This window comes from Cellvibrio sp. pealriver (assembly GCF_001183545.1).
Lineage (GTDB): Bacteria > Pseudomonadota > Gammaproteobacteria > Pseudomonadales > Cellvibrionaceae > Cellvibrio.
The window spans coordinates 2,303,905-2,534,590 of the sequence record NZ_KQ236688.1; the positions used below are offsets into that span (position 1 = coordinate 2,303,905).

Below are 230,686 nucleotides of genomic sequence, written 5' to 3' on the forward strand. Positions count from 1 at the left end.
CCAGCCAAAGCCAAACCGCTAATCGATAAACTCCAACGTCTACTGCGTTTGGCATGATGGTGGTATCGATAGCTTGGTTAGACATCAGGCATCGATAAGCAATCAGATAATGGCTCAAAACGTGAAGCGAATACCGAGGCTTGCCAGCGCATAATCGTAATCGCGATATAACAACGGCGATTCACGATCAACCCACTGGCTATCCATACGGATTGCAAGGCTGTCCGAGAATTGATAAGTCAGCCGCAATGGGCTGATGGTGGTCAGCTGTTCGTCGCGTGCGGGGGTATCCAACCGCGCCACATACGTCAGGTCACTGTAGCTGGCATCCATGCTGAACAGCCATTTTGCGGAGGGCTCCCAATTCAGCCCCAGTTTGCTGGTACGAATATCTGCCGGGGAATCAAAGGTTTCACCTATCGCCGGCTCATTCTGGCTATAGCTGAGTGCAAGTTTGAGTTTGTCGCTGATTGCCCAAGCCACATCAACTAACGCCAGAGTTCCTGTTCCTTCGTTGATATCACCTTCACGTTTGTAGCGCCCGGCCGTAAACCCCAATTGTGTTTTGCGCGTGAGAGCCCAAACCCCTTCCAGCTCTGCCTGGCGATATTCAAAATCCAGCACACCTGTACTGCCGTCAGGATTGGTATACAGCGGCTGCAGATAAAGCCGTTCACCATCGCGCAGGCGCAGGCTCAGGGACGATTTATTCGCCGTGGTGTACGTGCTCTCGGCAAATAGCTCATCTTCATCAAAATTCAGAAATTCACGCAGGTCATTGGAATGGGTTTGTTCAGCTTGCCGTGCGCCCAGCGCAAAACTGATATGGTTATTGGCAATTAATGTGATTTGGCCTTGCAGGTTTTCGAGTGCGGTTATGTCCTTATCAGCAAATTCCAACCGGTCAACAAGATAAGCATCGCGCTTCCAGACGACGGAGGTTTTTATCCGCTGGCTCCAATCACTGCGCCAACTCGCCTGCCCTTCATAAAAATTCGCGTCCAAATCTTCGCGCTCGGCGTAATCATAACGGCTGCCGCTGGCAACTAAAGAGAAATCCTGTTTGCTTACACGCTGTTTAACATCAAGCGCAACATAACTATGGGTGTAGTGTTCAGAATCGGTATCCGCAGTGCGCGCAAAATTACTATCCCAATATTCTTGCGCGCCTGCGGTTAGTGTTACGCGATCCGGTTTTAATCTTGCCTGATCCGGTGCAGCCAAACTGGCGCTGGCTGCACCCAACAGCATCGATGCGACAATCATGTTTACCCTGTGTTGTTTAACACAGGTTTTCCCAATCCACATGGGTTTAACCAGCATTTGTTTAACAAACACTTGCTCAATAGGCATTGGTATTTACGAATCCTTTAAAAATGGTTTTCCATAAAATTTTAATATCCAAAATAACCGACCAATTGCGGATGTATTCCAAATCATAAGCAATACGGCCAGACATTTTATCGAGCGTTTCAGTTTCACCGCGAAAGCCATTCACTTGCGCCAAACCGGTAATGCCAGGTTTTACTTTATGACGCAACATGTAACCTTTAATTTGCCCGCGATAATATTCGTTGTGCGCAACGGCGTGAGGGCGAGGCCCTACCAATGACATGCTACCGGAAATAACATTAAACAATTGTGGCAGTTCATCGAGCGAGGTGCGGCGTAAAAAATTTCCGTAGGGAGTAATACGCGGGTCAGAGCGTTTTGCTTGCGCAACATTTGCACCATCCTCGCACACTGTCATGGAGCGAAATTTCCAGACTTTGATTTTTTCGCCACCCATACCGTAACGGGTTTGTTTGAAAAATATCGGCCCGGGCGATGTCAGTTTTACACCTGCAGCAATTATCAGCATGGGAATCGCCAACACCGATAAAATACCCAAGCCCAAGACCAAATCCTCCAGACGTTTAGCCCAGCTATTATCCACCAGAGGTGAATCATAAATGCTCAGCGCCGGAATACCTTGTAAGCAAGTCATGCGCGAATGCAACAAATCAAAATTGAACACATCGGGAATTACGTAAGGCGATACTGTGGTATCAGCAAGGCGATCAATTACGGTGCGCATGCGCAATTCGGCGCGCATCGGTAACGCAATAAAAACAAGATCCAACTTGCCATCGTGAGCATCCTGATACAGTTGGTCCAATCCACCTTTAACATCGATATTGTTGCCCACAAGGCGGCGGCCAATGTCATTGTTTGATACGCGATCATCATAAAATCCCATGACCCGGTAACCTAACCACGGCATGTCGGACATCGAATTAATTAAACGCAAGCCCAAATCATTTGCACCCACAATTGCAACACGGCGCGGTTCTGTCGGCTTTGCACGCAAACGAGCCAACACCAAGCGTCGGCCAATATGCATCCCCACCATTACCGCGGGAGTTGTTACCAACCAGGCAGCCATGGAAAGTAAACCGTAATTAACAAAGGGATAAGCAGCGACCAGTGCCAGCACCAGAAATAATGCAGTAGCAAACCATGCCAAAAACAAACGCACCGCAAGATCGCGCATGGAATGGCCGCGCCACAAATAATAAACTTCATTACTCTCGGCAAAAAAACTGAACACAATGACAGCCGCTATGGCAAATGTGGTGTAAACATTATTCCAGTGCAACCCGGTCAATGAGAGACAGGCCCATAACATCAACACAATAATCGCACTGTCTATCGCGCGAAAAAGAGCCAGTATTTTGGAGTGATGGAAACGAACCACAGGAGGTTCATTTGACAAGTTGCTGACCGGACTCACGGGATTGACCGCAACACTTTCTACCGATAAATCGCTCATTACTACCTCCATGCGAATGACTCATGAGTAAGTCACGAATATGCAAACGATGTGTTGTGTATAAAACATTATTAGGCGGCAACAATTTTCAGCGACATATAGCTAATCCTTGTCTGCCTCGCTTTTGAGAAAAGCATTTTTCAGGCCAACAATCATAAATATTTTTTGGCAAAACGGATTTACTGAGCAACGCACATCAAAAGCGTGATAAAAATCCGCTAGAAAAAAGTCGAACCTCACAAATCAGCTGTTCGAACCTATAGAAATGAAAAGTTTGCGCGCTTACCCAACCCACCGCCCCAGGATAAAGCAATCCAAAAACACAAATGCACCAAGGCGAGCTCTGTAATTTTTACCCAGCCCGGTTAATTTTTACTTAACGCTGCTCTAGTCTTTATAATGGCTGTCGCTTATAACCACAGTCTGATCAATTTTGCGCACTACTATGGCTCATCTGAAATATCTCACCGGCTACCCGGCCGAAACTCTCACACAAGTTCAGCAGATCATTGACGGGAATCGGTTGCAGGAAATCCTGCTGAAACGCTACCCACAGGTACACGATATCCGCACCGACAACGCGCTCTACCAGTACACCCAAACCATCAAAAGCGAGTATATGGGCAAAACCCAGCCACTCAGCCGGGTAAGCTATGACAGCAAGATCAAAGTCATCCAACACGCACTTGGCCAACATCACTACATCAGCCGGGTACAGGGCGCAAAGTTAAAAACCATCAATGAAATTAAAATTGCCAGCGTCTTCCGCAAAGCGCCGGAAGCTTTCTTGAAAATGATAGTGGTGCACGAACTTGTACTCACAAGTAATGAACACATTGACGCTACTTTCAAGTATCAATAGCATGGACATCTAGGTCAAAGCATACGCGCCCCCTCACCAAGCTCGCGACCTCAAACTAAAGGATCATTGAGATGAAGCGACAAGCAAAACGAATTTTATTGCCATGCTTGGAGGTCACTGAAATTGCATTCCCTACAGATGAAAATGCCATTCCAATTTACCTCAGAGAAGGCAACCCCAATCCGGATTATTACGTTCGAAATAAACATGAAAACCCAACTGGAGAGCGCATTGATTTTAAACCCAGATGGATGGGATCTAGATTTAATCTATTTCCTATAGTCCTCGACGCGCATGGGGTTCCGTGGGCGGAGGCAAATATCTATCTGCTGTCCCGGGCTGAATCAACTCCCAATCCCGTCATGTCCACGCTAGCCAGCATCGCCGACTCTCTCGCTTCATTCCGAAGGTTTCTCGATGAAACTGGAATTGACTGGACGGAATTCCCATCCCAAAAACTCAAAAGACCAACATATCGCTACAGCTCCTATTTGAAACTTGAAATTGCGAGCGATCACCTAAAGGATTCAACTGCAAAACGTCACATGAGTACGGTGATATCTTTTTACTCTTGGTTAATTCAAGAAAATACATTAAAACCCGCTCACTCACCATGGAAAAAAGATGACCGTTTTATTCAGCTAACGGATAGGCGAGGCCTAAAGTTTTCAAAGCAGATAAGCACTACAGATTTATCAATAAAAACGGCAAAGCCAAATGATCCATATAGCGATCAAATCGAAGACGGAGGAAAACTACGCCCACTAAATACAGCAGACCAAGAACATCTTATTGAAGCCCTGATTGAGCTAGGCAATACCGAAATGCTCTTAATCCACTTGGTTGGGCTTTTAACAGGAGCTCGAATTCAAACAGTATTAACAATGAGACTGAAGCATGTTTCAGCAAAATTGAAAAATGCTACTTCAGATGAAATAAGAGTCCCCGCTGGACCTGGAACAGGAATTGACACAAAGTATGGAAAAAAACTTGTTCTTCACTTCCCCAAATGGCTCTATGAAAAGCTACACATTTACGCAAACAGTAATCGCTCGAAGCTACGAAGATTACGCGCAGGAAACGGAGATAACGCAGATCAATATTTGTTTCTAAGTATTAGAGGGGTTCCGCTATACACAAGCAAACAAGACAGTTTGATGTTTGATAGTTCAAATAACAAACGTCACATAAAAAATGGACAAGCAGTAAGGCAATTTATTAAAGATTATGTGATCCCATTAATTCGCTTAAAGAAAAAGGATGATAATTTTCAATATCAATTTCATGACACAAGAGCATCATATGGAATGAATTTAACAGATCATCAACTAAAAAGAGTTAGTCTTGGTGAAATTACGCTACATCAGGCAAGAGAATTCGTAAAAGCTCGCATGGGGCATGAATCATCGGCCACAACAGATAAATACCTGCAATACCGATCAAACCTCCACATGGCATCTGCTATAAATGCCACATATCAAAACCACATCCAAAACCTTATTGCTAAATACACGATTGGAAAAAATGAAAATTGAGAGAAGCACCTACGTATACAACCTTCCACTTCCTAAAGATCATGAAATACATTCCATTCAAAGCACAATTCTCAGATTTCCCTCTGGGAGCACCGTTGATATCGGATCACTTTGCTACCTAGATAGAGATGAATCAGCAATTTTTAGCAACTCTAGTAAAAGACGAAGAAAACATAGTGGAAGAAGGGTAAACGTAGAATCAATTGACAATCAAAGAACAGAAGCCGTAGGCAATTTAATTAAATATATATCCAATGCAATGGCCTTTGGTGGCTCACGCCCTGAAACCATTAGGGACCGGCTATCTAGGCTGATCCCATTTATGGACTGGGCAGACAAGAACAATTATCAGAAAATTCTTGTAGATTTAAACGCCTCGAAAGAAAGCTTTCGTGAATACGTAAAATTTCTCAGAGAGAAAGTAAATTCAAATACCATATCTGTTAATGGCGCCGCCAGGCAACAATTTACAGTCCTACGAGTGCTGGAAGATTTCTTCGATGACGACAGCTTTTCAAACGGAATAAATCTTATTAGAAGTAACGTATCATCAAAAGTAACCACATCACCACCAGAAGAGGAAGCACAAGCAAAAGTACTTTCTTTATGTGAAAATCTGTTCGATAGCATATACACTTTTATCACTGAATTTAAACCTTATCCCTTTCCACTAACCGCTCCAGCCTTCGCAAAATATCAGGATAATAAAATATGGATCTTTCCAACTACCACTTGGTTTAAACATCCAGACTTAGCCAACGAAAGATCCGTAGGATATAATTACACAGAGGGCCGACTTTCCACCATGTCGGAAATTAGTGCAGCCTTAGAAAATTCACAAATACATCCATCTAGAATAAAAATAAAAATAGAAAAATCAAAAAAGCAAATAGAAGCATCAAATAAAAATATTTATGACGTTCACAGACTTCATCAAGCGATGAATTCTTTACACTTTTTTATTATACTATTTCTCTCTGAAACAGGAATCAACTGGTCTCAGCTCATAAACTTAACTTGGTCTGATGACTATGAAGTAGAAGCATCAAGGCAACTCTTCAGAGTCATAAAGTGGCGAGCCAATAATAAACCCGTGTGTTTCGAAGTATCGAATTCATTCATACCAAAATTTAATAAGTTTCTTTCTATCAGAAAATACCTACTACAAGGTCATGAATGTAAATGGCTATTTTTTAGCAAGGGCTTCAAGAGAACATCTGAACCAACACAGATGAAAGAGACGCTTAACAATACATATGACATCCTGAGAAAGATATGCCCTGATGTAGTACCGATAAAATCTCGACAATGGCGCTCCGCGAAAAGCGACTGGCTAATTAGAAATACCGATCCAGCAACTACCGCATTAATTTTGCAAAACTCTGAAAAAACCGTATTAGCTTCTTATGCGACAGGATCAGAAACATCTCAAACTCAAGAAATTTCAAAGTACCTTAATGAAATATCAAATACCGTTATCAAAAACAGAGAAAAAGCAGAAGGAGGAAAATCTCACTCTCTAGGAATTTGCACCGACTACGGATTCCCATCTCAAGAAAAATTAAATACGCCCATAAAATCTGACTGCAAAAATTCAGAGGGCTGTCTATTTTGTGAAAAATTTAAAATACATGCAGATGATATTGATACACGGAAGTTAATAAGCTGCAGATATTGCATAAACCAAACTATGCATCTCATACAAGGGACTACATTCCACGAAGAATCGATACATCCAATCCTAACTAGAATTTCTGAATTATTAGTCGAGATCTCCAAAAAAAATCCTAACGTCGTAGATAAAATAACAGAAGAAGTGGAGGTTTTTGGAGAGCTTGACCCATACTGGGGAAGAAAACTTGAAATGCTTATTGAACTAGGAATAACAACATGAATCAGAAGTATGAAATCAATATTGACATCCCAGCTCACTCTGCACCACCGGACATATTTCATGAGTCTGGAAATGAAAAGCCATCAAAGGACTTTGTTGTGAGCCGCAATCAAGATGGCACCATTGCTTCAGTGTACGGCGACTACATTTGGGACCTATCGGCATATCATCCAGAAAAAGTTCCTAGCAAATTAAATTTCAAGCTCTGGAACAATGAAAGCGAAACAAATGTTCACGAGAACTTAATCGAGGAGTCTCGTCAAATTTTATTTTCCCTAATGTGGATACGTAATGGTCCGTCATTGAGCATAGGAACGCTACGCAACTATCTCACCGTAGTTAAAGACGCATGTAACTATTGCGACAAAAACAATCTTACGATACATGAGTTATTTGAATCTGAAAAAATTTTATGGAACTTCGTAAATTCACAAGAATCAGGATGGCACATACAAACATTAGGCTCAATGTTACAGCAATTAAAAAATAATAAATTTGGCTTTATCATTGTAGGACAAAGTATGCTTCAAGCTATAAAAGCAAGAGGATTACAATACAGGGCAACCCTGAATCAACACTCTCCAATTCCTACAAGAATTTACTCAGAAATAATTAGTCAGCTTTTTTCTTTCATAAACGAATGGGAACCAGTTTCCGATGAAATTCTCCATATTACAAAGTTATGCAAAGACAACCCCTTAGAGGGAAGAAACCCAACCAATCAGTTCAGCATCGCAAGAAAATTAAATATACCCTATAAAAAATGTAAGACATTCCCTGAGCTTTTGCCTAGTAAATGTCTGGATTATTTCAATCAGCGAAACCTTAGCCTTAATGTTAAAACCCTGTCTAATCTTATTGCCGAAGTTCAACTAGCACTGAAACTAACAATTCAAACCTTTTCTGGAATGAGGGATGACGAAGTCTTCTCACTTCCCTATAACTGCATTAAAATATTTTCACTTGATGGAATTGAGCACTACAGCATAGTAGGGCGAACAACCAAGTTTAATAACGGAAGAAAAAAGAGTGCCAAATGGATTACTAACGTCGATGGTTACAGGGCACTAAAAGCAGCAAAAAAAATTGCAGAAGCAATTTACTCGACTTTTAATATCCATAAAGAAAGTCTAAATTCTGAAAGCGAATACTACCCACTATTTGTACCAGTTGGTTATCTAGGTCTCGCAGGCCCAACCAGACATCCTGAAAACAATTGCTTCGTACCAAGCAATATCGACTTGAGCCGAATGCACAAACTTAGAAAAATTGTAGAGCCAATCATTCTAGAGACCGATATTCTGGAGCTGGAGCAAATAGACCCACACAGAGCATGGCGATCAGAGGCAAAGTTTCAGCCTGGAAACACTTGGTCATTTACCTCACACCAATTACGTCGATCTCTAGCTCTTTATGCCCAACGATCGGGTCTTGTTTCGCTTCCATCCCTACGAAGACAACTACAACATATTACTAACGAAATGTCTCTCTACTACGCTAAAGGCTCTGTCTACGCTAAAGATTTTATTGGAAAAGACAAAGACCATTTTGGTACCCTTTGGCAAAAATCCAAACTTGAGTCAGAGGGTCTAAGCTATATTCTGAACGTTGTATTTTCTGATGACATCCTATTTGGTGGCCACGCATTATGGATGAAAAACAAAATAATAGATGGCGATGGAAATATATCCTTCGATAGGGAAAAGACACTCCAACAGTTCAAGCGAGGCGAAATAGCATATCAAGAAACACTGATTGGAGGCTGCACCAATACAGCACCGTGTACCCAATCAGCGCTAAAGTGGATTAATACTGAATGTCTTGAGAATGGTTGCAAGTATCTGGTTTGTCATGTTTCTAAGCTAGATAAAGTTATCGCAGCTCAGACAAAGCTTGTTGCAAATATTGATGAAAGCCTTCTCGAATATCGAACTGAGAGTTCAGATTTAGCAATATTGGTTAATGCACGAGAAAGGGCCTTAAAAATTAATTCAAAAGGTTAAAATTAAATGGAAAACTCTACCCTGTCTGAGTACTTCGCAGCTCTAGAACGAATCAAAAATGGGAATCCTATTCGGGTGAATAAAGGCTCAAAAATTTCGAAGGACTCTGTTGCAATTGAAGCAGGTAGAAAAAAAGGAAGTATTAAAAAGTCTAGAGATAGTTTTTCTGATCTTATCGAGGCAATAAATATTGCTGCAGAAAGTCAAAATAATAGCTTGGATAACAACGTAGACAAGCTCAAGCTTGCTAGGCAAAAGTCAGACCAATACCGTAACGATCTTGAGGCGGCTCTCGCAAGAGAAATCTGTCTTTTGCATGAATTATATGAATTAAGAAAACAGCTCGCAAAGCTCACGGGCACGAATGTCATTCCGATTAGAAAAAATTGATAATCCTTAAAAATTCAAATTGGTACGATACAATTCTAATAAACCAGCCATTACAGAAGGCCTTATTTGATTTGGAAATTTGTACCCCTCTATCTGGATATTTGATTTTTTATAGCGAACATATGTTTCAAACGTTAAATCCACAATTTCTTCGAAAGCTACAGTCTCCCTCTTGCCCCGATCTTTGGATATTTGCTTTATGGCTCTCCAAAGCAATGCATTTACAATTTCTGTTGTGTTTTCCATAACTAGCAGTTTTAGTTTTGCATTTGATGGAGATTGACATGTCACCTTCATACTGGCTTTACCTGCGTAGTACATTGCGTATTCAATGCACTCACATGCAGATATTTCTTGAATCAGTGCCTGCAGGTATGAACCATTTATACATGACCTGGATAATAGACCTTTTATTTTTTCAGACTTCCTATAAATGAAGTCATCCAACTGGTCCGAACTCACCGGTCTTTTAATGTATAGAATATTATCTACTCCATTGAGCTGAAAATCCGGCTCAGCCATTTTGAATTCTACAGCTCCCGTGTCGATCAGCTTCGCAATACAAATCCTCGTATAGCTGTCCACAGGTGAAAAGCCACGGGTTATTACCTGATCTTCGCTTAAGTACTCCTCTTGCGGCTTAAAGCACATTGCCAAAGCAACCAACATCACCATCAAATGAAAATCTTTCTCGTTTACATGATCACACATTAAGCACCCACTTTCAGACTCGATCCCCGTTCGAAGCCTACCTCCAATAGGTTAGACCATCAAAATGGGAGCTTTAGACCGTGGAATAATAAGCCGCCGGGAATGATAGTTCTAGCTTTTCAGCTGGACACTTATGAAAGATGCACACTTAATGGCCTTTGGGCGCGCGATAAGGGAGCTTCGGAAGGAGAAAGGGCTTTCACAAGAGGCTTTCGCTGATCTCGCTGGCATTGACCGAAGCTATATGGGGCACATTGAACGCGGCGAAAAGAACGTGACGCTTACAAAGATCTACCAGATAGCCGACGCTCTAGGAATGTCCCTACCTGTTATATTCGAACGAACTGAATCCCACCAGACATAAAACGTTGCTCTTCACATGAACCCATCAAATACACTCAAATACCTCGCTGGCTATCCAGCGGAGACCCTGGGTCAGGTTCAGCAAATAATTAATGAAGGCAGACTGGGAGAAGTGCTCTTAAAAAAATACCCCACACGCCACGGCGTTCGGACAGATAAGCAATTGTATGATTACACCATGGATCTCAAAAGCAGATACTTGGGTAAGTCCCAGCATCTCAATCGCGTAGCTTATGACTCAAAGATTAAAGTCATTCAGCACGCATTAGGACAGCACCATTACATAACTAAAATTCAGGGAAACAAGACCAAGACGGTTAATGAGATAAAGATCGCAAGTGTATTTAAAAATGCACCTGAGGAGTTTTTGAAGATGATCACCGTCCACGAGCTGTCACATTTTCGGGTGAAGGGGCATGATAAAAGTTTTTATCAGCTCTGCAGGCATATGGAACCGCAATATCACCAGTATGAGTTTGATTTACGCTTGTACTTAACATACCTAGATATGCATGAGTCACTCTACTGATAGAATTAGGGCAGCATTTCAGTAACATCAGGGGGTCGGCATTAGGCAGGGTCAACTTTCCGACCACTTACCCCACAAAACGAAAAAGCCCAGCGTTTGAGCTGGGCTTTAAGTCCTCGAAGGAGGGAATATCACAAGGCCTCTAGGGCAACGAGCACATAATAAGTTTCACTGCCAACTCTGTCAATGATGAAATCGGCTCTAAAAAGAGGACGAAAAAACCATTCCCGTCACGAGCGGCAATCAAATAAGCTAAAAAATCCGGCGTACTCTTTATCAGATTTCTCCGAATATCCCGCTCACTGGCTGGGAGGCTTTACAGCCCGACATTGGCACACCCCTTCGGGTCCGGTCAGCGCCAACCCCTTTATTCTACCTACCCATCAAATTTGAGCAAGCATTTTCTAATGAACCAGGCAGCGAATGGATTGGCCGGAACCGCATGCGGGACTACGCTCCAAACCATGCGGGCGACCAATTTTTGGTAAGGGTAAGGTATACCCAAAAGACGCTTTTATAAATGGTATCAAAGCTCTAAATTTAATCCAATTTAATTATGAGCTGCTAAATACAGGCGCATCATTAAACCGCTAAGATACGGCGGTTATGCTGATGCATTATTAATAAACCTCATAAATAGTTAAGTTATGCTACTGCTTTTTCAGTAAGATATTCTGAAAGATTTTATAGAGATTTAATCAACCAGAATCGGAAGGTCATCCTCTTGTTTTCCTTCCTCTTTCAAAGCCCGCCTCAGCGCTCCAGTTCGTATCACACTATCAAGATCACATTTCGAAGGAATATATACTTGCTCGAAAATTTCCAGTATTAAATACTGAACAGGAAAACCATTAGCATTTAAATATTTGGCAAATTCTTGATCGGTAGGTCGACTGAAGTCGTCACACCAATATGGGAGGTTCTTTGTCAGATATTTTTTTGCAATTTCGAGATGTCGTTGAAATTCTTTTGTCATCACTTAGCCCCCTCTAAACATGTATCATTTTTTGATAGAAAGTGGATATCAGTTATTTAGAGTGGGACGTTGCCTATCCTTCGTTCAGACTTGGATAACAATTAGCTATTCCATGCACCAAACGCAAGCCACAGAATAATTAATGCAAATCTTTCGTACTTAACATCAGCATTATTGACTATTTAGAGACAGAAAATTTTTGATGCTTATCACCAAATATGCGCTTCAGCGTGATAAGTCTTTGGTACTTCGGCGTTAGCTTGAACTTCAATATGCCATGCTTACTTACATAGCTGCACTCATACAAAACATAATCACCAGATTGCCTGTAATTATAAATGTGACCATGCACTAGACAAAACTGCCTTAGAGAGCGGCACTTAATATTTGGCTTAATTGGCTTGTGACGGGCAGCGAGCATAAAGGCACTCTCAGTTGTTTATTTTACCTCAACAGGCTCAAACACAAGACCTTTAAAACCATTGACTTCATAGAGTTTTTTAAACCGTTCAGTGCAATAGCTAAAAACAAGCCTATCTGTAGGGGTTTTAAATACAGCTATCTCTTCTACTTCTAAGAATGATTCATCAAATGAAACATTACCTTGACCAAGGTGAACACCTGAATCAATAATTTCGACAGCTTTTTCTTTGTTGGTAGCCAACTCTGGAATTATATAAAGTACATTAAAAAGATAGTAAGTTTCGCTTTCTATAGTAATTGGCAAAAACTCCCCTGCTTTTTCTAAGCACGCATGAAAAACTTTATAAGCTCCCGGACTAAGAACTATGACTCCTAACGACCATATGGATACATCGGGGAGCGTTTCTCGCATACCCTCGAAATTTTCACAATAATAAAAGGATGCTTCCGGCGCAACCCATTCGTGAAGCCTAGGCTTTCCTAAAAACCTTGGCCTGTATGTTGGCATTTTTGTGCCTAATTCAACGCCGTCAATATAGGGTGAGTAAGTATTTTTATAATCGTCAATCAGTTTATAAATCATAATTTTCGATTCTTTTTTAGCCAGCTATCATATTCAGCTTCATCAATTTCTTGCTGAAGTTTCATTTCTGGTTTTATGTTTCCTTGTAGTAACTGCATCCTCACCGTATTTAAAAATGCTCTTACTTGGCCATCCGTATTCATTACAGAAATAGTTCCTTGTATCCAATGGTAATAAAGCCTCCTATGGATTCTATTGTGGCCAATGGCGTTTGGGTAAATGGTTGGCCTTGCATCAGCTTTCGTCTTTGGCATCCAACATCCGTTATCTGGGTCATCAATTCTTACCTCAAGGTCTGCAAGAATCTCGCGCTCTCCAGCACCGCTTTGATGAGAGCCGGATATAATGTGGTGGGCATCCCATCTTGCTGCTGGCCTAGGGTGTCCGTCAGCACGAAGAAATTTACCAAGTCTTTGTGATGAGTGTTTCTCTTGCAAAAGTTGCACGAAAGTCATGCCGCTGGCATCAGCGCGAAACTGAGCCATAAAAGCACTCATTTTTGCTTTGCCGATTGCCGCAGCTCGTTTTTCAACACGTTTAAATTTTTCAAAGTCCTTATCAGACATGCTCTCTGTTTTGGCTTTATCCAACACATTAAAAGGCTTTTTTAAAGAATTATTCATCTGTCAGACCTCCACTATCTGATTAACTCAGCAAATTTACAGAAACAGCATACCGGTTAAGTGACCGCTGTTCTGTTAAATCATACCAAAGTTAAGATTTTCTAAACCCTGTCCTTCACCTCAAACCGCAAAAAATCCGTCAGAGCTTTTGATTCATTAATATCAGTATGAGGCACTAACAGATATTTCCAGGGCTTTGAACCTACACTCTTTGCGTAATCTGAAGCATGCTGGCACCAGCGAGAAGCAGCCGCAGCTTTTGCTTGAACTTCTGGTGAGCCAACATCACCTAATGCTTTGGTTTCAACCATTAAAATAAATGCATCTGCTTCCGCGACAAAATCCGGGACGTACTCAGGTTGCTCGGTGCCCAATTTGTAATAGATTTGGAATTGACCTTTAGCTGGCTTAAACCATTTGCTTGCGTTGCGTTCGAGAATAACAGCGAAACGTCTTTCGGTGTCTGAGTCAAATTTTTGGAACGGATAGAGGCAGCGAGAGAAACCGCCAAACAGCATTTGTTTGATGCGCCCGAGTTCGGTTACTGTCTCGCGGAAGTGTGCAGTGGCTTGCCCTGCGCTCACAGTGTAATTGCAAGGTTTTAGCTCTGTGAACCCACGGCTAACTTGCACCTCATAACCTGTAGCCTTTTCCCAGAAATGCGACATCATTTGTGCATGAATTTCACGCGCAATTAGCCGGCGCTCTTTATCCAACACACTGTGTGCTTCACTTTCTGAGAGATAGCTCAATAGGTGGTGCACCATTTGGCCAGCAAGGTCATAAAGCAAATCTGCATGGGTAAAGTAGTCAATATCATCGTAGTCTACCAACGCATGAACAATGTAATTTTCTAAGCGCTGCTCTTTTTCATTGACCTCGGCCGCTAGAGTATCCTGCTCATTGGTATGCAGGTTATGAATAAGAATTTCATGGTTGCCTGGCTGCAAATGAAGCCCAGCAACATCTAGCTTAAATGGATGAAAACCCGTTGTTACCTCACCAGTGGGAACCACGGCAATACGCGGAATATCAATAGTTTGCTGAACGACTATTTCTGCGGTTTTAGCCACAACAGATTGAAGGTCAAGCGCAGGAGCTGACTGATCTGCGCCATCCAAAAGGTTGGCTTGAACTGGCTTTAAGCGCTCAGCTACTTCTGCCAAAATTTCTTTTTGCACTTCCGGATTTAGCAAAGCATTGCTGGTAGGCACTAGATCACGCTTAACCTCATACTTACCGATAACCTCCATAACCACTCGCGCCGCTTGCTTTTCGGCTTCAGACGTAAATACGGGCTTCTCAAAAGTAGAAGTTTCCGATGCGCCAGAGCCAGTTGAATTAAAGCCAGTGTTAGCATTATCGGATACCCCAAGTCTTGCTTTTGTGCCCGACTCAATATGTACGCTGACTTGCTGCCCTTTAGACAATAGATCGTCGATATCGATAATGTTTTCTTTTTTCAAAATCGAATCAGCGCGATTTGATTCATCAATAATTTCTTGGAACTTGTCATGAGCAACTATATTTAATCTATCCACCGCTGCAACGCCCGTGCGCTTTCCGTAAGGCAAGCGCAGGCCGCGACCAATAGATTGTTCAATCAAGGTTCTTGCATTAGCGGCACGTAACGGAACAATAGTGTAAAGGTTGGTAACGTCCCAACCTTCTTTCAACATGTTAACGTGAATCACTATCTCTGTCGGTTCATCAACACTTTCCACCGCCAACAAGCGAGTAATCATTTCCTCTTCTTCTGCACCGGAACGGCTAGAGTCAACCTGGATCACTTTGCCCTGATAGCGCCCTTCGTAAAACCCTTGCGATTCAATCAGGTCTTTTAATTGGGCGGCATGAGTAGTATCCCGAGCGATTACTAATATAAAAGGCTTCACTACTTTTACATTGTTTTCGCGGGCATAGGTGAGCAATTCTACTTTTGTGGTCTCGTGCAGGCGAACACCATCTTCCAACTTAATTTTTTCAATTTCTTCCGGTGTATGCGAAGCGGCAGAGAAATTTCGCTGCGTAACAACTGCTGGCTCTTTAACAAAGCCATCATCCATTGCGCGCGCTAGTGGATAATCCATGACAACGTTTTTAAACTGGACAGGGCCACGGTTTGACTCTACAAAGGGAGTCGCGGTTACTTCTAAACCAAACAATGGATTTAATTCGTTAATGGAGCGAACACCCGCGCTGGCTCTGTAGCGGTGCGATTCATCCATCAATAATACTAAGTCAGGCAAGTTAGCCAAGTGATTGAAATAGCTATCACCTAAAACCTCTTTCATTCGCTTAATACGCGGTTCTTTACCGCCACGTACTTCAGAATTTATTTTAGAGATGTTGAAAATGTTAATGCGCACATCATGATCAAAGCCCTCTGGCTGTGTATCAATCACCGCACCAGTTTGATCGTAGTTATCACCGGTAATAATTAATGGTGGCTGCTGCGCAAACTCTGCAATACCTTTAAAAACATACTTAGGGGTATTGCGGGTAAAGTCAGCAATCAGTTTGTTATAGATTGTCAGGTTAGGTGCAAGCACAAAGAAGTTGTTAATGCCATGCGCGATATGAAGGTATGCGATAAATGCGCCCATTAGACGTGTCTTACCAACACCTGTAGCCAAAGAAAAACACAATGAAGGAAATTCCCGCTCAAAATCCTCCAAGGTATTAAATTGCGCCTTCAATGTTGCAAGGATGGACGCCAAACTTTCAGCATCGTTCCCACGATCATGATTGAGCATTTCTGGCGCAGCTTCCAAAGCGGTCACCAACTTTGACAATGATTCCGCTTGTGGTGGGCGCAATGACAGGCGACCACACACATGATGAAAAGCGCGAGCACGTTCAAAATTCGACATTATTGTTCATCCCCAAACAAGCCGCCTTGAGCTGGCGCAGCCTTTTTCTTTTTTGTTGCTTTCGCAGGTGCTGCCTTAGCAGCGGGTTCATCCATTTCTGCAATAGGCAAGTTAGCGACGTTCAAGCTGTAGTCGTCATGCCCCCATTCGCAACGAGAGAGAACCATTTTGGGGATTTTCTTCAGTGTGAGATTAGGCCAGCGGGTAGATGCTGCGGCAGCAGTTACACCATGAAAAGCAGCGCAACAGACCAACAAGCTTTGATCGCTACCCACTTCATCTGCTAATGCTTGTAATTGCTGAGCAGAGAGGTTTTGTGTAGTGACATAAATAAAATCACGTTCGCTGGAATTACCATGCTGCCACCAAAGTGTTTCGGAGGGCGCGTAAGCAAATCCTTCTAGTTTGCACAGTGCTTCCGCCAATTGTGTGGAGTTATATTCGGGGTTGATCACGGAATTTCCCCAACGATCTTCCACTATTAAGCTTGGGGCAAGTTTGTAATACCGGAAACCGCCACCTCCCTTCCAATTTGCGGTTTCAGTAACGCCTCCTTTATCTTCACCATCTATTACTTTCCTTAGACGAGGGACAATGTGGGTGTTGCAATGCTCGCCAAGCTCTACCATGATCCAGCGACGTCCCATTTTATGCGCAACAGCGCCGGTTGTTCCTGAGCCAGAAAAAGAATCAAGAACAAGATCATTTTCATTTGAAGCTATATGAAGTATTCGAGCTAATAACTCTTCTGGCTTCGGATTGTCGAAGCCGTTTCCATCAAACATTACATTTGAATGGCGCTTGGATGAATCGTTAGTTCCAACATCATCGGCATACCAAATCGTTTCGGGAGTTAATCCAGCATCCTCACTTTCCTTCAGGAACTTTTTTTGTCTAGGTACATTTCCGCCAGAGGGGCCGAAATAAATCCTATCATCCGAAACCAGCTCTTTGAACCGCTGCTCCGTAAATCGCCAACAATTTCCAGCAGGAGGATCAATCGTTCGACCATTTGGAGTCACAATTTGATAAAACTGCGACGCAGTTGCGTGTCCCGATTGCGCAGTAATTGCTACGGACTGCCAAGCACCACGGGGGTCATTGTCTGGATTTTTATACCGGGATAAAACCTCTTGACTCATCGGAACGGGATTCCGATCTTTTTCAAAAGAAAACTTATCTCTGGCATAAACTACTATGTAATCATGCTTAAATGAAAATGCGCGCCTATTTTCTCTGCTTTTCCTTTTTTCCCAAATTACAGTGCATACAAAATTAGCCCTGCCAAATATTTCATCACAAAGAACACGTAGGTAGGGATATTCATTGTCATCTATGCTTATCCAAATCGAACCATTTAGAGTTAATAGCCTGTAAAGCAGCTCTAATCTATCACGCATCAATCCGAGCCAAATGGAGTGCTCAACTCCATCATCGTAATATTCAAATGCAGAACCGGTATTATAAGGCGGATCAATGTATATACACTTGACCATTCCAGTAAACTCTTGCTCCAACGCTTTAAGCGCAAGCAAGTTATCGCCAAAAATTAAGCGATTATCAAAAATATCACTTTCTGAATAACGCTGCTTTGCGTGATAGGATTTTTCTGGATCTTCTAGCAATATGCGCGGTTCAAGCTTTGGCCGCTTTTCTTTGCCAATCCAAGTGAGTTCTAGTTTTTGTTTGTTGCTCATTTATTTTCCGTCGCTAGCAATGGGATTGTCGAACTGATAAGACTTATGAGTGATTGACTTATTTGCAATCCAAGTTTTTAGCTGTGTTTCGTAGTTTGTACCATCTTCTGGCGCTATTCCCACATCATCAGATTTTATTGTCAGGGCTTGAAGTACCTTGAGTACGCTATTGCGGATAACATCAATATCCCGAACTGCCTTCCAGCTTTCAAAGGGTTTGTCCTTCTTAGGAAGGTCCATTCCATGATGCAGCTCAAAGTTGGGGCATGAGCACCGATAAATGACTGCGATACCATCGGAACGCGCAGCCGATATTGCATCAGTGATTTTTTTATTAATCGAATATGCTGGACTCGTCTTATCGCCATCTTTCGTCTTTGGTGAATCTATGTCATGTAGAACAGAGAATTCAATCTTGAAGTGCGCTAGCATTTTCACAAGAATGGCTATAGTAGCCTTGCCTCTTGCCCTTATAATCAATGGTCGTTGGTCAATTGGATAATCCGCTTCATTCAGTCGCATTGCCTCATGAAATGCAGCAAACTCCGTATCGCCCTCGACGATAATAACTTGGCCTCCGAAAAAAACTTCGGATACATTTGAGTCAAAAAGCATCAACGCTTTAAGATTTTCAATCTCATCACCATCAAATTTTATTTTCTCAGAACGGTATATATTTGGCGGTAAGTGGGCTTCAATTCGATGGAGGCGAACTATAGATGTGTGATCTTTAAGTGGATCAATAAACGCTGGATGATGAGTACTTAGCATGACTTGCCAACCTGATTCAGCTGCCAAAGCATAGAGATGCTCCTTCGCCGCACGCACAGCAGAAGGGTGTAGTGCGGTTTCTGGTTCGTCAATCAGCAACATATAGCCCGGAAGAAAACTATCCTCTGCTTTGCCTTCGCTTATACCAACCTCATCTATTTTTTTAAGTTTGTCTTCGAGATTTTGAATCTTTGTTTCGTCAGCTTTAGTCTGCTTGGTCTTTGCTTTGAGCTTCGCTAAATCTGTTCTATCTCTCTCAATTCCTTTCTGAATATCTGAAAGGCGATTCAACTCCGACCTCACCTGAAGCATTGACCAAAAAAGAGCGCGTTGAGATCCTGTTCCTTGTTGATCCCAACGGGCTTGACCATCTTTCTCGGCAATGTCAACTCTTGAAGCATTGCTAAGGCTTTTTTGCGGATCAAATCCTATGTCGCCTAGGGAGACTGTGAGGCGAATTTCTGCTGAATTAAAAACCTGCTGATAAGACGAATTTACTTGTGACTGGATTTTTTCGAGCTGCTCTTTAAAATCGGCCACTGGTTTTTCGGCTTCAGCCTGAAGCTCAGAAATTTTTATACTCAAGGCAGATGCTTTATCTTCCATCAAGGCCTTGTATTTTCGTGTTACAGGTTCCAATACAAGAGTCAATAATTTTTTGTGCTCTTCCTGCGGATTATCTAGCGAACCAATGCGAAATGGCTGAGGTAATCGACTATTGAAAACAGTGTCAAGACCAGAAGCCTTACCATCTTCTGCATACTCATTGGAATCTGGATTCCACGTTGTTCGAGTCGGTTTCCCACCACTAACAGACCATTCCCATTTAGATCTAACAAGTAGAAGACCGTCAACATCCTCTTTCCACTTCTCATCAACATTTGCTGCTGCCTTAGGAATATGAACCCAAAGCTCTACGGAAGCCGGATTGCCATTTGAATTGCGATTGAAATCTTCAGGCTTCAACTCGACCTGCTTGACTGCTGATTCGTAGGCACGAAGAACAGTGGTCTTGCCGGCATTATTAGCACCGACAAGGCAGACAATATCGTCAAGCTCAATTGTTAATCCATCATTTCCTATACAGCCGATATTTTTTACATGCATACGCACAAGATGTGATCGCTCCGCCATTTTTCTTCCCAATTTCAAATGCTATTTAATTTATTTTCCAAGAATATCAACTTCAGCCAATTTATTTTCAATAGCGCCCCACTGTATTTTATCCATTCATAATCAGTGGTATTTTCCTGAGCGATTGTCGAACGCGGGCTTTGTCCCCTCTAAGACAGTTACAACAACACCATTTAATGTAGTATTTTCAATAGCGCCTGACTCATAACTAATTTTTGAGTTAGCTGCACGATCAAATTTTGCATAAATAATTTGCTCCGCATCACATACAACAGCAAGGTTAGGGTTGTGTGTAACCATGATAATTTGTCGCTTCTTTTTTGCCTCCGTTAGAACTGGCACTAAGAGACGAAAAACAGTTTCGTTATCTAGATTTTCCTCGGGCTGATCCAGAATAATTGGCATCTTCCCTTGATCTATCAGCAAATAAAAAATAAGCAATAATGAACCGCGCTGCCCTGGGGACAACTGTTCAATTTGAGTATCCTGGAATAAAAGTGAATATCTTGGCTCAAGGAAATTAAAACCAAATACGAGATCATAAACCGCTGTTGCATGGATACCTTTTTTTAATAAATTAAAAATGCCAATAGAGGATCCAGAATCTTTTGCGGCTTGTATGATTTTTTCCTGCAATGCGATAACAAATGCCTGCGCACCTTCTTGGGAGTTCAGGTCATGACTGTCGAATAACCGTCTAATTGTTGATAGCGCTCCGTCTTGCCCACGAAACTCACCCCAAGTTTGTTTTATCAAGTTAAATAGTTGATCGGCGATAGTATCAGCCGAAGCTGCCAAGGTAGCCTGAAATTGTAATCTGTAGTCCTCTCTGATTAGAGTGTTCTTTTGAATTAAGTCCTGAACTGGTTTGAAGAGTTCTGCACGAGCCTTGCGTTGAGAATCAAGAGTTTCGAATATCTCTCTCGATAGCTTCAGCCGAGTATTGCCCAGCTCTTCGAGCTGAGCTGGCAGCTCTTTAATCTGTGTAATTCGCGCTTCAATTCCGCTTTTAGTTTCAGGCTCTGTCGGAGTACCAATCAATTCAGAGAGTTTTTTATTCCACTCCACGAGCTGGCGCTGATAGGATTCAAACTGCTGCTGTGGTGCATCCAGCTTCGCTGTAAGCTCATTTTTTTTCACAATAAGAGCTTCAATTTCGATGACAAGCTTTTCTTGGCTTTCTTTAAGATTTTTCTGCTTCAATGAGATTTGATCGGATTTCTCATCCAGCACAGCGGTGTTTATCTCAATAGCGATTACATTTTCCCATGCAAGATCCAGCAAAGTCAGATCTTCAGCCGCGTCCTGTTTTGCTTGCTCAAATGCACGTTGAAGTAAACGCAATCTCTCCCTACTATTTGCAATAGCTTTTTGTTGCTTTGCAAAAACCGTACCTTCTGCCGTCATGTCCTGTAGTTGTTTCTTGGCTATCTCAACCTGCTGATTCACATCAGCCAAATTGGCTGCCGCTTGCTGTTGCTCTGAATTCATTGTTTGAGCAGGCTGGGTTACTTCTAATGGCTTTAGCTTTTCATGCTCGTCAATTTGTTTCTGTTTCAATAATAAAAGCTCAGTAAGCTTTTCCTGCTCGATTGGCTGAAGCTGCTCTTCTATACGCACGATTGATGCATTTGTTGTAGACAGCTCTTTACGATATTCGCTAAGCCGGTTTCTTAATGCTTGTTCCTGCTGATCAGTAAGTTGATCAAAATCGAGAGCACCCAGCCTCATTTCATCGCTAGTATGAGAAAATATTACAGATCGAAGTTCCTTCTCGAAGGCATCTGATTTTCCGGATGCATGTTCATTGCACAAATCTTCAAAATAGTGCTGCGGGATATAACGAACAAGTTCAGCTTTTTCTTCAGATGGAAGCTCGTTAAGTGGTCGCGTCTCAACACTCTCATCCCGCCACGTTAGTGTTCCAGTAAAATTTCGTGCAGGCTCCCCGGTTTTTCCCAGAAATCGATCACGCTTGAGGAAACCAAAATGCTTTGATTGCTTGGAGTTTCCAAGCGTAGCAATTACATCTGCTAGAGCACTCTTCCCACTTCCTTTATTACCGATGATAGCAACAAGGTCTGGATTTAGCGGAATGTCGCAACCATCCAACCACTGCCCAACATCAGTCTTAACTCCTGTTTTATTTACCTCGATAGATTCAATATAGTACGTTTTGTTTGACTCAATCTCTTGAAGCTTAGGTGGCTTATCGCCAATGAAGGAACGTTTAGCTGGCTCAAGAATAACTTGTTTTAAACCTCGAAATGAAGGGTCAGCTTTGATCCAAGTTTTTTTATTAGATGGAAAATCCCCATATCCACGATTATCGTTATCCCCCGGTGTACCGACAAAGCAATGAGCATCACTACCAGAAACGGCCAACCGAGGAATATTTTTCAAAGCGGCTTGGAAATTCTTGAAATATTTTTCATTACCTGTCGTGCACTCACCAACAAATGCCGCCCATAAATCAGCGTTCCGTGTCTCAAAAATTGGCGAACTCTGAAACAAATTCATAGCGTAGGCATAGTGCTCATGCCATTTCACATCAGCTAAACCATCGTTTGTATCAAAGGGCATAAAACCTATAGCGCATCCATCTGGAACTTTTCTGATTGCTTCTCGATAAGAGTCAGGATTAATTTCGGCGATAACAGAGCCCGCAAGCAATGCAGTTTCATCTGCGCCATCAACCTCAGTCTTGGTAAAACCGTGAGTTTTTAACTTATCCTCTCCCGCCCCCCTCGCTAATGCAATGAGCGCTGAATTAGACAAAGGTCTGTTGATTATTTCAATGCACAACGCTGATTTGAAATCCAGCAACATCTGATCTTCAATTTCGTTTGAAAAAAGAACATGAGCATTTAACCGTCCTTTCATTGGAGCAGCTAATCGAAGTTCAATTCCGGGAAAAACTGTTTTCTTTAAAACGGGCGCTCCTTGCTCCTTTAGCCGTCGTTGCAAAGCAAACCAACCATCAAAAGTCCAATAATCCATAAGAGCAAAAACTTCTGGCGCAGCATTATTCATTGCTGCGATCATTTCATCAACGAGCTTTCGATTTACATCAGAGAGAGGGTCAGGCTCAAATTTTTTACCTTGCCAATGAAAAGATGCTGGAGTGTGTACATGCAAGTCCCACTGATTCCAAAGGGCTCCCCGTGCAAGCTCTCTTTTTTTCATTATTTTAACTCCCATTCAACCGTGAATAATCCTCGCCCTTCAACCTTCTGTTGAAGTTGATCCTCTAGCTGACTAATTAAACCGTTACGCTCTTCCTCAATTTCGTCTTGGCGTAAAAAAAGATCTTTACGTAATTTACTGCGCCTTCCTTCCAATTCTCGCTGCTGTTTCTGACAGGCCAGTTTCTCCTCCAACGTAGGTGCCGCCGATGCAATACGGCGGACATCCTTTATCTGAACATCAATCGCTTTGATGTCTTGTTCTAAACCTAACTTTAAGTCATCTGCCCATGCATCCAGCTTTTGCACTTCCTGTTCAAAGTAGCCTAGATTGCGCTGGTTAATCTCACTTAATAAATTATTCTTTCTACTCTCTACATCTTCACTAAGCGCTGAGGACTCAACAACTGCACTCTCTGTATTATTAGATTCAACAAGGCTTGCAGGGAAGCGCAGTAACTTCTCCGGGTCATTCTCTTGCAGTGCCTCGCCGGAATGACTGCAAGCCGATACCAGTAAATGCTGCTCCTGATTTCCAAGCGCTTCCACTGTTATGAGCGTTGCTTTAAGTAGCCCGCCCTGCCCACGCCACTTTTCCAAGGTACTGACCTTGTTACCGTAGGCATCGTAATCAAACAAAAGACGCACCGGGTTTTGTAAATTTCTATTTTTGGCTTGGTTAATTACCCATTCTGCTAATGAATCACTAATACGATACAAGTGCGCATCACCAGTGCGCCGGGGCAATTCATATCGACCAAGCTTGATAGCAGGTGCGCCAATATTGAAAGCGTCAAGTTCAGACGGAAGGCTATGCAATACAAAACCATTACCATCATCCTGCTCATCAAACTCTGCGTAAGGTTGTAATTCTGTTCGGCTCAATTCCATGAGTAGGCGCTCGTGTTTATCAAGCACCTCCTTGCTATCCTGATTACGCATACGCAGCTTTTCTTGCACTTCCTCGTCAAAGTTTTCTAATAAAATTTTCCGAGTTTTAACCATCGCCTCATCAATTTCATTCGCCAACTCTTGCTGGAGTGCTTCAAAGCTTGTTTTGATTTCTTCCGGGTTGCGGCAATTCTGGTAAATAGCAGCGATACGGCGCTCGAAATCCACACCAGAACCAATAGCCCCCAGTACCTCATCGCTTGCGCCAAACACACCTTCAAATAGCTTGAACTTTTGCGCCAGAAGTTGATAAACACGCGCATCGGCTTCGTTACTTCTATCGACAAAGTTAACCACAACTACATCATGCTTTTGCCCATAACGGTGGCAGCGACCAATACGCTGCTCAATCCGCTGGGGGTTCCAAGGTAAGTCGTAATTAATCACCAATGAGCAGAACTGCAAGTTAATACCCTCTGCTCCGGCTTCGGTGGCAATCATGATGGTGCCGCGCTCTTTGAAATACTCCACTAGCGCGGCGCGGGTGTCTGCGGTTTTTGAACCGGTAATGCGGTCACTGTCTTTATGGCGTTCGAGCCAATCTTTATAAATTGCCTGCGCTCTTGAATCGGTATTGGTGCCATTAAATAAAACGATCCCATCTCGATATGCAGTGTTGGATAACAGAGAAAGCAAATATTCCTGAGTACGTCTTGATTCTGTGAAAATAATGGCTTTTTTCGCTGCACCTAAACGATCAAGCTCTGTGAAGGCTTTAGTTAATGCTGTGAGTAGCGCCTGACCTTTCGAGTTTTGGCGAATGCTTGTCGCAAGTTCTTTGAAGCGATTTAATTCCACTACCTCTTCAGCTATAGCTGCACGTTCGTTAGCGGTAGTTGTGCTGTTAGTTTCCCCAGCGGACTCATCGAATTCATCAACCAATTCATCCAGTGCTTCGAAATCTTCATCCAAGATTTCGGCAAGCTCTTCGGCTTCAGGCAGTTCATCCAGCTTGCGTTGCAAGCGATCAGCCATAGTTCCTAATGCCCCTGCAATAGCGTGGGAAGAAGAGGCCAAGAGCTTCCAGAGCACTAATGAAATCAGTTGACGCTGGCCTTCCGGCAACGCCTTTAAGTTCGGCCTGCGCAAATAACTACCCACCAATGATGAGAGCATTTGCTCCTCACTACTGGGGGTAAATTCTTCAACAATGGCGATACGCGCGGTATAAGGCACGTATTGTTGCACTTGGCGGCGTAACGTTCGCTTACACAGTGGAGCCAGACGTTCACGCAAGCTGTTGTTGGATTGTTCGGTACGAACGCCTGAGAACTGGCTACGGAAGCTTTCCAGATCACCAAACACACGCTCATCAATCATGCTGACCAAGCCGTAAAGCTCCAAGAGCGAGTTTTGTAGCGGGGTCGCAGTGAGAAGCACCTTGGCATCAACATGCTCAAGTGAATCCCGAATGGTTGTAGCGATCACATTTCCCTTCTTGTAAACATTTCGGAGGCGGTGAGCTTCATCCATCACCACCAGATCCCAATGAATGCGGCGCAAATCATCGGCCTTAGCCTTGGCAAACTGATAAGAGCAGATCACTGGGCCGTCCGGATAAACGAAAGGCTGCGCTTTACCGTCCTTTTTGAGGGCGTTGTAATTCTTGGCCTCGATTATGAGACCTTGGAGATTAAATTTATCTTGCAGCTCTTGGTGCCATTGCTTGCGCAGGTTGGCGGGCGCAATGATCAATATCTTGCGCTTGCGCTCAGCCCAGTGCTGGGAGATGACTAGCCCAGCCTCAATGGTCTTACCCAAGCCTACCTCATCAGCCAGTATCACCCCTTTCGACAGGGGGTTACGGCAAGCAAACAAGGCCGCCTCTACCTGGTGAGGGTTCAAATCAACCTGGGAATCCACCAGAGTAGATGCCAGAGACTCAACTGAATCACTGGCTGCGCGGCGGGTAAGCTGCCAAGCGATATATTGGCTTTGATGAGGGGTTAACAAGTGTGCAGACAAATCCATCCTCCATTGGTTAAAAAACGGGCACCCCTGCCAAATACCATAGATACTGACCACTGAGGGAGACCAAACAGGCTAATAGCTGAATATATCAGACTCTACTACTGCCAAAAACATGAAATCCATCATGGAAATTTTGGTTACGATCAAAACGAGAGAGGGCTAGCATTGCTGCCTCACGAATAGCGGCGAAACATACAATTGAATTATCGCGCCACAATGGCAGAACCAATAAGTAAAAGGGCACTCATGTCAAAAGTAAGTTCTAAAAGGCAAATCACATTGCCTATTGATTTATGTATCTTGGCCGGTATTGAGCCGGGAGATGAGGTGTCGGTTTTTGTTGATCGGCAAGGCATTCTTTCTGTTGTGAAAAAAACTTCTGGTTCAGCCAAAGGATTTTTAAGGGGTAAACGGGAAGTGAAGGCTATGAGCGATGAAAGCTCTCTGAAAAGTATTATCCAGTCATGAGCACACTAGGTGTCCATAAGGTGCCTTTTTGTTAAGTATCAGAGACCGCAGGTCCTGTGGCTCTTTCACCAGATCCACTAAATTGTCCATGTTTATAAAAAATAGATGGACAAGATATAAAATATTTTTTCCTTTAATTTCAATCAGTTACGATGTCCATTTTTTCTTGACTTGCAAGTAAAATGGCACACTTCAAAGAGAAGGAACACAACAAAGCGTTTTATCAACTTTGCCGGCATATGGAGCCCAATTATCATCAATACGAATTTGATTTGCGTTTGTACTTAACGCAGATTGAACTTTTTGGGGATATTTACCCCTGATAACATCCAGCCAACGTTAATTTCAACCGCACAGCACAATACGCATAACGACCATTTGACAAGAGAGGTAACCGTGGCGATAGAAATTCATTTGCGGGATTTGCTAACTCATTTCGGGTTGGGAAATAGTGAGCAAGCTTATGTCGCCAGTATTATTGTGGTGATCATACTGACATCGCTGGTGATCCATTGGGTTTTGCACCGTGTGGTGTTGAATATAGTGCACGCCAGCACAATAGATTCGCAGCAACTCTGGTTGCGCGCATTGTATCAACGCAAATTATTTACGCGTCTCGCATTAACACTGCAAGGCATTATCATCTACACACAGGCGCGTTTGTGGTTGGATACCGATGCGGGTGAATTACCGGCAATTGAAGTTATTACCCATTTATGGATATTGCTGTTTGGCCTGCTCTCATTTTTTTCACTGTTAGATACGCTGGAGGATGTGAGCGCAGCCAGTGAGTCAGCGCGCCGTTTGCCACTGCGCGGTTTATTTCAGGGAGTAAAATTAATCGGTGCCATCATTGCACTGATTTTTTCTATTGCGTTATTGATTGGTAAATCGCCGCTGATTTTATTCAGCGGTTTGGGAGCCATGACCGCAATTTTGTTATTGGTATTTAAAGACCCTATTCTAGGGTTGGTTGCAGGCATCCAATTATCGGCCAACAGAATGCTCAGCCTGGGCGATTGGTTGGAAATGCCCAAATACGGCGCGGATGGTGAAGTGACCGATATTAATCTAACGACGGTAAAAATCCGCAACTGGGACAAAACCATCACCACAGTGCCCACCTATGCGCTGATCTCCGATTCATTTAAAAATTGGCGCGGCATGTCAGAATCCGGTGGGCGACGCATTAAGCGCGCAATCCATATTGATGCAACCAGCGTTAAATTTCTGACTGAAGACGATATAAAAAAATTACGCAAAGCACATTTGCTCAGCGAGTACATTGAAAATAAATTAACTGAAATTACCGAATACAACAGCGCCAATAACATCGATACCAGCAACCCCGCCAATGGCCGTCGCCTCACCAATTTGGGCACCTTCCGCGCATACCTGACTGCGTATTTAAAAACAAATGCACATATTAATCTGGATATGACCCACATGGTGCGTCAACTCAGCCCTGGAGCCGAAGGTATACCATTGGAAATTTATGCGTTTTCCAATAACACACAATGGCTTGCATACGAAAATATACAATCTGATATTTTCGACCATATTTTTGCAGTGTTACCGGAATTTGATTTGCGGGTTTACCAATCACCTACGGGTTATGACATGCAGCAGATAGGAAAAACGTTCACCCAAACAACAACCACTATCGCTAATAACGAATAAAAAGTGAAAATAAAAAAGCCGGTCAACTGACCGGCTTTTTTCTCACAAGGGTTACAAACTTTTTACATATTCTACCAACGCCCAGCGTTCATCTTCAGACAGCTGTGTACCATATTCATGCCCCGCATTAGAATTACCCGGCAATTGGGTGTTGAAAAAGCTGGTGTTAGGTGCTTCATGGGATTGATGCCCGACCTTAATTAAATCCAGCTCTGTATTTCCCACATAAAAAGACACTGGCCGCTGCGCAGCAGGCAGCAGCAAATCATAAATCGTGGGCACAGAACCGTTGTGTAAATAAGGCGCAGATGCCCAAACACCGTTAATAGGCCGCGCTTTATAACTGTTATAAACGGTTTGTTGTGGTGGATCATCATTGGAGCGATATTCTTTGAATAACGCTTTTGTTGTCTGCCAAGGCTGATTCAACAAGGCACCAGTCGCTGCATGCGTCACTAAATCCAATGGCGATGTTTCGGCAGGCAGTTTATCGCCAAACAATACCATCGCTTTTTCACCTTCCAGAATGCCGCTTTTGACTTTGTGCTGGGTAAAATTTTCTACCATTAGTGGATCAGTCCCTACTTCTTTGTAAGGCGTGAGCACTGCGCGCAATTTACGTTTTTTATGGGTGGGATCAACATAGGTATGGCACTCAAGACAATGCTGATCGTAGAGTTTTTTTCCTGCAGCGATTTTTGTCTGATCAAATCCACCGGCCAATTCTGTTGGCCACTTGGGTGCAACCAATTGATAAAAATCGCGCTGTATGTCACCGAGGTTGCTGATGCGGATCGACGATGGATACGTCGTTTTATCCTTATGGATACTGACAGTACCGTAAACCGCTAATGCAGTAATCGCATTTTGAAAAAGTGGCCCAGGCTCTTTGTTCGGAGCCGAGGCATTCCATTGCACAATATTCAGATGGGATGCATCCCATAACACCGGATAGCTTGTCGGTGCATTAGGCATACGAGTGTTTTCTGGCATCGCCAATGCTTCTACCGCAATCGCATTAAAAATTTGCCCGAATGCGTCGAGGCGACCATGGCCGTAAGGAACATCTGTTGCGTTAACCGCAAAACGTTCTTCAAGTTCGGCAATACGTTTTTTTATTTGTGCTGTAAGAGTAAGGCTATCAATGTTTTTATCGGCATTGTGTCGCTCATTAATGGCGACTGAAAAACGTGAAAATTTTTCATTGTCATTTACAGTGCTTTTAAGCGAAGCCAGAATTTGTTGTTCAAATCCGGTGTAATCAATTAATGCCTGTCCACCATCAATGCGAATGCGCTTGCCATTAATACTCACTTGCCCGGTATGGCAAGCTGCGCAGGTCAAGCCAACATAATCGCCATTTTTGCGGTCGCGATCACGCACCACACCCACCGGCAATCCATCGGGGTTGTAGTCATCTGCAACAGTAGTAATAAAACCCAATGCGCGCATATTGTTATTATCGCGCAATAACCTGGTGCTCCCGGGTTGCTCCAGAGTCATAAACCAATCGTACGGAATTATCCTGGAACCAAAAGACGTGAATGAAAGTTGCTGGCGGGTTTTATGGTCCCACCCTTGGTCAAGATACACAGTGTCATCCGCCTGTAGCGGCATTGCGAATAATAATAACCAAGGAATTATTTTTTTCATGCTGCATCCTCCAACATTTTTAATGATTAGCTCCATGTCCTATTGGAGCTAACCATTAAATTCCGCTGATGAATGCAAATCCTTGCCTGACAACTTTATGTGTAACTGCAATCAGTAAAGACTATAGACGATGAATCTTCATCCGCATATTACCGCGCCTAACATGTCATCTTGATTAACGCCGCCCGCCCAACAATGAACCCAGAATACCGCGCACAATTTGCCGCCCCAGGTTACTGCCAATAGCACGTGCCGCACTTTTGGCAAACGCATCTACCGCTGAATCACGCTTGGCACTGGTGCGCTCTGCTTGTTGCTGTACCCTCTGTTGTTCTTTTTGCTGCTGCGCATATTCTTTTTGTTGCTGTTTGAATATGTGCTCCTGCTCTGCGCGCAATTGCTCCTGAATTTTTTGTTGCTGCTTCGATTGGGCTTGCTGGGCAACGCGACTTTTTAACACCTCATAGGCTGATTCACGATCAATCACCTGATTGTAGATCGCTTTGTAAGGTGAGCGGGCCATCACCTCGTTTCGCTCGTCATCTGTCAACGGGCCAATACGTGAAGCGGGTGGCGCAACCATCACGCGTTCAACCGGCGTGGGCGATCCTTTTTCATCAAGTACTGATACCAAAGCTTCACCTATCCCCAACTCGGTGATAACTGCCTCAGTGGAAAATGCCGGATTAGGCCGGAAGGTTTGTGCTGCAATTTTTACCGCTTGTTGGTCTTTGGGTGTGTACGCACGCAATGCGTGTTGGATACGATTGCCCAATTGGCCAAGCACTGAATCCGGAATATCGGCGGGGCTTTGCGAAATAAAATAAATGCCTACACCTTTGGAGCGGATTAATCGCACCACTTGCTCAATTTTATCGACTAACAATTTCGGCGCTCCGTTAAAAAGCAGATGCGCCTCATCAAAAAAGAATACCAGTTTGGGTTTATCGGCATCGCCCTGCTCAGGCAAATTTTCAAATAATTCAGAAATCAGCCAGAGCAAAAAAATGGCGTAAAGTTTAGGTTGGTTGACGAGTGTGGTTGCATCCAAAATATTAACAACACCGGTTCCCTCCAACGTCACTTGCATCAAGTGATTTAAATCCAGTGCAGGCTCACCAAAAAATTGATCAGCGCCTTCTTGTTCCAACATCATTAACCGGCGCTGGATTGCAGCAATACTGGCTTCACTGATTCCACCGTATTCATCTTCCAGATTTTTGCGCTCATCTTTCATCCAGTTGAGCATGGCTTGCAAATCTTTCAGATCCAACATCAACATGCCTTGGTCGTCGGCAATTTTAAACGCAGCGTACAGCACACCGGTTTGGGTTTCGTTGAGGTCAAAAAAATTAGCGAGTAATAAAGGCCCAAAATCTGAAATCGTTGCGCGTACAGGATGGCCTTTTTTTGCGTACAGATCCCAAAAAACACACGGAAATAACCGCTGCTGATAATCCGTAATATTCATTAACTGCACGCGCTCATCGACTTTAGCGTGCGGCTTGCCCGCTTTGGCAAGGCCGGATAAATCGCCTTTGATATCCGCCATAAATACCGGCACACCCGCTTTGGCAAAACCCTCCGCGAGCACTTGTAAACTAACTGTTTTACCGGTACCGGTTGCCCCCGCAATCAACCCATGGCGATTCGCCATACGCAAATTCAACTGCGCATGTTGCTGCCCATTTCCACCAATAAGAAAGTAGTTACTCATAATACATCCTGAAAATAATGTTTGTTTATACGAACAACAACTCAAAAAACCCACACGCCTACATCAACCTGAAATCACCGCTGCTGGAATTCTGCAAACACTTCAATATCAACTGCATCACCCACAGCAGGAATTAAATAATCGATACCAAAGACTGAACGGTTAAAGCGGCTAACAGCAGAAAAGCCCAAAGTGTAAAAGCCTGTCAGGATATTATCAGCGCCGCCGTTAAAGGTAACAACAAGCTCAATAGGGGCTGTCTTGCCATGCAAAGTTAACTCGCCGGTGAATATCGCTGAGTTTTGGTCAATTAATTTCACACTTACGGTTTTAAAAAATGCTTGCGGATATTTTTCTGCATCAAACCAACGGGAGCTACGCAAGGTAGCTTCAAGATCGGGATTATTTACATCAATGCTGGCAACATCAATTATTGCCGACAATTTCGCTGCCGCAATATTAGCGGGATCAAATTCCAAAGTTGCATCCACTTTATTGAATCGTCCGACAAAAGTAGACAACCCCATGTGATTAATTTTAAACAGCACTGCAACATGAGTTTGGTCAAGCGTATAGGAACCCTTTTCCAGCTGAAATATGCCGGTTTTTACCTGCGGCTTAATCAATATTCCGCAACTCGTTAACAACGCGCTGACACAAAAAATCATAATGATCGGGATCAAACCACTTCGCATGGCATTTAACTCCATTATGTCAAATTACGATCAGGCTATTGCAGATTTCACTTGTTGTTGCGCATAAAGTTGTTTGAGCTGATGCTTGGGCGTTTTTGTCAACGTATGCATAAACCCAAACGAAAGTGTTTCGATATTGTGATGCTCACGTAATTCATCGAGCATGCTTAACCATAAATGCGCCGTGACTTCCGCATCGGCCAATGCACGGTGATAGATGCCGTCATTGGGTAAATTTTTATACTGTGCCAAGGTTGCCAGTTGGTGATTGGGGGCCAGTTGAAAAATACGGCGAGCAGCCAACAAACTACAAGCTATTCCGCCAGAAAAGTATTTTTTAATGCGCCGGAATTCTGCACGCAAAAATCGCTCATCAAAACTGGCATTGTGTGCTACCAAATTATGCCCAGCGATAAATTCATAAAAATCTGCCATTACCACGGCATTATTGCGCGCGTCTTTCACCATGGCATTAGTGATTCCGGTGAGATTTTCAATAAATAATGGAATGCGTATTCCGGGGTTCATCACTTGCTGAAAACGGTCAGTAATTTTGCCGTTCTCAATTAACACAGCGCCAATTTCTATCGCCCTGTCACCCATATCGGGCGAGAGGCCTGTGGTTTCAAAGTCAAACACAACCAAGTGATCGGCTGATTTCTGTTGCACATCCATCACCATAAGTGGGGTTCACTATGCCTGTTTATTTAGGTCTACGAAAATACACCAGAAAAAAAGGGATGCACTGACAAGCCAGTGCATCCCTTTATATTCTCTTCTCGCTGCAACATAACCGCAGCACCGCGATTAATCCGGAAGAGTAATATTCAATTCCAACACCGAACAGTTGTCGGAATTATCGAGATTGACCGTTACCTGATCTGACTCGATGTGAATATATTTACGGATCACCGCAATAATTTCCTGCTGCATTTGCGGCAAAAAATCCGGTTGGTTCAAATTGCGCTTGGTTCGCTCATGCGCAACGATAATTTGCAAACGCTCTTTGGCCACAGAGGCCGACGAGGGCGCGCGTTTTTTCATTAAAAAATCCAGAATGCTCACGGCTTACACCCCCAGCAATCGTTTCAGGAAACTTTTCTTCTCCGCCTCAAGGAAGCGATGAGGAATATCTTTACCGAGCAAACGATCAACCGCATCGTTATACGCTTGGCCTGCCTGTGTTGCCTCATCAAGAATTACTGGTGCACCTTGGTTAGAGGCTTTTAATACCGCTTCTGATTCAGGAATGACACCCAACAACGGAATTGCCAGAATTTCTTCTACATCATTTACGCTAAGCATTTCACCCGCCTCAACACGGGTTGGATTGTAGCGGGTCAACAACAAGTGTTCTTTGATTGGCTCCAGACCTTGTTCAGCACGACGGGATTTGCTTTGCAAAATACCGAGGATGCGATCCGAGTCGCGTACCGATGATACCTCAGGGTTGGTCACTACAATCGCAATGTCCGCAAAGTACAATGCCATCAATGCGCCTTGCTCAATACCAGCAGGTGAATCACACACAATGTATTCAAAATCTTTAGCAAGTTCATTAATAACCGCTTCAACACCTTCGCGCGTCAATGCATCTTTATCACGGGTTTGCGATGCAGGCAGTATGTACAAACCTTCGGTACGCTTGTCTTTAATCAGGGATTGGTTAAGCGTGGATTCCCCTTTGATCACATTTACAAAATCGTACACCACACGGCGCTCACACCCCATGATCAGGTCCAGATTACGCAGACCCACATCAAAATCAATCACGACTGTTTTATGTCCGCGCATAGCTAATCCAGTACTGATTGCTGCGCTGGATGTGGTTTTGCCCACACCGCCTTTACCTGATGTAACAACGATAATCTTGGCCAAGGGAAGGCTCCTGTTTGTATTCAATGTCTAATTAAGAAAATGGTTTTAAACGAAAATAAAAATCGAACGGATTAAATGCGTTAACAAAAAAGCATTTAACTATTTACCAGCGCTTCAACAATCACTTTTTCTCCGTTAAGAGAAACTTGCACCGGTTTTTTTAATAATTCTTTTGGCAGTGAATCCTGCAATACAAAATTGCCTGCAACAGAAACCAACTCTGCTTCCATTTGCTGGCAAAAAATACGGGCGCTTTCATCGCCTTTTACACCTGCCAGTGCACGCCCACGCAAGGTGCCGTAAATATGGATATGGCCATCGGCCAATACTTCTGCACCTTCACTAACTTGCGCAAGTACAATCAGGTCGGCACCTTCGGCGTAAATTTGTTGACCGGAACGCACAGGGCGAGTGACTACCTTGCTTTGACGCTGTACCAAACGCTCTTCGATTACTGTCTCAACTACGGTTTCAACAACCGTTTCTACCACCCGTTCCACAACCGGTTCAGTTGGCTTTGCCACCTCGGCTTTTGGCAGCTTGAGCGCTCGTTCGCTGGGGGTTGGCAGTACTGCCAACCCGGTCTTGTTAACCGCCGCTAACAATACCTCAGGTACGCCGCTAAAACCTAGTGGTTGTAAATCCAGCTCGCGACAAATGGCAAGTAAATCCGCAGGCTTTTTCAAGCTTTCGGGGTTTTCAAGGCGATCCAGATTGATCAGCACAGGTGAATTGTTAAAAAACTGCGGTGCCTGAACAATCTTCTCTTTCAACTCGGCCAACAGGCTCTTGGGCTCATAACGCACAATCGCCAGTACCACCACGGTAACGGCACTGCCTTTTAACTGAAAATTCACATCGATCATGCGTGGCTCGCTTATTGGGCTCGGCTGTGGGATAAATCCCGGAGGGCATTTTTCACGAAAGTGCGCATTATCGGGGTGCCACCTGATTAGTCAAGCAAGGTATGCACTTTGATATTTATGTGGCTCGCATACAGTTCAGCTCGCGTTAAGCGCAACACTCCTATAAAGAATCCATACCTGTACCTGCGCCCTCATTGAGGGTAATTATTGGCTAACCCAGCGAGCGCTATCATGAACAGCCGCATACTCCACAAGCCCGGTAAACTTGCATTGACCATCAGCCTTTTATTGCCGTTGTTGGTTGGCTGCACGACCAGCCAGGCGGTAGACCAACCGGGCTACAGTGCGAGTGCAGCGCAAACGAATTTCAGTGAAGCCCAAGTGGATGCACTGCTCGCCCCTATCGCCCTCTACCCGGATACCGTTTTATCCCATGTGCTTATCGCCTCTACTTACCCTCTGGAAGTAGTGGAAGCCGACCGCTGGGCGCGCAACAACAGCCGCTTGAAAGGGGATGATGCTGTCTCGGCCGTCGATGGGAAAGACTGGGACCCCAGCGTCAAGGCGCTGGTCGCCTTCCCTGACATTCTGAAACGTATGAGTGATGATCTGGATTGGACCCAGCAGTTGGGCGATGCTTTCCTCGCCGATGAAGAAGGCGTTATGGATAGCATCCAAAAACTGCGCAACCGCGCTTATGCCTCGGGTAACCTCGACAAAGTCGAGCATGTACGGGTGATACGCGAAGAAAAAACCATTGTGATTGAGCCATCGGTTGAGCGTGTTGTGTATGTGCCCGCCTACGATACCCGCGTGGTCTATGGCAACTGGTGGTGGCCGGATTACCCGCCCGTGTACTGGCATTACCCGAGCAGTTATGTGTTTGTGTCAGGGTTTTATTGGGGGCCTCGGGTATATATCGGCCCAAGCTTTTACTTCAGCGGCTGCCATTGGCGCGACCGCCGTGTTGTGGTGATTGATCGCCATCACCATCACGGCCACCGTTTTTACGATAGCCGCAGCGTTGTGCGCTACAGCCACGCCAAACACTGGCATCACAATCCGGTTCACAGACGCGGTGTTGCCTACTACGACAACCACACCCGTGAACGCTTCCATAGCCCGCGCGAAAGCTATCGCGACTCGCGTGATTATCGCGCCAACCTGCGCAACGATTTTCAGGGCGGTGAGCGCGGACGTGCAATCGAACCCAACCGTGCACGCGACCAACGTCAGGGGCGCGACGAACAATTCCAGCAACGCCTGCAGCGCAATCAAGCGGGGCAAATACAAACGACAACCAACCGCGACCGTGCTGGGCAACATCAACAGTGGCGCGAGCAATCCCGGACAGAGCAACCCCGTGCAGAGCAGCTGCGTGAGCGGATGAACAGCCGTGAAGGTCGCCAGATTGACCGGACGGTATCACCTCGTACCCAGATGCAATCGCCGGAGCGCGCTGAGCGGATTGAAAGTCCAAGAGCCCAAAGAATGGAGCGCACCACCAACACTGAGCGAGATCGCACTATCAATCAACCTCGCTACGAGCGCCCGCAAGCAGAGCAAAGAATTGAGCGGCGCGAGACATTGCGCATGGAACGCCCTGAACGGCTGGAAAGACAGGAACGAACAGAGAGAGCGGAACGACTAGAAAGACCGGAACGAGTAGAAAGGCCAGAGCGTATCGAGCGTTTTCAACGGGAAGAGCGCCCCAGCCCACGCAGCAATGAGCGCAGCGAAGTACGCGGTGGCCGCGAACGCTAATCGCATAATCGCTTGATTTGAGAAGACACTTATAGCCCCGCGCCGGAATCCAACGCGGGGCTATAACTTATCGATAGCAATGCAATCGCCCAAATCCCTGTGCACGGCCACAGCAAACTTTTATACTACTGCAATATTCATTCACTAGACTGCAAGTCCTGACCGTATTACGAGCCCATAGTTGTTTATGCAGAAAATCGCATCCCTCTCGCGTATTGCCACCTTAATAATCCTGATGTCCGGCTTATTAGCTTGTAGCACTACAAGCAATAAAATTGCCCGTGAGGCCGATAGTTGGCCGCAAGGCATGCCGTCACGTGCGTACTTTGTAAAAGTATACGAGGCTGACAAAGCCAACAAAGACATCCAGACCCAGGAGGAATACCTCACCTGGATCGTGCGTTTTTACAATGGCTGGGAACTGTATCGCCGCGGCTGGATTAAGATGACCGACGAGCTGGTTGCGCAAGTCGATGACCCACGTCAGGTCAAAGAAATCAAATTCAAGATCGACCGTATAGGCAGACTTGTCTCTGGTGAGTGGGCAAAAAAATCCGATACCCGCACCATTTATCTGCGCCACGTATCTATTTGGGGTAACGCATTATTGGAATCGCTCGACCGCAATCAAGCGCTTCCACTTATCAACCGTGTCAATCAGGATGTCGATGATTTACTCGCACACAAAATTAACGCCGATGTTATTACCGCCGAGCGTTATTTTCCACCAGATGAAAACGATCCATTTTTGTAACAATCTATTTTTTTAACAATTTCGTTCCTACAATATCAACGCTTAAAAAAATCCCCGGTCGATTTACATCGCCGGGGATTTTTCATTAATACCTGCAAAAATTTTATGATGCTAACACTTTGATCGCAATTTCAGAGCCAGGCAAACCATCTTGGGCGATCAGGATAATCATCCCTAAAAACACCGCTACCACTGCCAGATACCATAACACCGAGAACCAGATACCGTAGGATTTTAACGGTGTAATATCTTCTGCCAAGCCCACCTTCCAACCTGTAACAATATCAATCACACCCAGCACAATAAAAAAGGTGATGAAATAAAAACCCAATTTCCACGCTAATACAAAACACACTGCAGAAATCGCAAGCAGCGCAACCAATGCCAGGTAGTTACGCCCGGAAAACACCAATGCTTTCACTACTCGCCCACCATCGAGTGGATACACAGGAATCAAATTAAATAAATTTAACAACGCACTGGTCGATGCAACCAAACCGGCAAAATGGCTGTCGGTAACGAGATACACAATGTAAAACACCACGGTCATGATTAAACCGAACACCGGCCCCATCATGGAAATATAGACATCCTGCCAGCGGGTTTTGGGCATATCACCGACGGCAATGCCGCCCACAAATGGAATCAAGTACATGCCTTTCGTTGGTAGTCCGCATTTTTTCATCGCGCGCAAATGGCCATACTCATGAAACACCAATACCCCAATCAACGCGAGCGCAAACTCAAGGGTGAACATCACGCTGTACACAGCAACCGATGCCGCAAGCAAAGCGACCTTAAACACCTGCACCGCTTTTAATAATTTGAAGGCAATCAAACCAATAGATAACCACGAGGTTGCAGGTTTTGTGTGTGCAGGTTCTTGTGTTGCGATGGAGTCTGCAGGTGCCACTTGCTCATCAACTACTGGCAAAACCAACGGCGCGGTCGCGTGCAATACCTGCAACTCATCCACCCAAAACTCATAGGTCACTAGCGCTGCCGCCACATCCATACGATACGCCAAACGCGCTTCACCCACGCCATCCAGATTAAAACGGTATTCGTTTTGTGGGCCAAAATTGCGCGTGTTAACCACCGGAGTAGCATCAACCAACACCACTTCTTCACCTGTACCCGGTGTTAATTCAACACGTATTTGCCTATCGGCATAATCAAACGACAACAACTGCATGCTCTTTTGCATAACGACAACTCAACTACAGCTTAAACATCAAAGATCGGGATTTGCTGGCCTCAGCCTGCGCTTGGGCATAAACTATGCGCTTTATTTGCAGCACACTCTATTTGCAGCACACTATTCCAGATTTTTCACTCCTGCAGACATCTCGCTACAGTAGACTTCTATAGAACAGGCACCAAAACAGGCACAGGCTTCCCATGTTACAAATCGGTAGAATCAACCGCTTAACCATCATCAAACATACTGACTTCGGCATTTTTCTTGATGGTGGCAAGTTTGGCAACATTTTATTACCCAAACGCCATGTCACCGACGACATGAAAATCGGTTTACCGCTGGATGTTTTTATTTATCTGGATTCCGATGATTGCATTATCGCCACCACACTCACGCCCAAAGCCATGGTCGGTGAATGTGCATTTTTAGAAGTCAAAGAGGTCAATAACGTCGGTGCATTTCTCGATTGGGGCTTACCCAAAGATTTGCTCGTACCCTATGGCGAACAACACAAACCTATGGAAGCTGGCCGCTCTTACGTGGTGTGTATTTATCTGGATGAATACACCGGCCGCATTACTGCATCATCACGCCTGAGCCGCCACCTTGAAGAACGCGCAAGCGGCCTGCGTGCGCAACAAGCTGTTGATTTATTAATTTGTGGCCGCAGCGATATGGGCTACAAAGCCGTTATTAACCACACACACCTGGGTTTGGTTTTCCGCGATGAAGCATTCCGCACACTGCTCTACGGTGAAAAAGTAAAAGGTTATATCAAAAGCATCCGTCCCGACCGCAAAATTGATTTGAGCTTGCAAGCGCAGGCACGCGACAGTAAAGATGATTTAGCAGAAAAAATTCTCGCCGATTTACAACGCCGCGGCGGCACATCTTACCTGACAGACAAAAGCGAGCCAGAAGAGATCTATAAAGCGTTTAATGTTAGTAAAGGCAATTACAAAAATGCACTGAGCTTACTTTACAAGCAACGTAAAATTTTAATCACCAAAGAAAAAATTACGTTGGTGCAATAAGAGTAAAGGTGGAGCAATAACAACAATGACTGATGTAAATAAAACCATCCGCTGGGGCATTATCGGTGTCGGTGATGTGTGTGAAGTAAAAAGTGGCCCCGGATTTTACAAAACGCCCCATTCAGAACTGGTTGCGGTGATGCGCCGCAACGGCGAAAAAGCTAAAGACTTCGCGCAGCGTCATCAGGTAGCACACTGGTACGATAACGCCGAGGCACTGCTCGCCAATCCGGATATAAACGCTATTTATATCGCCACACCACCGGCGCAACATAAAGACTATGCCATCGCCGCATTACAAGCGGGGAAAAACGTCTATATCGAAAAACCGGTTACGCTTAACGCAGCAGAATGCGATGCAATTATCGCAGCGGAAAAAACCAGCGGCAAAAAAGTCAGCGTTGCGCATTACCGCCGTTATGTACCTTGCTTTATGAAAGTCGCCGAATTGATTCGCACCGGTGCCATTGGTGATGTACTCATGGTGCAGGTGGATATGTTGCGGCCAGTAAAAGATAAAATTATTGCCGAAACCGAGGAAAATTGGCGAGTAAACCCTGCACTATCGGGCGGCGGTTTATTTCACGATTTATCCCCTCACCAGCTTGATCTTATGTTGTATTGGTTTGGATCAGTCGTACAAGCAAGCGGTTTTGGTTACAACCAACGGCAATTCAATGCAGCAGATGATTGCGTACATGGCTGGGCAAAATTTGATAGCGGCGTAGTGTTGCAAGGGCGCTGGCATTACGCAGTCGCACCGGAACAAACACGCGACCTGTGCGAAGTTATCGGAACCGCAGGGAAATTGTCGATCAATTTTTTTGGCCAACAAGTTATTCGCTTGAGCAATGCAGAAGGCGAACAGGAAATGGTTATTCCCAATCCGCAACACATCCAACAGCCGATGATTGAACAAGTAAATCGCTATTTCCGCGGAGAACAGGATAATCCGTGCAGCGTGAGCGAAGCCAAAAAAGTGATGGAGTTGATTGATTGTTTTAGTCAGCCGATGAATTAATACAACAACGTAGCCCGTATGGAGCCTAGCGAAATACGGGATTCAACCCAACGCCACACACCCCGCAATCCGTTTCACTCCTTGCGGGCTACTTGTCAAAAAGATACGGAAACAATTTTTGTTTTTCTTCTGCTGTTAAACTTTCTACTCGCGCCTTATTAATCTCTGGAATTTCATCTACATCAGCGAAATATTCCAGTGCTTTTTCCAGACTCGCCTCGCGGATGATATGCAAAACAGGATAAGGCGCGCGGTTGGTTAGATTTTCTGCATCGTCCGGTTCAGCATCGGCAAAGCAATAATCCGGATGAAACGTGGCGATCTGATATACACCTATCCAACGATTGCGTTTGAGCAGTTGGTCAGCCCAATTTAAAAACTGGTTGTAATCAAAAAAATCCTGTAAATGATTAGGGATGATGACTAACGTGGTTTCTATTTCGCTGGCTGGTTTTTCGTCGAGCAATTCCATTTCACGCTGCAGGTCTTGCAATAAGTCTTCATCTTCCTGCGCATTGCTAACAACAAAACGCACGCGATTTTCACGCGTAGGCTTGGCGGAAAACGGGCAAAGATTTAAGCCAATCACGACCTCATTTAACCAACGGGTCACATTGGCAATCACCAGCGCGTTTGTGTCCATCCTTAAACCCCGGCAGCACGCTGCTGCAATAACAATCCGAGCCCCTCAATAAAATCGAGCACCAAGCTATCATCGCAAACTTTGTAATGCTCGTGACCGGGTTTGCGGAACAGTGCAGACAAATCGGATTTGGTTAATTCAATGGTTGCCAACTTAAGCGCATCGCGCACATCCTGCTCATGCAAGTTGAAAGCGATACGCAATTTTTTCAGAACATCATTGTTGGAAATTTTGTGGTGTTTTTCGATGACTTCCGGTTGGGCATCTGCCTTTTTGCCGCGCTTTTGGTCGATTAAATTATTCAGAAAAATAAGCAGAATATATTCCGGCATTGATTCAAAGCCGGGTTGATAATCGGTTTTAAGCAGGTTAGCGACTTCTTTTTCGCTCAACTCAATATCCGATTGCGCAAACAATGCCTGAACTTGCTCTACCGTTAACGGCAGGGATTGCGTCAGTTTACGGAAAATATCATTGGTTCTCATACTATGGCTCTTTGAATGAATCAGTTAATTCGGGCATTCTACCGTAATAGATCCCATTCCCGTGAGCCAGCCGATGAATCCTTTTACCGAAGTAAACCCGCATGACCCGCAGCTCAGGGCTGAACGCAAACGCGCAAAGCAACTTTGCCAGCAACTCAACGCCCTGCCCGCCGATCAAATCAAAGCGCGCAAACCGATTTATCAACAACTCTTCGGGCAAGTATCCAGCGCCTATATCGAACCGAATTTCTACTGCGATTACGGCAGCAATATTTTTTTGGGCGAAAAATTTTATGCCAATCACAACTGCGTGATTCTGGATTGCGCCGAAGTCCGTATTGGCGACCGCGTCATGTTCGGCCCAAGCGTACAGATTTATGCAACAACCCATCCACTCGACCCGCTTGAACGTGCAACCGGCAAGGAATTTTGTGCAGCCGTCACCATTGGTGATGATTGCTGGATTGGCGGCGGCGCAATTATTTTGGCAGGCGTAACCATCGGCAAAGGTTCGGTCGTTGGTGCAGGCAGTGTAGTGACAAAAGATATTCCCGAAGGCGTTGTTGCGGTGGGAAATCCTTGCTCAGTAATTAGATCAACAAGTAACAATTAAGTACTACCGAATCAACATCCCACCGCATTATCAAGATCGCAACATGTCGAAATTTCTTACAAAAAGACCTTGCCAAAAAATATAAATTTCTATAAGCGATTGAAATTTATAATTATTTTCAATATGGCACCTGATGTGCTATTTGGGCGCCGAGGTGATGGCACCTCAATTAACTCTTTTCAAAGGAAACGAACCACTATGAAAATGTTTTTTACTGCCCTTATGCTGTTGGCCACCTGCTCTGCAAACGCAGCTTTAATTGATTTCACTTCTGAATCTATTGGCTACAAAGCGAATGGATACACAGTAAGCGGCGTACAGCTGTTTGACACCATGGGCAGCGAATTAGATGTGTATGATTACGGTCATCAATCACACGGAAATGCTCTGGCGGTGAATAGCGACGACCAAAGCCAGTTGAAAATGATTTTCTCAAATGTTTACAGCTTTCTGTCACTTGACTTTGGAAACGATGATGCCGGTTACTCCAACGCAGGCGACCTTGCAATGCTGTCATTGTTTCTGGATGGCGTAAATGTAGGTAGCACCACCGTCGTACTTAACCGCGATGACTACATGAACCAGTCAATCAGCCTGTCTGGTATCAATTTCAACTCAGCAATTTTCGCTTATGTTGATGCTACGTTTAATCCAATTAACCTGATTGAAGTTGTCGATAATATTTCTTTCGACGGCATTCAAAGTAACGTTCCAGAATCAAGCAGCTTCATCCTGATGATGATGGGTTTGATGGGTGTATTTCTGGCGCGTCGTCGCGCACAACGCAACGCTTAATTTTCAATAGCGTTTTGCGATAAAAAGGGCGGCTGAACTATCAGCCGCCCTTTTTATTTTCCGAGAGAATTATCGTCTCCACAAACATGCACCATCGGCACAACTGACATTTGTGCAAGTAAAATCAAAAGTAATACCGCATTTCCCTAATCAGCCTCGGACTGACCAGTCCATTCATTTAATCCAAAATAATATGCGGCAAAAATCGCGACGAATCTTTGGTGATGAGCGTTGCATCTTCGCGGATACAAATACCCGCAGCGCTATCGCCTACTACCCAGCTGCCGAGCATTGCGTAAGTATCGGCATTGCGGTATTCATCGCGATACTTTGGCAGTGCGTGAAAAGCCTGACGAATATAACGGCCGTCGCTATACGGGCCTGCAGCAGACATTTTTTCACCGTTGGCGGTAATGAGATCGACGTTCGCACCTTCGCGTGAAAATAGCGGTTTGCGCACCCATCCTGCGCCAAAAGGTTCGCTGGATGCCGTTTCAAAAAACGCGGGTAACAAATTGGGATGATTGGGGTAGCGCGCCCACAGCAGCGGCAAAATACCTTTGTTGGATAACAGCATTTTCCATGCGGGCTCGATCATTTGGGTATTCGCGGCAGTGATAGCGCGGGCGAAATCTTCCTGCACCATAAATTCCCAGGGGTACAACTTGAACAAACCTTTAATTGGCTGATCATCAAGATCGACAAACTGTTCGTTATCGCCATTTTTATCCGCAATGACACCAATATCTTCCAGTGGAATATAACGAACATCCACGCCTGCTTGCGCGGCCATATCCATTAAATAATTCACGGTACCGCGATCTTCAATATTGTCGCGCACGCTGGTGAAATAAAACGGTTGAGGCAAACTCAAATGTGCAAAGGCTTGTTCAATTTTGTCGTGCAGGGAATTGAATTGATCAGCACCTTCAGGCAGTACACCATTTTTAATTTGATCTTCCAACCAGACCCATTGGAAAAATCCGGTTTCAAATAATGATGTTGGTGTGTCGTAATTTAATTCCAACAATTTGGCGGGGCCAAAACCGTTGTACACCAAATCCATACGGCCGTACAAATGCGGCTCGCCCTTGTTCCAGGAATTCCACACGTAGCTCCAATAATCGCGCGGAATATTCAGCAGCGTGAGCATTTCTTCGCTGCGGGTAATATCGCCCACCATGTCCATCACCATCTGGTGCAGTTCTTCGGTAGGCGCTTCCAGATCATTTTCAATTTGTTGCAAAGTGAATTGGTAGTAAGCGGTTTCATCCCAGTAGGGTTCGCCGTCGAAGGTGTGAAAATTAAATCCTACTTCTTCGGCGTAAGCGCGCCAATTAGCGCGCTCGGCAACACTGATGCGTTTCATGCATTAACCACCAAAACTATTGCGCGATGCCGCTTGCGCACCAAAACCACCACGGCGCACCACTTGGCCTACTTGCGGTTTCACTTGTGATGGCTTCAGTGAGATAGGACCAATGCCGCCTGCAACCGGCGTGTTGGTTGCCGTGCGGAAAGTAGCGCGATCATCACGCGATTTGTACAGCGGTTGTGTAGGCACATTGGTTCCAGCGCCAGCACCTGCTGCTGCGGGTTGCTGTAAATTGGCACCGCCGCGATTCATCATTTGACCGGCGAGATAACCCATCATCATCGGCATAAATACGCTGCCGCCCGATGTGGTTTGTTGCGGTGCGGTTTCGCAATTGCCCGCACCAAAATCCACTTCGCATTCTTGTTTGTTTAAATATTTTGGCGCAACTTGCGGGTGCAATGCTTGCGCAGCGGCGTAATCGGCCTCGCACTGCGCAGCGCTATTTAATGCAGCAGCACTACATTCACTGGGGTCGGTAAATACCATCGCCTGTTCACGCTCTTCGCCACAACCGGCGAGCAACAAAGTAGCAACAGGAACCATTAATACCAAAGCGGCTTTTTTACTGCGTTTCATCATTTGTTTCCTGTAAAAAATTAATAACTCATACACGCGGCGTTGATCAGACCAACTGCAACAGCAGTGGCGGCAACAAAAATACCGGTAGCAATTTCACCTTGATTAATACGCTCAGGCAATTGCTTGACCGCTACACGCAACACCACAAAAGTCAGCACCTGAACAATTAACGCAACTGCGCCCCATACCGCACAATCCAACAATGACAATGAATTGGTAATTGCACTGGACAACGGCAATGCAAAACCAATCAAGGCACCGCCAAAGGCAAGCGCTGCAGCGGGATTGTTCGCTTTTATCAGCGCCAGCTCGTCCTGCGGCGTTATCCAGGTGTAAATACGTACAAAAATCAGGACTAATACAATCGCCACAGCAAAATAGGCGAGAAAAGGTGGAATACCGTTGAGAGATGACAATGTGGTGGCAAGCATGGCGGTGTCCTTGACTGAAAAAATAAAAGGATGGAAATAAAACTGGGCGGATTCTGACATAAATCAAGGTTCAGCTCTATCTTGCCGAACCTGTGGATACTGCCTATAACTTTTACAATTATTTGCCTGTATTTCTGGCAGACTCGCCCGACAGCTTAATGTTCAGGGAATTGTATGAAAACATTTCTGGTTCAAACGCTTTTTTTCACCATCGCCATCCTGCTCACCGCTTGCAGTGACCGCAATACCAACCTCGCACTGGGTACGCTGGAACGCGACCGGGTCGTACTCAAAGCGACCGCAGCAGAAATCATCACCCAACTCCCCATTGCCGAAGGCAGCGATGTAAAAGCGGGCGATCTATTGCTGCAACTGGATGATCGCCGCCAGCAGGCGCTAGTTGCCAAGGCCGAGGCCAACCTCGCCAGCGCGCAGGCCAACCTCACCAAACTGCAAAACGGCGCGCGCCCGGAAGATATTGCGGCGGCTCGCTCACAAGTCAAAGGCGCAGAGGCACAACTGATCGAAGCGCAAAAAACCTTTGCCCGCGCTGAAACACTGGTTAGTAAAAAGCTCGCTGGTGCCGCTGAGCTGGATAGCGCCCGCGCCAAACGCGATTCAGCGCAAGCCAATCTGGATAAATCTCACGAAAACTTATCGCTGCTCACTAACGGCACCCGCGAAGAGGACTTGCAGCAAGCCGAAGCACAAGTTGCGCTCGCCAAGGCCGCACTGGAGTTGGAGCAATACAATTTGAGCGAACTGAGCATTCGCGCCACTGGCGATGCGCGGCTGGATCACCTGCCCAAGCACCTGGGCGAGCGCACCAGCGTCGGTGAAGCGGTGGCGACCCTACTCGATAAACATGCGCCCTACGCGCGAATTTATGTCCCTGAAACCCATCGCCTGAAACTGAGCGCGGGGCAGGAATTGGTGATCCATGTGGATGGACTGGATCAACCGCAAACCGGCAAGCTGCGCTGGATCTCGCAAGACCCGGCGTTTACGCCCTACTTCGCGCTCAACTCCACAGATCGCGCTCGCCTTGTCTATTTAGCGGAAGTGCAATTGCCCGACTCAGCGGCCAATTTACCCAGCGGCTTGCCCGTGCAGGTTGAGTTGCCTCATGACTGATACAGCGATGACTGATGCCACGAATCAGTGGGCGATAGAAACACGCGGCATGACCCGCCGCTTTGGCGATTTTGTCGCGGTGGATTCGCTCGATTTGCGCATCCCCCATAAAACGATTTACGGCTTCCTCGGCCCCAACGGCTGCGGTAAATCCACCAGTATGCGTTTAATCACCGGCCTGCTCACCCCCAGTGCGGGCAGGATTCGTGTATTGGGTATGGATATTCCCGCGCAAGCGGAATTGCTGCGCCGTCGCCTCGGTTATATGACGCAAAAGTTTTCGCTCTACGACGATTTAACCGTGCAGGAAAACCTGCGCTTTATGGCGCAGATTTACAATTTGGAAAGCCGCAGCGTGAAACAGCTGATCGACAGCCAGCTCAGCCGCTATCAATTGGATGAGCGCAAAACACGTCTGGCCGGTTCGCTTAGCGGTGGACAACGCCAGCGGTTGGCACTCGCCGCAGCCACTCTGCATCAGCCGGAATTATTGATTCTGGATGAGCCCACCTCCGCCGTAGACCCGGAAAACCGGCGCGACTTTTGGGAGAAGTTATTTGACCTCTGCGATAGCGGCACCACCATTCTGGTTTCCACCCATTACATGGACGAAGCCGAGCGCTGCCATGGTTTGGCGATTATGGAGGGCGGGGTAAAACGCGCCGATGGTTCACCCGCACAACTGATGCGCGAACTGGGTGCCAGGGTGGTGGAGATAGACGGCGAAAATTTGCGCCAGCTCAAACAGCAATTGGGCGAGCTGCCGGAAGTCGTCTCCACTGCGCAACAGGGCACGCATTTGCGCGTACTTATCAAAGAATCTATTGATGAACCGGAAAACTGGTTGCGCAGCGTGCATCCGACATTGGTCGCCAATCGCCAGATACATGCGGTGCGGCCAAGCCTTGAAGATGTGTTTGTCCACTGCACCGGCAGCAACGCTGATGGACAAGGGGCTCGTCAATGAATGCCTTCAGCCAAAGTCTGCAACGCATAGGCGCAATCGTCTTTAAGGAGCTGCGCCAGCTCACGCGCGACCGCCCCACTTTTGGCATGGTGGTGATGGTGCCGCTGATCCAACTCTTGTTATTTGGTTTTGCGATCAACACTAACGTGCGCGACTTACCGGTGGGCGTGGTGGATTTAAGCCACACCCAAACGGCGCGGGCGCTGATTAGCGACCTTACCGCCACTCAGGTGGTGAGCGTTACCGAAACCTATCAAACGCCCGCGCTGGCGGAGGATGCAATTCGCCGTGGCCATGTACACGCGGTGCTGGTGATTCCCGAGGATTTTGGCCAGCGCTTGCAAGACCAACGCCCCATCGCCCAGTGGCTGATTGACGGCTCGGATACCATGGTCAGCAACGCCCTGCTCGCCCTGCAACAAATGCCTTTTGCCAGCGGCTTTGAGGCGCAGCCCATCGCACGTAAAAATACGTTTGAAATCGCACTCTTTTTTAACCCGGAGCGGCGCTCGGCAGTGAACATTGTGCCGGGGCTGGTGGCGATTGTGCTCACTATGACCATGGTGATGTTCACCTCGGCAGCGCTGGTGCGCGAACGCGAGCGCGGCAACCTGGAATTGCTGATCACCACACCGGTGCGCTCCAGCGAAATTATGATTGGCAAAATCGTGCCCTATATTTTTGTCGGCTTGATCCAGGTCGCGATTATTCTCGGCCTCGGCCATTTGATTTTTGATGTACCGATTAATGGCCGGTTAGATCAGCTGGTGCTCGGCGTATTTGCGTTTATCAGCGCCAGCCTCACGCTCGGTTTGCTGGTTTCTACCATCGCCAAAACCCAATTGCAGGCGATGCAGCTCACGGTGTTTTTGCTGATTCCATCGATACTACTTTCCGGCTTTATGTTCCCCTACGAAGGCATGCCCGAAGCGGCACAGTGGATTGCCGAGGCACTGCCTGCAACTCACTTTATTCGCATGGTGCGCGCAATTGTCTTGCGCGGCGCAACACTGGAAGATTTACAGCCAGATTTGTGGTGGCTTATTGGCTTTACGGTTCTGGGCGTCATTGCCGCCGCCAGCCGATTCAAGAAACGGTTGGATTAACTTCAACTCACACTTTTTTACGTTTGGGGCGTGTCGATAAAAGCCTAGCGCGCAATTCAATAGGCTTTTATCACCAGCTTGGCGTTATCATAGCCACTCATTTAATGACGCTAATGCTGCCGCGAATCGCTCATTTTGCACGCGACTGTTGCTTGGGCAGTAATTGATCACCCGGAGTTTTTATGAATTCTATGCGTAACCTGTTATCGGCTATTTGCTGTATGAGCCTGCTCTCTTGCGCGCAAACACCCGCAACACAGCATCAAACCGAACAACAACCTGCTGCCAAAACGGCAGAAAAAAATACACCCACTGCATCCATCAATACGGCAGCAGCTTCACCACTCAAGACTGCCGCGCCCATGATTTCCAACGCGGATTTTTCCGCTTGCTTGAAAACATTTTCAGCCAAAGCAAAAAGCGAAGGCATTTCCGACAACATCATCCGCACCGGTTTGGGCAACGCCAAACTCAATAAACGCGTGTTGGAATTGGATCGCCAACAACCGGAATTTACTGCGACCTTTGCTGATTATTTTAATCGCCGCGTCACTGCACAACGGGTCGCGCAAGGCCGTGAGCTGTGGAAAAAACACAGCGCATTACTGAACCACGTTGAACAGGAATACGGCGTGCCCGCGCCTTACTTGCTGGCATTTTGGGGATTGGAAACCAACTTTGGCAGCTACTACGGCAACATCCCTGTTGTCGATTCACTCGCTACACTCGCGTGTGATCCAAGACGCAGCGAATTTTTTACCATCGAATTAATTAATGCACTGCGCATTTTGGATAAAGGCGATATAGCGCCAAACAAAATGGTAGGTTCCTGGGCAGGTGCAATGGGCAACTTCCAATTTATGCCATCCGCCTATTTAAAAAATGCGGTGGATTTTGATGGGGACAACAAACGCGATTTGTGGAACAGCAAATCCGATGCATTCGCCTCTGCTGCGTATTTCTTAAAAAGTCTGGGATGGAATAACGATACCCGCTGGGGACGCGAAGTAAAATTGCCGCGCAATTTTCCGTTTATGGAAGCCGGTTTGAAAAATCACAAATCCATTGCCGAGTGGAGCAAATTGGGCGTAATGCGCGCCGACAATACACCACTCCCGGCAGCGGAAATAACTGCATCATTACTGGTGCCTGCAGGCCACCAAGGTCCGGCATTTTTAGTGTACGACAACTTCAATGTCATCATGCGCTGGAACCGTTCGGAATTTTATGCGATTGCAGTTGGGCAGCTGGCCGATCAAATTGCCGGGGGCGGAAAATTAATGCAACCACCGCCCACCGATGCACCGCGCTTACATCGCCAACAAGTCATTCAACTGCAAGAAACACTTAACCAAAAAGGTATTGATGCCGGAAAACCCGACGGTATTTTTGGCCCCGGCACTCGCCGTGCGCTCAGTGAATTCCAACATCAGCAAGGCATGATCGCCGATGGTTTTCCCAATCGCAAAACACTCGATCTATTAGGCATTCATTAATTCTGTAACCAGACCGTTTATTCACAACATCGCTTGCCGATTGCATCGGCAAGTATCACAAGAAGGATATTCACATGAAAGTCGATAATATTTTGCAAACCATTGGTAATACCCCGCACGTCCGCATCAATCATTTATTCCGCAATGACATTGAAGTGTGGATGAAGGTGGAACGTTTTAATCCCGGCTCCAGCATTAAAGACCGTATCGCGCTCGCGATGATTGAAGATGCCGAAGCAAAAGGCTTGATCAACAAAGACACCGTCATTATCGAGCCGACATCGGGTAACACCGGTATTGGCCTTGCGCTGGTGTGCGCGGTAAAAGGGTATCGCCTTATTCTCACCATGCCGGAATCCATGTCAGTTGAACGACGCAAAAATATGAAAGCGTTAGGCGCTGAACTGGTGCTGACACCAAAAGAATTGGGCATGGGTGGCTGTATCGCCAAAGCCAATGAATTACTCGCCGAAAATCCCAACAGCTGGATGCCACAACAATTCAACAACCCCGCCAACGTGGAAGTTCACCGCAACACTACCGCACAAGAAATTCTTGCGGATTTCCCCGAAGGTATTGATTACATGATCACCGGTGTCGGCACCGGCGGCCACATCACCGGCTGTAGTGAAGCATTGAAAGAAAAATTCCCGCACTTAAAAACCTTTGCGGTAGAACCGGAAAAATCCCCGGTGATCAGTGGCGGCCAAAAAGGCTTGCACCGTTTGCAAGGTATTGGGGCCGGATTTATTCCGCAAGTGTTAAACAAAGAAACGCTGGACGGCACAGTACTGGTCAGCGAAGAAGCCTCGTTTGAAATGGCTCGCCAATGCGCCTTAAAAGAAGGGATTTTTGTGGGTATTTCCTCCGGGGCGACGCTTGCCGCTGTCGCACAAAAACAAGCAGAGATGAAACCCGGCAGCCGCGTGATTATTTTCAGTTACGATACCGGCGAGCGCTATTTATCGATTGAAGATTTGTTTTGATAACACGTGTAAACGCAAAACAAAAAGGGCGCAATTACTTGCGCCCTTTTTGTTTCTACCAGTTTTTATTTAAAGCACTATTTACTCTGCATTACTCTACCGCAACCACCACAACCGATTTAGCAGGCAGTGATAATGCGAGCTTGCCATTTTCTGCTTTTGCAGAATAAGCGGCAGGTTTAATCGCATCTGGTTTTGCAAATGTATTGTGTGTATCCATCGCTGCGGCGGTCAGTATTTCTCCGTTAACACTTTTCATGTTTACGCCCGCAAGGCTTACATTCACGGTTTCCGCTTTGTTCGGATTGGCGTTAACCAGCGCGATATAAATTTTGCCATCTTTAGCGCGCGCAGCTGTTGCACTCACCGCAGGAATAGATGCATCACCCAAGGTGTATTTGGGTACATCTTTTAATTCCAGAGGCAAGCTGGTTGCATCCTGGAAGGGCTTGTACATTTTGAACACGTGATAGGTCGGAGTCAGGATCATTTTTTCCTTATCGGTCAAAATCATCGCCTGCAATACGTTAACCATTTGCGCAATGATACTCATGTGCACACGGTCGGCGTGTTTGTGGAAAATATTGAAGTTGAGCGCCGCTACGATTGCATCGCGCATGGTGTTTTGTTGGTAAAGGAAACCAGGATCGTCATCACCGGTTACGTCGTACCATGTACCCCATTCATCCACATAAAAACCAACTTTTTTCTCGGGATCATTTTTATCCATCACTTTTTTGTTGTTGACAATGAACTGATCCATTTTCAACGTGTTAACCATGGTGGACATCCACTCTTTTTCCGGGAAGCCGGTGGCTGCGCCTTTTACTGTCCAATCGCCGGTTGGCAAGGTGTAGTAGTGGAAGCTCACCGCATCCATACGCAATGCCCAATTCGGTTTTACGTTGGCAGTGAGGTGATCTGCCCAGCTGGTGTCCTCGGTGTGACCACCGCTCGCAATTAAAATAGGCGTGTTGTCTTTTGGTGTTTTGAGGAAGCTGGCGTACTGCTTGTACAGATGCGTGTAGAACTCGGGCGTCATGTTGCCGCCACAACCCCAGGCTTCGTTACCAATCGCAAAATAGTGTACGCGGAAGGGTTTATCGCGGCCGTTTTTGCGGCGCAGCTCGGCCAGCGTGGATTTACTGTCTGACGTCATATACTCCAGCCACTCTGCCATCTCTTGCGGAGTACCGGTGCCCAAATTGCCGTTCACATAGGCTTCTGCACCCAGCATTTCAACCAGGTCAAAGAACTCATGCGTACCTACAGCGTTATCTTCTATCACGCCACCCCAGTTGGTATTCACACGTGCCGGGCGCTTATCGCGCGGGCCAATGCCTTCGCGCCAGTGATATTCATCGGCGAAACAACCGCCAGGCCAACGCACTAGCGGCACCTGCAATTCTTTCAGCGCACCCACAACATCATTACGCCAGCCTTTGGTATTGGGGATTTTGGATTTGGGGCCGACCCAAATGCCTTCGTATATACCGCGCCCAAGGTGCTCAGCAAATTGGCCATAGATATTTTTATTAATGACAGGACCGGGCTTGGTGGTGTCTACACTCACTTGGGTATTGGCAAACACCAGCGACGAGGCACACAGGCCTATAGCGGCGGCAAGCGGCTTGATGAAACGCATAGAAGGTTCTCCATTGTTTGTATTTATCGTTAACTTCAGGCGATAAAGGATAATCATGACATCATCATATTGTCATACAAGTTAACCTAATTTTACCCACTCATCGAATTGCTGCCAGCATCTGTCAGGATTTTCATCTTCCTGAGTCCAACCCTAGCTGTCATTTTGCAAGCACTGTGTTTAAATACAGTATCGATTCAATATTGACCTGCCCCATGCGTAAAATTATCCATCTGGATGCCGACTGTTTTTTTGCAGCGATTGAAATGCGCGATGACCCTTCGCTGCTCAATCGCCCGATTGCCGTGGGCGGCCGCAGCGAAAGCCGCGGGGTTATTTCTACCTGCAATTACGAAGCGCGAAAGTTCGGTGTACGCTCCGCCATGCCAAGCAGCCACGCCAAGCGCCTCTGCCCGGATTTAATTTTATTACCCCACCGTATGGACGCGTACCGCGAAGCCTCGCTGCAGATGCGCAGTATTTTTTACGAATACACCGAATTGGTTGAACCCTTGTCGTTGGATGAAGCTTTTCTGGATGTCAGCGAGTCAGAATTTCATCACGGCAGCGCCACCTTGATCGCGCAGGAAATTCGCGCGCGCATTCATAAAGAAATCGGGATTACTGTTTCCGCGGGTATCGCACCGAATAAATTTCTCGCCAAAATCGCCAGCGACTGGAATAAACCCAATGGACAATTTGTTATTACGCCAGCGAAAGTACCTGATTTTGTGGCGCAATTACCGGTTAATAAAATTTATGGTGTAGGCAAAGCTATGGCGAGTAAATTAGCTGAACTGGCTATTTTTACCTGCAGCGATTTGCATAAATTTTCAGTATTTGAATTAACGCAGCGCTTTGGGCAAATGGGCGCGCGTTTGTATCACTTGAGCCGCGGCATTGATGAGCGCCCCGTAACCGTTGACCGCCGCCGCAAATCGTTAAGCGTCGAAAATACCTTTGCGCAGGATTTGCCCGGCATAACCCAATGCCTGAATGAAATCCCCTCGCTCAGCCAACAACTGGCAATTCGCTTACGGCGAGTCGATGAAGATTACAAAGTGGTAAAACTGTTTGTAAAAATAAAATTTTCCGATTTCAGCATCACTACTATTGAGCGCAGTGCCAGCTCGGTATCGCTCGCAGAATTGCAAAGCTTGTGTGCAGATGCTTATGAACGCAAAGCAATGCCGGTGCGTTTGCTTGGGGTGGGAGTACGATTTATTGATTTGCGGGAGAATAATCATTTTTTGCAGCTGGAGTTATTTAACCCAGAATTTCATGCGCACTATAAGCAACACACAATTCCCGTTCCTGTTTCAAAATACGATTCCGCAGCAGAAATGCCGTTATTGTTATCAGCACAGTAAACATAAAAACGGCCCTCAATGAGGGCCGTTTTCATCACACGTTACACACTTTTATTTCACTCGGGTTTCAATGGTATAAACCCCGGAAATATCGCGGTTAAATGCGGTGAACTCGTCTTTATAGAACTCACGGAAATCATCCAAGGTGCCGTTATTGATATTTTCATCGCGGTTAGCAGGCACCCAATAATGAGGGACATTTTTTCCATCTGGCCCGGGAACGCCTTCGGGCGCATTGCGCCAGGTGAGTAAGAACGAAATATTGCGCCCATCGACATCCGCTTTTAATGCAGCAATCAGTTTACGGTACCACTGATTATCAAACTTACCTGCTTCAATATCCGGTGCGCGAATGCCAATTTCGGAAATCACCGGGATTTTTTCGCGCTCATCAGCCATACGCGCAACCAATGCGGCATTGGCAACCACGTTTTTAAACCAGTTTTCGTTATTTTCAGCTTCACCGTAAGTATCGAACCCCAGCACATCAACATAAGCATCGCCGGGGTAACGTTCTAAATAATTTTCTTCCGTTACCTCCCAGAAATTATTGGGTGAATACGCGTACAAAAAATTGTGTACGCCTTTGGTATCGCGCAAATATTCCACAGTGTATTGATAAAGTTGTTTGTATTGTTCGGGTGTTGATTGCTCATTACCCCACCAAAACCAGCTACCGGTATTTTCATGCAGTATGCGGAAAATCACGGGAATTAATTTGCCATTATCATCCTTCAAATTGTTAGCCCAATCGGCAAGCTGATCAAGATAACCGTTATACACGGCATTGGCTTCTCCACCGGGTAACGCCGCAACAACCGCCGGTGTTTTATCCCAGGAGGTACCTGCTGGCCATTCGCCTGCTTGTTTGTCGCCAATTTGTTTAGAGGTTAAAGGATTATCAAAATGCGAGCTCACAGTAATTATGCCACCGCGCGCATAGGCTTTTTTAATTTGCTCAACCACATCGCCTTCTAATTTTGGTGCAACGATAGAGAGCGTATCCCAACCATATACTGCCGCAAAATCGCCCACCGTATTAAATGTATCGGATTGGGTTCCATCGGTAGCGGTGATAGTTAAGCCTTGTGTGGTTTCATGCTGGTGACCAAACATAATCGACTCTTTGCGCTGTTGTTGCATAAATGCAAACAGTGAACGTGTCTCGATGGTGGCTTTTTTATCAACCAGCGTAACCTCAATTACGGCATTTTTTTGTTCTTTCATAACCTGGCTTACTACACTGGCTTCGGCAGAACCCGATGAAGAAGCCGGTGCAGAATTTGATGAAGGGTCAGATGACTGATTACAACCTGCAATAGCCAATAGCATCGCAGCCAATAGCGAACGCGTTAATGAATGCTTCATTGTTTTCCTCTCTGGAGTCTGGATTTTTAACCTTCGTTATCCGGTATTCGCCGCTAACGAAAAGGCAGTGGTCTTTTTTATAAAAATAATGCTGCTGTGTTTTAAACGCGTACAACCGGCGCGCCGAAAGTCGGGTGCCGGTTGCCAGAAGAGAGGGATTTGTAAATCGCCAGAAGCAAAAAATATGCGTTCCGTTATGTAGATTGGTAGCGCACCCGGATTCCCAAATCAAATGACAAACGCAATTCATCTGCGGTCAGTTCACGCGGGAAAAAGCAGCCGGAAATATGTGCCTGGCAAAAACTGGCTCCCTCTAATTGGGTGGTACGGAAGTCAATGCCGCGCAAGTCTGCTCCGCGAAAATAGGCATCGCGTAAATCCAATCCGCTTGCATCCAATTCACGCAAATCCAAACCACGGAAATCGCCCCCGCGTAACATGCCCTCTTTTACTTCTCCACGCGCTTTGCGCTGGTTGAACTCAGCCACGCGCTCTGCTCGCAGCAGTCCGTAATAAGGGTTGTTGTGGATGATTGGCTTGGTCATAGCAGGCTCCATTTTTGCAAACACTTGAAAGATCAACACTTGCTTTGACTATAGCCCATTGATAAAGATTTGCTTAACCGATTCCACCACCGGCAGGATTATACTGTAAACGGTTACATCCGTGTTTAAGAAGTGTAATTCTTCTGTTAAATGCACCTGGAGGGCTGTTGGTATTTTATCTGGCAAGCGTTACACTTACTGACAAGTTGCAAAATAGCAACGCGCCCAATGTTGAAGGTCATTGTTGTTTATCAATCTAGCCTTTGGGCAGGCAATCCTCGGTCAAACTTATTTCAACAGGTCTAGCATCTGATGAGATAACAGTCATCAACCAGTCTCCTTTTCACAAGGTTCAGCGGCTCCAATAATGAGCCAAGCTGTTGACATGCGTTGAGCGTTAATTTTTTTCTTGCCATCGCACAGCCTCATGCGGATCTGCTGTGGCTTCGGCATTATTGAGGAATTGTGAGAATGAGCTTTATCCACGACGACTTTTTGCTCGATACCGAGCAGGCGAAAATTCTGTTTCATGAATACGCCAAACAAATGCCCATCATTGATTACCACTGTCACCTCCCCCCGGAACAAGTAGGTCAAAATAAACAATTCAAAAACCTCTACGAAGTGTGGCTGGCAGGTGATCACTACAAATGGCGCGCTATGCGCTCAAACGGTGTGGATGAGCGTTACTGTACTGGCGATGCCAGCGACTGGGAAAAATTTGAAAAATGGTGTGAGACAGTGCCTTACACCCTGCGCAATCCGCTTTACCACTGGACGCATCTGGAGCTGCGCAAACCCTTCGGCATTACTGACCGCCTGTTGGATAGCAGCAACGCCAAGCGCACCTGGGATGAATGCAATGAACTGCTTGCCACACCGGAGTTCAGTGCACGCGGTCTGATGACCCAGGCGAATGTGAAAATGGTGTGTACCACTGACGACCCGATTCACGATCTTGCGCATCACAAAACCGTTGCTGCGGACACCTCGTTCAAATCCGCCATGCTGCCCACCTGGCGCCCTGATCGCGCGATGATGGTGGACAATACCGAGGCCTATAACAAGTACCTTGACCGCCTTGCCATTGCGGCCGATGTGAACATCAATACATTTGCTGATTTGATAAAAGCACTGGACATACGCCACGATTATTTCCACGCAAATGGTTGCCGTTTATCGGATCACGGTTTGGAAACTGTCTATGCAGCCGATTACACGCAAGAAGAAATCAACGCAATTTTCCTGAAAATCCGCAACCATAAAGATCTGGATGCGATTGAAATTGAAAAATTCCAATCAGCGATGATGGTCGAATTTGCACTGCAAGATCACGCTAAAGGTTGGGTGCAGCAATTCCACATTGGTGCGATCCGCAATAACAACCCGCGGCTGTTCCGTACACTGGGTGCCGATACCGGATTTGATTCTATTGGCGACCACAACTACGCCAAACCGCTGGCCAAGTTTTTGGGCAGACTGGACGATCAAAACAAACTCGCCAAAACCATTATTTACAACCTGAACCCGCGCGATAATGAAGTGATCGGCACTATGATTGGCAACTTCCAGGACGGCTCATCGGCTGGCAAAATCCAGTTTGGCAGCGGCTGGTGGTTCCTCGACCAAATGGATGGCATGACTCGTCAGATTGAAGCGCTTAGCCAGCTTGGCCTGCTGAGCCGCTTTGTGGGTATGCTGACCGATAGCCGCAGCTTTTTGAGTTATTCACGCCACGAATATTTCCGCCGCATTTTGTGTGGAATTTTGGGGCGCGATATGGCCAAAGGGTTAGTGCCTGACGACACCAAAATGGTAGGCAAAATGATCCAGGACATTAGCTTCAACAACGCGAAAAATTATTTCCCGTTTGTTGTGCCGGATTAATGATTAACGCGTTTTCAAACAGCCCGGTTCGCCGGGCTTTTTATTATCTATTCAACAGTAATCACCTAAAAACCACAGCTTCCTCAAAACCAACAATCACCTCAAAACCAACAGTCACTTCAAAACCAACATCATCCGAAACGCTCTTCCAATAAACCGGTGATGTCAGTTTGAAAAATAAATAAATGGCCTGCTTGCGGCTGCTGCTGTAAAGCGGCATCGCTTAACCCAACGCACGCGCTGGTGACTGCAAGTAGATTTAATTGCGCCCCACCAAACGCAACACAGGTTGGCTGGGTTACCGGCATGGGTAAAATAAAATCGATTTCACCCACAGGTGAATACCGCACTACCCGGCTCCCACCCCATTGCGCATTCCAAACAAAACCTTGCGCATCAACACAAGCGCCGTCCGGCTCTATACCTGCGTCCGTTTGCGCAAACACGTGTTTATTGGAAAGCTTGCCGCTCACTGCATCAAAATCATAGACATTGATGGTGTGACTGGGCGAGTCGGCGTGATACATCTGGCGCGAATCCGGGCTCCAACACAGTGCGTTGGAAATATGTAACCCGGTGAGATGTTGCTGCACATTTCCATCAACACTTAACGAATAAAGCGATGCATATTCCCACGGCGTTTTTTGCTGTTCGCGAATACTCCCCATCCAGAAACGCCCCTGGCGATCACAACGCCCGTCATTGGAGCGGTTGCCAATTAAATGCGCTTCCGGTTTTGCGATCCATTCCACCTCGCCCGTGTCTGGCGTAAACCAGGCAAACCCGGATGCAAATGCGGCGAGCAAACGTGAATCATGTTTTGCAAACGCAAAGCACCCCAACTTTTCGGGCATATCCCAGTGCGATAAGGTTTTATCATCCAATTGATAGCGATAAAGTTTTTGTGCGTGGATGTCGGTCCACCAGAAACAACCGTCCTGCTGATTCCACTGCACACCTTCACCCAAGGTATTCGCGCAAGGGACAATATCAACTAGCGTAAACGCAACCATAAGAAACACATTCGTTAAAGTAAAAAAGCAGATAAAAAAATGCCCCTGAACAGGGGCATTTTCCAAACAGAGAAAATCCTGTTTACCACCAGGTAGCGTAGATCACAATCAACACCAACACCACGCCTAAGGAAGCAGTATTAAAACCCGATGTTGTAGAGAAACTGACTCCGTTCAAATCGACTGCATTTGGCTGATCTTTTGCTCCACCCAAATAAGTTACTGCAGCAGCCAATACACAACACAAAATAAAGACCAAACCAACACGATCCATAAAAGGTACTTCAGGAATGTAAAGCTTAAACAACCAGGAGAAAGTCACCGACGCAATTGCCGCAGTCAGTGCAGACGCCGCTGTCGCTTTCTTCCAGAAGAATCCAAACAGGAAAATAACCACAATGCCCGGTGTAAAGAAGCCGGTAAATTCCTGAATGAATTGGAATGCCTGTTCAGATTTACCAACCAAAGGTTTGGCCAGTAATACGGCAACTATCATCGCAATTGTTGCGGTCAAACGGCCCACAAATACCAGCTTGTGCTCCGAGGCTTCAGGATTAAATGATTTTTTATAAATATCCATTGTGAAAATAGTGGACACGCTGTTGCTCATGGAGCTGAGTGACGATGCAATAGCAGCAACCAATGCAGCAAATGCAACGCCCAGCAAACCGTGCGGCAATAACTTCATCATTTCAGGATAGGCTTGGTCGGGCTTGCTTAAATCCGGCGCAAGAACAACTGCGCAAATACCTGGCAACACAACAATAATGGGCACAAATAATTTTACGTAAGCCGCAAAAGCCATACCTTTTTGTGCTTCCTGAATACTTTTTGCAGCCAAGGCGCGCTGGATAATGTATTGGTTAAAACCCCAGTAGCTGATATTCATAATCCACAAGCCGCCAATCAAGACCGAAATACCCGGCAGGTTTGCGTAGCTCGGGTTTTCTGGCGATAAAATCATGTCGAATTTTTCCGGTGCTTTTTCCAGCAACGTAGAGAAACCGGAAACCACACCAGCACCACCGGATATTTGATTGAGCGCGAGATAGCTGACAAATAATCCCCCAAGCACCAACAGCACAACCTGAATAATATCGGTCATCGCAACTGCTTTGAGCCCGCCATAAATCGAATAGGTCATGGAGAACAGCGCAAGAAAGATCATGCCATAGAGCATATCTACACCGAGGAATTGCGAAATAGCGAGTGACCCCAGATATAACACCGAGGTTAAATTCACGAAGGTGTAAAGCGCGAGCCAGAAAATCGCCATTACGGTACGTACACGTCCGTCGTAACGATTTTCCAAAAATTGCGGCATGGTATAAATGCCTTTGGCGAGAAAAATGGGCAAAAAATACTTGGCGATAATGATCAAGGTAATGGCCGCCATAAGTTCGTAAGCGGCGATCCCCATGCCGATCACATAACCGGAACCAGACATACCGATAATTTGTTCGGCCGAGATATTTGCTGCAATTAACGATGCACCAATCGCCCACCAAGGTAAGGATTTGCTTGCCAGAAAATAGTCATTGGCATTTTTTTCGTGGCCTTTTTCATCGCGGGAAACCCACCAGGCAACACCCAATAACACCAGTGTGTAGACGACCAATACGCCAATATCCAAGCCGTTAAGAATCATGATTAACCTCTATGTAGCAGTGCTTTGGTAAAGCACGTGTTATTAAAAAATTTTGTTTTTATCAGGTCTGCGATTTTTTATGGGAGACGTTCGTGTGGTTGTGTTTATCCAATCGCTTTTGTAGAAATAGCTCTCTCTAATAGCAAGAAGCATTCATCAGTTTGCTGATGAATGCTTCTTGTAATACACGCCAATAACGCCAGCATCGATGAAACTGCGCGTTAAATTCTCCCGCCATCGACAATAAATTCTTGCGATGTGATCATGGCAGAATCATCCGCCGCGAGGAACAACGCGAGATTGGCAACATCGTGTGCGCCCAAACGTTTTTTCAGGCATACACGCTTCATCAATTCCGCTTCTTCTTCCGGGGTAAGCCATTTTTCCAATTGTTTTGGCGTTGCCACCCAACCCGGCAAAATGGAGTTCACCCGGATATTATCCACACCGTAATCCGTTGCCAGCGCTTTGGAAATTCCCAGAATTCCCGCCTTGGCAGTGATATAACTGGCCAGATTAGGCGGGCCAAATTGTACGTTGATCGAACTGATATTGATGATCGATCCACCACCCAACGCAACCATCATAGGGTGTACGGTTTGTGCCGCAAAAAAGGCGGGATGCAAATTAATCGCCAGACCGCGATACCAATTATCCGCCGTCATCGTACGGGTGTCGTAGCGCTGGTCATTGGCAGCGTTGTTCACCAACACACTGATATCACCCACCATTTTTTGCGCGTTGAGCACACTCTGTTTGAGTGCGGCTATATCGCTGACATCGCACAACTCAAACCAGGGACGAGCAAAACCTTTTTGTTCCAGCTCGTCACACAATGCCAAGGCACCCGCTTCATCGATATCAATGAAAGCGACTTTTGCCCCCTGGGCCACAAATGCTTCCACCAAGGCCGCACCTATCCCGGTAGAACCACCGGTAATAAAGACACTGCGCCCAACCAGACTGGGGTAACGGGCGTATCCTTGGTGATTTGAAAAGCTCTGCATGTTGAATTCTCTCTGCTTGAACAGGTTCGCTTACCGATAGTAGCTTAGGTAGAAAACTCTGACCTCTGCAGTTTATTTCGGTTTTACCAGAGAGACATTAATTAACTGCATCACCTCTTGCAGCAGCACTCTTACTGCCCTGCTCGCCTCCTCTTTATCACCCGCACAGATAGCATCATAAATGCGCTTGTGATCGTCATAGTCAGCGGTCAATACGCCTTTGAGCTGGTTGGTACTGGCAATACTGACGCGCAAGGCGACCTGAATGAACTCGCGCAACTGGAAGAAGAAGCGGTTGTTACTGGCAGCCAGGATCGCGCAATGGAACTCTATATCAGCGGAAAGCGGGTCATCGAGCCCCTCATCTGCGCGCTTCATCCGCGCCAACGCATCGCCAATTGCTTTGATACCGGCGGTATCCTGATTATTTTCGGCAGCCAATACAGCCGCTTCCGGCTCAATCGCCATACGCAACTGGGTAAATTCACGCAGCAGCTCAAGCGATGGTCTGGCATTCAACGTCCAGCTCAGCACATCGGCATCAAACATATTCCAATGGCTGGAAGGCATCACCCGGATTCCCTGCCGCGGGCGCGATGCAATCAGCCCTTTGGCTGTGAGCATTTTTACCGCTTCACGGGTCACGCTGCGGCTGATATTGAATTGCTGCGATAGCTCGGCTTCCGTGGGGAATGACTTATCTATCGCATATTGACCTTGGACAATTGCCGCTCCCAGTTGATGGGTCAACTGGTGTGTAAGATTGCGCCCTGTATCCAGCATAGTTAATTAGCCTATTTATATTATATATTTGCACTATATCCGGCAAGTGCTTTTATGTCTGCCCCCTTTGGGCGAAAAAACATAATTTATGTCGTTGATTGCGCCGGATGTCGCCGTTCGGGGATCTAAAAAATAAAAACCCGCACCTGTACACAGGCGCGGGTTATTTAACAAGAGGATGCCATTTTAGTCACGCAAAAAATATTTACTGCTGACCGGTATTGTGGCTTCGGGCCATTCCTGATGAGCTATTCCTTACTGTTGATGTTTTCTTCAATCTCTTCCAGATTGGAGTGACGGACATCTTCGCCGTTCACCAGATAGATCACATACTGCGCAAGGTTGCGCGCGTGATCGCCAATCCGCTCCAGTGCGCGCAGCGACCACATGATATTCAACACACGGGTAATGCTCCGTGGATCTTCGATCATGAACGTCACCAGCTCACGCATAGCAGTGCTGTATTCCATATCGACCTGTCTGTCGGTTTGCACCACATTGAGAGCCAGATCCATATCCAGACGCGCAAATGCATCGAGTGCATCCTGCAACATGCGCGACACATGGCCACCGATATGGCGCACTTCGATGTAACCGCGAGGTGCAAGGCCATCTTTATTCATGGCAATTGCCTGACGTGCAATCTTGGTCGCCTCATCACCAATGCGCTCCAAATCGGTAATCGCTTTGGTAACCGCAATAACCAAACGCAAATCGCTGGCTGCCGGTTGGCGGCGCGCAAGAATACGCACGCACTCTTCATCGATCGTGATTTCCATTGAATTCACTTTCAAATCGGCGCGCACAACCTGCTCGGCACGTTCAACATCTGCATCGATCAGCGCCTGGATTGCATCATTTACCTGACGCTGAGCCATACCGCCCATTTCCGACAAATGCGTGCGAATGGTTTCGAGCTCGATGTTGTATTGTTGCGATATATGATGAGTATGACTCGTAATATCCATAACCATGATGCGCCTCCGCATTAACCGTAACGGCCGGTGATGTAATCTTCAGTTTGTTTTTTACTTGGGTTGGTGAAGAGCGTGTCAGTCAAATCATGCTCAATCAAATCGCCCATGTACATGAATGCGGTGTAATCCGATACGCGCGCAGCTTGCTGCATGTTGTGGGTCACAATCACAATGGTGTACTGATTTTTCAATTCGTTGATCAGCTCTTCAATCTTCAATGTTGAGATAGGATCAAGAGCCGATGCAGGTTCGTCCAACAAAATCACTTCCGGTTCAATCGCAATTGCGCGGGCAATCACCAAGCGCTGCTGCTGACCACCAGACAATCCAAATGCGTTATCGTGCAAGCGATCTTTTACTTCATCCCAGAGCGCTGCACCGCGCAATGATTTCTCTACAACTTCATCGAGAATCCGTTTGGATTTCACACCTTGTAAGCGTAGACCATAAGCAACATTTTCATAAATAGATTTGGGAAATGGATTGGGTTTTTGGAACACCATTCCCACTTGGCGACGCAGTTCGGCAACGTCAACACTCTTGTCATAAATGTTGCTGCCATCCAGCAAAATTTCGCCTTCTACACGGCACGCATCAACCAAATCATTCATCCGATTGAAACAACGCAGCAGCGTTGATTTACCGCAACCGGAGGGGCCAATAAATGCAGTGACCTTTTTTTCCGGAATTTTCATATTGACAGCGTTTAGCGCACGCTTTTGGCCGTAAAACAAGTCGAGGTTTTTAACTTCAAGCTTGATCGATTCTGCTGATGCAGTTGGCAATGCTGTTGGGCTCATAATCGGGGCCTGTTTAAGACTCGGTTAAATTTTGATTAACAATATATTTCAAATAGATGACAAATTTATTACAAAGCCCGGAGATTAATCCGATGCGCTGCGATACTTCTCACGCAAATTATTGCGGATTTTGATTGCAGTAATATTCAACGAAACGATTAACAAGACCAATGTCAATGAAGTCGCGTATACCAATGGACGCGCCGCTTCTACGTTAGGGCTTTGGAAACCCACATCGTAAATATGGAAACCCAGGTGCATAATTTTTTGGTCAAGATGCAAGTACGGATAATTTCCATCAATTGGCAGCGCAGGTGCCAGCTTCACCACACCAACCAACATCAACGGCGCAACCTCGCCTGCCGCGCGGGCAATGGCTAAAATTAATCCGGTCATCATCGCTGGCGTTGCCAAAGGAACGACTACCTTCCACAGGGTTTCTGCTTTGGTTGCACCCAATGCAAGACTGCCTTGGCGAATCGTACTTGGAATGCGCGACAATCCTTCCTCAGTAGAAACAATAACGATTGGCAATGTTAATAACGCCAGTGTGAGTGATGCCCAAAACAATCCCGGCGTACCGAATGTTGGTGACGGCAGTGATTCTGCATAAAACAATTCATCGAGGCTGCCACCCAGTGTGTATACAAAAAAGCCCAAACCAAATACGCCGTACACAATAGAGGGCACACCGGCAAGGTTGTACACAGAAATACGGATGATTTTCAAAAAGGTTCCCTGCTTGGCATATTCACGCAAATAAATCGCGGCGAGAACACCAAAAGGAGTAACCATAATTGACATCACAATAACCATGGTCAGGGTGCCGAAGATCGCAGGGAAAATACCGCCTTCGGTATTAGCCTCACGCGGTTCATCGCTCATGAATTCCCAAAAGCGCTCAGCGTACTGACCAGTTTTGGCAAAAACACCCATTTCATTCGGACGAGTTACGCGGACAATATGATCAAATGCAATGACCACTTCTTTTCCATCCGCCGTGCGCGCAACTAATTGATCACGTGTTGCTTGCGCCAGAATTTCATCGCGCTCTTTTTTAATCACATCGTATTCTGCTTCCAGTGCGGCGCGGCGCTCTGCAAACTCAGCATCGGCACTCGCCATTTTTGCACCGGTTGCACCACCCAACTCCAAGCGGCGGCGCTCCAAACGCAACTCATCCATTTTGTTGTTGATGCGACCAATATCCACTTTTTCGATACGGCTGACTTTGTGGTGTAAATCGAGTGCACGCTCCAAACGTTGGTTGAGTTGATCCCAAAAATCCGCGCTCTTTAATTCACTGACAATTTTTCCCTGTTCTTTAATTAACACTGGATAGCCGTAAAAATTACCCCACTCGCGACGCTCGATTGAGATTGCATCGGCGGGGTATTGCCATTCATCCATCCCGGTTTCAAGAAACCAGGAAAAATCGCGGCCATTAACATCACGGTTACCCATTTTGAACAAATAGCGAGTGATTAACTCTACATCCTGCGCAACGGTGTAACCGCCATCGCGTGCTACCGATGCAGGAATGATTTCATCGCGCACTACTTCACCCATTATGATCTGGCGATTGCCATCGCGATCAACAACAGATGTTTGCAAAATGTCAGCCGGCCAGAAGTGACCAAAACCACGCACGGCAATCAAGCCCAGCAAGCCCAGCACCATCAACATACAAATGGCTACCGCGCCACCGTTTAACCAGATCCAGGGCGAACCGCTGCTGAACCAGGATGTTTTTCGTTTCAATAAATTTTTCATCACATTTTTCCGAAAAAGTTATCCAACATTACAGATTGCTGTAGCGTTGACGTAAGCGCTGACGAATAACTTCAGCCAAGGTGTTCACAACAAAGGTCAGTGCAAGTAACACTAATGCAGCAAGGAACAACACACGGAAATGTGTACTGCCAACTGCGGTTTCCGGCAACTCCACTGCGATGTTCGCAGACAAGGTACGCATGCCTTCGAAGATATTGAAATTAACTACAGGACTGTTACCCGTCGCCATCAACACGATCATGGTTTCACCTACAGCACGACCAAAACCCATCATGACGGCCGAGAAAATACCCGGGCTTGCGGTGGGCAGTACTACACCCACCATGGTTTGCCAAGGCGTTGCGCCCAAGGCTAATGAACCTTGTGTGAGATGGCGCGGCACACTGAATACCGCATCTTCTGCGATAGAAAAAATACTGGGGATTACCGCAAAGCCCATGATGATGCCAACAACCAATGCATTGCGTTGATCGTAGTTAACGCCATTGTCGGTAAACCATTGACGCATGCTGCCATCAAAAAACCAGATTTCGGTTAACGGGCTCATTGCAACACAAGCCCATACAGTCGCAACAATCGGCAACACAACAATCACCGCCTCCCAGCCTTCCGGAATGCGATTGCGGATACTTTCCGGAAATTTGCTCCAGATAAATCCGGTAACCAACATAATGACGGGCAACAAAATTAAAATACTGAAAATGGCTGGCAAATGGTTTTCGATAAAAGGCGCGAGCCATAACCCCGCAAGGAAACCAAGAATTACCGTTGGTAAAGCGGCCATAATTTCGATGGTAGGTTTTACAATACCGCGCAATTTAGGCGTCATAAAATAGGCGGTATAAATCGCGCCCATGACACCCAGCGGCACAGCAAATAAAATCGCAAAAAACGCCGCTTTCAAGGTACCGAGAGATAACGGAACAAAACTCATTTTTGCTTCAAAGTTATCGCTACCGGATGATGCCTGCCAAATATAATCAGGCTCATCGCGCCCTTCGTACCACACCTTTTGCCACAGCGAACTAAATGAGACTTCCGGGTGTTTATTCCAAACATCCAGCAGCGCTAGATTTTTGCTTTCATCAATCATTAATGCGCGATTGTTGATTGGAGATATCGCAATTTTATTAATTGCTTTATCACTAATAGATTCATTGAATAACGTGCGATGGGAAGTACCGTAGTAAATTCCGATATTGCCTTTGTCATCGCCCGCCCAAAAACCACGACGAGCAAACTCGGGTGCAAAACCGGTAACGGAACCCTCTAGTGAATCGAAATCACGCACATGCGTTACATGATATTCATTGTGGGGATCGCGCACTAAAAACCATTGGCTGACATGCCCTTCACTGGTACCAACGACCAATGATCCGGTACCGACTAAAAATTGCATCGCAGTAATTTTGCCATTCGCCACTACGACGGCTTCTTTGCGCTCTGCATTGGATGGGCTAATAATTTTGTATAACACCATCTGTGATTTATCAGTCGCTATCACTAAATGTTGTGCGCGCTCATCAATTTGCATATGAGTACCAGTAACACCTTGAGGCAACGGAGGCAGGGTAAAAATTTCCTGCTCCAGCGTCACTGCACCGGTAATTAAATTGCGGCTGCTACTGAATACACCTAACAGCAAACGATTATCTTCCGTCAGTGCACCAATCAATGTGCCACTGGAAGTCTCCTGAATCGCCAATACTTTTAATGCTGCACCCTGTGCATCAAGCTGGATAGGTTGATCGCCCAATGGAAATTCAAGGCTGGGGGTAATTTGACGTTTATCATTTGGATAACTTAATGCGTATTCGGTTTTTGCAACGGCAACCTGACCATTGCTGTAACCATAAGCAACCAGTCCGTGATCGGCTGTACTGGTGGCCAATACTGAAAAACTAGCACCATCCGCTTTTGGCATTTGGGCTGATAACAAAGTTTTTCCATCATCAACCGTAAAAAAACTGACTGCACCGCTGCGCTTGAAGTTGCCGCCGATTTCTTCATAGCGTTCAAGCGTAAGAAATTCAGTTTCGTCCTCTGGTGCGTTGTGCAACGCTTCGGGCGTATAGGTTTTAACAATCTCAACCGATGCACCGCGGAATAGCGGAGCAATTTCAGAGAACAAATAGAAAAATATCAGCCCTAATGAAAACACAACTGCCATACCGGCAGTCATTACTCCATACCGTGAAAGGCCATCCTTAAATTGACGGATACGGCGCAGACGTGTGCGCTGTTCGAGTGTCGGCATCAAGCTGACAGATTCTTTTACCAATTGGGCGGGTTCGGACATGATCTGCTCACTGTTAATCTTATGGCTCGGGAATCCTAGCAACCAAAAATGACACTTTTGTTACAAAACCAGACTTCGCTGTCATTTTTCTGTAACACAGTTTTTCAGGGCAAAAAAAAGCCGCCCGGCAAGGCGGCTTTCATTCGGCGACAATTACTTCTGCAGCTCAGCAAGTGCTTTGGAAACCATTGTCTCTGGCAGCGGGATATAGCCATCGCGCACAACAGTTTCTTGGCCCTGCTTGGATAGAATCAGCTTCAAGAACTCAAGTTGCAGGGTATCCAGCTTACGATTCGGGTGCTTGTTGATATACACATAAAGAACACGCGCTAACGGATAGGTGCCATCCAATGCGTGTGCTGCATCTGGCGTAACGAAAGGCTGGCCATCCTTTTTGGACAATGGCAGCGCACGAACACCAGAGGTCACATAACCAATACCTGAGTAACCAATACCGTTGATTGACTCTGAAACACCCTGAACTACTGAAGCAGAGCCTGGCTGTTCATTGATACTGGATTTGAAATCACCTTTACAAAGTGCTTCGTCTTTGAAGTATCCGTAAGTACCTGATACTGCGTTACGGCTATAGATGGTGAAATCGCGATTCGCCCACGCACCTTCCAGACCCACTTCACCCCAACGGGTAATATCTTTTGGCTCGCCGCATTTGCGGGTAGCAGAGAAAATGGCATCTACTTGTTGCAGAGACAAACCTTTTATCGGGTTATCTTTGTTGACATATACCGCAAGAACGTCGATCGCTACGGGCACAGCCGTTGGCTTGTAACCATGCTTGGCTTCGAATGCCTGTATCTCTTCAGACTTCATCTCACGGCTCATCGGGCCAAAATTAGCGGTGCCTTCAATCAAGGCTGGTGGCGCAGTTGAAGAGCCAGCGCCTTGAATTTGGATATTTACGTTTGGATACCACTTTTTAAAATCTTCTGCCCACAGCGTCATCAGATTGTTAAGGGTATCTGAGCCTATTGAGTTCACGTTTCCTGATACACCGGTGACAGCTTTGTATTCAGGCAACTTTGGATCAACAGCGGCCTGCAGCGCAGCGGTGCAAACCATAGAGCCAGCAAGTACCAGCCCTTTGATAATGTTCTTGGCGTTCATAGAGCGCTCCGTTAGTCATTGCGTAGATTGGTTGTGTGGCAAGGCTTGCCTCACCACTGAAAGCTACTCTAACGGCCAAATATGACACTAATGTGACCGCGCGATATTTTTGTCACAAATATGTCGCACAAACGTCACAAATAAGCTCCAAAAACAAAAACACCAGCCGCAGCTGGTGTTGTTAGAAGGTGGTCGTTATTTAACGACACGTAATCCTGGTCGTTTTGCCCCATCACTAACAGGCTTGACCGGTGGTGTGGGTGAGACAGGTGGCGGAGCGGGAGGCTGGGGATTGGCTTCTGGTTCAAACATCATCCCCTGACCATTTTCCCGAGCATAAATCCCTAAAATCGCCCCGCATGGAACATAAAGATTATTAACAACACCACTAAAACGGGCATTAAAAGAAACTGCAGTGTTATCCATAAATAAATCTTTCACAGCACTGGGCGAAATATTCAGGATGATCTGCCCATCCTTGTTTACATGCTGCTGTGGTACTTGGGTTCCCTGTACATGAGCATCAACAAGAATATGGGGGGTGCAATTGTTATCCAGTATCCATTCATAGATGGCTCGCAAAAAATAAGGGCGGCTGGATGACATGGACATAAGCAGTTTTCCTTGGAATAGAACAATACCAACAAATTACAGGGATTTATCCACAGACTCAAACAAAAAGGGCGACCTTAGTCGCCCTTTTTGTTTGCTCACCGATTATCAGTGAATGTCTCTCCAGAACTCGCGATTCAGGAAGTAGACAAAGATAAAGAGAATAACCAGGAAGCCCAACACGTAAAGACCAATTGACTGGCGCTTTACAGCAATAGGCTCGGCAACATACTCCAGAAAATTAACCAGATCGTAAACAGCCTGATCAAATTCAGCCTGGGACATGGTGCCTTTGATTTTTCCTTCCTTCAATGCGCCGCAATGTTCGTCCATTTCAACCTGACCAATATCATTACGCAACGCACCGCCGTGATGATTGAGTTTTGGTCCAGCGCCACACTCCAGCAAACCCTGTGGCCCAATCAAAACATGTGGCATGCCCACATTCGGGAATACACGGTTATTAACACCCCATGGGCGAGTTTCATCCTTGTAGAAATTACGCAGATAGGTATAGATCCACTCTGGAGAGCGAGCACGAGCAACAAGTGTCAAATCCGGTGGAGCTACCCCAAACCAGACCTTGGATTGTTGTGGCTTCATAGAAATATCCATCAACTGACCAATACGCTCGTTACCAAAAATCAAATGCTGCTCCATCAAGCTGTGTGGAATATCCAAATCATCAGCTACGCGCTCATAACGTGAGTATTTAGCAGAGTGACACCCCATGCAGTAGTTAACGAAGTACTTGGCACCGCGCTGCAGAGACTCTTTATCCTTTAGGTCGGGCTCCATAGCATCACAAGGAATAGCACCACACTTAAATGCACCTTCTGCAGCAACCGCCTTAATTGGCACAATTGCCAGAATCAAGAACAGCACAAAACCGGCAGCAACCAATAACCCAGGCAAACCCTTGGCTTGAGTGCGTGTAGGCTCTACCAGATCTTTATCGCGCGCAGCCAACAACGGTAATACAGCAAAAATAGCTGCCAAGACAAAGCAAAGCACTAACAGCAACGCTGGAACATCGCCACCGATGTAATCAATCCCCATCCAGGCAAAAATCACGGCAAACACACCACACAGAACCCAAGAGACTTTTGACTTGGCTTTTTCTGGGCTGGTAGTAGTCCATACGGGCATGGTCAGGAAGTATGCAAAGTAGAAAGCGGTAGCAATTTGCGATAACAAGGTTCTACCTTCAGTTGGCGCTTTAACACCCAAGTAGCCCAGCACTACGAACATTGCAGCAAATGCAATTAACATAATGCGCGGGATATGGCCACGATAACGCATGGATTTGACCTTGCTACGATCCAACCATGGCAGTACAAACAAGATAGCAATAGCTGCACCCATGGCCACGAAACCTAATAATTTCGCAGTCAACACCATTGGCCCCACTTCAATTTGCAGGGTTACTGCACGCAGCACTGCATAGAAAGGAGTGAAGTACCAAACTGGGGCGATATGGGTTGGCGTTTTCAGATTATTAGCTTCTTCAAAGTTAGCGTACTCAAGGAAGAAGCCGCCCATCTCAGGCATAAAGAACATGATGAAGCAGAAGGCAAACAGGAACACAGTGATGCCAACCAGATCGTGCACTGTGTAGAAAGGATGAAAAGGAACGCCGTCACGCGGAATGCCGTTTTCGTCTTTGTTCTTTTTGATTTCGACGCCATCGGGGTTGTTAGAACCCACTTCATGCAAGGCCAGAATATGCATAACAACCAACGCCAGCAATACGATAGGCAAGGCCACTACATGCAAGGCAAAGAAGCGGTTCAGGGTAATGCCAGAAATCAGGTAATCACCGCGAATCCACTCAACCAAATCATTGCCTACAACCGGAATAGCGCCAAACAGAGAAACGATTACCTGTGCGCCCCAATAAGACATTTGCCCCCAAGGTAATACATAACCCATGAAGGCTTCGGCCATCAGCACGAGATAAATAGTCATACCAAAGATCCACACTAATTCACGTGGAGCTTTGTATGAACCGTACATCATGCCGCGGAACATATGCAGATAGACAACGACGAAGAATGCTGAAGCACCAGTAGAGTGCATGTAACGCAAAAGCCAGCCGTAATCTACGTCACGCATGATGTATTCAACAGATGCAAACGCACCTTCGGCGGAGGGGGTGTAGCTCATTGTTAACCAAATACCGGTTACCAGCTGATTGACCAACACCAATAAAGAAAGCACGCCGAAGAAATACCAGAAATTGAAATTTTTGGGCGCATAATATTTGCCCATATGGGTATCCCAGGCACGTTGTACCGGGAGGCGTTTATCAACCCACTGCCACAATCCCACTAACCAATTCATATCAAGCCCCCTGGTCTTCGCCAATCACAACAACAGCATCGCTCTCATATTTATGAGGAGGAACTTCCAGGTTCAGCGGTGCAGGTACGCCGGTATATACGCGGCCAGCCAGATCATATTTGGAACCATGACATGGGCAGAAGAAACCACCTTGCCATTTTTCGCCACCCAAATCGGCTGCCCCAACATCAGGACGATACATAGGAGCACAACCAAGGTGCGTACAAATCCCAAGCAGGATTGCAAACTCTTTATTGATTGCGCGCTCCGGGTTCTTGGCGTATTCAGGCTGCTGAGGCTCATTGGATTCAGCATCCAGCAACACGCCTTGCTGCTCTACTTTCTTCAAGCTATCCAGAGCAGCTTGCGTACGGCGAACAATAAACACAGGCTTGCCGCGCCACTCAACAGTAACCATGGCACCTGGCTCGATTTTGCTAAGGTTGTACTTTACTGGCGCACCAGCAGCTTTTGCCTTGGCACTCGGGTTCCACGAACCCACAAAAGGAATAGCAGCACCCACTGCACCAACCGCACCCACTGCACACGTGGCTCCGATTAATACGCGACGGCGCGTTTTATTTACTGCGTCATTACTCATGACGATTTTCTCCCCTAAACACGGCTAGCAAATTGCCTAATATATCGTCCAGCGACTTATCACAAATACAGCTCAAAGACTGGCGAAATAAGGAATATTGGGTGACTCAAGAAAAGGCGGGCAATGGTAATGAATTAACGCACTGCTTACAAGAATAACCACACACAAACAGTGGGTTATAAGCCCGCAATTTTAGACGTAAAAAAACGCCCAAGCCAGTAAAGACTTGGGCGTTTTTTGATGATCATCAACCAGCCAGCAAATAACTGACCGGTAAAAATCATTAACGCTTGGAGAATTGCGGCTTCTTACGCGCTTTGCGCAGACCAACCTTCTTACGCTCAACTTCACGAGAATCGCGAGTAACGTAACCAGCTTTACGCAATTCGCTACGCAGAGACTCATCGTACTCCATCAGAGCACGAGTCAGGCCGTGACGAATAGCGCCCGCCTGACCAAAGCTACCGCCACCAGAGACAGTAACATTTACGTCAAATTTTTCTACCAAACCGACCAACTCCAAAGGCTGGCGCACTACCATGCGCGCAACCGGGCGGCCGAAGTACTCATCCAATGGACGATCATTAACAATAATTGCACCAGTACCAGCAGTGATGAATACACGTGCGGTAGAGGTTTTGCGACGGCCGGTGCCGTAAAATTGTGCAGACATGTCAGCTCCCCTTAGATGTTCAGTTCTTTAGGTTGCTGAGCAGCATGTGGATGCTCATTACCTGCATAAACTTTCAGTTTTTTGAACATAGCACGACCCAGTGGACCTTTCGGCAACATGCCTTTAACAGCAGTTTCGATGGTGCGCTCTGGCGCTTTTTCAATCAACTTTTGGAAGCTGATAGATTTAATACCACCCACAAAACCAGTGTGAGAGTAGTAAATCTTGTCAGTCGCTTTACGGCCAGTCACGCGCACTTGAGCAGCATTGATCACAACGATGTAATCACCGGTATCAACGTGTGGGGTGAATTCTGGCTTGTGCTTGCCACGCAAGCGTGAAGCAATTTCCGCAGATAAACGGCCGAGTGTTTTTCCCGCCGCATCCACGATGAACCAGTCATTAACGACAGATTCTGCTTTGGCAATATAGGTCTTCATGTTATTCCTGCCTAATTGGATGTGGAACTAATCTAAATGAATAAAACAACCCCTAAAATAGGGAGGCGGCATACTACACAGCCAGTGCTTGCTTTTCAACCGCTATTTACAGCCTGATGGATGGTTATTCCGGGCGATGAGGGCGAGCGAGGTACTCATGGCTTTGCATCTCAAGCAAGCGACTAACGGTGCGCTGGAACTCAAAATCCAACTTTCCTGTTGCGTACAACCCAACTAAAGGTCTTGCAGCCGATATGACCAGCTTGACTTGACGATCGTAGAATTCATCAACCAAATTAACAAAACGCCGCGCCTGATCATCTTTTTCACGCCCTAAACCAGGTACATTACTCAGGATCACGGAATGGTATTCCCGCGCAAGTTCAATGTAATCATTCTGCGAACGGGGACCATCACAGAGATCAGCAAAATCAAACCAGGCAACTCCTTCAGCCAGATAACGTGCACGTATCATACGGCCTTCAACTTCCAACTCAACGCTCTCACGAATATCGCTATTGGCAGACACCAAACTCTTAAAACTGCACATCAGGCTCTTATCGGCCTCATCATCCAAAGGAGAATGATAGAGCTCAGCTTGTTCCAGCGCCCTCAACCGATAATCAACTCCACCATCCACATTGACGACAAGGGTGTGCTTATTGAGCAAATCGATCGCAGGCAGAAAGCGTGCTCGCTGCAATCCGTCTTTGTACAAACCATCCGGAACGATATTTGACGTAGCCACTAAAGTAACACCGCGAGCAAACAACTCTTCCATTAATGTCCCAAGAATCATGGCATCGGTAATGTCCGATACAAAAAACTCATCAAAGCAAATGACTCTCGCTTCTGATGCAATGATATCAGCTACTTTTTTTAACGGATTTTTCTGGCCATCCAGCTGCTTTAACTCAGCATGCACACGACGCATGAACCGATGAAAGTGTGCGCGCATCTTTTGCTCAAAGGGCAAGCTTTCAAAAAAATTGTCCATCAGATAGGTTTTGCCACGACCTACCCCACCCCAAAAATACAAACCGCGCACCAACTCCCGCTGCCTGGGCTGGATAAATCGTTTTATGAGCGCACCAAAACCTGACGATTCCTGCTCTGTGCGCCATGCAGCAACCAATTGCTCATAAAGACGCTGCAAGTGCGCAACTGCATCGGCTTGTGCTGCATCATGACGAAAATCCGAACGAGCCAGATCGCGCTCGTAGCGTTGCAAAGGAGAAAGAAGAATAAGGGAAGAAGAAATAGAGGTTGTCATATATCGGGCAGGTTCATTAACACTGGCAACCACTGTAACGATAAGTTATCAGCAGCGCTATCTTATTTCAGTTGCGTCAACGCAGATCAAAGAGCAGAAAGCTGCCTTAACAAAATCACCGTCAAGTCGGCTTTCAGCTGAGCTAAATAGCCATGAAAAAAATGCCCAGCTTCAGGATAGCGCAATAATTCAGCAGGGCTACCCAAGGTATCGATCCAAGCATAAACCCCTTCTGCAAATACGCGCTCATCCTTGTCCCCTTGAATCACCGTCAGCGCACAAGGAAACCGGCCATCGCAATCATAGGGATAGCGTTCCACGGGTGGTGCAACCAAGGTGAGATGCTGAACGCCATCAACCTGATAACAGGCCTGTGCTGCAATAGAGGAACCAAATGAAAAACCTGCAAGCAGGAGCCCAACACCCGGCATGGCTTGCTTGGCCCATTTGAGCACAGCAAGCAGATCCTGTAATTCGCCAATAGCGTTATCAAAACAGCCTGCGCTTTTGCCTACACCACGAAAATTAAAGCGCAACACGTGAATACCAAGATCACGATACGTCCGCATTAATGTGGTCACGACCTTATTGTCCATAGTGCCACCATGAACAGGATGAGGATGACAAATCACTACCAACCGGTTTTGTCCCGCAAAATGACCGGCTTCATCCCCCTGATGAACGCTAGATTCTATTTGACCTGCAGGCCCGGGAATCAAGACCTGCTCTTCTTTTGCGAATGGAAAATTCATCTACAGCCCCAGCAATAAAGTGCGCACACGCACAGCACGATAATTTTTGCCCATTTTAATGAGAAAATGGACTTATAATAGAGATATCAATGTCTTCGGCTGCATATGATTCATAAGGCAGCCATGCTCAGTAGGAGATTTCCGTGTATTCATTCAGTGCTGTCGCTATTACCGGTGTAGTGTGTTTGTTGATAGGTGCGGGGCTCGGCGCTCTCGCGCTTTATGTTTTTCGCACAAAATTACTTGGGCGCGATATAGAACAGCGCCTGCATGAAGCAGAAAGCTCACTGCAAGGTTATCAGCGCGATGTAGCCGAGCATTTTGCCCAAACATCACAGCTAGTAAACAACCTGACCAATGCCTATCGCGATGTTCATGAACATTTGGCGAATGGTGCACTGAAACTGGCTACACCTGCTATTAGCCGTCAAATTCTGGATTCGGCCAATAATAATCTTGGCTCGGAGAGCAAAGCCTACATTAACGAACAACGTATCGAGCCGCCGAGAGACTGGGCACCAAAAGCTCCCGGTGCAAAAGGCGCACTCAGTGACGATTACGATCTTCGTGACGATCACCACGAAAAGGTCAACATGCCAACCGAATCGGCAGATGACTATGATTTTGATGGCAAAGCCAATCGTTATTAAATAGTTTCCGGGCTAACTGATAGCCACGGTTGCGAACAGGACGTCGAACCATACTGCATAACCCCGCATCGCGGGGTTTTTGTTGGCTTGTGAAAGCCAACGTGAAAATATCGACGGAGACGTTTTGCATGTTCTTACAGCGCGTGCTGCACTTTATTGGCTGGCCAGTGACCGCAGGCATTATCATTGCGCTACTTGCACTTTTGCTTTTCCCTCAATTGCGTCAACCCGCGACTCTACCAGTAACCAAAACATCACCCGTGCAATACGGTATGGTTTCGTATGCTGATGCCGTTAACCGCGCAGCACCCGCGGTGGTCAATGTGTACACCGAAAAACGCGTATTGCAACGCTATCAAAACCTCTACAACCATCCGCTTTATCGTCAACTCTATAATAGATCCAATACTCCTGAGCAGCAGCGGATGCAAAATACGCTGGGCTCTGGGGTTATCGTCGATGCGCAAGGCCACATACTCACCAACAAGCACGTTGTGAATGGTGCCGATAAGATTTTAGTTCTGCTTTACGATGGGCGCGGCGCATCGGCCGAGTTAATTGGCACTGATCCGGAAAATGATTTGGCGGTGCTCAAAATCAACGCCGATAATTTAAATCCAATTACTATCGGCAATTCCAACCATATTCGCGTAGGCGATGTGGTACTTGCCATTGGCAATCCATTTGGTGTTGGCCAGAGCGTTAGCCAAGGTATTGTCAGCGCAACAGGGCGTTGGAATTTAGGTATCAATAGTGCCGAAAATTTCATTCAAACCGATGCAGCAATTAACCCTGGCAACTCCGGCGGAGCATTGATTGATGCTTATGGCAATTTGATAGGTATTAATACCGCCATGCTGGATGAAACCGGAGCATCCGTAGGCATTAGCTTTGCAGTTCCTGCGGAAAAAGCGATGAACTCCTTGCGCCAAATTATCGAGTATGGAGAGGTTCGTCGCGGCTGGCTGGGGCTCGCTGTCAACTCACTGACCCATGAACAAATTAAAGAGATGGGCTTGAACGGACTGGTTGTCACCGAGATCGAAGGCAAAAGCCCTGCAGAAAAAGCAGGATTCCAAAAAGGCGACATTATTACCCATATAGATGGAGTCGCTCTGATCGATGCACCGTCACTTGTCAATTCCTTGCGCAATATCCAACCCAATGCAGAAATCACCTTCAAAGTGATTCGCAACGGCGAATTGAAAGAGCTAAACGCGATTGCAGGTTTTCCCCCTACCAAAACCTAAGTGGATTTTTCTTATGACCTAATAAAAAAACGGGTGCAATTTTGCACCCGTTTTTTTACACAATACTGAAAAACTTTTTCAATATTGTCACTCGATAATACGATACTCCGCCGAGCGCGCATGCGCTTCAAGATATTCACTGCGTGCAAGCACCGATGCTGTTTTGGACAACTCTGATGCACCCGATGCCGAGCACATAATAATCGAGCTGCGCTTTTGGAAATCGTACACACCCAGTGGCGATGAGAAGCGCGCAGTACCTGAGGTGGGCAATACGTGGTTGGGGCCAGCGCAATAATCGCCCAGTGCTTCCGGAGTAAAACGACCCATAAAAATCGCGCCCGCGTGGCGCACTTTTGGCAACCAGGCTTCCGGGTCAGCAATCGACAATTCCAAATGCTCAGGCGCAATACGATTACTCACGGCAATCGCCTGCTCCATATCTGCAACTTTAATCAAGGCACCGCGATTTTTTAACGACACGCTGGCGATACTTTCGCGCGCAAGTGTTGGCAACAATTTTTTAATAGATGCTTCAACCTTATCCAAATATTCCGCATCCGGGCACAGCAAAATCGATTGCGCCTGTTCATCGTGCTCGGCCTGACTGAATAAATCCATGGCGATCCAATCGGGGTCGGTCAAACCATCGCACACCACTAAAATTTCAGAAGGGCCAGCGATCATATCAATCGCCACCTGGCCAAATACCGCGCGCTTGGCCGTCGCTACATAGATATTACCAGGGCCGACAATTTTATCGACTTTAGCAATGGTTTCCGTTCCGTAGGCAAGCGCCGCAACTGCTTGCGCACCACCAATCGTAATGACGCGATCCACGCCCGCAATCGCTGCAGCTGCCAACACCATTGGGCTGATTTCACCATCGGGCGCGGGCACTACCATCGTTAATTCATCAACACCTGCGACCTTGGCCGGAATCGCATTCATCAACACCGATGAAGGGTAAGACGCTTTACCACCGGGCACATACAACCCCACACGCTCCATCGCCGAAATTTGCTGGCCAAGCACAGTGCCGTCAGCTTCCGTGTAGCGCCATGAACTTTGCAATTGATGCTGGTGATAACTGCGAATACGTTCAGCAGCAACTTCCAGGGCAGCACGTTGCTCAGGGCGGATTTGCATCAGCGCATTTTGTAATTCTGCTGGCGTGACAACAAAATCATTCATGCTTTGCGCTGCACGACGGTCAAATTTATTGGTGAACTCCACCACTGCAATATCACCGCGCGTTTTCACTTGATGCAAGATGTCATCGACAACTGCTGCAACACGGGTATCACTTACCGATTCCCAGGCCAACAATTGATCCAACTGCTGATTAAAATCGCTTTGACTTGCATCCAAACGGGTGATGATAGAGTCAGACATGGAATTCTCTTTTAGACACAGAGTTAGACAAGATGAACTGATAATGCCGCTGATCAATTGCAAATGCACATTGGCATTTGCAATTGAGGACATAAAAAACTAATCGACTGCAACTGCCTTGGCGATATAGTCGATAATGTTTTGGATTTGTACGTGTTTCATTTTCATCGATGCTTTGTTCACGATCAAACGCGAGCTAATATCTGCAATAAAATCGCGCGGCTCCAAACCATTCGCACGCAGGGTATTGCCGGTATCGACAATATCCACAATTTCGTCGGCCAAATTCATAATCGGAGCCAATTCCATCGCACCGTAAAGTTTGATGATGTCAGTTTGACGACCTTGGGATGCGTAATATTGTTTGGCGATATTCACATACTTGGTAGCAACACGAATACGACCAGCCGGCAGGGATTCGCCCTTCACGCCAGCGGTCATTAATTTGCAGCGTGCGATATTTAAATCGAGCGGTTCGTACAACCCTTCAGCACCGTTTTCCATCAAGGTGTCTTTTCCGGAAATGCCCATATCGGCTGCACCAAATTGCACGTAGGTGGGAACATCTGCACCGCGCAACAATAAAAAACGCACATTGGGCTGGGTAGTTTCAAATACCAGCTTGCGGCTTTTTTCCATATCTTCAAGCGGGCGAATATCCGCTGCCGCCAGCAGTGGTAATGTCTCTTCCAGAATGCGCCCTTTGGTGAGCGCGATGGTCAGGGTTTGACTCATGGGTTTTACCTTTTTTATACCTTTGCGCTTATGAACCCTTAACACGGCGCACACTGGCACCGAGGCTTTGGAATTTCTGTTCGATAGCTTCGTAACCGCGATCGATGTGGTAAATGCGGTCGATCAGGGTCTCACCATCCGCCACCAAACCGGCAATCACCAGACTTGCGGAGGCGCGCAAGTCAGATGCCATTACGGGTGCCGCTTTTAAACGCTCAACACCCGTAACAATCGCCGTGTTGTGTTCAAGCTCGATATGCGCACCCATACGATTCAATTCGGCAACCTGCACTAAACGGTTTTCAAAAATTGTCTCGGTAATATGGCTCACACCTTCTGCAACAGCGTTCATCGCCATAAATTGCGATTGCATATCGGTTGGGAATGCCGGGTAAGGCGCAGTTTTCAAGCTGACCGCTTTCGGGCGCTTGCCGTGCATGTCCAGCGCGATCCAGTCATCACCAGTGGTGATATCCGCGCCCGCTTCCTGCAACTTCAATAACACGGCTTCAAGAATGTCGGCGCGGGTATTGGTCAATTTAATCTTGCCACGAGTCGCTGCAGCGGCAACCAGATAGGTACCGGTTTCGATACGGTCAGGCATCACGCTGTATTCACAACCGTGCAATTTATCAACGCCATAAACTGTCAGGGTCGATGTGCCTATGCCTTCGATTTTCGCGCCCATAGCAACCAGCATATTGGCAAGATCAACAATCTCGGGTTCGCGTGCCGCGTTTTCCAATACGGTTTTGCCTTCAGCTAACACTGCCGCCATCAGCAGGTTTTCAGTGCCGCCAACGGTGACCATATCCATCAGGAAATGACAGCCTTTCAAACGGCCATCGGAGCGAGCGCGGATATAACCACCATCGATTTCGATAGTCGCCCCCATGGCCTCAAGGCCGCGCAAATGAATATCCACCGGGCGCGAACCAATTGCACAGCCACCCGGGAAAGACACATTGGCTTCGCCGTAGCGCGCAAGCAATGGCCCAAGCACCAGAATCGATGCGCGCATGGTTTTTACCAGCTCGTAAGACGCGGTGTAGGAGTTGATGGTATTGGGGTCCACAATCACCACATGCTCGCCCTGAATCTCAATTGTGAGGCCGAGGGTGCGCAGCAACTGCACCATGGTAGTCATATCTTTCAAGTGCGGAACATTGCTCAAGCGCACTTCGGAATCGGCCAAAATTGTCGCCGCCAACAGCGGCAAACCTGCATTTTTGGAACCGGAAATTCGCAGCTCGCCCGTCAGTGGACCGCTACTGTTAATCAAAAACTTATCCATACAACCCTGAAAACAAAGAAGAGAAAAAAGAGACCTGAGCCAACCAATGCCGACTCCAAGCCGTAGACGTTACTGCTGTTGTTGCTGCTGTTGCCACTGCTCGGGCGTGAAGGATTTGATGTAATCCACCGCGTGGATGCTGCGGTCAGCAAATTGCGCACTCAAAGTGGACAACACCAACTGCTGCTTTTTAACAGGGGTCAAACCGGCAAATGCAGGGCTTACGACCACCAGACCTACATGATCACCCATGACATCGACCGATTTGACATCGCAATCCGGGATTTGGCTTTCAATCAGCGCTTTGATTTGTTCAGCTTGCATAGAATTACTCGATTAAGAAGGGCTGTGATCAGAAATGAGGCGCGAAGTTTACCGGAATGTCGCTAATATCGCATCCAAAAATCAGCCTCCATAAAGCAAAACCCCCGGCACAGGCCGGGGGTTTTGTCGATTTGACAGTCGCAAATGCGGTTATGCATCAACCAACCAATTGGCGATCACTTTATCAATATCGCCATTGTATTTTTTAAGGCTCGCCTTGAATTGACCACTGAACGACTGACCCAGGTTTACGCCATTGAGCACTACATTGATCAATTTCCACTCGCCTGATTTTTCCTTGCGCATGGTGTAGTTCAACTTGTGGGTCGTGCCATCGGTCGACACTTCTTGCTTGACCACTTGGCGATTAGGGTTGCTGTCATCCACCCCTGCAATCACAACCTTGCTGTCGGCATAACCCAAAACACCCTTACCAAGCGATTTGACCATGCCATCTTTGAAGACTTTTTGGAATTGTTCACGTTGTGCCGGAGTAGCTTGTTTATACGCCTTGCCCATCACAGAAGCAGCAATAAACGGAAAGTTCACTACACCATCAAGCGCCCCCTCCACTTGTTTGAAATACGCATCGTCCGCTGTATTGGACGCTTTTTTGGCTTTAACCAAGCCAAACAATTCTTGCGCGACCGATTCCACAATGACCTTTGGCGATTCAGTTGCAGGTACTTGAGCCATGACATTAGCCGCAAACAACACAGATAACCCGAGTACAACACCAGACAATTTGGTGAGCAGATATTTCATCGTAAAACCTTCCATTAATTGAAACAGAACGATTAAGCCGTATGGCGTTAAACCAACACTCAGACAACGCTAATTCCTTATGGTGCCATTCTTTATGCGATGTTTATGATCGTGGCGAGTTATTAAGCCGGAGGCGTAGCGAGCAGATTTGCGGCGCGAACTATAGCATCCAGCGCATGACAGGGATAAGTCGCCACAGGAAAAAAGACGTAAACTTCCCTCGCCTTGTTTTTCTTGAAAGTTATAATGCAAGGCCATAAATGCCTTGGGTGAACAATGATCATCACATTGGCTCACCATTTTGGAACCGGTTTTGGAACCTCGTCATGACACATGATTATGTAAGCTCGGCATTGCGTACCATCAGTTTGGAGGCAGAGGCAGTTACTGCACTCGCCGCGCGGATCGATGGTCAATTTACCGCCGCCTGTGAACTTATCTTGAACTGTGCTGGCAGAGTAATTGTCACCGGCATGGGCAAATCCGGCCATATTGGCAAAAAAATCGCCGCTACTCTGGCGAGCACTGGAACCCCATCGTTTTTTGTCCACCCAGGCGAAGCCAGCCACGGCGATCTCGGAATGATCACCAAAAACGACATAGTGCTTGCGATCTCTTACTCCGGCACTTCCAGTGAAGTCGTTACTTTGTTGCCACTACTGAAACGTGCCGGTGTCAAAATCATTAGCATGACCGCCAATCCGCAATCGACTCTGGGCGAAGTGGCTGAAGTCAATCTGGATATCAGCGTTTTACATGAGGCGTGCCCTCTGGACTTGGCACCAACATCCAGTACAACTGCCACGCTGGTCATGGGGGATGCACTGGCAATCGCATTGCTGGAAGCGCGCGGTTTTACTGCAGAAGATTTTGCCTTCTCTCATCCCGGCGGCGCACTGGGGCGCAAATTGTTGTTGCGTGTCGCGGATGTCATGCACACTGGCGACGATATTCCCCGTGTGTTTGCGCACACCCCCATGCTGGACGCATTGATGGTCATGTCGGACAAAGGTTTTGGCATGACGACAGTGATGGAAGGTAATGATTTGCTCGGTATTTTCACCGATGGTGATTTGCGCCGTAGTATCGACAAAGGTGTTGATATCCGCACTGCAACAGTGGGTGAATTGATGAACACTAACCCCAAAATGCTGCGCGACAACACGCTGGCTGCAGAAGCGCTGGCGTTAATGGAGCAAGCAAAAATTAACGTTTTACTCATTACCGACGAACAAAAAAAACTTGTCGGTGTCGTAAAAATCAATGACCTGCTGCGTGCAGGCATTATTTGATTGACCCAGCCAATCATTGCACTTGGACACGCCTGAATGAACCCCGATTTTTGTACCCAAACCGAATTACATGAACGCGCTGCGCGCATCAAACTGTTGCTGCTGGATGTGGACGGAGTACTCACCGACGGGCGTCTTTACTTCGGCAACCAAGGGGAAGAATTCAAATCGTTCAGCACACTGGATGGACAGGGCATCAAAGCACTGCAAAAAACCGGCGTTAAAGTCGGCATTATTACTGGCCGCACCAGCAATCTGGTCGCCCGCCGCGCAAGCGATCTGGGGATAACGATATTGGTGCAAGGGCGCGAGGACAAATGGGAGGCACTACAAGACATTTTGCAGGAGCATCCTGTAGCGCTTGAGCAGATCGCGTTTATGGGAGATGACTGGCCAGACTTGGCCGTTATGACCCGCGCGGGTCTCGCACTGACAGTGGCAAATGCCCACTCCAGCGTGGTTGAGCGCGCCCATTGGCAAAGCCGGGAACGCGGCGGCGAAGGTGCCGTGCGTGCAGCCTGTGACCTCATCATGAAGGCGCAAGGTACATTCGATACCGCACTTGCACCTTATCTGGCAGATGCATCCCTATGAGCCTGTTAACCCGCGCGTATCGTGTACATCAATATGTACCCGGTCCCTGGATACTGGCTTTTGTACTGGTGATCTGCTTTTTTGCATTTTCACTGCGCCAAAAAGAAGAGCTGGTTGGATATGAATATGACCCAAGCAGCTTTCCCAACATCTACATGAAAGAAGTGGAAACACGCGAATTTGATAACACCGGCAAGCTTCACTACCAGCTATCAACGCCACAGGTAACCCATTTTCAACTGCAACAAGAGGGTGCATCGGCTCAGGATTACACATTGATTGAGCAGCCCATGATGATGTTTTACGACACAGACACCAAAGCGCCATGGCAAGTTACCGCCAATACCGGGCGCAGTGAGGCAAACGGCGAATTGATCCGCCTGCTCGATAACGTGCTCATCCAACAGCAAACGCCCACCCAGGGCTTGATACAAATCACCACCAGTGAGCTGCAAGTGCGCGCCAGTGAACAATTCGCGGAAACCGACAAAGCTGTTAAGATGCGCAGCGCCAAAGGTCAGATAGATGCACTAGGTATGGATGCCGACCTGGCGCAAAGTCGGCTTCAGTTAAGATCCCAGGTTAAGGCAGTTTATGATCCCCGCTAAATTACGCTATTGGTTATCTCCTTTGACGCTCATGTTGGCGGCAATAATGTCCCCAACCACAAGCCTCGCATTACCCAGCGACAAAAACGAAACCATCCGCGGCTCTGCTGATAACCTCACGGTAGACCAGAAGAACGGAGTGGCGACCTACACTGGCTCGGTCAAAATCCAGCAAGGGTCACTTATCATTTCCGCCGATTCTATTGTGATTCACACCAATCCCGACAGCAGCGTCGAAAAGATGATTGCAACAGGCAATCCGGCACGCTTTCAGCAACAACCGGAAAAAGACCAAGGCATAGTGACTGCCGCCGCCAAGCAAATTACCTACACCCCCAGCAATGAACATCTGGTACTGATTGAAGATGCCTCTGTTGAGCAAAACGGTGCGGTAATGAGCGGCCCACACATTGATTACGATTTAGTCAAAGAAGTAATGAAAGCCGCAGGTAACAACAACAGTAGCGGCGGTGAGGGGCAGCGCATCGAAATTGTGATCCCACCCAAAGCCGGAAAAGCCGAGGATGCGCAGTAATGCCCAGTTTGCACGCACGCCATCTCGCCAAAAGCTACAAAAAACGCAAAGTGGTTATTGATGTATCCATCACGGTGGAAAGTGGCAGCATCGTCGGATTGCTTGGCCCCAACGGCGCAGGAAAAACCACCTGTTTTTATATGATCGCTGGTTTGGTGCCTGCCGATAACGGCACCGTATTGATTGACGAGCGAGATATAACCCAACTGCCCATTCATGGACGCGCCCGTGCAGGTATTGGCTATCTCCCGCAAGAGGCGTCTATTTTCCGTAAGCTGAGCGTGGCGGATAACATCATGGCAATTCTTGAGACCCGTAAGGATCTCAACCGCCAGCAGCGTGATGAAAAACTGGAATCACTGCTCAACGAATTTCATATCACCCATATCCGCGATAGCCTGGGTATGGCCCTCTCCGGCGGTGAGCGCCGCCGCGTGGAGATTGCCCGCGCACTGGCGACAGATCCGCAATTTATCCTGCTCGATGAACCTTTCGCCGGTGTTGATCCTATTTCGGTCAATGACATCAAAGAGATTGTCCGTCACTTGAAAGACCGTGGGATTGGCGTACTGATTACCGACCACAATGTGCGCGAAACACTGGATATCTGCGAAACAGCTTATATCGTCAGTGAAGGGCACATCATCGCCGAAGGTGATGCTGAAACTGTGCTGAGCAATAACAAAGTGCGCGAAGTGTATCTGGGCGAGCATTTCCGCCTCTAAACCCTACTTTCAGACGGGATTTCCGGTGTTACAAACTGCCCATTCCCTGCGCGTTTAGTCACACACAAACAACTTGACAAGTAACATTCTTTATACATTAGGCATAAAGCTTGCTTAAGCTTGTTGCTTGAGGCGCAAACCCTGACTAAACTCCACGTATACCGATGTTTTTCATCCTGCGTTTAAGGGTTTGTCGTCCGTACAATGAAGCAATCTCTCCAGCTCAAACTCGGCCAACAGCTGACCATGACCCCACAGTTGCAACAGGCAATCCGCTTGTTACAACTATCAACTCTGGATCTGCAACAGGAGATCCAGGAAGCGCTCGATTCCAACCCCATGTTGGAGGTTGAGGATAGCTTCGATTCTCCCACGCAAAACAGTGACTACGAAGGCAGCGAACAAGACAAAGCGGATTATGACCGCCAGCTGGAAATTGCAGCAGAAAGCGGTACCGATAACAGCGCAGAGTTTACTGCCAGCGACAATTTCTCCGCGAGCACCGATAACTACGCTGATAGTTACAACAACGACAATAACTACAATGAAAGCGATAGTTTTGGTGAAAGCGACACTTTCAGGGAAAGTGAATCCATAGGCGATACCGATGTTTATGGTGAAGGGGAAAGTTTTAGCGCCGATAGCGGTGACTGGAGCGACTCTATTCCCAGCGACCTTCCCGTGGATACAAGCTGGGATGATGTCTATCAAGCCTCATCCAGCAGCAGCTCCAGCAATTACGACAACGAAGATAGCGACTTTGAAAGCCGCCGTGCTGCCACTGACTCCCTCTACGATCATTTGATGTGGCAACTTAACCTGACCCCTATGTCAGACAGGGATCGCATTCTGGCTATGGCCATCATCGATGCAGTGGAGCCCAGCGGCATGCTCTCCATCAGTATCGAGGAAATCTTTGAAGGGATGGGTAGCGATCTCGATGACCTGGAACTGGACGAAGTTGTTGCCGTACAAAAACTCTTGCAACAATTTGACCCATGTGGTGTGTGCAGCCAGAACCTGTCCGAATGCCTGTTGGTACAACTGCAGCAGTTTGATCCAAAAACGCCATTGCTTGATTCGGCAAAATTAATCGTCAAACAATATTTGCCGGTGCTAGGCAGCCGCGACTACCGGCAATTGATGCGCCGCACCAAGCTAAAGGAAGCTGAGTTAAGTCAGGCGATTGCCCTGATCCAGAGTTTGAATCCGCGTCCGGGCGATATTATTGCCAGTGGCGACACCGAATATGTTGTGCCCGATGTATTTGTAGAAAAACGCGATGGCCGCTGGATTGTGGAGCTGAATCCGGATATTGCGCCGCGTTTGCGTATCAATGCTGATTACGCCTCTATGGTAAAGCGTGCCGACTCCAGCAGCGACAACACCTTCCTCAAAGACAATTTACAGGAAGCCCGTTGGTTCCTGAAAAGTTTGCAAAGCCGCAACGAGACCTTACTCAAGGTGGCAAGTTGTATTGTTGAAAAACAGCGTGGCTTTCTGGATTACGGTCCTGAGGCGATGAAACCGCTGGTGTTGCACGATATTGCTGAAATTGTAGAAATGCACGAGTCCACTATTTCACGTGTCACCACACAAAAATACATGCATACCCCGCAGGGTATTTTTGAGCTGAAATACTTTTTCTCCAGCCATGTCAGTACCGACAGCGGCGGAGAATGTTCTTCAACAGCAATCCGCGCCATCATCAAAAAACTGGTCAGCGCGGAAAATCCAAAAAAACCGTTGAGTGATAGCAAAATTACCGACTTGCTCGCCGAGCAAGGTATACAAGTCGCGCGCCGTACTATTGCCAAATATCGCGAATCGCTCAACATTCCACCATCGAATGAGCGCAAAACAATTTAACCTGATGCAGATGATCACATTGGGAACTTACTGAAAAGTTTCAGGTACATTTAATAGTTCGGACAAAAAATTCATGGATGTAATGCGAGGTTACCTAACCGTAACCGTTTTGTTTCTAGCGAGAGGAAGTATCTATGCAAATAAATATCAGCGGTCATCACGTAGAAGTTACCGATTCAATGAGAGATTACGTTTCCAGCAAACTGGAGCGCTTGAGCAACCATCATGACCGCATTACGAGTACCCATGTCATACTCTCGGTAGATAAACTGATCCAAAAAGCAGAGGCCACTATTCATGTCAGTGGTAAAGATTTATTCGCCGATGCAACTCATGAAGATTTATATGCTGCCATCGATGCCTTGGCCGACAAGCTCGATCGCCAATTAATTAAACACAAAGAGAAAATGCGCAGCCATCGCTAGGGCGATGCGTGCACTGACGTTAACCATATGATGCGCACTGGTTGCTTTGGCACCAGTCGCCATCGATCAGGGAGATGCCCAGCATCACTTTTTTATGCAAATCCAATCCCTCATCAGCCCCGGCCGCACACTCTGCGGCGTAGACGGTGGCAGTAAAAAACGCGCGCTGGAGTTACTTGCCAACACCATCGCCCAAGACATTCCCGATATCGATGCTGACGAATTGTTCCGCCGGTTAATTGGACGCGAGCGACTTGGCTCCACAGGTATTGGTCACGGGATCGCCATTCCACATTGTCGTGTTGAAAACTGTAGCGGCACAGTGGGCGCATTGATCACCCTTGCCGATCCTATCGACTTTGATGCAATCGACTCCCAACCTGTCGATATTCTATTTGCCATGCTGGTGCCGGAAGATGCGCACAGCGAACATCTGCAAACCCTCGCAGCACTGGCAGCAGCACTGAATAATGCGGATTACCGCCAGCGTTTGCGCGCCGCATCCAGCAATGAAGCGCTCTTCCAAGCAGCCTTAATGACGTAAGCGGGTTCAATATGCATCTGGTAATTGTCAGCGGCCTTTCAGGTTCAGGCAAAAGTACAGCACTCCATGTTCTTGAGGATGTGGGGTTTAACTGTATCGACAACCTTCCCGTCAGCCTGCTACCTGCGCTCGTTGCGCAAATCCAGATTCACAAAGATGACCAACATCGCTTTGCGATTGGCATAGATGTGCGCAATGCCTGGCAGGACTTGGCCATGTTCCCGCAGATGATCAGCACTCTGAAGGAAGCACACCTGCCCTTTCGCACACTTTTCCTGGATTCACAGCCATCGGTATTGATCCAACGCTTCAGTGAAACCCGGCGCAAGCATCCACTGTCTGACAAACACACCAGTTTGGCAGAGGCAATTAATGCCGAGCAGCAATTATTGGAGCCCATCCGCGATTGTGCGGATCAGGTGATCGACACCAGTCATTTAAACCTTCACGAATTGCGCGATCTGGTCAAAGAACGAGTCGTTGGTCGTAGCGAATCCACCATGGCAATTTTGTTTGAATCCTTCGGTTTCAAACACGGTGTGCCAGTAAACGCCGACCTGGTATTTGATGCACGCTGCCTGCCCAATCCGCATTGGAAACCGACTTTGCGGCCACAAACCGGGCAAGATCCTGACGTTATTGAATTTTTGGAGGAGCAGGTAACCGTTAAGGAGATGTATGAAGACATCGAACATTACCTGACGCGCTGGTTACCGCGCTATCAATCCAATAACCGCAGCTACATTACGATTGCGATTGGCTGTACCGGCGGGCAGCACCGCTCGGTTTATCTGGCAGAGCGACTGCAAAAGCATTTCGACAAAAGCTTCCACGATGTACAAGTGCGTCATCGCGATATCAACAAGCACAAGAAACACTAAAACTTTCAAGAACCAAACACAGACCCCGGCAATGTTTACTGACACTCTCGACATTATTAACAAGCGCGGCCTTCATGCCCGTGCCGCCGCCAAGCTCGCTACGCTGGCCAACCAATTTCAGGCCAAAATCATGGCGCGAGTGGGGGAAGGCAATTGGGCGGATGCCAAAAGCGTAATGTCATTGATGCTGCTTGCCGCCAGCTGTGGAACCTGCTTGCAAGTCAGCGCCGAAGGCGATGATGCAGAAGCAGCAATGAATGCGATACGCGCACTGATTGCAGATCGCTTTGAAGAAGGCGAATAAATCACCTATTGTTTAACAAATAGCCACGCAGAGGTTGTTGTTCGGCAGCAACTCCTCTAAGCTGCGCGCCCTTTTATTGATTCAACCGCGACCGCATTACCATGGTTTACAACTACGACGATATCAACCCAGATGATTACATCCTGAGCAAATCGCAGGTCAAGCGCGATATGCATGCGCTGCAAGCATTGGGTGAAAGTTTCATCAATATGAATGAAAAGCAGCTGGCACAGCTTCCCTTAAGTGAGGAGCTATTGGATGCCATCTATCTCGCACGCAAAATGCCACTTAAGGATGCGCGCCGCCGCCAGATCCAGTACATCGGCAGGCTGATGCGCGAAGGCAATCACGAAGAAATCCAGGCTGCGGTCGATAAAATGCAAAACCGCAGCGACCAGTACGTACATCGCCAACATCAAGTTGAACGCTACCGCGATCTGTTAATCGAAGGCGATAAGCAAATTTTCCAGACATTGGTGACATCCTGCCCAGGTATTGATGTGCAGCACCTGCGCCAGTTGATCCGCAGTGCGCAAAAAGAGCGCGAAGAAAACAAGCCACCAGCGAGTGCGCGCAAATTGTTTGGCTTTATCCGCGACCAACTGGAAAAACAGGATTAGTGATTTGTCTAACTGACATTCAAAAATAAAGGCACCTGAGGGTGCCTTTATTTTTGAATACTGGGATCATCGGGAGTGCGCAGATTGTTCGTCTCAGGTGGTTTTTGTTCTTCTTTTTTGACACTGTCACGCAGGCTTTGCTCACTCTCAAACAGTCGGTTAAAGCGCATCTTGGGATCATCCCAACTGCCTTTAATGGTGTAACTGACACTTGTCGCCTGATCGACCTGCTTTTTGAATAGTTTACTGACAATGTAAATCCCAGCCGCTGCAGGCAAGCCCGTCGCCAGTGCGGTGTAGAACGTCATGTTTCCTGCCACCGGTAAAGTCGCGACCAAACGGGTATTCAGGGTTTCATCGCGTAGATTAATACTCCCAGCCATTTGCATACCACTCGACGGGGTCTTCACCGCCAGAGGCTCTTCAAAAACCAAAACGCCCTGATTGAAACGTACTTTGCCGTTGACGTGATCGTAAGCAAGCCCGCTCTTGTAAAGATCAGAAAAATCAAACCTGAGCCGCCGCGCCAGAGTGTCAAAGTTGAGAATCGACATCAGGCGCAATATGCCATCGCCAGCACTGGCATCCCGTTTGAAGCTGCCCTCTTCAATCTGGATCGTCATTTCACCGCCAAGATTGACCAGTGCAAAATCCTGTGGCGAACCGGGCCAAAATAAATCAGCTTGGTAATGTGCTTTTTTACTTTCCAAGGTGTCCGGTTTATCCCAGGCACGCAGCACTTCGGCCATATTGCCAGCACTCAGGCTGCCAATAAATCGTGTTTGCACCCCCACAGGGGTGTGTTGCCAGATTAACTTGGCACCTTCCGCAGTATTGTCGATACTGCCTATTGTCACTCCACGAATACTGCCGCGGATGTTATCAATTACCGCCCCTTTGGCATCCGGACGCACCCGCAAGGACCAGTTGCCGTAATTGTTGCCATCCATAAACAAGGCTTTGAGGGTGATATCAGCAAGCGGAAGTTTACGAGGATCCAGAACCTCTTTTGGGGTTTCCGCTTTTGGCTCTACCGCGGGTGCCTCAAGATCGCCGACAGCGCTATTGGCATTGCTCGCCAAACCAAGTGCTTCGCGGCTCAGGGAGAGCCGTTCAAGATCAATTTTCAAGGGTACAAATTGGTTATTCGGCACCATCACCTGACCAGCAAGAACCGCATTGTCTAGCTGCAGCTCCCAACCTGCAGGCACAGGCGATGCGATAACATTCAGGTTTTCCAGCACAACCGCACCCAATTTGTACTGACCCAACATCAGTTCCGCACGAAAGGGCAATCCAGCCACTTGTCCAGCCGTATCATCAGCCGGCGCTACTGCGGCAGAGGAATCCTGCCCATAGGCAACCGCGGGCGCTAAACGCTTGGTGTAAGTCTGATAGCGTGCCTGCACTTTTTTCCAGACATCCAGATCAATGCCGGGCAAGAATCCAGACACCAGAAACTCAGGTTGATCACTGAGTTTGGCATCGCTAGCAAGAGCAATATTGGCATTCAGTAGGCGGTTATTTGTGCGCTCCAGCCGTAACAATGCCTGGACATCCGCGTTATAACGCACATCTATTTGCGCCTGTTTCTCTTGCAACCAAAATTTGAAATCCAGCGGGCGCTGTTCCTGCGCTGTTTTTCCGTAAGGCGCTGGAAGATCGATAGCAACGCCGGTGAGATTACTGCTGATACTGACCAGCGCAAGCGCCTGTTCGGTAAACGCATCTGCTGATACGGCAGGCTCTGATGTACTGGCTGTATCGGCTTCAGGATCAGTCGTGATTTTTGGGGGACGATGGAACAACTCTACCACCGCCTGATAAGGAAGCTGCCCGCTCATAAACAGCAATTCCGGGCGCTTACTCCACTGGGCAAGGTGATTAATGTCGGCTGCACCACGGATATTGATCAGGGTTTTGCTGTGATCTTTTGCTTTTTGGTTGCCGAGCTGCACTTCAATTGGCTCATCAAAAAAGCGCGCAGTGAGAACATCGCTACTGATTCCGGTATCGCTGTTGTAGCTGATATGGCCGTGCAAATCATCCAGGCTCAAATTGAGGTTTTGCAGCTCAAAACGAGGGACTCTCAAATCCACTTCGACTTGCTGGTGCATCCCCTCAGGCTTTTTTTCACCCGTCCCGATAGGAATATCCAGATCGAGACTGGCCTGCATATCGCCTTGCATAAACCAGGAATCCATACTGCTGCCGAGATACTGGCGCAACATTCCCTCACGCAGTACGCGCACACCGTCGCTGGCATCACCCTGAATCTGGCCAGTCACTTGTAACAATGAGCCTTTGCCTTGCGCGCGCGGAGCAACCCGCACTTCAGCGCGTGCTACCCGGCTATTGAAAAGCGCTGCATCATCAATGCTGGCAGCAACCCGTGCATCGCTCACCAGCAGGCGGCCATCCAACTGTGCCAGTGCTGGCCACCCGGGGTGATAGTTGAGCTGGGCATCTTCCAAATCCAGATACAACTGGTAGGTGCGCGCCATAGGATTTTTAGTGTTGAGCGTACCGCGATAGACAAACCCGGCCTCAGTTGCCACACCGGTATTTTGTATACCGATACTTTGCTCCAGCCAGGTTTTCAGGCTTTCGGGTATTAAAGCAGGGGTGTACTTCTGATAAAGCCCTGCATTGAGTTGCTGGCCGCCAATCTGTAAATAGAGGTCGATATCGCCGGTATTGCGCTTCCAGGGCAAGGATAACCACATATAGCCGCGCGCCAACTCATTGCCCTTCTGGAACTCCAGCTGACCGCTGTTGACGTAAATCTGGTTTTTTTCCGGCTGCAGATGCCAGGCGACCTGCCCTTTGGCACGGTCATATTCCATAGGGGCGGCGTAGGTTGGCTGGTAGTGCATAGAGAAGAAGCGGCGCGAGTCTATATCGACAAAGCCGCCCTTTTGACCCGCTTGCAAATACCCGTCAACACCTGCCAACGCGGGTACGCCCTGCCATGCATTGACCGCGACTTGATCGAGGTTGGCGCTCACCTGCCAGTCTTTGGGCTGCCCCAATGGCATCGTTAATTGCAGGTTGCGCAAGTGACCGCGCGGCGACAAAGTTTTTAAAAAATTGCTTAGCTTACCATCGCCCAGAGCACCGGAATCGATGAGCATGCTCGCAAGGCGGGATAAATCCAGCTTGTCCATGCTGACTTGCAAGGGGCGCTTAAAACCGGGGGATGCCACGGCGACATTAAGATCACTGATGTGCTGCTCTTTCATCGCGGCGTTGATGTTTTGCAGCCCCAATTGCCATTCGCCACCAGGTAGCCAAAAACCGTTCAACTCGGTAGAGAAGCCATCCAGCGACAAGCGATTTTCACCGACCGGGAGCGACAACCGCTGCAAGCCAAAACGGCCAACCAGATCATACCCTTTACCTTCTGCCCTGGTCTCAAACCAGATATTGGCATCAACCCGCCCCTCGCTGCGCACATGGGTATTAGTGCTTCCGCCAAGCAAAAACGCACTGGCCGCTGCCACTGGCTCGCTGGTAGGAAAACGGTTTAATTGCAGATAGCCACTGCTGCGGAAGTGCTTCTGGTTACGTGGATCGCCCCGGCCTTCGATGAGCAGATAAACACTGCGCGGCTGGGCATCAACATCCACTTGCAGGGCAAGGCGGTGAAAGTCACCTGCGTTTTCCAGCAGCAGTGACGGAGAGTCCAACACCACCTGCTCGCCGGATGTAAATAAAAAGGTCAAATGACTGCGCTGGAATTCAATCCGCGAGGAGAGCAGCAGCATGTCAATCAGCGAGTCGAGCTGTACCTCTTGCTTTTGTTCATCCGTCCGCTGTGGCAACCCGGGAATATGCCAATGCCCCTCAGGAGTTTGTACGAAGGACAGATCCACTTGGGTGAGAATGAGGTTGGTCCACACAAGGCGGAAATTGAGCAGGGATTCGAGGATATCCAGCCGCAGCCTTGCGAGCTTGAAGGCTGCTATGGGCTGATCTGATTGGCTATTGATCGTGAAATCTTGTATGACCAGACTGGGTTTCAAACCATTCCATTCGGCATCAATACTGCCAATTGCCACCTTGGCATTAAGCTTGGCCGAGGCATAAGCCGCGATATTCTGGTCGTAATCCCCCAGCAAATGGGAAAAGCTACGCCCGGACTGCACCAACACCGCCAATAAAATCAGGGCGATGGCAATCAGGAAGTAACACCATTTCACCAGTTTGCGTAAAGTGCGGGTCATTTAGGCGCGCGATTCCAAAGTCAGGGGTAATACATTAACCATCAAATGACGGCCATTAAACCAACACAATATCGTACTGCTCTTGTTGGAAGAGCGCCTCGACCCTGAATTCAATCGTACGGTTAATAAAAGCTTCCAAGTCAGCGACATAGGCCGCCTCTTCATCCAATAACCGGTCCACCACCAGTTGCGATGCCAGCACCAGAAACTTCTGGTTATCGTAAGTTCGCGCCATGCGCAGAATCTCACGGAAAATTTCGTAGCATACCGTCTCGGCCGATTTCACCTGGCCGCGCCCCTGACACACAGGGCAGGGTTCGCACAGCATTTGCCCGAGAGATTCACGGGTTCGCTTGCGCGCCATCTCCACCAACCCCAGTTCCGATACACCGGTAATACGTGTTTTGGCGTGGTCTTTCTCCAACGCCTTTTCTAACGTCCGCAACACTTGCCGCTGGTGCTCCGGATCTTTCATGTCGATAAAATCGAGGATGATAATGCCACCCAAATTGCGCAGCCGCAGCTGGCGGGCAATCGCTGTCGCCGCTTCCAGATTGGTTTTGAAAATCGTCTCTTCCAAATTGCGATGACCAACAAACGCTCCGGTGTTCACATCTACCGTGGTCATGGCTTCGGTCTGTTCGATAATCAAATAACCGCTGGACTTGAGCGCCACCCGGGGTTCCAGCGCACGGTGGATTTCCTCCTCAACACCGTACAACTCCAACAGGGGACGATCGCCGCTGTAAAGATCGATCAGCTCGATTAATTGCGGCACATATTTAGACGCGAACTCCAGCATTTGTTGATAGGTCAAGCGTGAGTCCACCCGCACCCGATCAATCGGCGCGCGCGCCATATCGCGCAGCGCGCGCAAATAGAGCGGCATATCGCGATGAAGTTCCGCAGGCACTCCCAAAGTCGGGATTTTTCCGCTCAAATCCTCCCACAGGCGCAGCAAAAACGGGATATCGGCATTAATAGCATCAGCATCAGCACCTTCAGCAACTGTGCGCACAATAAAGCCGCCTTTAATATCCTGTGCGGCCACCGCACTCTCAACTGCCTGACGCAAACGTTCACGTTCGGGCTCATCTTCTATTCGGGTAGACACCCCGATATGGCTGGAGTTTGGCATGTAAACCAAATAACGGGATGACAATGTCAGGTGCGTAGTCAGACGCGCACCCTTGGTACTAATGGGATCTTTAGCGACTTGCACCAGCAAGGTTTGACCTTCGCGAACAAGCGAGCGGATGTCCGGAACCTCGGTACGGCGTACTTCACCCTCGGGTGGTTCCGGCATCATGTCAGCCGCATGGATAAATCCTGTACGCTCAAGGCCAATATCCACAAACGCCGCCTGCATCCCCGGCAGTACGCGCACCACCTTGCCTTTGTAGATGTTGCCGACATAGCTCTCGCCATGGCTGCGCTCGATATAAAACTCCTGTACCACCCCGTTCTCCACCAAGGCAACACGGGTTTCAACCGGAGATACATTGATCAGGATTTCTTCACTCACAGCTCTGCTCCTACAGGGGGTAAGCTTCCCCCAGACGAATCTCGCGCAGTCCACCAAGGTATGGAAAACCCCTGCAGCAGTTCATAGGTCGCCTCAAGTGGCAAGCCCACTACATTGGAATAGCTACCGCGAATTTCTTTCACGAACACAGCACCCAAGCCTTGGATGGCATAGCTGCCCGCTTTATCTTGCGGCTCCCCGGTCTGCCAGTACGCGGTGATTTCAGCTTCATTTAACTCGCGAAAAGTCACATCAGTGATTGAAACCCGTGATACCTGACGCTCGGCTGAATGCAGGGTAATCGCTGTAATGACCTGATGGGTACAGCCAGAAAGTTGACGCAACATATGAAACGCATGAGCTTGATCGCGCGGCTTCTCCAGAATTATTCCATCCAGCAACCCCAGCGTATCAGCCCCCAAAACAGGCGCGGGAAACAACCCTTGTCGTACTACTTGTGCGTAACCGGCAGCCGCTTTTTCACGCGATAAACGTTGTACGTAATCCATCGCGGTTTCATCTGCTGCTGGCTGCTCGGGAACACTGACATTGATGACTTGATGGCGAACACCTATCTGCCTGAGTAGCTCGCGCCGGCGCGGTGACTGGGATGCCAGATATAAATCGGGATGGATGGCGCTCACCTCGGAACTCCTGGAACTGCACGGTTTTATCCGCACTGGTTAATTATTGTGAGAAGCACAAGAGCTTGTTGGCTTAATGGCGATGACGATGAGTCAATCGATCCAGCCAGCTATGGCAAATAGGCCAGATCAAAGCGCTGGTCAGTGCCGGATATAAAAACTGGATGCCGGACAATGGCCGCCCGGCCATTCCTTGCACCCAGTTATCGGTTAATTGGGCGATCCCCACTAATACAAATATCCAGGCTGACTGACGAAAAATGGAGAAGTTGCGTACCCGCTGATAAGACAGTATGCAGATATACGCCACTATCACCAGACCGAGGCTGTGCTGGCCAAAAGGCACACCTTCTAATAAATCCTGAAAAAGCCCCAGGGCACAAAGGAAGGTAAAGCTCACCGTCAGCGGCATGTAAAAAATCCAGTAGATTGCCACCACCAGCACAAACTCAGGACGCCACCAACGCATATCCATCGGTAAGGGATACACCGACAAGATCAGCGCCACCACCAGGCTCAAGGCAATAATCAGGTAGAGATTGAGTTGTTGACCAAGCATTAGCGGGTACCGCTGGTTGCGCCAGTGGATGAGGATGAAGTGTTGGTATCGCGCGATGCCCCCAGTGCCCCAGGCACACTCGCCTGATCACGATCCGCGAAAACCAGCAGCAAATGACGGCTGCGATCCAGTCGCGCCATGGGTTTTGCGATAACAGTGAGGAATGCTTTGCCCGGGTCGCGCACTACCTGCAAGACTTCTGCAACCGGATAGCCTGTAGGGAAACGCGCGCCCATGCCTGAACTGACCAATAGATCACCGGCACGGATGTCGGTATTAGCAGAGACATGGCGCAGGCTCAAACTATTCAGATCGCCCGTGCCTTCAGCAATAGCACGCACACCGTTGCGGTTAACCTGCACCGGAATCGCGTGGGTAGAATCTGAAATCAGCAAGACCGTACTGGAGTCTTCCCCCACCTCAATCACCTGCCCCATCAAGCCAAAACCATCCAGTACTGGCTGACCTTTGAAGGCACCATCTTTCACGCCGCGATTGATGATGACTTTGTGGCTAAGAGGATTCGGAGATACACCAATTAATTCCGCTATCAGCACAGTATCCTGAAGCGTTTGGCTAGCATTGAGTAACTGCCGCAAACGCACGTTTTCGGCAGCAAGGGAGGCCAACTGTTGCAGTTTGCGTTGATGGATAAGCAGTTCTGTCTTCAGCGCTTCGTTTTCGAGTTTGAGATCGGCATGGGATACAAAAGTATCCTTACGCCAATCGTTCACGCGCGAAGGCACATCGGTAATTTGATAGAAAGGAGCAACCACGGCGGACAGTTTCTCGCGCACGGGTTCAAGTCGGTCGGTATAAAGCCCTACCACCACCAGCGCCATCATAATCACAATGAACAAGAACGCGCGGCTGGTAGCGGATGAGCCTCTGGCAAAAAGCGGTTTGATGGCGAATCCTCCCCGGGTGCCGGGGCCTGCAACATGCAGGCCTCAAAACAAATCAGGACGACAGCAAATCAATATTGCGCTTGTCATTCATTTCCAACGCAATACCGCCACCACGGGCAACACAGGTCAAAGGATCTTCCGCAACAATAAACGGCAAGCCAGTTTCGTTGGACAGCAAACGGTCAATATCGCGCAACAAGGCACCACCACCGGTCAATACCACACCGCTTTCAGCGATATCAGACGCTAATTCCGGAGGTGACTGCTCAAGCGCACTTTTCACTGCCTGGACGATACCGGCCAGAGGATCTTGCAATGCCTCCAAAATTTCATCGCTGCTCAGGGTAAAGCTGCGAGGTACACCTTCTGCAAGGTTGCGGCCGCGTACATCAATTTCACGCATTTCGCTGCCGGCAAATGCACAGCCAATCTCTTGTTTAATACGCTCGGCAGTTGCATCACCAATCACGCTGCCGTAGTTGCGGCGCACATAGTTCACAATGGCTTCATCAAAACGGTCACCACCGATACGCACCGAATCTGAATACACCACGCCGTTAAGAGAGATCACAGCAATTTCAGTCGTACCGCCACCGATATCCACCACCATAGAACCATTGGCTTCAGACACTTTAAGGCCAGCACCAATGGCGGCTGCCATAGGTTCTTCAATCAAACGCACTTCGCGCGCGCCAGCACCCAATGCTGATTCACGGATCGCACGCTTTTCCACTTCGGTAGAAAGACAAGGAACACTGATCAACACACGGGGAGATGGACTAAACCAGGAATTTTCATGAACTTTGCGGATGAAGTGCTGCAGCATTTTTTCAGTGACTTGGAAGTCGGCAATAACACCGTCTTTCAGTGGGCGGATGGCCGTGATATTGCCCGGAGTACGGCCCAACATGCGCTTGGCTTCTACACCTACCGCTTCCACAATCTTGGTGCCGTTGTGATGGCGTATCGCCACCACTGATGGCTCGTTAAGCACTATGCCGCGACCACGCACATAAATCAGGGTATTGGCTGTGCCGAGGTCAATAGACAGATCGTTAGAAAATGCTCCGCGTAAAAGTTTCATCATGAGGGACGAGGCCTTAATAGAATATGTTGAAATAGAATTCGTGTCGTGATCGACGTTCGTGCCCGTTTTGCGGCGGCGCGCTCATGGCAACTGAACTCTGTCCTTGAATTGAACTTCGCACTTAGCGAAGAATCCGTGCAAATTTTTATGAAGCGCGCAGTATAAGTGAATTTTCGCTTTTTATCCGACCTAAATTAGCCATAAAGTTCAAATAAATCCTTCATTTCGCCGACGTTTATGCCTAATTTTTAAACAAACCCGCCTTCACTTAAGTCCGCCGCACTCTATCAACCACAAGGGTTCAGGGCAAGGCGCAAATGTGGTACCTTGAGCGCCCATTTTTGAGGGGATGACGCCGGATAGCAGCAACATCGCCACACTTTTGATTTTCCATTTGTTGGAGCTAATACCACCATGGCTGTAGACCGTTCCGATATCGCCAAGCTGGCCAAGCTGGCGCGTATCCAGATTACCGATGAAGCCGCCGATGAAGCGGCAAAAAGCATCTCCGATGTATTGGCCTTGGTCGACCAATTACAAGCAGTGAACACCGAAGGTGTTTCACCTATGGCGCACCCCTTGGATGCCGTCCAACGTTTACGTGCCGATGTCGTCACCGAGCCCAATCAGCGCGAAACCTTCCAGGCTATTGCACCTGCCACACAAGATGGCTTGTATTTAGTGCCTCAGGTTATCGAGTAAACACTCGCCCTTCATTCCAAAAAATTCAGGAATTTGCAATGCATCAATTCACCATTGCCGAGCTGGTAAAAGGTTTGCGTAACAAAGACTTTTCCAGTACCGAAGTGACCCAACATTATCTGGATCGTATTGCGCGTCTGGACAAAACTTATAACAGCTACATCACCGTAACTAACGATATCGCACTGCAACAAGCGGCAGCTGCAGATAAACGTTTAGCAGCAGGCAACGCACCTGCACTCTGTGGTGTGCCTATCGCACACAAAGATATTTTTTGTACCACCGGTGTGCGCACGTCTTGCGCATCAAAAATGCTCGATAAATTTATTGCGCCTTACAACGCCACCATCGTTGAAAATTATTTAAATTCCGGTGTAGTAATGTTGGGTAAAACCAACATGGATGAATTCGCGATGGGTTCATCCAATGAGACAAGCTGGTACGGCCCGGTAAAAAACCCGTGGGCAACTGATTGCGTTCCCGGTGGATCGTCTGGCGGCTCTGCTGCTGCCGTTGCTGCGCATTTGGCTCCTGCGGCAACCGCATCCGACACTGGCGGTTCGATCCGCCAACCCGCTGCACTGTGCGGATTAACCGGCATTAAACCAACCTATGGCCGCGTATCACGCTGGGGAATGATTGCGTTTGCATCGAGCTTGGATCAAGCGGGCATTTTGTCGCGCACAGCTGAAGACGCCGCCATTTTGTTAAACGATATGGCGAGCTTTGATGCAAAAGACTCCACCTGTGTTGAGCGCGATGTGCCGGATTACACTACCGATTTAAACAAATCACTTAATGGTTTGCGCATCGGTGTTCCCAAAGAATATTTTGGGGAAGGTTTAAATCCAAAAACCGCGGAATTAATTGAAGCCGCGATTAAAGTCTATGAAAGTTTGGGCGCAACCATTCATAGCGTCAGCTTGCCTCACACTCATCTTTCTGTTCCGGCTTACTACGTCATTGCTCCTGCAGAGTGTTCTGCCAACTTGTCACGTTTTGATGGTGTGCGTTACGGTCATCGCTGCGAAAATCCAAAAGATTTAAATGATCTTTATATGCGTTCACGCAGCGAAGGTTTTGGTGCGGAAGTAAAGCGCCGCATTTTAGTGGGCACCTATGCATTATCTGCTGGATATTACGATGCCTATTACAGCAAGGCGCAAAAAATCCGCCGTTTGATCAAGCAGGATTTTGTTGATGCATTTGAAAGTGTCGATGTGATTCTTGGCCCAACCTCGCCCTCACCCGCATTCCAATTTGGTTCAAAAACCAAAGATCCAGTGGCCATGTATTTGGAAGATATTTACACCATCGCGACTAACCTCGCTGGCCTGCCGGGCTTGTCAATTCCTTGCGGCCTGGTGGATAACAAACCCGTTGGCTTGCAATTAATTGGTAACTTTTTCGCGGAGTCGCAGCTATTAAATGCTGCACACCAATTCCAGCAAGCGACTAACTTCCACCAACAATCCGCACCTGGCATTGAGTAAGGAGCCATAGCATGCAATGGGAAACTGTTATCGGGTTGGAAGTTCACGTACAACTCGCCACTAAAACCAAAATTTTCTCCGGTGCCAGCACGGCATTCGGAGCAGAACCCAACACACAAGCTTGCGCAATTGATTTGGCATTACCCGGTACGCTACCAGTTGCCAACGAAGAAGCATTTCGCTTCGCCACCATGTTTGGCCTTGCGGTAAATGCAGAAATCGGCAAGCGCTCGGTATTTGAGCGTAAAAATTATTTTTATCCGGATTTGCCGAAAGGCTACCAAACGACACAACTCGCTGAACCAATCGTTGGCGCTGGTTATGTCGATTTGGAACTTGAAGGCGGCCGCACTAAACGTGTTCGTATTCACCACGCACATTTGGAAGAGGATGCAGGCAAATCATTGCACGAAGATTTTGCAGGCATGAGCGGCATCGACTTAAACCGTGCAGGCACTCCGTTGATCGAAGTAGTCACTGAGCCGGATATGCGCAGCGCCGAAGAAGCCGTTGCTTTCGCTAAAAAGTTACACTCCATCGTTACTTCTCTGGAAATTTGCGATGGTGAAATGAGCCAAGGCTCAATGCGTTTTGACGTAAACATCTCTGTGCGCCCGAAAGGCTCCGAAAAACTCGGCACTCGCACCGAAACCAAAAATTTAAACTCGTTTAAATTTATGGAAGAAGCGATTGAGCTGGAAGTAGAGCGCCAGATTGATGTACTGGAAGACGGCGGAAAAATTATCCAGGAAACACGCCTGTACAATGGCGACACCAAAAAAGCGCGCAGCATGCGCAGCAAAGAAGATAGCAACGATTATCGCTACTTCCCCTGTCCTGACTTGCTGCCCGTTATTTTGGATGATGACTACATCGAAACTGTGCGCAAACAAATGCCAGAGCTTCCAGAAGCAAAACGCGCGCGTTTTGTTGAGCAATATGGTTTGAGCAGCTATGACGCTGGCCAGATCACCATGGATAAATTCAGCGCAGCTTTCTTTGAAGCTTCTGCCAAAATTTCAGGCGAGCCAAAACTGACTGCCAACTGGATTATGGCTGACCTCGGCGCTTACCTGAACCGCACCGAGCAACGTATCGATCAGTCACCCGTTACACCAGAATTGCTTGCAGGCCTGGTAGTGCGCATTAAAGACGGCACACTTTCCAGTAAAATTGCCAAACAAGTATTTGAAGCGATTGCCAATGGTGAAGGTGATGCAGACACCATTATCGAAACCAAAGGCTTGAAACAGGTTTCCGATACCGGTGCACTGGAAAAAATTATCGATGACATACTCGCTGCAAATACTGCACAGGTAGAGGGCTACCGTGTAGCGCCGGAAGACAAACGCGCAAAAATGCTCGGATTCTTTGTCGGACAAGCAATGAAGGCATCCAAGGGACAAGCGAATCCGCAAGTATTGAATGAATTACTGGTTAAAAAATTAAACGACTAATCCCTCCCCCGCCTCCCTTTTGCAAAGGGAGGAGCTGACTCCCCAATGAAGCTGATTTAGCAGGGAGTCCACCTCCCCCTTTGCAAAAGGGGGATAGAGGAGAATTCAGAATTTAAATACAGAGATTTGAAAAATGAGCCTACGCAAAGACAAAGAAAAAGTTCTCGGCGAAACCTTCGACGATGAACGTATCAAAACGTTTTTGAATTATCCAGCACCAGCAGGTGTTAATGCCGACTATCATTTATTGGAAAAAGCATACCGCGGGATGCTGGGCGGCAACTTTGCAACGTTCGTGAAATTTTTTGTAGAAGCCGGAAAAGATCTGAACGCGATTGGCCCGGAAGGAAAAACGTTTTTACAAGTGGTTAAAGCACATCGCAATGGCGAAGAATATGCCATTGCGCTGGAAGCCGCTGGAGCCAAATAATTAGCGCCGCGATGTAAGCTTAAAAGGCAGTCAAACGACTGCCTTTTTCGTTTTTAACTTGTATAGCATCAGTCACCACCCCGAAAACACAATAAGCAACATAATGGATTAATATGCAACCTTATAAATTTCCCGCACTGTTACTGCTCATGTTCCTCGCAGGATGGCTAGGCCATCAGTGGCTTTCACCTAACTATTCATCCTCTTTATTTAGTACGAAACTGCACAACAAAGACAGCGCACCCCAAAATATTATTTACGAAGCTCCCAAAGAAAACTTGGGCGAGCCTATATTAGTACGCAGCGTGAACTTGATACAAAGCCGGCCAGAGCAAATTATGCTGGAACTGGAATACACATATAAGGGCTCGATTCCCGCAGAACAAGTAAAACTGTTTGTCTACATGGGGTCTTCTTACACTTATATAGGCAACACCGACATTGTGAGAGGCACACACAAACGCCGAATCAGTATTGAGCTTATCGCGAGTGATTTAAAAAAAGATAACCGCTATGAATTTACCACCCATGAAATCAGCATGAGCTTTGAGCATTACTTGCCAGATAAATACATGGGCGTTATCACCCGCACTATGTTTCCTTATGAGAAGCACTGGCAACTGATTGAGTAAACCGGGATGACAAAAAAAATTCTTTTATTAATCACTGCCACGCTGATGGGAGTTATTTTTTCGATAATTCAACCCATCAAATTGAAAAGCTTGGGCAGTGAAGCGACAGAAAGCAATGCCCCTAATATTGAAGTAACACGCGCGGAAATTGTAGAGGAGACTGACAACAGCCTCACTATCAGATATTCATTGCGCAATTATGCAGAGGAAGCACAAATCAGCGCATGTGGTGAAGTGAATTATGCAAGCTATGGGTATGCGTGGGGATGCAAGCCCGTCATCATTCCTCCTTTTGCAGGCAGTATTGACATCACCTATGTTATGGCCTCTACCTCACGCCCGATTGAGTGTTCCGATAGTGTAGGAATTCATTTGTATATCGGTAGTGGATATCATTTTTATAAACATCTTTTTGCTTACGATAAAATTTGGCATAAAAACCCAGGGGCAGACTCCTGGAGCACATACCATTCACGGGGCTGCGAGCCACCAAGGCCAACCGGCGAACTACAGCGTCTATGAAGAATTACAACATCTATGAAAAAACATCGCTAACGCCCACATTCATAACGTCGGTTGTGATTTCAATTACACTTATCGTTCTTGCGATATTTGAGGGCGATTTATTTGATTTACTCAGTCTCAATCCCGATAAGGTAATGTCCGGCGAGATATGGCGCCTATTGACGAGCAATTTTGTACATTTTGGATGGGCGCACACTGCCATGAATACTGCAGCTCTTTTATTGTGCACGCTGGCTTTCTTCACAGATGATTCCACAAAAAAATTCTTATCCTTATTTTGTTGGTGCGGCTTATGTGTTGGATTAGGAATTTACTTATTAAACCCTGAATACACCCCCTATGCAGGCTTATCGGGAGTCATTCATGGTTTGATAGTCGCGGGCTTATTGCAAACACATGCCTACCCTATATGGATTCGGCTGATCGGGTTGGGTTTGGTAATCGCAAAGTTAATCCAGGAAAACCTACCGGGCTACCAAGCAACTGATTTACAAACACTCATCCCCGCGGCTGTTGCTGTAGAGTCGCATCTGTACGGTGCAATTGCTGGATTACTATTTATCGCTGGCAATTGGTTATTCGTTCAATTTCAAAGAGGCAAGTAAATGCAAGGCTCACCCGGCAAGGCGATTGATTACTTTTTTACAGGTGCCCGATTGGTTTTACAGCCAGGCATGCGCAAATTTATTTTAATTCCACTTATGGTCAATATCCTGATTTTCTTTTTGGTGACGGCTTATTTGTGGAATGTATTTGGCGATGTATTTGCGCAAATTTTGGAGTGGTCACCCAACTGGCTGGATTGGTTTGCCTGGCTACTATGGCCGTTGGTCGCATTTATTTTTTTAATTGTTTACGGCTACAGTTTTAACATTATTACCAATTTTTTAGCCGCACCTTTTTTTGGTTTGCTTGCAGAAAAAATTGAAGCGCAATTAACAGGTATCGCACCACCCGACGAACCCTGGAGCCAATTAATACCGCGCACATTGCAACGTGAAGCGGTAAAGCTTTGGTATTTTGTTAGTCGCGGAGCATTAGTGTTAATTATTTTTTTGATTTTATTTTTTATTCCCGGTGCAAATTTATTAGGAGCATTTATTGCTGCCATCTGGAGCTGTTGGTGTATGGCGGTCCAATATTCAGATTACCCTGCCGACAACCATCAACTCAGTTTTCGCGAATTGCGCCGTCGTTTGAATACAAAACCACTAACCAGTTATTCCTACGGTGGAATTATCCTGTTGGGAAGCATGATTCCTGTCTTGAATATTTTTGTTACACCCATCGCTGTTGCCGGTGCCACTGTTTATTGGATAAAAGAAATAAAACATCCATCCATCTAATCAAAATCATTTATTCACTCGCCTTGAAATAGTGGGATCCTGATATATAGTCAATTCATAACTATTGGCATATTTTCATATGCATTAAAAGGAATAAGGAAATGAATTTCTGTAGTTTAGGCTCATTAAAAAGCGGCAAAAACGCGCAATAATTAACCTAATCATTTACTTGCATCCAATAGTTAAAGCTTTCTCACGTTTTGTCGATATTTTATTACGCCTTGCATTGTGCAGCTGTCTGAAGGGCGTTTTTCCTTAAGTAACTTTGATCAATTTTCTATAGGATGTTTTCATTATGAAACCAACAAACGTAAAACTATTGAAAGGTCTTAGCGCTGCAGCATTGCTTGCAGGCGCAAACCTGGCAATGGCGGAAACTGTAACCATTCCCGCTACCGTAACGGTAAATAACGCTATTAACTTCACCTCTACCGGCAGTTTGAACTTTGGAACCGTTAGATCTATCGGTGATACTACTGCCTCTGAATGTGCAGGCCTCACCATACCAGTAAGTGCTTCCGCTACGCCCCCTACTGCACCTGTTGCAGCTTCCGGCGGTACATTTGCGACCACTTGTACTGGTGCTGGTAGTGCAGTGGTCCAAGCAGTTGGCGGAACCCCCGCCCGTCCTATCCTTACTATTGCGGGTGTAGCGCCATTCACTACCCTGAACCTGACTGTACCTAACACAGCGGTTGACCTGACTGCAGCATCAGTACCACCAGGTAGCGCAAAATTCCAGGTACTGGATTTTACTGCCGTTAAAACAAGTGGTACTGCAGCATTGATTGCACTGACTGCCGGTGCGGGAACATTCCAAACTGATGCAGGCGGCGGTGCTACCCTGCAAATCGGTGGAACCCTGATCACTGACCCAGGTACGCCAACCACCGGTACTTATCAGGATTTGGCCTACTCAGGCACCTTTAACGTAACAGTTGCCTATTAATTTTATTGTCTAATAGGTCAATTGAATGTGCCCCCTCATTCCTGCCAACAGGAATAGGGGGTTGTTTTTGAGGAGGGATTTTGTGGGCAAAAAGTATTGGGTCGCCACCTTAGGCTTTTGCACCGCTCAATGCTGGGCAGAGCTTACTGTTGATAGCCCTCTCGACTTTGGCGATATCGCTATACGCGGCAACAACTCCGTCAGCAGCTTGATTATTGGCCGCAATGGTTCAACCGTAAGTACTGGGGAGATCTATATTATCCAACCGGGGTCCCCTGGCGTTTACACTCTGAGCAATCTCCCCCCCTATAGTACTGTGCAATTGACGGTAGACTTACCTGCCTACTCTGCAATGCCATACCCCAACACCGCCCAATTCGTCGTTACTGCAGTGGACATGCCAAGTAGTTTGAACTTGGGTCCATCTGGTAGTGGGCAATTTAAACTGGGAGCCACACTCAATACCTCGGGCAATCCAGCACAAAATTATTATAGTGGTGCGGATTACCTGATTTACCTGAACATCAATATCGACTATTAATTAATTCCCATGTGACGCTGTTTTGGCTCACTACATGCACAATAAAAACTACTGACTAAAAACACCCGTAAGGATTTATTCATGCAACGCACTTTACTCACACGCTTGTGCGCAGGACTTTTTGCCTGCTTACTTACTCAAACCGCTTGGGCAGACCTGTTGATCAATCCTACTCGTGTCATGCTGGGTGCGAATGATCGCTCTACTGAAGTCACGTTGATCAATATTTCCAAGCAAACCAATACCTACCGGATTGGTTGGCTGGAAAAGAAAGCATCTGAACAAGGGGGCTACATTGATCTCACTCCAGCTCAAGCAGCAAGCGCCCCCATCGCCAGCACTATGATTCGTTTTTCGCCTCGTCAGGTCACGCTCAAACCGGGCGAACGCCAGACGGTAAAGCTTGCCGTAACGCGCAAACAGGGATTGGCTAAAGGCGAATACCGTTCCCATCTCCAATTCAGAGCCATCCCTCCAGAGAAGAAAGCCGAAAATGAGGGCGGCGGCCAAAACATGGCAATCACCATGATGCTGAGCTTTGCCATCCCAGTCGTCGTTGTACAAGGCGATGTCGATTACAACCTGAGCTTCCAGAATGCCCAAATCCATTTTAATCCGGCCAGGAATTCCGGCAGCGTCAAGGTTCAGATGACTCGCTCAGGCACCAATTCCGTCATCGGCAATATCAGCGCCTTTTGGACACCTGCCGGTAGCAATAAAGAAGTGCTGATCGCTAAAGCCGGTGATTACAACTTCTGGCCCGAGCTAAACCGCATTAATGCGGAGCTTATTTGGGCTGGCACAGCCTTTGCAAAAACCGATGGAAAGCTCCGAATTGTCTATGAAGGCGTCAAAGAATTTCGCGGTAAAGTATTCTTTGATAAAACCATCAATGTCTCAGGGAGCGCCATAAAAATGTGATCTATTGGGCATGAGCAATGAGCGATAAAACCCGACACACAAGCACACTGCGCGTTAAGGGGATAGCACTAACATCCTGTTTTTTAACAGTTTTATCGCAAAACTCTGCTATCGCAGCAGAGGCATCGCTCAATGCCATCAATAATGATCTGCAAAAAATCTATGCGCGCATCCAGCAAAAGTACGCTGCGAGGGATGCGCAGCAGCGGGAAATAGCCGCCGCAGCCCCCACCCAACCCCCGCCTGACCGACAACAATTTGACGCCTCTGGGGCATCGCAAGCATCAACCAGCTCGTTCCCTCCTGCAAATGAGCTGGCAGCACTTGGTGACCCTGCGGCAACAACTAGCCGTTTTTTGCCGGGTGAAGAGTTAATCCTTACCACCGAAGCAAACGGTAATGCGTTAGGTACTCTATTTGGTGTCACCACTGAAAAAGGAATGCGCATAGGGCTAGGTGACTTTGCTCAAATCCTGGAATTCCCTATTTATGTTGATCTGGATTCAAAGACTGCCCAGGGGTGGTTTTTTAGCGAGAAGAATCCCTTCAATCTCAAAAGACTTGATGATGGACGTCTGGAGGTTAATGCGGGTGGCGAGACTTACTATGTCGCGCCGGAAGATTATGAACTCGGCACGGATTTTTTCGTCGAACAAGCTGATGTGGCCAAGTGGTTTGGCTTGGACTTCAAGGTGGACGAAGCGCGCCTGGCACTTGAGATCCGATCAGATAGACCATTTGCGATGGAGGTGCGAACTTCCCGTCGCACCAAACAAGAATTGGGAGTAAACCCTACAGCATCCGTTCTTCCACTCAAGGAATCAGGTTATAAATTATTTTCGCCCCCTATGGTGGATATCCAAACCTCGGCGGAGCGTTCCCACTTGGTCATTCCATCACCCAATCCTGCCCAGAATCCAGAAGATATTATTCAGGATGACACCAGTGCGAGCTATTCCATTCTTGCCAGCCACGATCTGGCCTACCTGAACTCCCAGCTGTATCTGAACGGAAACGATAACAACTCACTTAGCTCTGCCTGGCTGACATTTTCACGCCAGTCCGATAAAGGTGAGCTGCTCGGGCCACTCGGAGCCACTGCCTATGAGTTTGGTGATGTAATTCCCTTCAATGCAGGATTGGGTAGAACCATGGGGCTCGGCCGTGGCTTCAAACTCTCCAACACCCCACTGTCACAACTGGCTGACAACCGTAAAGTCAATATTAGCGGCCCGATCCAGGAGGGCTGGGACGTAGAGCTCTACCGCAACGGGATATTGATTGATCAACGATTGGGTATCACCGAAGGCCGTTATGACTTTAACGATGTCCTGTTGGATTACGGCACCAACGATTTCCAGTTGATTTTCTATGGCCCCCAAGGGCAAATGGAAACCAAAACCGAATCTTATATTGCGGACAGCAATACAGTTTCAAGCGGTGAAGGTATGTACCGTTTCTCGCTCACCGAAGTGGGGAAATCCGTTTTTGATCTGGACCAGTATTCAGATGACCCGACACAACAAGGGGTAATGGCATCCAGTATTCTCGATTATGGAGTTACTAGCTGGCTGGCACTGTCGGGGGGAGCCAGTGTATTCAGGCCGCGCGAAGGGGAGGATCAGGAATTTGTAACCTTTGGCGCTAATGCCAACTTGGGTAGAGTGGGTCTACTAAGCGCCAACGTTCTACAAGATGCAGAACACCTACGCTCTAGCAATCTTAGCTATCGTACCCGTCTGCTCAACACCTCCTATAACTTCCAAGGTCAACGGGTGGAGTTCCTGAATGCATTCAACAACGAGACGGAATCTACTGACACCCTGAGCGCAAGTATGACCGGGCGTCTATTCAGCAGCACAGGATTGCCACTGAGTTACCAGAATAGTTGGCACAATACCGAATATAGCGACGGCACCGAATTAGAGATTATCCAAAACAGCTTGGGGATTGGCGGCAGATTTGGCTATCTGACCAACAACCTCAGCTGGGAGGAAGGAGCATTCGATGATCTCACCACACCACCGGAATATGCGGGCCAAAAGCGCGTAATGGGCAGTGTTCAGTACCGCAAAAACCTGGGGCGACTGAATGCCCGTTTCTTCGGTGGCTACTCACTTAAACCAGTTGAAGAGTTCCACACGTACGGCGGCGCATTCAATTATGGTTGGTCAAACGACTTTAATACTGAACTCAGATACACCTACTCCACATTGAGTGATCTTTATCAGGTTAACTTGGGCCTGAACTGGCGGAAACAGCCTTTCTATCTCACCACAAATGCTGGCTACAACGAGAATGGCTCATGGTCTGCAGGCATCACCCTGCGTTTCAGTCTGGGTTATGAGCCCATTGAGCGCAGCCTGTTCACCTCTGACCGCCCTATTGCCCAGTCCGGCGCAGTCGCGGTACGGGTGTTTGAAGACACTAATATGAACGGGATTTTCGATGTCAACGAACGCCCCATTGAGAACGCCAAGGTGAATGCTGTCCAGGCCTATCGTTATGAAAATACGGACAAACAAGGCGTAGCCGTACTCAGCTCGCTGTATGACAACACCAAAACCGACATAGTCGTGGATGAATCCACTCTCGACGGCCCCTTTATGATCAGTGCCAGTCCGGGTGTAGCGATCAAAGCGCGTAAAGGGTATGTCGATACCGTTGAACTGCCTGTCGTTCGCGCCGGAGAGCTGGATGGCATCATTTATCAAAATGGCGACTCAGGTGAACCCGAGCCCGCCCCCTACATCATGCTTAATCTGCTGGATAGCAAGCAACAGATCGTCTCTACCACACGGTCTGAATATGACGGCTACTACCAATTTACCAACGTAAAGCCGGGCAATTACCAACTTAAGGTAGATGAAAACTACACCGACAGGCGCAATTTCAAACCCGGCCAAAAAGAGCTGGGCTTCTCCAGCAAAGGCGATGTGATTACCGGTGTCGATTTTGTGTTGCGCCCGCTCGATGAAGCCAAGGGTTATGTAGCTATCGCCGGCCAGTTCCACAACACCAGCATGCTCAAACTGTACTACCACATTTTGCGCCAGCGCTTGGGTGGCCGTTTTATCCAGCAGCCGTTCTATATCCGTCAACCCGATGCGGGCAACCATCTTCTTGGGCTGGCTTATTTCCCGGCACCCCAGTCAGCGAACTCGGTTGCTGAACAAAAAGCGAAGGAGGCCTGTGCGCCTTTGCTAGTCCACAAACTCAACTGCGAAGTCCAATACATGGACTTTAAGTATTAACAAGAGCGATACCATCATGAATAAAGTCTATTTTGATCGCACTTTCAGGTTGATGCTGGTTGTATCAAGCGCACTGCTGATCAGTGCCTGCGCCGGTAATCCCACCAGCTCATCAGCAGCGAACAACTCACCCGAAGTCCAACAAATGCTGCAGGAATGGAAAAGCATGAAACCGGGTATTGAACGCATGCTCACCATCGAAGAGGAAATGAACTTGCTACTCGGCCAGTTGGGCAAGCTGAATGAGGCGCTGGATGAATCAGGGGATGGCGAGCAACAGGTTGCACTGGCACCCATTGACCAGGGACTTCCGGTGCAAATTGAGTCGGGCCCGGCACTCCATTCCAGTGCCTCACCTGAACTAGAGCAAACCAGCCCTGCAGCACCGCCTACACCAGTCGCGGCATTACCGGTTGAAACAGCATCTGTACCGGAAGCACAAACGGATTGGGATGAATCACCCACTCATAATGCCCATTACGCATTACAGGTTGCTTCTATTCCCGACAAGCATCAACTACCGGTTGTCTGGCAAGAACTCTATGCCCAAAACCCCGACTTACTGGCGGATCTGCAGCCCAATTTCCAGCATGCCTTTGTCAATAACAAGGATTATTACCGCTTGAAGTTAGGCGGGTTTGAAACCCAGACACAAGCCCAAACCCGCTGCCGTCAACTCAAAGCTGCCGGCATTTCCTGCTTGGTAGCTGACTACAGCGCCTCTGATTTTGATCAACTGACCCACGCTCAGTTAACTGCCAGGAACTAGGTGAGCACGATGCCTACAGTACAAACTCAATATTCTTGCGTGCGCCGGATTCCATTGGGAATGCAGCTGACTACCTGGGCATTGTTACTGTGTCTGGGTGGTTGCAACGCTTTTTTTCGCCCAGGACAGGCTGGCGGAGGCGGTAAGGTCAACGATGCCCAACTGCAGCAAACGATGGAGGAGTGGCGTGAGGCCAAACCTAGCATCGACAAGCTTGCCAAGCTGGAGGGCGATCTGGATTTTTTGCTCAATGAAGTCAGCAAGATGTCTGCTATCGGCCAGGTGCCAGGTTTACCTGCGGGTGCGCCACCTGCCAATACGACCGCGAGCATCATTACCGAAGAGACCGTCAGGGTCGATGCGACGGGCCAGGCACAAGTTCAGCAGGCGGCTCCTGCACAAGCTACGTCGGCAGCGGATACTGCCCTGCCTTCAGGCTCCACCATAGCGACTACAAGCACTACAAGCACTGCAAACCAAGTGCCCTACACCACAATAGAAGGCAATTTCATAGGAGGCGGGCAAGCCATTCCCACCAACTTCCAGTGCGCACAGATGTACACCAACAGCTATCAAAAAAATCTGGCCTTCTTCAGCTTCCCACGCTTAAGCATTGCCTCCAGTAACCTTGGCGCACTATCCAATGTAGAACAACATCTTCCTATGTTGCTCAGCGCTAATTTGCGCAACCGCCACGGTGTACCTGCGGTACTGGAATTTGGGCAAAGCTTTTCGCCAAATGGCAACAATGAACTGGATGCCTCGGAGCAAATCCAGACGCTGGGGCGTCAATCGAATTCACAATATTTGGTCAGCGGCGAAGTCGATGATATGTCGCTCGTCAATCCAGACTCCGTCGCCAAACCCGGTTTATACACACGCTTTGTCAGTGGCGTACACGATACATTTAAATTCAGCAGCCGCTTTGATAAACGCAGCCGCCAATTTAGCTTTACGTTAAAAGTGCGCGACAGTATTACCGGGCAATTGGTCTTTGCCAAACAATATAAAACCTATGGCAAATGGAATTCATCCGCTAATACCAAAGCCGGATTTGCAGCGCCCGCATTCTGGCAAACAGATTACGGTCAACAAGTGAAATATTTGGTGGGAAAGGCGAGCGATGAACTAGCCGGTGCATTGCAATGCCAGCCCTTTATTGCGCGGGTGGACACTCAGGCAGGACGAGATAAATTAGTCATCCACAGTGGCACCAACAATGGCCTGCAAACAGGCGATGCACTGGAGCTTTATCAACTGGTCTACGAACCAGTAACCGGACAGTACCAACGCTACGCTACGCGTATGATCAAACGTCGCAGTAAGGTGTATTTGATGGAAGTTTACCCGGGACACAGTGTTGGCCACGTGGTGGATGAACCATTATTAAGCGGTCAGTACATCGTTAAAGCGCTCTGACCCTCACCCCACCCTCTCCCATAAATGGGAGAGGGTGAGGGCTACTCTTCAGCATCACCATCATCCACAATCATATTGCCGCCCGCTTCTTTTGCACGGCGCAAATAAATATTGGCTTGCGCAATTTGCTGATCCAAACTTTGCCCCATACGGCAGGTAACGCCTGCGCTGAAATAAAAACGCGTTGCTTCACCATTAATCACACAATCATCGGCAGCTAATAATTGTTTTACCTTGCTGAGCAAGGCCGCCGCTTTTTCATGATCCAATCCCGGCATCAACACATAAAAATCATCACTGTCTGCACGTGCCAGCAAAAAACGCCCCAGCATATTATTCAGACTGGTTGCGATATGTTTTAACGCCACATCCCCCCAAGCGTTCCCATGGCGCTCATTGATATCACTAAAATGATCGATATTAATAATGGCCATAGAAAGCGGTGCGGCTTTTTCTACTGCACTTTTATACATGTCGCGCGCTATATTGAAAAAATGCGAGCGATGAAATAAACCGGTGAGATGATCGCGCTGGGCGTTGTAAGTAATTTGTTCAACCAGTTCAAGCGATTCCACATTGTGAATAATGCGGCAATAAAATTCTTCCGGATGAAATGGCTTACGCAAAAAATCGTTGGCACCGTGTTTAATAAATTTCGCGGATAGCGCCTCATTACTTTCGCCGGACACACCAATCATAATCAAATCAGTTTTGTCGTATTTGTAACGAAGGTTGCGCACCAACTCAAAGCCATCCATTTTGGGCATGTTGTAGTCGGTAATCAGCAATTTAATATCGCTATTTTCCAACATTACTTTAATCGCATCGACACCATCAACTGCCTCAAGCACATGAAACAAATGGCGACGAAATAAATTCGCCATATGTTTGCGCGACATATCAGAATCATCCACAACCAATACTTTTATGTGCTGATTTTTCTCAAGGCGCTGGATCATGCCGATGGCTTTGCTGTAAGCGTAGCGCCCTTCTTTGGTTACGTAATCCACAATGCCTTTGGCAAATAATTGCTCGCGGCGTTTTTCATCGTAAGAACCCGTAAGCACAATGGTGGGAATTTTTTTACCGAGCGTAAAATCCACCACTTCGCCATTGGGGGCATCGGGCAAATTCAAATCCACCAGCGCAGCAAAAAAATCAGTTGGGGTTTGCTCATAGATCGCAGTCGCCTGCGCGAGGCTTGTTGCATAGACAGCTTCATAGGGTAGTGATGCGCTCTGCACCAGGTGGCGCAAAATTTTCATCACCATATCGCTGTCTTCAACGATGAGAATTTTTTTCATGGAACATTACTCAATGGTTTTCAACGTATCCATTGAGTGTAGTCAAGATTCGGGAAAACGCGCCAAACCACCGCAGTAGCGATTCTTTAACGCCAGATAAACCCTGAAATTGCAGTATTAAACAACAACCCGCTGAAGTTTTGCACAGCAACAGGTGAGTGTTGGCTGGCAGCTCCCCAACATACATGCAGGGGCAACAAGTGTTCCTCGCGCGGATGGCAAAAGCGGCCCTGTGGAGCAGAGGCCCATTCGCGCAAGCGCAATTCGCGCGCGGGATTATCGAGCTGCGGTGCAGTCACCGTCTCTGACAGCCATTGATCAAAAGTTTCGCTTTTGCCCCTGACACTCGGGTCGTTAGAGAAAAAGGCACGCATGTTATGGAAGGACATACCCGACCCCACAATCAACACGCCCTGCTCACGCAAAGGCGCAAGTGCTTTACCGAGCGCGATATGCGCAGCAGGATCAAGGGAAGCCAGCAGCGAGAGCTGTACTACAGGAATATCGGCGGCGGGATACATCAACATCAGCGGCACAAAAGTACCGTGGTCATAAGCACGATGGTTATCCAAGCGCGCGTCAATAGTATTCGCTGCCAACAGTTGCTGTATCTGCTTTGCCAAAGAGGGATTACCAGGGGCAGGATACGCAAACTCATAGCTCTCGGGAGGAAAGCCGTAGTAGTCAAACAACATACCCGGTGCGGGTGCGCTGGTAATGCTGACAACCTCTTCTTCCCAATGTGCAGTAACCACCAGAATCGCTTGCGGGCGAGGTAAATCTGCAGCGAGTGATTGCATGAATTGCGTTAACTCACGGTGATTGGCATCGCCCAATAAAGGCATGGGCCCGCCACCGTGAGGCACGAAGACAACCGGCATTAAATGCATACTTAACCTCCGGCTTTTTAATTGGCGATCACGCTCGCCAACCATTCTTGAGTGAGCGCAGCAATATAGATTTAGTGACGCGGTCTGCGGTTGCGGTTAGCGCCCGGGCGGTTACCCACGGAACGATTACTGTAGCGCTCATTGCGTGAGCGCGGTGGCGCAGGCGGGCTATCGGGCGGCGCGAGCATCAATCCTTCTGGCGGTTGCTCACATTTAATCGTCTTACCGAGTAAACGCTCGATAGGCTCCAGCAACAGCGCATCATCTTCACAGGCAAAACTGATCGAGGTACCAGTTTTGCCTGCACGACCGGTGCGGCCAATACGATGCACGTAATCTTCCGGCTCTTCCGGCAAGGTGAAATTCACTACATGGCTAATACCGCTGATATGAATACCGCGCCCTGCAACGTCGGTTGCGACCAATACTTTGATCTCGCCCGATTTAAATGCATCAAGCGTTGATACACGCTTGTTCTGTGCGATTTCACCCGAGAGCAAACCAGCCTTGATACCGTGGCGAACCAATCGCTCCTGCAGATCGCGGCATTCATCGCGGCGGTTGGCAAAAACGATCATGCTTTCCGCATGTTCCTGTTGGATCAGGTTATACAGCAGCGTGTATTTTTCTTCGGTCGATACCAGATATACATGCTGGTCAACGCGCGCGTTAGCAACCGATTCCGGCTCAATATCTACCGTGACGGGTTTGTAAGTCCACTGCTCTACCAGATTGCGCACATCATCGGTAAAGGTGGCCGAGAAAAATAATGTCTGGCGATCTTCACGCTTGGGTGTTTGGCGAACGATTTGACGCACTTGTGGGATGAACCCCATGTCGAGCATGCGGTCAGCTTCATCAATCACGAGAATCTCAAGCTGGTCGAGATACACATCTTTGTTACCGCAAAAATCCAGCAGACGGCCGGGTGTCGCCACCAGAATATCCACCAGATCTTCATGCAAGTGACGCTGTTGTTTGGCGTAATCCATACCGCCAACCAAGGTGTGTATTTTCAGGTCGGTGTATTTGCACAAACCTTTTGCATCTTCTGCAATTTGCATGACCAATTCGCGTGTCGGTGCAATCACCAATGCACGCGCTTCACCTGCATAACGCTTTTCCGCAATCGGGTTTTTTAACAAATCGTCAATAATCGTCGTTAAAAAAGCGGCCGTTTTTCCGGTACCGGTTTGCGCCTTACCAACGACATCTTTTCCTTGCAGGGCATAAGGCAAGGACTGCGCTTGGATAGGCGAACAATATTTAAATCCTAATTCAGCGATACCGCGCATCAACGGCAGTTCAAGATCCAAATCGTGGAAACGGGTTTTGCCCTCAAGCGGCTCCACGACGAATTCAGAAATATCCCAAGGCCCGTGGTCAATTTTAGCCGGACGCTTACGGCGCTCTTGAGCTGGCTTGTTTTGTTTGGGGGATGCAGCCGGATCGCGCAACTGATCGGGCTTGGTGGTTTTATGCTCCGCTTGATGGGCAGGACGCTGACCGCGATTATTGCGGCTATTGGCATTCTTACGTGTTGAATTGCGATCGCCGTGTTTTTTGTGGGAAGGGGATTTGTCACTTGCGGGTTTTGCTGGCGATTCTTTTGTATCCGGCTGGCCAGCACCTATCAATTTTTTAAAGAAATTTCCGATCAATCTATTCACCAAAGATTATTGCAGTACAAGACGTAGAGGCTGTCACGCAGACAGGCCTGATTGAGCGCTACCGAGGATCGCATGAGGCGAGACAACACCGCTACAGCAGCTAAAGAAGTGCGCAAATTGTCCGGTTTTTGCGCGCACGAACTCATTTGAGTATACACCAATCATCTGATATTCAGCGGCTTTGGTGCCAACACAGTGGAATTAATGGGCTCAAATGGCAGGATTTCTGCATAATCCCACCTATCCGGTACCGTTTTATAACCCGAACACGCCAAATCACTGTTTAAAAGGAGCCCCTTATGCGAATCCACAGCCTGCAACACGTCCCCTTTGAAGATATTGGCAGCATGACCAGTGACTTTCAGGCACGGGCATACTCAGTCACAACCACCCACTGGTACCGGGGTGATGCGGCTCCTGATCTCAACAGTTTTGATGCACTGATTGTGATGGGCGGGCCGATGGGGGTTAACGATGAAGCCATTTATGCCTGGCTGGCGGATGAGAAAACCCTGATCAAGCAGGCGATTGATGCCGGAAAAATCGTGCTGGGCATTTGTTTGGGAGCGCAGTTGATTGCGGATGTCTTGGGCGGAAAAGTGACCCGCAACGCCCACAAGGAAATTGGTTGGTTGCCACTGAGTATTCAACCCGATGCCAGTGACCACCCTATCGCCCGCATTTTGGCCAAATACCCGGAGGTATTTCATTGGCACGGCGATACCTTCGCAATCCCTACAGGGGCACTGCATATTGCACGCACCGAAGGTTGTCTGAATCAGGCGTACGTTTATAAAAACCAAGTGTACGGATTCCAATTCCATCTGGAGACAACACCCGCTTCTGCACAGGCTTTGATTGAAAACTGCGCCGACGACATAGATGGATCAGGCTACACGCAAAGCGCCGCTTCCATGCTGGCCAGCCCGCAAAAATTTAACCGGATCAACCAAGCGATGAGCGAAGTGATTGAACATATTTTTGGTCAATCAGGCCGTTAGGCAACGACACCAAATAAATACCCCACCGCAGTGGTCATGGCCATGGCTGCTGCGCCCCAAAAACCCACGCGCACTGCACCAATCACAACATTGGCCCCACCCACTTTTGCTGCAAGCCCACCCAGCAGAAGCAGCGCAAGCAAAGAGCAAGAGGCAATCGCAAAGCCCAGGAATTGCGCTGGATGGAGCAATACCACCAGCAGGGGTATCACCGCACCTACCGAAAAGGTCAAGGCAGAGGTAAGTGCAGCCTGTAACGGCCGCGCCGCGAACATATCGGTAATTCCCAATTCATCGCGTGCATGGGCAGCAAGTGCATCATGTGCCGTTAATTGTTTTGCAACCTCATTCGCCAATTCCCGCGTGAGGCCGCGTGCCACATAAATTTCCTGCAATTCATGCAGCTCACCCGCCTCATCGGTTGCCAGCTCGTGGGTCTCACGCGCGATGTCTGCTGCTTCGGTATCGGCCTGCGAGCATACGGAAACATACTCACCTGCCGCCATGCTCATCGCCCCCGCAACCAAACCGGCAACACCGCTGAGCAGAATCGTACTGTTTGATGCTCCCGCTGCGACCATCCCCATCATGAGACTGGCGGTAGAAATAATGCCATCGTTTGCGCCAAGCACGGCAGCACGCAGCCAACCGGAATGATGGGATCTGTGACCTTCGCGATGACGCATGGCAAAACTCCTGCGAAAAACCAAAACCGTTTATTTAGGTTTGAACAATGAAATTCGGGTCATCGTATTGTCACGTTTAACGTAGTGATGGAATAACCCGGCAAGAACGTGGAGACCTATCAAATAGTAGCCAATTTCGCCGACTTGCTTGTGCAAGTCTTCTACTTGTTCGGCCAAAGCCGGATTTTTATCAACCAGCGGCGGCAGCTCTAATCCAAAAAAAGGAACACCATGTCCTTCAGCACTCAGAATGATCCAACCTGCAATTGGCATAAAAATCATGAAGGCATAAAGCGATAGATGCATGAGCGTTGCGAGTAATTTTTCCCATGGTTTCGGAGCGGGAACAATTGCCGGCGTCTTGCCTGACAGGCGCACCGCCAAACGGATTACAACCAACAACAACACGCAAATTCCCAGCATGAAATGCAGCGCTTTCACCAACTCACGTGGGTCACTGCCACGGGGGAAAAGACTGCGCATTTCGATGGTGGCAAAGACCACCACCATCAAGACAAACATAAACCAGTGCAGACCAATCAGGATCGGGCTGTAGCGGCTGGAATTCTGGATACTACTCATCACATTTCCTCTGCAAGTTTTTTGGTATTTGTTAGATATTGTACTTATAGCTTATTGGTAAACACGCCCCCGGTGTTTGAGCCAGCCTCCGGGATGCACACCTTTAGGATCATGATGAGTCCAGTGGAGCAAACCACCCTTGTTGTTCCACTCATATTCACCATAAAACTCCACTTCATCGCCCTCGCGCAAACCCTCTATGCGCGATGCCAGATCGATGTTATGCACAATCAGTAGAGAGTGCCCTGACTCAAGGGTTAGTAAAAATTTTTGGTGGCGACTGCCTTTGCTGTCATCAGGTAAGACACGACTCACCCGCCCTGTGCCACCCAGCTGTACATTTGAGCGGCCATTGTTAAAGGCATCCACAATCAGAACGTCCGAACCCGCCACATACTCATTGGTGGTCACCAATGGCAGCTGCTCACGGGCAGATTCAGCATCTAACAGTTGTTGTTTGTTCAGACTATTCAGTAAAGCCAACGCCAGGACAAATATCGCCAGCGCCAATAATTTCCTGAGAGAGGATCGTGTCTGCATAAATTCTTCCATCCATTAACAACTCATGCAGCTTAGCCAATCAGGGAGGCCGACAACAGCAACATTAGCGATTCAAGCTTAAACCAGACTTAAGCTCGGCCACATTTTCCAGTACAAGTCTTCATTTTATGCTGCCGGCGAGAGTTGACAGACCGTACGGTCTGTTATTAAATGGCAACCGACCATTTGGTCGGTTAATCAAAAAAGATCTCCAGCAAGACTCATTTAATAACGGAGAAAAAGGAACTTCACATCAGGTATCGCCTGCCTGCAGATTTCAGTCTCCATTCAGTCAGCAGCAGCGAACCTAGCACTTGGTAAGTGGCACTGCCATCACCAGGAAATATAGGCTACTCAAGGAATCCATCCATAAATGAACAACCGTTTTAAATCACCGCTGGCGCACATGCCATTACTGCAAAGCTTCCAAACCCTTGAATTGCGCACCCCCTATCACTTGACGGATCTTCAGCCTTTTTCCATCGAGCTGATGAGCTACACCCAACGCGTACAATTCATCGCACTCGCTTTTTTTATCGCGGGATTACTCGCGATCAGCACCACCATCAGCTATGAGCTGTGGTTGTACAATCCTTTGGTTACTGCCGAAAATGCATTACTGGAATTAGCGCAAGGCGGCTTTTTATTGCTTGCTGCAGTAGTGCAGGGAGTACAAGCATCACGTACATCAACGCCTGGATTGCAGCGGGATATTCGTGTTGGCTTGGCGTTATTTGCATTTATGCTGTTCTTGCGCGAGGTTGATATTGACCGCTTGGGTGCAAGTGCATACTGGGATGTATTGGAAAAAGGGTTGCGCGCGCTCGCACTGCTATTAATGCTGGGCTTTATCGTGCACATGTCGCGCCGTTTTAAAACCGTGCTGCGCAATCTTGGCCGGATTTTGTTAGCGCCTACCGTTGCCATCAGCGCTATCGCCTGCGTACTTTATGCTGCAGGCTGGCCGTTTGATAAGGAACTATTTAGTATCGATAAGGGTCTGTCTTTGTGGTTTGAAGAGACATTGGAGCTTAATGCCTGTCTGTTATTGTTATTTGCCGGATTTGCCCGTAGCCTGAAATCTACTGTAGTGTCACTGAAAGCGCCGTCACTCTGAGGGCGCATCAGTTACGCTGGGTACACTGCAACTCAATTCGCAGCAAATAGATAAAAGACATTGAGATATTTCACCGGGATGTCATGAATATTCACAACAATAATATTGATTGATACCCACGAGAAACCTATGGCAACTGAACGCAATGCAGAACAAACACGCACCCGAATTCTTGAGGCTGCGCAGGAAGAAATCTACCAAAATGGCTATCAAGGCATGCGCATTGAAGCCATTTTGCAAAAAACCAACCTTGCCAAAGGTGCCCTCTACCATCACTTCCCAAATAAGCTTGCACTGGGTTACGCGGTCGTTGATGAAATTCTGATGGAGCATATCCAAACCAATTGGAATGAATACGCCACTAAATATCCAAACCCTCTTACGGCGATCCAACAAATGTTTTTGGATAAAGCCGAATGTTATAAAAACGAGGAATGTTTTAAGGGTTGTCCGCTCAACAATTTGAATCAGGAGATGGCCGCTATTGACCAAGGGTTTCACCAGCGGTTGGAAAAGGTGATGGAATCTATTTACCAATCTATCGTTGGCTCGCTGGAGCTTGGTCAACAACAAGGGCATGTACGCGCCGATATAAATCCCACCAAAATTGCGATGTTTATCATGGCAAGTTACCAAGGCATCATGGGTGCCGCAAAATGTATGCAAGCCCCTGAATTGCTCAGCGATTTATTCGGCACACTGAACGATTACATCGATACCTTGCGCGCGCCAGAAAAAATGCATTAGTGGCTTATCATCCACGGGCGCATTGACGGAAACATTTTATTCCCGCCTGCGGTGTACATTAAATTTGATTTGCGAATCGGCTTATCACCGCAACCACAACCCTTGCCATGTTTATGTTCACGCCGCGCTTGTTGTTCAGCGCGATATTCCGGCGTGGATAATACCGGTGCATGCACAGCCGCCTCATTGCGCGCATGGGCTGCGCGATTTTCTTTTTTCATATCCAGAAATTCTGGCGCAAGCATAATCACTCGCGCGCACAATTTGCCACAATGCGGGCATGACATTGGCTTATTCGAGTCTTCCATCGCGGCCAACTCATAAAACAAACCGTGATCTGCGCATTTGTAGTCGTAAACAGGCATACATAATCTCCAAAAAAATTAGCAGGATCTGCCACGCTGGATTCCGGTATTTGCTTTGGGACCGTATGCTGCATGGATGCAGCATTCGAGCCTACATGGATGTATTCACGGCGAGTCCCAAAGTGAATACCGGAATCCAAGCTCTATGCACAAATGCTATTTATCTTTTGAAAGTGGTACATCCATACCCGGTGTCACTTTCTTGGTTGGCCCTTCCGCACTCGGGTTAACATCAAAATCAAAAATATCCGTCGGCAACCACAGCGTTGCACAGGCGTTTGGAATATCGACCACACCGGAAATATGCCCTTGCACCGGTGCACAACCCAAAATCGAATACGCTTGAGCTTTGCTGTAACCAAATTTGGTCAAATAATTAATTGCATTCAAACACGCTTGGCGATAAGCAACGTGCACATCCAAATAATGTTGCTCGCCATATTCATCGACAGAAATACCTTCAAAAATTAAATAATCATCGTATTTCGGCGCGATAGGGCTGGGTTTAAAAATGGGATTTTTAATCCCGTATTTTGCCATACCGTCTTTAATCAAATTCACACGCAGATGAATCCAGCCGGCCATTTCGATTGCGCCGCAAAACGTAATTTCACCGTCGCCTTGGCTAAAGTGCAAATCACCCACCGAAAGACCACCGCCTTTCACGTACACAGGAAAATAAATTTTGGAACCGCGCGATAAATCTTTAATGTCGCAGTTACCACCGTGCTCGCGTGGCGGCACTGTACGCGCACCTTCGGCGGCAGCAATTTTTGCAGCATCGGGAGCCATCTTGCCCATGTGCGCAGTGTCTGCATAGGGTAGCGTGGCCAATGCGGGAACACGATCAGGTTCGGTGTCGTACAGTTCTTTTTCGCGCTTGTTCCACTCCATCAGCATTTCTTTTGATGGCAAGCAACCAATCAGCCCCGGGTGAACCAATCCTGCGAACTCCACATTGGGTACGTGGCGGGACTTGGTAAACATACCGTTAATATCCCAAATAGATTTTTGCGCTTCCGGAAAATGCTCCGTTAAAAAACCGCCGCCATTTTGTTTAGAGAAGAAACCATTGAAGCCCCACAAACTTTCCTGAAAGGCACCAATATCCAGAATATCCACCACCAATAAATCGCCCGGCTCTGCACCTTCAACACCAACAGGGCCGGAAAGAAAGTGCACTTGGGATAAATCCACATCGCGCACATCGTCAGCGCAGTCATCGTTTTTAATTTGGCCGCCGGTCCAGTCGTAACATTCGATAATAAAATCATCGCCAGGCTTTACTGTTTTCACCATCGGAATATCCGGGTGCCAACGGTTGTGGATCATTTCATTTTCGTAGGGGGATTTTGTTAGATCTATTTTGATAATGGTTTCAGCCATGGCTCTGACTCCTGATGAATAAGGGAAAAGTATCCCGGAACAGGGGCAGTATCAGGCGCAGGAGGGGGGAATCACCATACGACAAATAGCGCGCGCTACTACGCTATTTGACGTATAGACAATCAGCTTTTGCGGTTAATTTGATCGACGTAATCGGTCGGCGTCATATTCATAAACTTCTTGAACGCGCGATAAAAAGTGGACTTGCTGTTAAACCCAGCGTCGGCCATTACATCCAACATCGACATTTTATTATTGCGGTTTGCCAATATGCTGGCTGCTTTTTGGACGCGATATAAATTGATGTAATCAAAAAAGTTTTGCCCCGCATCGCGGTTGATGGCAGCCGAAATTTTGCGCACAGGAATTTCACTGATCTCTGCCAATTGCTCCAGAGTGAATTCAGGGTCGAGATAAAGCTCTTTATCTTTCATCAACTGATTGAGTCTGGTCATAATCAGCGGATCATATTTTTCAGGCTCAGGCGTGTCGGACTTTTCTTCTACTTCTGGCAACACTTGCCGATAGCCAATGTTGGCGTGAGCCATACTGTAAAGTACCAGTGCATTAACAAATACAAAGCTAAACACATTGCCCGAAATTCCAATCAGGTTACCCAGCCATTGGGATGAATTGATCAATGTCAGCAAGTAGGCAATAAACACCCACACCCAAATCATCAAAAAGCCACCAATCAACATTTGTAGCCAAAAAAGATCGATGTTTTCAATGTTGGAATAGTGTTGCTTCAAACGGTTTTTGTATTGGAAAAGTAAATAAAAACACGCGATGCCATAGCCCACATACAACAAATGTCTTGCCCATAAATGCAATTGAAATGCAGGCTCATTAAATAACAATCCAAATTGGGTAATGCCCAGCACCCGTTCTTCTGCCGTCAGGCCGGTATAGAGCGCGACAATAAATAATGGAAATGCGAGCAGCGGTAATAAATGCACTGCATCGCGCCAGCGCGGTTTGAAGTCGGGATCAATCATCGACTTCACATAAAAAAATAACATAGGCGCAGCGAGATACACGCTAAATTTCAGCCAGTAAAAAATATGGACTGCACCATCAAGGTAGGCCACTTTGATACTGGGGCTCCAGTAGATCAAAGTATCAAATGCATCAAGACCTATGGCGAGGAGAAATATCGCGAGGAAAAAATTGGCCTGGCGTTTTCCCAGATTGACCGTTAATAACAGAACTGAGAACAATAAGGACTGGAATATAACCAGAATAAGAGGAACATCATTAAAACTTAAAACTAATTTATCCACCTGAAGCACACCTGTATTTGGTTATTTTTATATCGCATCATCCTTTATGAACTCACCTGAAACCAGCATAGCCCATGGGTTGAATGCCAACAACCAAAAGAAAATTTAAGATTCTTACTTTGACTGACGTTGAATAGGCTGCACTGATAGCAGCTTAATCCATCACTAAAAAAAACCGGCGCAGTAGCGCCGGTGACAATTACACAAAAACTTATTCTTTATTGCACAACCCAGCTGTGCGGCTGGTTGTTATTGTTGGCTTCCCCACGCGATGCAGTACTGACGGTGAAGTAATAGCTGATAGTAGTACCCGGTGCCACATTGGGGATAGTCACCTCAAAGCTATTGCCTTGCACACGCGTCATGTTGTTCCAGCCGGGGGTAAACACCCATGCCCAATTCAGGTTTTCCTGGGTAGTGAAGGTAATTTTCACACCGCCATTACTGTATTGGGCTGTGGTGGTATACGCCACATTCGCACCATTGGGCATAACCGCGTCGGCCGAGTAACCATTCGCTGTCGCGGATGATGAACTGCTGGAAGATGAGCGCGACGAGCTGGACATGCTGGATGGTGCCGACGAGCTTGGCTGGCTTGACGAAGAAGACGAGCCAACCCAATAGGTCATGGTTTTCCAACTGTTCTCGCCAGGACCGGGATAGAAAGTTTGGCCAGTGCTGGGCGTAAAGGTGTAGAAGCGAGCCTCAACAGTATCCCAACCGGCATAACCACTGGCGCGAACCACCTGATAGGTATAAGTCCCATCGCCGTTATTGATTTCACCACCCGGCAGTGCCTGCACATCATTCACCACATAATCCTGAATGCCGTTACGGCGCGCGAACAAATGCACCTGCTGTTTGCGTTCATTCAAACGGATACTGAATTGCATACCGCCGTTTGCGGTTGGCACTACCCGCACCACGCCTATTTGATTGGCGACAGATGAACTGCTGGGTGCACTCGATGATGATGTGCTTGGTACGCTTGAAGACGTACTGGGCACACTGGATGACGTACTCGGTACCGATGAACTCGACGAGCTGGGCACACTGGATGATGTACCGCAGTTCGCAGTGCTGTGTGTGTATTGATATGGCCCGAGGTCATGCCCCACGGTATCGAAGTAAGTGAACCGGAAATTGACTTGGCTGCCGTTGTTCAAGCCTGTCACATCAAAGTAAGACTTGCCATCCGCTGCTTTGGGCATGCGATACCCACCGGACTGCAGTGGCGAGGTCAACAAAATATCGGCCCACACCGCATTGCGATTCAGCGTGATGCGCACCGCATTGCAGCTTGTGGTCTCAACACAGTAAGGCATAGTAGGGTCACAGGTTGGTGGTGTTTCTGCAGTCACAAAGCTCACTGTCGCTGCGGGCGACATCACACCATTACTGCGCGCTACCAGACTTACGGTGTAGTTGGTCGCTGCACTCAAGCCTGTCAAAGTACGCTCGGTGGTGCCACCGGTCGATGGAATTGTTTGTATCAACACACCTTGTGTACGCAATTCGATGGCGTAATCCGCGTTCAGGTACACCGATGGAATAGCGCTCCAACTGATCTTCGCACTTTGATGGGTGAGGTTGCTGGCCACCAGATTTTCTACGCGTGGCACCTGGCTAAGATCCAGCTCAGTGGTGAAGCTGCTGAATGCAGCGCGGCCACTCAATCCATCGAACAATGAGATCACACGCAGGGTGTAATCGGTGTTATGCATCAAACCACTGATGGCGGCAGAGGTTCCGGTGACCACCTGATCAAACACAGTGGCATTACTGCTATCGCTTACCACCACACGATAACTTGCCCCTGTCCATTCACCTGACAATGCACTCCAACTGGCGGTTGCCGATGTCGTGGTCACCTGCCCCACAGTGAGATTAGTGACCGCCGGTGCAACCACATCGTCGCCACTCATACTGAACGGGGCGACACTGATACTCACACCATCGCTGAAGGTGACGGTTTTAGGCGTTGCCGTTGGGTTGTAGGCAACATAAGTGCGCGTGCCGTTTTTATCAAACACGGCATAGTGCGCTGTATTAGCACTGATGTTTTTCACCGGGCGGCCTAACTGACGCAGGTTGAAAATCCAGTGATAGGTGTGGGTTTTGCTCGCACCCGCTTCACTGCGCACTTCATCGTTGGGGTACATAGGCGCGAGCGATGGATCAAACTCGGTCTTGTAGTTACCCGCCGCGTTGAATTTTTGTACCGCCGCCTGAGGATTTACCAGAGCTTCGGCTTGCCACATCAAGTCATCCCAGAATTTGGTTTTACGACGGAAATCGTACTGGGTGTACTCGGCAGGCAAATCACGATGCCATAACTGGGTAGCGAAGAAATTCGTGTCTTCGTCCAAGCGGTTCACAATCAGTTGCAGCGATGGAATGCTACTGCCATTGGCCAACTTGCGATCCATATGCCCCAAGTGCAGCGATGCACCGGTGATCGGCAGAAAGTTAATACCCGCAATCATGCGCGGCGCAGCAGAGAACCAGGTGCCGTAGTCCGCTTTGCTATGCCAGACCAAACCGACCGACGCGCGGTCGAAATCTTTCTGCACGAATTGGCTGCCGTTATCCCAGAACACGTTGCGCGGGAACACCTGGTTATCCACGTCGAACCAATATTGTTGGATAGCCTGGATTTCGCTGGCGTACAGGAAAATCCCCAGGTCGCGGATCGCGGTATCGCCTGTCTCTGAACCCCAGAGTGCAACAGCTTGGGCGAAGTTGATACTTTCAGAGGAGGACTCCTGATTGCCGCCGGCATCCATATTCAAATGGCCGTTGGCCAGCGAATAGCCGTTGTAGATGTCGAAATAGCGCAGGTATTGGAAGCGGGTATCGTTGCGGTCCCAGTTGGCAGAATCTTTAATCAGCAGGTCAACCATGGGCTTCCACTGCTGTGCCCAGCTGTGGTCATAGCGCGCAACGGCAGCGGCGGCCGAAATCAAATAGCCCGCGTGGAAGTGATGGTCGTTCAGTTCAGTGTCCGATCCGAAACTGGCGGGATAGCCTGTCAGTGAGTTCCACTGTTCGTTGTAGTAGAAGTATTTTTTCTCGTTGGCAAGACGCAGGTCGCGATAGCAATTGCTGCGCATCGGCTCTGCCATAGGGTTGCACTGGCTATTGGTGTACGCCAGATCCTGTTGCCAATCATCGGCGCTCAACCAGTCTTCCAAATGGGCTTTGATACGCCCCATCAATGTCGCGGCAACATCGGCGCGGTTGGTCTGTTCGGCAATGTGCAACAGCTGCAACATCCAGTTGAGTTCTTTACCGTTGTTGTAAGTATCCAACACGTCATTGCGGGTCAGACCATCGGCACCGAATTGGCCATTTTTGTCCTGATCCAACAGCGTCATCAAGCGGGTTAGCTCGGCACCTTCCAGTTTGTTCGGCAGGTTGGGCAGCAAGCCGGGGTGGTGGATGCGCGTGGTGAAACTATTGCCTTTGATGACCTTCATCTCGCCGCGCGGGGTTGAATAGGTGTAGGCAAAATCCAAACCGCTGGTATTGATGTACTGGTGGCGATACAACCCCATCATGGTCTGGTTGATGGCGTCAGGGTCGGCGTACTGTTCAGTCCCCACCTGATAAGTGCTCACTGTGTAGGTGGATTCCACTTCCGAGGTGGCTTCGTTATAGCTGTAGTCAAAGCGGGTGCCAATGGGCAGTGCGAACGCATGACGGCGATAGTCAGCGATCAGCGCGTCCAGCTCCTCCACGCCTACACCGTCACCGGGTTCATCCTCGCGAAAGAAATCACCCACCAAACGCGATACCACCAGCGGTTGGCGAGTGCCGGTAATATGGGTGGGTAGATCGCTAACGGCCGTACCGGCGGCAATCGCAAAACCCTGCTCGGTGTAGCTGATGGGTGCTTTGAAAATATCGTTAATTTCATTGGGCAGAACGGCCACACTGAAATACTGGTGGCTGGCCGGAATGGTCATGGTGATCTTGCCATTGCTGGCCAATTCTTTCAGATCCAGATTCGCCAGGTTGTAGCTGAACTGGGTGCCCGGTGGGGCAAAAATCGCATAGCCCGAACGCACATCACCCAAATACAGGGCGAGCACACCGTTGGACTCGTGGATGATGCGCATACCGTTGAAGTAGGTGAAGCTCACCGTACCCAAACCGGATTTTTGGAAATGAATATAGGGCGAGCCGTTCACCATAGTGACACGGGCGTTGTTGGTGTTCTCGCCGCTACCGGGGTTCTTCAGCAGTACGGTGGCGGCGAAGTCGCTGTAGTTATCCAGCAGGGTTTCGTCGGCATCCAAACCGTCAAAACGGATATTCAGCTCGGTGCCGCCCAGCGGGTCAAGGCGTGGGTCGATCCGCGCTGGATAGGTATAGGCAGTAAATTTCGGGTTGCTGGTGGAGGGCAATACCCGCTTGTCCGACGTTGGGTCTTCATAGCGGTAGGGCACCAACAGCGGAATTTGCGCATAGGTCAGGTTGATACCGGTATTGGTGAACTTGAGCGTGTAAGGCGAGTTGCTCATCCAATGTGAATAAGGCACGGCATCCACATTGGTTTCAATCACACCGCCGTTTTCATTGCGGATTAAATTTTTTACCGCATGCGGCCAAATCACCGATGACCAAAACTCATGCGTTGGAGTGGGCTTACCGGAATTCTGGAAACGCGCAGACACCTTGGGGCCGATTTCCTGACGCGGCACATAAATACCCCAGGGCTGACCTTCCGGTACCGTTTGGTCATAACCTTCGGCAGTTGAGGGTGCCCAGCGATGGGCGGGTTTTTCAGTGGTGTAACTACCAGCACCGGCCGCGACCTCGCCCGCTTGCACGGAGAACGACACCGTTAACAAGCCGGGTAAGACTATGCCGGGCAAAACACTACCGATCAATCGTCTATAAGATTGCATCTTGTTTACCTCGTTATTGATTATTGTGAGTGCCGCAAATGCGGTTACTTCATCTAATCAAAGTGCAAGGCAAGTGTCGTCCCAGCGGTGGAATAGAGCCTGTTGAGACCTCGGGCAAGAGTCTCATCGGAAACGGATACACTCCCTGTGACGCGTGCCATTTTTCCTAATGGCAAACCATGAAAAAAGCCAGCAATCGCCCGAGACTTAGCGAAAGCTGGCTGAAGCTGAAGTAGCAGATATTTTTTCAAAAGTGGGCGTTCTATTAGTGACTGGAAATAGCGATTAGAAACACCTACCCGTTATGAAACCTGTATTTTCTTGCGCACACAATTTTATTGAGCGATGCAAATCTATAAAAAAATTTAAACGGATAAATAAGACGCAACCTTGGCCTCATCGACAGTCGCGCGCAATTCCTCGTGCACGATTTGCCCTTTTTCAATTACCAGAATGCGGTCGGCGATATCCAGCGCAAAACTGAGCACTTGCTCGGACACCACAATCGACAAACCGCGTTGGTCACGGATGGTTTTCAGGGTGCGCCCCATTTCGCGGATGATCGAGGGTTGGATACCTTCCGTCGGCTCATCCAGAAATAACATTTTGGGATCACTTGCCAGCGCGCGGGCGATAGCGAGCTGTTGCTGTTGCCCGCCCGATAAATTCCCGCCACGACGGTTGCGCATTTCCAACAGCACCGGAAACATGTCGTAAAGTTCTTTGGGCACACTGCGCCTTTTGGTCGTGGTCAAACCGGTTTCGATATTTTCTTTCACCGTCATACTGGAAAAGATCATCCGCCCTTGCGGCACAAAACCGAAACCATTCGCGACACGCTGATGGCTTTTTAATTGGCTGACTTCTTTTCCCTCCAGTTTCACGCTGCCGCCCGAACTCGGGATAACGCCCATCAGCGATTTCATCAGCGTGGTTTTGCCCATGCCGTTACGCCCCATGACCGCGACGATTTCGCGCGGTTTCACTTCAAAGTTGAGCCCGTGCAGCACTTCACTCTGGCCGTAACTTACACGGTAGTCGGATACAGATAACATAATGAATTTCTCCGCAGGCTTATGGGTAATAGGCATCAGTCATCTATCTGGATGAATGCCCTTTTTTACTTAATGACCTCTTTTACTTAATGACCTAAATAGACTTCAATGACTTTCGGATCATTTTTGACTTTATCGACCGAACCCTCCGCGAGAATTTTTCCCTGATGCAACACCGTTACCTTGTCAGCAATCTGCGCGACAAATTGCATATCGTGTTCGATCACAATCACCGAGCGGTCTTTGATAATGCTGCGAAGCAATTCCGCCGTTTGCTGGCGCTCGCCCACTGACATACCCGCCACAGGTTCATCCAACATGAGCAAGTCCGGGTCTTGCATCAGCAACATGCCAATTTCCAACCACTGCTTTTGCCCGTGGCTAAGTAATTCTGCTTGCCGGTCAAGTTGGTCGCCCAAAAAAATCATATTGGCCACTTCATTCACTTTGCTGATCACTTCTGCATCGCGTTTAAATGCCAAGGCACCAAACACAGAGCGTCCGCGCGGGAATGAAATTTCCAAATTTTCAAATACCGTGAGGTCGCCATAAATAGACGGGTTTTGGAATTTTCGCCCTACCCCCGCTTTTACAATTTCGTGCTCACGTAATTTGGTAAGTTCTTTGTTGCGAAATTTAATTGAACCTTCGGTGGCTTTAGTGCGGCCGCAAATTAAATCCAATACCGTAGTTTTACCCGCACCGTTAGGCCCGATGATTACGCGGATTTCATTTTCATCCACATAAAAACTCAAATCATTGACGGCTTTAAAACCATCGAAGGATACCGTGAGATTTTCCACGGCCAACACAAAGTCGGTATTGCTACTCATGGATGGCTCCTTGCGGCATTGCCGTGCTCTGAATTTTTGATTCGGTTTTTGATTCAGCTTTCAATTCAGTGGTAGCCACAACCGGTTTGCTAGCAATAACGCTTGATGATGGTGGCGATGCAGAGGGAGGTATTTTCTTTGCCGTAAATTTTTCCAACAGTGCATCCACTTTCGGTGCAGCGTAGGTGTTATACAAACCCGCCAAACCATTGGGGAATGCCATCACCACCGCGATAAATAATCCGCCCATCGCAAACAACCACAACTCCGGAAAACTTTCAGAGAAAGAGGTTTTGGCAAAGTTCACAATCAATGCGCCGTAGACCGCACCGATAATCGACAAGCGGCCACCCACTGCGCAGAAAATTACCATTTCAATGGACGGCACAATGCCCACCAGTGTTGGCGACATAAAACCCACTTGCAAGGTAAACATGGCACCGCCAATCGCCGCGAATACACCGCCAATACAGAACACAAAGATTTTAAAGTTGGCAACGTCGTAACCTGAAAAGCGCACACGGTCTTCTTTATCGCGCATAGCCACTAACAAACGGCCGAGTTTACTTTTGCGGATAAATTGCGCAGCAGCAAGGCAGCAGAACAACAGGAACACACAGACAAAATAGAAAACATATTTGGCGCTGTCGGTGCGGATATCGTAACCGTGAAGGGTGCGCAAGTCAGTCATGCCGTTGACACCGCCGGTATAACCTTGTTGGCCAATAATTAAAATCGTGAGGATCGCGGCAAGTGCCTGGGTGATAATCGCAAAGTAAACACCGCCCACACGCCGCTTGAACATGGCAACACCAATGATGTAACCAAAAATACAGGGCAGCAAAATAATTGCCGCAAGTGTAAAACCAAAACTATGGAAGGGCTCCCAAAAAAGTGGCAACTCGGTGAGCTGGTTCCAATCCATAAAATCGGGAATACCGGGTGTGGATTGTATTTTGGTGCTTTCAGGATCGGAGGCTTCCAATTTTAAAAACATCGCCATGGCATAACCGCCCAATCCAAAAAATACGCCCTGCCCCAAACTTAAAATACCACCATAGCCCCAGCACAACACCAAACCCACCGCGACAAATGCGTAGGTTAAATATTTGCCAACAAGATTAAGCCGGAAAATATCGAGCGTAAGCGGAAGAATCACTACCAAAATAAGCGCAAGGACTACAAATCCGAGCATGTCTTTTTTGGGAAACATTGAAGCCAGACTTGAATACGACATGATTACCAGCTCCTCTTAACGACGCACTTTCAAGGTAAACAAACCTTGTGGGCGCAACATCAGGATCAACACCACAAACAGCAAGGTGAGTACTTTGGACATAGAACCGCTCATGAAAAATTCCATGGTGGATTGTGCTTGTGAAATACTGAATGCCGATGCAATGGTGCCAAGCAAACTGGATGCACCACCAAACACAACAACGAGGAAAGTATCCACAATATACAACTGGCCCGACGTTGGTCCGGTTGAACCAATCATGGTAAATGCACTGCCCGCTACACCGGCAATACCGCAACCCAATGCGAAAGTAATGCGGTCTACTTTTCCGGTATTAATTCCAACCGCACCGGCCATCGCACGGTTTTGCACCACAGCGCGCACTTGTGTTCCCCAGCGCGAGCGGTACATTAAAATGGCCACCGCGAGTGAAATGCCTAACGCAAGGCACATCACAAATAATCCATTAATGGGCAGCTCAATCGAATCAGTTAATTGGTATGAGCCCATCAACCAATCCGGCAAGGTCACACCTACTTCACGTGCGCCAAATACAGTGCGATAAAGTTGTTGCAGAATTAAACTCAAGCCCCAGGTGGCCAGCAGTGTATCGAGCGGGCGATTGTATAAATGCCGGATCATGCCCCACTCCACCAATGCACCCAGCGCAGCGGCGGCAATAAAAGCGAGAATCATCGCGAGAATAAAATAAAGGCTGAAAAAATCCGGAAAATAGGTGGAGAAAACATTGGAGGTTAAATAGGTAACGTAAGCACCGAGAATCATAAATTCGCCGTGTGCCATATTGATGACGCCCATCTGGCCAAAAATAATCGCAAGCCCTAAGGCCATAAGCACAAACACGGAAAACAAAATCAATCCCGCTACGCCTTGCATCGCAAAGATCGATAATAATTCCGAGCTACTGTATTCAGCGAACATAGCCGCACCTCATCTCGTTTGCCAATCAATATTTCAAGCGTTTACTTGTTGTCATTCACAAACAGACATACACAACCGCTCTAATCAGGGAGTCGTCATCCTCGCGCAGCGGGGATCCATAAAAAATGTGAAGAGCTGGATTCCCGCAAGCGGGAATGACGACGGAGTATTTAACTTGACATCGTCATTCTCGCGCAGCGGGGATTAACTTATTGATAACCTTTCGGGAATGGATCGGGTTCGATCAGGTCTTTGGTCTCGAACACTACGTCATACTGACCGTCGCTACGTGCGTGGCCGATGCGGGTTTTTGACCAGAGGTGATGGTTCGGGTGAACTTTTACGTAGCCTTCCGGCGCGGTAGTCAGCTCAATACCGGGTGATGCTGCGCGCACTTTATCGATATCAAATGAACCGGCTTTTTCCACTGCGGCTTTCCACAACCAAGGGCCAAGGTAAGCAGCTTGGGTTACGTCACCGATCACGATGTCTTGACCGTATTTCGCTTTAAAGTCAGCCACAAACTTTTTGTTGTTGTCGTTCGGCAAGCTTTGGAAATATTTCATCGCCGCGTAAGCACCCACCATGTTCTCACCGCCGATACCAAGAATTTCGTCTTCGGTTACCGAGATGGTCAACACCAGTGGTTTCTCTTTGGTCATATCAATACCGGCCGCTTTTAATTGCTTGTAGAAGGCAACGTTAGAACCACCTACGACAATTGCGTAAATCACATCCGGTTTTTTCAATTTGATTTTGTTGATCACCGAGTTAAATTGCGTGTGACCCAGTGGATAATATTCTTCGCCAACCACACTCAAGCCCAACTTCTCAATGTGCTTGCGTGCAATTTTGTTAGAGGTGCGCGGCCAAATGTAATCTGAACCGAGCAAGTAGAAAGACTTGGCACCTTTGGTTTTGGTTACCCAATCAATACCCGCAATAATTTGTTGCGTTGCTTCCTGACCGGTGTAAATCACGTTGGGTGATTGTTCCAAACCTTCATAGAAGGTTGGGTAGTAGAGCATGCCGTTGTATTGCTCAAAAATCGGCAATACCGCTTTGCGCGATGCCGAAGTCCAGCAACCGAACACTGCGGCAACTTTATCGTTCACCAATAGTTTTTTGGATTTCTCTGCAAAGGTTGGCCAGTCGGATGCGCCGTCTTCCTGAATGTATTCAATCTTACGACCGAGCACACCGCCCATCGCATTGATTTGGTCAATCGCTAATTTTTCTGCTTGCACAGAACCGGTTTCACTGATGGCCATAGTGCCGGTCACCGAGTGCAAGATCCCCACTTTTACGGTGGTATCCGTCACCGCCAAACCGGTGGTGTTAACTTCGGCTGCCTGCGCACTGCCAATCGCCAATGAGGCGGCAAGTGCGAGTAACCCTTTTTTCCAACGGCTGGCCGCTTTTAACGGCTCGCCCAATTGCAACGTGCTGCGCATGGTCATGTTCATGGTGTTTCCTCTAGTCATTAACAAACAAGTCATTAGCGAATTTTGTTTAACGAAACAGTTTTGGTACGACGTGTTACCTGCAAGAACGCCAGTTCACGCTTCACAATCTAGGCGGGGGAGCACTTTCAAACCATTCGATAAATGACACAGACCACTACGTCATTTGACGCATGGCAGTAGCAGGCAAGTTGGTACAGCAATTGAGTAAGGATTGTGTGCTGGTATTGAAAGGCCGCCATTACGGCGATAAACCGATACACAGCAAAAAAATTGCACCAAGAGGGAAAGGTTTACGGCGGGGATGCACACAAATAAAGCGCGCAACATAAGCGCTATAACATTTACCACTCACTGACTTTTCACAACGAGACGTTCCCGGATGAACAGATTGTTTAACGGGTAAAGCATGACGGCCAAGCAGCATATATTTCGTGTGCGACGCAATTACAACCAGTGGGTTGCCAACCAAACACTGGAAGACTATGCGTTGCGTTTCACCGCCAAACGCGCGCGGCGCTGGTCGGCTGCGCGCGTGGCGACCACCGCATTGGGTGCAATTTCATTTCTTGCACTGGAAGCGATTGGCGGTGCCATCACCTTGCATTACGGTTTTAATAACGCCGTCGCGGCAATTATGGCGGTGAGCGCGATTATTTTTCTCACTGCAATCCCGATTAGTTATTACGCTGCAAAATACGGCGTCGATATTGACCTGTTAACACGCGGTGCCGGTTTTGGTTACATCGGCTCCACCATCACTTCGTTAATTTACGCCTCCTTCACATTTATTTTTTTCGCGTTAGAAGCAGCCATTATGGCGATGGCGCTGGATTTGCTGTTTGGAATTCCGCTCGCCTGGGGTTATTTAATTAGTTCGATTGTGATTATTCCACTGGTCACACACGGCATTACCTTTATCAGCCGCTTTCAATTGTGGAGCCAGCCGCTGTGGATCATTCTGCAATTACTGCCGTTTATTTTTATTATTTACGCCGATGCCAGCGCAGTGGAAAGTTGGACAGCATTTTCAGGCAGCCTTGAACAATCCACCGCAACGACAGGCGTTAATGTTTTGCTATTCGGCGCGGCATCGGCGGTGATTTTTTCATTGATCGCGCAAATTGGTGAGCAAGTCGATTTTTTGCGCTTTTTACCTGCACCGAAAAACACCACTAACGCGCGCCTGCGTTGGTGGGCAGCGTTAATTGCCGGTGGACCGGGGTGGATTGTGATTGGCGCTATCAAAATTCTCGCCGGTTCTTTTCTTGCGGTGCTCACATTGAACCACGGCATCAGTCTTGAAGAAGCGGCTGACCCAACACGCATGTATATGGTGGCATTCAGTTATATCGCCAGCTCGCCGGAAGTGGCGCTGTCTGTTGCGGGCATTTTTGTGATTTTGAGCCAGCTCAAAATTAATGTCACCAATGCGTATGCCGGCTCAATCGCCTGGTCCAATTTTTTCTCGCGTTTGACCCACAGCCACCCTGGCCGTGTGGTCTGGTTAGTGTTCAATGTGGCGATTGCATTATTGTTGATGGAACTCGGTGTGTATCGCGCGCTGGAACAAACACTGGGATTTTACGGCATAGTGGCCGTTGCCTGGTTGGGTTCTTTAGTCGCGGATTTGGTGATCAACAAACCGCTCGGCCTCAGCCCGAAACATATCGAATTCAAACGCGCCCACTTGTACGATATTAATCCGGTCGGTGTTGGCTCCATGCTGATTGCATCGGTGCTGGGTATTATTTGCCACACCGGTATTTTAGGTGCTGTGCCGCAAGCGCTTTCCCATTTTATTGCACTTGCGCTCGCACTTGTTTGCGCACCATTAATCGCCTTTGTGACCCGTGGGCGTTATTACCTCGCACGCCCGATTGTGAATGTCACGGAAGACGCTGAAACGATTGATGGCGCGCATGCAACAGTTTCTTGCTGCATCTGCGAGCATAAATTTGAAACTGAAGACATGACCCACTGCCCTGCTTACGCAGGTCATATTTGTTCGCTTTGCTGTTCACTGGATGCCCGCTGTCAGGACTACTGCAAACCCGGTGCAAATTATTCCACCCAGCTCAGCGATTTCTTTAAAGGTTTTTTACCAAAATCCATCACCGCCAATATCAATTCCCGCGTTGGGCATTTTGTCGTTCTGGTGCTATTTATTAATGGCCTCTCGGCAATTTTACTGTCGCTTATTTATTTTCAAACCCCTATCGATGCACCGGAAACCGCTGCACTGCTGGAAGCAACATTGTGGAAAGTATTTTTTCTGCTGGTGATTATTACCGGCGTGGTGAGTTGGTTATTTGTGTTGGCACATGAAAGCCGCGTGGTCGCACAGGAAGAATCACAACGACAAACACGGTTATTGATGGAAGAAATAGATGCGCATGAGCGCACCGACCGCGCACTGCAAACCGCAAAAGAAGAAGCAGAAGCGGCCAACCAAGCCAAGAGCCGTTACCTCACCGGCATCAGCCATGAATTGCGCTCGCCTTTAAACGCCGTTCTGGGCTATGCGCAATTATTGGAAAAAGACCCCAGCATGCCCGCACATCGCAAAGATGCACTGGGCGTGATTCGCCGCAGTGGCGAACACCTTGCGGATTTAATTGAAGGCTTGTTGGATATTTCCAAAATTGAAGCAGGGCGATTGGATTTGCATCAGGATCAAGTGCGCATCGCAGTATTAATGGAGCAGTTGGTTCACATGTTCCGTTTGCAAGCCGAAGCCAAAGGTTTGCAATTTGTGTATGAATGCAAAGACCGCTTGCCTGAATTTGTGCGTACCGATGAAAAACGTTTGCGCCAGATTTTAATTAATTTGTTATCCAACGCGATTAAATATACCGAAAAAGGCAGCGTCATTTTTAAATTGCGCTACCGCAGCCAGGTGGCGGAATTTACCATTACCGATACCGGCGAAGGCATTGCACCGGAAAATATCGAACGGATTTTTCGCCCGTTCGAACGCGTGCGCCGCGCAGGTTCTACCGCAACCGGAACTGGACTGGGGCTTACAATTACACGCTTACTCAGTGAAATTATGGGCGGCGACATTGCTGTCAGCAGCACTGTCGGGCAAGGCAGCACTTTTAAAGCGAGCTTGATGCTCGCCAGCATTACTAAACCGCACACGGAATCTGTTACACCGCCCGTGCAAACCATTTACGGTTACAAAGGCAATGTCAAACGCTTGATGCTGGTCGATGATGAAACCTCTCACCGCCAATTGATGCGCGCGATGCTATCCCCGCTCGGGTTTGACATTATTGATATCGACAACCCCTTGCAAGCACTTGACCGCCTCACACAGGAAATTGACCAAGGTAACTGCCCGGATTTAATCATGCTGGACGTTTCCATGCCCGGCATGAATGGCTGGCAACTGGCAAAACAATTGCGTGAAGCGGGATATCGCGAACCCATCATTATGGTGTCTGCCGACGCGAGTGAAGGTAAGGATTTACCCTCGAATCATCCGGCTGACATCGCACCACTGCACGATGCTTATGTTATTAAACCGGTGCGAATCAATTTATTGCTGGATCATATTGGGCGCTTGTTAAATTTGGTCTGGTGTTACGAAAAAAGCGAACCAGAAATAAATGCACCCTCGTCGTTAATGGGCATCGCTCATTTGATTACTGCAATGGAATTACCGGATGAACACCACCTGGATGATCTGGCTCACTTTGCCTCCATCGGGCACAAAAAAGGCTTGCAAGATAAAATCCGAGAATTGGAAGAAGCCAATGCCGCACACCCATTATTTTTGCAGGAACTTAAACACTTAACAGCCAGCTTCCAGTTTGAAAAAATTTTAACGCTGATCGACACCGACGTAGCAGAAAACGTACTTGATAAATAACAACATGACTTTATTTTTAGAGTGAACTTTATTTTTATACCAAGAGTTGCCGACCATGAATTCAAAAACGCAAACCTCTATCGTATTGGTAGTAGATGACGCTATCGACAGCATTCATATGCTTAACGATGTATTGGAAGAAGCACATTTTACGGTGCTGGTGGCACTGGAGGGAGCACAAGCGTTGACCATCACTAAAAATATCCGCCCGGATATTATTTTGCTCGATGCCATCATGCCGAATATGGATGGCTTTGAAACCTGTCGGCAATTAAAGCTGAACCCACAGCTTGCCGATGTACCGATTATTTTTATGACCGGTCTGAGCGATACCGAACACGTAGTCATGGGGTTAAATGCTGGCGGCGTTGACTATGTCACCAAACCGATTAACCCCGACGAATTAATTGCGCGTATGCGTGTGCACCTCGCTAACGCGCGCATCACCCAAAGTGCACGCGCTGCATTGGATACCGCCGGGCAATATTTATTTACCATCGACTTACAAGGGCAATTGGTGTGGGCAACACCGCAGGTTTATCAGTTGCTTGATGGCGCTGGCGCAACGGCCGATTCCATTGCACTTACTCACACTATTAGTCAACAACTGCGCGAGTGGATCAGCCACAAGCCTGAAACCGGCCGCCAGTTGCCATTGCAACAGGTTGCGCAAGAACTCAGCGTAGAAATGCTCAATTTAATCGATGGTAAAGAATATTTATTGCGCCTGACCAATCCCCATAAACCCGCCGAGGATACGCAATCGCTCAAACAACAATTTTCCGTTACCGGACGCGAGGCCGATGTATTGTTGTGGATCGCCAATGGTAAAACCAATCGTGAAATTGGCCAGATTCTGGAAATGAGTCCGCGCACGGTGAATAAACATTTGGAGCAGATATTTAAAAAATTAGGCGTTGAAAACCGGACATCTGCTGCGGCGGTGGCTATCAAATGCCTATCGCGCGCCTGAGCCAAACCCTGCATACGCAGTGAGTTACAAACCGCTACATATTTTACGCGAAATGGTATTGCCCAAGGTGAGGTCAAGCGCTATCGTGCGCGCGTTTTTATGACAACCATGTTGTTCAGGAGAGTTAATCATGGGATTGTTTGTACTCGCTATCTTTGTGCTTTGCGCTTATTACGTACAAAATCGCGGTGTCGTCCAGCACGATACTATCACCCGCAAGATCACCGACCACGCCAATTTGCTCGCCCCCATCAACTGCCTTTTTTATGCATTTTCCCGTGATAAAGCATCGGCTTACGTGGCGGTAGAAAAATTTCCGGAATTAAAAATCCTGCAAGAAAACTGGCAGGTCATCCGCGATGAAGCCATCAGCCTGAACAATGAGGCGCACATTAAAGCCTCTACTGATTTGGATGACTTGGGCTTCAACTCGTTTTTTCGCACCGGCTGGAAACGCTTTTACCTCAAATGGTACGGCGCTAACCTGAAATCGGCCGAGCAATTGTGCCCCAAAACCCTGGCATTGCTGAACCAATTGCCCTCGGTGAAAGGTGCTATGTTTACCATGCTGCCGCCAGGTTCGCGCTTGGGAAAACACCGCGATCCTTACGCGGGTTCATTGCGCTACCACCTGGGGTTGGTCACGCCCAATTCAGACGATTGCTATATTTCTGTGGATGGTCAGGATTACTCCTGGCGCGATGGTGAAGCGGTGATGTTTGATGAAACCTATATCCATCACGCCGAAAACAAAACCGACCAAAACCGGATTATTTTATTTTTGGATGTAAAGCGCCCGGTGAGTTTTTTTCTGGTCGATTTTATCAACGAAGTGTTTTCCCGCATTGTGGTCGCAGCGTCTGCAACCAAAAATATCAAAGGCGATAAAGTCGGCTTTCTCAACCGTATCTTCAGTGTGGTGCACCGTATCAGTTTGATCGGCAAAAAGATCAAAGCGTTTAACCGCCCACTGTACAAAGCATTGCAATACGGCATTTACATCGGGCTGATTTACTGGATTTTCTTCTAGTCCCATCGCCTTTCAAGAAGTAATTGCCAGGCCCGCCTGGCAATTACACAGCCGCAAGCCCCGATTAAAAGTGGATCTTCATTAAAGTCGCGTTGCCGCCACGGTAGTTTTCGTGTGCAATAAACTCCCAACCCAAGCCCTCATAAAACCGCTGTTGGTCAGGCGTGAATAAATAGAGCGGGCTAATACCCTGAATGCGTGCCTCTTCCATCACCTTTTTGACCAAGGCTGCACCTACCCCGCGCTTACGGTAATCCGGATTGACGAACACGCTTGCCAGCCAGGGCGATAGCTCCGGGTGGCTATCCATATCGCTCTCAACCAACGCGGCGGTGCCCATCAATGAGTTGCCATCTACCGCGATGTACATTGCTGGAATTTTGGCACCAGACAAATAGCGCTTCATTCGTTCAATGCGAGTTTCCACCGTGCCGCCCGGGTTTAAATAGCCCCATTCAGCATGGTGCCAGGCAGCGATTTGAGGAATGTGCTCCGGTGCTTCAGCCAGATTAATAATGTTCATCATGTCTCTATTCCAGGTAGTCTAAAAAGGTAACCAGTCAGGTAGTTCCATTCTCGATTTTGGTCAGTTACGGCTTAGTGCATAAGCCAATTTTTTCTCAGGCTTATTTCTTATTTAAAGGAGTTTCACTCTTAATATTCCATAAAGTGAACCCTCCCATGTTGGCACCTATTTTAACTTGGGACGACTTCCCACCTCCCACGCCAGTAACGTGGCACCGCGACATTGCCAGATACTCAAACCCATTACAGTCAGGCAATGACGACGCCAAGAATAATATTCGCGCTTCAAGACTCACTATCAATAACGCTAACGATAAAAGGACAGTCCCATGAATAAGCTCAAGCATGCCCTGCTGGTCTGGGGGGCGGTTGTGTTCGCACCTGCCTGCTCAGCCGCCATTACCTCTTACGGTGCAGGCAATATCACTGATGCTCCGAACCCTGCAGGCTATAAGTGTGCCATCGACCACGGCTACTGGATTTACAACGCTGGTATCGTCAAACCCGGCGTGAGTAGCTGCAGCCCAATAGGCTCGCCCACACCGATTTTCCCACAAAAAGTCGCGCCCGCTACTAGCAAACCGACCATGACGCACCGTTGGTGGGGCTCTATTTCGTTTATGGGCGAAATGAAAGTGGGCGACCCGAATGGTGCTGGCTACATCACGCCAGACCCTATGACCGCACGTATCACTGACCGCGGTGTGCGAATCCTGGGCATTCCCGGCGGCTTGCGCACTGGCCCAACCTCTACCCAATATTCGATTCCCGATCCGTTCAATGAAGTGTTTGACGGAATTGCCATCGCCAACAGCGATTACCCGAATCTGGAAGCCTACCTGAAAGATTACAGCGATGGTTCCGTCACTGTGCAATGGAACAGTGCCGGTACGCCGGTGATGGAAGCTACTTTTGTACACGGCTCGCCCTATGCGTACTTCACCGCGCTCAAAGGTAATTTGCAACTGCGCACCAAAGCGGCCGATGGCGGTGAAAAAGGGGTGTTCTACCAACAAGGCAACTCACTGGGTGTATGGACCAATGTGGCGGGCAACCACAATAACTTTCTGATCACCGGTCACGATGCCACCACGTTCAGCACACCCAATGGCTCAACGATTGGCGTGAACAATACCAGCAAGCGCATGACCGTTACGCTACTGCCGCAAGTATCCGGCACGCCTTCCACGGCGATGATTCAGGCCTTCGCACAATACGCAACACAACGTGTAGATGCGGTTGACATTACCTACGCGGTAAATCGCAGCAACAGCAAAGTCACCGTCACCCACAAATACAAATTCAACAACACCGCCGTAACCACAATGGCAGGCATGCTGCCGATGGCGTGGAAAAATTCCAACCAGGCAGTGACACCTTATAAAGTGCGCAGTGCACGCGGTGTAACCAAATTTGCTGCCACCAACAGTTTCAGTTACACCATTCCGTTTGTGGGTGTGCTGCCGTACTTGCCGGAAAATATTGGCGATTACAACGAAGCCCAGCTAAAACAATTCGTCACCGAATTTGTAAGCCAAGGGCCTGCAGCCTGGAACGATAAACTCGATACCTATTGGGCAGGCAAAAACTACGGCAAAGTTGCTGAACTCGCGGCAATTGCCCGCTCAATAGGCATGACAGCAGAAGCAGACCAATTAATTAATTGGCTCAAAGGTGAGTTGCAGGATTGGTTCCGCGCAAACACTAACGGCGGATTGGACACTACTAAATATTTTTCTTACGACAGCAACTGGAACACCTTGCTGGGTTATGACGAATCATTCGGTTCACAACAACAATTAAACGACCACCATTTCCACTACGGTTATTTTGTTCGCGCTGCAGCAGAAATTTGTCGCGTTGATGCCAGCTGGTGTAGCGCAACGCAATACGGCCCGATGGTGGATTTATTGATCCGCGATTACGCCGCGCCGCGCAACGATGCCATGTTCCCTTACCTGCGCAACTTTGACCCAGCTTACGGTTTCTCATGGGCATCTGGCCATGCGAATTTTGTATTGGGTAACAACAATGAATCCACTTCTGAAGCGGCAAATGCTTATGGCGCGATGGTGCTCTACGGCCAAATCACCAATAACCGTGCGCTAACCGAACGCGGGATTTATTTGCACGCATCCTCTACCGCGGCTTACTGGGAATATTGGAACAATCTGGATCGCTTCCGCGGTTTGGGTGGCGATTACGATAACTTTGATAGCGCCTATCCCAAAATGACCACCTCCATTATTTGGGGCAATGGCCACGTATTCTCCACCTGGTTCAGCGGTGCTTACGCGCACATTTTAGGTATTCAAGGCCTGCCACTAAGTCCACTGGTTTTCCACGTTGGCCAACACGCCGATTACCTCAACCAATATGTTTCATTGGGGATGACTGAATCCAGCAACGGCAAACCATCCGGTTTGGTTAACGACCAATGGCGCGATGTCTGGTGGAATATCTGGGCGATGTCAAACGGTCAGGCCGCTGCCGATGACATGAACAACTATGGATTCAATTACATTCCTGAAGCGGGTGAAACCAAAGCACACACTTATCATTGGGTGCACACTTTGAAAGAGCTCGGCCATTTGGCAACCGGTACGGGTGCACTGACCGCATCCAGCCCGACTGCGGTTGCGTTCAACAAAAATGGTTTGATGACTTACATCGCTTACAACTACGGATGCAGCCCGCAATATGTGTTGTTCTCCGATGGCATGACGCTGAATGTACCTGCAAGAAGTTTCCGCATAAAACGTACCGGCGAAACACCGGACAGCTTGCCAACTTCAACCAGCTGTACACCGGCGACAAGCTCATCAAAAAGCAGCCTTGCCAGTTCGGTAACAAACAGTGTGACTTCATCGCAAGCTAGCAGCATTGCCGTTACAACATCATCAAGCAGCACGGTGATGACCAGCAGTTCAACCGCAACCAGCAATGCAGTTGCTTCCAGCAGTGCGACCAGTGCATCCAGCTCATCAGCAGCGAATAACAACAATTACGGCCACAACATTAATGGCAGTAACGTTGAGTTCTTTGCGAACAATGCAGCCTGGGCGGATATTCATTTCATCGTCAACGGCGGTGGCCAACAAAATATCCGTATGCAACATAACGCAGACAACTCCAACTCTTATGTATTAAGTGGCGTGGCTGCGGGCGCAACGGTGAAATATTTCTTCACCATCGCACAAGAGATTGGCGCAATGGATACGCCTTGGACTGAATTTGTAATGGGCGGTGCAGCCGCATCATCCAGTGCAGCATCAAGCACACCGGCAAGCAGCTCTTCCAGCAGTTCCAGCTCTGCCGCTGCGTTCAGCCGTTTTATTGAGGCAGAAACCTACGCGTTTATGTCTGGTTTGGAATTGTTCCCAACCGCAGACAGTGGCGGCGGCCAGGTAGTGGGTGCAATTGATGCAGGGGATTGGATGGCATTCACCAATATCAACTTCCCAGCCACGGGCGCTTATTTAGTGGAATACCGCGTTGCCAGCCCGACCGGCGCGCGCCTCTCATTGGACTTGAACGGCGGCTCCATCGTATTAGGCACAGCTGATATTCCGGCAACCGGTGACTGGGGTAATTTCACCACCGTTAACCAAACCGTGACCGTGAATGCAGGTACTTACAACCTCGGCATTTACGCCCCACAAAGCGGTTGGAGTATCAACTGGTTGCGCATTACCAAACTGTAATTGTTAAAACGCAATACGGCCGCACGAACAATCCTGCGGCCGTTTTAAAAACATAAAAATCACAACACTGATATACACGGAGTCCACTATGAAAAAATTATTGCAAGCACTCACACTTGGCACCAGCTTGGTAATTGGTGCACACGCCAATGCCGTTATTATTGATTCATCCACTATTATTCCAGATGAAAATATTCTGCTGAACTTCAACGGATTAGGATTGGATTGGGTTTACGCGGGCCCAATCGCAACGGAAGAGTGGGGTCCAGGTAATATTGAAGCCCCGGAATATCGCGCAAGTGAAGGCTGGCGCTATGCCACAGAAGCAGAATGGGCACTGCGCCCTGACTGGACGGATTTTATTATCGGCAGCGTAACACTTGATCCAGTTGCAGGTTTCAGCGATCACTCGCTTTACCGTTTTGCATCTGAATACTGGAGCAACTTCAATCACATTGACTTGAGTGATGCAGCCGATGGTTATTTAACGAATGGTTATGATATCGGTGATTTGTACAGCGCGTTTGATACCTGGTACGTACGCGATGCGCGCATCACTGTACCAGTACCAGAATCATCATCGATTGTGTTATTTGGTTTGGGCTTGATGGGATTATTCATGTCACGCCGCAAATTTTTAAAGTAAAAAATACTACAGCGTCTGCAACATAAAAAACCGCACTCAGTTGCGGTTTTTTATTGTTAATGCAAATGGCTATTGAATACCCGCTTCACCTGAGCAATTCACTGCAATCCAGCTTCAAGCAATAACTGCACACTCAACACCATCACCCACAACGCCAACACACCGTAATTAATTCGCTGATGCAGCCCAAGATTAACATTGGTATTTAATGCCCGAACCATAAACACCAATGAAACAACTGACACTAAGGCGCTCAACGCAGAATACCAGCGAAACCAGTTGGCCATTTCATAAGAAGAAAAAACCCACAACACACATGCAATCAAATGCGAAAAATACATCACCATGCCAGCAAGGTTATGGATTATTTGCGTTTTGGATGGCTTGGGAATTCCCAAATCTTCATCACAAGGAAACAGGCCTGTTATCCAGTGGGAAACACCCTGCACTATCATTAAATAACCTGTTGTCTGGATAATCCCATGCGCGGGGTCCTTTATCACCAATGCAGCGCCGAACAAGAAAAACCAAAAGCCGATTGGAAAATTATTAACCCAGGGGTGAATTTTTGTAGTAGGACGGTTGCGCGCACCAAGCTCACTCATAACCTGTTGACTGTGGCGATAGCCGGGATACCAACGGGCAACAAGCATAACGCCCAACAACATCCATAGTGGTGCAATTATTCCAGATGACATCAACACGCGAACCTATCTCCATATTGTTTAAGCATCGGGGTCTGGCGATGAATAAAGCCCAATCACATGCGGAAATTTAACAAGAATCAGCAGTGCCATAAAATCGTAAACGCCGTGCCAAACCATTACCATGAGCATGCTGTCGGTAAAGTAATAACCCACACCAAATGCAATACTCATCAACACCGTACAAATAAAATAGGCGTGCGATAAATAATGCAGCAATCCGAAAACAATCGACACGATTAAAATAGCCACGGTTATTGAGCAATATTGATTGAGCCAAAGCTGCAATACACCGCGAAACAATAATTCCTCACCCACGCCTGCAAATACCGCCACAAGCGCCAAATGCCACCAGGAACGGCCGTTGAATATGACCGACACCCTGCGAATATCATTCAGAAGCGATTGCGCAAACCAACCACCGATTCGATAAATCACACCGAATACAGCAAGAGTCAGCAAAGCAAGTAAAGTCCCGACTGCGATGGCCTGTGCCGAACTTATTGCAGATGTAGGTAACTGTATTTCCAATAACCATAATAAAAATACCGCAAGCCCTACAAGAGAAAATTGGCTTAGTGCCAGCAGACCAAACCCTACGGTGTTTTGTTTATTGTGCATATGTATATCCAGTTACCGGCCGCTACTAGCGCATAGTCAAACGCATTAATTGCATACCGCCAACATCCGTACCAAACCCAAATTGCTGATAATAGGTTTGCAGCTCAGGCAAGCAATACAACTCAATATGTTTGACCTGCTGCAAGCGCGAATGGTTTTTAACTGCGGCCATCAAACGCGAACCCAATTGCTGGCTGCGATACTTTTCATCGACAATCACATCAAACACCAATGCTTTAAAAATACCATCGGTAAGCACCCGGGTAAACGCAATTAAATTATTTGCATCATCCACAACCCCCAATACCAATGATGAACCAAGTACAACTTGATGTGCCTCTTCAAGCGTGCGCGTATTAGACCACCATTGTTGTTGGTAGAGCTGATGTAATTGAAGGATGTGCGAATCGTTAAGCTGTTCAATGATATGCATGAAAATAAACCTGCGAATTATGTTTATTGCCGCTTCCGCAACCGCAACACTGCGGCTTGCTGGTCAATCACAAAATCAAAGCGCCCGAGAATATCGATACCTAACAAACCATCGAATAAGTCAGCGTTATCCATTGGCAAGCGCGCCAGCATGTGTTTATTGAAGGTCACGTTATCGATGGTGAGTGTATCGACCAAAAACAAATAGGTTTCTACCGTACCGCTTGCGGTGTTGAGCTGGATGGGCTTGGGCGATTTTACTGAGGGGTAATGGCGATTGATAAAACTCGCAGTAAGGCCGCTAATCGATGCACCTGTGTCCAATAATAATTTTACTTTCTCGCCTTCAATGGTGACCGGCACCAAAAACTGACCGCCAAAACGAATTAACGGCACTTGCATTTCTGCGGGCGAATCATCCTGCTGTGTACCTTCATAGAGTTTCGCCAATAAACCTTCTGCGCGTGCTTGGGTCTCTGGCTGGTTGGCGGCCATGAGCGCGTGATATTGCGCCTGCTCTTTTTCTTCCAGTTTTAAATGCATTTTTGCCAGCAGCAGATGCAGCTCGCCGTTGTCAGGCGTGAGCTTGATCAGGTCATTAATTTGCAGCATTAACCATTCATAACTCTCACCAAATATGGCGGGATTTTCACTGAGACGGATTAAATATTTCGCCAGATAAGCCAAGGCATCTTCCATTTTTTTTGCATCGATCTCGATATTGAGATAACGAAACCAGGTGGCAACCGATTCCTTATGCAAGCCCTGTTGCTCATAGACCCGAGCCAATAGCCAAAGCGCTTCAGTATTGCGCGGTTCTTGCCCAAGCAATTGCTGTAATAAACGCACAGCTTCACCGTAAGCGCCATTGGCAATTAATTGATTGGCTCGCTCCAGTGGCGATTGTGCTTTGGCCGCAGGAACTTGCTGAGGCGACGCTGAGCGGGTGGTGTGTGATGAAGGAGAAGAATGCTGGAGTGAATTGTGGCGTTCAGGAACCGCACTCACCACTGGGGAGGCGACAACGCCGGTGCCTATATCGCGCTGTTGATGGCGATACTCGCTGGCGTAAAAGCCCAGCGAGAACGCAATCATTGAAATAACGAAAACAGGAAATTTTTTCATTTGCCCAGCCTGCACGGCCGGGCCTATTTAATCAATACTCGGCGGCCGGTTTATCAAGGGTTTTTATCTGGATATTGCGGAAGAAGGTTTCTGCACCCTCTGACTGGATTTGCAATTTTCCGCGCGTGAGTGGAACGTATTTGCCATCCACCAAGTGACGGGAATTAAAACCGCGGAACACCTCATGACCATTCACTTTATGGATCAGGGTTTTGCCATCGGTAATCACTTCCATCGTATCCCACTCGCCGCTCGGCTTTTCATAGTTGCCGAGTTTGAGCACGCGCGCAGCAATATCTTTACGCAGCGGCAGCGATGGATCGTAGCGATAGAATTTCCAATCGCCGATATTGGTATCGCCCGCGTGCACATCGATGATTACGCCATCAAGGCTGTGGTAGTCGCCGCTATCACCTTCCTGCACCTGAAACTCATGGCTGCGCATCCAATGGCTGCTCTGCGCGCCTTGCGGGCCTACCGCAAAATACAAAATACCGTTATCGCGCGGCGCATCCAGGCGTGGCGGCCATTTTTTATCGCCCCACTTCACCTCAAATTTCAAATGGAAGTTTTCAAACTCCTCAATGCTGGTCAGGCCGCCCCACTCTTCACCCGATACCCGCAGCAAACCATCCACTACCGAGAACACTTTCTTCGGGTCATTGTTCAGACCGCGCGGTTTGTGTTTGGAAACCAGATTGTACGCATTCGTCTCTGGCTGGTAGCTCACATAGGCTTCCCACCCGGTGAGATCCTTACCGTTAAATAGGCTTTTCCATTCGCCGGCAAAACTCTGGGCGCTGGCCATCAGCCCGCAGATCAAAAATCCTGATATCAGTCGTTTCATTGGTAGTAGTCCTCGCATTTTTGTTGTGCTGCGCAGACTAGGGATTGATACAAAATGAGTCCATATCAAGCATGACGTCATTACAGTCCTTTACCTTGGCACGGAATTAGAAACGGATAGTACTGAGCTGATACACCTTATCGCGCATGTTTTGCGCGTTTTCCTCTTCCCCCAGCGCATCGTAAATTGTGGCGGCCAGCCTGTAAAAGCGAGCTTCATTGCCTTCTTTTTTAATCGCTTTTTTAATCAGCTCCAGAGCCGCCGGATAATCACCTTTTGCTATCTCATCCTCGGCGCGCTTGAACATAAAATAAGGATTGGCGTTGCGATGCAAGCGCACACGTTTTTGATAGTAATCGGCGCGCTCTTTATTACCCATCTCCTGATAAATACCCGCCAGATTGTGCATGATGGTGTAGTCGCGCGGATTAATCTGCAGGCCGTGCAAATACATTTTTTCCGCTGCAGGTAATAACCCCTGGCGACGATAAAAGCTGCCGAAATTACTCCAGATGTAACTCGGCTCCTCGCTCATTAACAGCGCCTTGCGCAAATATAAAAAAGCCTCGCGGGGCTTGCCTTCCGCAGCCAACTCCATTCCGCGATTGGAATAAAACTGCGCGGCCACCAGCGGTTTGCCAATCACTTTCTGTTTGTAGTGCGGACGAAAACGGCGCATCTCCAGATCGACAATAATATCGCTGATATCTGCACTCCCCACTACCCGCACCCAGCTTTGGTTAGGGCGCGGCATAAACACTTTGGCGTTCACGTGGCGCATTAACAAATAGGTATCGGTTGCGCGCATATCCCAAGTGGGCGGCAAGATCACCTCGTTCACTTCCGCTTTCAAACCGACATGGCGCGCCATAGCAACATACAACAGGGTGTAACTCAGGCAATTGGCCTGACGGCGCTCAAAGGCCTCAATGCCGGTGATAGTGTCATAGGCGCTGTAGGTAATACCGCGGCCGCCATAATTAGTCGATGTCATCAGCGCCTTATGCAGCGCCTCTGCCCTGGCACCATTGCTGTTGATACCGGCTGTCGCCGCTTCGGCAAATTGCTTCATCTCGGGCGTTAATCCGAACAATTCCAGATCGGGCAGCTCTGCCGGTAAATACGCGCGCCCCAGGATCAGCTCACCCGATAATTCTTTCGCCAAAGGGCTCTTATCTGTCAAAAGAGGAACTTTCTGCACCACAGATGAACAGGCGCAGAGCATCAAACAGCCAAAAATAAATAACAAACGCGCTATTTTCATTGTTATCGGGCTCGCAATGGGCTGGGTATTCCCACTCAGTATAGGAGTTATTACCGCCTCCCGCGTGTCACAAATGTCACGCTAAGCCTGTGAGATACAAACAATTTTTACTGCATGCACGAGCTACTGGAAAAACCCTTCAGGTCACTGACGATCACTACCCAAGGCTGCCCAAACACACCATGCGCAAAAAAAGTGCGCACACGCCCCCATTCGGATGACAAACACGCACATCACTCTTACAAAAACAGGCACCAAAAAAACGCAGTCACTTTTTGCGCGATCCACAAGCGGGCAAAAGCAAACGAATCCTTGCAATAAGCATAAAAACACTGCGCCGTTAAAGTGCACCACCGTTTTTGGCACAGTGTTTGAATAAGCCCTGTTGTACTGAATCAATACACCCAACTGTTTTTTTGATCGCGATTTAATTTTTAACGGAAAAATTAAATTCCAGATTCACAAAAACAAAGCAGCAAAAAGTAACTGTAAAAAATTTATTTCCGCAGCCAATTTTTTATCGAGCCAGGAGTTCTAGATGAACAAGACGATGAGAACAATGAAAAAAATTTCATGCGTATTAAGACCATTTGCAAAAACAACACTGGCCATTGCTGCCGCATTTTCATTAATGGCATCTGCACAAGCCGAGACTGGCCCAGCAGAAAAAACCGAATTGAAATTTGGCTTTATTAAATTAACCGATATGGCCGACCTCGCTGTCGCTTATGAGAATGGCTATTTTGATGACGAAGGTTTGACTGTGGAGCTGGAAGCGCAAGCCAACTGGAAAGTGGTTCTTGACCGCGTAATTTCGGGCGAGCTTGATGGCTCACACATGCTGTTGGCACAACCGGTTGCCGCCAACGTTGGTTTTGGTACACCTGCAGAATTAGTGTTTCCTTTCACGATGACACAAAACACTTATGCGATTACCGTTTCCAATGAAATTTGGAAAAAAATGAAAAAGAATGTGCCGGTTGGTACAGATGGAAAACCTGTCCATCCGATTAGCGCCAGCACATTAAAGCCTGTGGTTGACAGCATGAAAGACGCAGGAAAATCCATCCAAATGGGCGTGGTATTTCCCGTATCAACACACAATATGGGCCTGCGTTACTGGCTGGCTGCAGGCGGCATTAATCCCGGCTTATACGCACCACATAAAGGTGATATTACCGGGCAAATCGATGCCGATGTTTTATTATCGGTAACGCCACCACCACAAATGCCCGCCACCATGGAAGCCGGAACCATCCAAGGTTATTCCGTCGGTGAACCATGGAATCAGCAAGCAGTATTTCGCGGCATTGGCGTACCGGTAATGGCGGTGCATAACAAAATTGGCGATAAAGTTTTTGGTATGCGTAAAGACTTTATCGAAAAAAATCCCAATACCAGTGTGCGCGTGGTGAAAGCCATGATTCGTGCAGCCAAATGGCTTGATGAAAAAGAAAATGCGAATCGCCCTGCCGCTGCCAAAATGATTTCTGCTGCGCACTATGTAGGCGCTGATTACAAAGTTATCGCAAACTCCATGACCGGTGTCTTTGAATACGAGCGTAAAGATGTTCGCCCAACACCGGACTTCAACGTGTTCTTCCGCTACAACGCGTCTTACCCTCACACCTCGGATGCAATTTGGTATCTCACCCAAATGCGCCGCTGGGGTCAAATCCCTGAAGCAAAACCAGACAGCTGGTATATGGAAATGGGTAGAAAAGCCGTTGCGCCAGAAATTTATCACCAAGCGGCTGCAGATCTGATTGCCGAAGGAAAAATGAGTGCAAGTGACTTTCCTGATTTCAAAACCTTCAACGGCATTCGCGCTGTGGATGAAACCGTGTGGATCGACGGCGTGCAATTTGATGCAAACAAACCTAACGAGTATCTCACCAAATTCAAAATCGGCTTAAAAGGTGACGAGAAAATTTAACTGCATCATCGCTAAATAGCACCATTGAAATCATAAGCCTGCACCGCACTCAAGGATGAGAGCACAAAGGTAACGTAGGCACTGCAGAGGAAACGATCATGAGCAATACGTTAGTGACTTTAAAAGTTGAGCAATTCAAAGCCATCAAATGGCGCGAAATAGTAATCAGTACCTTGATGCCCATGGTGGGAATCCTGTTATTTATTATGGTGTGGCATTCTGCTGCGCCTGGCATCAAGACATCACTGGGGGATTTCCCCCAACCCAAACAAGTGTACGAACAATGGGGCAATTTGGTAGATGAGTACACTGCTGAACAAGAACGCGCAGCGGTGTTTTATGAACGCCAGGAAAAACGCAACGCAGAATTATTAGCAAAAGACCCGAATGCCAAATTGGACGTGCGCGAATTTAATGGCCGCCCTACTTTTTTTGACAAAGTACAAACCAGTTTGGTCACGGTTTTATCCGGTTTTCTGGTTGCGACGGTGATCGCCATCCCGGTTGGGATCATGATCGGTTTAAGCCAAACACTTTACAGCGCGATCAATCCATTAATCCAAATTTTTAAACCGGTTTCGCCGCTGGCCTGGTTGCCTTTGGTCACTCTGGTTGTCAGCGCTGTGTACGTTTCTGACTCCCCTGCTTTTTCCAAGTCATACATTATTTCGCTGCTGACAGTGAGCCTCTGTTCACTGTGGCCAACCATGATCAATACCGCCGTCGGTGTTGCCGGTGTGAGCAAAGATTTGGTGAACGTAAGCCGCGTATTGCGCCTGGGCTGGTTCACTCACGTCATGAAAATTGTGTTGCCTTCCGCTATTCCCATGATGTTTACCGGCTTGCGCATTTCACTCGGCATTGCGTGGATGGTATTGATCGCCGCTGAAATGCTCTCGCAAAACCCTGGCCTTGGAAAGTTTGTGTGGGATGAATTCCAAAATGGCTCGTCCGATTCATTGAGCCGTATTTGCCTTGCGATTTTAGTGATCGGCCTGATTGGATTTTTGCTCGACCGCGCGATTTTAATGCTGCAAACCTACGTCAATTGGGACAAAGGAGCCGTTGTACGTTAACCACGCCACCCTCACCCCAGCCCTCTCCCGCGTGAGGGCAACATTAAATGAAATTTTTATTACAGAGGAATCCACCATGAGCCAGATTCACTTGGAACTCACCAAAGTCGGCATCGAATTTCCCACCCCCAAAGGACCTTTTTGCGCGCTGCAAAATGTCGATCTGAAAATCAAAAAAGGCGAATTTGTGTCGCTCATCGGTCACTCAGGTTGCGGCAAATCAACGGTGCTCAATATTGTTGCTGGCCTGTATCAAGCCACTACTGGCGGCGTGGTGTTAAATGGAAAAGAAGTGAATGAGCCTGGCCCGGAACGTGCCGTGGTTTTTCAAAACCACTCTCTGCTGCCTTGGTTAACGGCGTATGAAAATGTCGAGCTGGGCGTTAAGCGTGTATTCAAAGGCAAAAAGACCAAAGCGGAAATGCGCGAGTGGATTGAGCACAATCTTGAGCTTGTGCATATGACCCATGCCATGCATAAACGCCCCGATGAAATCTCGGGCGGGATGAAGCAGCGCGTCGGTATCGCCCGCGCCCTGGCGATGGAACCACAAGTGTTGTTGATGGATGAACCCTTCGGTGCACTGGACGCATTAACCCGCGCGCACCTGCAGGATTCGCTGATGGAAATCCAAAACGAGCTGGGCAATACCGTGATCATGATTACCCACGATGTAGATGAGGCAGTGCTGCTCTCTGACCGCATAGTGATGATGACCAATGGCCCGGCCGCAACTGTGGGAGAAATTCTTGATGTTCCCCTTGCCCGCCCGCGCAACCGATTGGAGCTGGCAGACAACCCTGAATACAACCACTACCGCTCCTCCGTATTGCGCTTTCTTTATGAGAAGCAAAAAAAAGTGGAATCGATCGATACCAAACGAAACAGTAAAAACCCCGAGCAAGAAGTCACCAAGACCAAAAGTGTCGCCTGACTTTACACAGCTCGACATGACGACCTCTGTTGCCTCGGCTTGCCGGGGCTTTTTTATCGCGCCCCAAAATAAATACAAATAATTGATTTATAAAATAAAAATCATAAAAAACCACCGCCTTAACCACAAAAGTTATGGCACATTTTTCATCATTGGTATAGATTGTGCTGCACATTTAGCAACATTCATCTGTGACGGATCACGCACTTTTGCAAACAAGACGTGAAATCCATGCTGCAGCTTATTAATTCAAACTTTCCTATTCCCGATCCGCTCCCGTTAAGCCCAGGCAATGCGCCTGTGCAGACAGATACCGCACCGGTCGCCACACCGCCTGTGCAGCAAACCACCTACGCCGACCTGATTGTCGATTATCTGGCGCAAATGGGCATAGACACTGTTTTTGGCGTGCCCGGTGGTGCTATTGAGCCGTTACTCAACTCTCTGGCGCGCAGCGAGCGCAAAGGCGGGCCCCGTTTAGTCGTCGCACGCCACGAATGCGGCGCGGCGTTTATGGCCGATGGCTATGCGCGCGAGACCGGCAAAATGGGTGTGGTATGCGCAACCACAGGGCCAGGTGCAACCAACCTGATCACGGGTGTCGCATCGGCACTGGCTGATGAAGTGCCCATGCTGGTGATTACCGCCCAGACACCGCTACCCAAATTCGGCAAGCGCGCACTACAGGAATCCAGCTGTACCGCTATCGACACCGTCGGCATGTTCCGCTACGTCACCCAATTCAACACACTGGTATCGCACCACGAGCAGCTGGAGAGCAAACTGGTATCGGCCATTATGGCGGCGCATCGCAAACCCAACGGGCCTGTGCATATCAGCATCCCGGCGGACGTACTGCGCTCACCGGCCACCATCAATGCACATATCCACAGCGATTTATTAGTGCACGATTTTGCCATGGCCGATGATTCTGCCATCGCCCGCCTGTGCGAGAAGCTGGGCAAAGTCGATAACCTCGTCATGTACATCGGCAATGGTGTTGGCAAGGCCAGCAAGCAAATCATGGAGTTTATCGAGCTGACCGGCGCGGCCTTCGTGACCGGGCCTATGGGTAAAACCTGGGTTGATGAACACCACCCGCTGTACCGTGGCGTGTATGGCTTTGCCGGGCATGACAGCGCCCGCCAATTATTCCAAAGCCCGGATGTAGACCTAATTCTGGCGGTAGGTACCGAGCTGGGCGAACTAGGCACTAGCGGCTGGCAAAACGATCTGCTCAACACCAAGCTGGTGCATATCGACTCATCGATTGAGCACTTCACCCGCTCACCTATGGCCAACCTGCATGTGTTCGGCAATATCGATGTGATCTTTGACCGGCTGGTAAAAAGCGTGCGCGAAGTGCGCAAATGGGGTCGCTCCTGGGAAACGCTGCCCAACGCGAACCAAACCCCCAACATCAATGGCGGCTTTTTTACCTTGCGCGAAGCCGATAAATGCCTCTCCAACGCCAGCCCGGTAAAACCGCAGCGGCTGATGGCTCATTTGTCACAAGCGCTACCAGAAGACACGCGAATTTTCGTCGATGCCGGCAACGGCTGGTCATGGGCAACCCACTATTTATCGCGCTCCAATAGCCAAGGCCTGTATCGCATCGCCATGGGCTATGGCTCTATGGCTTGGTCGATTGGTGCCGCCATCGGCTCTGCCATTGGCAACCGCGCTGCACCTACCTTGTGTATTGTGGGCGATGGCTCTTATTTAATGAGCGCACAGGAAATTACGGTGGCAGCCCAGCAGCAACTACCGGTGGTTTTTCTGGTACTCAATGATGCAGCCATGGGCATGGTGATGCACGGCCAGCAACTCGGCCAGCAGGAATCGATTGGCTGGGAACTGAATGAAGTCAATTACGCACTCATGGCGCAAGCCATGGGAGTCGATGGAATTGTCATCACCTCACCAGATCAACTGGATAAACTGGATTATCAGGCGCTCTTCCAAAAACGCGGCCCCACGCTGCTGGATGTCCGCATTGATCGCAATGAAATTCCACCCATGGGCGACCGAATCAAAGGTCTTGCGGTCAACGGTTCTGCGACCCCCGGGGGCTAAGTTGACAGAGGCTTGTGAAGCTCAGCTCGCGAAAATCATTCCTAGGCGAATAGCCATCGGCAGTTTATGCTAGGCTGAAAGGATATGAATTCGGAGACCCATGAGTGTTAACCAATAACACCAATCAACCTCACTCGCCCGTAAACCTCCTGATCGTTAACAGCGACGATGCTGCATTGGCCGCTATTAGCGCCAGCCTACAAGCAGAGGGTTTGCACAATCTGGTCTGTGTTGATTCCGCACAGAAAGCCCTGCGCACCCTGCGCCAACAGCCAATCGATGTGCTGATTGTTGATATAGACACACCGGATATGGACGGTTGGCGGCTCTCGCGCCTGGTGCGCAGCGGCATACTCAAATGCCGCGCCGATTTACCCATTATTATTATCGCCAGCACCTGGTGTGAGCGTATTGCCGAAGTCACTGCGCGCGAATACGGCATCAACCATTTACTCGCGCTCGATCACATCAACCAACTTGCTGCACTGGTCAGACAACTGACCACTCCTGAACACAACACCACCCAAAAACCACGCCTGTTGGTCGTGGAAGATGAACCCGATACTGCCGATTTGATCAAGCGTGTGCTTGCACCTGCGTTTGATATTGATGTCGCCTACGAAGGGGACTCAGGCCTTAAAGCCTGGATACAAGGCCGCCATGATCTGGTGCTGCTTGATGTGATGCTGCCCAAGCTGTCCGGGCGCGATATTTTGATCGAAATCCAAAGCATTGACCCCAAACAACCAGTTGTGATCATGACTGCCCACACCACCACTGAGCAGGCAGAAGAATTAATGCTGCTGGGCGCAGTCGATTTTTTACCGAAACCTTTCCGCGCAGAACAACTGCGCAAAGTGTGTGACATCGCCATCCATCGCGAAGATTATCTGGTCAGCAACGCGCAATTTGCCGCGCGGGTCAATTCGCTACAGGAACGCGAGCTGGCATTTCGCCAACTCTACGAAAACCATCACCAACTGCTCAATGATTTGCAATCCGTAGTGATGGAACTGGATGCCGATTTCCGGATTTGTTATCTCAATCAGGCATGGGAAACCATGATGGGATTCCCCATTGCAGGATGCATAGGCGCATCATTGGAATCCTTTATCGCGGCGGATGATCTCGGCCAATACACACTGTTCAAAAATAAAATCCGCAAAGCCCTGCAACAAAACAAACCCTGCCCGGAAATTGAAATTTGCCTGAGCAATAAGCGCGGCCAAAAGTTGTGGGTACAGTTGAAGATCAGCCGCTCTACTAAGGCAGAACAACAAAGCAACTTGACCGTATGCCTGGACAATATTACCGAGCGCCGTGAATCGCAAGAGCAGCTTAAATACCTCGCGATGCACGACTCGCTCACCGGTTTGTACAACCGCCATTTTTTTGAAACCACACTCGCGCAATTAACCGCCGACTCGGTGCGCAATAATCGCCAACACGCGCTGGTGTATTTGGATCTGGATCACTTCAAGGTTATTAACGATACCTTTGGCCACCAAAAAGGCGATGAAGTGCTGCGCGAAATGTCTCATCTGCTAAGTAAACGGATTCGCGGGGCCGATATTCTCTGCCGTTTGGGTGGCGATGAATTTGCCATTTTACTGCGCGATATCCATAGCAAAGAAGTGCACGAGTTTGCGCACAGCATCCAACAAATTATTGGCGAATTCAGTTTTCAGTTGCAGGAGCAACGCATTAATCTCGGCAGCAGTATTGGCCTGACATTAATTGATGGCAGCACCAATAATGCCGAAGAACACCTGATGCGTGCTGACATCGCCCTCTATGTTGCCAAAGGGCGCGGCCGCAATCTGATTCATCAGTATGATCCGCTCGACAGTGAGAGCGACGAGCTGCGCCACTCCATCAACATGTCGCAAAAAGTGCGCAAAGCGATTAGCGAAGATCGCATGACGCTCTACTTCCAACCGATTTTTGATGTGAAAAAACAAAAGATTTCGTATTACGAAGCACTGGTGCGCATGATTGAACCCGACGGCAAAATTGTAGGGCCGGACAATTTTATTCCTGCTCTGGAATCCGCCGGTGAAATGCACTTGCTGGATCGCTGGATTATTAAATTAGCGCTGAAAACACTGAAAAATAATGATGAACTGATCCACATTGCCATCAACCTGTCGGCACAGGCATTCAAAGATGACAATCTGGTACCGACTATTTTGGAAAATCTGAAAGCAACCGGTGTAGATCCAAAACGGATTACTTTTGAACTGACCGAAAGTGCCAGCTTGTTCAATTTGCACATTACCCAGCGGGTGATCGCCGAGTTACACAAATTGGGCTGTAGTTTTTCAGTGGATGATTTTGGTTCTGGTTTCAGCAGTTTTGCCTACCTGAAAGATTTACCGGCGGATTACATCAAACTTGATGGCTCCTTTATCCAGAATTTGCACCGCGACCAGATTGACCAGACGCTGGTGAGATCCATGATTCAGGTGATTCAGGCACTCGGCAAAAAAGCCGTCGCTGAGTACGTGGAGAATGAAGAGATCCTGCAAATCCTGAAAGAGATGAATATCGATTTCGTGCAGGGGTATCACATCGGGCATCCATTGCCGGTCGAGCAAATCACTTTGTTTTCAGAGATGGATCCGGATATAACACCGGACACTGGCCGCCTATTACACCACTAATCGATGCACTTAATCTGCATCAGGAACAGTGCGCTGCGCTACGCCTTGATAATCAATATCGTCACAGCGTAGCGGCAAAAATGTGTCAGGCGGGCGTTTATAGGTATCGAGATAACAAGCAGTCACTCCGCTCGCCACTAGAGTCGAAAACAAATAATACGTTTCCTGCGGTGAAAAATCGTAGTCAGACAACACTGCCGATACATAACCGTTCACGTTCATTCCCTCGTCGTACTTTTCCATCAACACCTGTTCAATGGCGTATGCCAATGACAAGTGCGGGCCTGCTGGCATATTCAATTTTTCGGCGACCTTTTCCATTACCTCAAGGCGCTCATCACCTTTTGCGATAGGCCGAATGTAACCCACTATGTAAGGCTTGCCCCCTCGCGCTGCAGCAGCCGAGCTTACAATATCATCGGCCGATATCCCTTGCTTGTGTTGCGCCAAGGCATTCTGGATAAATCCAACGCCTTCAATTAGCGGTAAAACACCATAAGAGCGAGAGTCTGTCGCAAGAACACCCATCGCAGTACCTGCCACAACCGATGCGCGAGCGGTACCTGCCAGTGCGCCAATCTGATTACACCAAATACGCGGATCCGGCCAACTCAGGCAACCATATACCGCCTCAATCCAATCCGCGAGCGGCCGGTCAATCAATCGGCCTGTCGCATTCAGCACTAAAATTTGAAAGTAGGATTTTTCTCCAACCAACTCTTCCAACATGGAATAGCCGTGGCTAAAAACACCCTTACCGGGAAACCAGCCGCCTGTATTGCTGATAATTTTTCCACGCCGCTGCTCCAGATAATCAATCACATTGGCATCGCTGTGAGTGGATGAGCTTGCGCTGATTTTATCGTTCGATAACATAATTTTCGTCGCTCACAAAAGGCATGGCAGTGATGGGTTTATTGGCTAATTCAATACCCTGGGCAACCAAGCCAGGAGCACCTAATAATTGGAATAAACTGCCACCCGCACGCGGTTGGAAACCAAGATCAGCAAATACCGCAGCGGCAATACCGGTCGTCATCCAACCAATACCATCATCCTCCAGATTGGCTGCGAGTTCACACCCCCACCGCAACGCTTTGCCTGCTGCATCCAATTCACACAGTTGTTTAGCAATATTTTTTGCAAGCAAATCAATGCCGCCCTGATACCTGCCAAAACCCGGAGCAATACATAATTGCTCATCTGCACTCGTCGCTGATGCATATTGCTGTATCAGAGTTGACGCAACCTGCTGCGCATCCAACTTTTGTTGCTTGCGTAAAAAGCGCATGCTTTCTTCTACGATGCCACCACCTGCATATTCACCACCCAATACTGCAGCAGCGATAGGAAGGATATGAACGGGGTCGGTTTTGCCAACGCCCACGTTCATCGCAGCGCGCGTTGCAGGATGGCGCGGTCCCGGATTTATCAAGGCAATCATTAATGTTTGCAGCAGTTGTGCTTCCGCTTTATCAGGCAACTCACCGCGAAATAACAAATAAAACACATCAACAAATGAGCGCTTATTCATCAATTCAAATAAATCATAACCGTGGCAAAGCGCGTGACTTGCGATAAACGGGTTATCCTCACTCGGAATTTCTTTCCAGATACGCGTTGCTACGCGCGGTACGAAAGGCTCGTTACGGCTGCGCACTTGATCGTGCTTAGGTCCTGACATGGGCGATTCCAAATAAAAATCTAACGATGTATGTAAGGTTGTAGCGCAACCTGTGTGAAGTGGTAACGCTACTAACTGAAGGAGTAACGCAGCTTATTTGAAGTTGTAACGCAACTCGACCCAAAAACTGCGCGACTCCAGCAAATAATCTTCTGCGATTTCACCACTACTGGGCTCACGTGCATCTTCATTGGTCAGGTTTCGCACCACCAAGGATGCATCGAGCTCGGGCATGATATTTTTGCGACGAAGGGTGAGATTTACCAAAGCGTAATCATCTATGGGTGAACGCTCTACGGCAGGTGCAACAGCCGGCGCACGCTGGCGATCACCAATCCAATTGAGCTGACTATGCACAAACCATTTGGAACTGAGCTCCCAATTCAAATCCACTTTAAACTGTTGGCCGGGCGCATCCGGAATGGCTCTTCCAGTGTCGCCATCTTTTGCATCCTGCCGCGCATAACTACTGGCAATATGTAATCGCGGTGACGGCTTCCAATTCATTTCCAATTCAAAACCACTGCCATCTTGATCGCGAGCGTTAGCGGCGGTTTTGGTTGTTGCAAATTCATCCTGTACAAATTCGATCATATCCCGCGCACTGTAATCAAACAGCGTAATATTGGTCACCAGTTCTTTGCTCACGCTATACGCGAAACTAATTTCTGCTGTGTCTATTTCTTCGGGATCAAGATCAGGATTTCCTAATACGACCGGATTGTTTTTACCAAATTGTTCAGTGAACGAAGGTGCACGGAATGCGCTGCCGTAAAGTAATTTGGTGGTGAGGCGATCATTCGCAACCCACACCAACGCCATACGCGGATTTGTAGTTGTACCGAAGTCAGAATAATCGTCGTGGCGAACACCTGCAGTAAATTGTAATTCGTTCGCGATTTGCCACTCATCCTGCAGGGAAATATATTTTACGGTGCGAGAGCTATCTACAAGAAAAACATTGTCGGTGTTGCTCACATCAGTAAGCGTTCCATCAACAATAATCTCACTGCCATCAAGTACACCTGGGCCAAAGTTTTTCTGTTCTTCAGGTCTGATGGATTGATAGCGTGAACCCACCGCAAAACGCACGCGATGCGATTCAAACCCGGTATAGAGAGATACCAGGTCAAGCTGTACATCTTCTGCAACTCCACTGGGTTTACCGATATAGCCATCGGTGAACACAGCCATTCCTACCGGATTTTGGAAATCGATATTGCCATCCTGTCCGATGAGCAGCTTTGTACCCGCAGGAAACAGAGTGAAACTGGATTTCTGATCGTAATGCAAGTAACTCACGCGCGCACTGTTGTCCCACGCATCCGCGTCATCGGGGTTCAAACGATAAGTGACATCACCCATCCATAAATTACTGTCATCGCGCCCCGTTGGGTCTAATACTTGCGCGCCTCCCGCCCCCACACCTGCATCAGCCGAACGCCAGTTCCATAAATTAAATTGAATCTGCTCGCTGGCTAACATCAAATGCGTATCGAGCACCGAGTATCTTGTTGATAGGGAGCCAGGCGCTTTTGAAACATTCGTCCCCAATAAATAATCCAGCGCGGATTGCAGATCTGCATTTACCCGACGATTATCATCGCCATCGCTCTCTTGGTAGGCCATGCTGAACGCAACATCGACATCGTTCCATTTTGTTGCCGTTTGAAGCCACAGATCGCGCGTATTGAATGAACCAACACCGCCGCCTATTTGGGTCCCCTCTATGGCATCGGCATCTTTGGTGATGACATTAATGACACCGGCATAGGCATCCGCCCCATAAATAGCAGAGCCAGGTCCGCGAATGACCTCCACGCGCTCAATGCTGGTGACGGGTAAACGGAATAATGTGGGGCGTCCACCCTGTACGTTGTACTGCACAGGTACACCATTCATCATTAATAAAACTTGTGGATTAAATCCGGTGTGAATACCGCGAATGGAATACACCGAATCCAAACGGCTGAGGGATGAAAGTGCAACATGAAGGCCTGGTACTGTTTCCAGTAGCTCATTTAAATTGCGAGCACCCATTGCTTGGATTTCACCTGCTGTAATCACGGTTGCAATCGCAGGTGCTTGGTCAATTGGGGTGTTGTTGCCCGTAGCAATAGAGATTTCTACTTGGCCCAATTCAGCCAGGGTCAAATTATAAAAATCATCGAGCGAGGTAGAAGGGCTGCCCTGCTCGGCAAGTAATCCCTGAGAGCACAACAGTACAGCAGCAAATAGCGGACATCTTTTTATCGTTATTGCGCGCATATAATGACAACCTAATTCAAATGGGTAGATGTCATTCCGCTGACACAATCACTCAAACAACTCAGATACTACAAAACCATAATAAAGTGCAAAACGCATTGCACCCGAATCAAATACTGATCGTCGAACATTTATTCCTGAAGATGCTAAAAACAAGCGTAAAGATAAATGACCTTTCCCCGAAAGCAAAGGCCTTACTGGGAAGATTTATCATTATCGAGCATTTTATGCGGTGCCAACCGCTGTATTGCCAGTTTTAAGGTCTCCCGTTTGACAGGTTTGGTCAGATATTCTTCAGCCGGTTGGCGATTAAAGCGTTTACGCTCCTCAATCATTGATATGACAATAACAGGAATATCACAAACATCCGGATCTGCCTTGATACGCTCAAATAAAATCCAGCCATGTTGGTCAGGCAAAAATAAATCCAACGTAATCACCTGCGGCTTGATTGTTTGGATCAAGCGCCAACCATTTTCTGCATCTGCGGCGGTGTGCACTTGATAACCTTCAGCACGGATAGTACGCGCCATAATATCGAGAAAGGCGGGGTCATCATCAATCATGACAACATGCTCACCCTTGGGCTCAACGGATAGTGCTGATGCCTGAGCCTGCTCCTCCTCTTGCGCATCGGATTTATTCAGCGACTGCGGAATGTGTTTAACCGGCAAGGGGATTTCCACAATAAATTTGGAGCCCACACCCAACTCACTTTCCACCCGGATACTGCCCCCCATCAACTCACACAATTGGCGGGTAATAGACAAACCCAATCCACTGCCCTGAAATTTACGTGTAGTGCCTGAGTCTGCTTGTTTGAATGGATCGAAAATCGTTGCTTGCTGCTCGACCGATATCCCTATACCGGTATCAGCAACGCTGATGTAAATCCGGTGCGGTTGATGATAAGCCTTGATGCGCACCTGTCCGTTCGCCGCAAATTTGATGGCGTTACCCAATAAATTAATGAGTATATGCAGCAGCTTTTCCGGATCAGCCACTGGCAACACATCGCCGTTATCGACATCAACGTGCAAACGTATGGCATTTTTTTCCAACAGGGGCGCAACGGTTCCCAGCGCTTCATCGACCAGGCTGGATAATTTAACTTCTGTGAGATCAAGATCCATACGGCCGGATTCAATTTTGGCCAGATCCAACACGCTGTTGATCAATTTCAGCAAACGTTCGCTATTGAGAATGACACGATTCAGATCGTTCAGGTGACGCGTATCATCGGCCAATTTTAATTCTTCAATCACCACTTCGGTGTAGCCGATAATCGCCTGCAGCGGCGTGCGCAATTCATGGCTCATGAGCGATAAAAACTCACTCTTCGCCTGACTGGCATCCTCCGCTTTGCGTTTGGCAATCGCGAGCCGGTCACGCGCCATTTGCAAGTCCTGACTGTGAGCAGCCAAGCGCTCGTTGTCGCGGCGCTTGATGGTGTAGGCAACAAAAATGGTAATGATCAACAACACACCAAGAAACACAGAGCCCCATAAATAACGCAGGGCAACTTTTTGGGAATCCACCAACTCATCAAGATTCACAATTTCATTTTTCTGTTTAAGGATGGTCTCTTCTTGCGAAGTGATAGTGGAATTTAAATAATTCAACCGCTGCTCGCGGGTCTCAATTTCCGCGAGGATTGTACGCAAATGCTGCTGTTGCTCATCCAGCTCCTGGGTACGCTGTTTGACTTCTGCCAGTAGCGAAGCGCGCTCTTGTTTGCTGGTTTCAATTTGTTGTTGTTGCTCTTGTAATAATGCTTTTTGTTCTGCGATTAGCTGGTCGCTTTTTTGAATACCTTTATTTAACTCCGCCATCTGCTCTTGCAGCCCGTCATTAATGGCCTGCTGGTTTTGAACTGCAGCACTCAATTCATTCAAGGCTTTTTCACGCCCACGCAATTGTTTTTGCAATGCAACTAACGACGCTTGGCCTTCGCGATACAGCTTGGCGACATCAATTTCGGTACCACCATTGAGGATCAATTCGGGTAACGGCACCAATCCATGATTAATGATGTTGGATTTATTCACTTCAAATTTAAGCCGGTCATTTTCTGTAGTCATCAAGTTAATCATGACCAATTGTTTGTTGGCGTAAGACTCAGTCACAATCAAGACTGGCTTGCCTTCCAACGCATCGTAAATATCCGCAATGGTTTTAGGGCTCGCCTCTTCGATATACACCAGATGAAAGCGGCTAAGCTCATCAATATGGTTGGTTGCGGTCACATTGATCGGCAAATTGCGCAGCTTCACACGGTCGCGCAACACCGCCAGTTCAGACATCAATGCAGGGTTGTTGGCTCCATAAACCCCAATTGAAAACGAGGTCATTGCCGCTTGATTCGGCCACTCAATATTTTTGGCAAAGTTATACAAGTAAGATGCGGTTATTTTTTCTTTGTTGAGCCCTTGGGCAACTGCCGGGGTTGTCGCGCACAGGAGCAATACTGGCAAGAACAAACCTGACAAGAACAATACATACGTATGTAGCCACTGCCGTAGCAACCCACGACGACACAGGGTGTTAAGCGCAGTAAAAGGGGAAGTTATCAACATCGGTTCAGTCTTATCGCTATTTTGATCACTGAAGCATAGCCGGTTAACCGGGCTATTCCTAGTTCCCTCGAACGATGGACGATGAGTAAAACTACCCGACAACGATAAATACAACTGGCCAATAAAAAAGGCACCCGGGGAAATGCACCGGGTGCCTTGGATGGAATGAACAATCACCAACCGATAACAGCGATTGGAAGCTTACATATACGCTTTTGCAAACGCTGCTTTGGATTCCTGAATATAAGTGCGCACTTTAACTGCGTGGGACTCCCAAAGCGCGCGGTCAGTCTCACTCGTGAATGGGTTTTGTTCTTTGGCTACGGAACGATCAAATTTATCGTAAAAAGTAATGACTGATGATGCAATTTGATTAAATCGTTCTTTAAACACTTGGGTTTCTTCCATCGTGCCCGTCGCCTTCATCATGAACTGTACAAACTCTGTGTTGGAGCTGGAATGGTTTTGATAACTTTCGGCTTGCAAGAGAAAATAATTATTGATTTCCTGCAAAGCAGCCGCGCGGATCGTTTCATCTTTGCTCAATACGCGGTTGTAGTTTTCCTGACCGCGCCCCATACCACCGGCGATCAGCGATTCTTTTAAATGTTTATCCAGATCTTTGCGGAATTTATCGACCTCGCGCTGGATATCCATCAGGTCTTTATCCAATGCGACAACCATGTTCAATTCTTTTTCAACCTCACCTAAAAAGCCCTCGGCCTTGGCAAAGGTTTTCAAGCCATTGGCTTCGGCAAACTTGCGCGCTTTGCGGTCAACACCTGCATTTTCATACGACACACGATCAAATGTTGTAGCGACAATGGTTTTGAATGGCTCGGCAAACGCCTGATAAGCCCCCTGGGTCATCACGTTCAGGCTTGCCGTTGCAATATCACCCAAGGGTTTCAACAATGATTCCATGCGCGACTTTTGAATAGGTGATGCCACCATGCGCACATCGCTGACGATACCTTTAAAGGTGTGGTAACCGAGCGGATTCGCCATTTTGCCGCGCTCGGAAGTTGCCAGCACCAACGTCACACTGGAATAGATACCGTTAGCGTATTCAAGGTACTGGCGCTGCACATCAATCTGGGCTGCATAATTTTTCCCTAGGGTGCGCAACGCATCTGCCTGTACCTGATAATTTTTGTCATCGCGCAATTTGCCCAAGACTTCAGCAATGACTTTTTCCTGATTTTTTTGCAGCGCAGTATCAAGCAGAATTTTTTCTACACTCAGGTCATCAATCCATACCTGCCCGTTGGCAATCTCAAAATCCAGGCGCAGATATTTTTTGCCTGGGTCATCAATTGAAATACGTTTGGCATGATATTCCGTTGAGTCGTTGCTGCCTTTAATTTGTCCGACCTGCACCCAACCGTTGTCAATATTCTGGTTGGTAGCAACCAGCACATTAATGGTGTATTGCGTAGCAGGCGATGAGGTTTTTATCCAAAACTCCAGTGTGCCCTGCTCATTCAAGTTCACCCGCGAACGCACCGATGCTTCGCCCTCTTCCACCAATAATGCACCTGTGCCTGTGCGCGCTTGTTCGGCGACGGCTTTGGTACCGTATATGAGCGCCCATTTTTTCAAATCGGCATCGCTATCAAAGCCATTTTTAAAAATGACTGATTTTTGTTGTGCGCCTGCTTGCATAGCAAGAACACTGGCCACACACAACATCCATAATTTTGCTGTTGATTTGAACATATCTCTCCGCAACCTTGTGTAAGCAAAAAACTATTCAATAAAACCGGGCACTTTACTTTGCAAAAAAGCATCCACTCGCGCTTTGCGATCACCCAATACACGCCAATAAGCAACACGCTCATCCGCTAAACGGGTAATTGAGTTGATATAACCATTGGCACCCCAGCGATTTGCCGCAACAGGGTTATTAGCAAGCGGATCATTAAAAACCGATTCAGGAGGAATAATTTTCCAGCCCTGCGCAATTAATTGATCAACCAATGCCACAATAAAATACGCGGCCAAGTCGTTTTCCTGTAATACCAATACTTGCTTGGGTGAATACCCCAAAAGATTAAACGCCAGTGCATCTTCCTGTGCGAGTGATGTACTGATCAGATCCACATACGCCTTTTCAAGTGCAGCCATATTAACTGCGCGATTACTGCGGATTTTTTTCTGGTACAACTCATCCAGATATTGGTCTACACCGCGCATGGGATTGGGATTGGCAAACGCCGGACGGTAGCCTCGCTCTTGCAAAAAATTGGCAAGACCCTGTTGGATATTGGCATCGCCATATTCATGCAAATAAGAAAAATAGACATGTTTTTTATAGCCGCGATAGGGACGCAAAATACGGTTGGCTTTGAGTATGCCAATTTCATAGGCATACAGATCGCTTTTGGTTACCAAGCCGTGTCCGTGCCCGGCGTTTACCAACAGATGTCCTTTGTCGCTGTAAAGTGAAAGACGCGCTTTATCTTTTTGATCTATCCCTTTGGTTTTGATCAAAAACATCGCCTGGGGTACACCTGCAGTTGCCAAGTTGCGCACCAACATTTGTGAGCGAGCCATTGCGTCCAATGAACTGGAAGGTTGCAGTGTATTTTCAAATGCAATAGCCAATTCCCGCGCATGCACCTGAGCGTTGCCTAAGATGAAAAAAAGTACGGCAGAAAGTACGCATACACACCGGATAAACCATTTTGTCGTGGGCACAGTTTTATCTCTCGCAGCACAAAAAGTGAAAAGAAAAACTACTCAGGCAATTCATATAATTCCAATGGCAATCCATCAGGGTCTTGAAAAAACGTAAATCGTTTATGTGTGAATTCATCCACCCGGATTGGCTCTACGGCAACACCATTGGCTTCCAGCCAGGCGACATACGCATCAAGATCGCGCACCACAAATGCCAAATGGCGCAAGCCACAGGCTTCCGGTCGCGATGGTCGCGCAGGCGGGTTGGGAAACGAAAATAACTCCAACCGGGTGCCATCCGGTAACGCCAAATCCAGTTTCCACGAATCGCGTGCAGCGCGATAATTTTCTGCAACCACGGCCAAGCCTAAAACATTGACGTAAAAATCTTTGGACTTTAGGTAGTCCGAACAAATCAATGCGACATGGTGGACTGACTGTAAAACAGGTGAAGCCGCTGCCATAAATAAGTGCCTTGTAATTGCACACGGAAACTGGAGCCCAAGTATAACGCCCACCCCTTAAAAGACGATGCCTTTTGCGTAACTTGTGCATCCTGCAACCGCTCCCTGCTTCCTGCTTCCTGACATGCAGATGGTGGTTATGGTGGCGTGCGGGAGCTGTATCCAAAATGAACGCCCCATTTCATCCACAACACGCAGCCATGCTCATGATGCTTATGCCGACGTATACGGGTATCCGCGACATAAAAAATCCCGCCTGAGCGGGATTTTTTATGGGTGGGGTTAAGCGTGTTAGGAGCTATGCGCTATCTAATGCTTCTCATGCTGACGCCGCAGCTGGCTCAAGCCGGACTTAATCCACACCAGCAAATCTTCAGGAAATAGTGGTTTGGAGAAGTAATACCCCTGCACCAGATCCACCCCCAAGTCGGCAATGATCCGGTAATCCTCATCCGTTTCCACCCCTTCTGCCACCGTGGTGAGGTTCAGGTTTTTGGCCAAATCCACCGTGCTGGCAAGAATGGTGCGCTGCTGTGGGCGGGCAGCTGCACGATGCACCAATGAACGGTCGATCTTCAGTTCCGTCGCAGGTACGCGCGATAACTGCTGTGCATTGGCAAAGCCGGTACCGTAATCATCGATAGCAATATGGAACCCTTTCAAGCGTAAACGTGCCAGAGTCTGAATCGCGCTGGCCAGCTCGCCCAACAGGGCATTTTCGGTAATTTCAAAGGTAATTTCCGAGGGCGCGATACCGTGGTCTTCAGCCATTTTGCACAGCCACTCCACCATATCGGAATCGGCCAGAGACAGAGGCGATAGGTTAAATGCAAGATTGAAGCGCAACCCATAATTTTGCCAAGTGCGTTTATGCTGGAATGCGGCTTGTAACAGGTGACGTGTCAGCATATCGATCATGCCGTGGCGCTCAGCCAGTGGAATAAATACTCCCGGAGAGATCACCCCTTTTTGAGGATGACGCCAACGCGCCAAGGCCTCTACTCCTTTGAGCATCAGCCCTTGCACTGTCAGTTTTGGTTGGAATGCCAAGGTCAATTCGTTATTGGCAAGCGCTTCACCCAACTCAACCGCAGTCACTTCGTTATCTTGCTGCACGTGGGGTTCTGCCGCTTTGTTTTTGGTGTCCTGGATAAAGCGCAGAAGGCTACACTCCAGCGCGTCCGGCAGGAGGGGTTTTTGGAAGGTACCCAGTACATGCAGGCCATCAGCTTCTGCCATGGTACCCACACTGGCAATCAGGATCGGGTCTTTGGCGCTGAGAATAATGACACTGCTGGCCAGCTTTTTCTGCGCCATTGAACGGATGAGCTCAACCCCATCCATAATGGGCATTTCAAGATCAACCAGAACGACATCGACCCCGCGGGATTCCAGTACATTTAACGCATCCACACCATTAGCGGCATCGTGCAGATCTTTCACGCCCAATTCACTACAGAGCCCTTTTGCGTATTGGCGCTGGGTAAGGCTGTCATCTGTCACCAGTACGCTCAGTTCGGAAATTACCGACTTCATGCCTTGCCCCCCAGTACGGCAGGAATTTGGGATAACGGCATTACCTCTTTGGCAGCCCCCAGATTAATCGCCTCTTTAGGCATACCAAACACAATGCAGGACTGTTCATCCTGTGCAATGGTTCTGCATCCCACTTGCCGCATTTCCAAAAGGCCGCGGGCACCATCATCGCCCATGCCGGTCATGATGATCCCCATTGCATTGCGTCCGGCAGCGCGGGCAGCAGAGCGGAATAGCACATCAACCGATGGGCAGTGGCGATTGACGCTCGGGCCGCGGAACACCTTGGCAATGTATTGCGCCCCCGAGCGCTGAACCTCAAGGTGATGCCCACCCGGTGCAATCAGCACCCGGCCTGGAATCAAGCGATCCCCACTCTCTGCTTCTTTCACATCCACCTCGCATAAACCATCAAGACGTTTGGCAAACGCGGCGGTAAATTTCTCTGGCATGTGTTGCACAACGGCGATACCAGGGCAGGTGCGTGGAATTTTGCTGAGAATTTCCTCCAATGCTTGGGTGCCGCCCGTAGAGGTACCAATCACGATAATGCTATCGGTAGTCGCTGTCATGCTGACCAGATCGGCCACGGCCGGCATTACCGGTGCTGCTTTTTTGATATCAGCACCCATACTTGCCCGGCGTGACACATGGGCACCGGCGGCACCGCGCACGGTTTGCCAAAGCAAATGTTTTGCCTCCAACAAAAAATCTTTCACGCCCAATTGCGGTTTTGTGATCACATCAATGGCACCGGCGGATAGCGCCTGCAAAGTCAGCTCCGCGCCTTTTTCAGCCAGGGACGAACAAATAATCACGGGCGTCGGCTTTTCGTGCATCAGATGGCGTAAAAATGTCAGGCCATCCATACGCGGCATTTCAATGTCCAGCAAAATGACATCCGGCCATTTTTTCTGCATTTGCTGTTGCGCAAAAATAGGATCGGATGCCGTGGCGTAGACATTAATGTCAGGCGCTTCATTCAGTACACCACTGAGAACCTGGCGTACAACGGCTGAATCATCCACTACCAGAACATCAATTGTCATAATTGCTCAAATTTCCCAAAAAAATACCCGATCCGTTATCAAGAATACCCGCGCGACTATTTCTATCAAAAACAACACCGCGCGAATCTGTAATTTAACAAGTATTGTTCATCAGCCCCGTATTTCAATCTTCAAGCTGGATTCATTGCATAATGTTTTAATTGAATCTCCCCCGTCGATATAACCAACATCAAGGAGCGGGAAATGGTTCCGCCAACATCCACATGGATTGGTTGAAGTTTTTCACGCATCAACCACTGGCGCGCATAGGCAATATTGTCAAAGCCAATTGAGGTGGGCGTTTTGTAGGGAAACATATCGCCGCCGCCAAAAATCCCCAGTTGGAATTCATTCATATTTCCATAGGCCTGCATCGATTTTTTCATTTGCTCCAATGCATGTACGGCATAGCGGCAATCTGCTGATGACAACGATTTTGCCCGTATATCTGCTCTTGAAGGAGGTTCATTGGTCAGGAGATAGTGACACATGCCACCGATTTTCAACGTGGGGTGCCACGCCGTCAGCGCGACGCAGGAACCTAACACGGTATGCAACCGCTCATACTCCACACCGAAATACCACTCTCCCGGATGTATGCTGTGGAGTGGCTTCACGATGGGTACAACTGCCATAACAACTACCGCCCTGATAACTGGTAAATGGCGGGTTTGAGTGGAATAAAGCGCGAGCTAATACCATGCAAACTTTCCGAGTGACCAACAAACAAGATACCGCCCGGTTTTAATTTATCGGCGATCCGCTCCAGTATTTTTGCTTTGTTGTCGTTTTCAAAATAAATCAACACATTGCGCAAAAAAATCAAATCAAACTTGCCGATATCCGGAAAGGTTTCATGCAAGTTCAAGGTAAAAAACTGTACCGACTCACGCAATTCTGCCACTACCCGGACATTGCCCTGCTGTGGCCCTACCCCCTTGCGGCAGTAACGGCGCAAATAATCGTGCGGGATATTTTTCACGCGCATCTCCGGATAAATCCCGATCTTGGCCTGCTCAACTACCGAGCGGTTTACATCGGAACACAACAATTCCCAATCACACTGGCAGCGATCTTTTAACACCATCGCAATACTGTAGGGTTCCTCTCCTGTTGATGATGCAGCACTCCACACACGAAAGTTTGACCCAGGGCGATACTTGGGAAGAATAATCTCCTGCAAGTAATCAAAATGTTTTTGCTCACGAAAAAAATAGGTCTCATTCGTGGTAATTAATTCCAGCGCTGTATTTAATTCACCCTTGCCTTGGGGGCTTAAAATAAAACGATAGTAATCACTAAACCCTTTGACCTGGCACGCCTGCAACCGCTTCCATAAACGATTGCTCAACAGCGCTTTTTTTTGCGTAGGTAAAAAAATACCCAATTTTTCCTGAATCAATTCTTGAAACAGCTGAAACTCTTTATCGGTAGGGATAGGTGTTGCGCTTTCCATTTCCATAATCTTGCTCGTCAGTGAACGGCTATAGAATTAATATATTTTTAGGAGTAGCGAACAAAGTCTTTATCGAGATCATCATCATTAATGATTTTTTTCTGCGGTTTATTACGCGAAGGAGTAGTTGCAGAGGGTGAAAAGTTTCCACTGCTTTTTTGTGAAGCGCGCGGCACTATCACTCTGGCATCCGATTTGGCCAACACAAAATAACTCACTGCATCTTGTAAGCGCATAGCCTGCGAACTAAGTTCTTCAGAGGTGGAGCTCAACTCTTCAGCTGCGGCAGCATTTTGTTGCATGGTTTGGCTCACCTGGCCGATGGCTGCATTAATTTGGTTAACGCCCGCGGTTTGTTCAGTAGATGCCGCCGAAATTTCTTGTACCAAATCGGCTGTTTTACGAATGGAGGGCACCATTTCCTGCAGCAATTTTCCTGCGTTATCCGCTTTGCTGACTGTTTCACCTGCGAGCGATCCAATTTCCTGTGCGGCAACCTGACTGCGCTCAGCCAGTTTGCGCACTTCCGAGGCCACCACCGCAAAGCCACGACCATGCTCACCGGCGCGCCCTGCTTCAATTGCGGCATTCAGTGCAAGTAAATTGGTTTGGTAAGCGATATCGTCAATCACACCAATACGGTCTGCAATTTTTTGCATCGCCTCTACAGTGCTGGCCACAGCATTCCCACCGGTCATGGCATCGGCAGCCGCTTTCTGGGCCATGCCATCAGTAATGCTGGCATTTTCATTATTTTGCATAATCGATGCAGACATCTCTTCCATTGATGCCGATGTTTCTTCCACGCTCGCTGCTTGTACTGAAGCACCTTTAGCCAGTGATTGCGCTGTTGCATTCACTTCTTCTGACGCTGATGCCAATGCATCTGCCGAGCTACGCACTTCGCCTAATACTTGCGACAGGGTATTCGACATTTCGCGAATGGCCGCCAACATACTCGTGGTATCACCCTGTTTAACAGCCACCTCCTGGGTTAAATCACCTGCGGCTATTTTGGCAACCACTGCTGCTGCATAATCCGGCTCGCCACCTAATTGACGTAACAGATTGCGCGTAATAAAAAAGCCGATAACTGCAATCGCGATCAGCGTAATGGCCGAGATAACAATAGAGTAAAGCGTTGCCTGGGCTTTACTCGCTAACGCGGTATTTTTTGCGCCTTCAGCGATATCCATGTTGTAAGCAGATTGATTATCTATAGCCGTAGATACCGCCATTGCATCGGGTGTTGCCTTCTCCAACAATTCCCGAGCCAAATCGAACTGATCATTCTCCGATGCAACAATAATGGCTGGGATATGGGTTAAATAACGATTAAAGGCATCAACACTTTCTTTAAGCAGCGCGCGGTCTTTATCATCGGCAATCATGGTTTCATATTCTTTGAGACCCGCTTTTACTTCAGTAATAGCCTCATTCATGCTTGCTTCAATTTTTTTTGATTGCGAATTATCGGTATTGAGAATGTGACGATTCAAACGAATACGAGTGCGGTATACGTTATTTTGCATCAGCCCCAGCAAATGCATACTGGGAACAACATTTTCATTCGTGTAATTTGTCTCTTCAAATACTTTGTTGATTTGAATCTGGGCAGCACCAGCCAACACAATAATTCCCAGCAACGCAGTTGCTACCAACAGCACCATTTTCTTGGCAACGGTCATTTTTTAACTCCATTAAACATCCATTAAACATCAATGCCTGATACTTCTATCAGGCGGTATTTATTAGCTGTAACGCACAAAATTTTTATCCAAATCATCATCACTGACATGGTGCTTTTTAACGGAGCCGGATTTAGGTGGCTTACTCTCAGTGGGTGGATTTTTTTTCACACTTGGTTTGCCTGGCTTGTTTGAGTTATTGGTACTTGCCAGCCCCAATTTGAAATAGGTCATTGATTCTTGCAGGCGAATTGCCTGTGTACTCATTTCTTCCGATGTGGAACTCAGCTCTTCTGATGCTGCTGCATTTTGTTGCAATGTTTGACTTACTTGACCAATTGCACTGTTGATTTGCGATACGCCTGCATTTTGCTCTGATGATGCTGCAGAAATTTCCTGCACCAAATCGGCCGTTTTGCGAATAGCTGGCACCATGTCTCTTAGCATGTTGCCTGCCTGTTCCGCACGCTTAACCGTGTCGCCAGCAAGCGTTCCAATTTCCTGTGCGGCAACCTGACTGCGCTCTGCTAACTTACGCACTTCTGATGCAACCACTGCAAAACCACGCCCGTGTTCACCGGCACGCCCCGCTTCGATTGCTGCATTCAGTGCTAGCAGATTGGTTTGGTAAGCAATGTCATCAATTACGCTGATGCGCTCGGCAATTTTTTGCATTGCCTCTACCGTGCCCATAACGGCTTCGCCACCGGTTGCAGCATCGCGTGCAGCTTGTTGCGCCATACCATCGGTGATTCTGGCATTTTCACTATTTTGGGAAATAGACGCTGACATTTGCTCCATAGAGGCAGAGGTTTCTTCCACGCTTGCTGCCTGGACAGATGCGCCTTTCGCGAGAGACTGTGCTGTTGCGTTGACCTCTTCTGATGCAGAGGAAAGCGCATCGGCAGAGCTGCGCACATCGCCAATAATATCTGCCAATTGCTTGCGCATATTTTCCACACTGGCAAGCAGGGAGTGTTGGTCACCAGGTTTTAATTGAATATCTACATTGAGATAGCCTTCAGCAACTTGCGATACAACATCCGCAGTGTAAGCAGGTTCTCCGCCCAGAGTTTTGAACATATCGCGGAAGATAAAAATCATAACGCCAATAATAATGGCCGATGCACTGATACAAATAATTAACAGCAAGCTCACAGTATCGCTGTAAATTTTCCCGGTTTTAATATCAGAATCAATCAGGAACTGATTAAACTCACTGGTTGTTTTATCTGCCAGCTCTTGCATCTGACGGCTAGCTTCGCGATCCATACCGCTCACTAACTTATCAACAACCTTTCCCGCTTCCGGATTTTCCTGATTAAAGCTGGCAAGTGCTTCGCGGTAATTTTTACCTAAGGAGGCATGCTCTTTTTGAAGCGAAGTTATCGCATCAGTTGCGATGCCTTCTTCTTTTTGCAACACCATCGCAGCAGCAAGATGTTGTTGCACCACTGTTTCAGACGCAATAAAACCGTCTACGTATTTGGTAAACTGATCCGCGTTATTGCCGCGGATCAGGATATTTTTCCATTCCTGCACCTGGGTTTTAAAATTAATCGCCGCCGATTGAATTTCCACCAAAATTTCAGAACGTCGTTTACTGTGGGTAGCAGTCTCATCTACCACGACATTAAATGAACGAATTTGCAAATAAGCAGTGAGTCCGAGCGTAGATAATCCCAGCACAATCAGACTGCTGAGTAATAAGATTTTGGCTTTTAAGGTGAGGCTGCTGAACATGTTTATTCCTTCATTTTTTTAGGAATTGTTTAAGAAATTATTGCAGCTGAGCCTCAACCAAATGCGCCAGCTCGCGGATAGAAAGTGCATTGTTTGCATCCAGCAATACCACAAACTCATCCTCACGCTTGGCAATACCCTGAATAAAATCAGCGCGGATATTCGCACCAAATGATGGCGCATCCTCGATATTCTCATCGTTCATTTCAATCACTTCACTGACTGAATCGGCCAACAAACCAAGCACATGGTTTTGCTCATTGTTTTGCAGCTCAACCACGATAATACAAGTGCGCTTTTGAACTTCGATGGGCTTGCGCCCAAGGCGCACAGCCAGATCAATTACCGGAACAACTTCACCCCGCAAATTAATCACACCACGCAAAAAATTGGGCATCAAAGGTACTTCGGTGATCCCGCTATACTCGATAATCTCTCTGGTTTGCGACAACTCAAGCCCATAGTTTTCATTGCCAATCCGGAAGGTGAGATACTGCTTTATCACTTCAACAACATGGCTCTTTTTTTGTTTGCTTAGCTGATTCATTACTCTTGCTCCTGCACATTTACTGCAAAGGCAGTGTTGCGTAAATGTTCGCGATTAATCGCAAACCCGATTAACTGTTGGATATCCAAAATCAACGCAACAGCACCTGTACCTAACAGACTTGACCCACCAATTCCTTTAAGCGCCTGAAAAATTGGCCCCATCGGTTTTACTACGGTTTGTATTTCACCGTGCAAATCATCCACAACAATGCCCGCACGCTTTTCACCAAACTGAACAACAACAATTTTTTCGCGAGAATGATCTTTCGGTTGTAGCGAAAAAATTTCACGCAAGCGGATATAAGGAACCTGTTCACCACGCAAATTGACGCAGTTTTGGCCTTTCACATGCATGAGCGAATCCAGATCAACGCACTCAAGGATAGTATTTTGCGGAACAATAAAATCGATGTGCCCTGCTGTTACATGGAAGCCATCAATAATCGCCAGTGTCAGCGGCAAGCGAATACTAAAACTGGTTCCCACCGTCAGCTCACTTTCAATTTCAATACCGCCTTGTAACTCCTCGATATTGCGCTTGACCACATCCATGCCCACGCCGCGCCCGGACAAATTTGTCACTTGCTCTGCGGTTGATAGCCCTGGATGGAAAATTAACTGAAATAATTCCTGACGGGATAAATGAACTCCTTCTTCCAGGATTCCATTGTTAATAGCTTTTTTGCGAATTTTCTCTACATCAAGCCCACCGCCATCATCGTGAATACCAATAACAATATTCCCGGCATCATGACGCGCTGTCAGTTTGATGGTGCCCGTGCCCGATTTGCCGCGCGATTCACGCACAGCAACAGATTCGATCCCGTGATCCATTGCATTGCGCACAATGTGCATCAAAGGATCATTGAGTTTCTCCACCATCGAACGATCCAACTCCGTTTCCGCTCCTTCAATTTCCAACTCAATTTCTTTCCCGATGGATTTGGCGGTATCACGCACAACGCGTTTGAATTTTTGGAAGGTATCGCCAATGGGCACCATGCGCAGGGTCAGAGCTGCATCGCGGATCGCTTCGGTAAAGTTCCCCATTGAGGTCACTGCCTCAATCAACGTGGCATTACCTAATTTTGATGCAAGTAAATCGACACGTTGGCGGTTGATAACCAACTCGCCGATGAGATTAATCAAGGTATCAAGACGCTCTGCATCAACACGGATAAAACGGTTTTCGGAGCTGGTTTTTTTCTCGGCAATTTTCTTTTGCTTATCGAGCGCAGCATGCACAATTTCTGGCGCGACTGACTGCTCTTCAATCAGGATGTCACCCAACATACCCACTGCACCGGTTGATTTGGCCTGCTGCTTTTGTGTAGCCAAGGCCGCTTCCAGTTCCGGATAAGTAATCGCATGGCTTTTTACTAAAATCTCACCGAGCCGCTGGGTATTTTCCGGCAGGGATTTGATCAAATTAACGTAGGCTTCGATATTGCTGCGCGGCGGAATGATATTGATCTGGGATTCATCGCGCACAAACATGAAGGCATCTTCAATTTGCTGCTGCGTAGCATCACTCACCAGAGTAATTTCAAAACCCAAATACAATTGCTCGGGATCAAACTCATTAAATGCGGGCAAATGATCCGTCAGGGTGGTGATGTGTGTAATCTCACCCAGCGAACCTAAAAAGCGCATGATCGACAAAGGGTCCATACCATTGCGCAATAAATCTGCACCCAAGCGCACAGAAATATGCCATGCATCATGATTATGGCTTCCACTTTGTACCGCCGTGCCACCGGTGGATGTCGCTGGCGTTTTTGCAGTTGGTATCGCAACAGGCTCGGTGCTTTCCGGGCGAGCCTCCAACCAAGGCGTTAATGAATCCAACAATGCTTTGCCATGAGCAAGGCACTCTTCATCATTTTCATTTTCATGCATTGCATGCTCGACGAGTGTGGCAATGTGATCACGGCACGGCAGTAAAATACTCAGCAGATCGCCACTGATAGTAATTTTTCCATCGCGCGCACGGTCCAACACGTTTTCCACGATGTGCGTAAAGCTCACAATATCATTCAGCCCAAACAACCCTGCAGAGCCTTTGATTGTGTGCGCAGCACGGAAAATTTCGTTGATGGTTTCCATGTCATGATCGCCATCATCCAGACGCAAAAGTGCCGCCTCCATGGAGTTGAGTAAATCCTCGGCTTCGGCAAAGAAAGTCTGTAATGCACCGTCGAGATTCATAGTGTGATTCCTTATGATTCCATGGCAAATTGGGATTGCACATCAAGCGCGGTCAGCACTGACTCCACTGACTCGTTGCTTTTGGCAATAAACACTGAGCGATGCACTGAATTGAAAAACTTCTTCATAAACAATAAAAGTTGGACACCGGCTGTATCCAACTCAGTTACGCCTTCCAGATTCAAGGCGATTTTATCGGCCAGTTTTTCGTAATCGGCAAAAATTTCATCCTTCACTTGGGCAACGTAGTAAATCGTAAAATCCCCTTCAAATATTAGGGTCGATGTGTCCTTGCTTTTTTTGCGCGAAATATTCATGGCTTTTTCCTGTAAAAAAATGTCCGGTTAGATCAGCATGGAAACTGCTTGCAGCATTTGCTCAGGGCGGAACGGTTTTACAATCCAGGCTTTAGCACCTGCAGCCTGGCCTTCGCGCTTTTTCTCTTCTGCACCTTCTGTGGTTAACATAATCACCGGCGTAAATTTGTAATTCGCTTTGGCTTTCATTTCTTTCAAAAAAGTAATCCCATCCATGTTGGGCATGTTCACATCAGAGATCACCAGATTAATTTTTTGGCCATCCAATTTGGTTAATGCATCCTTCCCATCGCAGGCCTCAACCACGGTATATCCGGCACCGCGCAAGGCGATACCTACCACTTGCCGAACACTGGCCGAGTCATCAACTACAAGAATTACTTTGGACATTCATTACTCCTAGAAGAACGTGATTTCTGAATTGTTTGAGCCCTGAACCTGCGTGCTGCTCCCGCGATGCACGTCAACTTGTTCGAGGGTGGTGTAGGTTTTTTGTAACGAGCGCAACCATTCGTTGATATCGATTTTGTTGACTTGCTCGCCGTGGCGTAGACGGGTTTCATGGTCGGCAACAGCACCTACCAGTTTTTCCATATCATCAATCACATGACCGAGAATTTGGCTAACACGATCCTGAAATTGCAAATTCACCAGCACTTCTTCAACGCTGTTCTGCACCGCAGCACTTTCCTGCTCAAGAATATGAGCCGATTGCAAAATACTTTCACTGGAGCTTTGAAATTGTTCCAACACTTGTGAGATAGACGTTTCTGATTTGGCAAGGCGGGTGTTGTCTTCTGCTGCATATTCTGCGGTTCTGTCCAGCGTGGTTTGCAACGCAGAATTAACCTGCTCAATGCGGCGACCAATTCGCGCACCGGTTTCACCGGAGCGGGTTGATAAGGTGCGCACCTCATCTGCAACCACGGCAAAGCCACGGCCATATTCACCTGCGCGCGCAGCTTCAATTGCGGCATTCAGCGCAAGCAAATTCGTTTGCGATGCAATGCCCGCTACTTCTGCGCTCATACCGCTGAGCTCAACCGTAATTTTGGATAAACCGGAAATTTCTTTTAGCAACTCATCGCGCTGATCAATTGCCTGGCGCAAGGTATGGGTAATCTGGCTGAGTTCACTGTTTGCAAAATGAATGACGCCACCCAACCCTGTATCGCCTTTCATGCTGCTAGCGGTGGAGGCAGAACTGGCTACCGCTGCCTGTAGTCGATGATGTATTTCGGAAAATCGTCCAACCAGTTCGGTGATGCTGGTTTCCAATTGGTTGCGCGCTAACTCAGTCTGGCGCTGCCATAAGGGCAGGATTTCTTTTAACAGTTTTTGGTAGTTCTCCACCAATGGCCGATACATTTGCACAATCTGCTGGTTTGCTTCTGCTTGCTGCAAAGCAAGCTGCGCATCCTGTGCACGTTTGGCTTCACTGGATATCTGCATAATCGCAAAACCCGCTGCCGCCAGCACTGCCAACAATAACAATCCTTTCCAAACGAAACCGAGTTGGACAAGTGCAAGTAACAGCAACCCAATCAATCCCAGAAGCGCAACAGCTCCCAGTACCATCGCCTGCGCAAAACCATTCTGGCGAGAAAGAGGTATAAACAGAAAAGGAGGCGTAGCGCGGGGAGCGCTCCCGCTCAGGTGGTTGCTATTCATGGGTCTCATCCGTCAAATTCGATAGCAAATCCGCAGGTCGCTTATGATAAAAATCCCTGCGCACTTTGCTCTTATAGTGGGTTAACTAGGTATAGACGGGGTTTATTAGGGTGTCAAAGCAGGCTGCCTGAGTGAATTTACTCAGGAGTAAATCGCTCTTAAAAGCGCCCAAAAAACAAAACCCCCGTTGGCATTCACCAACGGGGGTTATGGAGTACAGCAGCGACGGGAATCGAATCAACCCGTATTGCGCATACCTGCCGCAATACCTGCCATGGTCACTTTCAGTGCACGCTCCAGGTCGGGGCTAATAGTTTCACTGCTGCGGTAGCGCTTGAGCAGCTCTGCTTGTAAATAGTTGAGCGGATCGACGTAAGGCTTGCGCACTTCCAATGACTGACGCAGCATCGGGTCATCGGCCAGCAACGTGTCTTGCTTTTTCATTTTATTGATCAAACCTTCCAACGCTTTCAAATCGCCACGCAGCTCTTGCCCCAAACCGCGATACTCCACCGGCACCAATTGCTGCTCGTAGTAGGTGCAGATAGGGCCGTCAGCTTTACCAATCACCATTTCCAACAGATCGAGAAAGCTGGAGAAGAATGGCCAGTTGCTGACCATGTCATCCAACAATGCAGGCTCGTTTTGCAGTGCATATTCAAACGCCTGACGGGTACCTAACCATGCTGGCAGGTTCAAGCGGACTTGCGTCCAGGCGAATACCCACGGAATCGCGCGCAAGCTTTCGACACCACCGGTCGATTTACGCTTGGCAGGACGGCTCCCCAGCGCCAACAAACTCAATTCCTGCTCAGGCGTCAGGTTGCGGAAGTAAGGAACAAAATCTTTGTGGCCACGAACAACACTGCGATACGCCTCAAGACTTGCCTTACCCATGCGCTCAATCAGATCACGCCACTCTTGCTTGGGCGACGCGTTAGGTGCCATGGTCGCACGCAGGGTCGCCACTACATAAGATGACAAACTGCTGAAAGCAACGCGCGGCAAGCCAAACTTGTAACGGATCATCTCGCCTTGTTCAGTCACGCGGATACGGCCTTTAACAGAGCCCGGTGGCTGCGATGCCATCGCCTTCTCTACGGGGCCACCACCGCGGCCAACGGTGCCGCCACGGCCATGGAACAGCACCAACGACACACCGTATTTATCGGCCAGCGCTACCAGTTTTTCTTGCGCCTTATATTGCGCCCAAGTCGCTGCGATCTTGCCGGCATCTTTGGCGGAGTCGGAGTAACCAATCATGACTGTCTGCTGATGTGCAGAATACTGCTGATACCACTCCAGATCCCACAAACGCTCCATCACGATGGGCGCACGATCCAGATCATCAAGGGTTTCAAATAGAGGAACAATCGGCATATTCCAGGTCATGCCGCACTCTTTTAACAAGAGCGCAACGGCCAACACATCTGACGGTTGCTGCGCCATGGAAATAATGTAGTGAGAGAGAATTTCACGTGGTTCTTGCGCGACGATACGGCAAGTTGCCAGCACCTCAGCGGTTTCATCGCTCATTGGCCATACGGCTGGCAATAACGGGCGCTTGCTGTTCAGCGACTCCAACAGGAAGGCTTGACGCTCTTCTTCCGACCAGGCGCGGTAATCACCCAAGCCGAGGTATTGCACCAGCTCATCAATTGCTTGTACGTGGCGATCGCCATCCTGACGGATATCCAACGGCACCAGATTGATGCCGAAGCAGTGAATACGGCGAATAGTATCAACCAGCGGGCCGTTGGCGATGTGTGGCAAACCGACATCATGCAGTGAGCGGAAGCACAGCATCAGCGGGGACAACAGGTCTTCGCGGCTGGTGATCAGGTCGGTCGGCACTTCCACCGCACGGCCTTGCAAGCGCGCTTCAGCCCACTCAAGAGTGGATTGAATACGGCGGCGCAGGTCAAACATGACATCGCGGTACGGCGTTGCGCTGTCAGGATACAGCGCGCGCAGCTCGTCGCTCGCCTCGCTCATACTCAAATCGCCACCCAGGCTATAGATGTCGCGCGAGTAAAGCTCAGCCGCCATCCAGCGACCAAGCAACAATACTTCACGGGTAATTTTGTGCGTTACATTCGGGTTGCCGTCGCGGTCGCCGCCCATCCAGGAATAAAACTTGATGGGGCGGATATCCACTGGCAGCGAGCCGCCCAGATGGCGTGAGCACATGCGATCCAGATGGCGAATGAAATCCGGCACGGCTTGCCACAGGCTGTTTTCGATAACCGCAAAGCCCCATTTGGCTTCATCGACTGCAGTTGGGCGTGTCGTACGGATTTCATCCGTCGCCCAGATTTCCTCTACCAAGCGATGCAAACGTCCACGCAGCTTGTCTTGTTCAAAGGCCAGCAGGCTTCCGTTCTGGCGGTCGGCGAGAGTGTCTACAATCTGGTCGTATTTGCGAATAAGGGTACGGCGGGTAACTTCAGTGGGGTGCGCAGTGAGCACCAATTCAATACGCAACTTGTTGATGACTTCGTTCAGTGCATCTTTCCCATGCTCTTTGGCAAATTCCAGAATCATGGTTTGCAAGCTGTCTTCGCGCTCGGCTTCGGCGCTGGAAAAGTATTCCTGATCGGCGATATTCGCCAGGTTCAGGAATTGGTTGAATGCACGCACGATGGGCAGAATATCTCGGTCGTCCAGGCTGCTCAGCATGGCAACCAGCGGGGCTGAATCACCGTTTTCCGCTTTGGTGATGGCCTTTCCCAGTTTGCGAATACCTTCTACCTTGGCAAACAGCTCTTCACCCTCGTGGGCATGGATGGTTTCACCTAGGAGCTCCCCCAGCAGGCGGACGTTTTCGCGCAGGGTTTCAGGCAGCTTTAACATTGGGTATCTCCAACAAATCGAGGGATTAAAAAACGTACAAGCGAATCACCAAAAGAGGGCGGCATTCTACGCCATCGGCCAAAGTAAGGGTAGAAACTGGCACGTTGATCCGTGTCTAACCGTTGCTTTGTCCGCGAAATTCACTGTATTAGGATTATTCAGGCTTTTTAGCGGCCGCGCAGATTACAAAGGTGCACGCACCTATGCAAGTGCACCAAGGCAATGCAGCTGCTCAGGGTTGATAAAAAACGTAAATTTAACGCCATTTATCCAAGAACTCGCACAAACCATGCAACCAAGCCAGATTTCTGGCGCTGCGCCTAAAACCACCTTGCGGTGATCTCTCCAGCGATACGCACCAACTACAGGTCGAGCAAATACTGTGCCTGCCCCAGACTCTTTGAAAATATCCACAGAAGCTGTGAATAACTCTGTGGATGCCACTGTAGTAACCCATCCCGTCCCAGAAGCGGCCTGCCCTATCCGCCACTGTTCATTTCATGGACGCACGACTCACCAGATACCAATCACATCCGAATCCAACTCAAACAGGCGCAGTGTGAATTCAATCACCTGATGTGGCACTTAAATTTTCATCAGGACAGATTTGATATTTCCCTACCTAAAGTCGAACGCAAAAACACCAGATTGGCGAAAAGTCAGACTAGCGTTTTAAATCCAGCATCATAGACTCGCTTTTGGATAAAAATTTCACTCACAGAGTGTTCCCGATTTTTATTTTGGGAAATTTTTATCTACGCAACTATTTCATGCTTTGTTCATGCTTCAAGCAGTTCTAGTTCATGCGTTTTTAATCAACACATCCAGTATCAACCTTGATATTTAATGGAGACCAAAAGTGAAAAAGAAAATAATGAACAATCGACCTGTAGTATCACGACTCAAATCACTTAATGCATTGGGTTTTTCTGCAATTGTCAGCGTAGCAACACTGCTGAGTGCAGTTGATGTTAGCGCACACGGTTATGTGTCTAGCCCAAAAAGCCGCGCATTTCTGTGTACATCAGCGCAAGGGGGCGGAAGCTCACCTGCGTGTGTTGCAGCCGCTGCAGCAGGAAACTCCAGCCAGTATGAACCGCAATCTATTGGTATCGGCGGTGCCAACGACAATCACCAAAGCCTGATTCCCGATGGAAAATTGTGTAGCGCAAATATTGGCAGCATGAACGGTTTAAACCTCGCCCGTGGCGATTGGGGTGCAACAACCGTTAGTGCAGGTACACGTGCATTTGTGTGGACCAATACCGCACAACACAAAACCAAATATTTCCGCTATTACATTACCAAGCAAGGCTTTAACCCGGCGACAACCGCATTGAAGTGGTCGGATTTGGAGCAGATATATCAATCAGGCCCTGCTGATCGCGAAGCGACATCTACCCACATGGTCAATCTGCCAGCACGTACTGGCCGTCACATTGTGTACAGCATTTGGCAGCGCGATCCTGTGACCGATGCGCCGGAAGCTTTCTATCAATGTATCGATGTTGTTTACGGCACCTCGAATAGCTCAGTGCCACCGGCATCATCGTCTGCACCATCTTCTGTTGCGGTAACCAGCTCATCAACTGGAACCACTTCCAGTATTTCCAGCAACACTTGCGCAGGTTTGCCAGCGTGGAATGCCACCACGGTGTACAACAAACCACAACAAGTGCAACGTAACAACAAGCGTTACCAAGCCAACTATTGGACACAAGGCAACGACCCAGCACTCACCTCTGGCCAATACAACTACTGGCTGGATCTGGGCGCGTGTAACGAAGGTGCCAGCTCTTCTGTTGCATCATCGGTTGTTGTGGCAAGCAGCTCACGCTCGTCAGTGGCTTCATCAGTTTCAACTGGTAGCTGCACATCACCGGCTTATGTGAACGGCGCAACCTATGCAACCGGCGCTAAAGTAGTTAACGGTGGCAGTGAGTATCAATGCACCGTTGGTGGCTGGTGCTCACAAGGCGGCGCATATGCACCGGGAACTGGCTGGGCATGGACTAATGCGTGGTCATTAGTGCGTAGCTGTCAATAAACCGCTTGACGATCAAGCGAGTTAACGAGAAACGGCAACTTCGGTTGCCGTTTTTTTGAAGCGATTTATTTCACCGCCATCGACATCACCACACTCGGGTAATTGGTAAACGGCCGCCAATCGCAATTACCAACCTTTTCATAACCCCAAGATTTATACATTTGTATCAGCTGCATTGCAGACTCAGCAGTATCCAGCGCGACTGTTGCAACACCCATTTCCTTTAACAAAGCCAAACCGCGCGCATGAATCGCCTTGCCAATACCCTTGCCCTTGTAGTGCGGCGACACACCAAATTGCGCCACTGTCCATACCGAAGGACTGCGATACAACTCAACTGGTGACTCTGGCTGCGGACGACGAAATAAACAGGTTCCGACATATTCATCTTGATGTAATGCAACCAGGCAAATACCCATCGCGATCCGCCTTTTAGTGTCGTCAACCGTTTGGTGAGTTGCCCAATATTTCAACCCCGATGCCGCATGGGATGAATATGCAGAACGAATCAACTCCGTTAGTTTTTCTATATCGTCTGAATCTTGAATTTCGCGAATCATTAATTCCATTTATAACTCCTGCTACCTCTTAATCGATACAACACCTTTAATTCATATTAATGAGCTCTACATTACCCTGTGTACAAAAACTTGCCTAGCCTTGGGACGACGCCTACCATGGTTCAAAAAGCCGGAAGATAGGTATATGCCTCATATTGTAATTTTGGAAGATGAACCTTCAATTGCGGAAAGCCTTGTCTTTGTCTTGCAAGCGGAGAGTTTTACAACACATTGGGAAACGCTGGCCGGTAAGGCAATTGATTATCTAAAAAATACACCTGTCGATTTGGTGATAATGGATGTCGGCCTTCCGGATATGACCGGCTTTGAAGCGTGTAAGCAGTTGCGCAAATTTTCAGAAGTGCCGGTGATTTTTTTAACCGCGCGCGGCGCGGAACTTGACCGGGTAGTCGGGCTGGAAATTGGCGCAGATGATTATGTGGTTAAACCCTTTAGCCCGCGCGAATTAGCCGCGCGAGTCAAAGCCATTCTCAAACGCACGCGCGCTACTGCAATATCTGAAACTGTCATTCGTACTTCTGACCCTCGTACTCTTGACCCTCATACAAAGAAAGACCTCGTTAATACGGCGATCACCACATCAACGCAGGCCGATGAATTTTTGATTGATGATGTGCGTAAACAAATTTTCTATCACCAGCAGCCATTAACACTGACACGACTGGAATTTTCGCTACTGCAAACATTGGTCAGCCAACCAGGACGCGTGTTTAGCCGCGAGCAATTATTGGATGCTGTCGGCGTAAGTGCCGATGCCGGTTATGACCGTACCATCGATGGCCATATAAAAACCTTGCGCACCAAGTTACGTGCTATTGCACCCGATGCTGAACCGATTAAAACCCAGCGCGGTTTTGGTTACGCCTACCAGCCGCTTTCACATTAACTTGAGTAATAAACTCCGGTGCGATTTTAAAAAGGAAATCCGATGAGCCTGAGCTTGCGAATATTTATTGTGTATCTGCTGTTTGTCGCACTGTGCAGTTATTTTGTGTTGCGCACGGTGATGGATGAAATACGCCCCGGCGTTCGCCAAACAACAGAAGAAACCTTAGTGGATACCGCGAATTTACTCGCCGAATTTTTACGCGAACCGCTGCTCAATCACCAACTGCAATCGCCTTCAATTCGCGCCATATTGCTCGCCTACGGCCAGCGCCAACCTAACGCCAGTATTTGGGGCGTTAATAAATCACAAGTGAATCACCGCATTTATGTGACCGACAATAAAGGGATTGTATTGCTTGACTCCAGCGGGATAGCCGAAGGGCAAGATTATTCACGCTGGAATGATGTATATCTTACGCTGCAAGGAAAATACGGCGCGCGTTCATCGCTGGAAATACAAGGCGATGAAAGCTCCAGCATTATGTATGTGGCAGCTCCCATCGTTCATGAAAAAAAGATTATTGGTGTTGTCTCAGTCGCAAAACCCAACCGCACCGTACAACCGTTTATTGACCGCACCCAACAGCGGCTGGGTTTACTGGGTGCAGGTTTGATTTTGCTCGGGTTGATTTCCGGTGCGCTATTTTCGTGGTGGTTTAGCCGCGAGCTGCGCCGCTTGCGCGAATATGCGTTGAAAGTCAGCCAAGGGCAGCGCGCGGTGTTGGCTCCGGGGTTAATCAATAGTGGCGAGCTGGGGCAATTAGCGCAAGCGCTGGAATCCATGCGCAAGCAGCTGGATGGCAAAGCCTATATCGAACACTACATCCAAACTTTAACGCATGAATTAAAAAGCCCACTCGCGGGGATTCGCGCAGCGAGTGAATTATTACAATCACCGATGAGCGAAGAACAGCGGAAAAAATTTATCGGCAATATCGATACCGAAAGCCTGCGTTTACAACAACTCATTGAACGCTTACTCAATCTAGCGATGGTTGAGCAACAGCAAAAGTTGCACGACCCGCAAACGCTATTATTGAAACCACTGGTTGCATCACTGGTGAATGCGCACGCCGCACGCATTGCACAACAGGCGATCCAACTTCACATCAACATCGATGAAAATGCCAGCGTACATGGCGAGAAATTTTTACTTGAGCAAGCACTGTCAAACTTGCTGGACAATGCACTGGACTTTACCCCGCAAGGCGGTGAAATTACTATTCAACACGCGCAGGAAGGCACGCATAATGTAATTCAAGTTATCAACCAAGGGGAGCCGATTCCTGACTTCGCGATGACGCGGCTGACTGAAAAATTTTTCTCCCTGCCCCGCCCTGCCACCGGCCGCAAAAGTACTGGTTTAGGATTAAGTTTTGTTCAAGAGGTGATGAGCCTTCACAACGGCGAATTGCGCTTGGAAAACACACCTCAAGGCGTGAGCGCCCAATTACGATTTTCGTAAACGTTTATCTTAAAACGCATCGTCCACCCTAAACTCCACACAAACTCCATATTCACTCCATCAATACTCCACATTCGCAGGCGACTATAGGTTCATCCCATCCACAAGGAGAACCTTATGAAAAAGCCTTTATTGTTTAAATTACTCACCATCGGCCTGTTAATGCTGTTATTGCTGATTCCATTGGCGATGATTGGCAACTCCATCGATGAACGCAAAGCCTATAGCGAACAAGTGGTGCAAGACATTGCCAAAAGCTCCAGCTACAGCCAGACCATCACCGGCCCTGTATTGGTTGTTCCCTATATTAAAACCGAGCGCATCGCCTATCTGAACGACAAAAAAGAGCGTGTATTTGAAGAAAAAGAAATCAAGGGAAATTTGTATTTCTTACCTGAGTTGTTACGTGTAGATACCGACATGAACACCGAACTGCGCAAACGCGGCATTTATCGCGCGCATTTGTATCACACTCACAATCTATTGGACGGCCACTTTTCGGTGCCCGAGCAATTTGGTTTGGGCGATGCGTTAGCACATTACCAATTGCAACCTGCGTATATTGCAGTGGGCATTAGCGATATACGCGGCATCGAAAACGCACTTGATCTGCAATGGAACCAAAAGACATTGACGGCTGAACCGGGGAGCCACGTCAGTGCTTTGGGCAACGGCGTGCATATCAATGTAGGCAATATTGAAGCCGCCAAAAAATACAGCTTCTCACTGCCACTGCAATTACAAGGCACAGGGCATTTCAATGTGATTCCGGTAGGTAAAGAAACGCACCTTGAGCTTAACTCCGATTGGCCTCACCCGAGTTTTATTGGCGATTACCTGCCGGTAGAGCGCAGCATTTCCAGTAGCGGATTCTCCGCCCGTTGGCAGACCAGTTTTTTCTCTACCAATATGTCTGAAGTATTCGCGCGCTGCGTTAACAACCGTGAATGCGATAGTTTTAACCAAATCCAAATGGGCGTAAATTTAATTGACCCGATAAACCAATATGTAAAAAGTGATCGCGCAATTAAATACGCGTTGCTCTTTATCGCGCTCACCTTTGCCGGATTTTTCTTGTTTGAAATATTAAAACGTCTGCAGGTGCACCCTATTCAATACGCACTCGTCGGTTTATCGCTAGCCTTTTTTTATCTGCTGTTAATTTCACTATCCGAACATATTGGTTTTGCAATGGCGTATGGCGCTTCTGCAGCCGCGTGTGTAAGTTTGATTGGGTTTTATGTGAGTTACGTATTGCACAGTATTGCACGCGCATTCGGTTTTACCCTTGGGCTCGTGCTGTTATATGCATTGTTATACGGTTTGCTCAGTGCGGAAGATTACGCATTAATGATGGGATCGGTACTGCTCTTTACCATGCTCGGCGCATTTATGGCACTCACACGAAATGTAGATTGGTACAACCTGAGCAGCGCGAGTAAAACAGCAGGTGATGCACCATGATTATCATCGGCTCATTGCTCTTATTAATTGTTCCACTGATCATGGCTTTTTTCGTTGCCCGTTATTGCTGGCGACAAGGATGGTGCGCCCGGCTCGCGCTTGTGGCAGCAGCGGCGCTGATCAGTTTGCATACACATGCCTATTATTTTCCTGACCAACCGCTGAAAGATCGCTATGCAGCCACATTGTTGAAAACATCGGCATATCGCTAGCGCATCTATCCACAGAAACTGTGGATAAGTTTGTGGATGTACTTTTGGTAAGCCTCACAACCCCCGAAATACGGGGGCTTGGTGAGGCTGGTTACTATATCAACACCGGTTTCACACAAAAAATATTTAAAAAATAGCTATCGATTATTTTGCAAACAAAACAGCCGGATCAAGTATTTGCCCGCGATGAGTTAATTCAAAATGAAGATGATTGGTTTGCGGTTTTGCGCCCATGCTGGCAAATACCTGCCCGACCTTCAGGTGCGTACCGACAGGTACAGTTACCTGATCCAAACGCACATAGGTGGATTGCAAGCCTTGCGGGTGGGATATGCGCACCATAAAACCAATATCGTGCGGTGGTTTGGTAATACTTTCAATGACACCCGCAGCAAATGACCGCACCGGTGTAGCGGTCGCGCTTGCAGCAGCAGGTGCAAAATCAATCCCTGCATGAAATGCATCACGTGTTGGTAAATAGCAACCTAATGGCTCATGAAAATGCACGCCGCCGGTAATACGCCCGTTTTCTAATGGCATTGCATAGGGGATGTTAACCAGCGCTTTTACCGCATCGCCCTGGATAACAGGCGATACCGGTTTACCCGTACCGCCCAGAAAAAAACTCACACACAATAAACAGACAAGCAACGTCAGTGGCGGCCACCAGCGATAGGTGTCGGCATTGGGGCTCACCAACGCTTGCAAACGCAATTGCACATCTTGTGCGAGTAATGCGGGTACAGGAATTCCCCTCTGTTCTTTTATGCCTCCACCGAGTTGTTCAATCACACGCAATAACGCGCGCGCGTAAACACGTGGATCAAAACCACAGCGGCGGATCGCCAAATGGTCACAACAAATTTCACGCATCTGCGCCAACTGACGATTGGCGTAGCCCAATAACGGATTGAAAAAAAACACCACACTGACCAGTTGCTGCCAGCAAACTGCAATATCATCGCGCCGTGCAATGTGCGCACACTCGTGAGCCAACACTGCTTTTAACTCGGGGGTAGTTAATTGTTGCAATAAGGTTTGCGGAACAAAAATAACCGGGCGAAATACACCCATAGTAAAGGGTGCGGAATAATCATCGGAGGTGCACAGCCGAACCGGACGCGAGATTGAAAAATCCTCACGCAGCTTCATTAGTATCATCAGAATATTGTCATCTGTGATCACCGCAGCGCGGCGGACGCGAGTATAAAATTGCGCGCGCCTTACACACACCCGCAGCAGCAATAGGATGCTGACGCAACACCACAACAGCAGCAGTAGGTGGCTATCAGTAAACAGACTTGATGAGGCAAGCAGCGAACTTCCCAAACGTTCTACCGGTGAAATCGCGCAGGGGTTTTCCAACATGGCATGGGATAAAAACCCGGACAACATGCCAGTATTTTCCAACCAAGCTTGCGGCATAGCAGGAAAAAACGGCGAGGCCGCAGGCACCAACCAAAGCAAATACACCATCCACAGTGGTGCCATAGCAACACGCTTGCCTTTTTTAACAGCATTGCCATTGCGATGAAACGTGCGCGCAACCAACCACAGCAACAGCCAGCCTGCAAAGGATAAAAATAACAAACGCTCGCCAATTGAAAGCGCAAGAAACGAATAATCCGTTAGCGAATAAGCAAATTTTTCCACTGCAGTCTCCGCATGCGCAATACATTGGGTGGTAAAAAATTATTTGTCTCTGGTGGATGCAGGGCGATAATCCGGTGCATCGCTGTCAAGGGTTTTATCTTCAGCAGTGGCATCGCCGTCTTGTAACAACTGGCGCAGTTCTGCGATTTCTTCTTCGCTGTAGGTTTTGCGTTTGGCAAATAAATTCACCACTTCCAAGGGCTCCAGCTCAAACACTTTATCGGCAATAAAGCGCACCCAGTGCACCATACCCGCCGCGCGCCCAATCGCGGGGCGATAAATATTCACGCCATGCGCACTCTCGCGGATCAACATTTGTTTGGTAACCAAACGATCCAACACCGTTTTGGTGGTGGTGTATGCCCAATCATTATCCAACCGATCATGAATTTCCCGCACTGATAGCGGCTGCTTTTTCCACAATACATGCAGCAACGAAAATTCGGCTTTGGACAATTCTGGCAATTTGGTTTTTATCACACGACCTCCACTGGCTGCGACCTTGCAGCACATAAAAAAGCCGCAAGCATAAGCGCAGAATATGACAGCAATGTAACAACTGTGTGACAAAATCCATTTGACTCGACAAAAACACATCGCGCAGATTCCGTAATAAAACTACTACAAAATAGTAATGCGATTGTCATCTTCAGCCTCTAGCGTGGCGACACGTTAAATTGACTGAGGATTTTTTAATGCACCGCCTGCCTTCGCATCTGCCACATTTCACCCGCAATTTACTCAGCATCTGCTGCGCTGCTGTCATGGCCAATGCCGTTCATGCGCAAATTGATAATGATCAACAAATAGAGACATCACCGGTCATTGAAGAATTATTGGTGACTGCAACGCCTATTAAAGACAGTCAGGCAGAATCGATTTTGCGCCAACGCGAAGCGACTAATGTGGTGAATATTATTGCCGCCGATGATATCGGCCGCTTCCCTGATAACACCGCCGCTGCTGCACTCGTGCGGTTACCGGCAGTTGCTGTGCAGCGCGACCAAGGGCAAGAGCGTTACATTCAAGTTCGCGGAGCACCGGCACGCTGGACCAGCGTTGCATTCGATGGAATTAATGTGTTGGGCGCAGAAGAGCGTATTTTCCGTTTTGATTCTGTGCCCGCCGCGATTATGGATTCAGTCGAAATTAGCAAAACACTCACTGCAGATATGTCAGCCGATGCGCAGTTATTTACAAGACGGCAATTACAAAACCTCCACATTCACTAACACCTTGGGCGGTGATCACCAACTCACTGAGTGGAAACTCAACTGGCGTTTGAATTACACCGAAACTGAATCGGATGTGAGTTTACCCATTGTGCTGCAAGACCAAACCAATCCGTTGCAAATGCATTCTCTCAGTTACGACCGCAGCAACCCGAATATGCCACGCGTGCAGCTATACACCACTGTCAGCAATGGCGCGGGCGGTTATATGCGCGGCGAAGCCGTTTCGCGCATGAACCAAACCGGTTTTGGTGCAAACAATTTACTGAATTATTTAATCAATTTGACAACCGAATCGGTAACGGCAAAAACCGATGCCGAACACGAATGGCAAATGGGCAATGCCGATGCAAAACTATCACTCGGTGTACAACTCGACCAACGCGATGCAGGATCACCCGGCAGCAGCTCCGCGCTGGTGCCTGTTGGGCAATTGGCACAAGCCAATGGTTTAACACTTTCACCCAATGATTTTGTGAGCGATAACATATGGAAAACCGATTTTGACCGCGGCTTTAACGCGACCTATGTGGACAACATTGGCTTTCGTCGTCAGTTAGATAGCGTGATGGATTCACTGATCAGCGCTGGCAAAGTAGATCCCAAGAGTTTTTATCCGGCCGAAACCCGCTACGACATCAACGAAGATGTTCTCAGTGCATACGCTATGAACCGTTGGCAATGGAATGAACAAGAAATTGTGGTGGGCCTGCGTGTAGAAAAAACGGAATTGGATAGCCAAGGATTTTTTAAAGATAATAACAGCACCACCAATATTGAATTAAGCAATAGTGATACGCAGGTTTTCCCCAGCATCCATTGGAATATGGATTTAACTGAGGCAATGAAAATCCGCTTCGCCGCCGTCACCGGCACCAGCCGCCCCAACTTTACCGATTTACGCGCAGGCGCTGTGGCTAACGACACCGCACAAACTGTCGGCGGCGGTAACCCCTATTTAAATCCGGAAATGGCGAAGGGTATTGATGGTTCATGGGAGTGGTACTTCACCGATGCTGCGCTTGCATCCATCGGTGTTTTTTATCGTCAAGTGGATGATGTTCTTTATGACGCAACCACCAAAGTGGGCGATGACCGCTTCAACAGTGCCGGAATAGATCGCAGCAATTACGATTACGCCACTGTGTTGAATGGCGATGAAGGTGAAATTTCCGGCGTTGAATTTGCGTACATGCACCAGTGGGAATTTTTACCAGAGCCATTACAAGGTTTTGGAATGCAAGCCAACCTCGCGTTACTGGACAGTGAGTTCACTACACCGGACGGGCGCAAATCCGCTTTCACCGGCACCTCCGATAAAGTCATCAATGCCTCGGTGTTTTATGAAAATTATGGTTGGTCGGTGCAATTAAATTGGCAGTGGCGCGATGCCTGGCTGGATGACATTTCTGCCGATGCCACCAGTGACTACTACTGGAAAGATACCGAGCGATTGGACTTGTCGGTGCGCTACCAACTTAACGACACCATCGGTTTTTATCTGGATGCCAATAACCTGAGTGACGAAATTGGTGTGCGCTATCAAGGTACAGAGGCATTACCAGTTGAAGTAGAAGGTTTTGGCCGCCGCTATTTGCTTGGTGTGCGCGCGAGCTTCTAAAGCGCGAACGCGGGTATCCATAAAACTAATTTTAACTATGAGGTAATTATCATGAACCTGTTTGCAAAAAAAACGCTCGGTATTAGTGCTCTCGCCGCAGCATTGTTAATCGGCGGTTGCCAAAACACGACGCACGAAACTGCTGTAACCAAGTCACCCGTCGTTATTCAACATGTACAATTGCTCACTCAAGAGCAGCCATTGCTAGCATCGTCACTGTTAGTAACCTGGACATTGAGCGATGCAAAAACACCGGTGGATATTTATGTCGCCAATCATCCCAACGATGAAAAAACACTGGTTGCGCGCAACGTTACCGGAAATAGTTATTTACTGCAGCGCACACCAAACACACGTCAATATATTTTTGTACAACCGAATAAAGGCGCAGGCCAGTGGGTAGCTGAACGCGTATTACCACTGGAGGGTGGATTTAATTTCCGTGACCTGGGCGGCTACAGAACCAACGATGGCCGCATGGTGCAATGGGGGAAAATTTACCGCAGCGGCACCATGGTGGATTTAACCCCGCATGATTTTGATTATCTCGGCAAATTGAATATCAGCGTAATGTGCGACTTCCGCTCGCGCGAAGAATTGCAACACGAACCCACTGCATGGAAATCTTTTGCTCCCAATGCCGATTTTCAAACTGAAGACTACTCAATGCGTGAATTAATATCTGCAGAAGGCGCACTGCGTTTTGATCAGGTAAAAACTGCAGAGCAAGCACAGGAAATGTTCAAAGGCTTTTATCGCACCGCCCCCTACCGCTTCAAACAAAGCCTGAGCAATATGTTCAACGCTCTGGCAGAAAACAAAGCGCCGCTGGCCTTCAATTGCTCAGCAGGCAAAGACCGCACCGGCATGGCCGCCGCGCTCGTACTCACTGCGTTGGATGTACCGCGCAATGTAATTGAACAAGATTATGCATTAACTGAAAGAGTCGCCAATTTTGGCCAACGTGAAATGCTGCGCCGCATGCGCGCCGAGGCGCAAGGCAAAACCGCCGAAGCGCCTCACTCAGGTATAGCGGCCATGCCTGCAGAAGCACGCAATGTCTTTATGGGTTCAGACCCGGTGTTTATTCAAGCGATGTTTGCAGAACTGGAAAAAAACCACGGCAGCGCGCGTAATTTTATCCGCGATGAATTGAAAATCGACGACCAAAAAATTGCGCAGATCCAGAAGTTATACTTAACCGATATGCGATAAGGCTTATTTAAAAACAGGCAACCCGTTTCCCTTCACCGGAGCTGCCGGTAGTGATGGTCAGCATGCTGACCATCACGAGAGATTCAATTGCCATAGCGAATAGTTGAGCGCAGCGGCAAAACTCACCCACAGTAAATAAGGAACTAACAACACACCGGCAGCGGGTGTAATTCGCCAAAACATCACCAGAGTAGCTGCAATCAGCAACCACAACAGCACTATATCGACAAACGCCAGTGCACTATCGCGCCAGTAAAAAAATAGCCAGCTCCAGAGTGCATTGGCGATCAGCTGAGCAATAAACAACAGCAGCGCCATGCGCGCCCTACTGCCACTATTTGCACCAAATCCATCAATACGCCATACCAGCCATGCCGCAATCGCCATAAGCGCATAAAGCACCGTCCACACAGGCCCAAACAGCCAGGCTGGTGGTGCCCAATCAGGGCGTATTAATTCAGCATAGAAAGGTGCTGCCTGAATAGATGCTGCGCTGCCAATCGCTGCAGTTACAACACTTAACAAAAGCCAGGCGAAAAGGCCGATGATTTGTTGATTTCTTGAAAGGCCTGCCGATAAAACACTCATAAATAAACTCATGAATAATAAATAGATCCGTTAGTGTGAATAAAAAACTGCAGAGTATTAACTCATCCACACTAATACGTTCGGCAAGCCATGACAGATTACATCAGCACTAACGGCGATCATCATTTTTTAGCGTTAATCATGTTCAATTCATCTGCCGCCAAGGCAATTCCCTCTTGTGCGGCTTCTTGCAGCAGTTTTAATCCTTTGGTTTTATCCTGTTGCACATCGCCCACGCCGTAATACAAATTAAAGCCGTAGGTGAATTTTGAATGGGAATGCCCTTGGGCGATAGCGCGCTCAAAATAATCGCTGGAGCGAGTGGAGTTGTTCTCGACAAAGTCACCATATAAATAAATAACGCCCAAACGATACGATGCTTCTGCCACGCCTGCTTCTGATGCGCTGTTTAACAATTGCATGCTGCGCGCTTCAAATTCATCTTCTGTTTCATTCAAGCTTTCCAGACTAAAACTGGAATATAAAAATTGTGCGTAGCCATCTCCTTGTTCTAGATAAGGCGCAAGCAATGCGTAAAGCTCAACTAACTCACCCTCTTCCAACAAGGCTTCTGCTTTTTCTCTAATACTATTTTCCACTGTTAACTCCCATAAAATTTTTCTGCCAGTATTACTGGCGAATAGATAAGCCATCGCTCAAGCTGCGCTTATACGCAACAGCAGCAGGAACAAATGCCATCGTAAGTGCCACCACAAGAAATACGCCGACATATTCCCATTGCTGCGGGCCGAATACATCGGCTGAAATCGTTAAGCCCCACACAGTCAACAGCCAGGATTGAAGCCCGCCAATTAACAAAACCAATAACAACGTTGCCAACACAATGGCCGATAACGCCAATAAAAATACTTCGCCCACAATCAAGCTAACAATATAAGCGGGGCTCGCGCCGAACGAGCGAAGAATGGCAAATTCGCGCTGCCGTTCGTGGAGCGCAGTCAGCACACTTGCAACCATTCCAAGCAAACTGGCCACCACTACCAGCCACGCGATTACATTGAATGCGACTTCTACCGAACCCACGACTTGCCACAATTCTGCCAATGCAAGACCGGGCACTATGGCTTGCAGTGGTTCACCAGTGTATTGATTGATTTGCCGCTGCACCGTAAATGTTGCAGCGCGACTTTGTAAACCGACAAAGATTGCACTTAAAGATTGGTCATGTGCCTGATGATCATGTGCTTCATGTTCATGCTCGCTCTCATGTTCATGTTCGGACTCTTGTTCATGCCCGTGATTGTGTCCGCGATGTTTTTCGCCATCCGCATAAGAGTGTTCGTGTTCATGATCATCGTGCGCGTGCTGTGTAATCTGTGGCTGTTTTTTTGCAGCGGGAATCTGCACGCCAGATTGCCAATCCTCATGAATCGCGGCCATGCCTGCCAGTGAAATGTACAAACTTTTATCGACGGAAGTACCTGTGGCCGCAAGGATACCGCTAATAACAAATGGAGAATCATCGTGTTTGGCAAGCGACACCTCGGCAATGCCGTGCGCTAATACAATGTTATCGCCCAGCTGATACTGTAATTTACGCGCAACCGCTGCGCCTATCACCACATCGTATTTTCCGGCAAAGGCTTTTCCATGCGCAAACTGTAACGGTTGTTTTTTACCGTAAGCATAGCGCGCAAAAAAATCCGGTGTAGTGGCGACAACACGGTGCCCCTTGTGTGAATCGCCCATCGCAAGTGGCACTGCCCATTTGACTTGACTGTGTTTTGCCAACTCTTCATAGGTGTGCCAGCGAACCGTGTGGGTGCTGCTGCCCATATGAAATACGGAGTACAACAATAAATTTAATGTACCGCCGCGCGCGCCCACAATTAAATCGGTTCCGGAAAGCGTATTGTTAAAACTTTCTTTTACTTGCGTGCGCAAATGGGTAATGCCAAGCACCAACATAATGCCAATGGTTAACGACAACACGGTCAGCAGTACCGTTGCGCGGCGATTCAATAAACTTTTACCGGCAAGACGAAGGCGAATCATGACTGCATCTCCGGTTGTGACTGCGCATCTGGTGCTGTTGCACGAAAATCCTGCATATTGAGCACGCGGTCAAAACGCGGCAACAGTTGCTGGTCGTGACTGACAAACAGCAGCGCAGTTTTTTCATCCAACAATTCAAACAAGAGCTGCATAAAGGTTTCGCGCAGGTCTGCATCAAGTGCAGACGTAGGTTCATCCGCAATAATAATGCGCGGGCTGCCCAAGAGGGCACGCGCAAGCGCCACACGCTGTTGTTGCCCTACACTGAGTTGGTTCGCTTGCTGCTGCGCCACATTGGCAATTCCCAACCGTTCCAACAAAACCGGAATCTGCGCAACGGCACTCTGTTTTTGATCGCGCGGCAGAAACTCTACGCGCATCTGTAAATTTTCCACGCAATTCAAATAGGGAATTAAATTAAATTGCTGAAAAATAATGCCCATATATTGCGCGCGAAATTGGTCGCGCTGGCGATTGCTCATACGGGCTATATCTTGACCCAATACATGAATGCTGCCTGCGCGTGGCGATACCACACCAGCAATCAAATTCAGCAGCGTACTTTTGCCAGACCCGGAGGCACCGTACAGAAATATTTTTTCACCTGACGCGATACACAGATCATCTATCGCCAAAAAAGGGGAATCCTGTTTAGCCCATGCATACTGGACGGATTGCAGTGAAATTGCGCTGTTGTTGATGCTGTCATTCATAAGAAAGGCTTGTATGATTGCGTGATTAATCCTGCTGGTGCAGGTGTGATGGTAATGTGAGACACCGAATGATGAAACTCTATCCAACAAAAAAAGCTTCTTTTCCAGCTCACTTATGTGCGTTTGTAATCCTGTTTTTTGTTAGTGCCGCTCACGCAGCGCCCGAAAATTTGGCGCGCCCCGCGGTGACAGTGGAATGGACAGAATTGTTGCCCGACGAGGATTTGCGCTTATTGGAATCTATTCCGCAAATCGATCACCAATCACTCAGCGATGACCAACTCGCGCAGGATGCACCCGCCGAGGGGTTCAATAGCAACACATCGGCATTTGAAGATCAAATCGCCAAGGCTATTGCTGATTCAAAGCAATCAATAGAGGATGAAAAATCCGGCCGCAGTTGGCGCGATGCCCTTAAATCCACCAAAGTTCGCCCCGAATTTAATAACAAACGCATCCGCATTGCGGGTTACATAGTGCCTATTGAATACGACGATAACCAAGTCATCACCGAATTTTTTCTGGTGCCCTACTTCGGCGCTTGCATCCATGTTCCACCACCGCCGCCCAACCAATTAATTTACGTTAAGCACCCCAAGGGTTTTACCTTGCCCGATTTGTACACACCCTTTTGGGTTGATGGCACGGTGGTGATAGAAACCCAGGAAAATGATCTTGGATTATCGGCCTACTCCATGCGCAATGTAAAACTGGAACGCTATGAAGAACCCGAAGAACCGGAGTTTTTGAATTAATAGTAACCAGAATGTTTAAATTAAAATGTGACTGGAGATAGTCACCCCACTGATACAAACCGCGGTTAGGCACGTATAAAGAGTGCGAGTAATACAACGCATAACACAGGCGCGATTCGCGCCCCACTCTTTCCAACGCGCACCTTAACGTGCAAGCCTTGATCTCATGAAAACAGCGCTCTATTGGTTTCGATACGATTTGCGTTTGGCGGACAACCCCGGCTGGACACAATTAACCGCCACACAAGATTCTGCACTCGGTGTGTTTGTGTTACCGCAACAGTGGTTTCGCCAAGGCCGTTATCAATGCAAGGGAATTGATCGCCACCGCCTGATTTTTTTACTGGAATCCCTACGCGATTTACGCGAGCAATTGCGTCAGGTCGGAAGTGATCTGGTCGTTCTACAAGGTGATCCAGTCACCGAAGTGGTTGCGCTTGCACAGCAATTAAATGTGGGCGCTGTTGCCGTCGGCGATCATCCGGGCAGTGACGAAGCCGATCAGGTTGCACGAGTAAAAGCAGAACTCGATGTACCGCTTTATATCTCGGAAAATTTCACGCTGTTTGATCGCGCCGAATTGCCTTTTGCTGTGAACGATTTGCCGAATGTATTTTCACAATTTCGTAAGCTGATTGAAAAGCGCCCGCCAACACGTGCGCTGCCTATCGCACCACCACTGCGAACACGCGTTATGTTGGGCGATATTTATTGCGAGTTGGATTCGCTCTGTGTCCAATTTGCGCGCAACAATGAAACTCTGCCATCAAACAGCTTACATTTTTCGGGCGGCACTCACGCGGGCATGCAACAGTTGGATTATTTTTTATTTGAATCCCATTTGATTGCCAATTACAAACAAACTCGCGACCAATTAGACGGCTGGGATTTTTCATCCAAGTTATCGCCCTGGCTAGCGTTCGGCTGCCTATCGGCACGCCAAGTAGTGGAATCCATCCGCCGTTATGAATCCAAACACCAAGCCAACGAATCTACTTATTGGCTGTACTTTGAAATTCTCTGGCGTGAATACTTTCAGTGGCTGGCTTATCGCGCAGGCAAAAAAATGTTTGCCTTGCGCGGTATACAAAATAAAAACCCGTTGCTGAGTTTTTATCCCAATGAATTTATGGCGTGGTGTTATGGCAATACCGCGAGTGATTTTGTGAATGCTTTTATGCGGCAACTGCTGAACACCGGATGGATGTCCAACCGGGGCAGGCAAATTGTCGCTAGCTATTTAATTAATGAACTGGGAGTAGATTGGCGCTACGGCGCAGCCTGGTTTGAACAACAACTGATTGATTACGATGTCGCCGCCAATTGGGGCAACTGGCAATACCTCGCCGGAGTAGGCACCGACCCACGCGGCCGCCGTCACTTCAACATCGAAAAACAACAACAAACCCACGACCCCGACCTCACCTTCACCCACCACTGGATACAGCCGTAGCCCGTATGGAGCCTAGCGGAATACGGGAGATAAATTTATTAAATAACCCCGCATTTCGTTAGGCTCCATGCGGGCTACTCACGAATTAAAACCACCGCCTATTTCCGGTTATCTTTTATATACATTGCGGTTCCACCATTGCGCATTTCAATATCGAATAATTCACTTGCTCGAATCAAATCGCCCAGTTTTTTATAGCCGTAGTTGATTGATGAAAAAGAGCTGTTGTTAGATATATAACTACCTACTCTGCCCAAAGCAGACCAACCATCATCCTCTGCGGTTTGCTCTGCTGCTGCGCGCAAGAGCCTCACCAAACCAGAATCCTGACGCAATTCATTCTTGGTTTTCTTATTGAGCTGAAGCTGTGGCGAATCAAGCTTTTCTTCGCGATCCACAGATAGATTTTCCGTAAAAATAAACAAAGAGCAGGAATCAACAAAAGGCTGTGGTGTTTTTTTCTCACCAAAACCGTATACCGGCATTCCACTTTCCAAAATGCGTAACACCAAAGGAGTGAAATCACTATCACTCGTCATGAGCGCAAAGGCATCGACTGTTTTACTATGCAGCAGATCCATTGCATCAATAATCATCGCAGAATCGGTAGCATTTTTTCCTTTGGTGTAAGCAAATTGCTGCATTGGCCTAATTGCATTAGGGTGCAACTTTGTTACCCAGCCAGACAATGACGGGCTATTCCAATCACCATGCGCATGCCGCACATTGACCATGCCGTATTTAGCAAGCTCCGCTAACACACCTTCGATGGAGTTATGACTGACGTTATCACAGTCGATCAACAAAGCTATTTTTTTGGTTTCTGGCATTTTTATTCCTTTTGAAAAACTTAATCATTCAACATTTAATCGCCTAGTCAAATTACTCCATTTGTCATCAACAAAATCCATTTTGCATACTTCACAAGAATGGCAAAAGAAACTTATAACCGAAACATCCTTGCCAAAAGAAAATTTACTCCGTTCAAAAATCAATTTATTCAAGTAATAAATTGACTGGGAGACATCAAGTAATAAATTCGCTGTTATAAAACTTAACTTTTGAGAAATACGACGACGCTCTATCTTGTCAAAGGCTTCGCCATCTTTAAGCCACTGTTTTATATAAATGTCACGCTCCACATCATTTCTTCTTATATTTTCAATTACCCTTTCTAAATTAGCTAGAAGCTTCCTTTGATCCGAGTTAATGACTTTATCTGTACTAACAAGCTCCAACACAAGCCCTTGGATTAGCTTTAGATCAAGAGACGGCCTACCAGAATAAGCTTCTCTCAGAGGCTCATCATATTCACCCACTAAAGTAGGAAACCAACTTTTAAAGTCATTAAGCATTATTTCGAATTCGTTATAATATGCTCTCTCAAGAGATTTACCGCGCTCCCGATAAAGAGTAAGTGTAAGTCGGTGACCAAAGAAGACACCGATCAACGCACCCAAGATACCAATTAGCAAATTGTCTATCATTATATGAATTTCCCTCTAGCTTCCTGCATGAATACTTTATTAATAACAATGCGTTTTTAGTTTTTTGCTAAAACACGTAGATTGCGCTTAAATAAGTTGCCGGTGCGCTTGCGGACCGCAACATTCGCAATAGCAAATTCGACATTTTTTTGCGAAAAAGACAATCAACTAGGCACGTATTTTGGTTTTGATGGTTGCGGATACATAGCCATGCTGCCGTTCGTTCTCACTGGCAACCTACTCGTGCCAAGCTTCGAACATTCGGCTTGATACCACACAAATTATCAAACCACCATTACCCCTAATTACACAACCTCACCCCTTCTTACGCCCCATAAAAAACCACATAAACGCACCAAAAAACAGGCCGCCTATGGTATTAATGATCGCAAGGAAAATAAACTTATCTAGTGTTATTCCCCCACGGAAATATTCCGCAGAGACAAAAAATGCGAGCATCAATAAACCAAATGATGCACCCATTTTTATCCAGGTAAATTTATTAATAGGGTTAGCCATATTGGCCTCTGCTTTTTTGAAGCGCGAAAGTTCGTAGGCGATGTATTTTTGTTCGTAGATTTTTTTAAGGGGGAACCAAATAGGAGAAAGCACGGCAAGCAAAATCAGGCTGAACACATTCCATAAGCAGGGAATTTTTTGTTCGCAATTAGGGCAAATTAAACCCAGCCAATGGCCGAAAGCATTACCCTTTCCCCAAAGCTTTCCATGGTGAATAGCTCCACACGAAGGGCATGGAACATAATTGCGATCGACCAGCGGGGCATTGCTGGTTTTGTCGATCAGTGTGACTTTGGGGATGCGCTGGCCGAGAATGACTTCGTTAATTGCCAAGCCGGGATTCAAGATCCAATGCAGCAACAAAGGATTGGGAAGTTTTTGAACGCTGTATTTATTTTCATCGTATGCCATGGGTGTGCTCCTTGTGTTCTGGCATTTCATTTGATGCTACGCCCCTTTGCCAATCCGCCTCTTTACACAGCAAGCGGTAAAATTTTCAACGGTTAAATAGCGCGCCAAGGATGACTTAGTTCAATGCCTGATTCAACTCAACCAAACCAATAGGCATGCTTACCCCCCAGCTTAAGCCCTCCCTTTTCAAGCACTTTATTCAACCCAACCCCACTAACAACATGAATAATATTCACCTTTTCATGAATTATTATCGTTTTTGTTCATGCAGTCATTCCAGTATAAAGACAACCTGTACTTAACCAGAGCCAAAATCACCCTTGCCTCTTAATCAGGTTGCGACATTGCCATGAACAACGATTTTACTTTTAACATCAAAAGCATTTGTTTCGATGAGAACTATCATCCGGCAGACAATACGCGGGCCACGACTAACTTTGCCAATTTGGCGAGGGGTACCAGCCGGCAGGAGAATTTACGCAATGCGCTGACGATGATTGATAACCGCTTTAATGCCTTGGCACATTGGGATAACCCCAAGGGGGATCGCTATTCGCTGGAGTTGGAAATTATTTCAGTGGAAATGGACCTTGAGCGCACGGGAAAAGGCGACGCTTTCCCTGCGATTGAAATATTGAAAACCACTATTCTGGATCACTACAACAACCGGCGCATTGAAGGCATTGTGGGGAATAATTTTTCGTCTTATGTGCGCGATTATGACTTTAGTGTGCTGCTGTTAGAGCACAACAAAAACCAAACCACATTCAGCATTCCCGATAATTTTGGCGATTTACACGGCAAGCTGTTCAAACACTTTGTGAACTCGACGACTTACAAATCGCATTTTAATAAACCACCGGTGATCTGCCTGAGTGTTTCCGATAACAAAACCTACAAACGCACTGAAAACCAGCACCCGGTGCTGGGCGTTGAATACACGCCTAATGAATCATCTTTAACTGAACAGTATTTTAAAAAGATGGGCTTGGCGGTGCGCTATTTTATGCCGCCCAATAGCGTCGCACCCTTTGCGTTTTATTTCTTTGGGGATTTGCTGGTGGATTACACCAACCTTGAGTTGATCAGCACCATTAGCACCATGGAAACTTTTCAAAAAATATATCGCCCTGAAATTTATAACGCCAATGCAGTAGCGGGAGCCTATTACAAACCCAATTTAAAAAATCAGGATTATTCATTAACCAAAGTGGTGTATGACCGCGAGGAACGCAGCCGGTTGGCTATTGAACAGGGGAAATTTGCTGAAAAAAAATTTATCAAACCCTATCAACGCATTCTTGAGCAATGGTCAGCTAACTACGCGTTTTAATTCGCCACACTGTTAATTTTTTTTGGATACCCGCATTTGCGGGTATGACGGGAAGTGAATATTTCAAAGCTTCCCGATAATTTTTAAATAGACAAGATTATTCACTATGAAAACATTATTGCCCACATCCACCGCTGGCAGCTTACCCAAGCCCTCCTGGCTTGCGCAGCCTGAAACACTTTGGTCGCCCTGGAAATTGCAAGGTGATGAATTATTGGAAGGCAAAAAAGACGCGCTGCGTTTGTCATTGCAGGAACAGCAACAGGCGGGGATTGATATTGTTGGTGATGGCGAGCAATCGCGCCAACATTTTGTGACGACCTTTATTGAGCACCTGAGCGGCGTTGATTTTGCGCAGCGCGAAACGGTGAGAATTCGCAATCGTTATGATGCAAGCGTACCCACGGTAGTGGGAGATGTGTCGCGCCAGAAGCCGGTGTTTGTTGAAGACGCAAAATTTCTGCGCACACAAACCACACACCCCATTAAATGGGCCCTGCCCGGCCCGATGACCATGATTGATACTCTCTACGATGGCCATTACAAAAGCCGCGAAAAACTGGCTTGGGAATTCGCCAAAATTCTCAACCAGGAAGCGAAAGAATTAGAGGCAGCGGGCGTGGATATAATCCAGTTTGATGAACCTGCTTTTAATGTGTTTTTTGATGAGGTGAATGACTGGGGCATTGCCATCTTGGAACGCGCGCGCGAAGGGCTTAAATGCGAAACTGCCGTACATATTTGTTATGGGTACGGTATTAAAGCCAATACCGAATGGAAAAAAACGCTGGGTTCTGAGTGGCGACAATACGAAGAAATTTTTCCCAAACTACAAAAATCCAATATCGATATTATCTCGCTGGAATGCCACAACTCGCGCGTGCCGATGGAATTACTTGAACTGATTCGCGGCAAAAAAGTGATGGTAGGTGCGATTGACGTAGCCACCAACACCATCGAAACGCCCGAAGAAGTCGCTGCTACTTTACGCAAAGCATTGCAGTTTGTTGATGCCGACAAACTCTGCCCTTGCACCAACTGTGGCATGGCACCGCTGCCCCGCCAGGTCGCGCTGGGGAAACTCAAAGCATTAAGCGCAGGCGCGGATATTGTGCGCAAGGAACTCGCGCGTTAATACAAATCCGGCAGTTGGCAGGTTGGGTCGGGCCGCGCAGGCAGCAATGCCGCCCAACCTCAACATGTAGGCTGCAGCCTGCAGACTCACGAATTTTCTTTCAACCACTGCATTGGCGATACGCCGCATTGCGATTTAAACGCGCGCGATAGCGCCGCTTCACTGCTGTACCCGGCTTCTTCTGCAATTAATCGCAGCGACTGCCCTTTCTTCAACCATTTCTGTACCAGACCAATACGCCAGCGCTGTAAATAATTAGCGGGCGTATCGCCTACGGCATCGCGGAATTGATTGGAGAAAACACTGCGCGACATGCCCGCAATTTTTGCCAAGCGTTCGACCGACCAATCCTCTTCCGGTTTTTCATGCATCGCCACTATGGCGCGTCGCAGTTGTGTATGTGCAAGGCCGGCTAACAATCCTAATTGTGGATTGTTACTTTCCATCAACTCGCGCAATAACTGAATCAAAATCACTTCAAACAAACGGTCGAGCACGGTCTGCCGACCACAATTGTTGGCTTCGGCTTCTGCAAACAAAAGTGAGAGCAGCGCGACACTGTGAGGCAACTGTGCGAGCGGAATACAGATGCACGCAGGCAATGCATTCAGCAGCGGGTTGGCCGAGCCGCCTTCAAATAAAATATTCGCGCACACAAAGTCGGCACCATGTTCGCTGTCGGTCACAAAGCTGTGGGGCGTGGGGCGCGGATAAAACAGCAGGCTCGGCTCCTCCAGCTCATAGGCCTTGGTACTCCCATGCCATACCTCGGCTTTGCCCCGCCTTAATAGATGCAGTTGGCCATAGGGTTTGCTGCCATCCAGCGTGTTAATGCCGCACAGCGGGCCGGCTTGGAAGGTTTGGGCGCTTATCGCAAAGTGCCCTAGAAGTGCTGCGAGACGATCAACCATAAAAATACGATTTGTTAAAAATTGAAGACTAATTGTATCAATTCGTACCTTCTTGTCCAGCACAATGCTCCTCGTTGACACACACAACGACTTTTACCCAACACCCCATCAGGAGCACAGATTATGAAACCTTCAAACATCCTCTATACCGCAAACGTTGTTTCAACCGGTGGCCGCGAAGGCCGTTCGGAATCCAATGACGGCGCGCTGTCGGTACAACTTTCTACCCCCAAAGCACTCGGCGGTGCGGGTGGTTCAGGTACCAACCCCGAGCAGTTGTTCGCCGCTGGTTACTCTGCCTGCTTTTTAGGTGCACTCAAATTTGTCGCTGGCCAAGCGCGCATTCAAATTCCGGCCAGCGCACAAATCGCAGCAGAAGTGGGCATCGGCCCCATCCCAACCGGTTTTGCACTGCGCGTTAAATTGGAAATTTCACTGCCCGGATTGCCTTTGGCGCAAGCGCAAGAGTTGGTTGAAAAGGCGCATCAGGTTTGCCCTTACTCGAATGCAACTCGCGGCAATATCGATGTCGAGTTAGTGGTTATCGAACAGTAATTTCACACATAACGTTTTAACAAACTCACACACACTCTTTTACGACCTGAAAAAATTTGGAGCTTGATCATGAAAAAAATTATTCACATCTTGAGCGCTTTTGTTATCACCACCGCAACGTCTTTTGTCGCTCTGCAAGCACATGCAGAAACAAAAGTTGCACACACCGCAAGCACAGTGACCACACGCGACGGCGTAGAAATTTATTACAAAGATTGGGGGCCTAAAAATGGCCAAGTGGTGATGTTCAGCCACGGCTGGCCGCTGAGTTCCGACAGTTGGGAATCGCAAATGCAATTCCTGGCAGAGAAAGGTTACCGCGTTATTGCGCATGACCGACGTGGTCACGGCCGCTCCAGCCAACCATGGGAGGGTAATGATATGGATCATTACGCCGATGATTTGGCTGATGTGATTAGCGCGCTTAAGGTTGATGATGTCACGCTGGTAGGTTTCTCCACCGGCGGTGGTGAAGTGGCTCGTTATATCGGCCGCCACGGCACCGAACAGATTAAAAAGGCTGTGCTTGTCAGCGCCGTACCGCCGATTATGTTGAAAACCGAAAGCAATCCCAACGGGTTACCGCTGTCGGTATTTGACGGCTTGCGCAAAGCCTCTAACGACAACCGCTCACAATTATATTTGGATATCGCCTCTGGCCCGTTCTTTGGATTTAACCGCCCCGGCGCAAAACCTTCAGCAGGTTTAATCCAATCTTTCTGGAGACAAGGCATGTTGGCCGGCGCAAAAAATACCTACGATTCCATCGCGGCATTTTCAGCAACGGACTTCAGAAGTGACCTTGCCAAGTTTGATATACCTACGTTAGTAATCCACGGCGACGATGATCAAATCGTACCGATTGAAACCTCGGGCAAAGCGTCGGCAGCATTGATTAAAGGTGCAAAATTGTTGGTGTACCCCGGCGCTCCACACGGTTTGGCTGATACCCACAAAGATCGTTTGAATCAGGATTTGTTGGAATTCTTGCGCAACAAATAACGTTTTAAAAAATAAAAAAGGTGATCGATTTATATGTCGGTCACCTTTTTTATTTTAATGCGCGTGCCCTTGCGTCCATGCAGGAAATGGATCGGCCAATGTTTTCCAATACTCCTGGCCTTTTAATACATCTTCTTCGGTAAGCAAACATTGATCAAGCTGCGCAGTCACAAAATCCTTATCGATATTTTGGCCGATAAATACCAGCTCCTGACGCATATCGCCGAAGGGTTCTACCCATTTATCCATAATGTAATTCACATGCTCTTCATCGTCCGGCCACTGCTCTTTCGGAATCGCTTTCCAAAACATTCCTGCAGCGCCATGTTGCGCAATACCGCCAGCCTGGCTCCACTGCCCCGCCCATTGCGGGCGCGATGCCAACCAAAAAAATCCTTTTGAACGCAGCAGTTTTCCTTTCACCGCAGGGCTGGAGAAAAAATCATAAATTTTTTGCGGGTGAAACGGGCGGCGCGCGTGATAAGAAAAACTGCTGATGCCGTACTCTTCGGTCTCCGGTGTATGTTCGCCGCGCATTTCTTTTAACCAACCAGGCGCTTGCTGGGCTTTTTCAAAATTGAATTTTCCGGTGTTGAGCACTTTATCAAGCGATACATTGCCGCGCGTGACGGGAATAATTTCGGCATCGGGGTTGAGCTTGGTTAAAATCGCCTTGAGTTCGGCGAGCTGTTCTTGAGAAATCAAATCGGTTTTACTGATTAATAACACATCGCAAAATTCAATTTGATCCACCAGTAAATCCGCCACATTGCGCTCGTCGTCTTCCCCCAGGCTTTCACCGGTTTCTTGCAGCGAAAATGCATCGTAATAATCATTTAAAAAATTCACCGCATCGACCACGGTGACCATGGTATCCAAGCGCGCAACTTGCGAGAGGCTTTGGCCGTCTTCATCTTCAAACGTGAAGGTCTCTGCAATCGGCAAGGGTTCAGAAATACCGGTGGATTCAATGACCAGATAATCAAAGCGTCCTTCTTTTGCCATGCGCTTAACTTCCACCAGTAAATCTTCACGCAGGGTGCAGCAGATGCAGCCGTTGCTCATCTCCACCAGTTTTTCTTCGGCGCGATTCAACTCCACCTGATTTTGAATCAACGATGAATCAATATTCACTTCGCTCATGTCATTCACGATCACCGCAACGCGGCGGTTTTCGCGATTATTCAGAATATGGTTCAAGAGTGTGGTTTTGCCTGCGCCCAAAAAGCCGGATAGAACAGTTACGGGCAGAAGGTTGGAGGAAAGTGAGCTCATGATCGGTTGCCTGATGTTTTTAGTGTCGCTATTTGTGCCATCTGCACAAATGGAAACGTTATAATATAACAAAATAATTCAAAAGGACAATCCGTAACACCGCCAATGCCACCTCAGCGACGGGCGGGAGCGGGCAGATTCGAATGTAAGCGCAAGATTTTGGCTGTTAAGAGGTGGGGATGGCGGTAGAGTAGATACCACTGAATACCTCTTAAACACCGCGATGATAAAAAAACGATGATCAAAGCCGCGAACAATACATTGAGCGATTCACAGCGCTGGCAACGGCTAGACAATCCAGGTGCTGCGGGGCAGTTTTTTTATGCGGTCATCACTACCGGCATTTACTGTCGCCCTGGCTGCCCGTCGCGCAGGCCCAACCGCGACAATGTGCGTTTTTTTAATCTGGCGACAGAGGCGGAACAAGCCGGGTTTCGTCCATGCAAACGCTGCCACCCACAAAATGTCAGTGCCGATGGCCCGTTGCTGGAGCGCATTACACGTGTGTGCCGTTATATTGAAACCGCTGCAGACGAACCTTCGCTTGCGCAACTTGCTGAGTATGCGGGTGTGAGCCGCTATCATTTACAGCGGCAATTCAAAGCTATTACCGGCATTAGCCCAAAGGCCTATGCAAAAACGCATCGCCATTTCGCGGATAAACCTATGAACAGTTCACGCAAATATCATGAAATGATTTCTTACTGCTGTAGCGCATCTTCACTTGGGCAATTGCTAGTTGCACGCAGCAGCAAAGGTATTTGCGCTATTTTGTTGGGCGATAATCCGCAAGAATTAGTGGCAGAATTGTCTACCCGTTTTCCTCATGCCGATCTGCAAGAACATACGCAGGATTTTTCCGACTCGCTCGCTCAGGTAGTTGCGTTGATTGAAAATCCCACACAACAACAAAACGCTGCGCAATTACCACTGGATATTCGCGGCACTTTATTCCAGCAACGCGTGTGGACATTACTGCAAGAAATACCTGCCGGTGAAACACGTAGTTATACCGATATTGCACATGCCATCGGCTCGCCCAAAGCCGTGCGCGCGGTTGCCAGCGCTTGTGCAGCCAATGCCTTAGCGATTGTCATTCCCTGCCATAGGGTGGTGCGCAGCGATGGCAACCTTGCAGGCTACCGCTGGGGATTAGCGCGAAAAAAAATCTTGCTGCAGCGTGAAGCAGATGCAAATCACACTTGAGATACAACTGCCCGATAATTTTCGGCGCAATGATTTTCTGTTATTCCACCAGCGCGATACGCACATGCTGGCAGAGCGCCGGGACAGCGACAACTTGTATAAAGGCATTATCTGGAACAACCTGCCCGCGTGTTTGCAATTTCATTTTCATGCGGGAAATTTTTTAACGCTGGGTTTGGATATCGATAGCGGGCGCAAAAAAATTGCCGTCGAAAACACCCGCACAGCGCTACATCAACTTGCCACCCATATGTTGGGATTAAATCAACCCACCGCAGAATTTGAAGCTTTTGCTGCGCGGCACGCCGATGTGCGCCAGTTAATCGCACAGCAATCCGGCCTGCGGGTTCCGCAAGCGGCATCGCCATTTGAAGCACTTAGCTGGGCAATCACGGGGCAGCAAATTAGTTTGGGAGCGGCTATTTCATTGCGTCGCAAATTAATCCAACGCGCAGGCGTAATGCATTCGTCCGGTATTTTGTGTTACCCGCAAGCAGAACAGATCCTGGCATTAACAGAAGACGATTTACGCGCGTGCAGCTTTTCCAAAACCAAAGCCAGCACCTTGCTTGCACTTGCCGCTGCCATTCAAAACGGCGCGTTACCCCTGCAGCAATGGCTGGTTAATTACTGGAACGGCGACTTGCTCGCAGCCGACGACATTTACGCGCAATTAATTAATCAGCGCGGCATAGGCCCATGGACAATTCATTACGCCCTGTTACGCGGGTTCGGCTATATGGATGGCTCATTGCATGGCGATGCGGCCGTGCGCCGCAATTTGCAGCAGCTACTGACCGCACAACAACAGTATCGCAGCACCGAAAAAATATCCCCTCAGGAAACCGAAGCATGGCTCGCTAAATTTTCGCCCTGGCGCGCCCTGGTAGCAGCACACTTGTGGGCGATGCAAGAGAAGCCTGTATAGCGCTGAACACTACAGCGCAAGAGCACACCCAAAGAACACAGTGTAAAGATAAGGCAATGTCGCTGTTTACCCCTCAAGCGCTCTTGCCCACAACTTGTAATATAATATATCTTATTTTGCAATCCACTCGCCCACGCGAGCCTTGAGCGCCTATGCGATGACCATCATGTGGCGCGTGTATGGCACCCAGGGGATTTACACCCATAACGATAAAATCAACACAATCCAGAGTTCTACCAACAAAACTTCATGCAAAAAAATTTTTGCATGAATACGTTCTGCAAATAAAACGGCGAATTAAAAACAGCATAGCGATAACAGGAAACATTTTTCAAACCCGTTATTGGATTATGCGCAGAACGCATCGCTCGCTTTGCATTTCCGCATCCACATAAGGATCGTAATGTGTAGAGCATTAAAAAAATGACATCTGGAGATCAATCTATGCAATGGCAATTCACACGATTTTTGCGCTCAATTCTGTTTGGTGCAGTGTGCTTAAGTAGCGCCGCCGTCTTCGCGCAAGATGGAAAAATGTACCCTATTGAAGCCCCCAAAGAACCCAACGCAATTCCACTGAATACCGGTGGAGTCGCCAACCAACCCGCACAAGAAAGCTGGTTTCGCCAATGGGGTGATCCCATGGCGAGAAATATCACCAAAGCCACACTCACACCGTTTCTTGCCGATCCTAAAAAAGCCAATGGCACCAGCGTAATTGTTGCCCCCGGCGGCGGCTTTATGTGGTTGTCGATGGGCAATGAAGGCTGGGAAGTTGCTGAAGCGCTCGCTGCGCGCGGTATCAATGCGTTTGTATTGAAGTATCGCCTGCAACCCACTGCCGACTCACTGGAAGCGTTTGAAAACCAAATGAACCAGCGTTTTGCTGAAGCGGCAAAACCCGCGAGCGAAGATAAATCCGGCGAGAAAAAATCGGGCACCGACAGATTGCAACGCAATCTGGATAATCAACTTGCCGATGTTGAAGCCGCTTACGCGTTAATTAACAGCCGCGCCAAAGAATGGAATGTCGATATGAAAAAAATCGGCATGATGGGCTTTTCTGCCGGTGCCGGATTAACCATGGCAACCACATTGCAATCCAAAAAAGTGAAACTGGCGTTTATCGCACCGATTTACGGTGGCATGAATGCAGTTGATGTTCCAAAAGATGCACCACCGATGTTTGCTGCTATCGCCGTTGACGATTTTCTATTTCACGGCGAAACCGGTTTGATTAAATCCTGGTACGACGCAAAAATTCCTGTGGAATTCCACCTCTATCAAAATGGCGGCCACGGCTTCGGCTTAGGCAACCCCGACCGCACCAGTAACAAGTGGTTTGAATCCTTTATGTATTGGCTGGAAGTCAACGGTTTTGTAAAACCGTAATTTATTATCGCTACGAAAAACGCCCAAACAGGTTGGTCAGCAATGGCCAACCTGTTCATTACCAATTACGCTGTTTGTAATCCTCACCATCCAATTTCCCGTCGCTATTTGCATCGCCATGGGTGCCATCCAACGATGTTAAATAATTAATCTCATGTGCACTTGCGCCAATTTTTTTCATGACTTTTAACTGAAACTCAATGGCTTCTTTCTCCGCAGACTTACCGCCCCATAATTCATAAGCGGGTTTTTCACCATTACCATTATTCTCACCATTAATAGCTGCGTGTTTTTTGTATAAATAAGAATGGTAAGCATCGTGCGCGATAGTTCCCGCACACCAGGTAACAGAATAAAACGCGGTGGTGTCACTCATTTGATAACGAGGCGGCACTTCCCATGCCCGCATCCCGCTTCTTTTATTTTGGGCAATAATCCCAATATGTGAACGGATAAACTCATACTCGGCAGAGGCTTTTCGCTCCAGCAATCCAAGACATGCTTCCACTTGTTTTTTGTACTTCGGAGTTCCTTCAATTTCAATTGCGCTGGCATTCGCACAAGCCAATAACAACAATAAGGAGAGCGCTGCAGTATTTTTCATTTAACTGACCTTGTTTGGATGCTTCGATTAGCGGCGTATTTTTTGCCGGAAAATGCAGGTTACAACGGCATTGTAACTCTGTCCGACGCACTTACCCCATTTGCCTAGCTCCCTAAATGCGATTGGCATTTATATAACCACCGCCCTTCAAAACTCATCGAAACGATATTTAATTATCGTTTATCGATAAAAATATATTGCTATTTGCTAATTTCCGGTTATTATTTGGGCTAACAACAGCCATCCCAAGGGATTTTTTATGGATATCCAACAGCACGAGCGCATTACCCGTATCAAAACACTGAGCCGCTATTTGTATTGGGCATTAACCGGTATCCAGTACCTGCTGTTGCTGCTTTTACCGTTGGTGATTGGCTGGCTCTGGTTTGGCTCCAGGGGGGCGATCACACTCCCAAATCATTCCGTTGATAGTGAGAGCCTGAGCCATCTACAGCGTTGTCTGTTCATGATCCCCATTACTTTGCTTTTCTTGGCATTGTTAAAAGTCACTTATCACCTACGCCAATTAATTTGGCATTTTTCCAGTGGCAATATTTTTAATAAACCTGCAATCGCACATGCTCGCAAGGCATTGAACTATGCACTGGCGATTTACGGCATTTTCATTCTTGCGACTGTCGCCACCTGGATTTATCTGTATACACAAAATAATTATTTTAGATTGACCGTAAGTGGCGATTTTATTTTCGGGATCATTATTTTTGGTTTGATGTATGTATTGCTGTGGGCGCTGGAAATCGGCTGTGACCTTAACGAAGAATCCGAGTTGACGATCTAAGGAGTTTATATGCCCATTATTGTTAATTTGGATGTCGTGCTGGCACAGCGAAAAATGCGTTTGAATACACTGGCCGAGCTGGTCGATATCACCCCGCAAAATCTTTCAGTATTGAAAGCCGGCAGAGCTAAAGCAATACGTTTTGATACGCTGGAAAAAATATGTGCGGTATTGGAATGTCAGCCAGGTGACATTCTGGCGTTCTCAAACGAATCAGCACCCGATACTTAATGTAATTAACCCTTTTCATTACTCTGTTTCATTTTTTCATATTGGCCTGACCTTCTATTGGATGGCTAGGTATTTCTACGCGCAAATTTTGCAAATAAGGCATTTTTTATGAATTGTTTTTTAAAAACAAAGATGATGATCATACTTTTATGCGTCTTCGTTTTGCTGGGATTAATGTCCTGCAACAGCTTACCTGATACCCTCGGCACAGAGGTCTTACATATCGAGAACCAAAAAATAGAAAGTCTTGTGCGCAAACATGAGCAAGCCTCCTACACACTGGTATTTGAAAACGGTTCAAGAAACTGTATTCAGCGTTGGGAAACGCTGTTTAAACAGTTGCCTGATAACGTCAATATATTTGCCTACAATCGCCCAGGATACTGCAAAAGCTCATCTGCAAAATCGATGCGCACCAGCGACAATATAGTGAATGAGCTGCGCCACACTTTACAGCAGCAAGAGGTGAAACCTCCATATATTTTAATCGGTCATTCCCTGGGTGGCCTTTATATGCAGCATTTTGCCCGACAGTATCCAAATGAAGTTAAAGGATTGGTTTTAGTTGACGCTGTTTATCCCGGCCTGCTGAAAAAACCTGAAGAATTTCCTTGGTATGCAAAATTGGGGATGACTACATTCATGTCAGGTGATATGAAGGAGGAACTTTATTTGGCGCATACCAGCGGCGCTACTATCGACTCACTGCCTGCTATTGATCACATGCCTATAGTACGATTATTTAATTACCCTAAAAGGGCAATCGAAGATGGCACCGCCGTATCTGTTGATATGGGCATGGTGAACAAAGATGAAACATTGATTGAAAAAATAAAAGCTATGTACCCGCGCGCGAAAACGGTGGTAGCGGATTCATCTCATCAAATGCAAGAGACGTCACCCGAATTAGTTGTACAAGCCATTCAAGATGTAATGCAAGCAAAGGAGCCATTGCAATGATCTACAGTAAAAATATTTTCCAAAAAATAGTCTTATCGTTCCTGATAATGGCATCGACAACGAGCGCACACACCAATGCACAAACACTGGACGAATTTAAAGCCTCCGTAGAAAGAGCGCGCGTGGAAACCGGTTTAACAGGCTTGGGAGTTGCCATAGTCGATGAAGATGGCCCTGTGTGGGTAGCAGGATTAGGTGAAGCAAACAAAGCGAATCACACTCCGGTCACACCGGATACTATGTTTCGTATTGGCTCGGTATCAAAAATGTTTGCGGCTTTATCGGTGTTGCAATTGGTCGAACAAGGAAAATTACGTTTGGACGATAAACTGAGCGATCTCGCGCCGGAAATTTATTTTGAAAACCAATGGGAAAAAACTGATCCCATCCGCTTGGTACATTTGCTGGAGCACACAACCGGCTGGGATGATGTTCGCTTTTCGGTGTTTGCTCATGACGACCCTGACATCAGCCTGCAAGATGCTCTCGCTTATCACCCTTACAACCGGAAATCCCGCTGGATCCCCGGCACACGGTTTTCCTATAACAATGCAGGCACGGCGATAGCGGCCTATATAGTCCAGAAAGTGAGTGGGCAGTTGTATGAAGACTATGTGCAAATGCATTTTTTTAATCCCCTGCAAATGACCAGCGCGACTTTTTTTGAATCTGATTTGTACAAAAAAAATGGCGCGACGCTTTATTCAGCAGATGGATCAGCACACGATTACTGGAATGTCATTATTCGCCCTGCAGGTTCAGTGAATGTATCCACAGCGGATATGGCGAAATTTTTACAATTTTTAATTGCGCGCGGTGAATACAATCAGCAGCGCTTGGTGAGTGAGCAATCGTTTACTCGCATGGAAACACCCACAACAACCTTGGGCGCTATTGCAGGTACAAAAGCAGGTTATGGCCTGAGTAATTTTACATCGGGTTCTAAAAGTGCTGGCATTGCATTTCACGGTCACGATGGTGGTCTACCGGGCGGTCAATGCCGCTTAGGTTATATACCTGAACTCAAGGTTGGTTACGTACTTAGCGTGAATCAGGATAACTTTCAGGCCATTGAAAGAATTCAAGATCTCATTCGCGCCTATTTGGTAAAAGGCTTCGTTAAAGCAGCACCAACAGCCATTGAGTTGCCAGAAAAATTTAAACAACTTTCCGGCTACTATATTCCCATCAATCCGCGCTCAGAACCGTTTAAATTAATGTTGGAGTTGACCGGTGCAATGCGTATTACGGTAAGCGATAACCAGTTGCACCGCATGCCAGTATTCGGTGGCTGGCCTGCGCCCAGTAATGATTACGCAATAAGTGAAAACTTACTTGTGAGCAATTACACAGGCTTGCCAACCATTGCGATAGTGAACGACCCGCTTGCGGGTGAAGTTGTTGAAGTTTCTGATGGACCCAGCTTAAAACGGGTATCCGCTTTTTGGTTATTCGGTATTTTAGGTTTAATGAGCTTAACGCTGCTATTAAGTGTAACCAGTCTATTATTCGCACTCGTTTGGCTTACTCGATTAATGTTCGGAAAACTATCGCGCGGTACAACTATCAGTATCCGCTTATGGCCGTTAGTGACCAGCCTCACCCCTATCATTGTTGTCAGTGCGATTTTCTTATTCGCCACAATGAAAACAATGGGAACATTTTCTCCCATCACATTCACTATTTTTATAGGTAGTAGCATTTATCCACTGCTAGCTATTTATAGTCTGATCAATGTTTATAAACACCGCCGCGAAAAGCTAAACCCAGTGATGTATTGGCACTCTGCGATATTAAGTGCGTGCCACCTAGGCATGGCTATTATCCTTGCACAATACGGAATGCTGATGATGAGACTTTGGGTGTGAACTGAAAGGAGCTAATCAGTTAATGGCCACTTTACGAATATACTCACCCGTTGTGAGCGGATGGTCATAGCTACAGCGAATTTAATAACAAAGAGTTTAACTACAGAGAACTTTATGGGTTGCCATTTTTGCCTTAAAAAAGGCAACCCATAAATGCATTATTCACCTTGCCAGAAGTTGGTAAATCTTCCTGCACGATATTTTATTTCAGAGAAATTCACAGTGAACCTATCCGCCATCGGTGTTTGGGCAGTAAACCCTACGTGTACAGGTACCGTTGTTTTCAATTCAAAGTGGCGAATAAAATTCCACTCTTTTCCATCTTGCGATGTATAGAAAATATAAGAAGAATCATATCTGACAATTTTCAGATACTGGTGACTGGTATCTCTGGTGCCGTGATAGGCATCGTCCCCACTGCCCTTTGATACTGTTGTCGCTATACCAATTTTTCCTGATTTAAAACGTTCAAACAGCAGTTTCCCCCAATGTTTGGAATCCGCATAAACGATTAACGCACCGCCATCGTAAGGTGTTTCACCGAATACCGCTGAAACCTTGGCAGAAAAAATGAAATCTCCTTCAGGCATAAACAATAACCGCGGCGTATTATCTGCGTTTTTTGCTCCTGTCGTATTGGTGAATAAGTCAGATCCTTTTAGCGCCAGAATATCGATCTGCTCCCCTTTTACCTTCACCTCACCAAACTGGTTATCTGCATGCATTTCATACGGCACAGATTTTAGGGTAATGGGGGTTTTATTTTGTTTATCCTCCGCAAAAGTGGAAGCGGATAGTAAACATGCACTTAACAATAAAATACTGCATTTAAAATTGTTCATAAGTTCCCTGTATAGTTATGGTTTTTAATAGAATTTCACCTTTCCAACAAATTAGCCTGATTGATTTATGCGTTGCCTTCCCCATTTACTGGAAGCAAAAATAAATCCACATAAGCCAATCATAATTGCAACATCCGCCACATTAAATACACCTGTTTTTAAAGAGCCTATTTGCAGCAACATAAAATCAACTACTCGCCCATCATTCAAAGCGCGATCGTACAAATTACCAAAACCACCAGAAAGTATAAGCAACCCTATTGTAAAGTTAACTTTATTCATCGGCTTTACTAAAACATAGATCAACCCACCCACCAGCACCACGCCCACTAAAAACGTGAAAATCATGAACCTGATATTTTCAGGCAAATAAGCTCCCAGGCTCAGCATAGCGCCCGTATTTTCATGATAGGTGAGACTAAAGAAGCCATTTAAAAATGTTAACGGTTCCTGACCTTTAAGAAAAATTACCGCTTGCTGCTTGGTGTAACGATCACACCCAACCAGAGGTAAGAAAACCAACAATATAAGTAGCAGCTTATGTTTCATATAAACTCAATTTTTGTATATGGGTACCAACGGAAATTACTGGATATTACACCACTACGTTTGGGATCGCCTTTTCAAAATCGCTATTAACCGAAGACGGGTTGGCAAGCTATTTCTGTTTTGACTGAAGACGCAATAAAGCATTCTGAATGCGCTGTTTCATGCATGGCAGCGATAACATCATGGGTGGGAATATGTTGGCCGGAAAATGTAACCTCGGGCTTTAGGGTTACGGATAACATGGCAACTTTTCCCTCTGTATTTTTCCCCATAATACCGGATGACTCGTCAGTATAGGACTCAACAGCAAAACCCTTTTTTGCCGCTATCGATAAAAACCACAGCATATGGCAACTTGAAATTGAGGCCACAAATGCCTCTTCCGGATCTACCGCATTTTCAATCGAAAATGGCAATGGAACCACATGAGGCGAGCTGGATGCTCTTACCTCAACACCACCATCAAAAATCCATAGATGCTCACGGCTGTACTTTCCATTCTGGAAAACAGTACCGTCACTGTTCCATACAATTTTTGCAAAATATTGATTACTCACTCATAAATTCCTTAATGCTGTGCGACAATTCAGTCATTGCCCATATTAAAATTTGCCACTAGTTCACGCTGTGGCAACGAATAAATATTTATCTGATAAGGGCCAGCTACAGCAGGATGATTCAACCGATAGAATTGCGGATAGACGAGAGGCGATATCAGTTCCAAATCTGATGGCTGCCCCAACTCTATTCCCTGCACTGCCACCACGATTCCATCAACCACGACTTCAGCCATTAAATCACTAAAACCAGTCACTGGCTGTACTACATCAGGCGCAGAATAATTTCGGCTACCCAACAATTTATGCTTGCCTAGCTCAATTTGCAGACCATACTCAACCCATTCATTGTTTTTCACTGAATGAGTACTAGCAGCCGGCTTTTTCGAGGTAGCAGGTGTAGAGCGAGAATAATTCCAGCTTTTTTTGAAAACGCTATTGGTTTTACTAGCGCGAACATATATCCCATCATAGATTTGATCATTAAATGCATTATAAGCATGAGGATTTTTCACCAACCCCGTCAGATCGATGAGCTCCGCAGTCACTGTATATACTTTGCCAGTAAGTTGAGTCTCATCTAGCTGAATGCGTTGTTTACCGTCAAATTCCGGCAGTGCGTTATTATTTAAAAACCAACGAATACTAGTTAAACGGGGATCAAAAGATTTTTCCAACCATATTAGATTCATACCATTTTTTTGCTCGCTTTTTAGAGACTCTAACAACCCAAGCCCAGCGTAATTTGCCAATACCCACGTCTCTTTATCTACTGCGCTCATGGGCTGCAGGAAATGCAGCATAAGTGTTGCGTTAGCAGGCCGAAAGTATTTATCAGCGCAAAAGTAGGCTCCCTTGAAAACGCCAATTTCATCGTCAGAACTCGCGATAGCGGAATAGCCGGGAATATGTATTTCACTGTTAACCCAATGCTTCCACTGAATATTGGCAATCGATCCATTAAAAATGATTTCTATGTTGGGGTAAGATTTAGCACTGTATTCATAATTACAATCTTCTGCGTACTCATCGCCCAATCGCGCATGCTTATGTGCAAGCTCATGAAGCAAAACACCTCCTCCGTCTTGCAAATTCATCGTAATATGATTTACCGCATTTGCGCGAAACTGCTCACTGTCCAGAACAACAATTCCGCTATACCGTGAAAGAAAATCACCAACATATTGCCAATAGTATTCAGGGTCTGCCGAGCCTTGCCCGCCATACATTTTTATTTTTCTTTCTGCCGCCACATTGATCACGGCAAAATTCCAATAGTTTGGTTGCGTAGAACCTATTAATTCACGAAGAAATGGAATGGCCTCTGATTTTATCCACGTTTGATAATTGGGATCAGTCACTGTGTTTGTTCTGACTAGCACATAAAGAGCCCCTATAGAGTTTTCAGAGCCCATGTAATAAGTCAAGTCGCCTTTTTCAATCGCAACCCAAAGGGAACCTTCAGCCAACAGAGAATCATTCTCCAGATCTCTCAGTGCGATGGAAAACAATCCAGCCTTTTCAACATCGGGTATTTCAAACAGAATTTCGGAATTCTTAATTTCAAAAGGAATGTTCACTCCATCAAATGACAGATAGGCATTTTTTCCTATCAACAAAGATTCACCAGTATCAGGATGAATGGGAAACGGAAGCTGTACTTTTTGATGCAGGGTGAAGACTTGGTCTGCAATACCATTCCATTTTGCGTATCTATCTTCCACAGGGGAAACATTGATAATGACTTTTATTTTCTGGCTATTAGACCCGGAAACATTATTAAAATAATAGAAAGTATCTACGCCAAAAAAATCCGGTTTTGACCGGTAGGAAATTTTCTTATCGTGGTGCAATGGAATTAATTGAGCACCTCCATCGCTATACTGATTTTTGTGGGGCTCCCAATTGGCTTGTTCTATTCTAAAATCACTATCAATATCAATTACCATCGACGTATCTTCATCAATATGAAAAACACGTTCGGTAATTGCGGCGGCAGAGCTGATTACTGATGAGCTTGAGGACTTACTTGCAGACGTTACGCTTGCAGATGATTGGCTGCTTGAGACTACGGCCGCTTTACTACCGGGAGACGGCGAGGGATTGGCTGCACCGCCACCACCTCCACACCCTAAAAAAAATAGACACACGAAAAACGCAAGGCAATGCTTGACCACAGAATATCCCTCTTTCTTTTAATTAGATGCTTTTTTGGCACTTAAACCACCGTTGCCTATCTCAGGCAGGCCGATGTTTTACTAATTAAAACCCATCCATTGGTGATATACCACTTGGGTGACCAACAATCCCGAGCAAAATAATGTAAATCCGCCCCGGCAGAAAACAGGATTAGCCGGGGCTCGCAAACCAGGAAAGCTAAAGAAAGGAATTATTCGTTAATACACATCGCGCAAATAGCGTTTATCCATATTTAATTTGCGGATGTAGTTGACGGTTTCTGCTTCATCGAAATTGCCGTATTGCTGGATAATATCGCGCAGTGCCTGATCTACATCTTTGGCCATGCGGCTGGCATCGCCGCATACACAAAAATAAGCGCCCTGCTCTAACCATTCCCACAATTCTGCGGCGCGTTCGCGCATACGGTCTTGCACGTAAATTTTTTGTGTTTGATCGCGCGAGAACGCAAGGCTTAATTCATTCAGCACGCCGTCTTTTTGGAATTGCTGGATTTCATCCTGATAATAAAAATCGGTGGCAGCGTGTTGCTCCCCAAAGAACAACCAATTTTTTCCGGCATCACCACGAGCCTGGCGCTCTTGTAAAAAACCGCGAAAAGGTGCGATACCGGTGCCGGGGCCGACCATGATTAACGGTGTATCGCCATTTTCCGGCACGTGAAAATGTTTGCTTGGCTGAACGAAAATAGGCACATCACTATTGGCAGCACGATCCGCAAGGAAAGTAGAGGCAACACCTTTGCGGATTTTTTTGCTATCGCGGAAACGTGTATAGCGCACAGCAGATACTGTTAAATCAATTCGGTTCGGCTGCGCTTTGGAACTGGATGCGATTGAATATAAACGCGGCTGGATGCGTTTTAATACCGCGATAAATTCTTCCACACTCGCACGCACAGGAAATTCTTGCAAAATATCGACAAGCTGGCGGCCGTAAAGCCAATCCTGTAATTCCTTTTTATGCTCTGCATCCAACAAGGTTTTTAATTCTTGGCTATTGGCACGCTCGGCAATGAATTGCAGCGCTTCCAAACTCGGGCGACAGATTTCGTAGTTGTCGATCAGTGCGTTATGCAAGGGTTTTTCATGCGTATCCACTACCACTGGTGCATCCGCATTAATATTTAATGCCTTCTCCAATTCGTATACATAATCCGGGCAGTTTTTTGGCCACACACCAAGTGCATCGCCCGCCTCATACGTAATGCCGGAATCGCCCAGATCAAAACCGAATTGGCGAACATCTTTTCCTGAACCTTCACCGCTTAAACGGTTATTCACCGTCAAACGCGCCACATAGGGATTCGCTTTGGTAAAACCGGATACAGCAGATGTAGTAGACCCAGATGTGGTAGGCATAGACGATGAAGTACTCGCAGAATCACCTGTAGAACGGCTGGCAGCTCCCGATGTGACAATATGCGGAGCCAAATGTTCTTTCAGCTTAGCAAACCATTCACTCGCCGGGGCTTCAAAATCGGTATCGCAATCGACTCGCTCTACTAATGCGGTTGCGCCCAAGGCTTGCAAGCGCGCAAATAATTTTTTTCCGTGGCCGCAGAACTTATCATAGTTGGAATCGCCCAGCGCCAGCAACGCAAAGTGCAATTGGTTTAAAGCCGGTGCGGAATCACTATTTAATTGATTCCAAAAATCGCCGCCGTTATCGGGCGCATCGCCATCGCCGAAGGTGCTGGTGACAAATAGCACATACTTATCCTGCGCAAGTTTATCAACTGAATAGTCATTCATGGATTGGACATTCACCGCCCACCCCTGCGCCGATAATTGCGGCGCAAATTGTTGAGCGAGGCTTTCGGCGTTGCCGGTTTGCGATGCCCACAAGAGCGTGAGTGCCGGTTTATTTGCAGCAGGTACAGCACTCACCCCCATGGGCAATACACGCGAAAACATTCCCGCGAGTAAACCATTTACCCACGCGCGATATTCAGCGCTGATAGGTGCATCGGCAGGCAATGCAGGCACCGCTTGAATTAACGCAGCACTCGCCTGCAAGCCACCCACAAATCCGGACAGATAATTTTTTTCATCAAGGGAAAATGATGGCGCAACCGCATTCGCCACACCGATTTTTTCAGCAAACATATTAATCAAACCCGTAGCAGTTGCCTCAGCCACGGGCGCAAAGGCAACCGCTGCAGGCAATTCATAATCGTAATCGTGAGCATCGGAATGTTCGGCAGAGTGCATTGCGGGGTCAGCAAGACTGTCTTCTGCAAATACCTCAACGCGTTTGAGTGCAACCGCAGCGACTTTTAATTCCGGCTGCTGCGATATGGCATCGACTTTGTCGCTGGTGACGGCATTGATGCACAGGTTATCGCCATAGACATCGTTCCAATGAATGGGCGCAAAACAGCAACCGGGCAAGACGCGATCCGTGACTAGCGCAGGCAAAATGGCATAACCGCGGCGCGAGCGAATTTCTACTTTGTCTTTATTTTTGATGCTCAATTCAAGCGCATCTTGCGGATTGATTTCCACAAAGGCGCCGGGATTTAATTTATTGAGCGTGGGAATTTTTCCGGTTTTGGTGAGCGTGTGCCACTGGTGTTGCACGCGACCAGTGTTGAGTACCATCGGAAAATCAGCACTGGGCATTTCTGCCGGATTTACATGGGGGCGCGCATGGAAAATCGCCTTGCCGGATTCGGTGGCAAATTGCAGCAGCGGCTTGCTGCCATCGCTGTGGATTTTCAATGGCTGGTTGATACCAGTATTTAAATAGCGGATCGGATTGCGTGTGGATTCATCATTAGCGCACGGCCATTGCAAAGGTGCTTTGCGCAAACGTTCGTAGCTCACGCCGCGCAAATCGTATCCGGTTTTGGGGTTGTAACTTTGTTTGATTTCATCAAAAACATCGGATGCGGAATTAAAATTAAATCCTTCACTAAAACCCATTTCCCGCGCAACACGCGCAACAATTTCCCAATCGGCCATCGCCTCACCCGGTGGTGAAACTGCCTCTTGCATCAGGGTGATATTGCGCTCGGAATTGATCATCACCCCTTCCGCTTCGGCCCACAACGCACCGGGCAATAACACATCGGCATAGCGATTGGTTTCGGTATCAAGGAAAGCATCTTGTGCGATTACAAGCTCCGCCTTCTGCAAACCCTCAATCACTATTTTGCGGTTGGGAACCGAGGCAACCGGATTGGTGCAAATAATCCAGCAGGCTTTAATCTCGCCCGCGGCCATGCGCTCAAACATATCCACCGTACCTTTTCCTAATTTGGTACTGATGGAACCCTGCGGAATGCCCCACAGGTTTTCAATAAATTCGCGGTCTTGCTCAACCACCAACGCGCGCTGGCCGGGAAGCCCCGGCCCCATGTAGCCCATCTCGCGCCCGCCCATGGCATTGGGCTGTCCAGTCAGTGAAAAAGGCCCGCTGCCCAAGCGGCAAATTTTTCCGGTCGCCAAATGCAAATTGCAAATGGCGTTGGTGTTCCAGGTGCCGTGCGTGCTTTGGTTTAACCCCATAGTCCAGCAAGTCATAAACTCGGGCGCTGCGCCAATCATTTCAGCGGTGCGGATAATCGCTTCAACCGAAAGCCCAGTTATTTCGCTAACATTTTCCGGTGTGTAGTCGGCTAAAAATTCAGGAAAACTTTCCCAGCCTTGGGTGTATTTTTGAATAAATTCGGCATCGGTTTTGCCATTGTTGTGCAGCAAAAATAACAGGCCATTTAAGAGCGCAAGGTCAGTGCCGGGTTTGATGGGCAAGAACAGATCGGCTTTGTCGGCCGTGGTGGTACGGCGCGGGTCGGCGACAATTAATTTTGCACCGGCTTTGACGCGATCCATCATGCGCAAATACAAAATCGGGTGGCAGTCGGCCATGTTCGCGCCGATCACAAAAAATAAATCGGTGTGATCAAAATCCTGATAAGAGCCGGGTGGCGCATCGGAGCCTAACGACAATTTATAGCCCGCACCCGCACTCGCCATACATAAACGCGAATTGGATTCGATATTGTTGGTGCGCACAAAACCCTTGCAGAGTTTGTTGACCAGATATTGCGATTCGATGGACATCTGCCCAGAGACATAAAAGCTGAGCGCGTCGGGGCCGTATTGGTCGAGGATTTCACGCAGGCGCTTGGCGGTGTAACTGATCGCCTGTGCCATAGGGGTTTTCACCGGATCACGCTGACGTTCACTGCGCACAAACGCAGATTCCATCCGGCCGGAATTGGTGAGCGCCTGGGCGCTGGTTTGGCCTTTGGTACACAGGCGGCCGAAATTGGACGGATGGTTTTTATCGCCGGTGACCTTGATGACTTTTTTACCGTCGGTTTCCAGCACCATGCCGCAGCCAACACCGCAGTAGGGGCACACGGAGCGGACAAATTTATGTTCAGTTTTTGGAAGGGATTCAGACATAGGGTTGCAACTCCTCATTGGGAGAGGTTTTGCAAGCGTTATGCCAGCCTCCTGATACTGCTTAACAGGGTATCGCCTATGGCAACGCCACTCGCCAAAAAGCCGTTAATAGTTATAAAAATCAATAAGTTAAAAACACACATTTTCAGTCAGGCTATTTCCCATCCAAAGTACCGCCACACCAAAAGGCACCACCAATGAACACATCAAAAATCAAACCTCAAAATTGGCACTGTTTTAGAACACTTAAAACAACAAGCCATCGCTTCATAATCACCAAAACAGGACACAGGCGCACCACAAAAAAGCAGCTCTCATCAATACTATTTCCCGTTATCCGCAGGGGTCACAAAAGAACAGCGCGCGCCAGCACCGGGGGTGAATTTAGTCAGGAACTGTAATGCTTCGGCAAAACATCCGAAATCGTCCTAAAATCAACTATATTCAATGACATAGTTATAACCACCGATTACACAAGTGGCGCATGAATGAGCATCGACCCACAAATTGAACAGCTACTCAAACGGCTTATTGTGCCTAATCAGGATTTGGCGCAGCTGGGTTTTTGCGGTGGTAATAAAGAGACCCACGTAAAAGCCTGGCTGCAAACCTTACCCCTGACCCAGGCACAACAAGTCAGTGGCGCACTCTATGGGGCGATACATGAAGTCAGCCGCGTGCGCATGGGCAGCGAGCAGCGCCTGGCGATCCTGGAGCTGTTGCGTGTACCTATCCACCAAACACTCAATGGCCTCGCACTCAAGTATTTGAACCAACCACTGATACTGCCTGAAGCGGCGATGAAAACCGCTACCGTAGCCCAGGCGATCCAAAAACATTTTCTCAATAGCTATCTGATGCTGGTGCGCGAGCTGTGCACTGCTCCGGCGATAAAAGACAAACAGGAACTGCAAGCGCTGGTTATCCATAGGGCGATGACTGCCATCGGCTTGTTGATGCTGCGCTCTTATCAACTGTATTTGCCTATCGCGAGCCAATTATGGGCCGAGCTTCATGCGCTGCATCAAATCGCCTGTTTACTGGACGTGGAGCAACTGCCTGTTGAAGACCGGTTGCCACATCACCAAGGGCTGAAAACGATTCATGCGGTGTATTTGCGCTGCCTTTTATTGGCCACCGCACGTCCAAACCAATTGCGTCAGGATGAGATTGAAAGCACCTACAACCTTCTGGAATATTTTGCGCCCGCAGCAGAATTGGTTGACTACGAGGCGACCGGTAAGGAAAACCTGTTTGTGGTACTGACGGACAGCAACCGCCCGCCGTTTTACAAATCCCACTGGCGGCCTGCCAATAATCCCACCGGGCAACCGCTGCAAGAGATTCGTACCAGCAATTTGGTCAATAAACTGCAAGACCAACAAAAAGCAGGGGCTGAGCCTGCCGACGGACAAACGCTGCGCAACCATTTGAACCTCTCGGCGGCACTGACCAAACATCTGGCGCAGGTGTGGAGCCATTTGGCACTGCGCAGCTTTGAACGGCAGGATGTCAGCGCCGAAATTGAAGTGACCGTCGGCCTGACTAATATCCATTTTTATCTGGCAGGCGAACAGCCATTCAATATCTTTCTCAACCAAAGTTCGGCGATTAGCGGCATTCCGGAAAAAG

At 47.7% G+C, this 230,686-nt stretch carries 198 protein-coding genes (2 of these 198 running past the window's edge); 85 read left to right on the forward strand and 113 right to left on the reverse strand.

All coding sequences use genetic code 11. The features are described 5' to 3' along the window. Window positions 1–57: the 3' end of a lipopolysaccharide biosynthesis protein gene (locus VC28_RS10020; protein ID WP_049630512.1), read on the forward strand. Its footprint begins 1,437 nt before the window's first position; only the last 57 of its 1,494 coding nucleotides appear in the window; its start codon lies off the left edge, out of view; its stop codon occupies window positions 55–57. Window positions 58–114: 57 nt separating this feature from the next. Here the strand turns inward: VC28_RS10020 and VC28_RS10025 are convergent, their stop codons facing one another. Continuing rightward, window positions 115–1,353 carry a hypothetical protein gene (locus VC28_RS10025; RefSeq protein WP_231591707.1) on the reverse strand — a complete coding sequence of 413 codons (1,239 nt, stop codon included), beginning with the start codon at window positions 1,351–1,353 and terminating at the stop codon, window positions 115–117. Next, on the reverse strand, window positions 1,343–2,812 hold the full coding sequence (locus tag VC28_RS10030) for an undecaprenyl-phosphate glucose phosphotransferase (protein WP_082191489.1): 1,470 nt from the start codon (window positions 2,810–2,812) through the stop codon (window positions 1,343–1,345). Before VC28_RS10030 ends, VC28_RS10025 begins: the two co-directional genes overlap by 11 nt. 445 nt (window positions 2,813–3,257) lie before the next feature. On the opposite strand from VC28_RS10030, the gene VC28_RS10035 reads away from it, so the two are divergent. The 5 genes from VC28_RS10035 (at window position 3,258) to VC28_RS10055 (ending at window position 9,496) form a co-directional block, all read left to right on the forward strand. Further along, window positions 3,258–3,674 (forward strand): M48 family metallopeptidase, encoded by a 417-nt coding sequence (locus tag VC28_RS10035; RefSeq protein WP_197085506.1) that lies wholly within the window; start codon window positions 3,258–3,260, stop codon window positions 3,672–3,674. A 71-nt stretch (window positions 3,675–3,745) separates the two neighbouring features. After that, window positions 3,746–5,209 (forward strand): site-specific integrase, encoded by a 1,464-nt coding sequence (locus VC28_RS10040; protein ID WP_053094185.1) that lies wholly within the window; start codon window positions 3,746–3,748, stop codon window positions 5,207–5,209. After that, window positions 5,199–7,103: a hypothetical protein gene (locus tag VC28_RS10045; protein WP_049630513.1), complete on the forward strand. Its 1,905-nt coding sequence runs from the start codon at window positions 5,199–5,201 to the stop codon at window positions 7,101–7,103. Before VC28_RS10040 ends, VC28_RS10045 begins: the two co-directional genes overlap by 11 nt. Continuing rightward, window positions 7,100–9,106 carry a hypothetical protein gene (locus tag VC28_RS10050; RefSeq protein WP_049630514.1) on the forward strand — a complete coding sequence of 669 codons (2,007 nt, stop codon included), beginning with the start codon at window positions 7,100–7,102 and terminating at the stop codon, window positions 9,104–9,106. The genes VC28_RS10045 and VC28_RS10050 overlap by 4 nt, the downstream gene beginning before the upstream one ends. A gap of 6 nt (window positions 9,107–9,112) precedes the next feature. After that, complete coding sequence (locus VC28_RS10055) at window positions 9,113–9,496, forward strand: hypothetical protein (protein ID WP_049630515.1); 384 nt, start codon at window positions 9,113–9,115, stop codon at window positions 9,494–9,496. Window positions 9,497–9,502: 6 nt separating this feature from the next. Here VC28_RS10055 and VC28_RS10060 read toward each other — a convergent pair whose 3' ends face one another. After that, window positions 9,503–10,207, reverse strand: coding sequence for a hypothetical protein (locus tag VC28_RS10060; RefSeq protein ID WP_049630516.1), 705 nt, complete (start codon window positions 10,205–10,207; stop codon window positions 9,503–9,505). Between the two features lie 151 nt (window positions 10,208–10,358). Here VC28_RS10060 and VC28_RS10065 point away from each other — a divergent pair, with 151 nt between their 5' ends. Together VC28_RS10065 and VC28_RS10070 are read left to right on the forward strand one after the other, a co-directional pair. Beyond that, on the forward strand, window positions 10,359–10,571 hold the full coding sequence (locus VC28_RS10065) for a helix-turn-helix domain-containing protein (RefSeq protein WP_231591883.1): 213 nt from the start codon (window positions 10,359–10,361) through the stop codon (window positions 10,569–10,571). Window positions 10,572–10,586: 15 nt separating this feature from the next. Then, on the forward strand, window positions 10,587–11,099 hold the full coding sequence (locus tag VC28_RS10070) for a YgjP-like metallopeptidase domain-containing protein (protein WP_049630518.1): 513 nt from the start codon (window positions 10,587–10,589) through the stop codon (window positions 11,097–11,099). 694 nt (window positions 11,100–11,793) lie between these two features. On the opposite strand, the gene VC28_RS10075 is transcribed toward VC28_RS10070, so the two are convergent. The 8 genes from VC28_RS10075 to VC28_RS10110 all read right to left on the reverse strand — a co-directional run bounded on the left by VC28_RS10075 (window position 11,794) and on the right by VC28_RS10110 (window position 26,280). Further along, the gene (locus tag VC28_RS10075) at window positions 11,794–12,075 is read right to left on the reverse strand and encodes a hypothetical protein (protein WP_049630519.1); all 282 of its coding nucleotides are present in this window, start codon (window positions 12,073–12,075) and stop codon (window positions 11,794–11,796) included. Between the two features lie 439 nt (window positions 12,076–12,514). Then, entirely contained in the window at window positions 12,515–13,081 is a 567-nt protein-coding gene (locus VC28_RS10080; RefSeq protein WP_049630520.1) for a hypothetical protein, read from the reverse strand. Further along, window positions 13,078–13,704, reverse strand: coding sequence for an AHH domain-containing protein (locus VC28_RS10085; RefSeq protein ID WP_049630521.1), 627 nt, complete (start codon window positions 13,702–13,704; stop codon window positions 13,078–13,080). Before VC28_RS10085 ends, VC28_RS10080 begins: the two co-directional genes overlap by 4 nt. A 101-nt stretch (window positions 13,705–13,805) precedes the next feature. Further along, window positions 13,806–16,577 carry a DEAD/DEAH box helicase gene (locus tag VC28_RS10090; protein ID WP_049630522.1) on the reverse strand — a complete coding sequence of 924 codons (2,772 nt, stop codon included), beginning with the start codon at window positions 16,575–16,577 and terminating at the stop codon, window positions 13,806–13,808. Then, the gene (locus VC28_RS10095) at window positions 16,577–18,274 is read right to left on the reverse strand and encodes a site-specific DNA-methyltransferase (RefSeq protein WP_049630523.1); all 1,698 of its coding nucleotides are present in this window, start codon (window positions 18,272–18,274) and stop codon (window positions 16,577–16,579) included. The genes VC28_RS10090 and VC28_RS10095 overlap by 1 nt, the downstream gene beginning before the upstream one ends. Beyond that, entirely contained in the window at window positions 18,275–20,152 is a 1,878-nt protein-coding gene (locus VC28_RS10100; protein WP_369799056.1) for an ATP-dependent nuclease, read from the reverse strand. It lies immediately after the preceding gene. Between the two features lie 129 nt (window positions 20,153–20,281). Beyond that, complete coding sequence (locus VC28_RS10105) at window positions 20,282–23,365, reverse strand: TrlF family AAA-like ATPase (RefSeq protein ID WP_049632323.1); 3,084 nt, start codon at window positions 23,363–23,365, stop codon at window positions 20,282–20,284. Continuing rightward, window positions 23,365–26,280 carry an SNF2-related protein gene (locus VC28_RS10110; protein ID WP_231591710.1) on the reverse strand — a complete coding sequence of 972 codons (2,916 nt, stop codon included), beginning with the start codon at window positions 26,278–26,280 and terminating at the stop codon, window positions 23,365–23,367. Before VC28_RS10110 ends, VC28_RS10105 begins: the two co-directional genes overlap by 1 nt. Window positions 26,281–26,532: 252 nt before the next feature. Between VC28_RS10110 and VC28_RS10115 the strand changes: the two genes are divergently transcribed. Then, window positions 26,533–26,754, forward strand: a complete 222-nt coding sequence (locus VC28_RS10115) for an AbrB/MazE/SpoVT family DNA-binding domain-containing protein (protein ID WP_049632324.1) — start codon at window positions 26,533–26,535, stop codon at window positions 26,752–26,754. 396 nt (window positions 26,755–27,150) lie between these two features. Then, window positions 27,151–28,434, forward strand: coding sequence for a mechanosensitive ion channel family protein (locus VC28_RS10120; protein ID WP_304413524.1), 1,284 nt, complete (start codon window positions 27,151–27,153; stop codon window positions 28,432–28,434). A gap of 51 nt (window positions 28,435–28,485) precedes the next feature. Here VC28_RS10120 and VC28_RS10125 read toward each other — a convergent pair whose 3' ends face one another. From VC28_RS10125 to minC, 7 genes are all read right to left on the reverse strand, one after another. After that, entirely contained in the window at window positions 28,486–30,087 is a 1,602-nt protein-coding gene (locus VC28_RS10125) for a di-heme-cytochrome C peroxidase (RefSeq protein ID WP_053094186.1), read from the reverse strand. A gap of 175 nt (window positions 30,088–30,262) precedes the next feature. Beyond that, window positions 30,263–31,804 (reverse strand): helicase HerA-like domain-containing protein, encoded by a 1,542-nt coding sequence (locus VC28_RS10130; protein ID WP_049630526.1) that lies wholly within the window; start codon window positions 31,802–31,804, stop codon window positions 30,263–30,265. A 74-nt stretch (window positions 31,805–31,878) separates the two neighbouring features. Next, window positions 31,879–32,499, reverse strand: coding sequence for a YceI family protein (locus VC28_RS10135; RefSeq protein WP_049630527.1), 621 nt, complete (start codon window positions 32,497–32,499; stop codon window positions 31,879–31,881). A 30-nt stretch (window positions 32,500–32,529) separates the two neighbouring features. Continuing rightward, window positions 32,530–33,168, reverse strand: a complete 639-nt coding sequence (locus tag VC28_RS10140; RefSeq protein ID WP_231591711.1) for a 3'-5' exonuclease — start codon at window positions 33,166–33,168, stop codon at window positions 32,530–32,532. A gap of 138 nt (window positions 33,169–33,306) precedes the next feature. After that, the gene (gene minE, locus VC28_RS10145; protein WP_049630528.1) at window positions 33,307–33,564 is read right to left on the reverse strand and encodes a cell division topological specificity factor MinE; all 258 of its coding nucleotides are present in this window, start codon (window positions 33,562–33,564) and stop codon (window positions 33,307–33,309) included. 3 nt (window positions 33,565–33,567) lie between these two features. Continuing rightward, window positions 33,568–34,377 (reverse strand): septum site-determining protein MinD, encoded by an 810-nt coding sequence (minD, locus tag VC28_RS10150; protein WP_049630529.1) that lies wholly within the window; start codon window positions 34,375–34,377, stop codon window positions 33,568–33,570. A gap of 95 nt (window positions 34,378–34,472) precedes the next feature. Further along, window positions 34,473–35,243: a septum site-determining protein MinC gene (gene minC, locus VC28_RS10155; RefSeq protein WP_049630530.1), complete on the reverse strand. Its 771-nt coding sequence runs from the start codon at window positions 35,241–35,243 to the stop codon at window positions 34,473–34,475. Between the two features lie 231 nt (window positions 35,244–35,474). On the opposite strand from minC, the gene VC28_RS10160 reads away from it, so the two are divergent. Together VC28_RS10160 and VC28_RS10165 are read left to right on the forward strand one after the other, a co-directional pair. Continuing rightward, on the forward strand, window positions 35,475–37,007 hold the full coding sequence (locus VC28_RS10160) for a DUF3300 domain-containing protein (protein ID WP_049630531.1): 1,533 nt from the start codon (window positions 35,475–35,477) through the stop codon (window positions 37,005–37,007). A gap of 187 nt (window positions 37,008–37,194) precedes the next feature. Further along, a complete protein-coding gene (locus VC28_RS10165; protein ID WP_049630532.1) occupies window positions 37,195–37,761 on the forward strand; it encodes a hypothetical protein in 567 nt (188 codons plus the stop codon). A 103-nt stretch (window positions 37,762–37,864) separates the two neighbouring features. Here the strand turns inward: VC28_RS10165 and VC28_RS10170 are convergent, their stop codons facing one another. Then, window positions 37,865–38,968, reverse strand: a complete 1,104-nt coding sequence (locus tag VC28_RS10170) for a site-2 protease family protein (RefSeq protein ID WP_231591713.1) — start codon at window positions 38,966–38,968, stop codon at window positions 37,865–37,867. A 194-nt stretch (window positions 38,969–39,162) separates the two neighbouring features. Here VC28_RS10170 and VC28_RS10175 point away from each other — a divergent pair, with 194 nt between their 5' ends. Beyond that, window positions 39,163–39,996, forward strand: coding sequence for a CvfB family protein (locus tag VC28_RS10175; RefSeq protein WP_049630533.1), 834 nt, complete (start codon window positions 39,163–39,165; stop codon window positions 39,994–39,996). 25 nt (window positions 39,997–40,021) lie between these two features. Continuing rightward, entirely contained in the window at window positions 40,022–41,017 is a 996-nt protein-coding gene (locus VC28_RS10180; protein ID WP_049630534.1) for a Gfo/Idh/MocA family protein, read from the forward strand. Between the two features lie 88 nt (window positions 41,018–41,105). On the opposite strand, the gene VC28_RS10185 is transcribed toward VC28_RS10180, so the two are convergent. Both VC28_RS10185 and VC28_RS10190 read right to left on the reverse strand, forming a co-directional pair. Continuing rightward, entirely contained in the window at window positions 41,106–41,660 is a 555-nt protein-coding gene (locus VC28_RS10185) for a DUF1415 domain-containing protein (protein ID WP_049630535.1), read from the reverse strand. Between the two features lie 2 nt (window positions 41,661–41,662). After that, the gene (locus VC28_RS10190) at window positions 41,663–42,145 is read right to left on the reverse strand and encodes a YehS family protein (protein WP_049630536.1); all 483 of its coding nucleotides are present in this window, start codon (window positions 42,143–42,145) and stop codon (window positions 41,663–41,665) included. Window positions 42,146–42,218: 73 nt separating this feature from the next. On the opposite strand from VC28_RS10190, the gene VC28_RS10195 reads away from it, so the two are divergent. Together VC28_RS10195 and VC28_RS10200 are read left to right on the forward strand one after the other, a co-directional pair. Beyond that, window positions 42,219–42,758 (forward strand): sugar O-acetyltransferase, encoded by a 540-nt coding sequence (locus VC28_RS10195; RefSeq protein ID WP_049630537.1) that lies wholly within the window; start codon window positions 42,219–42,221, stop codon window positions 42,756–42,758. Between the two features lie 198 nt (window positions 42,759–42,956). Continuing rightward, window positions 42,957–43,553 carry a PEP-CTERM sorting domain-containing protein gene (locus VC28_RS10200; protein WP_049630538.1) on the forward strand — a complete coding sequence of 199 codons (597 nt, stop codon included), beginning with the start codon at window positions 42,957–42,959 and terminating at the stop codon, window positions 43,551–43,553. Window positions 43,554–43,731: 178 nt separating this feature from the next. Here VC28_RS10200 and VC28_RS10205 read toward each other — a convergent pair whose 3' ends face one another. The 3 genes from VC28_RS10205 to VC28_RS10215 are packed head-to-tail and all read right to left on the reverse strand — an operon-like array spanning window position 43,732 to window position 45,941. Next, on the reverse strand, window positions 43,732–44,922 hold the full coding sequence (locus tag VC28_RS10205; protein ID WP_049630539.1) for a glutathionylspermidine synthase family protein: 1,191 nt from the start codon (window positions 44,920–44,922) through the stop codon (window positions 43,732–43,734). A 3-nt stretch (window positions 44,923–44,925) separates the two neighbouring features. Next, window positions 44,926–45,510: a DUF1190 domain-containing protein gene (locus VC28_RS10210; RefSeq protein WP_231591715.1), complete on the reverse strand. Its 585-nt coding sequence runs from the start codon at window positions 45,508–45,510 to the stop codon at window positions 44,926–44,928. Between the two features lie 17 nt (window positions 45,511–45,527). Further along, complete coding sequence (locus tag VC28_RS10215; RefSeq protein ID WP_049632329.1) at window positions 45,528–45,941, reverse strand: DUF350 domain-containing protein; 414 nt, start codon at window positions 45,939–45,941, stop codon at window positions 45,528–45,530. Between the two features lie 174 nt (window positions 45,942–46,115). Between VC28_RS10215 and VC28_RS10220 the strand changes: the two genes are divergently transcribed. The 5 genes from VC28_RS10220 (at window position 46,116) to cysK (ending at window position 51,630) form a co-directional block, all read left to right on the forward strand. Further along, window positions 46,116–47,075: an HlyD family secretion protein gene (locus VC28_RS10220; protein WP_049630541.1), complete on the forward strand. Its 960-nt coding sequence runs from the start codon at window positions 46,116–46,118 to the stop codon at window positions 47,073–47,075. After that, entirely contained in the window at window positions 47,068–48,042 is a 975-nt protein-coding gene (locus VC28_RS10225; RefSeq protein WP_049630542.1) for an ABC transporter ATP-binding protein, read from the forward strand. The genes VC28_RS10220 and VC28_RS10225 overlap by 8 nt, the downstream gene beginning before the upstream one ends. Next, window positions 48,039–49,148: an ABC transporter permease gene (locus tag VC28_RS10230; RefSeq protein ID WP_049630543.1), complete on the forward strand. Its 1,110-nt coding sequence runs from the start codon at window positions 48,039–48,041 to the stop codon at window positions 49,146–49,148. Before VC28_RS10225 ends, VC28_RS10230 begins: the two co-directional genes overlap by 4 nt. Before the next feature lie 182 nt (window positions 49,149–49,330). Further along, window positions 49,331–50,644 carry a lytic murein transglycosylase gene (locus tag VC28_RS10235; RefSeq protein ID WP_049630544.1) on the forward strand — a complete coding sequence of 438 codons (1,314 nt, stop codon included), beginning with the start codon at window positions 49,331–49,333 and terminating at the stop codon, window positions 50,642–50,644. 74 nt (window positions 50,645–50,718) lie between these two features. Then, window positions 50,719–51,630 (forward strand): cysteine synthase A, encoded by a 912-nt coding sequence (gene cysK, locus VC28_RS10240; RefSeq protein ID WP_049630545.1) that lies wholly within the window; start codon window positions 50,719–50,721, stop codon window positions 51,628–51,630. Window positions 51,631–51,721: 91 nt separating this feature from the next. On the opposite strand, the gene VC28_RS10245 is transcribed toward cysK, so the two are convergent. Further along, entirely contained in the window at window positions 51,722–53,275 is a 1,554-nt protein-coding gene (locus VC28_RS10245) for an alpha-N-arabinofuranosidase (RefSeq protein WP_049630546.1), read from the reverse strand. A gap of 215 nt (window positions 53,276–53,490) precedes the next feature. On the opposite strand from VC28_RS10245, the gene dinB reads away from it, so the two are divergent. Further along, entirely contained in the window at window positions 53,491–54,645 is a 1,155-nt protein-coding gene (gene dinB, locus VC28_RS10250; protein WP_082191492.1) for a DNA polymerase IV, read from the forward strand. A 51-nt stretch (window positions 54,646–54,696) separates the two neighbouring features. Here dinB and VC28_RS10255 read toward each other — a convergent pair whose 3' ends face one another. Both VC28_RS10255 and VC28_RS10260 read right to left on the reverse strand, forming a co-directional pair. Beyond that, window positions 54,697–56,013, reverse strand: a complete 1,317-nt coding sequence (locus tag VC28_RS10255; RefSeq protein WP_049630547.1) for a glycosyl hydrolase — start codon at window positions 56,011–56,013, stop codon at window positions 54,697–54,699. Window positions 56,014–56,207: 194 nt separating this feature from the next. Next, window positions 56,208–56,558, reverse strand: a complete 351-nt coding sequence (locus VC28_RS10260) for a pentapeptide repeat-containing protein (RefSeq protein WP_049630548.1) — start codon at window positions 56,556–56,558, stop codon at window positions 56,208–56,210. Between the two features lie 471 nt (window positions 56,559–57,029). On the opposite strand from VC28_RS10260, the gene uxaC reads away from it, so the two are divergent. Beyond that, window positions 57,030–58,445, forward strand: coding sequence for a glucuronate isomerase (uxaC, locus tag VC28_RS10265; RefSeq protein ID WP_049630549.1), 1,416 nt, complete (start codon window positions 57,030–57,032; stop codon window positions 58,443–58,445). Between the two features lie 131 nt (window positions 58,446–58,576). Here uxaC and VC28_RS10270 read toward each other — a convergent pair whose 3' ends face one another. The 16 genes from VC28_RS10270 to VC28_RS10345 form a co-directional block, all read right to left on the reverse strand. Next, window positions 58,577–59,458 carry an SMP-30/gluconolactonase/LRE family protein gene (locus VC28_RS10270; protein ID WP_049632331.1) on the reverse strand — a complete coding sequence of 294 codons (882 nt, stop codon included), beginning with the start codon at window positions 59,456–59,458 and terminating at the stop codon, window positions 58,577–58,579. Between the two features lie 82 nt (window positions 59,459–59,540). Further along, window positions 59,541–61,106, reverse strand: coding sequence for a sodium/sugar symporter (locus tag VC28_RS10275; protein ID WP_049630550.1), 1,566 nt, complete (start codon window positions 61,104–61,106; stop codon window positions 59,541–59,543). 221 nt (window positions 61,107–61,327) lie between these two features. Beyond that, window positions 61,328–62,113 carry an SDR family NAD(P)-dependent oxidoreductase gene (locus VC28_RS10280; protein WP_049630551.1) on the reverse strand — a complete coding sequence of 262 codons (786 nt, stop codon included), beginning with the start codon at window positions 62,111–62,113 and terminating at the stop codon, window positions 61,328–61,330. 72 nt (window positions 62,114–62,185) lie between these two features. Further along, window positions 62,186–62,896 (reverse strand): FadR/GntR family transcriptional regulator, encoded by a 711-nt coding sequence (locus VC28_RS10285; RefSeq protein ID WP_049630552.1) that lies wholly within the window; start codon window positions 62,894–62,896, stop codon window positions 62,186–62,188. Window positions 62,897–63,144: 248 nt separating this feature from the next. Then, window positions 63,145–63,864, reverse strand: a complete 720-nt coding sequence (gene phoU / locus VC28_RS10290) for a phosphate signaling complex protein PhoU (RefSeq protein ID WP_082191694.1) — start codon at window positions 63,862–63,864, stop codon at window positions 63,145–63,147. Between the two features lie 20 nt (window positions 63,865–63,884). Next, entirely contained in the window at window positions 63,885–64,673 is a 789-nt protein-coding gene (gene pstB / locus VC28_RS10295; protein WP_049630554.1) for a phosphate ABC transporter ATP-binding protein PstB, read from the reverse strand. 84 nt (window positions 64,674–64,757) lie between these two features. After that, complete coding sequence (gene pstA, locus VC28_RS10300; protein WP_049630555.1) at window positions 64,758–66,446, reverse strand: phosphate ABC transporter permease PstA; 1,689 nt, start codon at window positions 66,444–66,446, stop codon at window positions 64,758–64,760. Window positions 66,447–66,474: 28 nt separating this feature from the next. Further along, window positions 66,475–68,766: an ABC transporter permease subunit gene (locus VC28_RS10305; protein ID WP_049630556.1), complete on the reverse strand. Its 2,292-nt coding sequence runs from the start codon at window positions 68,764–68,766 to the stop codon at window positions 66,475–66,477. 153 nt (window positions 68,767–68,919) lie between these two features. Continuing rightward, window positions 68,920–69,891 (reverse strand): PstS family phosphate ABC transporter substrate-binding protein, encoded by a 972-nt coding sequence (locus tag VC28_RS10310; RefSeq protein WP_049630557.1) that lies wholly within the window; start codon window positions 69,889–69,891, stop codon window positions 68,920–68,922. 195 nt (window positions 69,892–70,086) lie between these two features. After that, entirely contained in the window at window positions 70,087–70,503 is a 417-nt protein-coding gene (locus tag VC28_RS10315; RefSeq protein ID WP_049630558.1) for a ClpXP protease specificity-enhancing factor, read from the reverse strand. A gap of 108 nt (window positions 70,504–70,611) precedes the next feature. Then, a complete protein-coding gene (locus VC28_RS10320) occupies window positions 70,612–72,846 on the reverse strand; it encodes a ubiquinol-cytochrome c reductase (protein WP_049630559.1) in 2,235 nt (744 codons plus the stop codon). Window position 72,847: 1 nt separating this feature from the next. Continuing rightward, window positions 72,848–73,447 carry a ubiquinol-cytochrome c reductase iron-sulfur subunit gene (petA, locus tag VC28_RS10325; protein WP_049630560.1) on the reverse strand — a complete coding sequence of 200 codons (600 nt, stop codon included), beginning with the start codon at window positions 73,445–73,447 and terminating at the stop codon, window positions 72,848–72,850. 283 nt (window positions 73,448–73,730) lie between these two features. Next, window positions 73,731–74,120, reverse strand: coding sequence for a 30S ribosomal protein S9 (rpsI, locus tag VC28_RS10330; RefSeq protein WP_049630561.1), 390 nt, complete (start codon window positions 74,118–74,120; stop codon window positions 73,731–73,733). 11 nt (window positions 74,121–74,131) lie between these two features. Continuing rightward, the gene (rplM, locus tag VC28_RS10335) at window positions 74,132–74,560 is read right to left on the reverse strand and encodes a 50S ribosomal protein L13 (RefSeq protein WP_049630562.1); all 429 of its coding nucleotides are present in this window, start codon (window positions 74,558–74,560) and stop codon (window positions 74,132–74,134) included. Window positions 74,561–74,684: 124 nt separating this feature from the next. After that, entirely contained in the window at window positions 74,685–75,833 is a 1,149-nt protein-coding gene (gene zapE, locus VC28_RS10340) for a cell division protein ZapE (protein ID WP_049630563.1), read from the reverse strand. 86 nt (window positions 75,834–75,919) lie between these two features. After that, entirely contained in the window at window positions 75,920–76,585 is a 666-nt protein-coding gene (locus VC28_RS10345; RefSeq protein WP_053094187.1) for an alpha/beta hydrolase, read from the reverse strand. A gap of 143 nt (window positions 76,586–76,728) precedes the next feature. On the opposite strand from VC28_RS10345, the gene VC28_RS10350 reads away from it, so the two are divergent. Both VC28_RS10350 and VC28_RS10355 read left to right on the forward strand, forming a co-directional pair. Next, on the forward strand, window positions 76,729–77,235 hold the full coding sequence (locus VC28_RS10350; protein WP_049630564.1) for a Z-ring associated ZapG family protein: 507 nt from the start codon (window positions 76,729–76,731) through the stop codon (window positions 77,233–77,235). A gap of 128 nt (window positions 77,236–77,363) precedes the next feature. Then, window positions 77,364–78,485: a S1C family serine protease gene (locus tag VC28_RS10355; protein ID WP_049630565.1), complete on the forward strand. Its 1,122-nt coding sequence runs from the start codon at window positions 77,364–77,366 to the stop codon at window positions 78,483–78,485. Between the two features lie 87 nt (window positions 78,486–78,572). Here VC28_RS10355 and hisD read toward each other — a convergent pair whose 3' ends face one another. The 5 genes from hisD to VC28_RS10380 all read right to left on the reverse strand — a co-directional run bounded on the left by hisD (window position 78,573) and on the right by VC28_RS10380 (window position 82,998). Further along, window positions 78,573–79,880 (reverse strand): histidinol dehydrogenase, encoded by a 1,308-nt coding sequence (gene hisD / locus VC28_RS10360; RefSeq protein WP_049630566.1) that lies wholly within the window; start codon window positions 79,878–79,880, stop codon window positions 78,573–78,575. A 99-nt stretch (window positions 79,881–79,979) separates the two neighbouring features. Beyond that, window positions 79,980–80,615 (reverse strand): ATP phosphoribosyltransferase, encoded by a 636-nt coding sequence (gene hisG / locus VC28_RS10365; RefSeq protein ID WP_049630567.1) that lies wholly within the window; start codon window positions 80,613–80,615, stop codon window positions 79,980–79,982. 28 nt (window positions 80,616–80,643) lie between these two features. Continuing rightward, window positions 80,644–81,909: a UDP-N-acetylglucosamine 1-carboxyvinyltransferase gene (gene murA / locus VC28_RS10370; protein ID WP_049630568.1), complete on the reverse strand. Its 1,266-nt coding sequence runs from the start codon at window positions 81,907–81,909 to the stop codon at window positions 80,644–80,646. A gap of 69 nt (window positions 81,910–81,978) precedes the next feature. After that, the gene (locus VC28_RS10375) at window positions 81,979–82,233 is read right to left on the reverse strand and encodes a BolA family protein (protein WP_049630569.1); all 255 of its coding nucleotides are present in this window, start codon (window positions 82,231–82,233) and stop codon (window positions 81,979–81,981) included. 150 nt (window positions 82,234–82,383) lie between these two features. Beyond that, window positions 82,384–82,998, reverse strand: a complete 615-nt coding sequence (locus VC28_RS10380; RefSeq protein ID WP_049630570.1) for an MlaC/ttg2D family ABC transporter substrate-binding protein — start codon at window positions 82,996–82,998, stop codon at window positions 82,384–82,386. A 326-nt stretch (window positions 82,999–83,324) separates the two neighbouring features. Here VC28_RS10380 and VC28_RS10385 point away from each other — a divergent pair, with 326 nt between their 5' ends. The 11 genes from VC28_RS10385 (at window position 83,325) to yjgA (ending at window position 91,395) form a co-directional block, all read left to right on the forward strand. Further along, window positions 83,325–84,290: a KpsF/GutQ family sugar-phosphate isomerase gene (locus VC28_RS10385; protein WP_049630571.1), complete on the forward strand. Its 966-nt coding sequence runs from the start codon at window positions 83,325–83,327 to the stop codon at window positions 84,288–84,290. A 36-nt stretch (window positions 84,291–84,326) separates the two neighbouring features. Then, window positions 84,327–84,884, forward strand: coding sequence for a KdsC family phosphatase (locus tag VC28_RS10390; RefSeq protein ID WP_049630572.1), 558 nt, complete (start codon window positions 84,327–84,329; stop codon window positions 84,882–84,884). Then, complete coding sequence (lptC, locus tag VC28_RS10395) at window positions 84,881–85,492, forward strand: LPS export ABC transporter periplasmic protein LptC (RefSeq protein WP_049630573.1); 612 nt, start codon at window positions 84,881–84,883, stop codon at window positions 85,490–85,492. Before VC28_RS10390 ends, lptC begins: the two co-directional genes overlap by 4 nt. 46 nt (window positions 85,493–85,538) lie before the next feature. After that, entirely contained in the window at window positions 85,539–86,027 is a 489-nt protein-coding gene (gene lptA, locus VC28_RS10400; protein WP_231591717.1) for a lipopolysaccharide transport periplasmic protein LptA, read from the forward strand. Beyond that, window positions 86,027–86,752, forward strand: coding sequence for an LPS export ABC transporter ATP-binding protein (lptB, locus tag VC28_RS10405; protein ID WP_049630575.1), 726 nt, complete (start codon window positions 86,027–86,029; stop codon window positions 86,750–86,752). Before lptA ends, lptB begins: the two co-directional genes overlap by 1 nt. Window positions 86,753–86,956: 204 nt before the next feature. After that, window positions 86,957–88,621 carry an RNA polymerase factor sigma-54 gene (locus VC28_RS10410; RefSeq protein ID WP_049630576.1) on the forward strand — a complete coding sequence of 555 codons (1,665 nt, stop codon included), beginning with the start codon at window positions 86,957–86,959 and terminating at the stop codon, window positions 88,619–88,621. A 134-nt stretch (window positions 88,622–88,755) separates the two neighbouring features. Next, window positions 88,756–89,046, forward strand: coding sequence for a ribosome hibernation-promoting factor, HPF/YfiA family (gene hpf / locus VC28_RS10415; protein ID WP_049630577.1), 291 nt, complete (start codon window positions 88,756–88,758; stop codon window positions 89,044–89,046). Window positions 89,047–89,140: 94 nt separating this feature from the next. Continuing rightward, a complete protein-coding gene (ptsN, locus tag VC28_RS10420; protein WP_049630578.1) occupies window positions 89,141–89,590 on the forward strand; it encodes a PTS IIA-like nitrogen regulatory protein PtsN in 450 nt (149 codons plus the stop codon). 11 nt (window positions 89,591–89,601) lie between these two features. After that, on the forward strand, window positions 89,602–90,471 hold the full coding sequence (rapZ, locus tag VC28_RS10425) for an RNase adapter RapZ (RefSeq protein WP_049630579.1): 870 nt from the start codon (window positions 89,602–89,604) through the stop codon (window positions 90,469–90,471). Between the two features lie 31 nt (window positions 90,472–90,502). Beyond that, window positions 90,503–90,775, forward strand: a complete 273-nt coding sequence (locus VC28_RS10430) for an HPr family phosphocarrier protein (protein ID WP_049630580.1) — start codon at window positions 90,503–90,505, stop codon at window positions 90,773–90,775. A 101-nt stretch (window positions 90,776–90,876) separates the two neighbouring features. Next, entirely contained in the window at window positions 90,877–91,395 is a 519-nt protein-coding gene (yjgA, locus tag VC28_RS10435) for a ribosome biogenesis factor YjgA (protein ID WP_049630581.1), read from the forward strand. A 47-nt stretch (window positions 91,396–91,442) separates the two neighbouring features. Here yjgA and VC28_RS10440 read toward each other — a convergent pair whose 3' ends face one another. From VC28_RS10440 to VC28_RS10465, 6 genes are all read right to left on the reverse strand, one after another. After that, on the reverse strand, window positions 91,443–95,621 hold the full coding sequence (locus VC28_RS10440; protein WP_049630582.1) for a YhdP family protein: 4,179 nt from the start codon (window positions 95,619–95,621) through the stop codon (window positions 91,443–91,445). Window positions 95,622–95,676: 55 nt separating this feature from the next. Then, the gene (gene rng / locus VC28_RS10445) at window positions 95,677–97,146 is read right to left on the reverse strand and encodes a ribonuclease G (protein WP_049630583.1); all 1,470 of its coding nucleotides are present in this window, start codon (window positions 97,144–97,146) and stop codon (window positions 95,677–95,679) included. Continuing rightward, the gene (locus VC28_RS10450) at window positions 97,143–97,790 is read right to left on the reverse strand and encodes a Maf family protein (RefSeq protein ID WP_049630584.1); all 648 of its coding nucleotides are present in this window, start codon (window positions 97,788–97,790) and stop codon (window positions 97,143–97,145) included. The genes rng and VC28_RS10450 overlap by 4 nt, the downstream gene beginning before the upstream one ends. 73 nt (window positions 97,791–97,863) lie before the next feature. After that, window positions 97,864–98,349, reverse strand: coding sequence for a rod shape-determining protein MreD (mreD, locus tag VC28_RS10455; protein ID WP_049630585.1), 486 nt, complete (start codon window positions 98,347–98,349; stop codon window positions 97,864–97,866). Continuing rightward, complete coding sequence (gene mreC / locus VC28_RS10460) at window positions 98,349–99,257, reverse strand: rod shape-determining protein MreC (protein WP_082191493.1); 909 nt, start codon at window positions 99,255–99,257, stop codon at window positions 98,349–98,351. The genes mreD and mreC overlap by 1 nt, the downstream gene beginning before the upstream one ends. 52 nt (window positions 99,258–99,309) lie before the next feature. Next, entirely contained in the window at window positions 99,310–100,344 is a 1,035-nt protein-coding gene (locus VC28_RS10465; protein WP_049630586.1) for a rod shape-determining protein, read from the reverse strand. Between the two features lie 414 nt (window positions 100,345–100,758). Between VC28_RS10465 and gatC the strand changes: the two genes are divergently transcribed. The 14 genes from gatC to VC28_RS10535 all read left to right on the forward strand — a co-directional run bounded on the left by gatC (window position 100,759) and on the right by VC28_RS10535 (window position 114,782). Then, window positions 100,759–101,046, forward strand: coding sequence for an Asp-tRNA(Asn)/Glu-tRNA(Gln) amidotransferase subunit GatC (gatC, locus tag VC28_RS10470; RefSeq protein WP_049630587.1), 288 nt, complete (start codon window positions 100,759–100,761; stop codon window positions 101,044–101,046). Window positions 101,047–101,084: 38 nt separating this feature from the next. Beyond that, entirely contained in the window at window positions 101,085–102,539 is a 1,455-nt protein-coding gene (gatA, locus tag VC28_RS10475) for an Asp-tRNA(Asn)/Glu-tRNA(Gln) amidotransferase subunit GatA (RefSeq protein ID WP_049630588.1), read from the forward strand. A gap of 11 nt (window positions 102,540–102,550) precedes the next feature. Next, window positions 102,551–103,996, forward strand: a complete 1,446-nt coding sequence (gene gatB, locus VC28_RS10480; RefSeq protein ID WP_049630589.1) for an Asp-tRNA(Asn)/Glu-tRNA(Gln) amidotransferase subunit GatB — start codon at window positions 102,551–102,553, stop codon at window positions 103,994–103,996. Window positions 103,997–104,129: 133 nt separating this feature from the next. Next, window positions 104,130–104,426, forward strand: coding sequence for a PA4642 family protein (locus VC28_RS10485; RefSeq protein ID WP_049630590.1), 297 nt, complete (start codon window positions 104,130–104,132; stop codon window positions 104,424–104,426). A 113-nt stretch (window positions 104,427–104,539) separates the two neighbouring features. After that, window positions 104,540–105,058, forward strand: coding sequence for a hypothetical protein (locus VC28_RS10490; protein ID WP_049630591.1), 519 nt, complete (start codon window positions 104,540–104,542; stop codon window positions 105,056–105,058). Window positions 105,059–105,064: 6 nt separating this feature from the next. Next, window positions 105,065–105,580, forward strand: coding sequence for a hypothetical protein (locus tag VC28_RS10495; RefSeq protein ID WP_049630592.1), 516 nt, complete (start codon window positions 105,065–105,067; stop codon window positions 105,578–105,580). A 56-nt stretch (window positions 105,581–105,636) separates the two neighbouring features. Beyond that, on the forward strand, window positions 105,637–106,188 hold the full coding sequence (rrtA, locus tag VC28_RS10500; RefSeq protein ID WP_231591719.1) for a rhombosortase: 552 nt from the start codon (window positions 105,637–105,639) through the stop codon (window positions 106,186–106,188). Beyond that, window positions 106,189–106,929 carry a sulfate transporter CysZ gene (gene cysZ / locus VC28_RS10505; protein WP_049630593.1) on the forward strand — a complete coding sequence of 247 codons (741 nt, stop codon included), beginning with the start codon at window positions 106,189–106,191 and terminating at the stop codon, window positions 106,927–106,929. Between the two features lie 295 nt (window positions 106,930–107,224). Further along, window positions 107,225–107,878 (forward strand): hypothetical protein, encoded by a 654-nt coding sequence (locus tag VC28_RS10510; RefSeq protein ID WP_049630594.1) that lies wholly within the window; start codon window positions 107,225–107,227, stop codon window positions 107,876–107,878. 82 nt (window positions 107,879–107,960) lie between these two features. Continuing rightward, complete coding sequence (locus VC28_RS10515; protein ID WP_049630595.1) at window positions 107,961–108,419, forward strand: DUF4402 domain-containing protein; 459 nt, start codon at window positions 107,961–107,963, stop codon at window positions 108,417–108,419. A gap of 81 nt (window positions 108,420–108,500) precedes the next feature. Continuing rightward, entirely contained in the window at window positions 108,501–109,340 is an 840-nt protein-coding gene (locus VC28_RS10520; protein ID WP_049630596.1) for a fimbrial biogenesis chaperone, read from the forward strand. Window positions 109,341–109,357: 17 nt separating this feature from the next. Continuing rightward, complete coding sequence (locus VC28_RS10525) at window positions 109,358–112,594, forward strand: hypothetical protein (RefSeq protein ID WP_049630597.1); 3,237 nt, start codon at window positions 109,358–109,360, stop codon at window positions 112,592–112,594. A gap of 16 nt (window positions 112,595–112,610) precedes the next feature. Further along, window positions 112,611–113,363 carry an SPOR domain-containing protein gene (locus VC28_RS10530; RefSeq protein ID WP_049630598.1) on the forward strand — a complete coding sequence of 251 codons (753 nt, stop codon included), beginning with the start codon at window positions 112,611–112,613 and terminating at the stop codon, window positions 113,361–113,363. Window positions 113,364–113,372: 9 nt separating this feature from the next. Further along, a complete protein-coding gene (locus VC28_RS10535) occupies window positions 113,373–114,782 on the forward strand; it encodes a flagella assembly protein FlgT middle domain-containing protein (RefSeq protein ID WP_082191496.1) in 1,410 nt (469 codons plus the stop codon). 41 nt (window positions 114,783–114,823) lie between these two features. On the opposite strand, the gene VC28_RS10540 is transcribed toward VC28_RS10535, so the two are convergent. The 3 genes from VC28_RS10540 to rhlB form a co-directional block, all read right to left on the reverse strand. Then, on the reverse strand, window positions 114,824–116,086 hold the full coding sequence (locus VC28_RS10540; protein ID WP_049630600.1) for a response regulator: 1,263 nt from the start codon (window positions 116,084–116,086) through the stop codon (window positions 114,824–114,826). 86 nt (window positions 116,087–116,172) lie between these two features. Continuing rightward, on the reverse strand, window positions 116,173–116,976 hold the full coding sequence (locus tag VC28_RS10545) for a DODA-type extradiol aromatic ring-opening family dioxygenase (protein WP_197085510.1): 804 nt from the start codon (window positions 116,974–116,976) through the stop codon (window positions 116,173–116,175). A gap of 71 nt (window positions 116,977–117,047) precedes the next feature. After that, window positions 117,048–118,646 carry an ATP-dependent RNA helicase RhlB gene (rhlB, locus tag VC28_RS10550; RefSeq protein ID WP_049630602.1) on the reverse strand — a complete coding sequence of 533 codons (1,599 nt, stop codon included), beginning with the start codon at window positions 118,644–118,646 and terminating at the stop codon, window positions 117,048–117,050. Window positions 118,647–118,945: 299 nt separating this feature from the next. Here rhlB and VC28_RS10555 point away from each other — a divergent pair, with 299 nt between their 5' ends. Next, window positions 118,946–119,647 (forward strand): type 1 glutamine amidotransferase, encoded by a 702-nt coding sequence (locus VC28_RS10555; RefSeq protein ID WP_049630603.1) that lies wholly within the window; start codon window positions 118,946–118,948, stop codon window positions 119,645–119,647. On the opposite strand, the gene VC28_RS10560 is transcribed toward VC28_RS10555, so the two are convergent. The 3 genes from VC28_RS10560 to VC28_RS10570 are packed head-to-tail and all read right to left on the reverse strand — an operon-like array spanning window position 119,644 to window position 121,455. Beyond that, window positions 119,644–120,333 carry a VIT1/CCC1 transporter family protein gene (locus tag VC28_RS10560; RefSeq protein WP_049630604.1) on the reverse strand — a complete coding sequence of 230 codons (690 nt, stop codon included), beginning with the start codon at window positions 120,331–120,333 and terminating at the stop codon, window positions 119,644–119,646. The two genes, VC28_RS10555 and VC28_RS10560, sit on opposite strands and share 4 nt — an antisense overlap. 30 nt (window positions 120,334–120,363) lie before the next feature. Further along, window positions 120,364–120,915, reverse strand: a complete 552-nt coding sequence (locus VC28_RS10565) for a cytochrome b (RefSeq protein WP_049630605.1) — start codon at window positions 120,913–120,915, stop codon at window positions 120,364–120,366. Between the two features lie 51 nt (window positions 120,916–120,966). Further along, window positions 120,967–121,455 (reverse strand): DUF3465 domain-containing protein, encoded by a 489-nt coding sequence (locus tag VC28_RS10570; RefSeq protein WP_082191695.1) that lies wholly within the window; start codon window positions 121,453–121,455, stop codon window positions 120,967–120,969. A 373-nt stretch (window positions 121,456–121,828) separates the two neighbouring features. Here VC28_RS10570 and VC28_RS10575 point away from each other — a divergent pair, with 373 nt between their 5' ends. Both VC28_RS10575 and VC28_RS10580 read left to right on the forward strand, forming a co-directional pair. Beyond that, a complete protein-coding gene (locus VC28_RS10575; protein WP_049630606.1) occupies window positions 121,829–122,572 on the forward strand; it encodes a hypothetical protein in 744 nt (247 codons plus the stop codon). Between the two features lie 129 nt (window positions 122,573–122,701). Further along, on the forward strand, window positions 122,702–123,319 hold the full coding sequence (locus VC28_RS10580; protein WP_049630607.1) for a TetR/AcrR family transcriptional regulator: 618 nt from the start codon (window positions 122,702–122,704) through the stop codon (window positions 123,317–123,319). Here VC28_RS10580 and VC28_RS10585 read toward each other — a convergent pair. The 9 genes from VC28_RS10585 to urtA form a co-directional block, all read right to left on the reverse strand. After that, window positions 123,316–123,684, reverse strand: coding sequence for a zinc ribbon domain-containing protein (locus VC28_RS10585; RefSeq protein ID WP_049630608.1), 369 nt, complete (start codon window positions 123,682–123,684; stop codon window positions 123,316–123,318). The two genes, VC28_RS10580 and VC28_RS10585, sit on opposite strands and share 4 nt — an antisense overlap. A 156-nt stretch (window positions 123,685–123,840) precedes the next feature. Beyond that, complete coding sequence (fmdA, locus tag VC28_RS10590) at window positions 123,841–125,070, reverse strand: formamidase (protein ID WP_049630609.1); 1,230 nt, start codon at window positions 125,068–125,070, stop codon at window positions 123,841–123,843. 122 nt (window positions 125,071–125,192) lie between these two features. Next, window positions 125,193–126,353 carry a helix-turn-helix domain-containing protein gene (locus tag VC28_RS10595; RefSeq protein WP_049630610.1) on the reverse strand — a complete coding sequence of 387 codons (1,161 nt, stop codon included), beginning with the start codon at window positions 126,351–126,353 and terminating at the stop codon, window positions 125,193–125,195. A gap of 218 nt (window positions 126,354–126,571) precedes the next feature. Continuing rightward, window positions 126,572–131,266 (reverse strand): glycosyl hydrolase, encoded by a 4,695-nt coding sequence (locus tag VC28_RS10600; RefSeq protein ID WP_082191497.1) that lies wholly within the window; start codon window positions 131,264–131,266, stop codon window positions 126,572–126,574. A gap of 365 nt (window positions 131,267–131,631) precedes the next feature. After that, complete coding sequence (gene urtE / locus VC28_RS10605) at window positions 131,632–132,321, reverse strand: urea ABC transporter ATP-binding subunit UrtE (RefSeq protein ID WP_156184317.1); 690 nt, start codon at window positions 132,319–132,321, stop codon at window positions 131,632–131,634. An 86-nt stretch (window positions 132,322–132,407) separates the two neighbouring features. Beyond that, window positions 132,408–133,154: an urea ABC transporter ATP-binding protein UrtD gene (urtD, locus tag VC28_RS10610; RefSeq protein ID WP_049630613.1), complete on the reverse strand. Its 747-nt coding sequence runs from the start codon at window positions 133,152–133,154 to the stop codon at window positions 132,408–132,410. Continuing rightward, a complete protein-coding gene (gene urtC / locus VC28_RS10615; RefSeq protein ID WP_049630614.1) occupies window positions 133,147–134,391 on the reverse strand; it encodes an urea ABC transporter permease subunit UrtC in 1,245 nt (414 codons plus the stop codon). The genes urtD and urtC overlap by 8 nt, the downstream gene beginning before the upstream one ends. Before the next feature lie 15 nt (window positions 134,392–134,406). Next, complete coding sequence (gene urtB, locus VC28_RS10620; protein WP_049630615.1) at window positions 134,407–135,333, reverse strand: urea ABC transporter permease subunit UrtB; 927 nt, start codon at window positions 135,331–135,333, stop codon at window positions 134,407–134,409. 209 nt (window positions 135,334–135,542) lie between these two features. Then, window positions 135,543–136,793, reverse strand: coding sequence for an urea ABC transporter substrate-binding protein (urtA, locus tag VC28_RS10625; protein WP_197085597.1), 1,251 nt, complete (start codon window positions 136,791–136,793; stop codon window positions 135,543–135,545). A gap of 412 nt (window positions 136,794–137,205) precedes the next feature. Between urtA and VC28_RS10630 the strand changes: the two genes are divergently transcribed. The 3 genes from VC28_RS10630 (at window position 137,206) to VC28_RS10640 (ending at window position 142,676) form a co-directional block, all read left to right on the forward strand. Further along, window positions 137,206–140,673, forward strand: a complete 3,468-nt coding sequence (locus VC28_RS10630; protein WP_049630616.1) for a hybrid sensor histidine kinase/response regulator — start codon at window positions 137,206–137,208, stop codon at window positions 140,671–140,673. A gap of 55 nt (window positions 140,674–140,728) precedes the next feature. Continuing rightward, window positions 140,729–141,646 (forward strand): response regulator, encoded by a 918-nt coding sequence (locus VC28_RS10635; protein ID WP_049630617.1) that lies wholly within the window; start codon window positions 140,729–140,731, stop codon window positions 141,644–141,646. Window positions 141,647–141,776: 130 nt separating this feature from the next. Then, complete coding sequence (locus VC28_RS10640) at window positions 141,777–142,676, forward strand: aspartyl/asparaginyl beta-hydroxylase domain-containing protein (protein WP_197085511.1); 900 nt, start codon at window positions 141,777–141,779, stop codon at window positions 142,674–142,676. A 64-nt stretch (window positions 142,677–142,740) separates the two neighbouring features. Here VC28_RS10640 and VC28_RS10645 read toward each other — a convergent pair whose 3' ends face one another. Next, the gene (locus VC28_RS10645) at window positions 142,741–143,202 is read right to left on the reverse strand and encodes a GNAT family N-acetyltransferase (protein ID WP_231591720.1); all 462 of its coding nucleotides are present in this window, start codon (window positions 143,200–143,202) and stop codon (window positions 142,741–142,743) included. A gap of 328 nt (window positions 143,203–143,530) precedes the next feature. Here VC28_RS10645 and VC28_RS10650 point away from each other — a divergent pair, with 328 nt between their 5' ends. Then, window positions 143,531–146,905 (forward strand): glycosyl hydrolase, encoded by a 3,375-nt coding sequence (locus VC28_RS10650; protein ID WP_049630619.1) that lies wholly within the window; start codon window positions 143,531–143,533, stop codon window positions 146,903–146,905. An 88-nt stretch (window positions 146,906–146,993) separates the two neighbouring features. Next, complete coding sequence (locus tag VC28_RS10655; RefSeq protein ID WP_049630620.1) at window positions 146,994–147,551, forward strand: PEP-CTERM sorting domain-containing protein; 558 nt, start codon at window positions 146,994–146,996, stop codon at window positions 147,549–147,551. A 98-nt stretch (window positions 147,552–147,649) separates the two neighbouring features. On the opposite strand, the gene VC28_RS10660 is transcribed toward VC28_RS10655, so the two are convergent. The 6 genes from VC28_RS10660 to VC28_RS10685 form a co-directional block, all read right to left on the reverse strand. Next, window positions 147,650–148,249: a DUF998 domain-containing protein gene (locus VC28_RS10660; RefSeq protein ID WP_082191498.1), complete on the reverse strand. Its 600-nt coding sequence runs from the start codon at window positions 148,247–148,249 to the stop codon at window positions 147,650–147,652. Window positions 148,250–148,276: 27 nt separating this feature from the next. Further along, entirely contained in the window at window positions 148,277–148,876 is a 600-nt protein-coding gene (locus tag VC28_RS19310) for a CPBP family intramembrane glutamic endopeptidase (RefSeq protein ID WP_053094188.1), read from the reverse strand. A 25-nt stretch (window positions 148,877–148,901) separates the two neighbouring features. Continuing rightward, complete coding sequence (locus VC28_RS10670) at window positions 148,902–149,309, reverse strand: GNAT family N-acetyltransferase (protein WP_049630622.1); 408 nt, start codon at window positions 149,307–149,309, stop codon at window positions 148,902–148,904. A gap of 23 nt (window positions 149,310–149,332) precedes the next feature. Then, window positions 149,333–150,433 carry an aspartyl protease family protein gene (locus VC28_RS10675; RefSeq protein ID WP_049630623.1) on the reverse strand — a complete coding sequence of 367 codons (1,101 nt, stop codon included), beginning with the start codon at window positions 150,431–150,433 and terminating at the stop codon, window positions 149,333–149,335. A 31-nt stretch (window positions 150,434–150,464) separates the two neighbouring features. Further along, window positions 150,465–151,280, reverse strand: a complete 816-nt coding sequence (locus VC28_RS10680) for a 3-keto-disaccharide hydrolase (RefSeq protein WP_049630624.1) — start codon at window positions 151,278–151,280, stop codon at window positions 150,465–150,467. Window positions 151,281–151,386: 106 nt separating this feature from the next. Beyond that, entirely contained in the window at window positions 151,387–152,463 is a 1,077-nt protein-coding gene (locus tag VC28_RS10685; RefSeq protein WP_231591721.1) for a tetratricopeptide repeat protein, read from the reverse strand. 640 nt (window positions 152,464–153,103) lie between these two features. Here VC28_RS10685 and VC28_RS10690 point away from each other — a divergent pair. The 5 genes from VC28_RS10690 to VC28_RS10710 all read left to right on the forward strand — a co-directional run bounded on the left by VC28_RS10690 (window position 153,104) and on the right by VC28_RS10710 (window position 161,229). After that, window positions 153,104–154,480 carry a CmpA/NrtA family ABC transporter substrate-binding protein gene (locus VC28_RS10690; RefSeq protein WP_049630626.1) on the forward strand — a complete coding sequence of 459 codons (1,377 nt, stop codon included), beginning with the start codon at window positions 153,104–153,106 and terminating at the stop codon, window positions 154,478–154,480. A gap of 98 nt (window positions 154,481–154,578) precedes the next feature. Continuing rightward, window positions 154,579–155,556: an ABC transporter permease gene (locus VC28_RS10695; protein ID WP_049630627.1), complete on the forward strand. Its 978-nt coding sequence runs from the start codon at window positions 154,579–154,581 to the stop codon at window positions 155,554–155,556. A gap of 76 nt (window positions 155,557–155,632) precedes the next feature. Further along, window positions 155,633–156,490, forward strand: a complete 858-nt coding sequence (locus tag VC28_RS10700) for an ABC transporter ATP-binding protein (RefSeq protein ID WP_049630628.1) — start codon at window positions 155,633–155,635, stop codon at window positions 156,488–156,490. A 231-nt stretch (window positions 156,491–156,721) separates the two neighbouring features. Then, on the forward strand, window positions 156,722–158,566 hold the full coding sequence (locus VC28_RS10705; protein WP_082191501.1) for a thiamine pyrophosphate-binding protein: 1,845 nt from the start codon (window positions 156,722–156,724) through the stop codon (window positions 158,564–158,566). A 104-nt stretch (window positions 158,567–158,670) separates the two neighbouring features. Further along, window positions 158,671–161,229 (forward strand): GGDEF/EAL domain-containing response regulator, encoded by a 2,559-nt coding sequence (locus VC28_RS10710; protein ID WP_053094189.1) that lies wholly within the window; start codon window positions 158,671–158,673, stop codon window positions 161,227–161,229. 9 nt (window positions 161,230–161,238) lie between these two features. Here the strand turns inward: VC28_RS10710 and VC28_RS10715 are convergent, their stop codons facing one another. The 19 genes from VC28_RS10715 to ppc all read right to left on the reverse strand — a co-directional run bounded on the left by VC28_RS10715 (window position 161,239) and on the right by ppc (window position 185,973). Continuing rightward, a complete protein-coding gene (locus VC28_RS10715) occupies window positions 161,239–162,105 on the reverse strand; it encodes a citrate synthase family protein (RefSeq protein ID WP_049630629.1) in 867 nt (288 codons plus the stop codon). Continuing rightward, the gene (locus tag VC28_RS10720) at window positions 162,089–162,913 is read right to left on the reverse strand and encodes a citrate synthase family protein (protein WP_049630630.1); all 825 of its coding nucleotides are present in this window, start codon (window positions 162,911–162,913) and stop codon (window positions 162,089–162,091) included. The genes VC28_RS10715 and VC28_RS10720 overlap by 17 nt, the downstream gene beginning before the upstream one ends. Window positions 162,914–163,006: 93 nt before the next feature. Further along, window positions 163,007–165,181, reverse strand: a complete 2,175-nt coding sequence (locus VC28_RS10725) for a TonB-dependent receptor plug domain-containing protein (RefSeq protein WP_049630631.1) — start codon at window positions 165,179–165,181, stop codon at window positions 163,007–163,009. 194 nt (window positions 165,182–165,375) lie between these two features. Then, on the reverse strand, window positions 165,376–167,655 hold the full coding sequence (locus VC28_RS10730; RefSeq protein WP_049630632.1) for a YfiR/HmsC family protein: 2,280 nt from the start codon (window positions 167,653–167,655) through the stop codon (window positions 165,376–165,378). A 303-nt stretch (window positions 167,656–167,958) separates the two neighbouring features. Then, window positions 167,959–169,476, reverse strand: coding sequence for a BAR domain-like protein A BdpA (locus VC28_RS10735; protein WP_049630633.1), 1,518 nt, complete (start codon window positions 169,474–169,476; stop codon window positions 167,959–167,961). Window positions 169,477–169,506: 30 nt separating this feature from the next. Continuing rightward, the gene (locus tag VC28_RS10740; RefSeq protein WP_231591727.1) at window positions 169,507–170,364 is read right to left on the reverse strand and encodes a polysaccharide deacetylase family protein; all 858 of its coding nucleotides are present in this window, start codon (window positions 170,362–170,364) and stop codon (window positions 169,507–169,509) included. Between the two features lie 131 nt (window positions 170,365–170,495). Then, complete coding sequence (locus tag VC28_RS10745; protein WP_049630634.1) at window positions 170,496–170,903, reverse strand: SMU1112c/YaeR family gloxylase I-like metalloprotein; 408 nt, start codon at window positions 170,901–170,903, stop codon at window positions 170,496–170,498. 309 nt (window positions 170,904–171,212) lie between these two features. Continuing rightward, window positions 171,213–172,439 (reverse strand): EAL domain-containing response regulator, encoded by a 1,227-nt coding sequence (locus VC28_RS10750; protein ID WP_049630635.1) that lies wholly within the window; start codon window positions 172,437–172,439, stop codon window positions 171,213–171,215. After that, a complete protein-coding gene (locus VC28_RS10755) occupies window positions 172,436–173,488 on the reverse strand; it encodes a protein-glutamate methylesterase/protein-glutamine glutaminase (RefSeq protein ID WP_049630636.1) in 1,053 nt (350 codons plus the stop codon). Before VC28_RS10755 ends, VC28_RS10750 begins: the two co-directional genes overlap by 4 nt. 131 nt (window positions 173,489–173,619) lie before the next feature. Next, the gene (locus tag VC28_RS10760; RefSeq protein WP_049630637.1) at window positions 173,620–174,123 is read right to left on the reverse strand and encodes a chemotaxis protein CheD; all 504 of its coding nucleotides are present in this window, start codon (window positions 174,121–174,123) and stop codon (window positions 173,620–173,622) included. Between the two features lie 5 nt (window positions 174,124–174,128). Further along, on the reverse strand, window positions 174,129–174,950 hold the full coding sequence (locus VC28_RS10765) for a CheR family methyltransferase (RefSeq protein WP_049630638.1): 822 nt from the start codon (window positions 174,948–174,950) through the stop codon (window positions 174,129–174,131). A 41-nt stretch (window positions 174,951–174,991) separates the two neighbouring features. After that, complete coding sequence (locus VC28_RS10770; RefSeq protein ID WP_082191503.1) at window positions 174,992–176,632, reverse strand: methyl-accepting chemotaxis protein; 1,641 nt, start codon at window positions 176,630–176,632, stop codon at window positions 174,992–174,994. 63 nt (window positions 176,633–176,695) lie between these two features. Beyond that, window positions 176,696–178,375: a methyl-accepting chemotaxis protein gene (locus VC28_RS10775; protein ID WP_049630639.1), complete on the reverse strand. Its 1,680-nt coding sequence runs from the start codon at window positions 178,373–178,375 to the stop codon at window positions 176,696–176,698. Between the two features lie 37 nt (window positions 178,376–178,412). Then, window positions 178,413–178,922: a chemotaxis protein CheW gene (locus tag VC28_RS10780; RefSeq protein ID WP_049630640.1), complete on the reverse strand. Its 510-nt coding sequence runs from the start codon at window positions 178,920–178,922 to the stop codon at window positions 178,413–178,415. Next, window positions 178,922–181,132: a chemotaxis protein CheA gene (locus tag VC28_RS10785; RefSeq protein ID WP_049630641.1), complete on the reverse strand. Its 2,211-nt coding sequence runs from the start codon at window positions 181,130–181,132 to the stop codon at window positions 178,922–178,924. Before VC28_RS10785 ends, VC28_RS10780 begins: the two co-directional genes overlap by 1 nt. Before the next feature lie 11 nt (window positions 181,133–181,143). Then, window positions 181,144–181,449 carry an STAS domain-containing protein gene (locus tag VC28_RS10790; protein ID WP_049630642.1) on the reverse strand — a complete coding sequence of 102 codons (306 nt, stop codon included), beginning with the start codon at window positions 181,447–181,449 and terminating at the stop codon, window positions 181,144–181,146. Between the two features lie 27 nt (window positions 181,450–181,476). Next, the gene (locus tag VC28_RS10795; RefSeq protein WP_049630643.1) at window positions 181,477–181,839 is read right to left on the reverse strand and encodes a response regulator; all 363 of its coding nucleotides are present in this window, start codon (window positions 181,837–181,839) and stop codon (window positions 181,477–181,479) included. 9 nt (window positions 181,840–181,848) lie between these two features. Further along, entirely contained in the window at window positions 181,849–183,120 is a 1,272-nt protein-coding gene (locus VC28_RS10800) for a methyl-accepting chemotaxis protein (RefSeq protein WP_231591728.1), read from the reverse strand. Between the two features lie 237 nt (window positions 183,121–183,357). After that, window positions 183,358–185,973 (reverse strand): phosphoenolpyruvate carboxylase, encoded by a 2,616-nt coding sequence (gene ppc, locus VC28_RS10805; RefSeq protein WP_049630644.1) that lies wholly within the window; start codon window positions 185,971–185,973, stop codon window positions 183,358–183,360. An 859-nt stretch (window positions 185,974–186,832) separates the two neighbouring features. Between ppc and VC28_RS10815 the strand changes: the two genes are divergently transcribed. Beyond that, the gene (locus VC28_RS10815) at window positions 186,833–188,020 is read left to right on the forward strand and encodes a lytic polysaccharide monooxygenase (protein WP_231591730.1); all 1,188 of its coding nucleotides are present in this window, start codon (window positions 186,833–186,835) and stop codon (window positions 188,018–188,020) included. A 65-nt stretch (window positions 188,021–188,085) separates the two neighbouring features. On the opposite strand, the gene VC28_RS10820 is transcribed toward VC28_RS10815, so the two are convergent. Then, complete coding sequence (locus VC28_RS10820; protein WP_049630647.1) at window positions 188,086–188,589, reverse strand: GNAT family N-acetyltransferase; 504 nt, start codon at window positions 188,587–188,589, stop codon at window positions 188,086–188,088. 136 nt (window positions 188,590–188,725) lie between these two features. Between VC28_RS10820 and creB the strand changes: the two genes are divergently transcribed. The 4 genes from creB (at window position 188,726) to VC28_RS10840 (ending at window position 192,630) form a co-directional block, all read left to right on the forward strand. Then, window positions 188,726–189,487, forward strand: coding sequence for a two-component system response regulator CreB (gene creB, locus VC28_RS10825; RefSeq protein ID WP_049630648.1), 762 nt, complete (start codon window positions 188,726–188,728; stop codon window positions 189,485–189,487). A 42-nt stretch (window positions 189,488–189,529) separates the two neighbouring features. Then, on the forward strand, window positions 189,530–190,954 hold the full coding sequence (creC, locus tag VC28_RS10830; protein WP_049630649.1) for a two-component system sensor histidine kinase CreC: 1,425 nt from the start codon (window positions 189,530–189,532) through the stop codon (window positions 190,952–190,954). 117 nt (window positions 190,955–191,071) lie between these two features. Further along, window positions 191,072–192,418 (forward strand): cell envelope integrity protein CreD, encoded by a 1,347-nt coding sequence (gene creD, locus VC28_RS10835; RefSeq protein WP_049630650.1) that lies wholly within the window; start codon window positions 191,072–191,074, stop codon window positions 192,416–192,418. Beyond that, a complete protein-coding gene (locus VC28_RS10840) occupies window positions 192,415–192,630 on the forward strand; it encodes a hypothetical protein (protein WP_049630651.1) in 216 nt (71 codons plus the stop codon). Before creD ends, VC28_RS10840 begins: the two co-directional genes overlap by 4 nt. 144 nt (window positions 192,631–192,774) lie before the next feature. On the opposite strand, the gene VC28_RS10845 is transcribed toward VC28_RS10840, so the two are convergent. Together VC28_RS10845 and VC28_RS10850 are read right to left on the reverse strand one after the other, a co-directional pair. Next, window positions 192,775–194,283, reverse strand: coding sequence for a M23/M56 family metallopeptidase (locus VC28_RS10845; protein ID WP_049630652.1), 1,509 nt, complete (start codon window positions 194,281–194,283; stop codon window positions 192,775–192,777). 39 nt (window positions 194,284–194,322) lie between these two features. Continuing rightward, window positions 194,323–194,763 (reverse strand): BlaI/MecI/CopY family transcriptional regulator, encoded by a 441-nt coding sequence (locus tag VC28_RS10850; RefSeq protein ID WP_049630653.1) that lies wholly within the window; start codon window positions 194,761–194,763, stop codon window positions 194,323–194,325. A 215-nt stretch (window positions 194,764–194,978) separates the two neighbouring features. Here VC28_RS10850 and VC28_RS10855 point away from each other — a divergent pair, with 215 nt between their 5' ends. From VC28_RS10855 to VC28_RS10865, 3 genes are read left to right on the forward strand one after another with little or no spacing between them, the layout of a single operon-like run. Continuing rightward, window positions 194,979–195,515, forward strand: coding sequence for a TonB-dependent receptor plug domain-containing protein (locus VC28_RS10855; protein WP_049630654.1), 537 nt, complete (start codon window positions 194,979–194,981; stop codon window positions 195,513–195,515). Continuing rightward, entirely contained in the window at window positions 195,466–197,136 is a 1,671-nt protein-coding gene (locus tag VC28_RS10860) for a TonB-dependent receptor (RefSeq protein ID WP_049630655.1), read from the forward strand. The genes VC28_RS10855 and VC28_RS10860 overlap by 50 nt, the downstream gene beginning before the upstream one ends. Window positions 197,137–197,187: 51 nt before the next feature. After that, entirely contained in the window at window positions 197,188–198,351 is a 1,164-nt protein-coding gene (locus VC28_RS10865) for a tyrosine-protein phosphatase (protein WP_049630656.1), read from the forward strand. Window positions 198,352–198,423: 72 nt separating this feature from the next. Here the strand turns inward: VC28_RS10865 and VC28_RS10870 are convergent, their stop codons facing one another. The 4 genes from VC28_RS10870 to VC28_RS10885 form a co-directional block, all read right to left on the reverse strand. Further along, window positions 198,424–198,939 carry a TspO/MBR family protein gene (locus VC28_RS10870; protein ID WP_049630657.1) on the reverse strand — a complete coding sequence of 172 codons (516 nt, stop codon included), beginning with the start codon at window positions 198,937–198,939 and terminating at the stop codon, window positions 198,424–198,426. A gap of 122 nt (window positions 198,940–199,061) precedes the next feature. Beyond that, window positions 199,062–199,538 carry a tetratricopeptide repeat protein gene (locus VC28_RS10875; RefSeq protein ID WP_197085512.1) on the reverse strand — a complete coding sequence of 159 codons (477 nt, stop codon included), beginning with the start codon at window positions 199,536–199,538 and terminating at the stop codon, window positions 199,062–199,064. 31 nt (window positions 199,539–199,569) lie between these two features. After that, window positions 199,570–200,955: an ABC transporter permease gene (locus tag VC28_RS10880; RefSeq protein ID WP_049630659.1), complete on the reverse strand. Its 1,386-nt coding sequence runs from the start codon at window positions 200,953–200,955 to the stop codon at window positions 199,570–199,572. Further along, the gene (locus tag VC28_RS10885) at window positions 200,952–201,668 is read right to left on the reverse strand and encodes an ABC transporter ATP-binding protein (protein WP_049630660.1); all 717 of its coding nucleotides are present in this window, start codon (window positions 201,666–201,668) and stop codon (window positions 200,952–200,954) included. The genes VC28_RS10880 and VC28_RS10885 overlap by 4 nt, the downstream gene beginning before the upstream one ends. A gap of 68 nt (window positions 201,669–201,736) precedes the next feature. Here VC28_RS10885 and VC28_RS10890 point away from each other — a divergent pair, with 68 nt between their 5' ends. Continuing rightward, window positions 201,737–202,423: a DUF3299 domain-containing protein gene (locus VC28_RS10890; RefSeq protein WP_231591732.1), complete on the forward strand. Its 687-nt coding sequence runs from the start codon at window positions 201,737–201,739 to the stop codon at window positions 202,421–202,423. 166 nt (window positions 202,424–202,589) lie between these two features. After that, window positions 202,590–203,876 (forward strand): DASH family cryptochrome, encoded by a 1,287-nt coding sequence (locus VC28_RS10895; protein ID WP_049630661.1) that lies wholly within the window; start codon window positions 202,590–202,592, stop codon window positions 203,874–203,876. Window positions 203,877–203,974: 98 nt separating this feature from the next. Here the strand turns inward: VC28_RS10895 and VC28_RS10900 are convergent, their stop codons facing one another. From VC28_RS10900 to VC28_RS10910, 3 genes are all read right to left on the reverse strand, one after another. After that, window positions 203,975–204,706, reverse strand: a complete 732-nt coding sequence (locus VC28_RS10900; RefSeq protein WP_049630662.1) for an NYN domain-containing protein — start codon at window positions 204,704–204,706, stop codon at window positions 203,975–203,977. A gap of 24 nt (window positions 204,707–204,730) precedes the next feature. Further along, complete coding sequence (locus VC28_RS10905; protein WP_049630663.1) at window positions 204,731–205,363, reverse strand: hypothetical protein; 633 nt, start codon at window positions 205,361–205,363, stop codon at window positions 204,731–204,733. A 315-nt stretch (window positions 205,364–205,678) separates the two neighbouring features. Beyond that, window positions 205,679–206,293 (reverse strand): hypothetical protein, encoded by a 615-nt coding sequence (locus VC28_RS10910; protein WP_053094190.1) that lies wholly within the window; start codon window positions 206,291–206,293, stop codon window positions 205,679–205,681. Between the two features lie 349 nt (window positions 206,294–206,642). Between VC28_RS10910 and VC28_RS10915 the strand changes: the two genes are divergently transcribed. Together VC28_RS10915 and VC28_RS10920 are read left to right on the forward strand one after the other, a co-directional pair. Further along, a complete protein-coding gene (locus VC28_RS10915; protein WP_049630664.1) occupies window positions 206,643–207,626 on the forward strand; it encodes a DUF1852 domain-containing protein in 984 nt (327 codons plus the stop codon). A 106-nt stretch (window positions 207,627–207,732) separates the two neighbouring features. Further along, window positions 207,733–208,761, forward strand: coding sequence for a methionine synthase (locus VC28_RS10920; RefSeq protein WP_049630665.1), 1,029 nt, complete (start codon window positions 207,733–207,735; stop codon window positions 208,759–208,761). A gap of 86 nt (window positions 208,762–208,847) precedes the next feature. Here the strand turns inward: VC28_RS10920 and VC28_RS10925 are convergent, their stop codons facing one another. Then, complete coding sequence (locus VC28_RS10925; RefSeq protein ID WP_049632346.1) at window positions 208,848–209,672, reverse strand: AraC family transcriptional regulator; 825 nt, start codon at window positions 209,670–209,672, stop codon at window positions 208,848–208,850. A 123-nt stretch (window positions 209,673–209,795) separates the two neighbouring features. On the opposite strand from VC28_RS10925, the gene VC28_RS10930 reads away from it, so the two are divergent. Then, window positions 209,796–210,227, forward strand: coding sequence for an organic hydroperoxide resistance protein (locus VC28_RS10930; RefSeq protein WP_049630666.1), 432 nt, complete (start codon window positions 209,796–209,798; stop codon window positions 210,225–210,227). Between the two features lie 69 nt (window positions 210,228–210,296). Beyond that, window positions 210,297–211,229 (forward strand): alpha/beta fold hydrolase, encoded by a 933-nt coding sequence (locus tag VC28_RS10935; RefSeq protein WP_156184319.1) that lies wholly within the window; start codon window positions 210,297–210,299, stop codon window positions 211,227–211,229. A 54-nt stretch (window positions 211,230–211,283) separates the two neighbouring features. Here the strand turns inward: VC28_RS10935 and zigA are convergent, their stop codons facing one another. Next, window positions 211,284–212,504, reverse strand: coding sequence for a zinc metallochaperone GTPase ZigA (gene zigA / locus VC28_RS10940; RefSeq protein ID WP_049630667.1), 1,221 nt, complete (start codon window positions 212,502–212,504; stop codon window positions 211,284–211,286). Between the two features lie 237 nt (window positions 212,505–212,741). Here zigA and VC28_RS10945 point away from each other — a divergent pair, with 237 nt between their 5' ends. The 3 genes from VC28_RS10945 to VC28_RS10955 all read left to right on the forward strand — a co-directional run bounded on the left by VC28_RS10945 (window position 212,742) and on the right by VC28_RS10955 (window position 216,030). Further along, a complete protein-coding gene (locus VC28_RS10945; protein WP_049630668.1) occupies window positions 212,742–213,710 on the forward strand; it encodes a bifunctional transcriptional activator/DNA repair enzyme AdaA in 969 nt (322 codons plus the stop codon). After that, window positions 213,694–214,638: a DNA-3-methyladenine glycosylase family protein gene (locus VC28_RS10950; protein WP_049630669.1), complete on the forward strand. Its 945-nt coding sequence runs from the start codon at window positions 213,694–213,696 to the stop codon at window positions 214,636–214,638. The genes VC28_RS10945 and VC28_RS10950 overlap by 17 nt, the downstream gene beginning before the upstream one ends. A gap of 444 nt (window positions 214,639–215,082) precedes the next feature. Continuing rightward, window positions 215,083–216,030 carry an alpha/beta hydrolase gene (locus VC28_RS10955; RefSeq protein ID WP_156184320.1) on the forward strand — a complete coding sequence of 316 codons (948 nt, stop codon included), beginning with the start codon at window positions 215,083–215,085 and terminating at the stop codon, window positions 216,028–216,030. Window positions 216,031–216,088: 58 nt separating this feature from the next. On the opposite strand, the gene VC28_RS10960 is transcribed toward VC28_RS10955, so the two are convergent. Continuing rightward, a complete protein-coding gene (locus VC28_RS10960; protein WP_049630670.1) occupies window positions 216,089–216,634 on the reverse strand; it encodes a hypothetical protein in 546 nt (181 codons plus the stop codon). Window positions 216,635–216,893: 259 nt separating this feature from the next. On the opposite strand from VC28_RS10960, the gene VC28_RS10965 reads away from it, so the two are divergent. The 4 genes from VC28_RS10965 to VC28_RS10980 all read left to right on the forward strand — a co-directional run bounded on the left by VC28_RS10965 (window position 216,894) and on the right by VC28_RS10980 (window position 220,492). Then, entirely contained in the window at window positions 216,894–217,433 is a 540-nt protein-coding gene (locus VC28_RS10965) for a DUF2975 domain-containing protein (RefSeq protein ID WP_049630671.1), read from the forward strand. 9 nt (window positions 217,434–217,442) lie between these two features. Next, a complete protein-coding gene (locus VC28_RS10970; RefSeq protein ID WP_049630672.1) occupies window positions 217,443–217,664 on the forward strand; it encodes a helix-turn-helix domain-containing protein in 222 nt (73 codons plus the stop codon). Between the two features lie 108 nt (window positions 217,665–217,772). Further along, window positions 217,773–218,624 (forward strand): alpha/beta fold hydrolase, encoded by an 852-nt coding sequence (locus tag VC28_RS10975; RefSeq protein ID WP_049630673.1) that lies wholly within the window; start codon window positions 217,773–217,775, stop codon window positions 218,622–218,624. Next, window positions 218,621–220,492 carry a serine hydrolase domain-containing protein gene (locus VC28_RS10980; RefSeq protein ID WP_049630674.1) on the forward strand — a complete coding sequence of 624 codons (1,872 nt, stop codon included), beginning with the start codon at window positions 218,621–218,623 and terminating at the stop codon, window positions 220,490–220,492. Before VC28_RS10975 ends, VC28_RS10980 begins: the two co-directional genes overlap by 4 nt. A 158-nt stretch (window positions 220,493–220,650) precedes the next feature. Here VC28_RS10980 and VC28_RS10985 read toward each other — a convergent pair whose 3' ends face one another. The 5 genes from VC28_RS10985 to VC28_RS11005 all read right to left on the reverse strand — a co-directional run bounded on the left by VC28_RS10985 (window position 220,651) and on the right by VC28_RS11005 (window position 229,054). Next, window positions 220,651–221,334: a DUF1349 domain-containing protein gene (locus VC28_RS10985; protein WP_049630675.1), complete on the reverse strand. Its 684-nt coding sequence runs from the start codon at window positions 221,332–221,334 to the stop codon at window positions 220,651–220,653. 51 nt (window positions 221,335–221,385) lie between these two features. Further along, complete coding sequence (lspA, locus tag VC28_RS10990; RefSeq protein WP_049630676.1) at window positions 221,386–221,883, reverse strand: signal peptidase II; 498 nt, start codon at window positions 221,881–221,883, stop codon at window positions 221,386–221,388. Between the two features lie 86 nt (window positions 221,884–221,969). Further along, on the reverse strand, window positions 221,970–222,440 hold the full coding sequence (locus tag VC28_RS10995; protein WP_049630677.1) for an OsmC family protein: 471 nt from the start codon (window positions 222,438–222,440) through the stop codon (window positions 221,970–221,972). A gap of 29 nt (window positions 222,441–222,469) precedes the next feature. Then, the gene (locus tag VC28_RS11000) at window positions 222,470–224,617 is read right to left on the reverse strand and encodes a M64 family metallopeptidase (protein WP_156184321.1); all 2,148 of its coding nucleotides are present in this window, start codon (window positions 224,615–224,617) and stop codon (window positions 222,470–222,472) included. Window positions 224,618–224,836: 219 nt separating this feature from the next. Then, window positions 224,837–229,054: a bifunctional nitrate reductase/sulfite reductase flavoprotein subunit alpha gene (locus VC28_RS11005; protein ID WP_049630679.1), complete on the reverse strand. Its 4,218-nt coding sequence runs from the start codon at window positions 229,052–229,054 to the stop codon at window positions 224,837–224,839. A gap of 488 nt (window positions 229,055–229,542) precedes the next feature. Between VC28_RS11005 and VC28_RS11010 the strand changes: the two genes are divergently transcribed. Further along, window positions 229,543–230,686, forward strand: the 5' portion of a protein-coding gene (locus tag VC28_RS11010) for a hypothetical protein (RefSeq protein WP_049630680.1). It continues 704 nt past the right edge of the window; only the first 1,144 of its 1,848 coding nucleotides appear in the window; its start codon is at window positions 229,543–229,545; its stop codon lies off the right edge, out of view.

Bases quoted from the DNA above. Each gene is read 5' to 3' on its own strand.
- VC28_RS10025 (WP_231591707.1), bottom strand. From the start codon at position 1,353: ATGCCTATTGAGCAAGTGTTTGTTAAACAAATGCTGGTTAAACCCATG.
- VC28_RS10030 (WP_082191489.1), bottom strand. From the start codon at position 2,812: ATGAGCGATTTATCGGTAGAAAGTGTTGCGGTCAATCCCGTGAGTCCG.
- VC28_RS10035 (WP_197085506.1), top strand. From the start codon at position 3,258: ATGGCTCATCTGAAATATCTCACCGGCTACCCGGCCGAAACTCTCACA.
- VC28_RS10040 (WP_053094185.1), top strand. From the start codon at position 3,746: ATGAAGCGACAAGCAAAACGAATTTTATTGCCATGCTTGGAGGTCACT.
- VC28_RS10045 (WP_049630513.1), top strand. From the start codon at position 5,199: ATGAAAATTGAGAGAAGCACCTACGTATACAACCTTCCACTTCCTAAA.
- VC28_RS10050 (WP_049630514.1), top strand. From the start codon at position 7,100: ATGAATCAGAAGTATGAAATCAATATTGACATCCCAGCTCACTCTGCA.
- VC28_RS10055 (WP_049630515.1), top strand. From the start codon at position 9,113: ATGGAAAACTCTACCCTGTCTGAGTACTTCGCAGCTCTAGAACGAATC.
- VC28_RS10060 (WP_049630516.1), bottom strand. From the start codon at position 10,207: ATGTGTGATCATGTAAACGAGAAAGATTTTCATTTGATGGTGATGTTG.
- VC28_RS10065 (WP_231591883.1), top strand. From the start codon at position 10,359: ATGGCCTTTGGGCGCGCGATAAGGGAGCTTCGGAAGGAGAAAGGGCTT.
- VC28_RS10070 (WP_049630518.1), top strand. From the start codon at position 10,587: ATGAACCCATCAAATACACTCAAATACCTCGCTGGCTATCCAGCGGAG.
- VC28_RS10075 (WP_049630519.1), bottom strand. From the start codon at position 12,075: ATGACAAAAGAATTTCAACGACATCTCGAAATTGCAAAAAAATATCTG.
- VC28_RS10080 (WP_049630520.1), bottom strand. From the start codon at position 13,081: ATGATTTATAAACTGATTGACGATTATAAAAATACTTACTCACCCTAT.
- VC28_RS10085 (WP_049630521.1), bottom strand. From the start codon at position 13,704: ATGAATAATTCTTTAAAAAAGCCTTTTAATGTGTTGGATAAAGCCAAA.
- VC28_RS10090 (WP_049630522.1), bottom strand. From the start codon at position 16,577: ATGTCGAATTTTGAACGTGCTCGCGCTTTTCATCATGTGTGTGGTCGC.
- VC28_RS10095 (WP_049630523.1), bottom strand. From the start codon at position 18,274: ATGAGCAACAAACAAAAACTAGAACTCACTTGGATTGGCAAAGAAAAG.
- VC28_RS10100 (WP_369799056.1), bottom strand. From the start codon at position 20,152: ATGCATGTAAAAAATATCGGCTGTATAGGAAATGATGGATTAACAATT.
- VC28_RS10105 (WP_049632323.1), bottom strand. From the start codon at position 23,365: ATGAAAAAAAGAGAGCTTGCACGGGGAGCCCTTTGGAATCAGTGGGAC.
- VC28_RS10115 (WP_049632324.1), top strand. From the start codon at position 26,533: ATGTCAAAAGTAAGTTCTAAAAGGCAAATCACATTGCCTATTGATTTA.
- VC28_RS10125 (WP_053094186.1), bottom strand. From the start codon at position 30,087: ATGAAAAAAATAATTCCTTGGTTATTATTATTCGCAATGCCGCTACAG.
- VC28_RS10130 (WP_049630526.1), bottom strand. From the start codon at position 31,804: ATGAGTAACTACTTTCTTATTGGTGGAAATGGGCAGCAACATGCGCAG.
- VC28_RS10135 (WP_049630527.1), bottom strand. From the start codon at position 32,499: ATGCGAAGTGGTTTGATCCCGATCATTATGATTTTTTGTGTCAGCGCG.
- minC (WP_049630530.1), bottom strand. From the start codon at position 35,243: ATGATCGATGTGAATTTTCAGTTAAAAGGCAGTGCCGTTACCGTGGTG.
- VC28_RS10160 (WP_049630531.1), top strand. From the start codon at position 35,475: ATGAACAGCCGCATACTCCACAAGCCCGGTAAACTTGCATTGACCATC.
- VC28_RS10165 (WP_049630532.1), top strand. From the start codon at position 37,195: ATGCAGAAAATCGCATCCCTCTCGCGTATTGCCACCTTAATAATCCTG.
- VC28_RS10170 (WP_231591713.1), bottom strand. From the start codon at position 38,968: ATGCAAAAGAGCATGCAGTTGTTGTCGTTTGATTATGCCGATAGGCAA.
- VC28_RS10175 (WP_049630533.1), top strand. From the start codon at position 39,163: ATGTTACAAATCGGTAGAATCAACCGCTTAACCATCATCAAACATACT.
- VC28_RS10180 (WP_049630534.1), top strand. From the start codon at position 40,022: ATGACTGATGTAAATAAAACCATCCGCTGGGGCATTATCGGTGTCGGT.
- VC28_RS10185 (WP_049630535.1), bottom strand. From the start codon at position 41,660: ATGGACACAAACGCGCTGGTGATTGCCAATGTGACCCGTTGGTTAAAT.
- VC28_RS10190 (WP_049630536.1), bottom strand. From the start codon at position 42,145: ATGAGAACCAATGATATTTTCCGTAAACTGACGCAATCCCTGCCGTTA.
- VC28_RS10195 (WP_049630537.1), top strand. From the start codon at position 42,219: ATGAATCCTTTTACCGAAGTAAACCCGCATGACCCGCAGCTCAGGGCT.
- VC28_RS10200 (WP_049630538.1), top strand. From the start codon at position 42,957: ATGAAAATGTTTTTTACTGCCCTTATGCTGTTGGCCACCTGCTCTGCA.
- VC28_RS10205 (WP_049630539.1), bottom strand. From the start codon at position 44,922: ATGAAACGCATCAGTGTTGCCGAGCGCGCTAATTGGCGCGCTTACGCC.
- VC28_RS10210 (WP_231591715.1), bottom strand. From the start codon at position 45,510: ATGATGAAACGCAGTAAAAAAGCCGCTTTGGTATTAATGGTTCCTGTT.
- VC28_RS10215 (WP_049632329.1), bottom strand. From the start codon at position 45,941: ATGCTTGCCACCACATTGTCATCTCTCAACGGTATTCCACCTTTTCTC.
- VC28_RS10220 (WP_049630541.1), top strand. From the start codon at position 46,116: ATGAAAACATTTCTGGTTCAAACGCTTTTTTTCACCATCGCCATCCTG.
- VC28_RS10225 (WP_049630542.1), top strand. From the start codon at position 47,068: ATGACTGATACAGCGATGACTGATGCCACGAATCAGTGGGCGATAGAA.
- VC28_RS10230 (WP_049630543.1), top strand. From the start codon at position 48,039: ATGAATGCCTTCAGCCAAAGTCTGCAACGCATAGGCGCAATCGTCTTT.
- VC28_RS10235 (WP_049630544.1), top strand. From the start codon at position 49,331: ATGAATTCTATGCGTAACCTGTTATCGGCTATTTGCTGTATGAGCCTG.
- cysK (WP_049630545.1), top strand. From the start codon at position 50,719: ATGAAAGTCGATAATATTTTGCAAACCATTGGTAATACCCCGCACGTC.
- VC28_RS10245 (WP_049630546.1), bottom strand. From the start codon at position 53,275: ATGCGTTTCATCAAGCCGCTTGCCGCCGCTATAGGCCTGTGTGCCTCG.
- dinB (WP_082191492.1), top strand. From the start codon at position 53,491: ATGCGTAAAATTATCCATCTGGATGCCGACTGTTTTTTTGCAGCGATT.
- VC28_RS10255 (WP_049630547.1), bottom strand. From the start codon at position 56,013: ATGAAGCATTCATTAACGCGTTCGCTATTGGCTGCGATGCTATTGGCT.
- VC28_RS10260 (WP_049630548.1), bottom strand. From the start codon at position 56,558: ATGACCAAGCCAATCATCCACAACAACCCTTATTACGGACTGCTGCGA.
- uxaC (WP_049630549.1), top strand. From the start codon at position 57,030: ATGAGCTTTATCCACGACGACTTTTTGCTCGATACCGAGCAGGCGAAA.
- VC28_RS10270 (WP_049632331.1), bottom strand. From the start codon at position 59,458: ATGGTTGCGTTTACGCTAGTTGATATTGTCCCTTGCGCGAATACCTTG.
- VC28_RS10275 (WP_049630550.1), bottom strand. From the start codon at position 61,106: ATGATTCTTAACGGCTTGGATATTGGCGTATTGGTCGTCTACACACTG.
- VC28_RS10280 (WP_049630551.1), bottom strand. From the start codon at position 62,113: ATGCAGAGCTTTTCAAATCACCAAGGATACGCCCGTTACCCCAGTCTG.
- VC28_RS10285 (WP_049630552.1), bottom strand. From the start codon at position 62,896: ATGCTGGATACAGGGCGCAATCTTACACACCAGTTGACCCATCAACTG.
- phoU (WP_082191694.1), bottom strand. From the start codon at position 63,864: ATGGATATTACGAGTCATACTCATCATATATCGCAACAATACAACATC.
- pstB (WP_049630554.1), bottom strand. From the start codon at position 64,673: ATGAGCCCAACAGCATTGCCAACTGCATCAGCAGAATCGATCAAGCTT.
- pstA (WP_049630555.1), bottom strand. From the start codon at position 66,446: ATGAAAAATTTATTGAAACGAAAAACATCCTGGTTCAGCAGCGGTTCG.
- VC28_RS10305 (WP_049630556.1), bottom strand. From the start codon at position 68,766: ATGTCCGAACCCGCCCAATTGGTAAAAGAATCTGTCAGCTTGATGCCG.
- VC28_RS10310 (WP_049630557.1), bottom strand. From the start codon at position 69,891: ATGAACGCCAAGAACATTATCAAAGGGCTGGTACTTGCTGGCTCTATG.
- VC28_RS10315 (WP_049630558.1), bottom strand. From the start codon at position 70,503: ATGTCCATGTCATCCAGCCGCCCTTATTTTTTGCGAGCCATCTATGAA.
- VC28_RS10320 (WP_049630559.1), bottom strand. From the start codon at position 72,846: ATGAATTGGTTAGTGGGATTGTGGCAGTGGGTTGATAAACGCCTCCCG.
- petA (WP_049630560.1), bottom strand. From the start codon at position 73,447: ATGAGTAATGACGCAGTAAATAAAACGCGCCGTCGCGTATTAATCGGA.
- rpsI (WP_049630561.1), bottom strand. From the start codon at position 74,120: ATGTCTGCACAATTTTACGGCACCGGCCGTCGCAAAACCTCTACCGCA.
- rplM (WP_049630562.1), bottom strand. From the start codon at position 74,560: ATGAAGACCTATATTGCCAAAGCAGAATCTGTCGTTAATGACTGGTTC.
- zapE (WP_049630563.1), bottom strand. From the start codon at position 75,833: ATGACAACCTCTATTTCTTCTTCCCTTATTCTTCTTTCTCCTTTGCAA.
- VC28_RS10345 (WP_053094187.1), bottom strand. From the start codon at position 76,585: ATGAATTTTCCATTCGCAAAAGAAGAGCAGGTCTTGATTCCCGGGCCT.
- VC28_RS10355 (WP_049630565.1), top strand. From the start codon at position 77,364: ATGTTCTTACAGCGCGTGCTGCACTTTATTGGCTGGCCAGTGACCGCA.
- hisD (WP_049630566.1), bottom strand. From the start codon at position 79,880: ATGTCTGACTCTATCATCACCCGTTTGGATGCAAGTCAAAGCGATTTT.
- hisG (WP_049630567.1), bottom strand. From the start codon at position 80,615: ATGAGTCAAACCCTGACCATCGCGCTCACCAAAGGGCGCATTCTGGAA.
- murA (WP_049630568.1), bottom strand. From the start codon at position 81,909: ATGGATAAGTTTTTGATTAACAGTAGCGGTCCACTGACGGGCGAGCTG.
- VC28_RS10375 (WP_049630569.1), bottom strand. From the start codon at position 82,233: ATGCAAGCTGAACAAATCAAAGCGCTGATTGAAAGCCAAATCCCGGAT.
- VC28_RS10380 (WP_049630570.1), bottom strand. From the start codon at position 82,998: ATGAAATATCTGCTCACCAAATTGTCTGGTGTTGTACTCGGGTTATCT.
- VC28_RS10385 (WP_049630571.1), top strand. From the start codon at position 83,325: ATGACACATGATTATGTAAGCTCGGCATTGCGTACCATCAGTTTGGAG.
- VC28_RS10390 (WP_049630572.1), top strand. From the start codon at position 84,327: ATGAACCCCGATTTTTGTACCCAAACCGAATTACATGAACGCGCTGCG.
- lptC (WP_049630573.1), top strand. From the start codon at position 84,881: ATGAGCCTGTTAACCCGCGCGTATCGTGTACATCAATATGTACCCGGT.
- lptA (WP_231591717.1), top strand. From the start codon at position 85,539: ATGTCCCCAACCACAAGCCTCGCATTACCCAGCGACAAAAACGAAACC.
- lptB (WP_049630575.1), top strand. From the start codon at position 86,027: ATGCCCAGTTTGCACGCACGCCATCTCGCCAAAAGCTACAAAAAACGC.
- VC28_RS10410 (WP_049630576.1), top strand. From the start codon at position 86,957: ATGAAGCAATCTCTCCAGCTCAAACTCGGCCAACAGCTGACCATGACC.
- hpf (WP_049630577.1), top strand. From the start codon at position 88,756: ATGCAAATAAATATCAGCGGTCATCACGTAGAAGTTACCGATTCAATG.
- ptsN (WP_049630578.1), top strand. From the start codon at position 89,141: ATGCAAATCCAATCCCTCATCAGCCCCGGCCGCACACTCTGCGGCGTA.
- rapZ (WP_049630579.1), top strand. From the start codon at position 89,602: ATGCATCTGGTAATTGTCAGCGGCCTTTCAGGTTCAGGCAAAAGTACA.
- VC28_RS10430 (WP_049630580.1), top strand. From the start codon at position 90,503: ATGTTTACTGACACTCTCGACATTATTAACAAGCGCGGCCTTCATGCC.
- yjgA (WP_049630581.1), top strand. From the start codon at position 90,877: ATGGTTTACAACTACGACGATATCAACCCAGATGATTACATCCTGAGC.
- VC28_RS10440 (WP_049630582.1), bottom strand. From the start codon at position 95,621: ATGACCCGCACTTTACGCAAACTGGTGAAATGGTGTTACTTCCTGATT.
- mreD (WP_049630585.1), bottom strand. From the start codon at position 98,349: ATGCTTGGTCAACAACTCAATCTCTACCTGATTATTGCCTTGAGCCTG.
- VC28_RS10465 (WP_049630586.1), bottom strand. From the start codon at position 100,344: ATGATGAAACTTTTACGCGGAGCATTTTCTAACGATCTGTCTATTGAC.
- gatC (WP_049630587.1), top strand. From the start codon at position 100,759: ATGGCTGTAGACCGTTCCGATATCGCCAAGCTGGCCAAGCTGGCGCGT.
- gatA (WP_049630588.1), top strand. From the start codon at position 101,085: ATGCATCAATTCACCATTGCCGAGCTGGTAAAAGGTTTGCGTAACAAA.
- gatB (WP_049630589.1), top strand. From the start codon at position 102,551: ATGCAATGGGAAACTGTTATCGGGTTGGAAGTTCACGTACAACTCGCC.
- VC28_RS10485 (WP_049630590.1), top strand. From the start codon at position 104,130: ATGAGCCTACGCAAAGACAAAGAAAAAGTTCTCGGCGAAACCTTCGAC.
- VC28_RS10490 (WP_049630591.1), top strand. From the start codon at position 104,540: ATGCAACCTTATAAATTTCCCGCACTGTTACTGCTCATGTTCCTCGCA.
- VC28_RS10495 (WP_049630592.1), top strand. From the start codon at position 105,065: ATGACAAAAAAAATTCTTTTATTAATCACTGCCACGCTGATGGGAGTT.
- cysZ (WP_049630593.1), top strand. From the start codon at position 106,189: ATGCAAGGCTCACCCGGCAAGGCGATTGATTACTTTTTTACAGGTGCC.
- VC28_RS10510 (WP_049630594.1), top strand. From the start codon at position 107,225: ATGAAACCAACAAACGTAAAACTATTGAAAGGTCTTAGCGCTGCAGCA.
- VC28_RS10520 (WP_049630596.1), top strand. From the start codon at position 108,501: ATGCAACGCACTTTACTCACACGCTTGTGCGCAGGACTTTTTGCCTGC.
- VC28_RS10525 (WP_049630597.1), top strand. From the start codon at position 109,358: ATGAGCGATAAAACCCGACACACAAGCACACTGCGCGTTAAGGGGATA.
- VC28_RS10530 (WP_049630598.1), top strand. From the start codon at position 112,611: ATGAATAAAGTCTATTTTGATCGCACTTTCAGGTTGATGCTGGTTGTA.
- VC28_RS10535 (WP_082191496.1), top strand. From the start codon at position 113,373: ATGCCTACAGTACAAACTCAATATTCTTGCGTGCGCCGGATTCCATTG.
- VC28_RS10540 (WP_049630600.1), bottom strand. From the start codon at position 116,086: ATGAAAAAAATTCTCATCGTTGAAGACAGCGATATGGTGATGAAAATT.
- VC28_RS10545 (WP_197085510.1), bottom strand. From the start codon at position 116,976: ATGCATTTAATGCCGGTTGTCTTCGTGCCTCACGGTGGCGGGCCCATG.
- VC28_RS10555 (WP_049630603.1), top strand. From the start codon at position 118,946: ATGCGAATCCACAGCCTGCAACACGTCCCCTTTGAAGATATTGGCAGC.
- VC28_RS10560 (WP_049630604.1), bottom strand. From the start codon at position 120,333: ATGCGTCATCGCGAAGGTCACAGATCCCATCATTCCGGTTGGCTGCGT.
- VC28_RS10565 (WP_049630605.1), bottom strand. From the start codon at position 120,915: ATGAGTAGTATCCAGAATTCCAGCCGCTACAGCCCGATCCTGATTGGT.
- VC28_RS10570 (WP_082191695.1), bottom strand. From the start codon at position 121,455: ATGCAGACACGATCCTCTCTCAGGAAATTATTGGCGCTGGCGATATTT.
- VC28_RS10575 (WP_049630606.1), top strand. From the start codon at position 121,829: ATGAACAACCGTTTTAAATCACCGCTGGCGCACATGCCATTACTGCAA.
- VC28_RS10580 (WP_049630607.1), top strand. From the start codon at position 122,702: ATGGCAACTGAACGCAATGCAGAACAAACACGCACCCGAATTCTTGAG.
- VC28_RS10585 (WP_049630608.1), bottom strand. From the start codon at position 123,684: ATGCCTGTTTACGACTACAAATGCGCAGATCACGGTTTGTTTTATGAG.
- fmdA (WP_049630609.1), bottom strand. From the start codon at position 125,070: ATGGCTGAAACCATTATCAAAATAGATCTAACAAAATCCCCCTACGAA.
- VC28_RS10600 (WP_082191497.1), bottom strand. From the start codon at position 131,266: ATGCAATCTTATAGACGATTGATCGGTAGTGTTTTGCCCGGCATAGTC.
- urtE (WP_156184317.1), bottom strand. From the start codon at position 132,321: ATGTTATCTGTATCCGACTACCGTGTAAGTTACGGCCAGAGTGAAGTG.
- urtD (WP_049630613.1), bottom strand. From the start codon at position 133,154: ATGAGTAGCAATACCGACTTTGTGTTGGCCGTGGAAAATCTCACGGTA.
- urtC (WP_049630614.1), bottom strand. From the start codon at position 134,391: ATGTCGTATTCAAGTCTGGCTTCAATGTTTCCCAAAAAAGACATGCTC.
- urtB (WP_049630615.1), bottom strand. From the start codon at position 135,333: ATGTTCGCTGAATACAGTAGCTCGGAATTATTATCGATCTTTGCGATG.
- urtA (WP_197085597.1), bottom strand. From the start codon at position 136,793: ATGACCATGCGCAGCACGTTGCAATTGGGCGAGCCGTTAAAAGCGGCC.
- VC28_RS10630 (WP_049630616.1), top strand. From the start codon at position 137,206: ATGACGGCCAAGCAGCATATATTTCGTGTGCGACGCAATTACAACCAG.
- VC28_RS10635 (WP_049630617.1), top strand. From the start codon at position 140,729: ATGAATTCAAAAACGCAAACCTCTATCGTATTGGTAGTAGATGACGCT.
- VC28_RS10640 (WP_197085511.1), top strand. From the start codon at position 141,777: ATGGGATTGTTTGTACTCGCTATCTTTGTGCTTTGCGCTTATTACGTA.
- VC28_RS10645 (WP_231591720.1), bottom strand. From the start codon at position 143,202: ATGATGAACATTATTAATCTGGCTGAAGCACCGGAGCACATTCCTCAA.
- VC28_RS10650 (WP_049630619.1), top strand. From the start codon at position 143,531: ATGAATAAGCTCAAGCATGCCCTGCTGGTCTGGGGGGCGGTTGTGTTC.
- VC28_RS10655 (WP_049630620.1), top strand. From the start codon at position 146,994: ATGAAAAAATTATTGCAAGCACTCACACTTGGCACCAGCTTGGTAATT.
- VC28_RS10660 (WP_082191498.1), bottom strand. From the start codon at position 148,249: ATGTCATCTGGAATAATTGCACCACTATGGATGTTGTTGGGCGTTATG.
- VC28_RS19310 (WP_053094188.1), bottom strand. From the start codon at position 148,876: ATGCACAATAAACAAAACACCGTAGGGTTTGGTCTGCTGGCACTAAGC.
- VC28_RS10670 (WP_049630622.1), bottom strand. From the start codon at position 149,309: ATGCATATCATTGAACAGCTTAACGATTCGCACATCCTTCAATTACAT.
- VC28_RS10675 (WP_049630623.1), bottom strand. From the start codon at position 150,433: ATGAAAAAATTTCCTGTTTTCGTTATTTCAATGATTGCGTTCTCGCTG.
- VC28_RS10680 (WP_049630624.1), bottom strand. From the start codon at position 151,280: ATGAAACGACTGATATCAGGATTTTTGATCTGCGGGCTGATGGCCAGC.
- VC28_RS10690 (WP_049630626.1), top strand. From the start codon at position 153,104: ATGAAAAAAATTTCATGCGTATTAAGACCATTTGCAAAAACAACACTG.
- VC28_RS10695 (WP_049630627.1), top strand. From the start codon at position 154,579: ATGAGCAATACGTTAGTGACTTTAAAAGTTGAGCAATTCAAAGCCATC.
- VC28_RS10700 (WP_049630628.1), top strand. From the start codon at position 155,633: ATGAGCCAGATTCACTTGGAACTCACCAAAGTCGGCATCGAATTTCCC.
- VC28_RS10705 (WP_082191501.1), top strand. From the start codon at position 156,722: ATGCTGCAGCTTATTAATTCAAACTTTCCTATTCCCGATCCGCTCCCG.
- VC28_RS10715 (WP_049630629.1), bottom strand. From the start codon at position 162,105: ATGTTATCGAACGATAAAATCAGCGCAAGCTCATCCACTCACAGCGAT.
- VC28_RS10720 (WP_049630630.1), bottom strand. From the start codon at position 162,913: ATGTCAGGACCTAAGCACGATCAAGTGCGCAGCCGTAACGAGCCTTTC.
- VC28_RS10725 (WP_049630631.1), bottom strand. From the start codon at position 165,181: ATGCGCGCAATAACGATAAAAAGATGTCCGCTATTTGCTGCTGTACTG.
- VC28_RS10735 (WP_049630633.1), bottom strand. From the start codon at position 169,476: ATGTTCAAATCAACAGCAAAATTATGGATGTTGTGTGTGGCCAGTGTT.
- VC28_RS10745 (WP_049630634.1), bottom strand. From the start codon at position 170,903: ATGGCAGCGGCTTCACCTGTTTTACAGTCAGTCCACCATGTCGCATTG.
- VC28_RS10750 (WP_049630635.1), bottom strand. From the start codon at position 172,439: ATGAAGTCGGTAATTTCCGAACTGAGCGTACTGGTGACAGATGACAGC.
- VC28_RS10755 (WP_049630636.1), bottom strand. From the start codon at position 173,488: ATGACAATTGATGTTCTGGTAGTGGATGATTCAGCCGTTGTACGCCAG.
- VC28_RS10760 (WP_049630637.1), bottom strand. From the start codon at position 174,123: ATGGCAGTTGTACCCATCGTGAAGCCACTCCACAGCATACATCCGGGA.
- VC28_RS10765 (WP_049630638.1), bottom strand. From the start codon at position 174,950: ATGGAAATGGAAAGCGCAACACCTATCCCTACCGATAAAGAGTTTCAG.
- VC28_RS10770 (WP_082191503.1), bottom strand. From the start codon at position 176,632: ATGACCGTTGCCAAGAAAATGGTGCTGTTGGTAGCAACTGCGTTGCTG.
- VC28_RS10775 (WP_049630639.1), bottom strand. From the start codon at position 178,375: ATGTTCAGCAGCCTCACCTTAAAAGCCAAAATCTTATTACTCAGCAGT.
- VC28_RS10780 (WP_049630640.1), bottom strand. From the start codon at position 178,922: ATGAATCAGCTAAGCAAACAAAAAAAGAGCCATGTTGTTGAAGTGATA.
- VC28_RS10785 (WP_049630641.1), bottom strand. From the start codon at position 181,132: ATGAATCTCGACGGTGCATTACAGACTTTCTTTGCCGAAGCCGAGGAT.
- VC28_RS10790 (WP_049630642.1), bottom strand. From the start codon at position 181,449: ATGAATATTTCGCGCAAAAAAAGCAAGGACACATCGACCCTAATATTT.
- VC28_RS10795 (WP_049630643.1), bottom strand. From the start codon at position 181,839: ATGTCCAAAGTAATTCTTGTAGTTGATGACTCGGCCAGTGTTCGGCAA.
- VC28_RS10800 (WP_231591728.1), bottom strand. From the start codon at position 183,120: ATGAATAGCAACCACCTGAGCGGGAGCGCTCCCCGCGCTACGCCTCCT.
- ppc (WP_049630644.1), bottom strand. From the start codon at position 185,973: ATGTTAAAGCTGCCTGAAACCCTGCGCGAAAACGTCCGCCTGCTGGGG.
- VC28_RS10820 (WP_049630647.1), bottom strand. From the start codon at position 188,589: ATGGAATTAATGATTCGCGAAATTCAAGATTCAGACGATATAGAAAAA.
- creB (WP_049630648.1), top strand. From the start codon at position 188,726: ATGCCTCATATTGTAATTTTGGAAGATGAACCTTCAATTGCGGAAAGC.
- creC (WP_049630649.1), top strand. From the start codon at position 189,530: ATGAGCCTGAGCTTGCGAATATTTATTGTGTATCTGCTGTTTGTCGCA.
- creD (WP_049630650.1), top strand. From the start codon at position 191,072: ATGAAAAAGCCTTTATTGTTTAAATTACTCACCATCGGCCTGTTAATG.
- VC28_RS10840 (WP_049630651.1), top strand. From the start codon at position 192,415: ATGATTATCATCGGCTCATTGCTCTTATTAATTGTTCCACTGATCATG.
- VC28_RS10855 (WP_049630654.1), top strand. From the start codon at position 194,979: ATGCACCGCCTGCCTTCGCATCTGCCACATTTCACCCGCAATTTACTC.
- VC28_RS10860 (WP_049630655.1), top strand. From the start codon at position 195,466: ATGCGCAGTTATTTACAAGACGGCAATTACAAAACCTCCACATTCACT.
- VC28_RS10865 (WP_049630656.1), top strand. From the start codon at position 197,188: ATGAACCTGTTTGCAAAAAAAACGCTCGGTATTAGTGCTCTCGCCGCA.
- VC28_RS10870 (WP_049630657.1), bottom strand. From the start codon at position 198,939: ATGAGTGTTTTATCGGCAGGCCTTTCAAGAAATCAACAAATCATCGGC.
- VC28_RS10880 (WP_049630659.1), bottom strand. From the start codon at position 200,955: ATGATTCGCCTTCGTCTTGCCGGTAAAAGTTTATTGAATCGCCGCGCA.
- VC28_RS10885 (WP_049630660.1), bottom strand. From the start codon at position 201,668: ATGAATGACAGCATCAACAACAGCGCAATTTCACTGCAATCCGTCCAG.
- VC28_RS10890 (WP_231591732.1), top strand. From the start codon at position 201,737: ATGATGAAACTCTATCCAACAAAAAAAGCTTCTTTTCCAGCTCACTTA.
- VC28_RS10895 (WP_049630661.1), top strand. From the start codon at position 202,590: ATGAAAACAGCGCTCTATTGGTTTCGATACGATTTGCGTTTGGCGGAC.
- VC28_RS10900 (WP_049630662.1), bottom strand. From the start codon at position 204,706: ATGCCAGAAACCAAAAAAATAGCTTTGTTGATCGACTGTGATAACGTC.
- VC28_RS10905 (WP_049630663.1), bottom strand. From the start codon at position 205,363: ATGATAGACAATTTGCTAATTGGTATCTTGGGTGCGTTGATCGGTGTC.
- VC28_RS10910 (WP_053094190.1), bottom strand. From the start codon at position 206,293: ATGGCATACGATGAAAATAAATACAGCGTTCAAAAACTTCCCAATCCT.
- VC28_RS10915 (WP_049630664.1), top strand. From the start codon at position 206,643: ATGAACAACGATTTTACTTTTAACATCAAAAGCATTTGTTTCGATGAG.
- VC28_RS10920 (WP_049630665.1), top strand. From the start codon at position 207,733: ATGAAAACATTATTGCCCACATCCACCGCTGGCAGCTTACCCAAGCCC.
- VC28_RS10925 (WP_049632346.1), bottom strand. From the start codon at position 209,672: ATGGTTGATCGTCTCGCAGCACTTCTAGGGCACTTTGCGATAAGCGCC.
- VC28_RS10930 (WP_049630666.1), top strand. From the start codon at position 209,796: ATGAAACCTTCAAACATCCTCTATACCGCAAACGTTGTTTCAACCGGT.
- VC28_RS10935 (WP_156184319.1), top strand. From the start codon at position 210,297: ATGAAAAAAATTATTCACATCTTGAGCGCTTTTGTTATCACCACCGCA.
- zigA (WP_049630667.1), bottom strand. From the start codon at position 212,504: ATGAGCTCACTTTCCTCCAACCTTCTGCCCGTAACTGTTCTATCCGGC.
- VC28_RS10945 (WP_049630668.1), top strand. From the start codon at position 212,742: ATGATCAAAGCCGCGAACAATACATTGAGCGATTCACAGCGCTGGCAA.
- VC28_RS10950 (WP_049630669.1), top strand. From the start codon at position 213,694: ATGCAAATCACACTTGAGATACAACTGCCCGATAATTTTCGGCGCAAT.
- VC28_RS10955 (WP_156184320.1), top strand. From the start codon at position 215,083: ATGCAATGGCAATTCACACGATTTTTGCGCTCAATTCTGTTTGGTGCA.
- VC28_RS10960 (WP_049630670.1), bottom strand. From the start codon at position 216,634: ATGAAAAATACTGCAGCGCTCTCCTTATTGTTGTTATTGGCTTGTGCG.
- VC28_RS10965 (WP_049630671.1), top strand. From the start codon at position 216,894: ATGGATATCCAACAGCACGAGCGCATTACCCGTATCAAAACACTGAGC.
- VC28_RS10970 (WP_049630672.1), top strand. From the start codon at position 217,443: ATGCCCATTATTGTTAATTTGGATGTCGTGCTGGCACAGCGAAAAATG.
- VC28_RS10975 (WP_049630673.1), top strand. From the start codon at position 217,773: ATGAATTGTTTTTTAAAAACAAAGATGATGATCATACTTTTATGCGTC.
- VC28_RS10980 (WP_049630674.1), top strand. From the start codon at position 218,621: ATGATCTACAGTAAAAATATTTTCCAAAAAATAGTCTTATCGTTCCTG.
- VC28_RS10985 (WP_049630675.1), bottom strand. From the start codon at position 221,334: ATGAACAATTTTAAATGCAGTATTTTATTGTTAAGTGCATGTTTACTA.
- lspA (WP_049630676.1), bottom strand. From the start codon at position 221,883: ATGAAACATAAGCTGCTACTTATATTGTTGGTTTTCTTACCTCTGGTT.
- VC28_RS11005 (WP_049630679.1), bottom strand. From the start codon at position 229,054: ATGTCTGAATCCCTTCCAAAAACTGAACATAAATTTGTCCGCTCCGTG.